Origin of the sequence: Pseudoduganella namucuonensis (assembly GCF_900116645.1) — a bacterium.
GTDB classification, from domain to species: Bacteria; Pseudomonadota; Gammaproteobacteria; order Burkholderiales; family Burkholderiaceae_D; genus Rugamonas; species Rugamonas namucuonensis.
In genome coordinates this window covers 1-208803 of the sequence record NZ_FPBO01000012.1, presented here as the reverse complement: position 1 = coordinate 208803, position 208803 = coordinate 1, and the positions used below count along the sequence as shown (strand labels likewise).

At 67.1% G+C, this 208803-nt stretch carries 193 protein-coding genes, 1 tRNA gene, 1 pseudogene and 1 riboswitch; of the genes and pseudogenes, 119 read left to right on the top strand and 76 right to left on the bottom strand.

Annotated features, from left to right (window positions below):
• Positions 1-369: integrase core domain-containing protein (locus BM436_RS15225; protein WP_143133150.1), on the top strand; the 369-nt coding region annotated here is incomplete at its 5' end.
• A 107-nt stretch (positions 370-476) separates the two neighbouring features.
• Positions 477-1211 (top strand): hypothetical protein, encoded by a 735-nt coding sequence (locus BM436_RS15220; protein WP_143133148.1) that lies wholly within the window; start codon positions 477-479, stop codon positions 1209-1211.
• Between the two features lie 12 nt (positions 1212-1223).
• On the opposite strand, the gene BM436_RS15215 is transcribed toward BM436_RS15220, so the two are convergent.
• On the bottom strand, positions 1224-3236 hold the full coding sequence (locus tag BM436_RS15215) for a DUF4214 domain-containing protein (RefSeq protein WP_093556370.1): 2013 nt from the start codon (positions 3234-3236) through the stop codon (positions 1224-1226).
• 161 nt (positions 3237-3397) lie between these two features.
• Here BM436_RS15215 and BM436_RS15210 point away from each other — a divergent pair, with 161 nt between their 5' ends.
• Complete coding sequence (locus BM436_RS15210) at positions 3398-6613, top strand: DUF748 domain-containing protein (RefSeq protein WP_093556369.1); 3216 nt, start codon at positions 3398-3400, stop codon at positions 6611-6613.
• A gap of 16 nt (positions 6614-6629) precedes the next feature.
• Here the strand turns inward: BM436_RS15210 and BM436_RS15205 are convergent, their stop codons facing one another.
• The gene (locus BM436_RS15205) at positions 6630-8255 is read right to left on the bottom strand and encodes a cytochrome C (protein WP_093556368.1); all 1626 of its coding nucleotides are present in this window, start codon (positions 8253-8255) and stop codon (positions 6630-6632) included.
• 133 nt (positions 8256-8388) lie between these two features.
• On the opposite strand from BM436_RS15205, the gene BM436_RS15200 reads away from it, so the two are divergent.
• From BM436_RS15200 to BM436_RS15190, 3 genes are read left to right on the top strand one after another with little or no spacing between them, the layout of a single operon-like run.
• Positions 8389-9924, top strand: a complete 1536-nt coding sequence (locus BM436_RS15200; RefSeq protein WP_093556367.1) for an ATP-binding protein — start codon at positions 8389-8391, stop codon at positions 9922-9924.
• Positions 9900-10586 carry a response regulator gene (locus BM436_RS15195; RefSeq protein ID WP_093556366.1) on the top strand — a complete coding sequence of 229 codons (687 nt, stop codon included), beginning with the start codon at positions 9900-9902 and terminating at the stop codon, positions 10584-10586. Before BM436_RS15200 ends, BM436_RS15195 begins: the two co-directional genes overlap by 25 nt.
• 39 nt (positions 10587-10625) lie before the next feature.
• Positions 10626-11429, top strand: coding sequence for a ParA family protein (locus tag BM436_RS15190; protein ID WP_093556365.1), 804 nt, complete (start codon positions 10626-10628; stop codon positions 11427-11429).
• Here BM436_RS15190 and BM436_RS15185 read toward each other — a convergent pair whose 3' ends face one another.
• Complete coding sequence (locus BM436_RS15185; protein ID WP_093556364.1) at positions 11430-12617, bottom strand: citrate synthase family protein; 1188 nt, start codon at positions 12615-12617, stop codon at positions 11430-11432.
• Positions 12618-12763: 146 nt separating this feature from the next.
• Here BM436_RS15185 and BM436_RS15180 point away from each other — a divergent pair, with 146 nt between their 5' ends.
• Both BM436_RS15180 and BM436_RS15175 read left to right on the top strand, forming a co-directional pair.
• On the top strand, positions 12764-13942 hold the full coding sequence (locus BM436_RS15180; protein WP_229490326.1) for an MFS transporter: 1179 nt from the start codon (positions 12764-12766) through the stop codon (positions 13940-13942).
• Positions 13943-13955: 13 nt separating this feature from the next.
• The gene (locus BM436_RS15175) at positions 13956-14720 is read left to right on the top strand and encodes an alpha/beta fold hydrolase (protein ID WP_093556362.1); all 765 of its coding nucleotides are present in this window, start codon (positions 13956-13958) and stop codon (positions 14718-14720) included.
• Between the two features lie 7 nt (positions 14721-14727).
• On the opposite strand, the gene BM436_RS15170 is transcribed toward BM436_RS15175, so the two are convergent.
• Positions 14728-15465 carry a hypothetical protein gene (locus tag BM436_RS15170; RefSeq protein ID WP_093556361.1) on the bottom strand — a complete coding sequence of 246 codons (738 nt, stop codon included), beginning with the start codon at positions 15463-15465 and terminating at the stop codon, positions 14728-14730.
• A gap of 125 nt (positions 15466-15590) precedes the next feature.
• On the opposite strand from BM436_RS15170, the gene BM436_RS15165 reads away from it, so the two are divergent.
• The 4 genes from BM436_RS15165 (at position 15591) to BM436_RS15150 (ending at position 21329) form a co-directional block, all read left to right on the top strand.
• Positions 15591-16349 (top strand): M15 family metallopeptidase, encoded by a 759-nt coding sequence (locus tag BM436_RS15165; RefSeq protein WP_093556360.1) that lies wholly within the window; start codon positions 15591-15593, stop codon positions 16347-16349.
• Positions 16350-16464: 115 nt separating this feature from the next.
• A complete protein-coding gene (gene tssM / locus BM436_RS15160) occupies positions 16465-18903 on the top strand; it encodes a type VI secretion system membrane subunit TssM (RefSeq protein WP_093556359.1) in 2439 nt (812 codons plus the stop codon).
• Between the two features lie 79 nt (positions 18904-18982).
• The gene (locus BM436_RS15155; RefSeq protein ID WP_093556390.1) at positions 18983-20620 is read left to right on the top strand and encodes a methyl-accepting chemotaxis protein; all 1638 of its coding nucleotides are present in this window, start codon (positions 18983-18985) and stop codon (positions 20618-20620) included.
• 115 nt (positions 20621-20735) lie between these two features.
• Positions 20736-21329, top strand: coding sequence for a tRNA-uridine aminocarboxypropyltransferase (locus BM436_RS15150; RefSeq protein WP_229490324.1), 594 nt, complete (start codon positions 20736-20738; stop codon positions 21327-21329).
• A 48-nt stretch (positions 21330-21377) separates the two neighbouring features.
• Here the strand turns inward: BM436_RS15150 and BM436_RS15145 are convergent, their stop codons facing one another.
• The 3 genes from BM436_RS15145 to BM436_RS15135 are packed head-to-tail and all read right to left on the bottom strand — an operon-like array spanning position 21378 to position 26633.
• Entirely contained in the window at positions 21378-24257 is a 2880-nt protein-coding gene (locus BM436_RS15145) for an Hsp70 family protein (protein ID WP_093556358.1), read from the bottom strand.
• 13 nt (positions 24258-24270) lie between these two features.
• Complete coding sequence (locus tag BM436_RS15140; protein ID WP_093556388.1) at positions 24271-26145, bottom strand: Hsp70 family protein; 1875 nt, start codon at positions 26143-26145, stop codon at positions 24271-24273.
• Between the two features lie 8 nt (positions 26146-26153).
• Positions 26154-26633: a DUF2760 domain-containing protein gene (locus tag BM436_RS15135; RefSeq protein WP_503826274.1), complete on the bottom strand. Its 480-nt coding sequence runs from the start codon at positions 26631-26633 to the stop codon at positions 26154-26156.
• On the opposite strand from BM436_RS15135, the gene BM436_RS38820 reads away from it, so the two are divergent.
• Complete coding sequence (locus BM436_RS38820) at positions 26548-26829, top strand: hypothetical protein (RefSeq protein ID WP_503826273.1); 282 nt, start codon at positions 26548-26550, stop codon at positions 26827-26829. The two genes, BM436_RS15135 and BM436_RS38820, sit on opposite strands and share 86 nt — an antisense overlap.
• Positions 26830-27028: 199 nt before the next feature.
• Here the strand turns inward: BM436_RS38820 and BM436_RS15130 are convergent, their stop codons facing one another.
• Positions 27029-29212, bottom strand: a complete 2184-nt coding sequence (locus BM436_RS15130; RefSeq protein ID WP_177307209.1) for a methyl-accepting chemotaxis protein — start codon at positions 29210-29212, stop codon at positions 27029-27031.
• A 163-nt stretch (positions 29213-29375) separates the two neighbouring features.
• Between BM436_RS15130 and BM436_RS15125 the strand changes: the two genes are divergently transcribed.
• Positions 29376-30542 (top strand): PA0069 family radical SAM protein, encoded by a 1167-nt coding sequence (locus BM436_RS15125; protein ID WP_093556355.1) that lies wholly within the window; start codon positions 29376-29378, stop codon positions 30540-30542.
• 12 nt (positions 30543-30554) lie between these two features.
• Here BM436_RS15125 and BM436_RS15120 read toward each other — a convergent pair whose 3' ends face one another.
• Entirely contained in the window at positions 30555-31139 is a 585-nt protein-coding gene (locus tag BM436_RS15120; RefSeq protein ID WP_093556354.1) for a gamma-glutamylcyclotransferase, read from the bottom strand.
• Positions 31140-31164: 25 nt separating this feature from the next.
• On the bottom strand, positions 31165-32067 hold the full coding sequence (locus tag BM436_RS15115) for a LysR family transcriptional regulator (protein WP_093556353.1): 903 nt from the start codon (positions 32065-32067) through the stop codon (positions 31165-31167).
• A 93-nt stretch (positions 32068-32160) separates the two neighbouring features.
• Here BM436_RS15115 and BM436_RS15110 point away from each other — a divergent pair, with 93 nt between their 5' ends.
• Complete coding sequence (locus BM436_RS15110) at positions 32161-33183, top strand: fumarylacetoacetate hydrolase family protein (RefSeq protein WP_093556352.1); 1023 nt, start codon at positions 32161-32163, stop codon at positions 33181-33183.
• Positions 33183-33827, top strand: coding sequence for a maleylacetoacetate isomerase (gene maiA / locus BM436_RS15105; protein ID WP_093556351.1), 645 nt, complete (start codon positions 33183-33185; stop codon positions 33825-33827). Before BM436_RS15110 ends, maiA begins: the two co-directional genes overlap by 1 nt.
• A 93-nt stretch (positions 33828-33920) precedes the next feature.
• Here maiA and BM436_RS15100 read toward each other — a convergent pair whose 3' ends face one another.
• The 5 genes from BM436_RS15100 to BM436_RS15080 all read right to left on the bottom strand — a co-directional run bounded on the left by BM436_RS15100 (position 33921) and on the right by BM436_RS15080 (position 40074).
• Entirely contained in the window at positions 33921-35636 is a 1716-nt protein-coding gene (locus tag BM436_RS15100; RefSeq protein ID WP_229490323.1) for a diguanylate cyclase, read from the bottom strand.
• 152 nt (positions 35637-35788) lie between these two features.
• Positions 35789-36955, bottom strand: a complete 1167-nt coding sequence (locus BM436_RS15095) for an ABC transporter permease (protein ID WP_093556350.1) — start codon at positions 36953-36955, stop codon at positions 35789-35791.
• Positions 36955-38112, bottom strand: coding sequence for an ABC transporter permease (locus BM436_RS15090; RefSeq protein ID WP_093556349.1), 1158 nt, complete (start codon positions 38110-38112; stop codon positions 36955-36957). The genes BM436_RS15095 and BM436_RS15090 overlap by 1 nt, the downstream gene beginning before the upstream one ends.
• Position 38113: 1 nt before the next feature.
• Positions 38114-38854 (bottom strand): ABC transporter ATP-binding protein, encoded by a 741-nt coding sequence (locus tag BM436_RS15085; RefSeq protein WP_093556348.1) that lies wholly within the window; start codon positions 38852-38854, stop codon positions 38114-38116.
• A gap of 8 nt (positions 38855-38862) precedes the next feature.
• Positions 38863-40074: an efflux RND transporter periplasmic adaptor subunit gene (locus BM436_RS15080; protein WP_229490321.1), complete on the bottom strand. Its 1212-nt coding sequence runs from the start codon at positions 40072-40074 to the stop codon at positions 38863-38865.
• 299 nt (positions 40075-40373) lie between these two features.
• On the opposite strand from BM436_RS15080, the gene BM436_RS15075 reads away from it, so the two are divergent.
• The gene (locus BM436_RS15075) at positions 40374-40700 is read left to right on the top strand and encodes a hypothetical protein (protein WP_093556346.1); all 327 of its coding nucleotides are present in this window, start codon (positions 40374-40376) and stop codon (positions 40698-40700) included.
• Here BM436_RS15075 and BM436_RS15070 read toward each other — a convergent pair.
• Positions 40697-44620 (bottom strand): ATP-binding protein, encoded by a 3924-nt coding sequence (locus BM436_RS15070; RefSeq protein ID WP_218164861.1) that lies wholly within the window; start codon positions 44618-44620, stop codon positions 40697-40699. The two genes, BM436_RS15075 and BM436_RS15070, sit on opposite strands and share 4 nt — an antisense overlap.
• Before the next feature lie 89 nt (positions 44621-44709).
• Positions 44710-45612, bottom strand: coding sequence for a LysR family transcriptional regulator ArgP (locus tag BM436_RS15065; RefSeq protein ID WP_093556345.1), 903 nt, complete (start codon positions 45610-45612; stop codon positions 44710-44712).
• 107 nt (positions 45613-45719) lie between these two features.
• Between BM436_RS15065 and BM436_RS15060 the strand changes: the two genes are divergently transcribed.
• The 13 genes from BM436_RS15060 to BM436_RS15000 all read left to right on the top strand — a co-directional run bounded on the left by BM436_RS15060 (position 45720) and on the right by BM436_RS15000 (position 55743).
• A complete protein-coding gene (locus tag BM436_RS15060) occupies positions 45720-46334 on the top strand; it encodes a LysE/ArgO family amino acid transporter (RefSeq protein ID WP_093556344.1) in 615 nt (204 codons plus the stop codon).
• Positions 46335-46452: 118 nt separating this feature from the next.
• A complete protein-coding gene (locus BM436_RS15055; protein ID WP_093556343.1) occupies positions 46453-47217 on the top strand; it encodes a uracil-DNA glycosylase family protein in 765 nt (254 codons plus the stop codon).
• A gap of 155 nt (positions 47218-47372) precedes the next feature.
• Positions 47373-47846 (top strand): Fe-S cluster assembly transcriptional regulator IscR, encoded by a 474-nt coding sequence (iscR, locus tag BM436_RS15050; RefSeq protein WP_093556342.1) that lies wholly within the window; start codon positions 47373-47375, stop codon positions 47844-47846.
• A 39-nt stretch (positions 47847-47885) separates the two neighbouring features.
• Positions 47886-49148 (top strand): IscS subfamily cysteine desulfurase, encoded by a 1263-nt coding sequence (locus BM436_RS15045; protein WP_093556341.1) that lies wholly within the window; start codon positions 47886-47888, stop codon positions 49146-49148.
• Between the two features lie 57 nt (positions 49149-49205).
• Complete coding sequence (iscU, locus tag BM436_RS15040; RefSeq protein ID WP_093556340.1) at positions 49206-49589, top strand: Fe-S cluster assembly scaffold IscU; 384 nt, start codon at positions 49206-49208, stop codon at positions 49587-49589.
• Between the two features lie 14 nt (positions 49590-49603).
• Positions 49604-49927, top strand: coding sequence for an iron-sulfur cluster assembly protein IscA (gene iscA, locus BM436_RS15035; protein WP_093556339.1), 324 nt, complete (start codon positions 49604-49606; stop codon positions 49925-49927).
• A 38-nt stretch (positions 49928-49965) separates the two neighbouring features.
• The gene (gene hscB, locus BM436_RS15030; RefSeq protein WP_093556338.1) at positions 49966-50481 is read left to right on the top strand and encodes a Fe-S protein assembly co-chaperone HscB; all 516 of its coding nucleotides are present in this window, start codon (positions 49966-49968) and stop codon (positions 50479-50481) included.
• A 9-nt stretch (positions 50482-50490) separates the two neighbouring features.
• Positions 50491-52386 carry a Fe-S protein assembly chaperone HscA gene (hscA, locus tag BM436_RS15025; protein ID WP_093556337.1) on the top strand — a complete coding sequence of 632 codons (1896 nt, stop codon included), beginning with the start codon at positions 50491-50493 and terminating at the stop codon, positions 52384-52386.
• A gap of 116 nt (positions 52387-52502) precedes the next feature.
• Entirely contained in the window at positions 52503-52844 is a 342-nt protein-coding gene (gene fdx / locus BM436_RS15020) for an ISC system 2Fe-2S type ferredoxin (protein ID WP_093556336.1), read from the top strand.
• A 10-nt stretch (positions 52845-52854) separates the two neighbouring features.
• Positions 52855-53049 (top strand): Fe-S cluster assembly protein IscX, encoded by a 195-nt coding sequence (gene iscX, locus BM436_RS15015; RefSeq protein WP_093556335.1) that lies wholly within the window; start codon positions 52855-52857, stop codon positions 53047-53049.
• Positions 53036-53911 (top strand): class I SAM-dependent methyltransferase, encoded by an 876-nt coding sequence (locus BM436_RS15010; RefSeq protein ID WP_093556334.1) that lies wholly within the window; start codon positions 53036-53038, stop codon positions 53909-53911. Before iscX ends, BM436_RS15010 begins: the two co-directional genes overlap by 14 nt.
• Positions 53912-53998: 87 nt before the next feature.
• Entirely contained in the window at positions 53999-55018 is a 1020-nt protein-coding gene (gene ltaE / locus BM436_RS15005; RefSeq protein WP_093556333.1) for a low-specificity L-threonine aldolase, read from the top strand.
• The gene (locus tag BM436_RS15000; RefSeq protein ID WP_093556332.1) at positions 55015-55743 is read left to right on the top strand and encodes an RNA pseudouridine synthase; all 729 of its coding nucleotides are present in this window, start codon (positions 55015-55017) and stop codon (positions 55741-55743) included. The genes ltaE and BM436_RS15000 overlap by 4 nt, the downstream gene beginning before the upstream one ends.
• A gap of 50 nt (positions 55744-55793) precedes the next feature.
• Here BM436_RS15000 and BM436_RS36230 read toward each other — a convergent pair whose 3' ends face one another.
• From BM436_RS36230 to BM436_RS36225, 6 genes are all read right to left on the bottom strand, one after another.
• Positions 55794-56204 carry a hypothetical protein gene (locus BM436_RS36230; protein WP_143133147.1) on the bottom strand — a complete coding sequence of 137 codons (411 nt, stop codon included), beginning with the start codon at positions 56202-56204 and terminating at the stop codon, positions 55794-55796.
• Positions 56205-56522: 318 nt separating this feature from the next.
• Positions 56523-57152, bottom strand: a complete 630-nt coding sequence (locus tag BM436_RS14995) for an RDD family protein (protein ID WP_229490319.1) — start codon at positions 57150-57152, stop codon at positions 56523-56525.
• On the bottom strand, positions 57142-58056 hold the full coding sequence (locus BM436_RS14990) for a DUF3106 domain-containing protein (protein WP_093556330.1): 915 nt from the start codon (positions 58054-58056) through the stop codon (positions 57142-57144). Before BM436_RS14990 ends, BM436_RS14995 begins: the two co-directional genes overlap by 11 nt.
• Positions 58057-58058: 2 nt before the next feature.
• Entirely contained in the window at positions 58059-58460 is a 402-nt protein-coding gene (locus tag BM436_RS14985; RefSeq protein ID WP_093556329.1) for a DUF3619 family protein, read from the bottom strand.
• The gene (locus tag BM436_RS14980) at positions 58457-59026 is read right to left on the bottom strand and encodes an RNA polymerase sigma factor (RefSeq protein WP_093556328.1); all 570 of its coding nucleotides are present in this window, start codon (positions 59024-59026) and stop codon (positions 58457-58459) included. The genes BM436_RS14985 and BM436_RS14980 overlap by 4 nt, the downstream gene beginning before the upstream one ends.
• A complete protein-coding gene (locus tag BM436_RS36225) occupies positions 58968-59270 on the bottom strand; it encodes a hypothetical protein (RefSeq protein ID WP_143133145.1) in 303 nt (100 codons plus the stop codon). Before BM436_RS36225 ends, BM436_RS14980 begins: the two co-directional genes overlap by 59 nt.
• 233 nt (positions 59271-59503) lie before the next feature.
• On the opposite strand from BM436_RS36225, the gene BM436_RS14975 reads away from it, so the two are divergent.
• The 9 genes from BM436_RS14975 (at position 59504) to BM436_RS14935 (ending at position 71750) form a co-directional block, all read left to right on the top strand.
• Positions 59504-61231, top strand: a complete 1728-nt coding sequence (locus BM436_RS14975) for an acetolactate synthase 3 catalytic subunit (RefSeq protein ID WP_093556327.1) — start codon at positions 59504-59506, stop codon at positions 61229-61231.
• On the top strand, positions 61231-61722 hold the full coding sequence (ilvN, locus tag BM436_RS14970; RefSeq protein ID WP_093556326.1) for an acetolactate synthase small subunit: 492 nt from the start codon (positions 61231-61233) through the stop codon (positions 61720-61722). The genes BM436_RS14975 and ilvN overlap by 1 nt, the downstream gene beginning before the upstream one ends.
• Before the next feature lie 70 nt (positions 61723-61792).
• A complete protein-coding gene (gene ilvC / locus BM436_RS14965) occupies positions 61793-62809 on the top strand; it encodes a ketol-acid reductoisomerase (RefSeq protein ID WP_093556325.1) in 1017 nt (338 codons plus the stop codon).
• Between the two features lie 201 nt (positions 62810-63010).
• The gene (locus BM436_RS38485) at positions 63011-65041 is read left to right on the top strand and encodes a methyl-accepting chemotaxis protein (RefSeq protein WP_143133143.1); all 2031 of its coding nucleotides are present in this window, start codon (positions 63011-63013) and stop codon (positions 65039-65041) included.
• A 155-nt stretch (positions 65042-65196) separates the two neighbouring features.
• Positions 65197-66330 (top strand): acyl-CoA dehydrogenase family protein, encoded by a 1134-nt coding sequence (locus tag BM436_RS14955; protein WP_093556323.1) that lies wholly within the window; start codon positions 65197-65199, stop codon positions 66328-66330.
• A 198-nt stretch (positions 66331-66528) separates the two neighbouring features.
• A complete protein-coding gene (locus BM436_RS14950) occupies positions 66529-68358 on the top strand; it encodes a putative bifunctional diguanylate cyclase/phosphodiesterase (RefSeq protein WP_093556322.1) in 1830 nt (609 codons plus the stop codon).
• Between the two features lie 98 nt (positions 68359-68456).
• Entirely contained in the window at positions 68457-69215 is a 759-nt protein-coding gene (locus BM436_RS14945) for an SIMPL domain-containing protein (protein WP_093556321.1), read from the top strand.
• 99 nt (positions 69216-69314) lie between these two features.
• Positions 69315-70181 (top strand): CDP-diacylglycerol--serine O-phosphatidyltransferase, encoded by an 867-nt coding sequence (gene pssA / locus BM436_RS14940; protein WP_093556320.1) that lies wholly within the window; start codon positions 69315-69317, stop codon positions 70179-70181.
• Positions 70182-70205: 24 nt separating this feature from the next.
• Positions 70206-71750 carry a 2-isopropylmalate synthase gene (locus BM436_RS14935; protein WP_093556319.1) on the top strand — a complete coding sequence of 515 codons (1545 nt, stop codon included), beginning with the start codon at positions 70206-70208 and terminating at the stop codon, positions 71748-71750.
• 106 nt (positions 71751-71856) lie between these two features.
• Here BM436_RS14935 and BM436_RS14930 read toward each other — a convergent pair whose 3' ends face one another.
• A complete protein-coding gene (locus BM436_RS14930) occupies positions 71857-72351 on the bottom strand; it encodes a hypothetical protein (RefSeq protein WP_093556318.1) in 495 nt (164 codons plus the stop codon).
• A gap of 162 nt (positions 72352-72513) precedes the next feature.
• Between BM436_RS14930 and rpsO the strand changes: the two genes are divergently transcribed.
• Together rpsO and pnp are read left to right on the top strand one after the other, a co-directional pair.
• Positions 72514-72783 carry a 30S ribosomal protein S15 gene (gene rpsO / locus BM436_RS14925; protein WP_093556317.1) on the top strand — a complete coding sequence of 90 codons (270 nt, stop codon included), beginning with the start codon at positions 72514-72516 and terminating at the stop codon, positions 72781-72783.
• A 244-nt stretch (positions 72784-73027) separates the two neighbouring features.
• On the top strand, positions 73028-75145 hold the full coding sequence (gene pnp, locus BM436_RS14920) for a polyribonucleotide nucleotidyltransferase (protein WP_093556316.1): 2118 nt from the start codon (positions 73028-73030) through the stop codon (positions 75143-75145).
• A gap of 166 nt (positions 75146-75311) precedes the next feature.
• On the opposite strand, the gene BM436_RS14915 is transcribed toward pnp, so the two are convergent.
• From BM436_RS14915 to BM436_RS14905, 3 genes are read right to left on the bottom strand one after another with little or no spacing between them, the layout of a single operon-like run.
• Entirely contained in the window at positions 75312-76646 is a 1335-nt protein-coding gene (locus tag BM436_RS14915; protein WP_218164860.1) for a sigma-54-dependent transcriptional regulator, read from the bottom strand.
• Positions 76643-78508 carry a sensor histidine kinase gene (locus BM436_RS14910; RefSeq protein ID WP_093556314.1) on the bottom strand — a complete coding sequence of 622 codons (1866 nt, stop codon included), beginning with the start codon at positions 78506-78508 and terminating at the stop codon, positions 76643-76645. Before BM436_RS14910 ends, BM436_RS14915 begins: the two co-directional genes overlap by 4 nt.
• 57 nt (positions 78509-78565) lie before the next feature.
• Positions 78566-79855, bottom strand: a complete 1290-nt coding sequence (locus BM436_RS14905; protein ID WP_093556313.1) for a dicarboxylate/amino acid:cation symporter — start codon at positions 79853-79855, stop codon at positions 78566-78568.
• A 287-nt stretch (positions 79856-80142) separates the two neighbouring features.
• Here BM436_RS14905 and BM436_RS14900 point away from each other — a divergent pair, with 287 nt between their 5' ends.
• Genes BM436_RS14900 through BM436_RS14890 form a run of 3 tightly spaced genes read left to right on the top strand, consistent with a single transcriptional unit; the run spans position 80143 to position 81062 of the window.
• Complete coding sequence (locus tag BM436_RS14900; protein WP_093556385.1) at positions 80143-80421, top strand: type II toxin-antitoxin system RelE/ParE family toxin; 279 nt, start codon at positions 80143-80145, stop codon at positions 80419-80421.
• A 9-nt stretch (positions 80422-80430) separates the two neighbouring features.
• Entirely contained in the window at positions 80431-80694 is a 264-nt protein-coding gene (locus BM436_RS14895) for a HigA family addiction module antitoxin (protein WP_093556312.1), read from the top strand.
• Positions 80695-80699: 5 nt separating this feature from the next.
• Positions 80700-81062, top strand: coding sequence for a c-type cytochrome (locus tag BM436_RS14890; RefSeq protein WP_093556311.1), 363 nt, complete (start codon positions 80700-80702; stop codon positions 81060-81062).
• 16 nt (positions 81063-81078) lie between these two features.
• Here BM436_RS14890 and BM436_RS14885 read toward each other — a convergent pair whose 3' ends face one another.
• Positions 81079-82509, bottom strand: coding sequence for a c-type cytochrome (locus BM436_RS14885; protein ID WP_093556310.1), 1431 nt, complete (start codon positions 82507-82509; stop codon positions 81079-81081).
• Positions 82510-82709: 200 nt separating this feature from the next.
• On the opposite strand from BM436_RS14885, the gene BM436_RS14880 reads away from it, so the two are divergent.
• Positions 82710-83918 (top strand): DUF418 domain-containing protein, encoded by a 1209-nt coding sequence (locus BM436_RS14880; RefSeq protein ID WP_093556309.1) that lies wholly within the window; start codon positions 82710-82712, stop codon positions 83916-83918.
• A 26-nt stretch (positions 83919-83944) separates the two neighbouring features.
• On the opposite strand, the gene BM436_RS14875 is transcribed toward BM436_RS14880, so the two are convergent.
• On the bottom strand, positions 83945-87148 hold the full coding sequence (locus tag BM436_RS14875; protein ID WP_093556308.1) for an ATP-binding protein: 3204 nt from the start codon (positions 87146-87148) through the stop codon (positions 83945-83947).
• Positions 87149-87154: 6 nt separating this feature from the next.
• Positions 87155-88504 carry an extracellular solute-binding protein gene (locus tag BM436_RS14870; RefSeq protein WP_093556307.1) on the bottom strand — a complete coding sequence of 450 codons (1350 nt, stop codon included), beginning with the start codon at positions 88502-88504 and terminating at the stop codon, positions 87155-87157.
• A gap of 264 nt (positions 88505-88768) precedes the next feature.
• Between BM436_RS14870 and BM436_RS14865 the strand changes: the two genes are divergently transcribed.
• From BM436_RS14865 to ispF, 28 genes are all read left to right on the top strand, one after another.
• Positions 88769-91276, top strand: a complete 2508-nt coding sequence (locus BM436_RS14865) for a TonB-dependent receptor domain-containing protein (protein WP_177307207.1) — start codon at positions 88769-88771, stop codon at positions 91274-91276.
• Positions 91277-91406: 130 nt separating this feature from the next.
• Positions 91407-92456, top strand: a complete 1050-nt coding sequence (locus tag BM436_RS14860; protein ID WP_093556305.1) for a zinc ribbon domain-containing protein — start codon at positions 91407-91409, stop codon at positions 92454-92456.
• Between the two features lie 121 nt (positions 92457-92577).
• On the top strand, positions 92578-92775 hold the full coding sequence (locus BM436_RS14855) for a hypothetical protein (RefSeq protein WP_093556304.1): 198 nt from the start codon (positions 92578-92580) through the stop codon (positions 92773-92775).
• Between the two features lie 39 nt (positions 92776-92814).
• Positions 92815-93576: a GIN domain-containing protein gene (locus BM436_RS14850; protein ID WP_371859642.1), complete on the top strand. Its 762-nt coding sequence runs from the start codon at positions 92815-92817 to the stop codon at positions 93574-93576.
• 65 nt (positions 93577-93641) lie between these two features.
• The gene (locus tag BM436_RS14845) at positions 93642-94259 is read left to right on the top strand and encodes a tetratricopeptide repeat protein (RefSeq protein ID WP_093556302.1); all 618 of its coding nucleotides are present in this window, start codon (positions 93642-93644) and stop codon (positions 94257-94259) included.
• 135 nt (positions 94260-94394) lie between these two features.
• Positions 94395-95375, top strand: coding sequence for an NAD(P)H-quinone oxidoreductase (locus BM436_RS14840; protein WP_093556301.1), 981 nt, complete (start codon positions 94395-94397; stop codon positions 95373-95375).
• 90 nt (positions 95376-95465) lie between these two features.
• Positions 95466-96224 (top strand): triose-phosphate isomerase, encoded by a 759-nt coding sequence (gene tpiA / locus BM436_RS14835; protein WP_093556300.1) that lies wholly within the window; start codon positions 95466-95468, stop codon positions 96222-96224.
• 28 nt (positions 96225-96252) lie between these two features.
• Positions 96253-96714, top strand: coding sequence for a preprotein translocase subunit SecG (secG, locus tag BM436_RS14830; RefSeq protein ID WP_093556299.1), 462 nt, complete (start codon positions 96253-96255; stop codon positions 96712-96714).
• A gap of 106 nt (positions 96715-96820) precedes the next feature.
• Positions 96821-96905, top strand: a tRNA-Leu gene (locus BM436_RS14825).
• A 175-nt stretch (positions 96906-97080) separates the two neighbouring features.
• Complete coding sequence (locus BM436_RS14820; protein WP_093556298.1) at positions 97081-97440, top strand: NADH-quinone oxidoreductase subunit A; 360 nt, start codon at positions 97081-97083, stop codon at positions 97438-97440.
• Between the two features lie 3 nt (positions 97441-97443).
• Positions 97444-97920 carry a NuoB/complex I 20 kDa subunit family protein gene (locus BM436_RS14815; protein ID WP_093556297.1) on the top strand — a complete coding sequence of 159 codons (477 nt, stop codon included), beginning with the start codon at positions 97444-97446 and terminating at the stop codon, positions 97918-97920.
• A gap of 18 nt (positions 97921-97938) precedes the next feature.
• Positions 97939-98532: an NADH-quinone oxidoreductase subunit C gene (locus BM436_RS14810; protein ID WP_093556296.1), complete on the top strand. Its 594-nt coding sequence runs from the start codon at positions 97939-97941 to the stop codon at positions 98530-98532.
• Entirely contained in the window at positions 98532-99785 is a 1254-nt protein-coding gene (locus tag BM436_RS14805; protein ID WP_093556295.1) for an NADH-quinone oxidoreductase subunit D, read from the top strand. The genes BM436_RS14810 and BM436_RS14805 overlap by 1 nt, the downstream gene beginning before the upstream one ends.
• Before the next feature lie 10 nt (positions 99786-99795).
• Positions 99796-100275: an NADH-quinone oxidoreductase subunit NuoE gene (gene nuoE, locus BM436_RS14800; RefSeq protein ID WP_093556294.1), complete on the top strand. Its 480-nt coding sequence runs from the start codon at positions 99796-99798 to the stop codon at positions 100273-100275.
• Positions 100272-101567 carry an NADH-quinone oxidoreductase subunit NuoF gene (gene nuoF, locus BM436_RS14795; protein ID WP_093556293.1) on the top strand — a complete coding sequence of 432 codons (1296 nt, stop codon included), beginning with the start codon at positions 100272-100274 and terminating at the stop codon, positions 101565-101567. The genes nuoE and nuoF overlap by 4 nt, the downstream gene beginning before the upstream one ends.
• 17 nt (positions 101568-101584) lie before the next feature.
• Positions 101585-103927, top strand: coding sequence for an NADH-quinone oxidoreductase subunit NuoG (gene nuoG / locus BM436_RS14790; RefSeq protein ID WP_093556292.1), 2343 nt, complete (start codon positions 101585-101587; stop codon positions 103925-103927).
• Entirely contained in the window at positions 103927-105009 is a 1083-nt protein-coding gene (gene nuoH / locus BM436_RS14785; protein WP_093556291.1) for an NADH-quinone oxidoreductase subunit NuoH, read from the top strand. The genes nuoG and nuoH overlap by 1 nt, the downstream gene beginning before the upstream one ends.
• An 11-nt stretch (positions 105010-105020) precedes the next feature.
• On the top strand, positions 105021-105509 hold the full coding sequence (nuoI, locus tag BM436_RS14780) for an NADH-quinone oxidoreductase subunit NuoI (protein ID WP_093556290.1): 489 nt from the start codon (positions 105021-105023) through the stop codon (positions 105507-105509).
• A 20-nt stretch (positions 105510-105529) separates the two neighbouring features.
• Positions 105530-106165: an NADH-quinone oxidoreductase subunit J gene (locus tag BM436_RS14775; protein ID WP_093556289.1), complete on the top strand. Its 636-nt coding sequence runs from the start codon at positions 105530-105532 to the stop codon at positions 106163-106165.
• Entirely contained in the window at positions 106162-106470 is a 309-nt protein-coding gene (nuoK, locus tag BM436_RS14770) for an NADH-quinone oxidoreductase subunit NuoK (protein ID WP_093556288.1), read from the top strand. Before BM436_RS14775 ends, nuoK begins: the two co-directional genes overlap by 4 nt.
• A 36-nt stretch (positions 106471-106506) precedes the next feature.
• Complete coding sequence (gene nuoL, locus BM436_RS14765; protein ID WP_093556287.1) at positions 106507-108594, top strand: NADH-quinone oxidoreductase subunit L; 2088 nt, start codon at positions 106507-106509, stop codon at positions 108592-108594.
• 37 nt (positions 108595-108631) lie between these two features.
• Complete coding sequence (locus BM436_RS14760) at positions 108632-110116, top strand: NADH-quinone oxidoreductase subunit M (RefSeq protein ID WP_229490316.1); 1485 nt, start codon at positions 108632-108634, stop codon at positions 110114-110116.
• A gap of 20 nt (positions 110117-110136) precedes the next feature.
• Positions 110137-111633, top strand: coding sequence for an NADH-quinone oxidoreductase subunit NuoN (nuoN, locus tag BM436_RS14755; RefSeq protein ID WP_229490314.1), 1497 nt, complete (start codon positions 110137-110139; stop codon positions 111631-111633).
• Positions 111633-111965 carry a DUF2818 family protein gene (locus tag BM436_RS14750; RefSeq protein ID WP_093556284.1) on the top strand — a complete coding sequence of 111 codons (333 nt, stop codon included), beginning with the start codon at positions 111633-111635 and terminating at the stop codon, positions 111963-111965. Before nuoN ends, BM436_RS14750 begins: the two co-directional genes overlap by 1 nt.
• Positions 111966-111999: 34 nt before the next feature.
• A complete protein-coding gene (locus tag BM436_RS14745; protein WP_093556283.1) occupies positions 112000-112557 on the top strand; it encodes an NUDIX domain-containing protein in 558 nt (185 codons plus the stop codon).
• 4 nt (positions 112558-112561) lie between these two features.
• On the top strand, positions 112562-113272 hold the full coding sequence (locus BM436_RS14740; RefSeq protein WP_229490312.1) for a hypothetical protein: 711 nt from the start codon (positions 112562-112564) through the stop codon (positions 113270-113272).
• Between the two features lie 16 nt (positions 113273-113288).
• On the top strand, positions 113289-113987 hold the full coding sequence (gene ispD / locus BM436_RS14735) for a 2-C-methyl-D-erythritol 4-phosphate cytidylyltransferase (RefSeq protein ID WP_093556282.1): 699 nt from the start codon (positions 113289-113291) through the stop codon (positions 113985-113987).
• A 1-nt stretch (position 113988) separates the two neighbouring features.
• Positions 113989-114477 carry a 2-C-methyl-D-erythritol 2,4-cyclodiphosphate synthase gene (gene ispF / locus BM436_RS14730; protein WP_093556281.1) on the top strand — a complete coding sequence of 163 codons (489 nt, stop codon included), beginning with the start codon at positions 113989-113991 and terminating at the stop codon, positions 114475-114477.
• A gap of 252 nt (positions 114478-114729) precedes the next feature.
• Here ispF and BM436_RS14725 read toward each other — a convergent pair whose 3' ends face one another.
• Positions 114730-115254, bottom strand: a complete 525-nt coding sequence (locus tag BM436_RS14725; protein ID WP_093556280.1) for a PaaI family thioesterase — start codon at positions 115252-115254, stop codon at positions 114730-114732.
• A gap of 152 nt (positions 115255-115406) precedes the next feature.
• Between BM436_RS14725 and BM436_RS14720 the strand changes: the two genes are divergently transcribed.
• From BM436_RS14720 to BM436_RS14710, 3 genes are read left to right on the top strand one after another with little or no spacing between them, the layout of a single operon-like run.
• Positions 115407-115808 carry a MarR family winged helix-turn-helix transcriptional regulator gene (locus tag BM436_RS14720; protein ID WP_259741433.1) on the top strand — a complete coding sequence of 134 codons (402 nt, stop codon included), beginning with the start codon at positions 115407-115409 and terminating at the stop codon, positions 115806-115808.
• Positions 115798-116100 carry a hypothetical protein gene (locus BM436_RS14715; protein WP_093556279.1) on the top strand — a complete coding sequence of 101 codons (303 nt, stop codon included), beginning with the start codon at positions 115798-115800 and terminating at the stop codon, positions 116098-116100. The genes BM436_RS14720 and BM436_RS14715 overlap by 11 nt, the downstream gene beginning before the upstream one ends.
• 27 nt (positions 116101-116127) lie before the next feature.
• Positions 116128-116532 carry a VOC family protein gene (locus BM436_RS14710; protein ID WP_093556278.1) on the top strand — a complete coding sequence of 135 codons (405 nt, stop codon included), beginning with the start codon at positions 116128-116130 and terminating at the stop codon, positions 116530-116532.
• A 7-nt stretch (positions 116533-116539) separates the two neighbouring features.
• Here the strand turns inward: BM436_RS14710 and ribA are convergent, their stop codons facing one another.
• Entirely contained in the window at positions 116540-117190 is a 651-nt protein-coding gene (gene ribA, locus BM436_RS14705; protein ID WP_093556277.1) for a GTP cyclohydrolase II, read from the bottom strand.
• A 126-nt stretch (positions 117191-117316) separates the two neighbouring features.
• Positions 117317-118024, bottom strand: coding sequence for a pirin family protein (locus tag BM436_RS14700; protein ID WP_093556276.1), 708 nt, complete (start codon positions 118022-118024; stop codon positions 117317-117319).
• A 141-nt stretch (positions 118025-118165) separates the two neighbouring features.
• On the opposite strand from BM436_RS14700, the gene BM436_RS14695 reads away from it, so the two are divergent.
• From BM436_RS14695 to BM436_RS14685, 3 genes are all read left to right on the top strand, one after another.
• Entirely contained in the window at positions 118166-119092 is a 927-nt protein-coding gene (locus tag BM436_RS14695) for a LysR substrate-binding domain-containing protein (RefSeq protein WP_093556275.1), read from the top strand.
• Positions 119093-119189: 97 nt separating this feature from the next.
• Positions 119190-120152, top strand: a complete 963-nt coding sequence (locus BM436_RS14690) for an EAL and HDOD domain-containing protein (RefSeq protein ID WP_093556274.1) — start codon at positions 119190-119192, stop codon at positions 120150-120152.
• Positions 120145-122295: a putative bifunctional diguanylate cyclase/phosphodiesterase gene (locus tag BM436_RS14685; RefSeq protein WP_093556273.1), complete on the top strand. Its 2151-nt coding sequence runs from the start codon at positions 120145-120147 to the stop codon at positions 122293-122295. Before BM436_RS14690 ends, BM436_RS14685 begins: the two co-directional genes overlap by 8 nt.
• A 42-nt stretch (positions 122296-122337) precedes the next feature.
• On the opposite strand, the gene BM436_RS14680 is transcribed toward BM436_RS14685, so the two are convergent.
• From BM436_RS14680 to BM436_RS14675, 3 genes are all read right to left on the bottom strand, one after another.
• Entirely contained in the window at positions 122338-122613 is a 276-nt protein-coding gene (locus BM436_RS14680) for a hypothetical protein (RefSeq protein WP_093556272.1), read from the bottom strand.
• A gap of 50 nt (positions 122614-122663) precedes the next feature.
• Entirely contained in the window at positions 122664-122837 is a 174-nt protein-coding gene (locus BM436_RS37080; RefSeq protein WP_177307205.1) for a hypothetical protein, read from the bottom strand.
• A 469-nt stretch (positions 122838-123306) separates the two neighbouring features.
• Positions 123307-124353 carry an RNA-guided endonuclease InsQ/TnpB family protein gene (locus BM436_RS14675; protein WP_093556271.1) on the bottom strand — a complete coding sequence of 349 codons (1047 nt, stop codon included), beginning with the start codon at positions 124351-124353 and terminating at the stop codon, positions 123307-123309.
• Between the two features lie 137 nt (positions 124354-124490).
• Here BM436_RS14675 and BM436_RS14670 point away from each other — a divergent pair, with 137 nt between their 5' ends.
• The 10 genes from BM436_RS14670 to BM436_RS14640 all read left to right on the top strand — a co-directional run bounded on the left by BM436_RS14670 (position 124491) and on the right by BM436_RS14640 (position 130485).
• Complete coding sequence (locus BM436_RS14670) at positions 124491-124901, top strand: DUF1810 domain-containing protein (RefSeq protein WP_093556270.1); 411 nt, start codon at positions 124491-124493, stop codon at positions 124899-124901.
• 54 nt (positions 124902-124955) lie between these two features.
• Positions 124956-125336 (top strand): glutaredoxin, encoded by a 381-nt coding sequence (locus BM436_RS14665; RefSeq protein WP_093556269.1) that lies wholly within the window; start codon positions 124956-124958, stop codon positions 125334-125336.
• A gap of 2 nt (positions 125337-125338) precedes the next feature.
• The gene (locus BM436_RS14660; RefSeq protein ID WP_093556268.1) at positions 125339-125743 is read left to right on the top strand and encodes a PPC domain-containing DNA-binding protein; all 405 of its coding nucleotides are present in this window, start codon (positions 125339-125341) and stop codon (positions 125741-125743) included.
• Between the two features lie 248 nt (positions 125744-125991).
• On the top strand, positions 125992-126441 hold the full coding sequence (locus BM436_RS36220; RefSeq protein WP_143133141.1) for a hypothetical protein: 450 nt from the start codon (positions 125992-125994) through the stop codon (positions 126439-126441).
• 71 nt (positions 126442-126512) lie between these two features.
• The gene (locus BM436_RS36215; RefSeq protein WP_143133139.1) at positions 126513-127013 is read left to right on the top strand and encodes a hypothetical protein; all 501 of its coding nucleotides are present in this window, start codon (positions 126513-126515) and stop codon (positions 127011-127013) included.
• Positions 127014-127111: 98 nt separating this feature from the next.
• Positions 127112-127591 (top strand): septation protein IspZ, encoded by a 480-nt coding sequence (locus tag BM436_RS14655; protein WP_093556267.1) that lies wholly within the window; start codon positions 127112-127114, stop codon positions 127589-127591.
• Between the two features lie 77 nt (positions 127592-127668).
• Complete coding sequence (locus BM436_RS14650; protein WP_143133137.1) at positions 127669-128304, top strand: hypothetical protein; 636 nt, start codon at positions 127669-127671, stop codon at positions 128302-128304.
• Positions 128305-128388: 84 nt separating this feature from the next.
• Complete coding sequence (locus BM436_RS36210) at positions 128389-128814, top strand: hypothetical protein (protein WP_143133135.1); 426 nt, start codon at positions 128389-128391, stop codon at positions 128812-128814.
• Between the two features lie 83 nt (positions 128815-128897).
• Positions 128898-129404 (top strand): hypothetical protein, encoded by a 507-nt coding sequence (locus BM436_RS36205; protein WP_143133134.1) that lies wholly within the window; start codon positions 128898-128900, stop codon positions 129402-129404.
• A 502-nt stretch (positions 129405-129906) separates the two neighbouring features.
• On the top strand, positions 129907-130485 hold the full coding sequence (locus BM436_RS14640) for a hypothetical protein (RefSeq protein ID WP_093556264.1): 579 nt from the start codon (positions 129907-129909) through the stop codon (positions 130483-130485).
• Between the two features lie 130 nt (positions 130486-130615).
• On the opposite strand, the pseudogene BM436_RS14635 reads toward BM436_RS14640, so the two are convergent.
• From BM436_RS14635 to BM436_RS14625, 3 genes and pseudogenes are all read right to left on the bottom strand, one after another.
• A pseudogene (locus BM436_RS14635) lies at positions 130616-131095 on the bottom strand (3-methyl-2-oxobutanoate hydroxymethyltransferase); the annotation flags it as partial.
• A gap of 85 nt (positions 131096-131180) precedes the next feature.
• Entirely contained in the window at positions 131181-131354 is a 174-nt protein-coding gene (locus tag BM436_RS14630) for a hypothetical protein (RefSeq protein WP_229490308.1), read from the bottom strand.
• A gap of 17 nt (positions 131355-131371) precedes the next feature.
• Entirely contained in the window at positions 131372-132298 is a 927-nt protein-coding gene (locus BM436_RS14625; protein WP_093556263.1) for a DMT family transporter, read from the bottom strand.
• A gap of 118 nt (positions 132299-132416) precedes the next feature.
• Between BM436_RS14625 and BM436_RS14620 the strand changes: the two genes are divergently transcribed.
• Positions 132417-133217 (top strand): AraC family transcriptional regulator, encoded by an 801-nt coding sequence (locus BM436_RS14620; protein ID WP_229490306.1) that lies wholly within the window; start codon positions 132417-132419, stop codon positions 133215-133217.
• 2 nt (positions 133218-133219) lie between these two features.
• Here the strand turns inward: BM436_RS14620 and BM436_RS14615 are convergent, their stop codons facing one another.
• The 4 genes from BM436_RS14615 to BM436_RS14600 all read right to left on the bottom strand — a co-directional run bounded on the left by BM436_RS14615 (position 133220) and on the right by BM436_RS14600 (position 135660).
• The gene (locus BM436_RS14615; RefSeq protein ID WP_093556262.1) at positions 133220-133759 is read right to left on the bottom strand and encodes a DinB family protein; all 540 of its coding nucleotides are present in this window, start codon (positions 133757-133759) and stop codon (positions 133220-133222) included.
• A 96-nt stretch (positions 133760-133855) separates the two neighbouring features.
• A complete protein-coding gene (locus tag BM436_RS14610; protein ID WP_093556261.1) occupies positions 133856-134608 on the bottom strand; it encodes a hypothetical protein in 753 nt (250 codons plus the stop codon).
• Between the two features lie 8 nt (positions 134609-134616).
• Positions 134617-134838 (bottom strand): DUF3820 family protein, encoded by a 222-nt coding sequence (locus tag BM436_RS14605; RefSeq protein ID WP_093556260.1) that lies wholly within the window; start codon positions 134836-134838, stop codon positions 134617-134619.
• Positions 134839-134907: 69 nt separating this feature from the next.
• The gene (locus BM436_RS14600) at positions 134908-135660 is read right to left on the bottom strand and encodes a substrate-binding periplasmic protein (protein WP_093556259.1); all 753 of its coding nucleotides are present in this window, start codon (positions 135658-135660) and stop codon (positions 134908-134910) included.
• Between the two features lie 190 nt (positions 135661-135850).
• On the opposite strand from BM436_RS14600, the gene BM436_RS14595 reads away from it, so the two are divergent.
• Positions 135851-137059 (top strand): MFS transporter, encoded by a 1209-nt coding sequence (locus tag BM436_RS14595; RefSeq protein ID WP_093556258.1) that lies wholly within the window; start codon positions 135851-135853, stop codon positions 137057-137059.
• Positions 137060-137072: 13 nt separating this feature from the next.
• Here BM436_RS14595 and dgt read toward each other — a convergent pair whose 3' ends face one another.
• Positions 137073-138293 (bottom strand): dGTP triphosphohydrolase, encoded by a 1221-nt coding sequence (dgt, locus tag BM436_RS14590; protein ID WP_093556257.1) that lies wholly within the window; start codon positions 138291-138293, stop codon positions 137073-137075.
• 182 nt (positions 138294-138475) lie between these two features.
• Here dgt and sppA point away from each other — a divergent pair, with 182 nt between their 5' ends.
• On the top strand, positions 138476-140335 hold the full coding sequence (gene sppA, locus BM436_RS14585; RefSeq protein ID WP_093556256.1) for a signal peptide peptidase SppA: 1860 nt from the start codon (positions 138476-138478) through the stop codon (positions 140333-140335).
• Positions 140336-140429: 94 nt separating this feature from the next.
• Here the strand turns inward: sppA and BM436_RS14580 are convergent, their stop codons facing one another.
• The 3 genes from BM436_RS14580 to BM436_RS14570 form a co-directional block, all read right to left on the bottom strand.
• Positions 140430-141725, bottom strand: a complete 1296-nt coding sequence (locus BM436_RS14580) for a M20/M25/M40 family metallo-hydrolase (RefSeq protein ID WP_229490304.1) — start codon at positions 141723-141725, stop codon at positions 140430-140432.
• Between the two features lie 113 nt (positions 141726-141838).
• A complete protein-coding gene (locus tag BM436_RS14575; RefSeq protein WP_229490302.1) occupies positions 141839-143212 on the bottom strand; it encodes a sensor histidine kinase in 1374 nt (457 codons plus the stop codon).
• Complete coding sequence (locus BM436_RS14570) at positions 143212-143904, bottom strand: response regulator (RefSeq protein WP_093556254.1); 693 nt, start codon at positions 143902-143904, stop codon at positions 143212-143214. The genes BM436_RS14575 and BM436_RS14570 overlap by 1 nt, the downstream gene beginning before the upstream one ends.
• A gap of 295 nt (positions 143905-144199) precedes the next feature.
• On the opposite strand from BM436_RS14570, the gene BM436_RS14565 reads away from it, so the two are divergent.
• The 10 genes from BM436_RS14565 to BM436_RS14520 all read left to right on the top strand — a co-directional run bounded on the left by BM436_RS14565 (position 144200) and on the right by BM436_RS14520 (position 161671).
• Positions 144200-145690 carry an MdtA/MuxA family multidrug efflux RND transporter periplasmic adaptor subunit gene (locus tag BM436_RS14565; RefSeq protein WP_093556253.1) on the top strand — a complete coding sequence of 497 codons (1491 nt, stop codon included), beginning with the start codon at positions 144200-144202 and terminating at the stop codon, positions 145688-145690.
• A gap of 31 nt (positions 145691-145721) precedes the next feature.
• Positions 145722-148823 carry an efflux RND transporter permease subunit gene (locus tag BM436_RS14560; protein WP_093556252.1) on the top strand — a complete coding sequence of 1034 codons (3102 nt, stop codon included), beginning with the start codon at positions 145722-145724 and terminating at the stop codon, positions 148821-148823.
• A complete protein-coding gene (locus BM436_RS14555) occupies positions 148820-152023 on the top strand; it encodes an efflux RND transporter permease subunit (protein WP_093556251.1) in 3204 nt (1067 codons plus the stop codon). Before BM436_RS14560 ends, BM436_RS14555 begins: the two co-directional genes overlap by 4 nt.
• A complete protein-coding gene (locus tag BM436_RS14550; protein ID WP_093556250.1) occupies positions 152020-153528 on the top strand; it encodes an efflux transporter outer membrane subunit in 1509 nt (502 codons plus the stop codon). Before BM436_RS14555 ends, BM436_RS14550 begins: the two co-directional genes overlap by 4 nt.
• Before the next feature lie 82 nt (positions 153529-153610).
• Complete coding sequence (locus BM436_RS14545) at positions 153611-156232, top strand: chemotaxis protein CheB (protein WP_093556249.1); 2622 nt, start codon at positions 153611-153613, stop codon at positions 156230-156232.
• On the top strand, positions 156229-157530 hold the full coding sequence (locus BM436_RS14540; protein ID WP_143133132.1) for a sensor histidine kinase: 1302 nt from the start codon (positions 156229-156231) through the stop codon (positions 157528-157530). The genes BM436_RS14545 and BM436_RS14540 overlap by 4 nt, the downstream gene beginning before the upstream one ends.
• 81 nt (positions 157531-157611) lie before the next feature.
• The gene (locus tag BM436_RS14535) at positions 157612-159762 is read left to right on the top strand and encodes a S46 family peptidase (RefSeq protein ID WP_229490300.1); all 2151 of its coding nucleotides are present in this window, start codon (positions 157612-157614) and stop codon (positions 159760-159762) included.
• A 45-nt stretch (positions 159763-159807) separates the two neighbouring features.
• Complete coding sequence (gene pnuC, locus BM436_RS14530) at positions 159808-160431, top strand: nicotinamide riboside transporter PnuC (RefSeq protein ID WP_093556246.1); 624 nt, start codon at positions 159808-159810, stop codon at positions 160429-160431.
• Positions 160428-160961, top strand: coding sequence for an AAA family ATPase (locus tag BM436_RS14525; protein ID WP_093556245.1), 534 nt, complete (start codon positions 160428-160430; stop codon positions 160959-160961). Before pnuC ends, BM436_RS14525 begins: the two co-directional genes overlap by 4 nt.
• Entirely contained in the window at positions 160958-161671 is a 714-nt protein-coding gene (locus BM436_RS14520; protein WP_093556244.1) for a hypothetical protein, read from the top strand. Before BM436_RS14525 ends, BM436_RS14520 begins: the two co-directional genes overlap by 4 nt.
• On the opposite strand, the gene BM436_RS14515 is transcribed toward BM436_RS14520, so the two are convergent.
• A complete protein-coding gene (locus BM436_RS14515; RefSeq protein ID WP_093556243.1) occupies positions 161672-163783 on the bottom strand; it encodes a TonB-dependent siderophore receptor in 2112 nt (703 codons plus the stop codon). It abuts the gene before it with no gap.
• A 50-nt stretch (positions 163784-163833) separates the two neighbouring features.
• Positions 163834-163933: riboswitch (TPP riboswitch) on the bottom strand.
• 198 nt (positions 163934-164131) lie between these two features.
• The gene (locus BM436_RS14510; RefSeq protein ID WP_093556242.1) at positions 164132-165292 is read right to left on the bottom strand and encodes an iron-containing alcohol dehydrogenase; all 1161 of its coding nucleotides are present in this window, start codon (positions 165290-165292) and stop codon (positions 164132-164134) included.
• 115 nt (positions 165293-165407) lie between these two features.
• On the opposite strand from BM436_RS14510, the gene BM436_RS14505 reads away from it, so the two are divergent.
• Entirely contained in the window at positions 165408-165815 is a 408-nt protein-coding gene (locus BM436_RS14505; protein WP_093556379.1) for a GFA family protein, read from the top strand.
• A gap of 43 nt (positions 165816-165858) precedes the next feature.
• On the opposite strand, the gene BM436_RS14500 is transcribed toward BM436_RS14505, so the two are convergent.
• Genes BM436_RS14500 through BM436_RS14480 form a run of 5 tightly spaced genes read right to left on the bottom strand, consistent with a single transcriptional unit; the run spans position 165859 to position 169213 of the window.
• A complete protein-coding gene (locus BM436_RS14500) occupies positions 165859-166203 on the bottom strand; it encodes a hypothetical protein (protein WP_143133131.1) in 345 nt (114 codons plus the stop codon).
• 54 nt (positions 166204-166257) lie between these two features.
• Positions 166258-167547 carry an RNA polymerase sigma factor gene (locus BM436_RS14495; protein WP_093556240.1) on the bottom strand — a complete coding sequence of 430 codons (1290 nt, stop codon included), beginning with the start codon at positions 167545-167547 and terminating at the stop codon, positions 166258-166260.
• Between the two features lie 2 nt (positions 167548-167549).
• Positions 167550-168251 (bottom strand): YciI family protein, encoded by a 702-nt coding sequence (locus BM436_RS14490; RefSeq protein ID WP_093556239.1) that lies wholly within the window; start codon positions 168249-168251, stop codon positions 167550-167552.
• Positions 168252-168283: 32 nt separating this feature from the next.
• Positions 168284-168715 (bottom strand): YciI family protein, encoded by a 432-nt coding sequence (locus tag BM436_RS14485; RefSeq protein ID WP_093556238.1) that lies wholly within the window; start codon positions 168713-168715, stop codon positions 168284-168286.
• 15 nt (positions 168716-168730) lie between these two features.
• On the bottom strand, positions 168731-169213 hold the full coding sequence (locus tag BM436_RS14480) for a VOC family protein (protein WP_093556237.1): 483 nt from the start codon (positions 169211-169213) through the stop codon (positions 168731-168733).
• A gap of 224 nt (positions 169214-169437) precedes the next feature.
• Here BM436_RS14480 and BM436_RS14475 point away from each other — a divergent pair, with 224 nt between their 5' ends.
• Positions 169438-170826, top strand: coding sequence for an MFS transporter (locus BM436_RS14475; RefSeq protein ID WP_093556236.1), 1389 nt, complete (start codon positions 169438-169440; stop codon positions 170824-170826).
• Positions 170827-171067: 241 nt separating this feature from the next.
• Here BM436_RS14475 and BM436_RS14470 read toward each other — a convergent pair whose 3' ends face one another.
• Both BM436_RS14470 and ompR read right to left on the bottom strand, forming a co-directional pair.
• Positions 171068-172438, bottom strand: coding sequence for a sensor histidine kinase family protein (locus tag BM436_RS14470; RefSeq protein WP_093556235.1), 1371 nt, complete (start codon positions 172436-172438; stop codon positions 171068-171070).
• A 15-nt stretch (positions 172439-172453) separates the two neighbouring features.
• Entirely contained in the window at positions 172454-173221 is a 768-nt protein-coding gene (gene ompR / locus BM436_RS14465) for an osmolarity response regulator transcription factor OmpR (protein WP_093556234.1), read from the bottom strand.
• Between the two features lie 179 nt (positions 173222-173400).
• Here ompR and BM436_RS14460 point away from each other — a divergent pair, with 179 nt between their 5' ends.
• From BM436_RS14460 to BM436_RS14450, 3 genes are all read left to right on the top strand, one after another.
• Positions 173401-173766 carry a hypothetical protein gene (locus tag BM436_RS14460; RefSeq protein WP_229490296.1) on the top strand — a complete coding sequence of 122 codons (366 nt, stop codon included), beginning with the start codon at positions 173401-173403 and terminating at the stop codon, positions 173764-173766.
• 233 nt (positions 173767-173999) lie between these two features.
• On the top strand, positions 174000-175886 hold the full coding sequence (locus tag BM436_RS14455) for a flagellar assembly protein A (RefSeq protein ID WP_229490294.1): 1887 nt from the start codon (positions 174000-174002) through the stop codon (positions 175884-175886).
• An 11-nt stretch (positions 175887-175897) separates the two neighbouring features.
• The gene (locus tag BM436_RS14450; protein ID WP_371859641.1) at positions 175898-177763 is read left to right on the top strand and encodes a flagellar assembly protein A; all 1866 of its coding nucleotides are present in this window, start codon (positions 175898-175900) and stop codon (positions 177761-177763) included.
• On the opposite strand, the gene arfB is transcribed toward BM436_RS14450, so the two are convergent.
• Positions 177757-178155, bottom strand: a complete 399-nt coding sequence (gene arfB / locus BM436_RS14445) for an alternative ribosome rescue aminoacyl-tRNA hydrolase ArfB (RefSeq protein WP_229490293.1) — start codon at positions 178153-178155, stop codon at positions 177757-177759. The two genes, BM436_RS14450 and arfB, sit on opposite strands and share 7 nt — an antisense overlap.
• Positions 178145-179317, bottom strand: a complete 1173-nt coding sequence (locus tag BM436_RS14440) for an HDOD domain-containing protein (RefSeq protein WP_177307203.1) — start codon at positions 179315-179317, stop codon at positions 178145-178147. Before BM436_RS14440 ends, arfB begins: the two co-directional genes overlap by 11 nt.
• Positions 179318-179496: 179 nt before the next feature.
• Here BM436_RS14440 and BM436_RS14435 point away from each other — a divergent pair, with 179 nt between their 5' ends.
• Complete coding sequence (locus BM436_RS14435) at positions 179497-179982, top strand: chemotaxis protein CheW (RefSeq protein WP_093556231.1); 486 nt, start codon at positions 179497-179499, stop codon at positions 179980-179982.
• Between the two features lie 34 nt (positions 179983-180016).
• Here BM436_RS14435 and BM436_RS14430 read toward each other — a convergent pair whose 3' ends face one another.
• The 10 genes from BM436_RS14430 to dapC all read right to left on the bottom strand — a co-directional run bounded on the left by BM436_RS14430 (position 180017) and on the right by dapC (position 189838).
• Positions 180017-182014 carry an ATP-binding cassette domain-containing protein gene (locus tag BM436_RS14430; protein WP_093556230.1) on the bottom strand — a complete coding sequence of 666 codons (1998 nt, stop codon included), beginning with the start codon at positions 182012-182014 and terminating at the stop codon, positions 180017-180019.
• Between the two features lie 12 nt (positions 182015-182026).
• A complete protein-coding gene (prmB, locus tag BM436_RS14425; RefSeq protein WP_093556229.1) occupies positions 182027-182914 on the bottom strand; it encodes a 50S ribosomal protein L3 N(5)-glutamine methyltransferase in 888 nt (295 codons plus the stop codon).
• 32 nt (positions 182915-182946) lie between these two features.
• Positions 182947-184080 (bottom strand): succinyl-diaminopimelate desuccinylase, encoded by a 1134-nt coding sequence (gene dapE / locus BM436_RS14420; protein ID WP_093556228.1) that lies wholly within the window; start codon positions 184078-184080, stop codon positions 182947-182949.
• A 1-nt stretch (position 184081) separates the two neighbouring features.
• The gene (locus BM436_RS14415; protein ID WP_229490291.1) at positions 184082-184435 is read right to left on the bottom strand and encodes an ArsC family reductase; all 354 of its coding nucleotides are present in this window, start codon (positions 184433-184435) and stop codon (positions 184082-184084) included.
• A 96-nt stretch (positions 184436-184531) separates the two neighbouring features.
• On the bottom strand, positions 184532-185674 hold the full coding sequence (locus BM436_RS14410; protein WP_093556226.1) for an MFS transporter: 1143 nt from the start codon (positions 185672-185674) through the stop codon (positions 184532-184534).
• An 82-nt stretch (positions 185675-185756) separates the two neighbouring features.
• Positions 185757-186137 carry a hypothetical protein gene (locus BM436_RS36200; protein ID WP_143133129.1) on the bottom strand — a complete coding sequence of 127 codons (381 nt, stop codon included), beginning with the start codon at positions 186135-186137 and terminating at the stop codon, positions 185757-185759.
• A complete protein-coding gene (locus tag BM436_RS14400; protein WP_093556224.1) occupies positions 186134-186499 on the bottom strand; it encodes a hypothetical protein in 366 nt (121 codons plus the stop codon). The genes BM436_RS36200 and BM436_RS14400 overlap by 4 nt, the downstream gene beginning before the upstream one ends.
• A gap of 65 nt (positions 186500-186564) precedes the next feature.
• Positions 186565-187701 (bottom strand): PilT/PilU family type 4a pilus ATPase, encoded by a 1137-nt coding sequence (locus tag BM436_RS14395; RefSeq protein WP_093556223.1) that lies wholly within the window; start codon positions 187699-187701, stop codon positions 186565-186567.
• Positions 187702-187783: 82 nt separating this feature from the next.
• Positions 187784-188611: a 2,3,4,5-tetrahydropyridine-2,6-dicarboxylate N-succinyltransferase gene (dapD, locus tag BM436_RS14390; protein WP_093556222.1), complete on the bottom strand. Its 828-nt coding sequence runs from the start codon at positions 188609-188611 to the stop codon at positions 187784-187786.
• A gap of 12 nt (positions 188612-188623) precedes the next feature.
• The gene (gene dapC / locus BM436_RS14385; protein ID WP_093556221.1) at positions 188624-189838 is read right to left on the bottom strand and encodes a succinyldiaminopimelate transaminase; all 1215 of its coding nucleotides are present in this window, start codon (positions 189836-189838) and stop codon (positions 188624-188626) included.
• Positions 189839-190202: 364 nt separating this feature from the next.
• Between dapC and BM436_RS14380 the strand changes: the two genes are divergently transcribed.
• Positions 190203-190700, top strand: a complete 498-nt coding sequence (locus BM436_RS14380; RefSeq protein WP_093556220.1) for a VOC family protein — start codon at positions 190203-190205, stop codon at positions 190698-190700.
• A 23-nt stretch (positions 190701-190723) separates the two neighbouring features.
• Positions 190724-191113, top strand: coding sequence for a VOC family protein (locus BM436_RS14375; RefSeq protein ID WP_093556219.1), 390 nt, complete (start codon positions 190724-190726; stop codon positions 191111-191113).
• A 1-nt stretch (position 191114) separates the two neighbouring features.
• Here the strand turns inward: BM436_RS14375 and BM436_RS14370 are convergent, their stop codons facing one another.
• A complete protein-coding gene (locus BM436_RS14370; protein WP_093556218.1) occupies positions 191115-191825 on the bottom strand; it encodes a Mut7-C RNAse domain-containing protein in 711 nt (236 codons plus the stop codon).
• A gap of 50 nt (positions 191826-191875) precedes the next feature.
• Here BM436_RS14370 and BM436_RS14365 point away from each other — a divergent pair, with 50 nt between their 5' ends.
• Positions 191876-192193 (top strand): eCIS core domain-containing protein, encoded by a 318-nt coding sequence (locus BM436_RS14365; protein WP_093556217.1) that lies wholly within the window; start codon positions 191876-191878, stop codon positions 192191-192193.
• A gap of 11 nt (positions 192194-192204) precedes the next feature.
• Here BM436_RS14365 and BM436_RS14360 read toward each other — a convergent pair whose 3' ends face one another.
• Positions 192205-193173, bottom strand: a complete 969-nt coding sequence (locus tag BM436_RS14360; protein WP_093556216.1) for a dipeptidase — start codon at positions 193171-193173, stop codon at positions 192205-192207.
• 120 nt (positions 193174-193293) lie between these two features.
• Between BM436_RS14360 and BM436_RS14355 the strand changes: the two genes are divergently transcribed.
• Positions 193294-194538, top strand: coding sequence for a DEAD/DEAH box helicase (locus BM436_RS14355; RefSeq protein ID WP_093556215.1), 1245 nt, complete (start codon positions 193294-193296; stop codon positions 194536-194538).
• Between the two features lie 177 nt (positions 194539-194715).
• A complete protein-coding gene (locus tag BM436_RS14350) occupies positions 194716-196782 on the top strand; it encodes a response regulator (protein ID WP_093556214.1) in 2067 nt (688 codons plus the stop codon).
• A 9-nt stretch (positions 196783-196791) separates the two neighbouring features.
• On the opposite strand, the gene BM436_RS14345 is transcribed toward BM436_RS14350, so the two are convergent.
• From BM436_RS14345 to BM436_RS14330, 4 genes are read right to left on the bottom strand one after another with little or no spacing between them, the layout of a single operon-like run.
• The gene (locus tag BM436_RS14345; RefSeq protein WP_093556213.1) at positions 196792-197451 is read right to left on the bottom strand and encodes a hypothetical protein; all 660 of its coding nucleotides are present in this window, start codon (positions 197449-197451) and stop codon (positions 196792-196794) included.
• A complete protein-coding gene (locus BM436_RS14340; RefSeq protein ID WP_093556212.1) occupies positions 197448-198395 on the bottom strand; it encodes an MlaD family protein in 948 nt (315 codons plus the stop codon). Before BM436_RS14340 ends, BM436_RS14345 begins: the two co-directional genes overlap by 4 nt.
• Positions 198396-198404: 9 nt before the next feature.
• Positions 198405-199202 (bottom strand): MlaE family ABC transporter permease, encoded by a 798-nt coding sequence (locus BM436_RS14335; RefSeq protein WP_093556211.1) that lies wholly within the window; start codon positions 199200-199202, stop codon positions 198405-198407.
• 23 nt (positions 199203-199225) lie between these two features.
• Positions 199226-200092 carry a LysR family transcriptional regulator gene (locus BM436_RS14330; protein WP_093556375.1) on the bottom strand — a complete coding sequence of 289 codons (867 nt, stop codon included), beginning with the start codon at positions 200090-200092 and terminating at the stop codon, positions 199226-199228.
• 112 nt (positions 200093-200204) lie between these two features.
• On the opposite strand from BM436_RS14330, the gene BM436_RS14325 reads away from it, so the two are divergent.
• The 3 genes from BM436_RS14325 to BM436_RS14315 all read left to right on the top strand — a co-directional run bounded on the left by BM436_RS14325 (position 200205) and on the right by BM436_RS14315 (position 204918).
• Positions 200205-201608, top strand: coding sequence for an MFS transporter (locus BM436_RS14325; RefSeq protein ID WP_093556210.1), 1404 nt, complete (start codon positions 200205-200207; stop codon positions 201606-201608).
• 234 nt (positions 201609-201842) lie between these two features.
• Positions 201843-204662: a M16 family metallopeptidase gene (locus tag BM436_RS14320; RefSeq protein ID WP_093556209.1), complete on the top strand. Its 2820-nt coding sequence runs from the start codon at positions 201843-201845 to the stop codon at positions 204660-204662.
• Positions 204663-204717: 55 nt separating this feature from the next.
• Complete coding sequence (locus BM436_RS14315; protein ID WP_093556208.1) at positions 204718-204918, top strand: hypothetical protein; 201 nt, start codon at positions 204718-204720, stop codon at positions 204916-204918.
• Between the two features lie 13 nt (positions 204919-204931).
• Here the strand turns inward: BM436_RS14315 and BM436_RS14310 are convergent, their stop codons facing one another.
• Positions 204932-205321 carry a VOC family protein gene (locus BM436_RS14310; RefSeq protein ID WP_093556207.1) on the bottom strand — a complete coding sequence of 130 codons (390 nt, stop codon included), beginning with the start codon at positions 205319-205321 and terminating at the stop codon, positions 204932-204934.
• Positions 205322-205385: 64 nt separating this feature from the next.
• On the opposite strand from BM436_RS14310, the gene BM436_RS14305 reads away from it, so the two are divergent.
• From BM436_RS14305 to BM436_RS14295, 3 genes are all read left to right on the top strand, one after another.
• On the top strand, positions 205386-206834 hold the full coding sequence (locus BM436_RS14305) for a cytochrome P450 (RefSeq protein WP_229490289.1): 1449 nt from the start codon (positions 205386-205388) through the stop codon (positions 206832-206834).
• 55 nt (positions 206835-206889) lie between these two features.
• Positions 206890-207417 carry an SRPBCC family protein gene (locus tag BM436_RS14300; protein WP_093556206.1) on the top strand — a complete coding sequence of 176 codons (528 nt, stop codon included), beginning with the start codon at positions 206890-206892 and terminating at the stop codon, positions 207415-207417.
• A gap of 181 nt (positions 207418-207598) precedes the next feature.
• Positions 207599-208030 carry a hypothetical protein gene (locus BM436_RS14295; protein ID WP_229490287.1) on the top strand — a complete coding sequence of 144 codons (432 nt, stop codon included), beginning with the start codon at positions 207599-207601 and terminating at the stop codon, positions 208028-208030.
• Between the two features lie 278 nt (positions 208031-208308).
• On the opposite strand, the gene BM436_RS14290 is transcribed toward BM436_RS14295, so the two are convergent.
• On the bottom strand, positions 208309-208803 hold a 495-nt coding region (locus BM436_RS14290; RefSeq protein ID WP_143133127.1), incomplete at its 5' end, for an RNA-guided endonuclease InsQ/TnpB family protein.

Below are 208803 nucleotides of genomic sequence, written 5' to 3'. Positions count from 1 at the left end.
CGCTTCGCGGCCAAGGACAAGAAGCCCAGCGGCCAGCACGCCTTCGACAAGGCCTGCGCGGCCATCGCTGTCGAGCACCGCCTGGCGCCGCCGCGTCATCCACAAACCAATGGCATGGTGGAGCGGTTTAATGGCCGGATTAACGAACTGCTGCGGCAGACTCGTTTCGATAGCAGGGCCGATCTGGAGACGACTTTGCTGAACTACCTCAAGCTCTACAACCACCATATTCCACAACGCGCCATCGGCACCAGGACACCGATCCAAGCGCTCAAGGAATGGCAGCGGCAGAAGCCCGAATTATTCGTTAAACGTGTTTATGATCAAACGGGACTCGACAGCTACCGTCTGGTAACATCGCGTCCTTGAGCGATCACGGACTGTCCAGCGTGGCGGTCCTGGCCCACACATCCCATCCATTTCCCCGATCAGGTACCGCGATGCGCTTTCCCACAATGTTTTCCGCAGCCGTCTTCATGGTTGCATTGCTGGCCGGCGCCGGTGCGCAGGCGCAAACGGCGCCACGTGCTTACGCGGTGATGTCCCTGGCCGGCAATACGCTGGCCTTGCATGCCAAACGCGAGCAGGTAGGCACCCGCACCGAGAGCGCACCCATCCAGGTGCTCGCGTTGGAGGACCAGATATTGGACGAGGCCGCCATTTTGGCCGCCCGCGCCGTGCTCCTGAAAGCGCTGCCCGGTGCCCAGCCCGTGCTGATGATGACGCAGGATAAGGGCCTGTATGGCGCGCAGAACGCCATGTTCGACCAGCCCGATGCTCACCAGGCCGATCGCGACTATTTGAAAAGCATGCTCGCCGCGCAGGGCGTCAGCCATCTGGTCCTGGTGAGCAAGTTCCGCGGCAATGCCGAGCTCAAGCTGGTTAATTCAACCGAGGGCGGCGGCGTGCTGGAGGGCATGGGCTTCTTCGTCGATGACACCATCGCGACCATCAACCTCAACACCCAGGATGGCTCGCGCGGCATGGTGGTGCCGTTTGTGTATGTGCGGGTGCGGTTGCTCGATGCGCGGACGCTGCAGGTCGTGCGCGAAGCCACCGCCAAGCGTACGCGCATACTCGCGCGTCCTTCGGTCGAGCCTTCGGGGATGGAATCGTTTGCCGCGATGACGGCGGTGGAGAAGGTTAAGCAGCTGAGTGTCTTGCTGCAGGTTGCGATGGACGAGACCTTGCCGCGTGTGTTGGCGCAGTAATCGCTCGGTGGATCACAAGGGGAAGTAGTAGTGGTAAGTGATGCTGTCGCCGATGATCTTGGCGACCGCCTCCACGTTCTCCTTGCTCTCGCTGAAGATCTTCAGCACCTCGGCGGCGGTGGCGCGCTTGGTGTCCAGCGCCTCCAGCCAGAAGGCGTAGCCGCCCGGTTCCGGCTCGCGGTGCAGCACGTTGTTGTACAGGCGTGTGACGAATTCCGCGTTGGTGGGCGCCGTGCCATACAGCTTGCCGAATTCCGCCGATTTGGTGAACTGCAGCGCCATGTCGGCCAGGCTGTAGCCGTTGTCCGCCTGGCCCAGCCAATAGTCGTAGCCCCCGTCGTCCGGCTTGCGGTCGAACGCGGCCTGGTACAGACGGTACACCTGGCCGGCGTTGCCGTCCACATCGTAGGCCTTGACGGTGGCGTCGAACGCGCCGCCGAAGCGCAAGCGCTCCACGCCGGTCACGATGTCGACGCCTTCACCGCCGCCCAGGTCCTCCACGCGGAACACGCCGTTGTCGCGCGTGATGCGGACGTTGCCGTATTGCGCGTTGAACGAGGCCGTGTCGATGCCGAGGCCGCCGTCCAGCTTGTCGTTGCCCGCGCCGCCGCTCAGGAAGTCGTTGTCCAGGCCGCCGATCAGCGTGTCGTCGCCCTTGTAGCCCCACAACATGTCGCGGCCACCGCCGCCGTCCAGCAGGTCGTCCTGGAAGCCGCCGCCCAGCCGGTCCGCGTCGTCGCCGAGGACGATGGTCTCGCCCTGGCTGGTGCCGGAGGGGTGGATGCCCTGGGCGAAGTTGTCGTTGGCGAGCGCCGACATCAGCGTGTTTTGCAACACGGCCGCGGTGCGGAAGCCGCCCGCGCCGGCCGGGCCGTCGATGTCGGCCTGCAGGTGCGTGTCGGCGCCGCTTTGCAGCAGCCGGAGCTGGCCCGTCAGGAACAGGTTCACCTCCAGCGACGGCGCCTCCGGCGGCCGGGGGAACAGCGTGAACGGGTCCAGGACGTCGCCGCCGGCGCCGGCCGCGAAGTCGGTGACGACGACCACCTTGTCCAGTTGCGGGGAAAACTTGTAGCGCTCGCGTCCGGCGCCGCCGCTGACGGTGACGTCGCTGTCGGTGCGGTTGACCTCGATGATGTCGTCGCCCGCGCCGGCGTCGATGACGGCGCTGCCGCCGTAAATCATGACGATGTCGCCGCCGTCGCCGCCGGACACGCGGTTCTGGCCGCCGCGGATCTCGAAGCCGTCGTAGCCGGCGCCGCCGTCGAGCACGTTGTTGCCGCCAAGCTCGACCATGTGGTCGCCGTCGCCGCCGCCGTCGATGACATCGTCGCCGTCGCCGCCCCACAGCCAGTCCCGGCCTTCGCCACCGCTCAGCTTGTCGTCGCCGGCGCCGCCGTCGAGATGGTCGCCGCCTGCGCCTCCTGTGAGCGTGTCGTTGCCGCCGGTGCCACGCAGGCTGTCGTCGCCGTCGCCGCCGGACAGCGTGTCCGCGTCCGGCGTGCCTTCCAGGATGTCGCCGCCGCTGGTGCCGTCGAGTTGCACGCCGTGGTTCCTGCCGTCCGGCCACAGGTTGCCGACGAAGTCCGCGCCGGTCAGGCTGGCCAGCGCGGTGTTCTTCAGCGTGAGGTGGGGCTTCAGGGTGCTGGCGCCGCCGGCCGCGCCGTCCGCGTCGAGCAGGATCACGGTGTCGGCGCCTTGCTGCTCGGCGCGCAGGTAGCCGTTGGCGCCGAAGGGATTGCCGTTCGGGGCGAGCCAGTTGATGCTGGAGAAATCGATCTTGTCCTTGCCGGGCTCGAAATCGGTGATGGTGTGGGACGCCGCCGTGTTCCGGGTGTAGAGGACGTAGCGGTCTTCACCCGCGCCGCCGGTCAGCACGACATCCACGCGGCTAACGTCGCTCTGGTAAAGCAGGAAGGTGTCGTTCCCGTTTCCGCCGGACGCCGTGAAGGTGCCCGGTTCGTCGGGGAGCCCGCTGATCTCGATGCGGTCGTCGCCGTCGGTGTACTCGGAGTTGGGCATGGGCATGGCACGTTCGAAAAATTAATATAATTTTAATTATATCGGGATATGTCCATAAAATCCGCAGCCATGAGGAACACTGTACGAGTAGAGCCGTCCGTATTACCCGTCCGTTGGCGGCTTGGGCGATAATCCCGGCTTACGACAACAAGAGTACGAGCGGTGAAATGAAAAAAGTGCCATTGAAACTGGCGGTGCCGGGCGCGATCGCCGGCTTGGCGCTGGCCTATTCCGGCATCGGCTTCCTCGCGGTGCCGGCCATCGTGAAATCCCAGGCGCAGCGCATGGCGCAGGAAAAGCTGCACCGCCAGCTCACCATCGAGAAGGTCGCGTTCAATCCGTTCACGCTGGCCATGTCCGTGCACGGCTTGAAGATGATGGAGCCGCGGGGCGGCGCGGTGTTCGCCAGCTTCGACACGCTGTCGGCGGACCTGTCGTGGCAGTCGCTGCGCAGGCTGGCGCCGGTGGTGGAGGAGGTGCGCCTGCTTGGACCCCACGTGCGTCTGGCGCGGCTGGACGACAACCGCTACAGCATCGACGATATCCTGGCGCTGCTGGCCAGCGAGCCGCCGTCGCCCGAGCCGGCGCGCTTCTCGGTCAACAACATCCAGCTGGAAGGCGGACGCTTCGCGTTCGACGACAAGCCGGCCGGCGCCTTGCACGAGGTGGAGGGGCTGACGCTCGGACTGCCGTTCATCTCGTCCATGCCGGCGGATGTGCAGGTGTTCGTCGAACCGCTGCTGCGGGCGAAGGTGAACGGCGCGCCGCTGCTGGTGAAGGGCAGGGCGCTACCGTACGCCGAGAACCGGGAATACTCGGTCTCGCTCGACCTGGACGACTTGAACCTGCCGCGGCTGCTGGGCTATCTGCCCTTCAAGCCGGCCTTCAAACTGGCCGGTTCGCGCCTGGACGCGCGCCTGACCGCGCAGTTCCGCCAACCCAAGGCGGGGGCTTCCTCGCTGCTGCTGGGCGGGGAGGCGAGCGTGAGGGACCTGGACCTGCGCCAGGTGGACGGCAAGCCGGTGCTGAAGTTCGCCGAGTTGTCGGCGAAGCTGGGCAAGCTGGATGTCTTCGCGCAGCGCTATGAGCTTGAGCGCGTGGCGCTGGACGGGATGGTGGCGGACGTGAACCGCGATAGCCAGGGACGCTTGAACCTGGATACGTTGGCGCAGTCCACGCCATCGGCGCGACCCGCGGCCACAGCCGCGGCCTCTCCGCCCGCCGCGGCGCCAACCGCCTCCGCCGCGCCGTATGTGTCGCTCAAGGAGCTCGCCGTCAGCAATGCCGCGCTGCGCTACGCGGACGCCACGCCGCAACAGTCCCTGCGCGCGGGGCTGGAGAAGTTCAACCTGTCCGTGCGCGAGGTGGTGGCGGACATCGGCAAGCGTTCCATCACGGTGGGCGAGGTGGCGTCCGACAGCGCCAAACTGGCGTTTCGGCAGGGCCGGCGCGAGGCCGCCGCGCCGGAGGACACGGCGAGCGCGAACGCGCCTTATCGCGTCAGCGTCGCGCGCCTGGCGCTGAAGGGCTGGTCGCTGGACGTGGAGGACGCGGGCAAGGAGCTGGCGTTCGCGGTCTCGCCATTGCAGCTGTCGGTGGACGGCTGGAGCAACGCGCCCGCGTCGCGCAGCAAGGTGGACCTGAAGGCCACGCTGAACAAGACCGGCCAGTTGTCCGCCAATGGCACACTAGCCCTCGCGCCGTTCGGCACCGACCTGGCGCTGGAGCTGAAGAACCTGGACCTGCTGCCGCTGCAGCCCTATGTCACCGACTATGTGAACCTGCGCGTGACACAGGGAGCGGTGTCGGCCAAGGGCAAGCTGCTGCTCGACGGAGCGGGCGACGCCATCAAGGGCGGCTACCAGGGCGACTTCAGCGTGAACCGCCTGGCCACCGTGGACAAGAACGGCGCCAGCGACTTCCTGAGCTGGAAGGCGCTGAGCTTCGGTGGTGTGGACATGCGCTTGCAGCCGTTCGCGCTGGACGTGGACAAGGTGGCGCTGTCGGACTTCTTCGCGCGCGTCATCATCGATCCGTCCGGCCGCATCAACGCGCAGGACGTGATGCGCACCGCCGCCAACGAGGACAGCAGCCTGACCGACGCCGGCACCCGGGCGCAGGCGCCCGGCGGCAAGCGCGGAGCCGATGGGCGTGCGCGCCCGTCGCGGCCAGCTCCCAAGGCGGCGCCCGCGCAACAGGCCGCCGCGCCCATGCCTCCCATCCGCATCGGCCAACTGGCGCTGTCGGGCGGGCGCGTGCGCTTCACGGACAACTTCATCCGCCCGAACTACACGGCCAACCTGAAGGAACTGGGCGGCACGGTGTCCGGCCTGTCGTCCGACCCCGCGCACCACGCCACGGTCGACCTGCGCGGCGCGGTGAACAGCGCGCCGCTGGCGATCGGCGGCCGCATCCATCCGCTCAAGCGCGACCTGTCGCTCGACCTGAAGGCCGAGGTGCGCGGCATGGAGTTGGCCGCGTTGTCCGCCTACGCCGACAAGTACGTCGGCTACGGCATCGAGAAGGGCAAGCTGTCCTTCGAGGTGGCGTACCGGCTGGAGGACCGCAAGCTGACGGCGGACAACCGCCTTATCCTGGACCAGCTCACCTTCGGCGCCGCGAGCACCAACCCGGAGGCCTCCAGGCTGCCGGTGCAAATGGCGGTGGCGCTGCTGAGCGACCGCAATGGCGTCATCGACATCAACGTGCCGGTCGGCGGCTCGCTGGACGATCCGAAGTTCTCAGTCGGCGGCATCGTGCTCACCATCATCGGCAACGCCGTCGTCAAGACGGTCACCGCGCCGTTCACCTTCATCGCCTCGTTGTTCGGCGGCGAGGAGTTGTCCACGCTGGACTTCGAGCATGGCGCGGCGGCCATTTCACCCGAGGGCGAGGCGCGGCTGGCCAAGCTGGCAAAGGCGCTCACCGAGCGCCCGGGACTGAAGCTGGACGTCGCGGGCGGTTTCGATCCCGCCGCCGATCTCGCCGCCCTGAAGCGCAACGCCGTTGAACGCAAGCTGCGCACGCAAAAGACCAGGGAGCTGCAGGCGCGCGGCGCCGAGGCGCCGGAGGGCGGCGTCACGGTGACGAAAGAGGAGCGGGCCGCGCTGCTGGCGCGCGTTTACGCCGCCGAGACCTTCGACAAGCCGCGCAATGCGCTGGGCTTGCGGAAAGGCCTGCCGCCCGAGGAGATGGAGGCGCTGCTGCTGGCCCACACGTCGGTGGATGAGGACGACCTGATCGCGCTGGGCAATCGCCGCTCGCAGGCCGCGAAGGATTGGCTGGCGAAGCAGGGGCGGGTGCCGGTGGAGCGCATCTTCGTGGTGGCGTCGCGTGCCGGCGGCAAGGAGGCCGCCAGCCGCGTGGAGTTCGCGCTGCGTTGAAGCGCGGCGCTTCCACCTACAGCGCTTTCAGGAAGGCCGTCAGGTCCGCCACTTCCTGCTGGGTGAGCCCGATCTGGAAGCGGCGGTCGTAGAAGCGCACCACGCCGGCCAGGTCGGCCTGCGAACCGTTGTGGAAGTAGGGCGCCCGCGCGCTCAGGCCGCGCAGCACCGGCACCTTCATCTTGCCAATGTCGCGCCAGCGGCCGGTAAGCATGGCCTGTCCCGGATCGGTGGTGTCCAGCGTCTCGCCGGTGGCGTTGTTGCGCAGCGTGTAGAGCGGCATGTCCGGCGTGCGGAAGCGCGCATCGGCCACGCCGATGTCGACCAGCAGCGGCACCGAATGGCTGCCCGCGTTCGGCGCGCTGTGGCAGCTGGCGCAGCTCACGCGCGCCGGCGCGCGCAGCGTGTCGGTGAAGCCGGCCACGCGGGTGAGGTTGAATGGACGGTTGTTGAACAGCGCCTCGCCGCGCGCGATCGACGCCCTCGCCACGTTTTGCGCGCTGGCCTGTGTCGCGGGCTGCGGACGTTGGCCGGGCGCGGGACGGGCGGGCGCGTCGAGGTTGCGCCAGGCGCCGAACATCGTCATCACGTTGCGCGTGAACGGCGCATTGCTGCGGTAATCGCCTGCCTCCAGATCGTTGATGCCGAAGTAGAAGGCGTTGCCGGACAAGGCCAGCGGGCCGCCCGTGGCGCCTGCGTCGAAGAGGCTGCCGGCCACGCCGCTGGTTTGCTGCGCCGTGAACAGGCCGCTCTCGAAATCGACGATGGCGCGCTGCGCCGCCGGGCTCAGTTCCCGCGCCGCCTCGGCGTGGCCGCGCACGGCGTCGCTGGCCTGGGCCAGCAGGCTGCTGTCCACGCTGGCGTAGCACAGCGCCGGCGCGGCGTTCGCCACGCAGTTGGCGCCGGCCGTTCCGGCGGTTGCGGTGGTGGTCTCGCGGCCGTCCCACATGACGGAGCTGATGAACTTCAGATTGGTGGAGGGCATGGGGCGGCGGAACAGAGACAGCTCGTTCGCGCTGGCGTGGCCGTAGGGATCGTTGACGCGGGCCAGCGTGAATTCGGCGTTGGCGGGCATGGCCAGGCCGACCCGGATCAGGCCCTTGGTCAACAGCATGCTGTAGGCCAGGCGCTTCTGGTCCAGCGTGCCGGTCGCGGCGGCGGGGGAGTTCGCCCCGTCGACCAGGCGGAAGATGGGATCGGCGCCCGCGCTCTGGTTGAAGCGTTGCAGCAGCCCTTGCGGCGTCACGCTCCATCCGGCGCTTTCGGCGTGGCAGGTGGCGCAGCTGCGGCCATTGCCCATGGGAGTGAAGAAGGGATTGCCGGTGTCGATGAAGCCCGCCGTGCTGACCGTGAGGGCCGCGCCATCAGGGTTGGGCTGGGCCACGGGCGCCGGTGGGGGCGGCGCGCCCAGGATGGCGCGGGCCGCCGGGACACCCGCCGCCGCCGCGCCCGCGGCGCCGCCCGCGGCGTCGATGGCGGCGAGGTCGGTGGCCGCCGCGGCGGATTCGCCGGCGGCGGGCGGCACGGCGCCGCCGAGCATTGCGGGCGTGGCGTTGCCTGCCTGCCCGCTGTCGCCGCCGCCGCATGCCGCCAGCAGGGCGGCTGGCAAGACCAGCGCGGCGAGACGTAAGGTGGGTCGCATGTTGTGCCTCCATGGTGGGTTCCGATGCAATCCAGCTTGGGCCGGGAATGTGTAGCAAAAATGGAGCGCGCAATATGTTGCGGCGGCGCGCCATTTGCACAATTGCTGCACATTCGGCGGGTATCATGGCGGGATGAACCCTCTTCAAGCCGCCGGTGTGCGTCTCACCATCGCCCGCAAGATCGCGCTGGCGGTGGGCGCCATCGTCATCCTGTGCATCGGCACGATGGCCTGGCTCACCAACGCCAACCTGCAGCGGGGCTTTGTCGCCTACCTGAACGACATGCAGGCGCAGGACCTGGAGCAGCTGAGCGGCCTGCTGGCGGAGCGCTACCAGCGCGAGGGCGGTTTCGAATGGCTGCGCCACAATCCGCGCGCACTGAAGGATGTGCTGGACCGGATGGCGCCGCAACTGAAGATGGAGGCGGACGCGCCGGAGCGTCCGCGCCCGCCGCCGCGGCGCGCCTACGGCGGCGGGGACGACCAGGGCGGCCGTCCCCGTCCCCCGCCGCCGCGCGGCCTGCAGGACCCGATGGCCTTCGCCGCGCGGCTGACCGTGAAGGACGAATACGGCCTGTCGCTGGTGGGACCGGACAATCCGCCGGCCGGCATCTCCCGCCCCATCATGGCGAACGGGGTGCGGGTGGGGTCGGTGCAGCTGCTGCTGTTGCGCCAGACCAGCGGCCAGAGCGCCACGGCGGCCAGCTTCCTGCGCTCGCAGACGCGCGACATCCTGTGGCTGGCCGGCGCGCTGCTGCTGGCGGCGGTGGCGCTGGCGGCGGGACTGGCGCGGCACCTGCTGCGGCCCGTGGTGGCGGTGCATGGCGTGACGGCGCGGCTGGCGCGCGGCGAGTTGTCCGCCCGGGCGCCGGTGCTGAGCCACGACGAACTGGGCGAGCTGGCGCTGCACGTCAACGGCATGGCGCAGGAGCTCGAGCGCAACGAGCAGCAGCGGCGCCAGATGCTGGCCGACGTGTCGCACGAGCTGCGCACGCCGCTGACGGTGATCAGGGGCGAACTGGAGGCGCTGCTGGACGGCATACGCCAGGCCACGCCGGCCGCGCTGGAATCGCTGCACGCGGAAGTGCTACGGCTGACCAAGCTGGTGGACGACCTGCACCAACTGGCGCTGGCCGACACCGGCGACCTGCATTGCGACATGCGCGAGCTGGAGCTGCAGTCCTTGCTGCTGCCGCTGCTGGAGCGCTACCGGCCGCGCGCGGCGGGGGCCGGCCTGTCCTTGCGCTGGCAGTTGGCGGAGAAGCCGGTGGCGACGCTCGGCGACGCCGGGCGGCTGGGACAGGTGGTGGTGAACCTGCTGGAGAACAGCGTGCGCTACACCGATACGGGCGGGCAACTGGTGCTGCGGCTGGCCGAACGCGATGGCCACGCCGAGCTGACATTGGACGACAGCGCGCCGGGCGTGCCGCCCGCGAGCCACGCGCGCCTGTTCGCGCGCCTGTACCGGGTGGACAAGGCGCGCACGCGCGAACGGGGCGGCAGCGGGCTGGGACTGGCCATCTGCAAGGCCCTGGTGGAAGCGCACGGCGGCGAGATCGTCGCGCAGCCGTCGGAACTGGGCGGCGTGCGCATCCGCGTGCGCCTGCCGCTGGCGACGAGGAACGAAGGAGCAATCGAGGAACGATGGAAAACGCAGCACACATACTGATCGTCGAGGACGATCCCAAGATCGCGGCCGTATTGGCCGATTACATGGCCGCCGCGGGCTACCGCGTCACCCGCGTCGCCGACGGCGCGCACGCCGTGGAAACGCTGCGCGCCGAACCGGCGGACCTGATGCTGCTGGACTTGAACCTGCCCGGCCTGGACGGGCTGGAGGTGTGCAAGCGGGCGCGCGGGTTCTCGCAGCTGCCCATCATCATGCTGACGGCGCGGGTGGACGAGATCGACCGCCTGCTGGGACTGGACGCGGGCGCGGACGACTACGTGTGCAAGCCCTTCAGCCCGCGCGAGGTGGTGGCGCGGGTGCGCGCCCAGCTGCGGCGCGCCTCCGGCATGCTGGCGCCGGCCTCGGCGCCGCTGTTCCAGGTGGACCGCGAGCGCATGCGCATCCTGCTGGCGGGCGCCGTGCTGACGCTGACGCCGGTGGAGTTCCGCCTGCTGGCGGAGCTGATCGAGCATCCGGACCGCGTGTACTCGCGCCAGCAACTGCTGGACGTGGCGCACGAGGACCAGCGCGACATCAGCGACCGCACCGTGGACTCGCACATCAAGAACATCCGCCGCAAGCTGGCCGCCAGGCCGGCGGCGGCGGATTGTTTGCAGTCGGTGTATGGCGTAGGCTACAGATTCGAATTGGCGTTCTGCTAAAATCGGACGACACACCACCAGGAAGCAGGAGCAGGGCGCATGAAACGAGTGATCTTCAACCAGAAGGGCGGCGTAGGCAAGTCGACCATTGCAGTGAACCTGGCGGCGATCGCGGCGCACCAGGGCAAGAAGACGCTGCTGATCGACATCGATCCGCAGTGTAATTCCAGCCGCTACCTGCTGGGCGAGGCGGCCAAGGACATCAGCCCCACGGTCGCCGGCTACTTCGAGCAAACCCTCAATTTCATGGTGTTCTCGCTGTCCGCGCGCGGCTACGTGCATGAAACGGCGTTCGAGAACCTGTCGCTGATGCCATCGCATCCCGAGATCGGCGAGCTGCAGTCCAAGCTGGAGTCGCGCCACAAGATCTACAAGCTGCGCGACGCGCTGAACGAATTGGCCAAGGAATACGACGAGATCTTCATCGACACCCCGCCGGCCTACAACTTCTTCACCCAGTCCGCGCTGATCGCCGCCGACACTTGCTTGATCCCGTTCGACTGCGACGACTTCTCGCGCCAGGCGCTGTACACGCTGATGAACAACGTCGGCGAGATCAAGGCGGACCACAACCAGGCGCTGGAAATCGAGGGCATCATCGTCAACCAGTTCCAGCCGCGCGCCAACCTGCCGCAGCGCATGGTGGACGAACTGCTGGCCGAGGGCCTGCCGGTGCTGCAGAGCAAACTGTCGAGTTCCATCAAGGTGCGCGAGTCGCACGAGCGCCGTCTGCCGATGATCCACCTGGATGCCCGCCACAAGCTGACGCAGGAGTTCATCGCCTTGTACGAGGAGCTGGAGTTCGCGCAGCGGAACGCCGCCCAGGCGCGCAAGCGCGGCTGATCAGGCGCCGCTCCCGGCCGGCTTGCCGATGTAGCGTGCGCGGGGCCGTATCATGCGGCCGTCCCGGGCCTGCTCGGCCGCGTGCGCCAGCCATCCGGCGCAGCGCGACAAGGCGAACAGCGTCATGCCCGCTTGCGGCGGCAAGCCGAGCGCCAGTTCCAGCGCCGCCAGGGCGTAGTCGGAATTGACATGCGCGGAATCGACATGCGCGGAATTCTCCCACCCCGTTCCCACGCCTGCCGCCCTGTCGGCCAGCGCCAGTATGGGTTCGCTGCCCGGCACCGTCCGCAGCATGCCCAGTATGCGGACCGCGCGCGGGTCGCCGTCCGGATAGAGCGGGTGGCCGAAACCCGGCTCCATGGCCGGCGGCCGGACCGATCCCGGTGCGGCCAGTTCCGCTTCGATGGTCTTGCGGGCGATCAGGTAGTGGCCACCGTGTTCGCGGCCGGACAAGGCGGCCAGCCCCGCGCACAGCACGGCCGGCAGCGCCGCTCCCGTGGACGCCACGCAGCGCACGGTGAACGCGGAATTGTTCAGCTCATGGTCCGCCAGCACCACCATCGCGACCCGCAGCGCCTCCGTTCCCGCCTCTCCGGCTTGCCAGGCCCGCGCCAGCTGCGCGTGCAAGGGGGCTTCGTCGATGTCCGCATTGAGCAGGGCCGCGGCCAGCATCCGCAGCAAGCGCGCGGGGGAGTGGATGTCCCGCCGCGCGCCCGCCAACACAGGGAGCAGGGCCATCGCCCGTTCCACCGGCCGCAGGGCCGCCGTCGCCGCGCGCAACGCGGCGGGCAGCGTCGCCAGCTCCGTCCCGCACTCACCGCAACCCGCATGGGGAGAGCCCTGTCCGTCGTCCCACAGGATCGCGGCCGTTTGTTCGAGGGTGGCGGTGGCGGCCAGTTCGCAGGCGTCGCGGCCGCGGTAATACAGCTTGCCGTCCGCGATCAGCGAGATGCGCGACTCCAGCACCGGCACGCCCCAGCTCATCGCCGCCTGCACCGCGTGGCCCGCGCGCTTGCCGTCCGCCTTGCGCGCCGCCAGGCGCAGGACTTCCTCCCTCGCATAGGTCCTGGCGCGGTTGCCGCCGTCCGCGCTGGAGGCGAGCAGCCCCCGACTCACGTACGCGTACAGGGTCGGCAGGCTGACGCCCAGTATCGCCGCCGCCTCCTTTGCCGTGATGGTATCGCTCATGATTTTTATATTGATTGCCGGAGTCAAGATTGACGCTGTTTTAGCCCGCCGCATAGACTGGACGCACATTCACGGAGAGCCATTGTATGCACAAGCACAAGCCGGCGGCAACGCCATACGCGCCTGCACCCCACGGGAAAACCGGCATGCTGCAGCCTTTGCGCCACCGGCGATTCCGCCAGCTCTGGCTGGCCAACCTGGTCTCCAACCTCGGCACCTGGACCCAGACCTTCGCCTCGGCGTGGCTGGTCGCTTCCATCTCGGCGTCGCCCCGGGCCGCCACGCTGGTGCAGGCCGCGACCTACGCGCCCATGGTGATGTTCGGCCTGTTGGCCGGCGTGGTGGCGGACGCCGTGCCCAGGGCGCGGCTGCTGTTCGTCATCAACGCCTTCATGGCGCTGGCCGCGCTGTGCATGGCGGCGCTGGCGGCGCAAGGCGACGTGGCGCCCGGCGCCGTGCTGGCCCTGATCTTCATGACGGGCACCGGTTCCGCCTTCATGTGGCCGGCGTGGCAGGCCACCACGTCCGCGCTGGTGGCGCCCGAGGAGGTGGATGCGGCCGCGTCGCTGAACAACCTCAGTTACAACGCGGCCGCCATCGCCGGACCGGCGCTGGGCGGGGTGCTGTTCGTGTGGATCGGCCCGGCCCCGCTGTTCCTGTTCAACGCGCTGTCCTTCGGCGGCATGCTGCTGGTCTACAGCGCATGGATGTCCAGCGCGGAGGCGCCCGGGCGCGGCGCGCCCGTCGGCTGGAACAGTTTCATGGACGGCCTGCGCGCCGGGCTGGGAAGCGCCGCCTACCGCCGCCTGCTGCTCCACACGGCCGGCGCCCTGTTTGGCGCCATCGCGTTCGCCTCGCTGCTGCCGCTGTTCGTGCGCGACGTGCTGCGCGGCGAGGCGCGGGCCTTCGGGGGACTGATGGCCTGCCTGGGCGTGGGCGCGGTGCTGGCGGCCTTTCTGCTGCCCTCGTTGCGTGCGCGCCTGGGGCGGGGGCCGCTGCTCGGCGCGGCGCTGGGCGTGTTCGGCGCCATGCTGCTGGCGTTGCCGCTTTGCCCCCACTGGCTGCTCGCCCCCGTGGTGGCGGTTGGCGGCGTGGCGTGGGCGGCCATGGTCAGCACCTTGAATGGCGCGGCCCAATCGTCTTTTCCCGTCGAGTTGCGGGCGCGTACACTATCGATTTACCTGTTGGCGATGGCGCTCGGGCAGACGCTGGGCAGCGTGTTCTGGGGCCAGGCGGCGGAATGGCTGGGCGTTCCGGGCGCGTTGCTGTTGGCGGGCTGCGTGATGGGCGCGCACGGCGTATGGGCGTTCCGCGGCCGGATTTGAATAGGGAGAGGCCATGCTGGATCTGGGGGACGGTGTCCGACTGTCGTATCAAGCGATCGAGGGCGACGCGCGCAAGCCGGTGCTGGTATTCCTGCACGAGGGGCTGGGCTGCACCGCCATGTGGCGGGACTTTCCGGCGCGGCTGTGCGCCGCCACCGGATGTCCGGGGCTGGTGTACGACCGCGAGGGATACGGCCTGTCCTCGCCGCTGCGGCGCGGGCGCGACGTCCACTACCTGCACGAGTCGGCGCTGGTGGAGTTGCCGCGGGTGCTGGAGGCGCTGCTGGACGGCCGGGCATACATCGTCGTCGGCCATTCGGACGGCGGCAGCATCGCCCTGATCCACGCGGCGGCGCGTCCGGCGGGCCTGCTGGGCGTGCTGACCGAGGCCGCGCATGTGTTCGTGGAGGAGGTCACGCTGCGGGGCATACGCGCGGCGTTGAACGCCTATGGCGAAGGCAAGCTGCACGGCTTGGCGCGCTACCATGGCGCGAAGACGGAGGGGATTTTCCACGCCTGGGCCGATACCTGGCTGCAGCCGTATTTCAGTCACTGGAATATCGAGTACCTGCTGCCGGCGATCACCTGCCCCGTGCTGGCCTTGCAGGGCGCGGCGGACCAGTACGGCACCGCGGCGCAGTTGGAGTCCATCGCCACGCGCGCGCCGCACGGGAGGCAATGGATGGTGCCGGATTGCGGCCACACGCCGCACCAGGAACGACCGGAGGTGTTGCTGGATTTGATGAGCCGCTTCGTGCGCGGCCTGCTCAGCCTCTGATTCCGGCTTAATCGCTGTCCCGGGCGGCCGCCTGGCGGCAGCCCGCCTCGTGCTGCCACTGGCTGCCGCAGACGCGCATTCTGCACAGCGCTGCTTCCGAGGCGCGCAAGCGCTCGCACCCTTGCAGCGCGGTGGCGCCGTCGGCCGCCCCGGCCGGGACGCTCGCCGCGCCGCTGCCATGCGCCACCAGCGCCGCCAGCAGCGTGACGTCGCTGTCCTTGCCGGCCGGGCCCCGCGCGGCGCCGGCGCGTTCGGGCTGGAGGTCCGCCACGGTGGCGGCGTGTCGCGCGCCGGCTTTCACGCCGTTGCCATCCCTTTTCGCCTGGACGGATGCCTTGCCGCGCGCTTGCGGCGGACGGTCCGCGACTGTGGCCGCCGTTGCCGGCGCCGCGCGCGCCGGGCCGGGCATGCGCGCCGCGGCCGCCTGCAGCGGTTCGTTGATGATCGCCGCCGCCAGCTTCTCGACTTCCACGGGCGTGGCGGCGGCGGGCGCCTGGTAGGAGGTGATGGCGAATTCCGGGCTGTTCCTCGGCGTGATCGCGATGTGGCTGATCCAGGCCACGCCGCACGCCAGCACCAGCATGGCGCCCAGGGCCAGCGCCAGGTGGCGCGCGTGGGGCGGCAGGCGCCTGCCGGCATCGGCGTCCCCGTGATCCAGGGTGGCCAGGATGCGGCGCTCGCCGCCGGTGGCGGCCAGCGGCGGCGCGAACAGCTCCGGCCGCGCTGAATGTCTTCCAGGTTCCATTTTTTCCTCCGGCGGTTTGATCTGGCGCGAAACGTCCGATGGCGGGCGGCTTACGATGCAGCAACAAAAGACGCGTCCGGCCAGTGTGACTTCCGCCGCGCGTCGATGTCTTGACGGAGCTCACCATGCTGATGCTTTCCCTGCTGTTGTTGTTTTTTTCCAGTTGCGTGGCCGGCTGGCTGCTGTGTTTTCCCGAGGGCCGCGGCGCGGCGCTGCGGGCCGCCGCCGAGTGGGGGCGCCGGCTGCGCCCCCGCGGCTGGCGGCGCGCAGCGCTGCTGCTGGGCGGGGCCGCGCTGCTGGCCATCCCGCCGCTGCTGGCGTATGTGGCGAGCGGACGGCGCGCGCTGCCCGGTTTCGACGGCGCGCAGCGCGTGGCCAACGCGCAGGTCGAGCAGTTGCTGGCAGGGGAGCGCCTGGCGCCGCCGCAACCCTTGCCGCCACTGGTCTTCACCACGGCGGAGGCGACGCTGCAGCGCCCCATGCTGGCCAGCGCGAGCCGCAACTGGCGCTTGCTGGAACCGGGTTTCGAACAGCGCCTGCTACTGGTGTTCCGCGACATGAGGGAGCGGCACGGCTACGAGATGGTGCTGCTGGAAGGCTACCGCAGTCCCGAGCGGCAGGACATGCTGGCCGCCGCCGGCCCCGGCGTCACCGGCGCGAAGGCGTTCCAGAGCTACCACCAGTTCGGCCTGGCCGCGGACTGCGCCTTCCTGCGCGAGGGCCGCCTGGTGATCTCCGAAAAAGACCCCTGGGCCATGCGCGGCTACCAGCTGTACGGCGCGGCGGCCGAGGCGGCCGGCCTGCATTGGGGCGGGCGCTGGGCCATGCTGGACTTCGGCCACGTGGAACTGAGGGCGGGGGGCCGGCCGGGCGCCGGCCGCTGATTTTCGCGGCGCGTTGATTGTTCCCGGATCATTGCGCCCGCGCAAGAAAGCGGGCCTTGTGCGATGGCAACATTGGTCGGTCCGCCCCAGTGGCGCCACGACACGAGAGCCTTCCATGCTGCGACGCACCTGGCTGTTCCTGACCGATTCCCGCCACCTCACGCTCATCGTCCTGCTGGGCATGGCGGCGTTCTTCTATTTCGGCGCGGAGGCGCTGCAACTGGCACTGGTCTGGGCCGTCGCCGGCTTCGCGCTGGCGCTGCTGGCCGGCTGGTTGGCGTGGTGGCTGCGCCGCCGCCTGGCCGCGCGCGAGGGCAAGGCGCTGGAGGAGGCCATCGCGCCGGCGGTCCCCGAGGTCGACATGGCGGTGCGCGACAGCCTGCTGAAGGCCATCGCCACCATACGCGGCTCCAAGCTGGGCAGGCTGTCCGGCAAGGGCGCGCTGTACCAGCTGCCGTGGTACATGATCATCGGGAACCCCGCCGCCGGCAAGAGCAGCGCCATCGCCAACTCGGGCCTGCAGTTCCCCTTCGACGACGGGCGCGCGGTGCAGGGCGTGGGCGGCACGCGCAACTGCGATTGGTTCTTCAGCAAGGAGGGCATTGTGCTCGACACCGCCGGCCGCTACGCCGTGGAGGACGAGTGCCGCGCCGAATGGCTGGCCTTTCTCGGCCTGCTGAAACGGCACCGCAGGCGCGCGCCGGTGAACGGCATCATCGTCGCGGTCAGCGTCGCGGAACTGCGCAGCGAGCCCGAGGCGTCCCTGCAGCTGGCGCGCAGCCTGCGCCAGCGCATGCAGGACCTGATCGAGGGGCTGGAGGTGCACGCGCCGGTCTACGTGCTGTTCACCAAGGCGGACCTGATCGCGGGCTTCGGCGAGTTCTTCGCGCAGGCGGAGGCGGCGGAGCGCGAGCGGGTGTGGGGCGCGACCATGCCCTACAAGCGCAAGACCGGCACGCAGGAATTGCTGGCCTTCTTCGACCAGGCTTTCGACGAGCTGCACGACGGGCTGAAGGAGATGAGCGTGGCCTCCCTGGCGCAGCCGCGGCGCGCCGGCGTCTCGCCCGGCCTGTTCACCTTCCCGCTGGAATTCGCCGCCATGCGCGGGCCGGTGCGCGCCTTCCTGGCCACGCTGTTCGAGGAAAACCCCTTCCAGTTCAAGCCCGTGCTGCGCGGTTTCTATTTCACCAGCGCGCTGCAGGAGGGCACGCCGATCTGCGCGCAGTCGCGCCGCATCGCCGAGCGCTTCGAGCTGGCCTACCAGCCGCCCGCGCCGGCACCGTCCGGCTTCGGCGATGGCGCGCCGTCCGGCCACTTCCTGCTCAAGCTGTTCCGCGACGTGATCTTCGCGGACAAGGCGCTGGTGTCGCAATTCGCCAGCCGCACCAGCATGCGCCTGCGCTACGCGGCGTTCGCGGTGGCCGTGCTGGCGCTGGGCGCCGCGCTGGGCGGCTGGACCTGGTCCTACCTGGGCAACCGCCAACTGGTGGCCAACGTCGAGGCGGACCTGGCGCACGTCGTCAAGCTGCAGGAGGCGCGGCCGGATCTGCAATCGCGCCTGGAGGCGCTGGGCGTGCTGCAGGACCGCATCGAGCAGCTGGAGCGCTTCCGGCGCGACGTGCCCTGGTCCCTGGGCATGGGCCTGTACCAGGGCGGCCTGCTGGAGCGCAAGCTGCGCGCCGAGTTCTTCGCCGGCGTGCGGGAAGTGATGCTCAAGCCGGTCACCGCCAGCCTGGAGGCGCTGCTGTTCGAGATGAACGCCAACGCCGGCCAGCTCACGGCCGCGCCGGCCGGCCCGGCGCCGGAGCGGTCCCCGGCGCCGGCGGGCCAGTACGTGGACGCCAATCCCCTGCACGCGGGCGACGCCTACAACGCCCTGAAGACCTACCTGATGCTGGCCGATCCCGAGCGCGCCGAGGCCGGCCACCTGAACGACCAGCTCACGCGCCACTGGCGCGGCTGGCTGGAGGCCAACCGCGGCGCCATGCCGCGCGAGCAGATGATACGCGGCGCGGAGCGCCTCCTGGCCTTCCACCTGGCGCGGATGGGCGATCCGTTCTGGCCGCGCGTGGAGCAGAAGCTGACGCTGGTGGACCAGTCCCGCGAGAACCTGCGCCGCGTGGTGCGCGGCATGCCGGCGCGCGACCGCGTGTATGGCGAGATCCGCGCCCGCGCCGGCACGCGCTTCCCGGCCATGACCGTGGCGCGTGTGGTGGGGGAGCAGGACCAGGCGCTGCTGGCCGGCAGCCACGCCATCCCCGGGGCCTTCACGCGCGAGGCGTGGCGGCAGTACGTGGAGGGGGCGATCCGCGACGCCGCCAGCCGCGAACTGCAAAGCACGGACTGGGTGCTGAAAACGGCCAGCAAGGACGACCTGACGCTGGAGGGCAGCCCGGAGCAGATCCAGAAGACGCTGGTGGACATGTACCTGGCGGAGAAGGCCGCCGGCTGGGGCGACATGCCGCTGCATCTGTGGCTGCGTTCCGTGCTCAGGGAACCCGGCGCGGTGGCGCAGATGGATGAGTTGCTGGGCGTGGCGCCGCCCCGCGAGTAGGCCCGCGCACGGTTCAGTTGCACTGAAACCAGAATAGGCTCAGACTTGCATGACGCATCCATGCGAGTGGGAGACCGGCATGAAGAACCTCAGGATAGGCGTGCGGCTAGGCTTGGCCTTCGCGGTGGTGCTGCTGTTGCTGGCGGCGCTGTCCGTGGTGGGCATCCTGCGCATGCAATCGGCCAGCGCCAAGACGGGCATGCTGGTGAACGACAATGTCCGCGTCGAGCGGCTGGTTGCCGAGTGGCAAAAGATAGTCGAGGTGAACGCCTCGCGCACCACCGCCGCCTGGAAGGCGGCCGACGAGGCGGACCAGAAGGCCATCGAACAGCTGATGGCCGCCTCCTCCGGCCGCGCCACGGAAATCCAGGACCTGCTGGGCAAGACGCTGCAGGATCCTGAATCGAAGGCCGGCCACGCGCTGGTGCTCTCCACCCGCAAGGCCTATGTCGACGCGCGCAAGGCCGTGTTCAAGGCCAAGGCCGACGGCGACATGGAGCGGGCCGCCCGGCTGGTGCGCTCGGACATGGACGGCAAGCGCGAAGCCTACCTGGGCGCGCTGCAGCAACTGTCCGACATCCAGAAGCGGCAGCTGGACCGCACCGCCGCCGAGATCCAGGCCGGCTACGAGAGCGGCCGCAACATGCTCGTCATCCTCGGCGTCGCGGCGATCGCGCTGGGCGTGGGCTTCGCGTGCTACATCACGCGCACCATCACGCGCCCCATCAACGAGGCGGTCAAGGTGGCCGAAACCGTGTCCTCGGGCGACCTGACCAGCGAGATCGTGGTGCGCACCAGGGACGAGGCGGGCCAGCTGATGAACGCGCTGAGAAACATGAACGCCAACCTGGTCAACATCGTCGGCCAGGTGCGCAGCGGCACCGACACCATGGCCGACGCCTCGAGCGAGATCGCGGCCGGCAACCTGGACCTGTCCTCGCGCACCGAGCAGCAGGCCAGCTCGCTGGAGGAGACCGCGTCCTCGATGGAGCAGCTGACGTCCACCGTCAAGATCAACGCCGAGCACGCGCGCCAGGCCTGCCAGCTGGCCAGCACGGCGTCCGAGACCGCCGGCCGGGGCGGGCGGGTGGTGGCGGACGTGGTGGCCACCATGGGCGCCATCAACGCGTCCTCGCGCAGGATCGTCGACATCATCGGCGTCATCGACGGCATCGCCTTCCAGACCAACATCCTCGCCCTCAACGCGGCGGTGGAGGCGGCGCGCGCCGGCGAGCAGGGACGGGGCTTCGCGGTGGTGGCCTCCGAGGTGCGCGGGCTGGCGCAGCGCTCGGCGGCGGCGGCCAAGGAAATCAAGCAGCTGATCGACGAGTCGGTGCACCAGGTGGACACGGGTTCCGGCCTGGTGGGCAAGGCCGGGCAGACCATGGATGAAATCGTGGCCAGCATCGGCCGCGTGACCGGCATCATGGCCGAAATCGCCGACGCCAGCGAGGAGCAGCAGACCGGCATCGAACAGGTCAATTTCGCCATCACGCAGATGGACCAGGTGACGCAGCAGAACGCCGCGCTGGTGGAGCAGGCCGCGGCGGCGGCGGCGGCGATGCAGGAACAGTCGGCGCAGCTGGCCGAGTCGGTGGCGGTGTTCAAGCTGACGGAGACGCAGATGGCGGCCCAGCCGTCCAGCGCGCGGCTGGAGCGGCCCGGGCGCGCGCCGCGCTCCGAGCCCCGCCGCATCGCGTCGGCGAGCGAGGCGTAGGGTCGGCGGGCGCTCGATGGCGCCCGGTGGATGGTGTCCGGATAGTGCGCGGATGCTGGGCGCTGGCGGCGCGGCCCGCTACAATCGCGGCATGCCCAATTCTTTGAAACGCGCCATGTGCGCCGTGTGTCTGCGTCCCCGAACGACCTGCATCTGCCGCTGGACGGCGCCCGTCGCGAGCGCCGCCGGCGTGCTGATCCTGCAACACCCGATGGAGGTGGCGAACGCCAAGAACAGCGCGCGCCTGCTGCATCTGTGCCTGCCGGGCAGCCGCCTGGAAGTGGGGGAGGCGTTCGACGCGGAGCGGCTGGACGCGCTGCTGGCGGGGCCGCGCCGCGCGGTGCTGCTGTATCCCGAGACGCCGGGCGACGCCACGCCGGGCGCCGCGCCGCCGCCGTTCGATCCCGCCTGGACCGCGGACCCGGCCGGCCTGCTGCTGGTGGCGCTGGACGCGACCTGGCGCAAGAGCCGCAAGATGCTCCACCTGAACCCCGCGCTGCGGCGCCTGCCCCGCTTGCCGCTGCGCGACGTGCCGGCCTCCCACTACCTGATCCGCAAGGCGCACGCGCCGGACCAACTGTCGACGCTGGAGGCCACCGCGTACGCGCTGGCGCAGCTGGAGGGGGATGGCGACAAATACGGGCCGCTGATCGCGGCCTTCGATGGCTTCGTGGGGCAATTGATGCAGAGGTGTAAACCCGCGGCGTGACCCTGGGGACAGACCCCGCGGGTCTGTCCCCGGCCTTGGGGGCGGGTTTTAGCTGATCAGCTTCAAGCCCGGCGGCAGCGATTCGCCCAGCATGCGCTTCTCGACCGCCTGGTCCAGCTCCACCACCTCGGCCACCATCGCGCCCCACGCCGCCGGCGCGCGCGCGGCCTCCAGCCGCTGCAGCACCTGCGCGCGCAGTTCGGGATTGATGTCGCGCTGGCGGTCGCCCGTCATGCGCGCCAGGTGCGCGGCGGCGAATCCGGCCGGCTCCACCTTCTTCCAGTCCATGCCGAGGATGGCCGCCAGCCACGCCTCCACCGCCTCCACCGGCGCCACGTCGTGCGCGCTGCCATGGAAGGGTTGGCGCGCGCCCACGCGGCTCAGCGCCCACAGGTAGCGGCCCTGCGTCGCCTCCGCCTTGTCTCCGCCTGCCTTGTCTCCGCCCGCCTTGAGCAGCTGTTCCAGCAGCCAGGCGCCAATTTCGGCCTTGTACGCGGCGGGGATGCGCTCCAGCGAGGCGCCGATTCGCAGCATGTCCTCCTCGCTGCCGTTCACCAGCGTGACGGGACGGCGGCCCCGTTCCTGCTCGTCGGCCTGCAGGTTGAAGGCGAAATCGTCCAGCAGGCGCAGTTGCTCGTCCACGCCCAGACCACCGGCGACGCGGCGCCACAGGGTCCACCATTCCGAGCAGGCCTGGCTGTCCTTGTGGTGCTGCAGGCCGGCCGCGAACATGGCCCAGATCTGCTCGACGCGCCATTCGTCCAGCGGGTGGCCGAAGCCGGGGCGCAGACAGTAGCCCGCCAGGTTCAGCCAGGCCCGTTCATGCTCGGCCGAGCGGCGGCGGCCCTTGGCGCGCTGCAGCAGCGCGTCGAACAGGTGGCGCAGCAGCGGCGTCGGCCAGGTCTCGCGCGCGCCCAGCAGGTGTTCCAGCTGGCGCGCCAACTGGCGCACCTCCTTGGTTTCCACCTGCTGCGCGCGCGAGCCGAAGATGCGGTCCAGCTTTTCCAGCGCGTCCTTGTAGCGCGGCGGCAGGGCCAGCTCCTCGGCCGCGTCCCCCGCCTGGGCCGGGGCGCCGTCGCTGCGCAGCTGGAATTCGAGCCGCCAGCGTTGGGGCTTGCCGTTGCCCGTTTTGACGTCGGTGGCGATGCAGTGCATTTCCAGCGTGCCCACCTCGCTCAGCGAGGCCGCCAGCTCCACCGGGATCTCCTTGCGCGCGCCGGCGTCGCCGCTGTCCCGCAGCACGGTGGCGATGGGGGGCAGGCGCACGAAGCCGGACGGGTCGAGGTCCACCAGGTCGCCGGGACGCGGAACGGGGCCGGCGTCCGCGTTGGAGGACACCAGGTGGAAGCGCACGGGGCGTCCCAGGCGCAGCGCGAAGCTGCGGCCGGCCAGGCGGATCTCGGCGCCGGTCTCGACGCCGCGCGGCAGCACGCAGACGGCGCGGCGGGTGGCGTGGGGGGCGTGGTCGGCGTGGCCCGCCTCGGCGCGCTCGGAGTCCAGCAGCAGGAAGTAGGAGCGCGGAGAGCCGCCGCCGATCGACGGCGCCCGGCCCTGCTTGCCGAGCGCGTAGGCGACGCCGCCGCGCGCCACCGCCACGTCCGGATTCTCGTTGTGCAGCACGCGCAGCGGCGCGCCGCGCCACGCCGCCAGCGTGGCGGCCAGGCGTTTGGCCAGCGCGTCGGCGCGGAACACGCCGCCGTTGAGCAGCAAGGTGTCCGGCATGGGCAGGCCGGCGGCGCCGGCGTCCGGTTGGCCCAGCGCCTCGCGCGCGGCCGCCGCGTGCTGGTGCAGGAAGCTGGCCAGGTGGCGCGTGATGGCCGCGTCGCTGGCGTAGGGCAGGCCGAATTCGACGATGCCGCCGCGCGTCCTGGTGGCTTGCTGGTCGGCCGCGCCCATGGGGAAGAAGCCGTCCACCACCATGCATTCGACCTCGTCGCGCGCCAGCTCCACGGTGCGCGTGCCGCCGATCAGCTTCGAACCGCCGCCCAGCAGCGTCACCGGCACCTTGTCCGGCGCGTCCGCCGCCAGCAACTGCTCCTTGGCCGCGCGGCAGCGTTCGGTCAGCTGCGCCATGCGGGCCGCCGACAGCCTGGCCGCCAGCGGGTCGCCGCCGGCGAGGCGGGTCTCCACCAGGCGCGCCAGCGCCAGGTCCATATTGTCGCCGCCCAGTATCAGGTGGTTGCCCACGCCGATGCGCGTGAGCAGAGGCTCCCCGTCGCGCAACTCGACCTTGATCAGGCTGAAGTCCGTGGTGCCGCCGCCCACGTCGCACACCAGCACCAGGCGCGACCCGGCCAGCTCCGCGGCCAGCGTGGCGCGGTGGCGGTACAGCCAGTCGTAGAAGGCCGCCTGCGGCTCCTCCAGCAGCCGCAGCGCGGGCAGGCCCGCCATGCGCGCCGCCTCCAGCGTCAGCGCGCGCGCGCCCTCGTCGAAGGACGCGGGTATGGTCAGCACCAGTTGCTGCTTTTCCAGCGGATGCCCGGGGAAGCGCGCGTTCCACGCCGCCCGCACGTGCGCCAGGTAGGAGGCGCTGGCCGCCACCGGCGACACCTTGGCCACGTCGGCCTCGGCGCCCCACGGCAGGATGGCCGCCATCCGGTCCACGTTGGGGTGCGACAGCCAGCTCTTGGCGCTGGAGACCAGCCGCCCCGGCACCTGCGCGCCCAGTTTGCGCGCCAGGCGACCCACGGCCACCTGGGCCACGCCCGCCACGTCGTCCCGCCGCCAAGGCAGCTGCAGTTCGCCGGCCGCCAGCTCGCCGTCGGCGGGATGGTAGCGCAGCGACGGCAGCAGGGGAGCGGCGCCGATCTCGCCCGGCGCCACCAGTTGCTCGATGTCGAACAAGCGCACCTCTTCCGAACCGGGTTCGGACCAGGCCAGCACCGTGTTGGTGGTGCCCAGGTCGATGCTGACGAGATATGGCTTCATCGCGCCGGCTTCATCACGCGGCGGCGTCGGCGTTGGCCCCGGCGCGCACGTCGAACTCCACCTTCCAGCGCTGGCCGCTGTCCCTGGAGGCCGCGACCAGCTCCAGCGTGCCCGACTCGGTGGCCAGCGCGTGCAGCCTGACTTGCACCACGTCGCCCGGCTGGCGGCCCTCCGGCGACAGCGTCATCTCGATCTCGTTCAGCTCCGTCAGTTCCTCCGGACCCCAGAAGTCCAGCAGGTCGCCGATCTGGTCCTGGCGGCGGGTGGACGATTCGAAGAAGCGGAAGCGCACCGGCTCGCCGACCACCAGGCCGAACTCCTGGCCGGGCAGTTCCATGTCGTTGCCTTCCTCCATGCCGAACGGCGCCACGCACAGCGCCTGGATCGGCGGCTCCATGCCCGGGATGGCCGGCATCGAGGACTCCACGGCCACGTAGTAGGAGCGCGCCGTGCCGCCGCGGATGCGCACGCCGCTGCCGCGCCGCACGTAGCTGTAGTAGGCCGCGCCGCGCGCCACCGCCAGGTCCAGGTCCGCGCCGCCCAGCATGCGGGCCGGCTCCGACCCTTCCAGGTACAGCCACTCGTTGATGGTTTCCATCACGCGCGCCGCCAGCAGGTCGGACTTGAACACGCCGCCGTTGAACAGCACGGCGGTGGGATGCAGGAAGGTCGCGTCGGCGGCCTGCCGGCCCTCGTAGCCTTGCAGTTCGCTGGTGGCGCCCAGCTGGCGGGCCAGGAAGGAGGCCAGGTGGCGCGTCACGCCCGCGTCCTGCGCGTAGGGCAGGCCAAGCTGCGTCAGGCCCGCGCGGGTGCGCACGGCCGGACGGGCCGACGCCTCCACTTTCGGGAAGAAGCCGTCCAGGATGAAGGTCACCACCTCGGCGCGCGTCAGCTCCGTGCGGATCGAGCCGCCGATCAGTTTCGAGCCGCGGCTGGGCACCACCACGGGCCAACTCTCCACGCTGGCGTCGGCCAGCAGCGCCTCCTTGCCCGCGCGGCAGGCGTAGGTCAGCGCGCGCAGCTGCCACGCGTCCAGCTGGGTGCCGTTGGCGGCCAGCTTGCGCGCCAGCAGGTGGGCCAGCGCCAGGTCCATATTGTCGCCGCCCAGCAGGATGTGGTCGCCCACGGCCACGCGGTGCGGCTCCAGCACGCCGTCGCGTTCGAGCACGGCGATCAGCGAGAAGTCGCTGGTGCCGCCGCCCACGTCCACCACCAGGATGATGTCGCCCGGCTTGACCTCCTTGCGCCATTTGCCCTCGCTGCCCTGGATCCAGCTGTACAGCGCCGCCTGCGGCTCCTCCAGCAGGGTCAGGCCCTCGTAGCCGGCGGCGCGCGCCGCGTCGGCCGTCAGTTCGCGCGCGCCCGGATCGAAGGAGGCGGGAATGGTGACCGTCACGGCCTGCTCGGCGAAGGGCGCTTCCGGATGGGCCGCGTCCCAGGCCTGGCGCAGGTGCGACAGGTAGCGGGTGGACGCCTCCAGCGGCGAGACGCGCGCCACTTCCTCCGGCGCGTCGTTCGGCAGGATGGCGGCGCGGCGGTCCACGCCGGGGTGGCACAGCCAGCTCTTGGCGCTGGACACCAGGCGGATCGGCGTGGTGGCGCCGCGGCTGCGCGCCATCTCGCCGGCCACCGGGCCCTGGTCGTCGTCCTGCCACGGCAGGGCCAGCTGGCCCGGCGCCATCTCGTCCGGGTGCGGCAGGTACAGGAAGGAGGGCAGCAGCGCCAGCTCCTCCACCGTGCCCGGCGCCGTCAACTGCGGCACGTTCAGCACCGCTTGCGCGGTCTGCTCGCCGTCGCTGGCCTCCAGGTCCACATAGGACAGGGCGCTGTGGGTGGTGCCCAGGTCGATGCCGATGGCGTAGCGCGGGCCGCTCGTCGTGTTGGTCATGTTGTCGCTCACAGTTCCACCTCCGCCGGGGCCAGGACCTTGGCGTCGTGCGCCTCGGCCAGTTTCGGCAGGCGCACGCTGGTGGCGCGCCAGCCGCGATGGCTCAGGCTGCCCTTGAACGGGGCCTTGCCCACCACGTTGCCGGTCAGGCGCACGGCGGCGGCGTCGAAGCCCGCCTCCAGCGTCACGCGGCTGCCCTCGGCCTCGGCGCGCACCGGTTCGATGGTGAAGTGCTCGCGCAGCACCTTGGCGCAACCCTCGTGCACCACGCGCGCGGCGGCGCCGATGTCGGCGTCGGCGTAGGCGGTCAGGTTTTCCTGGGTGAAGTCGATCAGGCGCGCCTCGCGCTGCAGGAGGCTTAGCAATTGCAAGGCGGCGTCCGGCGTCGCCTCGCGCAGCACGATGGGCGCGGCGGTGGGGGCGGGCGTTGGCGCCGCGGTTGGGGCGGCGGTGGGGGCCGCGGTCGGCGCCGCCGTCGGCGCGGCCATGGGCTGGTCGATGCGCTGCAGGCGGGCGGCGAATTGCGGATCCGACAAGGTGCGGAAGAAGGTGCTGAACGCGAGCGCGATGCGGCTCCCGAGCGAAGGCAGGTTGGTCGTCGTGTTGGTCATGTCGTTGTCTATTCGGGTCGATAAACAGGCCGCCGCGGCAAGGAGCGCGGATGCGGTCTGGCGGTGTTGGTGAAATCGGCTAGGATGCGCGGCGGCGTGGCGCCGGGCGCACGGCACCTGGGACAGTGCGCATGATACCAGTTAGCTGGCTCACAACGAAACTCCGGCCCCGCGCGGGGCGCGCGGGGCCGGAGAACCAGGGGCTGGAAGGGACGGGGAGGGGCGGCGCGCGCGGGCCCGAAGCCGGCCCGGAAGCGGGCTTGGAAGCGTGTTTAGAAGCGGGCGAAGTCGGTCTCGTCCACGTCGTTCGGCATGACGGCGCGCATGGTGTACACCTCCTTGCCGCGGACGGACGCCCGGCCGGTGGCGGCCTGCTTGCGCACCGGCGCCGTCGGCGCGCCGTGGTGCGGCGCGGTGTGGACCTTGAAGAAGCCCATGGTCTGCTGCAGCTGCTCGGCCTGGCTGCTCATCTCCTCGGCGGTCGCGGCCAGCTGCTCCGAACTGCTGGCGTTCTGCTGGGTGGTCTGGCTGAGCTGGTTGACGGCCGAATTGATCTGCGCCACGCCGGCCGACTGCTCCTCCGAGGCGGCGGCGATCTCCTGCACCAGTCCCGAGGTTTTCTTGATGTTGGGCACCATCTGGTCCAGCAGCAGGCCGGCGCGCTCGGCCAGTTCCACGCTGCTGGTGGCCACCTCGCCGATCTCCTGGGCCGCCACCTGGCTGCGCTCGGCCAGCTTGCGCACCTCGGCCGCCACCACCGCGAAGCCCTTGCCGTGCTCGCCCGCGCGCGCCGCCTCGATGGCCGCGTTCAGCGCCAGCAGGTTGGTCTGGTAGGCGATGTCGTCGATGATGCCGATCTTGCGCGCGATCTGCTTCATCGCCGCCACGGTCGCGTCGACCGCCTCGCCGCCCTCGGTGGCCTCCTGCGAGGCCTTGGCCGCCATGCCGTCGGTGGCCCTGGCGTTCTCGGTGTTCTGCGCGATCGACGACGTCATCTGCTCGATCGAGGCGCTGGTCTCCTCGACGCCGGCGGCCTGCTCGCTGGCGGCCTGCGACAGCGCCTGCGCCGTGGCGCTAACCTCCTCGGACGCGCTGGACAGCGAATGGGCGCCGGCGTTCACCTCCGTCACCACCTGCAGCAGCTTGCCCACGGTGTTGTTGGCGTACTCTTTCAGTTCGCCGAAGCTGCCCTCGTACGGCTTGTCGATGGTCTTGGTGAGGTCGCCCTCGGCCAGCGCGCCCATCACCCGCACCACGTCGGAGATGCTGGCGCCGGTGGTGGTCATCAGGCGGTTCAGGCCCTCGCCCAGCTCCTTCTGGAAGCCCTGCAGCCCGCCCAGGTCCACGCGCGCCTCGAAGTTGCCGTGGTTGGCCGCCTCCACCACGCGCTTCTGGCCCTCGATCACCTGGCCCAGCTTGGCGACGGTGTTGTTGGCGTATTTCTTCAGATCGTCGAACGCGCCCTCGTACTGCTTGGTGATGGTCTTGTCCAGTTCGCCCTCGGACAGGGCGCCCATCACGCGCACCACGTCGTCGATGCTGGCGCCGGTGGTCACCATCAGCTGGTTCAGCCCCTCGCCCAGGTCCTTCTGGAAGCCCTGCAGGCCGCCCAGATCGATGCGCACGTCGAACTTGCCGCGGTTGGCCGCCTCCACCGCCTTTTGCTGGCCGGAGATCACCTGGTTGAGCTTGGCGACCAGCTTGCGCATGGCGCGCAGCAGCTGGCCGGTTTCATCCTTGGCGCTGTCGTCGATCGTCATCGACAGGTCGCCCCCCTCCACCCCCTCGGCCACCTGCACCGCCACCTTCAGCGGACCGGTGATGCTCAGCGTGATCCAGGCGGCGATGGCGATCGACAGGACGATCGCGGCGCCGGCCAGCGACATCACCAGCGTGCGGGTCGAGTCGTAGGTGGCGGACGCCTCGTCGGCCGCCTTGTCCATCAACTCGGCCTGCATTTTCGCCAGCGCCTCCAGCGATTGCCAGAACAGGTCGTTGGCCGGCGCGAAGTCGTTCTTCAGGTATTCGATCGCGGCCTTGCGGTCGCTCTTGACCAGCGCATAAAACCCGTCGTACCTGGTCGACACCACGGCGCGCCGGTCGGTGATCTCCTTGAACAACTGCTTGCCCTTGTCGGTGCTCAGCAGTTTTTCGACCTTGGCCAGGCCGGCGGCATTCTCGGTGCGGTTGGCCTCGACCAGCTGCTTATACCTGTCCGCCTCGGCGTCGGAGGTGGACAGCAGCATGTTGCGCATTTGCCGGGCGTTGTCCATGCTGTTCTTCAGCACCTCGTTCAGCAGCACGACCTTGGCGTAGTGCTCCTCATATATGACGCGCGTGCTCTCGTTGACCGTGCCCAGCCGCTGCACACTGACGACGGACAGGATCAACAACAGGAGGACGACGCAGCCAAAGCCCATTCCCAGGCGGCTGGCGATTTTCAGGTTTTTCAGCATAGCGACTTCCCAAGGTGGATGGAAAAAAAAAGTGACCTTTCGGGTGATTATGCGCTGCCTATACGGGGAAAATTCTTTCCGATAGCAATTGTTGTTGGCGGTGTTGCGAAGACGCCCCAAACGGCCTAAAATACTGGATATATATACAGTATGCGAGGTTGTCATGCAGGACGACGATATTGAAGGCCAGCCCATGCTCCCGCCGGCGCCGCTGCGCGCGCAAAAGGGCCGCGGCGCGGTGTCCAATCTGCAGGGGCGCTACGAGGTGCACGGCAGGGAGCAATTCGACGATGGCTGGGGCAGCGAGGACGGGGACGGCGATGGCGGGCCGCGCGTGTTCAAGACCCACATCACCGACGAGATCGCCAAAAGCATCCTGACGCGCAACAGCTCGCCGGACATCCCCTTCAACGTGTCGCTGAACCCGTATCGCGGCTGCGAGCACGGCTGCATTTACTGCTTCGCGCGGCCCACGCACAGCTACCTGGGGCTGTCGCCCGGCATGGATTTCGAAAGCCGCATCTTCGCCAAGGTGAACGCGCCGGAATTGCTGCGCCAGGAGCTGGCCCGGCCGTCCTATGTGCCCGAGTCGATCGCGCTGGGCGTCAACACCGACGCCTACCAGCCCTGCGAGCGGGGCCTGGGGCTGACGCGGCGGATACTGGAGGTGCTGCACGAGTGCGGGCATCCGGTGGGGCTGATCACCAAGTCCTCGCTGATCGAGCGCGACATCGACCTGCTGGCCGGGATGGCTGCCAGGCGGCAGGCCTCGGTGGCCATCACCATCACCACGCTGGACCCGGCCATCGCGCGCACGCTGGAGCCGCGCGCGGCCAGCCCGGCGCGGCGGCTGCGCACGATACGCACGCTGAGCGAGGCCGGCATCCCGGTCGGCGTCAGCGTCGCGCCCGTGATTCCCTTCATCACCGAGCCGGACCTGGAGCGGGTGATCGAGGCGGCCTTCGAGGCGGGGGCGCTGAACGCCAACTACATCATCCTCAGGCTGCCGTGGGAGGTGAGTCCGCTGTTCCAGCAGTGGCTGGAGGCGCATTTCCCGGAGCGCGCGCAGCGCGTGATGAACCGCGTGCGCGACATGCGGGGCGGCAAGGACTACGACAGCGACTTCGGCAAGCGCATGAGCGGCGAGGGCGTGTGGGCGGACCTGGTGCGCCAGCGCGCCGAGAAGGCCATCCGCCGCTTCGGCATGGAAAAGCGCGGCACCCGTTTCCGCCAGCTGGACGCCTCCGCCTTCAAGCGCCCGCTGGTGGTGCCCCCCATGGGCGCGAAGGCCAAGGCGGCCGCGTCGGCGGGGCAGATGGATTTGTTCTAGACCGGGGGCTACTCAGATTTCGCCGCTGTTGATGAGGTCCACGAGGAACTGCTCGATGGCGAACACGTGCGGATCGTGCTTGCCCATTTCGCGCAGGCTGATGGCGAGCTGCATCAGGTAGTCGCTGTTGGGGCCGCTGGGGCCGGCGGAGCGGGCGATGTGGTGGGCGATCTCCTCCTCGCTGGCCGCGCCCAGGTAGGCCGCGTTGTCCTCCCGCGCGATATAGACCACGCCCTCCGCCACGCCGCGGTCGCCATCCTCCATGCCGATGTCCACCACCACCCGCAGGTAGCCGTTCTTTTCCCGGTAGTCCAGGTGCTCGAACACCTCCGGGGCGATCAGGTAGGCCATGCCGTGGCAGACGGCGCCCGTCTGGGGAATGATGGTCACCACCCGGCCCGGCGCGTCGGGCGTGCCGCGGTGGTCGTGCGAGCCCTGCCAGAAGCGCCGCGCCCAGCCCTGGATATGGGCCGGGCGGCGTTCCAGGTAGGGGAAGTCCGCCTTGTAGATCAGTGAACCGTAACCGAACACCCACACCTGCTGGTGTCCATCGAACTTGTCCATCCGCCGGTTGATTTCGATGGTGTTGGCCGACATGCCGCGTCCCGAGCAAAAGGAGGAATTATAAGGCGAGTGAGGGCGGCGTCCGCCACTCGTGTTGCGAAACGAACTGGAACAGGAAGTCGGCGAAGCTCTGCGCGGCGGGGGAGAGCGAGCGGGCGCTCTTGGTGTAGAGGAAGAAGCGCCGCGTGAGCTCGGGCTCTTGCAGCGGCCGCATGCGCAGTCCGTAGAGCTTGACCATGGGCGCCGCGTACGGGATGCAGGCCGTCACGCCGAGGTTGGCATTGACCATGGCCAGCGCCGTCGTCATGAAGGTCACCTCGTTGTAGGGCTTGAGCGGCACGTCGCGCAGCAGCCGCTCGGTGAACTGGCCCTCCAGCGCGATCAGCGGGTAGCGCTCCACGTCGGCCCAGGTCACCCGTTCCTGCCGCTCCAGCGGATGCCCGCCGGGGAACACCAGCACGAAGGGCATCTCGAACAATAGTTGCGCGGCGATCTCGGCCGCAGGGTCCCGCTCGGGCCCGATGCCGAAGTCGACCTCGCCGCTGAACACGCGGCCGGACACGTTCTCCACCGGGCAGTCGACCAGCTTCACCTGCACCTCCGGGTGCGCCCCGCGGTAGGCGGCCATCACCTCCGGCAGCAGCGTGCACGCCATCATCTGCGGCGCGGCCACCCGCACCAGGCCTTTTTTCAGCGCCTTGCGGTTGGCGATGTCGGCCATGGCGCCGTCCAGGTCCTGGATCATCTTGTCGAACAGCGGATAGAGCTCGCGCCCGATCTCGGACAGCTGCGCGCGCCGCGTGTTGCGCTCCAGTACTTTCACGCCCAGCAATTGCTCCAGCTCCTTGATCTGGCCGCTGAGCGCCGATTGCGTCACGTGCAGGGTCTCGGCGGCCAGCGTGAAGCTGCCGCTCTTGGCGATGGCGACCAGGGCGCGCATCTGGCGCAGGGTTGGACTCATGAGGAAATCTGATAAATCGATTGGAAAATACCGTTTGTATGATATCTCATTCTGGATTCTAATATCGGCACACACTCCACCGAAGGATCCCGCATGAAACTCGCCACCTTGAAAAACGGCAGCCGCGACGGCGCCCTGATCGTCGTCAGCCGAGACCTGACCCGCTACCTGAGCGCCGCCATGGTCGCCCCCACCCTGCAGGCCGCGCTGGACAACTGGGACTTCGCCGCGCCGCAACTGGCCGCGCTGTACCAGGCGCTGAACGACGGCGGGGCGGCCGAGGCCAGGCCCTTCGACGAAAGCCAGTGCCACTCGCCGCTGCCGCGCGCCTACCAGTGGGCCGACGGCTCGGCCTACATCAACCACGTGGAGCTGGTGCGCAAGGCCCGCAACGCCGAGGTGCCGGCCTCCTTCTACACCGACCCGCTGATGTACCAGGGCGGTTCGGACAGCTTCGTCGGCCCGCGCGACCGCATCTACGCGCTCAGCGAGGAGTGGGGCATCGACCTGGAGGCGGAAGTGGCCGTGGTCACGGGCGACGTCAAGATGGGCGCCAGCGACGCCGACGCGGCCAAGGCGATCCGCCTGGTCATGCTGGTCAACGACGTCTCGCTGCGCAACCTGATTCCGAACGAGCTGGCCAAGGGTTTCGGCTTCTTCAACTCCAAGCCGGCCAGCGCCTTCTCGCCGGTGGCGGTGACGCCGGACGAACTGGGCGCGCACTGGACCGGCGGCAAGCTGCACTTGCCGCTCACCGTCACCCTGAACCACCAGCCCTTCGGCAAGCCGAACGCCGGCGAGGACATGACCTTCAGCTTCGCGCAACTGGTGGCGCACGCCGCCCGCACGCGCGAACTGTGCGCCGGCACCATCATCGGCTCGGGCACGGTGTCCAACAAGCAGGGCGGCCTGCACGGCTCCAGCATCGCCAACGGCGGCGTGGGCTACTGCTGCCTGGCCGAGGTGCGCATGTACGAGACCATCGAGGGCGGCCAGCCGGCGACCGGCTACCTGAAGTTCGGCGACAGCGTGCGCATCGAGATGCTGGACGAGCGCGGCGCCAGCATCTTCGGCGCCATCGACCAGACCGTGGCGCATTACCGGGAGAAGGGCTGATGAGGCTATACACCTATTTCCGCAGTTCGGCCGCCTACCGCGTCCGCATCGCGCTCAACCTGAAGGCGCTGCCGTACGAGGCGGTGCCGGTGCACCTGCTGCGCGACGGCGGCGAGCAGTTGGGCGCGGCCTTCCGGGCCGTGAATCCCGGCGCGCTGCTGCCGGCGCTGGAGGACGGCGACACCACGGTGACGCAGTCGCTGGCCATCATGGAATACCTGGAGGAGCGGCATCCGCTGGTGCCGCTGCTGCCGGCCGACGCGGCGGGCCGCGCCCGCGTGCGCGGCCTGGCCATGGACATCGCCTGCGACACCCACCCGCTGGGCAACCTGCGCGTGCTGAAGTACCTGGTGCACACGCTGAAGCTGGACGAGGAGGCCAAGCTGGAATGGCTGCGCCACTGGATGGGCCTGGGACTGGCGACGGTGGAGGAGCATCTGGCGCGCGACGTGGCCACCGGCCGCTTCTGCCACGGCGACACGCCGAGCATGGCCGACTGCTGCCTGGTGCCGCAGGTGTTCAACGCGCGGCGCTTCGGGCTGGACCTGGAATCCTATCCGAACATCGCGCGCGTGGACGCCAACTGCGCGGCGTTGCCGGCGTTCCAGGCCGCCCATCCGTCCGCGCAGCCGGACGCGGAATAATCGCCGGCCTGAAACCGGGGACAGACCGTCCGCGCCACAGGTCCCGGCAAAGGCATGGGACTTGGATCGCGGGTCTGTCCCCTATCGGACGCATCAGGCCGTGGCCAGCACCACCCGGTCGCGGCCCTCGTTCTTGGCGCGGTACAGCGCCTTGTCCGCCCGCATCAGCAGCGAGGACGGCGAATCCGGCGCCTCCTGCGGCCGCGTCGCGGCCACGCCGATGCTGATCGTCAGCGTGATTTTCAAGCCCCCGTCCACTTCGATCCGCAGGCGCGCCGCCGCGTCGCGCAGGCGCTCGGCGGCGTTGCCGGCCACGTCGATGTCGGTCTCCGGCATCAGCAGCACGAACTCCTCGCCGCCGAAGCGCGCCACCATGTCGATGCTGCGCATGGAGGAGGCCAGCATGCTGGCCACGGCCACGATGGCGCGGTCGCCGATGTCGTGGCCGTAGGTGTCGTTGATGCGCTTGAAGTGGTCGATGTCCACCATCAGCAGCGACAGCGGATGGCGGAAGCGGCGCGCCCGCTCCAGCTCCTTGGAAATCTGCTCCGTCATCTTGCGCCGGTTGGCGATGCCGGTCAGCGGGTCGGTGGTGGCCAGCTGCTCCAGCTTGTTGTTGGCCATCAGCAGCTCCAGCGTGCGCTGCAGCACGCGGTCCTCCAGGTTGTTGCGCTCGTCGTTCAGCGCGGTCATGGTGCGGCGGCGCGAGCGCAGCGCCATCACCAGCGCCGTGATCAGCACGCCCTCCATCACGATCAGGGTCAGGCCCAGGATGATCTGCCAGCGGTACAGCTCCCACACGCCCTGCGGCCGGTTCAGCAGCACCGCGCCGGGCGGTATGTGGCGCAACTGGTGGCGCTCGGCGGTGGGGAAGTCGAACACGTAGCGCTGCACGGCGCCCAAGTCGGGGCGCTGTCCCTGCAGCACGTTGGCGATCACGCGGCCGATGTTCTCGCCGCTGAGCACATAGCCGCCCGCGATCCCGGGCAGCACCAGCGATTCCACGTGGGTGAACACCGGCACCTGCGCCACCGCGGCCAGCTTGCGCGCCACCACGGCCGGCAAGCCCTTGGCGCCGGTGTTGTCGCCGTAGGTGGCGAACATCAGGATGGCGGTGTCGCCGCTGAGCAGGGCCGCGCGGCGGTACAACTCGTCGAAGCTCTGGTTGTCCCAGTAGTCCACGGTGAGGATCTTGCCGTAGGGGCGGGCCGCGTCGCGCGCGCCGGCGATCCACTCCTGCACCCGCGGCGAGCGGTCGCCCACCACCACCACGCGCCGCGTGTGCGGCGCCACGCGCGTGATCACGCCCAGCATGCGCACATAGTCGGGCACCACCTCCAGCGCCTCGCCGTCCTTCGGGCGCCAGTTCTTGCGGCCGTGGTTGACGTAATAGCGCGGCACGCCGGGGAACAGCTCGGGATGGCTGTGCAGGAAGGTGGCGGCCAGGTAGTTCTCGGTGACCACCGCGTCCAGCTTGACCTCGGCGTATTTGGTCTTCAGGTAGGGGCCCATGCTGTCCAGCGAGGGCTTGTCGCCCACCCGGATCGCGTCGAAGCGCTCCTCGAAGATGCTGGGCGGCTCGCCCCAGGTCTTCTTGCCCAGTTCATCGTACAGGCCCTTGTGCACCATGGCTTGCCACACGGAGGCCGAGTCCGAGCCGAGCGAATACAGCACCAGCACCTTGCGCTCCTCGGCCGCCATGGCCGGCGCGGCCAGCGTCACGGCCAGCAGCAGGCACGCCAGGCGGCACAACGCCTGCCGCAGGGCGTGCAGGACGGTACGACTGGCGGCGGCGGATCGCATGGGCATGGGGGACGCGGGTTTGCTGGAAAGAAAGTGTAGCACGAGTTTTTGCCGGTCGGTCAAACTTGCGCAGCCGTGCGTGCTCTAGACAACCGTGCGCACGAATGGTTCCGCGATGGAGGGAGAAATATAGCCCGGATCGATCGCTTGAGCGAGGATCACGCGGCCCGCAGCGCGTCCACGATCCGCATGCGGGCGGCGCGCAGGGCGGGCAGGAAGCCGCCGACGACGCCCATCAGCAGCGAGAATAGCAGCGTCTTGACGACGATGGCGCCATTGAGCTTGAAGCCGAACGCCAGTTCGGAGAAGGACTGGAAATTGGTGGTGGAGAAGGACAGGAACTGCATGAACGACGCGAACAGCAGCCCCGCCGCGCCGCCCGCCAGCGCCAGCAGCATGGACTCGGCCAGGAAGGCGGCCAGGATGTTGCGCCGCTGGTAGCCCAGCGCGCGCAGCGTGCCGATCTCGGCGGTGCGGTTGGCCACCGAGGCGTACATGGTGATGGCCGCCCCGATCGTCGCGCCGATCGAGAAGATGATGGACAGGGTCAGGCCGAGGATGCTGATGAAGGTCGACAACGCCTTCGACTGGTCCGAATAAAAGGTTTGCTCGCGCTTGGCTTCCAGCGTCAGCCGCGGGTCCGATTCGATGGCGCGCTTGAACGCGTCGAACCCGGCGGCGCCGCCCAGCCGCAGCACCATGGACGAGAAGCCGTTGCGCCGGAAGGCCTGCATCAGCTGGTCGGCGTCGCCCCAGATCTCGGAATCGAAGCCGCTGTTGCCGGCGTCGAACAGGCCGACCACGGTCCATTCGCGCTGGCCGAAGCGCAGCTTCTCGCCGATGCCGGCGCCCGAGAAGCGCCGCGCGATGCTGGCGCCGGCGATGATCTCGGACGCGCCGGGCCGGAACATGCGTCCGGCCACCAGCCGCACCTGCGGCCGCAGCGTCAGGCCGCGCTGGCTCACGCCGCGGATCACCACGTTGGACGGCTTGTCCGAGCCGCGCTTGTTCAGCGAGATCAGCACAACCGTCTCCTTCGACAGCATGGCCTGGCCGTCCGGGCCCGGCGCGATGGCGGGATGGCTGGCCACGATGGCGGCCTGCGCCCGGTCTATGCCGCTTTGCACCTCGCTCTCGGCCGAGCGGCGTATCACCATCACGTTGTCGTACTCGCCGGTGGTGACCAAGGTGGTGCGCAGGCCCTCGTCCAGCATCAGCACGGTGGCGAACACGAACACCACCAGCGCCAGGCCGGCGGCGGTCAAGGTGGTGGTCAGGCGCCGCGCCCACAGGTTGCGCGCGATGTAGGCCAGGGGGATGCGCATCAGCCTATGCTCCGCAGGCCGTCGACGATGTTCACGTTCACCGCGCGCAGCGTGGGCGCGATGCCGGCCACCACGCCGATCAGCAGCGCGGCCAGCACCTGCAGCGGCAGGGTGGCCGGCGCCACCTGGAACACGGGGAACATGGTGCCCATGGCCGCGCCGACGGCGGCCGTCAGCGGGAACAGCAGCGCGATGCCGAGCAGGCCGCCGGCCAGCGCCAGCAGCAGCGATTCGCCGAAGATCAGCGCGGCCAGGTAGCCGGGGCCGAAGCCCAGCGCCTTCAGCGTCGCGTACTCCGACAGCCGCTCGCGCGCGCTCATGGCCATGGTGTTGGCCATCACCGCCATGATGATCACGATGACGACGTAGGACACCGCCCGCACCGCCACCACGATGGCCTCGGACATGGACACGAAGCCGAGCTGGAAGGCCTTCTCGGTCTCGGTCAGCGTCTCGGCCAGCGAGTTGCGGAACTGCCGGTCGATGGCGCCGGAGACCGCGGCCGCGTCCTCCGCGCGCGCGATCCGCACCACGTACACGCCGACCTGGTTGGCGCGGCGCGGAGAGATCTTCCTCAATCCCTCGTTCACATAGTCCCAGTGGAAGAACATGGTGGCGGTGTTGGTGTCGGGCCGCCGTCCCTCGTAGATGCCGCGCACCACGAATTCCCATTGGCCGGGGTAGATGGTGCCGCGCAGCGGCAGCGCGTCGCCCACCTTGAGGCCGTACTGGTCGGCCAGCTTGCGGCCGACGATGGCGCCCTTGCGGTCGCGCAGGAAGGCGGCGCGCTCGGCCTCGCCCAGCAGGTAGTCGGGGTAGATGTCCAGGTAGCTGGCGCCGGAGATGGCGAATTGCGCGAAGAAGTTCTTCGGGTCCTTGTAGACGCCGCCGAACCAGTTGGCGTAGCCCACGCCGGACACGCCCTCCACGGCGCGGATGCGGGCCTGGTAGGCCAGCGGCAGCGGGAACACCAGCGAGGTGGCGTTGCGCGTGACCAAGGTGGTGGCGGACGCGCCCTCGGCGCCGGCGTACCACGCGTGGACCACTGTTTGCAGCAGGCCGAAGGAGAGCGTGGCCACCACCAGGCCGAGCACCGTCAGCGCCGTGCGCAGCTTGTGGCGCAGGGGGTTCCTGGCGATCAGCTTGAGCAGCTGCATGCTAGCCCCGCGGCTCGGCGATCAGCTCGCCTTTTTCCAGGTGGATCAGCGTGCGCGCCCGCGCCGCCGCGTGGGCGTCGTGCGTGACCATGATGATGGTCTTGCCCAGCTCCCGGTTCAACTGGTTCAGCAGCGCCAGCACGTCGGCGGCGGACTGGCGGTCCAGGTCCCCGGTCGGCTCGTCGGCCACGATCAGCGTGGGATCGGCGACGATGGCGCGCGCGATCGCCACGCGCTGCTGCTGGCCGCCGGACAGCTCGTTCGGCGTGTGGTCCATGCGGTCGGACAGGCCCACCATGGCCAGCGTCAGCTCGACGCGCTCCCTGCGCTCGCGCCGCGACAAGGACGTGAGCAGCAGCGGCAGCTCCACGTTCTCGTAGGCCGACAGCACCGGCATCAGGTTGTAGAACTGGAAGATGAAGCCCACGTTGGCGGCGCGCCAGTGCGCCAGGTCGGTCTCCGACATGGCCGCGATATCGAGGCCGTCCACGCGCAGCAGGCCGGCGTCCGGCTTGTCGATGCCGGCGATCAGGTTGAGCAGGGTGCTCTTGCCGGAGCCGGAGGGGCCCATCAGCGCGGTGAAGTCGCCGGCCCTTATCTCCAGCGAGATGTCGGTCAGCACCGGCACGATCTGGCCGCCGCGCCGGTAGGACTTGACCAGGTGCTCGATGCGCACCAGCGCGGGCGCGCCGGCGCCGTCGGCCGCGCTTTGGTCCGATTCTCCTCGCACTCCTTCTTTCATTTCGCCGTTCATTTCTTGGCGACCGTCACCGGCTGGCCGTCCCGCAGGTCGGGACCGGGATGGAGCACCACCTGGTCGCCCGGCCGCGCGCCCCGCACCTCCACCAACTCCCCCACCTTGCGTCCCGGCGTCACCGCCACCTGGCGCAGCTTGCCGCCATCGACCACCAGCAGCGCCGCCTTGCCGTCGCGCGTGGCGATGGCCGCCGGCTGCACGGCCGTCACCGGCGCCTTGTCCGCCGCCGGCACGGGCTTGGACAGGAAGGCCACCTTCGCGCTCATGTCCGGCAGCACGCGCGGGTCGCGCTCCAGGAAGCGCACCTTCACCAGCAGGGTGGCCTTGCCGCGGTCCACTGTCGGCACCATGCGCGAGACCACGCCGGCCAGGCGCAGTTCGGGGAAGGCGTCCAGCTGGATCTCGGCCGGCTGGTCGGCGCGGATCTTCGCCAGCGACGACTCCGACACGTCCGCCTCCACCTCCAGCGTGTCCATGTCCGCGATGGTCACCACCGCGCCCTTGCTGTCGGCGGCGGAGGAGAAGGGGGTGATGTTGTCGCCCACGTTGGCGTTCTTGGTGAGGATCACGCCGTCGAAGGGCGCGCGGATCGAGGTCTGGTCCAGCGCCACCTGGGCCGACTGCGCGCCGGCGCGGGCCGCGGCGATGGCCGCGCGCTGCGCCGCGATGGCGGCCCTGGCCTTGTTGTAGCGCGCCAGCGCCGCGTCGTGGCTGGCCGCCGCGATGAACTTCTGCGCCAACAGCTCGCTGGCGCGCTGGTAGGCCCGCTGCGCGTCCGCCAACTCGGCCTGGCCCTGTTCCAGGTTGGCCTGCGCCACCTTGACGTTGGCCTGGGCCTGGCCCAGCGCGGCCGCCACGTCGCGGCTTTCCAGGCGCGCCACCACCTCGTCCCGCTTCACGCGCGAGCCCTCCAGCACGCCCAGCCACTCCAGCCGCCCGGTGGCCTTGGACGCCAGCGCCGCCTTGCGCTGCGCCACCACGTAGCCGGTGGCGTTGAGCAGCGTGTAGTCCTGCGACGGGTAAGCCAGCGACACCGTCACCGTCTCCACGCTTGCGGCGCCGCCGAACTGCCTGGCGACGAGGACGCCGGCCAGGGCCAGCGCCAGCAGGGCCGCGCCGATCCTGATCCACTTGCGGCCCCGGGCCGGCGCCTGCGCGGGGCCGCGCTCTATCTTCAATCTGGACAGGTCGGGAGTGGTGGACACGCTTGCCTCGTCTGAAGGTTTTGTCAACGGATAGTGCGGCAAATCCCCACTGGCCGCAAGCGAACCCCGGCGTGGTATTTCCGCACAGTTTCCACAGCCGTATTGTGTTGTTTATTTTATATTCATACTACCCCGGCTTTGCGCCGAAAAGGGAGCCGGGATGAGAACGACATCAGGATGGAGCCGCCCTCGCGCGGCGCGGGCGCGCGGGCCGCTTCCTGGGTTCGCTGTGGCGCCGCATTCCGCGCCTGTGCGCCGACGCGCCGTCGCCGATCAGCGACGCCGATTTCGGCCGGGAAATGGCGATCGAGACGATCAAGGCCATCGGGCCGCGCAGCTGGCGCGACCTGATCTGCGTCTCGGGCAGCGCCACCAACGACGGCGGCCTGGTGTTCCGCAGCAATTGCGGCGCCGCGGTCATGGTGCACTGGTGCTTTTCCTCCGGCCCGGTGTGCCAGTTCGGCCAGGCCGCCGGGCTGGCGCCGGGCGCCAGCTACACCACCTATTTCGGCAACCAGAGCACGATCTGGTACGCGGCCTGCCCCAGTTTCTACGAGGGCCGCTCGGTGTACACCAACCAGGTCGACGGCCTGCGCAAATACACCTGTTCCTATTACTCGCGCTAGCCGGCGGCGGCGTCTTCCAGCAGCGCCCGCAACTGCGCGGGATCGACCGGCTTGACGAGGTGGCGGCTGAAGCCGGCCGCCGACGAGCGCTGGCGGTCGGCCTGCTGGCCGTAGCCGGACAGGGCCACCAGCCGGGTGCCGGCCAGCGCCGGCTGGCGCCGCAGTTCGGCCGCCAGTTCGTAGCCGTCCATGCCGGGCAGGCCGATGTCGAGGATGGCCAGGTCGGGACGGATGCTGCGGGCCAGCGACAGCGCGCTGGCGGGGTCGGCCAGCGCGTACACGTCGTGGCCTTGTAGTTCCAGCAGCTCGCGCAGGGACTCGAGCATGTCCACGTTGTCGTCCACCAGCATCACGCGGCGTCGCGGGACGCCGCCGGCGGACGGCGCGCCCACCGGCGCGGCCGCGCCGTTCGCTGGCGGGGCCGCGCGGGCCGCGCGCCCCGGCTGCGCCGCCGGCGCCGCGAGCGACGCCGCGCCGGAGGGCCCGCCAGCCAGCGGCAGCCGCAGCTCGAACACGCTGCCCTGGCCCAGCCCGGCGCTGCTGGCGCGCACCGTGCCGCCGTGCAACTCAACCAGGCTGCGCACGATGGCCAGGCCCAGTCCCAGCCCGCCCTGCGAGCGGTCCAGCGCCTGGCGCTCCTGCACGAACATGTCGAACAGGCGCGGCAGCATGTCGGGGGCGATGCCGATGCCGTTGTCTTGTATCCGCAGCGCCACCTCGCCGTCCTCGACCGCCGCGGCCACCCGTATGGTTCCGCCGCGATTGGTGTACTTGGCCGCGTTGGTCAACAGGTTGGACAGCACCTGCGTGAAGCGCACCGGGTCCGCGTCCACCGGCAGACCGGCCGCGGCCACGTCCAGCCGCAGACTGTGCTGGCGCGCCTCCATCAGCGGGCCGACCGTTTCCACCGCCTGCGCCAGCAGCGCGCCCAGTTCCACGCGCTCGGGCCGCAGCGCGATCTTGCCCTGCGCGATGCGGGCCACGTCGAGCAGGTCGTCCACCAGCCGCACCAGGTGCCGCGCCTGGCGCTCGATCACCGCGTGCTCGCGCTCCGCGTTGCCCAGGCCTTTGAGTTGCATCAGCTCCAGCGCGATCAGGATGGGCGACAGGGGATTGCGCAGTTCATGCCCCAGCATGGCCAGGAATTCGTCCTTGGCGCGGTTGGCCACCTCGGCCGCGCGGCGCGCGCGCACCAGTTCGCTCACCTCGAAGGCCACGATGGCCACGCGGTCGACCACGCCGGCGCCGTTGAGGATGGGCTGGTGCACATAATCGAAATAGCATTCCTGTTGGGCGCCATCCGGCCCGCGCGCCAGCAGGACGCGGCGCGCGCTGCCGGTGCGGGCCTGGCCGCTGGCGTACACCCGCTCCAGCTCCTCGATCATGCCCTGGCCGTCCAGGTCGGGGAAGGCTTGCCGGAACGGCAGGCCCATGGCCTCGCGCCCGCCCACCAGCTCCTCGAAGCGCTGGTTCAGCAACTCGAACACCAGCGCCGGGCCGCGCAGGATGGCGATGGCCATCGGCGCCTGCCGGAACACGGCCGCCATGCGGCTGGCGTGCGCGCTCTCGACCTGGCGCATGCGGTGGCGCATCAGCTGCGAGTCCACGCGGGTCAGCAGCTCCTTGGCCGAGAAGGGCTTGACCAGGTAGTCGTCCGCGCCCGCGGTCAGGCCCTCGATGCGCGCCTCCTCGCCGGCGCGGGCCGACAGCAGCAGCACCGGCGTGTCGCGCAGCGCGGGGTCGGCGCGCACCGCCGCCAGCAGGCCGAAGCCGTCCAGCTCCGGCATCATCACGTCGGAGATGATCAGGTCCGGCGGCTGCGCGCGCGCCGCCTCCAGCGCGGCCCGGCCGTTGGCCGCCACGCCCACGCTCCAGCGCTCGCGCAGCAGGCGGTGCAGATAGGCGCGCATGTCGGCGTTGTCGTCGGCCACCAGCACGTGCGCGGTCTGCGCCAGCGTGCTGGCGGTGGCCAGCGCGGCGGCCGTGACGGCGGTGGCGGCCGCCATGTCCGCGGCCTCCGGTCCGGCGCCGGCCCCCGGCGCCGGCGCGGCGTCCCGCTCCGGCAGCCAGCGCAGCGCCTCGGCGGTGTAGCTGCGCAGCGTGGCGCCGGCCGCCACGCCGCCGGCCGGCCGGTCCGCCTGGGTCAGTTGTTCATCGCGCAGATGGGCGCGTCCCAGCGGCACGGTCACGGTGAAGCGGCTGCCCTTGCCCAACTCGCTGTCGACGCGGATGCCGCCCTGGTGCAGCTCCACCAGGTCGCGCACCAGCGCCAGGCCGATGCCGGTGCCCTCGTGGGTGCGCGAGCGCGCGCCGTCCACGCGGCGGAAACGCTCGAAGACGTGTTCCAGGTGCTCGGCCGCGATGCCGCCGCCGGTGTCGGCCACCCGCAGCACGGCGTCGCCGCCCACCTGTTCCAGCGTGACGCGGATGCCGCCCTCGAAGGTGAACTTGAACGCGTTCGACAGCAGGTTGAGCACGATCTTTTCCCACAGCGCGGGGTCCACGTAGGCCGGCGTGGACAGCGGCGCGCAGCGCACCTCCAGCGCCAGGCCGGCGCCCTCGACGATGGAGCGGAAACCGCTGGCCAGGTCGCGCGTCAGCGCGCCCAGGTCCACCCGCGCGTAGGCGGCCTGCATGCGCCCGGCCTGCACGCGCGAGAAGTCGAGCAGCGTGTTGACCAGCCGCTGCAGCCGCAGCGCGTTGCGGTGCGCCAGTTCCAGCCGCTCGCGCTGGGCGTCCGGCAGCCAGCCCTCGTCGGACAGCACGTCCTCGATCGGCCCCAGCATCAGCGTCAGCGGCGTGCGGAACTCGTGGCTGACGTTGGAGAAGAAGGCGGTCTTGGCCCGGTCCAGTTCGGCCAGCATGTCGGCCCGCTGGCGCTGGGCCTCGGCGCCCATGGCGTTCTGCAAGGCGGCCGCCACCTGGCCGGCCACCAGTTCGAAGAAGGTGCGGTATTCGCCGTCCAGCCGGCAGGCCGGGCTCACGCCCAGCACCAGCACGCCCAGTGGCCGCTCCTGGCCCGGCATGGCCAGCGGCAGCGCCAGCGCCTGCGTGACGCGCTGGTGCGCCAGTCCCAGCGGCAGCGCGTCCAGGTCGCCCACCGCCAGCACGCGGCTGGCGCCGTCGGCGCACACCTGGCGCACCGGCCAGCGCGGGGGCGCCCCGTCGCCGGCCAGCGGCAGGCTGGCGGGCGCCACGTCGCCGCCGGCCGGCACGTGCGCGGCCTGCCGCAGCCGCGCGTGGCCGCCGTCGTCGTCGATCAGGTACAGCAGCGCGAACGGCATGTCCTGCGGGTTGCGGGCGATGGTCTGCATCGCCTTGTCGCAGGCGCCGGCCACGCTGTCCTCGCGCAGCGCGGACGCGGACAGCGCCGACAGCGTCGCCAGCCGGCGCGTGTTCAGGTTGCTGGAGGTGGCGTTGGTGGAGGGGCAGAACAGCCCGCCCACGCCGCCGGACTCGTCGACGATGGGGCTGTAGGAGAAGGAATACCAGGTCTCCTCCAGCCAGTTGCCGCGGTGCATGAACAGCTGCACGTCGTCGACGAAGGTGGCCTCGGCGTGGCGGAACACCTTGTCCGCCAGCGGGCCACAGAAGTCCCAGATCTCCGACCACACGTGGGCGGCCGGGCGGCCCAGCGCGTGCGGGTGCTTGGCCACGCTGAGCACGTCGATGTAGGCGTCGTTGTAGAGGAAGGTGGCCTCCGGGCCCCAGCCTATCCACATCGGATGGCTGGAGTTGAGCATCAGGCTGACCGCCGTGCGCAGGCTTTGCGGCCAGGCGCGCAGGTCGCCCAGCGGCGTGTCGGTCCAGTCGTACTCGGCGATGCGCCGCCCCATTTCGCCGGGCGAGGCGAGGAAGCTCAGGCCGCCGTGGCGGCCGTTCGGCGCGGCCGGCAGGCGCGCGTGTGTCAATTCGCTCAACTCTTCTCCAGACGCAGGTGTATGCCATGGACAATCTTTCCACTTAAGACACTTTACGTGAGCGCCCGCGGAGCGGCAAGCGCCGCGCGCTACGGTGTGGGGGCCTGCGTCAGGCGCCGCCGGGCCGCGGCGATCACCTCCGCGCTCAGGCGCTCCAGCTTGGGCGACTGCACGCGCCAGCTGTGCCAGTGCAGCGCGACGTCGATGTGCCGCCCCGGCGCCACGTCCAGCAGGGTGGCCTGTTCCAGCAGGCCGCCGTATTGCTGTTCCGGCGACATGCCGTAGCCCAGGCCCAGCAGGATCGCGTTCAGGAAGGCGTCGCTGGACGGGATGTAGTGGCAGGGATAGCTGCCGGGCGGCAGGCCGAGTTCGCGCTGCAGGAAGACGGCCTGCAGCATGTCCTTGCGGTCGAACACCAGCAGGGGCGCCTTGCGCGCCGCCTCGCGCGACAGGCCGCCGGGAAACCAGCGCGCGGCGAAGGCGGGCGAGGCCAGCATGCGGTAGCGCATCACCCCCAGCGGCTGGACGGTGCAGCCGCGCATGGGCTGCGCCTCCGTCGACACGGCGGCCAGCGCCACGCCGCGCTCGAGCAGGTTGTAGGTGTGGTCCTGGTCGTCCAGCGCGATGTCGAGCAGCAGGTTTTCGCGCGCCAGGAAGGGCGTCAGCTCCGGCAGCAGCCAGGTGGCCAGCGTGTCGTTGTTGACCGCCAGCGGCACGCTCAGCGGCCGCCCCTCCTGGTCGGCCAGGTCGGCCAGGTATTCCTCCTCCAGCAGCCTGCTTCGGCGCAGGTAGCTGACCAGGCGCTGGCCGGCGGCGGTCGGGCGGCAGGGGCGGCTGCGCACCAGCAGGGGCGCGCCGGCCGCCGCCTCGAGCGCCGCCACCCGCTGCGAGATGGCGGACGGCGAGATGTGCAGCAGCGCGGCGGCCTGCTCGAAACTGCCGGTGTCGACGATGGCGAGCAGCGCCTCGCCCTGGCGGGTGTCGGGCAGCATGGGGTCTCCAATTCAGTTTTACTTAACTATATTTAGAAATATGAATTCAGCTTCATATTGTACGGCCGCGACTGGACAATGCTTGCATCTAATTAAAGGAGAGCGGCATGTTCACCCCACAGGTATTCCTCAGCGGCCTGGGCCTCGGCGCCAGCCTCATCATGGCGATCGGCGCGCAGAACGCGCACGTGCTGCGGGTGGGCGTGCGGCGCCAGCACGTGGCGCTGACGGTGGCCACCTGCGTCGTCATCGACGTGCTGCTGATCGGCGCCGGCGTGGCGGGCATGGGCGTACTGATCCAGTCCTCGCCGCTGCTGATGGGGGCGGCGCGCTGGGGCGGCGCGGCCTTCCTGCTGTGGTACGGCCTGCGCAGCTGGGCCGCGTTGCTGCGGCCGGGCGCGCTGCCGGCGGGCGAGGGCGGCGCGCCGGTCAGCGCCCGCAACGCGCTGCTGAGCGTGCTTGCCATGTCGCTGCTCAATCCCCATGTCTACCTGGACGCGGTGGTGCTGCTGGGCGCGATCGGCGGCAACTACCCGGCCCACGAGCGGCCCAGCTTCGCCGTCGGCGCGATGACGGCCTCGCTGATCTGGTTCACCGCGCTGGGCTTCGGCGCCAGCCGGCTGTCGGACCTGCTGCGCCGGCCGCTGGCGTGGAAGTGCATCGAGGCGCTGACCGGCGCCATCATGCTGGCGCTGGCCGCCGCCCTGGCGTTCGGGGGCTGAAAAGGAAAAAGGGAAAAAGGGGTCAGGTTCGGTATTTTTTTATACCGAACCTGACCCCTTTTTCGGCCGAATGTTTGAAATGATAAAATCCGGCCTCTTTTTCCTACTCGTTGCCGTCATGTTCATTCCAGTATCTATCCTCCAGGCCCTAGGCCGCGCCGATTCTTCCTGGCACCCCATCCTTATTTCCGGCCTGGAAGCGATGATGGCGGCGAACCCCGCCTATCTGGCCGGGCTGGCCGCCGACACCTACCTGCCCACCGACCAGCGCCTGTTCAACGCCTTCGAATTGCCGCTGGACAAGGTGCGCTACGTGCTGGTGGGCGAGGGGCCCTATCCGCGCGAGGAGAGCGCCACCGGCGTGTGCTTCATGGACGGCGCCGTCAAGGGCCTGTGGTCGGACGAGAAGGGCGGCGGGCTGTCGAAGCCGGTCAACAAGGCCACCTCGCTGCGCAACTTCATGAAGATGCTGCTGGTGGCCGACGGCCGGCTGGCCGAGGACAACACCGGCAGCGCGGCGCTGGCCGCCATCGCCGCCGAGTTCCGCGCCGACCCGGCCGCCGTGCAGACGCTGGCGCAGATCCAGCAAAAGCTGACCGGCCATGGCTTCCTGCTGCTGAACGCGTCGCTGGTGTTCCGCGAGCACGTGGCGCCGGCCAAGGACGCCAAGGCGTGGCTGCCGTTCTTCGAGACGGTGATCGCGGCGCTGGAACAGCACCGGCCCAAGCTGGTTTTGTGGGGGAAGATCGCCGAACAGCTGAACAAGCTGCCGACGGTGCGGGCGTTGCCGCAGATCGTGGCCGAGCACCCGTACAACCTGACCTTCATCGCCAACCGCGACATGCACGCGCTGTTCAAGCCGATGGAATTGTTGCGCGCCTGAGTCACCCGCCAAAACGGCACACAGACGTCTCGCGGGCGGCGCCAAGGGCGTCGCCTGACAAAGTTGGTCAAGTTTGGTATACTTGACTAATTCATTCAACTAATCCGAGTTTGATTGGCTGAACGACACGATATTTTAACCCAACCGAGGTTGTGATGCGTCTGACCACCAAAGGCCGTTTTGCAGTGACCGCGATGATCGATCTGGCCTTGCGCCAGGGCAAAGGCCCGGTCACGCTGTCTGGCATTTCACAGCGCCAGGCGATTTCGCTGTCCTACCTGGAACAGTTGTTCGGCAAGCTGCGCCGCCACGAGATCGTCGAGTCGATCCGCGGCCCCGGCGGCGGCTACAGCCTGGCGCGCCGCGCCGACAAGGTGACGGTGGCCGACATCATCATCGCCGTCGACGAGCCGCTGGACGCGACCCAGTGCGGCGGCAAGGAAAACTGCCACGGCGCCGACGCCACCACCGGCGCGCGCTGCATGACGCACGAACTGTGGGCAACCCTGAACGAAAAAATGGTCGATTACCTGGACTCCGTGTCGCTGCAGGATCTGGTCGATCAACAGAAACAAAAGCACGCCGACCAGGCGGTGGTGGTCATGCACCGCAACGCCGCCGTCGGCTAAGACAGAGCCAAGACTAGACACGCTTATTGGAGTTAATAGATGAACGCCCCAGAAAAAAACGCCCAGGTCGCCCCGGTCGAGTTCCACACCGCGCCGCACTTCCCGATCTACATGGACTACTCGGCCACCACGCCCATCGATCCGCGCGTGGCCGACCAGATGATCCCCTACCTGCGCGAACAGTTCGGCAACCCGGCCTCCCGCAGCCACATGTACGGCTGGACCGCCGAGAAGGCGGTGGAGGAGGCGCGCGGCCACGTGGCGGCGCTGGTGAACGCCGATCCGCGCGAAATCATCTGGACCTCGGGCGCCACCGAGTCGAACAACCTGGCCCTGAAGGGCGCGGCGCAGTTCTACAAGACCAAGGGCAAGCACATCATCACCGTCAAGACCGAGCACAAATCGGTGCTGGACACGGTGCGTGAACTGGAGCGCGTCGGCTTCGAGGCGACCTATCTGGAACCGCAGGACAACGGCCTGATCACCATCGAGCAGCTGAGCGCCGCCATCCGCCCCGACACCATCCTGATCTCGGTCATGCTGGTCAACAACGAGATCGGCGTGATCCAGCCGATCGACGAGATCGGCGCGCTGTGCCGCTCGAAGGGCATCATCTTCCACTGCGACGCGGCCCAGGCCACCGGCAAGGTCGTGATCGACCTGCAGAAATCCAAGGTCGACCTGATGACCTTCACCGCGCACAAGACCTACGGTCCGAAGGGCGTGGGCGCGCTGTACGTGTGCCGCAAGCCGCGCGTGCGCGTCGAGGCGCAGATGCACGGCGGCGGCCACGAGCGCGGCCTGCGCTCGGGCACCCTGCCGACCCACCAGATCGTGGGCATGGGCGAGGCCTTCCGCCTCGCCAAGCTGGAGATGGAGGCCGAGACCGGCCGCATCAAGGCGCTGCGCGACCGCCTGGCCTCCGGCCTGCAGGAAATCGAAGAGGTCTACATCAACGGCGACATGGACCACCGCGTGCCGCACAACCTGAACGTGAGCTTCAACTACGTCGAGGGCGAGTCGCTGATCATGGCGGTCAAGGACCTGGCCGTGTCGTCCGGCTCGGCCTGCACCTCGGCCTCGCTGGAGCCGTCCTACGTGCTGCGCGCCCTGGGCCGCAGCGACGAGCTGGCGCACAGTTCGATCCGCTTCACCATCGGCCGCTTCACGACCGAGAAGGACATCGACTTCGCGGTGGAACTGATGAAGTCCAAGGTCGGCAAGCTGCGCGAACTGTCGCCGCTGTGGGACATGTTCAAAGAGGGCATCGACATCAACTCGATCCAGTGGGCCGCGCACTAAGCGCCGCTCGCGGTAATCGACTGCATAGAATTCAGACGGATTAACAGGAGCATCAAAATGGCTTACTCGGAAAAAGTGTTGGACCACTACGAAAATCCACGCAACGTCGGCGCCTTTGAAAAGGGCGACGAATCGGTCGGCACCGGCATGGTCGGCGCGCCGGCCTGCGGCGACGTGATGAAGCTGCAGATCAAGGTCGGCGCCGATGGCCTGATCGAGGACGCGAAATTCAAGACCTACGGCTGCGGTTCGGCGATCGCCTCGTCGTCGCTGGTGACCGAATGGGTCAAGGGCAAGACCCTGGACGAGGCGCTGGCCATCAAGAACACCGCCATCGCCGAGGAACTGGCGCTGCCGCCGGTGAAGATCCACTGCTCCATCCTGGCCGAGGACGCGATCAAGGCCGCCGTGCAGGACTACAAGGCAAAACACTCGGCATAAGCCGGAGGACCGCAATGGCAATCACACTGACCGAAAAGGCAGCGAAGCACATCAACCGCTACATCGAACGCCGCGGCAAGGGCCTGGGCCTGCGCTTCGGCGTGCGGACCACGGGCTGCTCCGGTCTGGCCTACAAGCTGGAGTACGTGGACGAGGTGGCGGACGAGGACGCGGTGTTCGAATCGCACGGCGTGAAGGTCTTCGTGGACCCGAAAAGCCTGCCCTACATCGACGGCACCGAGCTCGATTTCGCGCGCGAGGGCTTGAACGAGGGCTTCAAGTTCAACAACCCGAACGAGAAAGACGCCTGCGGCTGCGGCGAAAGCTTCCGCATTTAAACCCGCGGTTTCCACCGCAGTTCCACTTTTCGCGTGCCGTGCAAAACCACTTCGAACTCTTCAACCTGCCGCAGCGCTACGCCGTTGACGCGGAGGCGCTGAACGGCGCCTACCGCGACGTGCAGAACCGCGTCCATCCAGACAAATTCGTCAACGCGACCGACGCCGAGAAGCGCGTCGCGATGCAGTGGGCCACCCGCGCCAACGAGGCCTACCAGACCTTGAAGAATCCGCAGCTGCGCGCGCGCTACCTGTGCGAGTTGAACGGCGTGGACCTGCAGACCGAATCGAACACGTCGATGCCGGGCGCGTTCCTGATGCAGCAGATGGAGTGGCGCGAGGAGCTCGAGGACGCGCGCGCCGGCAAGGACCTGGAACTGCTGGAAACGCTGGACGGCCAGTTGCGCGCCGCCCGCAAGGACCTGCTCAAGGACATCGAGGCGCGCTGCGACGCCGGCGACTACCACGCCGCCGCGCAGGACGTGCGGGCGATGATGTTCCTCGAAAAATTCGGCGAAGAAGTCCGCTTCGCCTTTGATGCACTCGAAGCATAAAAAGAATCCATGGCACTACTGCAAATCTCCGAACCGGGCATGTCGACCGCGCCGCACCAGCACCGGCTGGCGGTGGGTATCGACCTGGGCACCACCAATTCGCTGGTCGCCACCGTGCGCAACAGCATTCCCGAGGTGTTGAACGACGAGGACGGCCACCCGCTGCTGCCGTCCGTGGTGCGCTACCTGCCGAACGGCCACGCCCACATCGGCTACAAGGCCCAGGCCGCGCAGACCACCGACCCGAAGAACACCATCGTCTCCGTCAAGCGCTTCATGGGCCGCGGCCTGAAGGACATCGCCTACGCCGAGAACCTGCCCTACGACTTCGTCGACGGCGACCGCGAGGGCGGCCACGGCATGGTGCAGCTGAAGACCGTGGCCGGCATCAAGTCGCCGGTCGAGACCTCGGCCCAGATCCTGGCCACCTTGCGCCAGCGCGCCGAGGACTCGCTGGGCGACGACCTGGTGGGCGCCGTCATCACCGTGCCCGCCTACTTCGACGAGGCGCAGCGCCAGGCCACCAAGGACGCGGCGCAGCTGGCCGGCATCAACGTGCTGCGCCTGCTGAGCGAGCCGACCGCCGCCGCCATCGCCTACGGCCTGGACAACGCCTCCGAGGGCCTGTTCGCCGTGTACGACCTGGGCGGCGGCACCTTCGACATCTCGATCCTGAAATTGTCCAAGGGCGTGTTCGAGGTGCTGTCCACCGGCGGCGATTCCGCGCTGGGCGGCGACGACTTCGACCACCGCCTGTTCTGCTGGATCCACGAGCAGGAAAAGCTGGCGCCGCTGTCCGACGAGGACACCGCCGTGCTGATGGTGAAGGCGCGCGAGGCCAAGGAACTGCTGTCGAGCAAATCGGAAGTGACGATCGACGCCTTCCTGGGGTCGGGCGAGGAGGTGCACCTGAAGGTGAGCGCCGCGACCTTCGCCGAGATCACCAAGCACCTGGTCAACAAGACCATGAACGCCATCAAGAAGGCCCTGCGCGACGCCAATATCGACGCGGACGACATCGACGGCGTGGTGATGGTGGGCGGCGCGACCCGCATGCCGCACGTGCAGCGCGCGGTCAGCGAATACTTCCACACCATCCCGCACGCCAACATCGATCCGGACAAGGTGGTCGCGCTGGGCGCCGCCATCCAGGCCAATCTGCTGGCCGGCAACCGCGCGCCGGGCGACGACTGGCTGCTGCTGGACGTGATCCCGCTGTCGCTGGGCATCGAAACCATGGGCGGCCTGGTGGAGAAGGTCATCCCGCGCAACTCGACCATACCGTGCGCCCGCGCGCAGGAGTTCACCACCTTCAAGGACGGCCAGACCGCGCTGGCGGTGCACGTGCTGCAGGGCGAGCGCGAACTGGTGAGCGACTGCCGCTCGCTGGCGCGCTTCGAACTGCGCGGCATCCCGCCGATGGCGGCCGGCGCGGCGCGCATCCGCATCACCTACCAGGTCGACGCCGACGGGCTGCTGTCGGTCTCGGCGCGAGAGCTGCGCTCGGGCGTGGAGGCGTCGATCTCGGTCAAGCCGTCCTACGGCCTGGGCGACGACGACGTGGCGCGCATGCTGCAGGACTCGTATAAATCCGCCGACGTCGACATGGCCGCCCGCGCGCTGCGCGAGGAACAGGTCGAGGCCGAGCGCATCCTGCTGGCCACGCAATCCGCGCTGAACGAGGACGCGGGCCTGTTGTCCGGCGAGGAGCGCGCCGAGGTCGAGGCGCTGATGGCGCGCACCCGCGCCGTTGTCGCGCAGTCCGTCGCCGGCGCGGTAGACCATGGCGCCGTCAAGGCCGCGGTCGAGGCGCTGGCGCGCGGCACCGAGGAATTCGCATCGCGCCGCATGGACCGCAGCGTCCGCAGCGCGCTGGCCGGCAAGTCGCTGGACCAGGTAGTGTAAGGACTGTCGTTCCGCATCGGCGGACCGCCGCGCAGGCGGGAACCAAAGTCATGTTGTTCCCTTGGGCCCCCGCTTGCGCGGGGGCGACCGGGGTTCTCAAAATGTAGAGGTATCAAGTGCCACAAATCGTATTCCTGCCCCACGCCAAGCTGTGCCCCGAGGGCGCCGTCGTCGAGGCCCCAGCCGGCAAGACCCTGTGCGACGTCATGCTCGACAACGACATCCACATCGAGCACGCCTGCGAGAAGTCCTGCGCCTGCACCACCTGCCACGTGCTGGTGCGCGAAGGCTTCAACTCGCTGAGCGAAGCCAGCGAAACCGAGGAAGACCTGCTGGACAAGGCCTGGGGCCTGGAGGCCGTATCGCGCCTGTCGTGCCAGGCGGTGGTGGCGGACGAGGACCTCGTGATCGAGATTCCGAAGTACACCATCAACCACGCCAGCGAAGGCGGGCACTGAGGAGCGCATCATGAAATGGAGTGACATCACGGCCATCGCCGAGGCGCTGTACGACAAGTATCCCGAGATCGACCCGATCACCATCCGCTTCACCGACCTGCACAACTGGATCGTGGACCTGGACGGTTTCGACGACGACCACACGCGCGGTGGCGAAAAGGTGTTGGAAGCCATCCAGCAGGCGTGGATCGATGAAGCAGCCTAAGACCGCCGCGCCCATCGCTCTGCCACCCGAAGTGAAGCCCGGCCAGTCGGTCGAGCTGCTGCAGGAATTGCACATCCTCACGCGCGACGGCAAGTTGAACCAGGACAGCCGCCGCAAGCTCAAGCAGGTCTACCACCTGTACCAGTTCATCGAACCGCTGCTGAAGGAAGTGCAAGCCGAGCATCCCGGCGTGTCGCTGGTGGACCACGGCGCCGGCAAGTCCTACCTCGGCTTCATCCTGTACGACCTGTTCTTCAAGGGACTGGACGACGGCTCCCACATCTACGGCATCGAAACCCGCGCCGAGCTGGTGGAGCGTTCGCAGGAACTGGCCAGGAAGTTCGACTTCCCCGGCATGTCCTTCCTGCCGCTGTCTGTGGCCGAGTCGACCGAGTCGAAGGAACTGCCGGACCGGATCGACATCGTCACCGCGCTCCACGCCTGCAACACCGCCACCGACGACGCCATCGCCTTCGCCCTGAAGAAGAAGGCCAAGTTCATGGTGCTGGTGCCGTGCTGCCAGGCGGAGGTGGCCTCCGTGCTGCGCAAGAACAAGGGCCAGTCGCTCGGCAAGAGCGCGCTCACCGAGATCTGGCGCCACCCGCTGCACACGCGCGAATTCGGCAGCCAGGTCACCAACGTGCTGCGCTGTTTGCAACTGGAGGCGCACGGCTACCAGGTCAACGTGACGGAACTGGTGGGCTGGGAGCATTCGATGAAGAATGAACTCATCATCGCCAGCTACAAGAACCTGCCGCGCCGCCGTCCGACCGAGCGCCTGCGGGAAGTGCTCGAAACGCTGGGCCTTGAAGAAATGGGCAACCGCTTCTTCGCCGAGCAGGTCGCCGCCAGCAACGCCTAACTGAAAACCAGAGGCAGAACCCGGGGTCGGACCCCGCGGGTCTGACCCCAGCCCTTGCACCTGGGTTGGCCAAGCAAAGGGGCAACCATGACTCAGCATTGGATCGATCTTCGCAGTGACACCGTGACCCGCCCCAGCCCCGCCATGCTGGACGCCATGCGCGCGGCCGACGTGGGCGACGACGTCTACGGCGACGACCCCACCGTCAACCTGCTGCAGGACACCGCGGCCGAGCTGTTCGGCTTCGAAGCCGCGCTGTTCGCCCCCTCCGGCACCCAGACCAACCTGATCGCGCTGCTGGCCCATTGCGGCCGCGGCGACGAGTACCTGGTTGGCCAGGAGGCCCACACCTACCGCTACGAGGGCGGCGGCGCCGCGGTGCTGGGCAGCATCCAGCCGCAAGCCATCGCCAACCAGGAAGACGGCAGCCTCGCCGTCGCCGACATCGCCGCGCAGATCAAGCCGGACGACTTCCACTTCGCGCGCACCAAACTGCTGGCGCTGGAGAACACCATAGGCGGCCGCGTGCTGCCCGCCAGCTACGTGGCCGAGGCCACCGCCTACGCCCGCCAGCGCGGCCTCGCCACCCACCTGGACGGGGCCCGCATCTGCAACGCGGCCGTCCGCCAGGGCGTCTCCCTGCGCGAGGCGGTGGCGGGATTCGACAGCGTCTCCGTCTGCCTGTCCAAGGGCCTGGGCGCGCCGGTCGGCTCGGTGCTGTGCGGCTCGCGCGCCCTGATCGAACAGGGCAAGCGCTGGCGCAAGATGCTGGGCGGCGGCATGCGCCAGGCCGGCGGCCTCGCGGCGGCGGGCCTGTACGCGCTGCGGCACAACGTCGCGCGCCTGGAGGAGGACCACGCCAACGCCGCCTTCCTCGCCGCCGAACTGGCGAAGATACCGGGCCTGCAAGTGAGCGTCCCGCAAACCAACATCCTCTACGTGGACGTGCCGCGGGCGGCGATGGCGGCGTTGTCCGCCGCGCTGCTGGCCGGGGGCGTCCGCGTGTCCATGGCGCCGCGCCTGCGCCTCGTCACCCACCTCGATGTGTCGCGCGCCGACCTCGAACGCACGGCCGCCGTTTTCGCGGCCACGATCAGCAAGTCATGACAGAACAAGACAACACCATCCGCCTCGCCAAGCGCGTCGCGGACATGCTCCCGTGCTCCCGCCGCGAAGCCGAAATCTATATCGAGGGCGCCTTCGTGCGCGTGGACGGCGTCGTCGTCGAGGAGCCGGGCGCGCGCGTCGCGCCGGAGCAGACGGTGGCGCTGGACAAGGACGCCACCCTGCTGGAGATCGCGCCCGCCACCATCCTGTTCAACAAGCCGGTGGGCGTGAGCGCCGGCATCGACAAGGACGGCCCGCCGGTGTTCGGCCTGCTGAGCGAGGCCACCCGGGCGGAGGCCGCGCGCAAGGAGCGCTTCCTCAAGCGCCACCTGGTCAACCTGACGCTGGAGTCGCCGCTGGAAACCAGCGCCAGCGGCCTGGTCGTGCTGACGCAGGACTTCCGCGTCGCGCGCAAACTGTCCGAGGGGCTGGAGCAGGAAATCATCGTGGAAGTGGAGGGCGCCATCGCCGACAACGGCCTGGCGCTGCTGAACCACGGCCTGCCCTACAACGGCAAGCCGCTGGCGCCGTGCAAGGTCAGCTGGCAAAACGAAAAGCGCCTGCGCTTCGCCATCAAGGCGCCCAAGCCGGGCCAGGTCGAGCACATGTGCCGCATGGTGAACCTGAAGGTGGTGACCATGAAGCGCATCCGCATCGGCCGCATCGCCATGTCCAGCCTGCCGGTGGGCGAGTGGCGCTACCTGCAGGGGTACGAGCGCTTCTGAGCGCGGATGAAAGCCGAGACGCCGGGCCCGCGTATCTGCTGAAACCGGCTTTATAGGGAGTAAATCGGGCCGAGTTTGGAGAAAACATACCTGCCTGCCTCGGCTGACCCGTCATACCCCTTGTCGAACGAGACGATAATTGCGCCGTCAATTTTGCTCGCCCAAGTCTTATAGGCGGTACAGCAATGGTGGCATGGCGCTGTCGATTGATGAACAACTAAATGCTTCCCCGTAAAGCTTCCCAGAACCGCGTTGAACGCCTGGTCTTCAAAACATACCGAGGATTTCTTTTTATCGAAATGAGCGTTGACCAGCGCCGCGCCGTCGAGCGTTGCTGTTGCGCCGCTGACCGTGCACTTGCTGGCGTGAAAAGACATGCCGTGACCAGACCTTGCTTCCGCCGCAAGCCGAAGCCGGTCAGCCTTCACTATCATCGCGGCCAAACTCTCAGCGGCGGGCAAGCCCGCTGCTTTGGCAAGCGCCGGATAGAGGTCCAGCAGCTTGGCCGCCTTGGTGGGCGAACTGGTCGATGTTCCCCGGTAAGAATCCCATGAATGGGTTGTGCTTCCTGTTGCGCTCGTTGGCGCGCTGGCACCCGCCGAGGTTCCCGGGGGCGCTATCGCAGGTTTCCGCCCCGTGGTGTGGTCAAAGCAGAAGCTCTCGCCTATCAGAGCCCTCAGGGTGCAATGCGATTTTCGACAAGTGGCCATAGAAGTAGGGAAAAATTAACAACAGATGAGCCTGGACCATATAGGCGCGAAGCATCTTACGGTAGGCACTTAGCCGGCCGGCTGCGCGGCGGCCTTCTTTTTCTCGGGCTTGGGCAACTGGACCAGGCGGGTGCCGGCCAGTTTGTCGTGCAGGAATTGGCGGTCCTTGTTGAGGAAGGCGGTCAGCGACCACAGGACGATGCCGGCGGCGATCGCGTACAGCGCCTGGCCGCGCGCGATGCCGAACGCGTAGTTGACCACCAGCGCGGGCAGCACCCACATCCAGCTCAGCAGGTAACGCAGCGCGGCGATCTTCGGCGGCACGAAGGCGTGGCCGGGCATCACCAGTTTGATGCGCCAGGTGCGCATGGCCAGCGTCTGGCCCTCGCGCGTCCATTGATGGATGAAGTAGGCGCCCAGCACCAGGAAGGCCAGCGCCTGCCGCATGTGCTCGACCAGCGGCGTGTGCGCGGCGCCCGACGCGACCTCGAAAACCAGGAAGGGCAGGAACAGCGCGGCGAACGCCAGCAGCATTTCATAGACCATGGAGATCAGGCGCCGCTTGACGGTGGGCGAGGGCGCCGCCGCCATGGTCGCGGCGGTGTCGGCCGCGTTCGCGGCGGCGGGGACCGCGTTCGCGGCGGCAGGGACCGCCGTGGAGCGGGCCGGTGCTGCTTTGTTCCTGGTGCTATTTGACATTGCTGGCCGGCGGCTGTGGGCTGTTGGCCGGCGCGGCCGGCGCGGCCGGCGAGCCGGTGGCCGGCACGGTGGCGGTTGGCGCGGCGCCGGCGCCGGGGACGCCGGCGGCTGGCGCACCCGCCGCCGGCAAGGTTGGGGCGGGGGCCGGCAGGCCGGGAACGGCGGCGCCGGGCTGGCCGGCGGCCGGCAATGGCGCCGCGCCGCCCGGAGCGAGCGCACCCGGCGCGGGCGCGCCGGCCGGCGTGGGCTGGCGCTTCACCGGCTGCACCGTCTGGATCTTGCTCTGCGTGGGCGTCGGCGGATTGACGACCTGCTTCTTGGGCGCCTTGTCGGCCAGTTGCTTCTTCTTGTCCTCCGGCAGCTGCTGGTACTGCTCCCACTGCGCCGTTTTCTGGCCCGGGGTGATCTTTTGCGAGCGGGCGTAGTTTTCGCGCACCATGCGGCGCTGGTCCGGGGTCAGCTTGATCCAGTCGCGCATGCGCTCGTGCACCCGCGCCTGCTCATCCGGCTTCATGGACGCGAAGCGGTTGGCGATCTCCATCCACTTCTGCTTGCGCATGCCTTCCAGCTTGTTCCACTCTTCCGCCAGCGGTTCCAGCGCGCGCTGCTGGGCGGGCGTCAGGTCTTTCCACAGGGGTTTTTCCATGGCGATGGGCGCCACGACGGGCTTGCCGGTCGCCGCCGCGGGCTTGGCCGGCGCCGGCATGATCGCCGCGGGGGCGGCGGGCTGCTGGGCGGGCGCGGCGGCCGGGGCGGGGAGGGCGGGAGGCTGGCTCGCGGAAGGCTGGGCGGCGGCGGCCGGCGCGGCGGTCTGCGCGCCAACGCCGCCGTTGGCGGTGACGATGGCGAGGAGCGCGACGCCGCGTATTGCCTGGGTGAGGGTTCGAACGCTGATCCGCGCCATCCTTATTGCTCGCTGCTTTCCAGATAGGCGTTGAAGCCGTTGTCCAGGTAGGCCGACAGCGGCAGTTCGTCCGACAGCACCGCCGCGTCCAGCTCGGCCAGTTCGGCGATGCGTTGCTGTTCCTCGTATTGGTACAGGCCGACCATGCCGACGCCCAGCACCAGCAGCGGCACGGCCACGCTCATGCGGCCCAGCCAGTTGAACGGGGACGAGAAGAAGCCGCCCGCGCCGGCCGTGGCCAGTTCGGACTGCGTGACGCGCACGGGCACGTGCGCCTTCTTGCGCGCCATGGCGGCCTGGCGCGCGGCGGCCAGACGGTCGGTGGTCGAGGCCGGCAACTCGTCCAGCTTTTCGTTGAGCGCGTGGCGCACCCGGTAAGCGAAATTGAGATCTTCGGTGTTCATAATTTAATTCCCTTGGCTTTCAGCGCCTCGGCCAGCGTGTGAGTCGCCCTCGAGCAATGCGTTTTCACGCTCCCTTCGGAGCATCCCATCGCTTCGGCGGTTTCAGCCACATCCAAATCATGTAAGTAACGCATAAGGAACGCTTCCCGTTGACGCGCCGGCAGTTTTTGTACTTCGGCATCGATCGCGTTGAGCACCTGCATCCGTTCCACCTTGTCCGCGCTCGATTCCGCCGCCTGGGAACCGTGCTCGGCCTCGTAGGATTCGAGTATATCAAAGTCCTCGTGCTCGTCCCCCGCCGGGGCCATGCCTGAGAACAAGCTGACCCAGGTGGTGCGGACCTTTTCGCGGCGGAAATAATCGAGGATGGTGGTTTGCAGGATGCGCTGGAACAGCATGGGCAGCTCGGCGGCCGGCTTGTCGCCGTATTTCTCGGCCAGTTTGATCATCGCGTCCTGCACGATGTCGAGCGCGCTTTCCTCCTTGCGCACCGCGTAGACGGCCTGTTTATAAGCCCGCCGCTCGACGTTTTCGAGGAAGTCCGATAATTCTTTGTCTGTTGCCATGCGTGGGGAGTGCTGCCGGGGGATAAACAGGCGGCATCCTAGCAAAAAATGCACCTTCTTGCATGTTTTTAACGGAATCGGGCAATGAAACGCGCCAGTTTGGCACGAAAAGCGCGCTTATTTCAACATTTTCCTTGATCAAAATCATCAGGCGTAGTACCGTATGGAACGCTTCGCACACCACGAAGTCTATGGTCTTACCCGGCAGGCACACAACGCCGCCAACGGTGAGTCCCGCTTTCATTTGTCAGCAGTTTGCTCTAACCCGTGCCACAAGCGCGAGAAGTATGCATATCCGCGACAGACACTCCGGCCGAACGAGTTGCGCTTAGCGACGTTTTGCACCTGATCTATGGCTCAGGGAACGAACGCCGTGCCCGCAGAAAGAAGGGACGCCAGGAGACCTGTCACGCAACGCACACTTCGCCAGGCAAGAGCATCCGATCAATCTCCTATGGACCTTGAAAGGAATGTTTCATGAACACCGAAGCCAATGCACCCATCACGGGCGCAGAAATCGTCGTGCGCTGTCTCGCTGAAGAAGGTGTCGAACACGTCTTTGGCTACCCAGGCGGCGCGGTGCTGTACATCTACGACGCCATCTTCAATCAGGACAAGTTCCAGCACATTCTGGTGCGCCACGAGCAGGCCGCGATCCACGCCGCCGACGCGTACTCGCGCAGCTCGAACAAAGTCGGCGTCGCCCTGGTGACCTCCGGACCTGGCGTGACGAACGCCGTGACCGGCCTGTCCACCGCCTACATGGATTCCATCCCCATGGTCGTGATCTCGGGCCAGGTGCCCAGCCACGCCATCGGCCAGGACGCCTTCCAGGAATGCGACACCGTGGGCATCACCCGCCCGGTGGTCAAGCACAACTTCCTGGTCAAGGACGTGAAGGACCTGGCGGACACCATGAAGAAGGCATTCTTCATCGCCCGCACCGGCCGTCCCGGCCCCGTGCTGGTCGATATCCCCAAAGACATCAGCATGCACAAGACCGTGTTCTCCTACCCGAAAGAGGTGGAGATGCGTTCCTATCGTCCGGTGGACAAGGGCCACTCGGGCCAGATCCGCAAGGCGGTGCAACTGCTGCTGCAAGCCGAACGCCCGATGATCTACACCGGCGGCGGCGTGATCCTGGCGAACGCCTCGCCGGAACTGAACAAGCTGGTGGACAAGCTGGGCTTCCCGGTCACCAACACGCTGATGGGCCTGGGCGCCTACCGCGCCTCCGACGAGAAGTTCGTCGGCATGCCCGGCATGCACGGCACCTACGAGGCGAACATGGCGATGCAGAACTGCGACGTCCTGATCGCCATCGGCGCCCGCTTCGACGACCGCGTGATCGGCAACCCGAAACACTTCGCCACCAATCCGCGCAAGATCATCCACGTGGACATCGACCCCTCGTCGATCTCCAAGCGCGTCAAGGTCGACATCCCTATCGTCGGCAACGTCAAGGACGTGCTGGTCGAGTTCCTGGCCCAGCTGGACGCGGCCGAGGCCAAGCCGAACGCCCCCGCGCTGAAGAACTGGTGGGCGCAGATCAACGAATGGCGCGGCCGCGACTGCCTGAAATACGCCAAGTCGGACCTGGTGATCAAGCCGCAGCAAGTGGTGCAGAGCCTGTGGGACGTGACCAAGGGCGACGCCTACGTCACCTCCGACGTCGGCCAGCACCAGATGTGGGCCGCCCAGTACTATCCGTTCGACAAGCCGCGCCGCTGGTGCAACTCCGGCGGCCTGGGCACCATGGGTGTCGGCCTGCCGTACGCCATGGGCGTGCAGATGGCCAATCCCGGCTCGACCGTCGCCTGCATCACCGGCGAGGGCTCGATCCAGATGAACATCCAGGAACTGGCGACCTGCAAACAGTACCACCTGACGCCGAAGATCATTCTGCTGAACAACCGTTTCCTGGGCATGGTGCGCCAGTGGCAGCAGATCGACTACGGTTCGCGCTACTCCGAGTCCTACATGGATTCGCTGCCGGACTTCGAGAAGCTGGCCGAGGCCTATGGCCACGTCGGCATGCGCATCGAGAAACCGGGCGACGTGGACGGCGCGATGCGCGACGCGTTCGCGATGAAGGACAGGCTGGTGTTCATGAATTTCATCACCGACCAGAGTGAGAACGTGTGGCCGATGGTGAAGGCGGGCAAGGGCCTCTCCGAAATGCTGCTGGGTTCGGAGGATCTGTAATGCGACATATTATTTCTGTATTGCTGGAAAACGAAGCCGGCGCGCTGTCGCGCGTGGTGGGCCTGTTCTCTGCCCGCGGCTACAACATCGAAACCCTGACCGTGGCGCCGACCGAGGACGCGACCCTGTCGCGGATGACCATCGTCACCACCGGCTCGGACGACATCATCGAGCAGATCACCAAGCACCTGAACCGCCTGATCGAGGTGGTCAAGGTGGTGGACCTGACCGAGGGCCAGCACATCGAGCGCGAGCTCATGCTGATCAAGGTGCGGGCGGTCGGCAAGGAGCGCGAGGAAATGAAGCGCACCGCCGACATCTTCCGCGGCCGCATCATCGATGTGACCGAGAAGACCTACACCATCGAGCTGACCGGCGCGAAGACCAAGCTGGACGCCTTCATCGACGCGATCGACCGCACCTCCATCCTGGAGACGGTCCGCACCGGCGGCTCCGGCATCGGACGCGGCGAGCGCATCCTCAAGGTTTAAGCAGGCCGCCCCGGCAGCCGACAAACATTATTCAAGCAGCACGCACCCCATTACCACGATAGGAATGACCATGAAAGTTTTCTACGATAAAGACGCCGACCTCTCCCTGATCAAGGGCAAAAACGTTGCCATCATCGGCTACGGTTCGCAAGGCCACGCGCACGCGCAAAACCTGAACGATTCGGGCGTCAACGTGACCGTTGGCCTGCGCAAGGGCGGCGCGTCGTGGCAGAAAGTCGAGAAAGCCGGCCTGAAAGTGGCGGAAGTGAACGACGCCATCAAGGCCGCCGACGTCATCATGATCCTGCTGCCGGACGAGAACATCGCCCAGGTCTACAACGAAAACGTCGCCCCGAACGCCAAGGAAGGCGCCGTGCTGGCCTTCGCCCACGGCTTCAACGTGCACTACGGTCAAGTCGTGCCGCGCGCCGACCTGGACGTGATCATGGTCGCGCCGAAGGCCCCAGGCCACACCGTGCGCGGCACCTACAGCCAGGGCGGCGGCGTGCCGCACCTGATCGCCGTGTACCAGGACAAGTCCGGCAACGCCCGTGACATCGCCCTGTCGTACGCCTCGGCCAACGGCGGCGGCAAGGCCGGCATCATCGAAACCAACTTCCGCGAAGAAACCGAGACCGACCTGTTCGGCGAACAGGCCGTCCTGTGCGGCGGCGCGGTCGAGCTGATCAAGGCCGGCTTCGAAACCCTGACCGAAGCGGGCTACGCTCCGGAAATGGCCTACTTCGAGTGCCTGCACGAGCTGAAACTGATCGTCGACCTGATCTACGAAGGCGGCATCGCCAACATGAACTACTCGATCTCGAACAACGCGGAATACGGCGAATACGTCACCGGCCCGCGCGTCGTGACCGAAGACACCAAGAACGCGATGCGCCAGTGCCTGAAGGACATCCAGACCGGCGAATACGCGAAGAGCTTCATCCTGGAAAACAAGGCCGGCGCCCCGACCCTGATTTCCCGCCGCCGCCTGACCGCCGAGCACCCGATCGAAGAAGTCGGCGCCAAACTGCGCGCGATGATGCCTTGGATCGCCAAGAACAAGCTGGTCGACCAGTCGAAGAACTAAGCAGTCGCTCCACGACGCGGGATGGCGCAAGCCATTCCGTCAAGAACGGCCCGTTCGCTTGCGCGTCCGGGCCGTTTTCTTTGATGAACGCCTAATCCGGGCCATGTTGCCGTTATTAAAGTATTGCCTGCATGCTACGCTTCGCGATGGTTCGTAAGCTTCCGATCCTGATTTCGATTAACCGCGAGCGAGGGGATGATCATGTGGCGAGACTGGAGTATAGGCAGCAAGGTGTCGGCGGCGGCGTTCGGCATTGTGAGCGCGGTGTTCCTGGCGTTTGTGGTGCTGGTCGAGGCGGGCGTGTCGCGCCTGGCCGAGGCGGAGGCCGCGCGCGAGGTCGGCGACAAGACCCGTATGCTGTCCGACACGGTGGGCATCGTGGACGCCGACCTGCGCAAGCAGGTGACGGTGTACGCCAAGTTGTTCAAGAGCAAATTCCCGGATGGCTTCACGATCGATGCCGGCAACATGGTCAAGGTCGGCGCCGAAAGCGCGCCGGCGCTCAGCAGCGGCAAGATGCTCAACCTCGATTTCAGCGTGCCGGACGACTTCACCCGGCTGACGGGCGTGTACGCGACCGTGTTCGTGCGGCGCGGCGACGATTTCGTGCGCGTCACCACCTCGCACAAGAAGGAAAACGGCGAGCGCGCCATCGGCACCAAGCTCGACCATGCGCACCCCGGCTACCGCAAGGTGCTGGAAGGGCAGACCTACGCCGGTCCCGCCAGCCTGTTCGGCGGCATGTACATGACCAATTACGAGCCGATCAGGAACGCCGCCGGGCAGGTGATCGGCATCCTGTATGTCGGCGTCGGCTTCGACGAGTCGCTGCTGTCGCTGAAGAACAAGATCAAGGGCCTCAAGCTGGGCGAGACCGGCCACTACTTCGCGCTGGAGGCGCGCGCCGGCAAGGACCTGGGCAAACTGCTGATCCACGCCCAGGCGGAGGGGCGGAACGCTCTGGCCGCCAAGGACGACGCGGGCGGCGAATACATCCGCGGCATGCTGGAGCGCAAGCAGGGCGTGGCGCGCTACACGCTGGACGGCCGGGAACGCATCGCCGCCTACGACCATATCAAGAGCTGGGACATGGTGGTGGTGGGCGAGGCCGTCGTGGACGAGGTGACGGCGCCGGCCGCCGCGCTGCGCAACCGCCTCGCGCTGGTCGGCCTGGCGCTGGTGGCGCTGGTGGCGGCGCTGCTGTACCCGCTGGTGCTGGTGCTGGTGAAGCGCCCGCTCGAGCAGGCGCTGCGGGTGGCGCGCACGGTGGCGGAGGGCGACCTGGGCAGCCGGATCGAGGTCCGCTCCAAGGACGAGTGCGGTAAACTGATGGCCGCGCTGAAGGACATGAACGACAGCCTGGCCGCCATCGTCGGCCAGGTGCGCAGCGGCACGCTGGCGATCGAATCGACCGCCGTGCAAATGGCCGAGGGCAACCGCGACCTGGCCAGCCGCACCGAGGAGCAGGCCAGTTCCATCGAGGAGACGGCCGCCTCGATGACGGAACTGACCCGCGCCATGGAGCGCAACAGCGCCAGCGCCCAGCAGGCCGACGCGCTGGCGCAGTCGGCCTCCGAAGTGGCGCGCAAGGGCGGCGCGGTGGTGTCGCAGGTGGTGGCCACCATGGCCTCGATCAAGGCCTCGGCGCAAAAGATCGCCGACATCACCGGCGTCATCGACGGGCTGGCGTTCCAGACCAACATCCTGGCGCTGAACGCGGCCGTGGAGGCGGCGCGCGCCGGCGAGCAGGGCAGGGGCTTCGCCGTGGTGGCGACCGAGGTGCGCACCCTGGCGCAGCGCTCGGCGGCGGCCGCCAAGGAGATCAAGGTGCTGATCGGCGCCTCGGTCGAACAGGTCGAGCTGGGCGACCGGCTGGTGGCGAACGCCGGCGCCACCATGGAGGACATTGTCGCCAGCGTCAGCCGCGTGACCGGCATCATGGACGAGATGCAGGGCGCGGGCCGCGAGCAGGAGGTCGGCATCAACGAGGTCAGCGCGGCGGTGGGGCAGATGGACCAGGCGGTGCAAAGCAACGCCTCGCTGGTCGAGCAGGCCGCCGCCGCCGCCGCCGCCGACGCGCTGGAGGGCGAGGCCGCCAGGCTGGCGCGGATGGTACAGTTCTTCCGGCTGGCCGACCAGCGCGAGCCGGCGGCGGCGGCGCCTGCCGCGCCACCGGCGCGCGCCGCGTCCGCGCGCAAACCGGGGCCGCCGCCCGAGCGCATCGCCGCGTAAGGGACCGGCCACATGCTGTGCGCTGGGCGCGGCCGCGGCGCGAAACCGGGGACGGACCGCCGCGCCCCGGGCCGCGGCAAGGGCATGGGCCTTCGGTCGCGGGTCTGTCCCCATGGCGGCGGCCCGTGCCGCCCTTTATTGATTGGAGTTTGTGCATGCCGCAGTCGAAGTCCCCGCAGTTGAGGTCCGACCCTTTGCCCGAGCTGTTGTTTGCGCGGGATATCCGGCGCCTGCGCCAATTCGCCCCCGCGGCGGACGGCGCGGGCTGGCTGCACCCGGTGCAGCGGGCCCTGATCCACCGCCGGGGCTGGCTGCGCATGCTGGCGCCCAGGGCGGCCGGCGGCGCCGAGCTGCCGCTGCCCTACGCGGTGCGGCTGGAGGAGGCCATCGCCCGCGCCGACGGCAGCATGGGCTGGGTGGTCACGCTGTGCGCCGGGGCCGGCTGGTTCGCCGGCTTCCTGCCGCCTGCGCTGGCGCGTGAACTGATCGGCACGCGCCGCGTGTGCTTCGCCGGCAGCGGCGCGCCCACCGGCCACGCCGACGTCGAGGGCGACGGCTTCCGCATCACCGGCCGCTGGGACTACGCCAGTGGCGCGCCCATGGGCACCCATTTCACGCTGAACGCCATCCTGCGCCAGGACGGCGAAGTGTTGAGGGACGCCGCCGGCAATCCGCGCATCCGCGCCTTCCTGGTGCCCGCCGCGCTGGTGGCGCCGGAGCCCACGTGGCGCAGCGTCGGCCTGCGCGCCACCGCCTCGCACAGCTACCGCATCGAGGGCGCGTGGGTGGCCGGGGAATACGGCTTCGAGATCGGCGCCGCCACGGCCACGGCGGCGGGGCCGCTGTACCGCTTCCCCTTCTACCCGCTGGCCTACTTCACGCTGTCCGCCAACCTGGCCGGCATGGCCGCGCATTTCATCGAACTGGCGCGGGACGCCGTGGCGCGCCGCCGCGATCCCGCCAGCGGCGCCATGCTGGCCGAACTGCCCGCCGTGCGGCGGCGTTTCGCGCGGGCGGAGCGGGACATCGCCGAGGCGCGCACACGCTTCTACCGCTTGCTGGACGAGGCCTGGGCGCTGGTGGCCGAAGGCGGCGCGCTGGACGAGGCGGCCACCGCCGGCGTCAAGTCCGCGTCGTTGGAACTGGTGCAAGCCTGCCGCGGCGCGGTGGACGAGCTCTATCCCTATTGCGGCCTGCACGCGGCGAGTGAACTGAGCGACATCAACCGCGTCTGGCGCGATTTCCACACCGCCACCCAGCACACCCTGCTGTTGCCGCTGGCCGACTAAAACCCGCTCCTGCCGGCGTGCGCGGCGGCAACGCCGCGCGCTTCGTGGTATTCTCTGTACTCCGGGCAAGTTCTTGCCCGACCGAGCCTTACTCCCGCCCGGTTTCATGCCGTTATCGCATGCCGCTCATCCGGCATGCACCAGTGCCCAATCCCGCATTGTCGCCGCCGTGTCCACGGATTCCCCTGGTATAGACCCATGAGCCGACCAATGACCCATTTCGACCATTCTTTTGAAGCGAAGCGCCTGGCCGCTTTGCACCGATTAAACCTGCTGGACACGCCGCCCAGCGAATCGTTCGACCGCATCACCCGCATGGCCGCGCGCGTGTTCAACCTGCCGATCGCGGCCGTGTCGCTCACCGACAGCGACCGCCAGTGGTTCAAATCGCGTGTCGGCGTCGAGCACAGCTCCATCCCGCGCTCGCTCGCGCCCTGCGCCGGCGTGGCGGAGAGTTCCGCCGCGCTGGTGATCGCCGACATGCTGGCGGACCCGCTGTACCGGGACAGCCACCTGGCCCGCGGCGGCGTGCGCTTCTACGCCGGCGCGCCGCTAGTCACGCTGGACGGCCACTGCCTGGGCGCCATGTGCGTGCTGGGCATGGAGCCGCGGCAGGCGACGCCGGAAGAGCTGGCCCACCTGGCGGACCTGGCGGCCATGGTGATGGCGCAGATCGAGCTGCAGCACGCGCTGGGCCGCATCGATCCGATCAGTGGCCTGCCCAACCGCAACCAGTTCATCGAGGATTTCCAGGACTTGCAGCGGGTCCTCCCGGCCGGTTCGGCGGGCATGGTGGTGCTGATCAACCTGGCCACCCCGGAACAGATCAGCAACGCCGCGCGCGTCATGAATTCCTCCTACCTGGACGACCTGGTGAGCGACGGCGCCAGGAAGGTCGGCGTCCACCTGCGTCCCGGCCGCAAGCTGTACCACGTGGCCGCCACCCAGTTCGCGCTGATCGCGCCGGCGCCGGCCTCGCTGGACGGGTACGCGGCGGTGCTGGCCGAACGCCTGAGCGCCGGCGCGGCCGAATCCAGCGCCCGCTTCGTGGCCACGCCCACGGTGGGCGTGGCGCCGTTCGTGGTGGGAGAGTCCGATTGCCTGGACGTGCTGCGCACCGCCCACAGCGCCGCGCTGGACGCCTGCGATTGCCCCAGCCGCGTGGCCGTCTACTCGCGCGACGGGGACGCGGCCTACCAGCGCCGCTTCGCGCTGCTGAACGAGTTCGGCGCCGCGCTGGAGCGCGACAGTGGCCAGCTGCGCCTGGTGTACCAGCCGCGCGTGGACCTGAAGTCCGGCGCCTGCGTGGGCGTCGAGGCGCTGCTGCGCTGGACCCATCCGACCCTGGGCGTGGTGTCGCCGGGGGAGTTCATGCCGGTGGTCGAGCAGTCGTCGATGGCGCGCGCCGCCACCTTCTGGGTGCTGTCGCAGGCCATCGCCCAGCAGGGCGTGTGGCGGCGCGCCGGGCTGGGGCTGAAGATGTCGGTCAACGTCTCCGCCACCAATCTGCTCGAGCCCGATTTCGTGCCGGTGATCGAGGCCATCCTTGCCCGGCACCGCCTGCCGGCCGCCTGCCTGGAACTGGAAATCACCGAGAGCGCCATCATGGCGCAGCCCAGGAAGGCCAACGCCACGCTGGAGGCCATCGCGGCGGCCGGCATCGGCCTGGCGATCGACGATTTCGGCACCGGCTACAGCAGCCTGGCCTATCTGCAAAGCATGCCGGCCGACGTGGTCAAGATCGACCAGTCCTTCATCCGCGAGCTGGACGGCGACGAGCGCCGGCAGGCGCTGGTGTCCACCATGGTCAAGCTGTCCCACGACCTGGGCCTGCGGGTGGTGGCCGAGGGTGTGGAGAGCGCCTCCGTGCTGACGCTGCTCGAGCGCTTCGGCTGCGACGAGGCGCAGGGCTATCTGTTCGCCCGGCCGCTGGAGGCGGACAGCCTGCCGGCCTGGCGCGGCGCGGCCCGCCAGGGCGCCGCGCCCGGGACGCCCGCCCGGCGCGGCTGGCTGGCCATGCTGAGCTGAGGCGGGCCGGCGCGTTACAAAGCGTCACCAAGTGCCGCGCGCCGGGCGGCCCGCTTCGGTTACAGTGGCATCGTCATTCACTCACGGAGAACCGCAACATGACGATCCATAAAACCCTGCTGGCCGCCGCCTTGCTGCTGGGCTCGCAGGCCCACGCGCAATCGATGCCGACCGCCGGCACGCTGGTGATCGTTCCCGCCCACGGCGAAGTGACCGCGCCCAACGACCAGGCCGTGGCCACGCTGGCCATCGAGGAGCAGGACAAGGACAAGGCCGCCGCCGCCTCGCGCGTGAACCTGAAGATGAAGCAGGGCGTGGATATCGTGAAGAAAGCCGATCCCCAGGCCAGCCTGAAGACGCAGGGCTATTACACCTACCCGATCTATCCCGAGGACCGGCCGCCGCCGCCCGGCACGGCGCCGAAGCCGCGCGTGCCCACCGCCTGGCGCGTGGGCCAGTACCTGCAGATCACCACCACCAACATCGAGCGGCTGCCGGCCACGGTGGCCGCCGCGCAAAAGATCCTGACCTTGAACGGCCTGCACTTCGGCCTGTCGCGCGCGGCGACCAGGAAGCTGGACGAGCAGCGCATCGCCGCCACCTACCAGAACCTGAACGAGCGCATCGCCGCCATCGCGGCCGCCATGGGCCGCAAGACCGGCGACGCGGTGCTGGAAACGGTGGACTTCGAGGGTTCCGGCAACTACGGCGGCAACCAGCAGCGCGAGGCCTACGCGCCGGCGCCGATGGCGATGCGGGCCGCCAAGGCGGCCGACATGCAGGTGGAGGAGCCCAGCTTCGAGCCCGGCGAAACCACGCTGGACATGCGCCTTGTTGGCAAAGTGAAATTCAAATAAGGCCATCCTGCCCGCCCGATACCATTTCTTTTGCCGCCCGCGCCTCTCTCTATATAATAGGGGCGCAAGTTTCAACCGCAGCATTAGAAATGGAATCCAATGGCAAATTTCCCCCGTCGCAGAAACAAAAATGGCGCAGTCCTGCCCAAGGCCAAGAACTCGCGCTTCGCGCGCTTCGCCCGCAAGGTCAAGGGCCAGGACGACCTGCCGCGCTCGCGCGGCATCTACCTGCTGCCGAACGCGTTTACGACGGGGGCGCTGTTCTGCGGCTTCTACGCCATTGTGATGGCCATGAACCAGCGTTTCGAATACGCGGCCTGGGCCATCTTCGTGGCCATGGTGCTGGACGGCCTGGACGGCCGCATCGCCCGCCTCACCAACACCCAGAGCGAATTCGGCGCCCAGTACGACAGCCTGGCCGACATGGTGTCCTTCGGCGCCGCGCCGGCGCTGGTGATCTATGAATGGTCGCTGCGCGGCATGGGCAAGCTGGGCTGGATCGCCGCCTTCGTCTATTGCGCCGGCGCCGCGCTGCGCCTGGCCCGCTTCAACACCAATATCGAAGTGGTCGACAAGCGCTTCTTCCAGGGCCTGCCCAGCCCGGCGGCGGCCGCCATCGTGGTCGGTTTCGTGCTGCTGATGGTGGACCTGGAGGTGCCCGGCCTGCAGCTGTCCTGGACCTCGTTCGCCATCGCGCTGTTCGCCGGCCTGACGATGGTGACCAACGTGCCCTATTACAGCTTCAAGGAGCTGAACTTCCGCAAGTCGGTGCCCTTCATCTTCGTGTTCGTGATCGCGCTGGTGTTCGCGCTGGTGTCCATCGACCCGCCGAAAGTGCTGTTCCCGATCTTCATCATCTATGGCCTGTCCGGCTACGCCGTGTTCTTCTGGCGCATGGCCAAGGGCAAGCCCGTCAGCATCATCCAGACCGAAGAAGAACCCGTGGACCAGAGCGAACGACGCTAGGACCCGCCAAGCCCAGGAGCCAACATGAGCAACGACCGCCTCATCATATTCGACACCACCCTGCGCGACGGCGAGCAATCGCCGGGCGCCTCGATGACGCGGGAGGAAAAGCTGCGCATCGCCAAGCAGCTCGAACGGTTGCGGGTGGACGTGATCGAGGCCGGCTTCGCGGCCGCCTCCCAGGGGGACTTCGAATCGATCAGGGCGATCGCCTCGCACGTGCGCGAATCGACCGTGTGCTCGCTGTCGCGCGCCAACGACCGCGACATCGCCCGCGCCGCCGAGGCGCTGGCCCCGGCCGAGCGCAAGCGCATCCACACCTTCATCGCCACCTCGCCGCTGCACATGCAAATGAAGCTGCGCATGGAGCCCGAGCAGGTGCTGGAGCAGGCCAGGCTGGCCGTGCGCTTCGCCCGCAACCACACCGACGACATCGAATTCAGCCCGGAGGACGGCAGCCGCTCCGACGAGGACTTCCTGTGCCGCGTGCTGGAGGGCGTGATCGCCGAGGGCGCCACCACCATCAACTTCCCGGACACCGTGGGCTACGCCGTGCCCGAGATCTTCGGCGCCACCATCAAGCGGCTGCGCGAGCGCATTCCCAATTCGGACAAGGCCATCTGGTCGGTGCACTGCCACAACGACCTGGGGCTGGCGGTGGCCAACTCGCTGGCCGGCGTGATGATAGGCGGCGCGCGCCAGATCGAATGCACCATCAACGGCCTGGGCGAACGGGCCGGCAACACCGCGCTGGAGGAGGTGGTGATGGCGCTGCGCACGCGCCAGGCCTATTACAACCTGACGGTCGGCATCGACACCACGCAGATCGTGGCGGCCTCGAAAATGGTGTCGCAGATCACCGGTTTCGCGGTGCAGCCGAACAAGGCGGTGGTGGGCGCCAACGCCTTCGCGCACGCCTCCGGCATCCACCAGGACGGCATCCTGAAGGCGCGCGAGACCTACGAGATCATGCGCGCCGAGGACGTGGGCTGGACCGCCAACAAGATCGTGCTGGGCAAGCTGTCCGGCCGCAACGCCTTCAAGCAGCGGCTGCAGGAGCTGGGCATCGAGATGGAATCGGAGGCCGAGGTCAACGCCGCCTTCGGCCGCTTCAAGGAGCTGGCCGACCGCAAGTCCGAGATCTTCGACGAGGACATCGTGGCGCTGGTGACCGACGAGGAGCAGGCGCACGACAACGAGCACTACCGGCTGGTGTCGCTGGCGCAGAGCTCCGAGACGGGCGAGACGCCGCGCGCCCGGATCGTGTTCTCGATCGGCGGCAAGGAGCAGGCCGCCGAGGGCACCGGCGACGGCCCGGTGGACGCCATGGTCAACGCCATCGAAAGCCAGGCGCGCAGCGGGGCCGAACTGGTGCTGTTCTCGATCAACGCCATCAGCACCGGCACCCAGTCGCAGGGCGAGGTGACGATGCGGCTGTCGCACGCGGGGCGCATCGTCAACGGCGTCGGCGCTGACCCGGACATCGTGGTCGCCTCGGCCAAGGCCTACTTGTCCGGCCTGAACAAGCTGCACTCGAAAACCGAGCGCCTCAACCCGCAGACCGAATAGGCTGAAACCAGAGGCAAATTCTGGGGTCAGACCCTTCGGGATCGGTAGGAGCCCCACCGGGGCTCCTACCCCCAACGGGTCTGACCCCGGCCTTCGGCTCTGGTTCTTAGCGGAAGAAGCTGCGCTTTTCCTCGCGGTCGGGGTCGGGCCCGGCCATCATGTCGCGCACGATGCCGTTCTTGTCGAAATGGACGTGCATCATCGCGTCCCACACGTCCGACTGCTTGTAGCGGTAGGACCACACGTGCAGCTCGCGCAGCGGCAGGTAGGACTTCTCGGTCGGGTGCCCGACCGTGCTCACCACCTTCTCGATCCGGTCCGCGCCCACCTTGATGGTGCCGAACTTGGCGTCCGTCAGCACCTGCTCGTAGGAGCGCAGCGCGCCGTCCGATCCGAACCTGGCCATGTAGGTGCGCTGGCCGAACGGCCCGGTCGCGTATTCGAGCAAGGTGTCGCCGCCGTCGGGGATGGTCGAGGTCGGCTGGCCGAGACGGGCGCGTACCGCGTCGATGCGCTCGCCGGCCACCGGTGGCGGGGCGCCGAAGCCGGCGCAGCCGCCCAGCAGCACGGGGATGAGTGACGATAGGATAAGTTTTTTCATGTGAAAGCTCCCTGGTTAGGCGTACATGGCTAATTCTATCCACATTCGGCGCCGAATCCGCTATACTTGCGGGTCTGGTCTTTCTGGACCAGGCTTTTTTATCAACGTTACTCACGGTGCGCAGGGTTCAGACTCCGTACACCGCATGTGAAAGGTATTACCATGACCGTAGAAAACATCAACAAAGCCGCGATCATCGCGGACAACGCACGTGGCCAGAACGACACCGGCTCCCCAGAAGTTCAAGTTGCGCTGCTGACCGCACGCATCAACGAACTGAACGGTCACTTCAAAGCCCACAGCAAGGATCACCACAGCCGCCGCGGCCTGATCATGATGGTTAACCGTCGTAAGAGCCTGCTGGCCTACCTGAAAAACAAAGATGCGACCCGTTACCGCGACCTGATCGCCAAACTGGGCCTGCGTAAGTAATCTTTGCACGTCCCGGCTTAACGCCACGATGCCTGCGTCAGTTCTCTGCCGCGGGCATTTTGTCATTCTGAGCCGGGAAAAAACTTGCCAATTGGCACGTTTGGTGGTCCGGCGGTACGCAGTACCCTAAGCAAAGTGGCAACAAGAACAGCAGTAAGGCAGCGGCCGGCGCTTATGGCCGCTGACTGTGGTGAGGTGAACGACAGCTCCTGAAAATCTGTCGGCAAATAGAAAGGGATTACCCATGTTTAACAAAGTTACGAAAACCTTCCAGTACGGCCAACACACCGTGACCCTGGAAACCGGCGAAATCGCCCGCCAGGCTTCCGGCGCGGTGCTGGTGTCGGTGGACGACACCGTTGTGCTGGCGACCGTGGTGGCGCGCAAGGACGCGAAACCGGGCCAGGACTTCTTCCCGTTGACCGTGGACTACCTGGAAAAGACCTACGCGGCCGGTAAAATCCCTGGCGGCTTCTTCAAGCGCGAAGGCCGTCCTTCCGAAAAAGAAACCCTGACGTCCCGCCTGATCGACCGTCCCATCCGTCCGCTGTTCCCTGAAGGCTACATGAACGAAGTGCAGGTGATCATTCACGTGCTGTCGGTCAACCCTGAAATCGATCCGGACATCGCCTCGATGATCGGCGCCTCGGCCGCCCTGTGCGTCTCCGGCGTGCCCTTCAACGGCCCGATCGGCGCTGCCCGCGTGGGTTACGCCAACGGCCAGTACATCCTGAACCCGACCACCACCCAGCTGAAAACCTCGCAGATGGACCTGGTTGTGGCCGGCACCGAGACCGCCGTGCTGATGGTGGAATCGGAAGCCAAGCAACTGTCCGAGGAAATCATGCTGGGCGCCGTCGTGTACGGCCACGAGCAGATGAAAGCGGTCATCGACGCGATCCACGAACTGGTGCGCGACGGCGGCAAGCCCGAGCAGGTATGGACCGCTCCGGCCAAGAACGAGGCGCTGATCGCCAAGGTGACGCAGTTCGCCGAGGCGAAAATCAACGCCGCCTACCAGACCAAGGACAAGCAGGCCCGCACCGACAAGCTGCGCGCGATGTCGGCCGAGGTGGTGGCCGACCTGGCCGCCGACGCGGCCGCCAACGGCGTCGACGCGCCGGACGGCGTGGAAGTGGGCAACATCCTGTTCGACATGGAAGCCAAGGTCGTGCGTTCGCAGATCCTGGAAGGCGAGCCGCGCATCGACGGCCGCGACACCCGCACCGTGCGCCCGATCTCGATCCGCACCTCCGTGCTGCCGCGCACCCACGGTTCCGCGCTGTTCACCCGCGGCGAAACCCAGGCGCTGGTCGTCGCCACGCTGGGCACCGCCCGCGACTCGCAGAAGATCGACGCCCTGATGGGCGAGTACACCGACGACTTCATGCTGCACTACAACATGCCTCCGTTCGCCACCGGCGAAACCGGCCGCGTCGGTACGCCGAAGCGCCGCGAAGTGGGCCACGGCCGCCTGGCCAAGCGCGCGCTGATCGCCGCGCTGCCGGCCGCCGACGAGTTCAGCTACTCGGTGCGCCTGGTGTCCGAGATCACCGAATCGAACGGTTCCTCGTCGATGGCCTCAGTCTGCGGCGGCTGCCTGGCGCTGATGGACGCCGGCGTGCCGATGAAGGCGCACGTGGCCGGCATCGCCATGGGCCTGATCAAGGAAGGCGGCCGTTTCGCCGTGCTGTCCGACATCCTGGGTGACGAAGACCACCTGGGCGACATGGACTTCAAGGTGGCCGGCACCGCCAACGGCATCACCGCGCTGCAGATGGACATCAAAATCCAGGGCATCACCAAGGAAATCATGCAAGTGGCGCTGGCGCAAGCCAAGGAAGGCCGCGAGCACATCCTGGGCGAAATGCAGAAGGCCATGCCGCACGTGAAGACCGAGCTGTCCGACTTCGCGCCGCGCCTGATCACCATCAAGATCAACCCCGAGAAGATCCGCGACGTGATCGGCAAGGGCGGCGCCGTGATCCGCGCGCTGACCGAGGAAACCGGCACCCAGATCGACATCAGCGACGAGGGCGTGGTCACCATCGCCTCCGTGGACGCCGCCGCCGGCCAGGAAGCCAAGCGCCGCATCGAAGAGCTGACCGCGTCGGTCGAAGTGGGCAAGACCTACGACGGCACCGTGCTGAAACTGCTGGACTTCGGCGCCATCGTGCAAGTGATGCCGGGCAAGGACGGCCTGCTGCACATCTCGCAGATCGCCAACGAGCGTGTGAACGCCGTCGCCGACTACCTGAAGGAAGGCCAGCAAGTGCGCGTCAAGGTTCTGGAAACCGACGACCGCGGCCGCCTGAAGCTGTCGATGAAAGCCGCCGAGGAAGCGCAAGCCGCGGCGCAGTAATCGCCAAGGCCCCATGAAAAAACCGCCAGCGCGCAAGCCTGGCGGTTTTTTTTATCGTCCCGCGCGGCGCCGGACGGCGTTAAAAAGGGGTCAGGTTCGGTATTTTTTTTAATACCGTAAAAAGGGGTCAGGTCGGTATTTTTTTAATACCGAACCTGACCCCTTTTTAATTTTGGGGGCGGTAGTCGTCGGCGCTGATGCCGTACTTTTGCATCTTGTGGTACATGGTCTGCTTGGGCAGGCCGAGCGCGGCGCAGGCCTCGGCGACGCTGCCGCCGGCGTTGCGCAGCTCGTTCTCGATCAGCATGCGCTCGAAGGCGCCGACCTGGTCGGCCAGCGGCAGCGGCGCGTTGGCCCCGGCGCCGGCGGTCAGCCCCAGCACGAAACGGTCGGCCGCGTTGCGCAGCTCGCGCACGTTGCCGGGCCAGTCGTGCGCCATCAGCGCCTGCATGTGCGCCGGCGGCACCACCGGGGCGGGGCGCTTGTAGCGCGCCGCCGCGTCCAGCATGAAGTGCTCGAACAGCATCGGAATGTCTTCCCGGCGCTCGCGCAGCGGCGGGATGCGCAGCACGATCAGGTTGAGGCGGTAGTACAGGTCGCTGCGGAACTTGCCCTGGTCCGAATACTCCTTCAAATCCACCTTGGCCGCGGCGATGACGCGCACGTCCAGCTGCACCGGCTGGTTGGAGCCCAGCCGCTCGATGTAGCGCTCCTGCAGCACCCGCAGCAGCTTGACCTGCATCGCCAGCGGCAGGCTTTCTATCTCGTCCAGGAACAGCGAGCCCTGCGACGCGTGCTCGATCTTGCCCACCTGGCGCTTGGCGGCGCCGGTGAAGGCGCCCGGCTCGTGGCCGAACAACTCGCTTTCGAAGATGGTCTCCGGGATCGCGCCGCAATTGATGGCCACGTAGTGGTGCCGGCTGCGCTCGCTGTACTGGTGCAGGCAGCGCGCCACCAGTTCCTTGCCGGTGCCGGTTTCGCCGTAGATCAGCACGTCGGCCGGCTGGTCGGCCACGTCCAGGATCAGCCGGCGCAGCGCCAGCATGGCGGGGGCGTTGCCCAGCAGGCAGGCGTCGATGCCGGCGTTGTGCTCCAGGCGCTGGCGCAGCGTGTGCACCTCCAGCTGCAGGCGGCGCTTGTCGGCCGCGCGCCGCGCCACGTCGGCCAGCTGCTCGGAGGAGTAGGGCTTCTCGATGAAGTCGTAGGCGCCGTCCTGGATCGCCTGCACCGCCATGGCGATGTCGCCGTGGCCCGTCACCAGGATCACCGGCAGCTCGGGATCGATGGCGCGCGCGGCCTCCAGCAGGTCCAGCCCGCTCATGCCGGGCAGGCGCACGTCGCTCACCAGCACCATCGGCATGTGCGGCCGCAGCAGCTTGCACACCGGCTCGGCGCTCTCGAAGCTGCGCACGGTGAAGCCGGCCAGGTCCAGCGCCTGCTCGCTGCCGGCGCGCACGGCGGGGTCGTCCTCGACCAGGATCACTTCTATGTCGTCCATCATGTCTCCTGCGCCGCTTTGAGTTCGATGACGAAGCAGGCGCCGGTCTCGCATTGCTCGGCGCGCAGCGTGCCGCCGAAGTCGCGCACGATCTGCTCCGAGATGGCCAGCCCCAGCCCCAGTCCCTCGCCTTGCGGCTTGGTGGTGTAGAAAGGTTCGAACAGCCGTGCGCGCGCCTCGTCCGTGAGGCCGGGGCCGCTGTCGGACACGCCGATGCGCACCTGCCCGTCCGCGCCCGTCACCTCCAGCCCCAGCCGCCGCACGGGGCAGCCGGCCATCGAGTCCAGCGCGTTGGTCATCAGGTTCAGCAGCACCTGCTCCAGCCGGTTGCTGTCGCACAGCGCGTAGATGTCGGCCTCGGCGATGCGCAGCTGGAAGGTCACCTTGTCCAGCTGCAGGCGGCGCTCGACCAGCACCAGCGCGTTCGAGATCGCGGTGTGCACGGACACCGCCTCCAGCTCGGCGTTGGACTTGCGCGCGAAGCTTTTCAGCTTGCCGGTGATGCTGCCCATGCGCGCCACGACCTGCGAGATGGTCTTCAGGTTGTGCTTCACGTCGTCCATGCGGCCGCGGTCGAACAGCAGCACGGCGTTGTCGGACATGGTCCGCAGCGCCGTCAGCGGCTGGTTCAGCTCGTGCGTGATGCTGGCCGACATCTGCCCCAGCACCGCCATCTTGCCGGCCTGGAACAGCTCGTTCTGGGTGATGTGCAGGCGCTGCTCGGCCTCGCGCCGCACGTCCACCTCCTTGCTCAGGTCCTGCGTCATGCGCGCCAGGCTGGCGGTGCGTTCGTCGACCATGCGCTCCAGGTCGTCGTAGGCGTGCTGCAGGTCCTCCTTGGCCCGCAGGCGCTGGCGCCACAGCAGGAACAGCAGCAGCAGGAAGCCGTAGGCCAGCAGCGCGAACAGGAAGGCGACGCGGGCGTTGCCGCGCGCCTGGCTCAGGTCGGACAGGTAGATGAAGGTCCAGTCGCGCGGCGCCAGCGAGCGGGTCTGCGCCAGCATGCGCGGCGGCGCGGCCGCCAGGCCGGCGCCGGTGTCGCGGATGGCCAACAGGCGGGTGCCGTTGGCCTGCGGCTGGTCCGACGCCAGCGTCAGCGCCGTCAGCGGCTGGCGGTGGTATTGCCGCGTGTGTTCCAGCTGGGCCCGCACGTCGGCCGCCAGCGGCCGCAGCGTCTTGTATTTCCAGGCCCGCGCCGAGGTGAGGAAGATGACGCCGTTGGCGTCCACCAGCATCACCTTGTCCGCGCCCTGGGCCCAGTTCTTTTCCAGTTCCTCGATGTTCACCTTCACCACCGCCACGCCCAGCATGCGGCCGTTCTTGTAGATGCCGTGCGCGTAGAAGTAGCCCGGCTCGCCGTTGGTGGTGCCGACGCCGTAGAAGCCGCCGGGCTGGCCGCGCAGCGCGTCCTTCAGGTAGGGGCGGAAGCCGACGTCGTCGCCGACGAAGCTGTCCTTCTGGCGCCAGTTGCTGGCCGCCTGCGTGCGGCCCAGCAGGTTGACCACGTAGATGGTGCTGGAGCCGGCCTGGCGGTTGATGCCCTCCAGGTATTCGTTGACGCCGTTGCGCAGGGCCTCGTCGCCGGGGCGTTCCAGCAGCGCGACCACGTCCTTGTCCAGTTCCAGCATGCGCGGCACGAAGTCGTATTTGTCGAGCAGGTTTTCCAGGCTGGTGGCGTACACCTCCAGCCGTTGCGCGCCCGCCGCCCGCAGGCGCTCGGTGGCCAGGGAATCGACCCACCAGTAGGCCAGGTAGGGCAGCGCCAGCCCGGCCAGCAGCACCAGGCCCCAGAAGGTGCGGGCGCGGTGCGGCCGGCGCGCGTGGGCCTGGGCGGGGGGGAGGGTGTCGGGCTGGGCTGGCATCATGGGCAACTATAGCAAACCGCGGGCGTCCCCGGTGGCGCGGGGACGCGGGATATGGCCTTAGGCGGCGTGCACGTAGGTGTGCTCGTCCTTTTGCGTGTCCTTCCGCGCTTCCTGCTCGCCCAGCGCGCCCTCCCACTTGGCGACGACGGCCGTGGCGATGGCGTTGCCCACCGCGTTGGTGGCCGAGCGGCCCATGTCCAGGAACTGGTCCACGCCCATCAACAGCAGCAGGCCGGCCTCGGGGATGTTGAACTGGGTCAGCGTGGCGGCGATCACCACCAGCGAGGCGCGCGGCACGCCGGCGATGCCCTTGGAGGTCAGCATCAGCACCAGCAGCATGGTGATCTGGGTGCCGACCGACAGGTCGATGCCGTAGGCCTGGGCGATGAACAGCACGGCGAAGGTGCAATACATCATCGAGCCGTCCAGGTTGAAGGAATAGCCCATCGGCAGCACGAAGCTGGAGATGCGGCGCGGCACGCCGAACTTGTCCAGCGCGATCAGCATCTTGGGATAGGCGGCTTCCGAGCTGGCGGTGGAGAAGGCCAGCAGGAAGGGTTCGCGGATCAGGGCCAGCAGCTTGAAGATGCGCGGACCGACCACCGCCAGGCCCGCCACGATCAGCAGCGCCCACAGGCAAACCAGGCCGAGGTAGAAGCCGCCCATGAATTTGGCGAAGGTGGCCAGGATGCCCAGGCCGTTGGTGGTGACCACCGAGGCCATCGCCGCGAACACCGCCAGCGGGGCCATTTTCATGATGGCGCCGGTGATGTTCAGCATCACCTGGGCCAGCTCATCGATCACGGCGGTCAGGCGCTTGCCCGATTCGCCCAGCGCGCCCAGCGCGCTGCCGAAGAACAGCGAGAACACCAGCACCTGCAGGATCTCGTTGTTGGCCATGGCCTCGATCGGCGACTTCGGCACCACGTGCGAGACGAAGTCCTTGAGCGTGAAGGCGGCGGTTTTCAGGCCGGTGGCGGCGTCGGACGGCGGCAGCGGCAGGCCGAGGTTGGTCCCCAGCTGCATGATGTTGGACAGCACCATGCCCAAGGTCAGCGACGTCAGCGAGGCCAGCATGAACCAGCCGAAGGCCTTGGCGCCGATGCGTCCGGCGGCCTTGCCGTCGGCCAGGTTGGCGATGCCGACCGTCAGCGTGGAGAACACCAGCAGCGCGATGATCATCTTGATCAGGCGCAGGAAGACGTCGCTCACCAGCGAGATGTGGGCCGAGATGTCGGCGGTCATTTTCTTGTCCGGGAACAGCGTGTGGCAGGCGTAGCCCACCGCGATGCCGGCCAGCATGGCCAGCATGATGTACAGCGTAAGAGGACGTTTTTTCTTGTGCATTGCGGTCTCCGTCGTGGTCAGGACCGCGGCGGGGCGCCGCGGGATTGCCATCTTTATTAGCAATCGGTGTGCCCGCTTGGGCTGTGCTGCAAGTTGTTGTTTCTAAAGGTATTTGTGGCGCGTTCGGCTGCGCGCCGTATGAGGTCTTGGACTGGCGGCGCGAGCGAGGTATGAATCCTTGGACGGTGGCGCCGTTTGGCCGCGATCAAACGCAGCCGAAGTTTTTGAGGTCATGCTCGTTCGGGGAAGCCGGGTTTGCGGGCGGCCACTCGACGGAGTACATTCACATGATCCGGTCATTTGCGACGAAGGAAACCGAGTTACTTTTCCGCAGCCAGCCTGTGGGCCGATTGCGGTACATAGAAAACGCGGCGAGGCGCAAGCTCTTGATGCTGCACGCCGCGACGCGGTTGGAAGAGCTGAAGTCACAGCCAGGCAACAGGCTCGAGCGCCTGGGCGGTGACCGGGCGGGGCAATGTAGTATCCGGATTAACGACCGCTGGCGGATCTGTTTTACGTGGCGCCCGGATGGCGCTTACGATGTCGAGATCGTTGACTATCACTAGGAGTTGTTTATGAGGACGCGTCTGGAGGAAATCCACCCTGGCGAGATTTTGCTCGCCGAGTTCCTGCAGCCTCTGGGCTTGACGATCTCACAGTTGGCGCAAGAGATCGAGGTCGGGCAGGAGGTCCTTGCCACCGTCGTTGATCGGCGTGAAGCGATTACGGCCGACCTGGCGCAAAGGCTGGGCAAGCGCTTCAAGGTTAGCGCCCAGTTCTGGCTGAACCTTCAGGCCGAGTACGACAAGCGGATGCTGCTCGGCCATCTGCTGCCATGATAAGGATGAATATTCCGTTCCTGGTGTTGGCGGCGTGGATGATGCCCGCGGCCTGGGCGGCGGGCGATGCGGAAGCGGGGAGGGCGGCGTTCGCGCGCTGCGCCGGCTGCCACCAGGTGGGGCCGTCGGCGCGCAGCGTGTTCGGGCCGCAGTTGAACGGCATCGTGGGCCGGTGCGCCGGATCGGACGCGGGCTACAAGTATTCGGAGGCGATGAGGAAGTCGGGCATCGTCTGGTCCGACCAGACCCTGGCGGCGTTCCTGCGCGCGCCGGGGGACGTGGTCCCCGGCACCAGGATGCGCTTCTGGGGCATCGGGGACGAGCGGCAGGTGGCCGACATCCTGGCCTACCTGCGCACTCACCGTTAGTGCCTGCCGGTGGCGCTTACTTCGCTTCCGGTTTGCCCTCGTAGGTGACGCGGTAGACGCGTCCGCCGAAGTCGTCCGAGACCAGCAGCGAGCCGTCGGCCAGCGTGGCGATGTCGACCGGACGGCCGGCCACGTCGTCGGCGCCGCGCAGGAAGCCGTCGATGAAGGTCGTCGTGCTGACCACCTTGCTGTCGTACAGCGTCACCAGGCTGACCTTGTAGCCGATCTTGTTCTCGCGGTTCCACGAGCCGTGCTCGGCGACGAACAGGTTGTTGCGGTACTGCTGCGGGAACCTGGTGCCGGTGTAGAAGGCCAGGCCCAGCGGGGCCACGTGCGGCCCCAGCTTCGCCACCGGCGCGACGTACTGCTCGCAAGCGCGGCCCTTGCCGAATTCGGGATCGGGCAGCACGCCGCCGTGGCAATAGGGGAAGCCGAAGTGCAGGCCGGCTTTGGGCGCCACGTTCAGTTCGCACGACGGCGAGTTGTCGCCCATCATGTCCGGGCCGTTATCGGTGAACCACATCTCCTTGGTCACCGGATGCCAGGCGAAGCCCACCGTGTTGCGGATGCCGCGCGCGTACTCTTCCCAGTTGCCGCCGTCCGCGTTCATGCGCCAGATCTTCGAGTAGGCCTCGTCCTCCTTGTTGCAGGTGTTGCAAGGCGCGCCGATCGGCACGTAGATCTTGCCGTCCGGGCCGGTCTTGATGTATTTCTCGCCATGCCAGGTCTCCTTGGGCAGGTCCGCCTTCACGACCTTGTAGGCGGGTTTGGCGGCGTAGCTGGCGTCGATATTGTCGAAGCGGATGATGCGCGAAATCTCGGCCACGTACAGCGCGCCGTTCAGCAGCGTCACGCCGATGGGGTTCTGCAGGCCCTCGGCGATGGTGACGACCTTGTCGGCCACGCCGTCCTTGTTCTGGTCGACCAGCGCGTAGACCTTGCCCGCCTTGCGCGAGCCGACGTAGACCACGCCGCTGTCGGACACCGCCATCGAGCGGGCGGTTTCGACGCCTTCGGCGAACACGGAAATGCGGAAGCCTTTCGGCAGCTTGAAGCCGTCCAGCGTGGCCTGCGGTTTGGCGGGCGCCGCTTCGGCGGCCTTGGCCGGCGCCGCCGCCGCCGCTGGCGCCGCCGCGCGGGCGCCCGGCGCGATGTAATCGGCCAGCGACGCGATCTGGCCGGCGCTCAAGGTTGGCGACCAGGCCGGCATGCCCTTGTCCACCACGCCCTTGCCGATGATCTTGATGAGGTTGGCCTTGGTGGGGGCGCCGTGTATCCAGGTCTGGTCCGCCAGGCTGGGGCCGGCGGCGCCCTCCAGTTTCGCGCCGTGGCAGGCGGCGCAGTGGGCCTGGTACAGCTTTTCGCCGGCGGTGACCACGGCGGCGTGCGAAATCAAGGGGGCTAGCGCTAACACGCCCAGCATGGCGTGGCGTACGGACTTGTTCATGGCAAGTTTCAAGTTGTTGTTGGGATGCCGGCATCTTACCGGCTTCCGGTCCCGACCGGGAACTTTTGCCATGTTCGCCCGTCCGGCGGACGGCGACCATGGAATTCTAAACAAACGCCATAGCCGCAACCATTATTTTTCTTTAAATTGAGAGCGCTAACAGCTAGGATGTCGCCTGACATTCATCTCAGGCGAGCGAAATGACCCCTACGACTTCCCGGCTGGACGTGATCGATGCCTTGCGCGGCTTCGCCATCGTGTCGATCATGCTGTTGCATAACATCGAGCACTTCGACCTGTACTTCACCCCGGCGGGCCTGCCGGCCTGGCTGCAGGCCGTCGACAAGGCGGTGTGGGACGGCGCCTTCTTCCTCTTCGGCGGCAAATCCTATGCGATTTTCGCCTTGCTGTTCGGCCTCACTTTCCTGATCCAGTACCAGGGCCGCGAGCAGCGGGGCGAGGACTTCCGGCCGCGCTTCGCCTGGCGCATGGTGCTGCTGTTCGGCTTCGGCATGGTCAATTCCCTGTTCTACCACGGCGACATCCTGACGATCTACGCCGCCATCGGCCTGGTGCTGATTCCCGTGGCCCGCCTGCGCGGCGGCGTCGTGCTGGCGATCGCCGCCTTCCTGCTGCTGCAGCCCGCCGCGTGGCTGGACCTGCTGCGCGCGCTGCCGGACCCGCAGGCCAGGCTGGGCGACCCCGCGTCCTGGGCCTACTTCGGCCGCGCCAACGCCTACATGACGGGCGACTCGCTGACCGCCGTCTGGCTGGGCAACCTCACCAACGGCAAGGAGGGGGTGGTGCTGTGGAGCTGGGAGGTGGGCCGGCTGTTCCAGATCCCCGCGCTGTTCATGCTGGGCATGCTGGCCGGACGCGCCGCGCTGTTCACGCGCACGCCTGACAGCCAGCGCTTCTGGCGCAGGACGCTGGGCGCGGCGGCGGCGCTGTTCGTGCCGCTGTATCTGGCCAAGTCCGGCCTGGGCGGCTGGATACCCGAGGTGGCGTTGCGGCGTCCGCTGGACACCATCGTCAGCTCCTGGTCCAACCTGGCGTTCATGCTGGTGCTGGTGTCGTCCTTCGTGCTGCTGTATTGGCACACACCGGTGGCCGGGCTGCAGCGCGCGCTGGCGCCGCTGGGGCGCATGAGTTTGACCAGTTACGTGACGCAATCCATCGTCGGCACGAGCATCTACTACGGCTTCGGCCTGGGCTTGTACAAGCACACGGGCGCGAGCGCCTGCCTGCTGATCGGCGTCGCGCTGGCGACCGTCCAGTGCGCGTTCAGCGCGTGGTGGCTGCGCGGCCATGCGCAGGGGCCGCTGGAGGCGCTTTGGCACCGCGCGACGTGGGCGCGGCGGCGCCAGCCCGCGGCCCCGCGGCCGGTGGCGGACGCGGAGTCGGCGTAGCGCGCCGCCGGGCGCGCGCCCGGCGCCTATGACTCCAGGTAGCGTTCGACCAGGGCGACGATCGCCTTCGACTGGTAGTTCGCCGCCAGGCTGTGCAACCTCCTGGCGAGCCAGGCATAGCGCGGGTCCAGCTGTTTCAGGTGGTCGGCGTGCTGGCGGATCTTGCGCATATTGCCCGTCAAGGCGAGCCGGTGCAGCACCGCCATTTCCTCCGGCGGCGGCAGCGGCGGCGGCTCCGGCTCCTCCCCGTCCTCCTCGTCCTCCGGCGCCGGCGCCGCCTCGTAGACCCAGCGCAGTCCCAACTGCGCCTCCAACGTCCTCAATAGGACTTCCTGTTCGATCGGTTTGGCGACGAAGGCGCTGGCGCCGGCGGCCAGGCTGTTCGCCTCGTCGCCCTGGGACGCGCTGGCGGTGACGATGACGATGGGCACCCGCGCCAGCGTCCCCGGCAGAAGCCGTATGCGGCGCGTCGTCTCCAGGCCGTCCATCACCGGCATCATCAGGTCCATCATGATCAGGTCGGGTTCGACGCGGGCCGCCACGCCGAGCGCGTCCAGGCCGTTGGCCGCCTCGGTGGTGTCGAAGCCCAGCATGGTCAGCAGATCGACCAGCATGGCGCGGTTTTGCCGCATGTCGTCGACCACCAGCACTTTCCTGCGCGCCCCCTCGTAGCCGGTCGCGTTGAGCCGCTCCCGCGACGGGCGGGCCCGGCCGGGGCCACACGGCAGCGTCAATTCGAACCAGAACAGGCTGCCCCTGCCGGGCTCGCTCTCGACCGTGATCTCGCCGCCCATCAGCCGCACCAGCTGGCGGCTGATGACCAGGCCCAGTCCCGCGCCGCCCTCGCGCCGCTCGGGGGCGGACACTTGTTCGAACGGCTGGAACAGGCGCGAGCGCTGCTCCGCGTCCATGCCGATGCCGCTGTCCCGCACCTCGAAGCGCAGGCGCGCGGTGGCGTCGTCACTGGTCGGGGCGCCGCGGCGCACCCGCAGGACGACCTCGCCGCGGTCGGTGAACTTGACGGCGTTGCCCAGCAAATTGAGCAGGATCTGGCGCAGGCGCTTGCTGTCCAGGCGCACGCTGGGCGGCAGCGCGGCGCCGTCGTAGGTGAACAGCAAGCCCTTCTCATCGGCCTTGACGCGGATGATGTCGGCCACCACCTGCAGGAAGCCCGGCAGGTTGACCTCCGCCAGGGACAGCTCGAGTTTTTCCGATTCGATGCGCGACAGGTCGAGGATGTCGTTGATCAGGGCCAGCAGGTGCTGGCCGCTCTCCTGGATGGTCGCCAGCCCGTTCGCCTGCTGTTCCGTCAGGCGCCGGTCGCGCCGCAGGATCTGGGCGTAGCCGAGGATGGCGTTGAGCGGCGTGCGCAACTCATGGCTCATCTGCGCGATGAACTCGCTGCGCAGCCGCGCCAGCCGCGTGGCCTGGTGCAGGGCGGCGTCGCGCGCCGCCTCGGCCGCCTTGCGCTCGCTGATGTCGCGCGCCGCGCCCACCGTGCCCAGCACCGTGCCATCCTCGTCCAGCACCGGTCCCTTGAAGGTTTCGATCCAGTAGGTCCCGTTGGGCGTGGACAGCGCCTCCTCCACCGTCTTCGGCCGGCCGCTGGCCATGACGTCGGCGTCGTCGGCGCGGTATTGCAGCGCCAGCGCGCGCGGCCAGAGGTCGAAGTCGGACAGGCCCACCATCTCGTCCGTGCCGCGCCCGCAGGCGTCGGCGGTGGCCTGGTTGGCCGCCAGGTAGTTGCCGTCGGCGTCCTTGATCCAGGCCACCAGCGGCAGCGTGTCGATCAGCGCGCGCAGGTAGCGCGTCTGCTGCCGCAGTTCGGCGGTGCGCGCCTGCACCCGCAGTTCCAGCGTTTCGAAGGCTTGCCGGTGCTCGGCGATCATCACGTTGAAGGCGGCCCCCAGGTCGCCGATCTCGTCCCCCGCCTCGATCGCCAGCGGCCGCAGGTAGTCGGCCGGGTTCTGTCCATCCATGGCCGCGGTGGCCTGGCGCCGGCGGCTGATGTCCTTGACGGCGGCGGTCAGGCGCAGGATGGGGTTGACGATGCGCCCCAGCCAGAAGACGCCGATGGCGATGCTCAGCGCCATGGTCAGGCCGGCGGCGGCCAGGATGCCGGTGACCGTCTGGCGCACGTTGTGCATGGTGTTCACGCGCGACGCGGCCATGCCCAGCAGCAGGGGCCGCTGTCCCTCGAATTGCCAGGGCAGCAGGGCGACGTAGTAGGGCCCCAGCGCGCTGTCGACGCTGCGCCGCCGGATGGCGGACGGGCCGGCGCCGCCCGCGCCGGCCGGCGAGTCGCCCAGCCCCCAGTCCCGCGGCGGCAAGGCGGCCCCGGGCAGCTGTTGCTGGTGGGCGCCGTCGGGCGAGAAGATGGCCGGCCAGTGGCCGGTCTTGCCGGCGATCGCGCGCAGATGGGCCTGGTCTATGCGCTTGCGGAACACCACCGTGGCGAAGGTGGCCGTGCCGGCGGCGGAGACGTTGTCGCGCCCGCCGTCCAGGCCGGCGATCGCCACCTGCGTGACCGCGCGTTCCGGCAGCGCCTCGAGCTCGGCCGGATAATCGATCACCTGGCCCTGCACCGGCACCGCCACCTCGATCGCGCTGCTGTCCGGGGTGGGAAAGCTGAACGACACCTGCGGCCCGGCGACCCGCGGCGCCTGGCGGGCGATGTCCGCCGGCGGCCGGTCCTCGCGCCAGGCGGGCCATTCGCGCGTGGGCAGGTTGCCGCCGGCGTCGGCCGGCGCCGACAGCCAGACGGCCCCGGCGCCGCCCCGGGGCAGCGCCATGCCCGCCTCGTGTTCGGACACGTAATGGCTCAACTCGCCGCGGCTGTACACCGCGATGCTGGAGTAGCCGCCGGTGCGCAACACCAGCGACAGGCGGTTCAGGGACACGGACTTGCCGTAGCCCAGGGTGCGCGCCTGCTCCCTGGCCGGCCCGTCCTTGGCGGCGACGGCGAACTGGAAGGCGAACACTTCCAGCTCGGCCAGTTGCCTGAGCACGATCAGGTCGCCGACGGCGGCCACGGCCACTTTGCGCATGTGCACGGTGGTCGCCCGCAGGTCGTTCTGCCAGGCGAGCAAATCGCGGCCCAGGCCGGCGAAGGCGGACTCCTGGTTCTGCTGCCGGGTGTAATACGACGCCAGCAGCGCGTCGAGCGCGCCGGAGAAGGCCAGCACGCCGGCCAACACCAGCAGCAGTTTGCGTTTGATTCCGAAATTCATGGGGCGTCAGCGCAGCGGATAATGGCGGTGGGCCGCGAGGTCGCGGTCGATGGCGGCGGCCGCCTTGCTCAGTTCGGCCTGGGCGTCGCCGCCGGCGGCGATCGCGCCGACGGCCTGCGAGAAGGCCCGCCCTATCGCCTCGTAGGCGGGCGTGACGGGCCGCGTGATGCCCCGTCCGGCGCTGATTTGCCGGGCGTACAGCCGCAGCGGGCCGCCGGCGCCGTACAGCGGCGAGCGGGCCAGGCTGGAGCGCCGGGCCGGAATCGCGCCGTTGGCATTGCTGATGCGTAACACCTCCGCGGTCGACATCAGATGCGCCAGGAAGGCGCCGGCGCCGGCCGGGAACGGGCAGGAGGCGGTGATGCCCCAGTTCCACGAGCCGGTGGCGGTCTTGCTGCCGCGCCCGAAGTCCGGCAGGGGCAGCAGCAGCAGGTCGTCGCCCAGCGCCTTGCGCAGGGCGGGATAGTGCCAGTGTCCGTTCCACAGCAGCGCCGCGCGCCGCCGCGCGAAGTCGTCGGCCCGGTCCTGCACGACGCGGGTCCAGCCGCGCGCCAGCCAGCGTTGCAAATGGCGCATCGCGGCCACCGACGCCGCGCCGTCGAGCACCCCCTTGGCCGAGCGGTAATGGCGGCGCTCGATCAGGTCGCCGCCGAATCCTTGCAGCAGGGGGGCGTAGGCATAGCTGTAGAACTCGCCCAGGCTGGCGTAGAAGCTCATGTCGAGCGGGTAGTCCACGCCCGCCACCGCGCCCAGCCGCTCCAGCGCCCGCTCGAACTCGGCCAGGGTCCACGGGCGGGCGAAGGTGGGGATGCGCACGCCGGCGGCGCGCAGGTGGGCGCGGTTGCCCCACAGGCCCAGGCCCGATTCGAACTGGCCCAGGCTGTACAGGCGGCCGTCGTACGTGCCTTGCGCGATCACCGACGGCAGCACGTCGTCCAGCAAGGTCCGCGGCATGTAGCGGTCTATCGGCTGCAAATAGCCCCGCCAGGCGAAGCCGTACAGGTAGGGGCCGTCGAATTCGAGCAGGCAGGGCAGCGTGCCGGTCGCGGCGGCGCCATGCACGCGCTCCGTGTAGTTGCCGGTGTAGGAGGCGGCGGCCAGGTCGACGCGGTAGGCGCGCTGGCCGCGGTTGAAGGCGTCCGCCGCACGCCGCACCGCCGAGAACTCGGCGCCGTCCCCGCCCTGGTGCATCCAGACCGAGATGTGCTGGACCGATTGGCCGCGCACGGCGCCGGCCGAGGGGCGCGGCTCCGGCGGCGCGGCGGCGCGGCCGAGGCCGCACAGCGCCAGCAGCGCGGCGCCCAGCGCGGCGGGCAGCGCGCCCCGCTCAGCGGCGCGGCGCGTCATGCGGCCCATGGCTGGCGCAGGCGGGCGTGTGGTCGACGATCAACATGGCCGGTGCTTGAGGAGGAGCTCATTCCTGGTGCCTTTTAATGGACTTGCACTGCGCTGCCTGGCGTAGTTTACGCCCAAGTGGCGCGCGCGGGCAACAGATTGCGGGGCGCCGCCGGCCGCGGCGCGGCGCCGGCGTAAATGGGGTCGTGGGCCGCCGCCGACGGGGGTAGAATCGGAGACCCCTCGCCAAATTTCCGGGGCGGGGCGATTGAATCGGGAGGCGAAATGAACCGATACCCGCGCGCGGCGCGGCCATGGGCGATGGCCGCCGCGACCGCGATCATAGCCATGCAGGCGCCGGCGGCGGCGCAGGTGGAGCAAGCACCCCAGGCCCACGAAGGCGCGCCGCCCCCGGCCGACGCCATCCCCGGGAAGGCGGACGACGTGCTGGGCTTGAATACCGTCGTCGTCACCGGCACCTCGTCGCGGCGCGCGACGATGCGCTCGAGCGTCTCGGTGAGCAAATTGTCGGAGACGCAAATCCAGGACGCCGGCGCGCGCTCGTCGGCCGAACTCCTGCACAGCATTCCTGGCATCCACGTCGAGAGCTCGGGCGGCGAGGGCAACGCCAACATCAGCGTGCGCGGCTTGCCGGTGGCGGGCGGCGGCGCCAAGTTCGTGCAGTTGTGGGAGGATGGCTTGCCGGTGCTCGAGTTCGGCGACATCGCCTTCGGCAACGCCGACATCTTCCTGCGGGCCGACAGCAACATCGAGCGCATGGAGGCGATCCGCGGCGGCTCGGCCTCCACGCTGGCCAGCAACTCGGCCGGCGGGGTGCTCAACTTCATCAGCAAGACCGGCCGGGAGAAGGGCGGTTCCCTGGGCGTCACGCGCGGCCTGAACTTCGGCCAGACGCGCTACGACTTCGAATTCGGCGGCCCGATCGGCGGCGACTGGAACGCGCATATCGGCGGCTTCTACCGCGGCGGCGAGGGCGTGCGCCATACCGGCCTGTCGGAACGGGGCGGCCAGATCAAAGGCAACCTCACCCGCAATTTCAGCCATGGCTACGCGCGCCTGTACGTCAAGCTGCTCGACGACCGCGCCGCGGCCTATATGCCGCAGCCGCTGCTGGCCGCCGGCGGCAACGCCGATCCCGCGCTGTCCGCCATCCCCGGCTTCGATCCCAAGCGCGACACGCCCTACACGCCGCACTGGACCTCGGCCTACAGCCTGGACGGGAACAACCGCGGCCGCCGGTACGCGCCGCGGGACGGCATGCACGCCCGGGTCAGGCAGCTCGGCTGGGAGCTGAACTTCGATCTGGACCGGAACTGGTCGATACTGGACAAGGGCAAGTTCGCGGCCAACAGCGGCCATTTCATCGCGCCCTTCGTGGCCGAATCGGCCAGCGCCGCCAGCATCGCGGCGGCGGTCGGCGGCGCCGGCGCGACGATGAGGTACGCCACCGGGCCGCTGGCCGGCCAGGCCGTCGACCCGGGCACGGTGGGCGGCAACGGCCTGCTCAACCGCACCCATTTGTTCAACACCGAGATCAACAACCTGGACAACTTCGCCAACGACCTGCAGCTGTCCAGGAAGCTCGCGCTGGGCGGCGCGCAGGGCCGGCTGCTGCTGGGCCTGTACACGGCCAGGCAGAACATCGAAACGTCGTGGGTGTGGAGCACGTGGCTGCAGACGGTGGGCCGCGACAGCGCGCTGGTCGACGTCTACAACGCCGCCGGCGCCAAGCTCGGCGAGGGCGGCCTGCTGGCCTACGGCGTGCCGTACTGGGGCAACTGCTGCACCCGCTATTACGATATGCGCGTCGACATCGGCGCGCCCTACCTGTCGCTGGGGATGGAGACCGGCCCCTGGAACTTCGACGCCAGCGCGCGCCGCGACAGCGGCAAGGCGCGCGGCCGCGTGGCCGGCAGCGTGCAGGCGCCGTTCGACGTGAACGGGGACGGCCTCATCTCCGCCCCGGAGCAAAGCGTCTCGCTGGTCGACAAGGCGCATCCCAGCCCGGTCAACTACGACTACGGCTACAATTCCTACTCGGCCGGCGTCAACTACAGCGTCGACAAGGACCTGGCGCTGTTCGCCCGCGTCAGCCGCGGCGGCCGCGCCAACGCGGATCGCCTGGCCTTTGGCAAGCTGGGGCCGGCCGGCCAGGCCAACCAGCGCGACTCGGTCAGCATGGTCGACCAATACGAAGCCGGCGTGAAGTTCCGCGGCCGCAATTACGGCGTGTTCGTGACCGCCTTCCTGGCCAAGACCAATGAAATCTACTCCGCCAGCTGGGAGGCGCTACAGCAGTACAACCGCACTTACCGCGCGCCGGGCATCGAAATCGAGGGCAGCTACCGGCGCGGCGGCTTCACGCTGGACGGCGGCGTGACCTATACCGCCGCCAAGATCGCTTCGGACGAACAGAATCCGGCCCTGGTCGGCCACCGGCCCAAGCGCAGCGCGAAACTGATCTACAACCTGGCGCCCGCCTACAGCGCGGGCAAACTGCGCCTGGGGGCCAGCATCGTCGGCACCTCGTCCTCCTACGCGCAGGACAGCAATGAACTGGTGATGCCGGGCTACGTGGTGGTCCATCCCTTCCTCCAATACACGATAGCCAAGGGCCTGGTCGCCACGCTGGGCGTCAACAACCTGTTCGACAAGATCGGCATCACCGAATCGGAGGACGGCGGCATCACGGAGGGCGTGAGCAACATCGTGCGCCAGCGCTCTATCCCCGGCCGCACGCTGACGGTGGGGCTGCGCTACGAGTTCCAGTGAGCGGCGCGCGGTATGACGCGGCATTTGCGAAGCGCTGGGCCACCGCGACATCGCCTATGATGGGAAGGGTGGCGTCCGGCAGCCGGACCAGGACCGCCGCGCCGGGCCTTCAATCCGACACAGGAACAACATGAGCAAAGCACTGCGGCTGTCCGAGAAATGGTTCCAGCGCGGCCTGTGGCTGGTGGCGCTGGCCTTCGCCGGCTTCCTGATCGGCCTGGGCGGCAAGGTGGTCGGCAACCTGGGCGGCGTCGAGCGGCAGCTCGCGCTGGAGCAGTTCATGGATGCGCAGCGCACGCCCCGGGTGCGCGAGGCGCTGGAGCGCGAGCGGAAGCACCAGGCCGAGGCCAGCGCCGCGCTGGAACAGGCGCGCCAGAAGCACAACGTGGCCGCCGCGAACACGCAGTCGGCGCGCGAGACATTCGACAACTGGCTGGCCACGCGCAACGCCACCGCCAGGCCCGAGCAGGACCCCGAACTGCTGCGCCGCACGCGCGACCTGGACGCGCTGAAGGCCGCCGAACGCGCGGCGCTGGCGGCGGTGGAGGCGCAGCAGCAAGCCTACCTGGACGCCAGCCAGTCGCGCGACAAGGCGCAGCTGCAATGGGACGAACTGTCGCGCGAGGCCCAGGCGCCGTACGAGGCGGCCGTGCGGGCGCGGGAGCTGCGCGTGTTCGGCTACCGCCTGCTGCTCACGCTGCCCCTGCTGGCGGCGGCGGGCTGGCTGTTCAAGCACAAGCGCAAGGGCACATACTGGCCGTTCGTGTGGGGCTTCATCATCTTCGCCGGCTTCGCCTTTTTCGTCGAGCTGGTGCCTTACCTGCCCAGCTACGGCGGCTACGTGCGCTACCTGGTCGGCATCGCCGTCACCGTGCTGGTGGGGCGGCAGGCCATCGTCTCGCTGCAGCGCTACCTGGAAAGGCAGAAGGCCGCCGAGGCCATGCCCGACACCAAGCGCCGCGAAACGCTGCGGTACGACGTCGCGCTGGCGCGGCTGGACAAGAGCGTCTGCCCGGGCTGCGAGCGCCCGGTCGACCTCAAGGACCCGGCCAGGGATTTCTGTCCCCACTGCGGCATCGGCCTGTTCGACCACTGCGGCCAATGCCAGGCCCGCAAGAGCGCCTTCAGCCGCTTCTGCTACGCCTGCGGCATCCCCGCCAAGGCCGCCCCGGCCGACTAGCCTGTCCGGCGATATTGTCGTCTGACACGCGTTTTTTGCAGTTCGTCGCAATCCCCGCAAGCGTTTCGAAGGTGTTGGATATAGTGCTTCCATACCGAAAACGCTTTATGGGGAGTACAAAATGAACATCGCGAAAAACATGGAAGTCATCTTCGTCGCCGCCGCCGTCCTGCTGGGCGGCACCAGCCTGGCCGTGGCCAAGACCGCGCCGCGCCCGCAACCGAAGCTGGAACAGCCGGCCTTCGCCGGCAAGATGCCGGTCGTCGTCGTCTCCGCCAAGCGCCCGGGCGCCGCGGAAAAGGCCGCCCTCGCTGGTTGATATAATTACAAGACCGCTCCGAGGATACCCGACATGACGATGATTTCCATCCGCTGTGGCCTGCTGCTGGCCGCGTTCAGCCTGTTCCTGGGCGGCGCCCGCGCCGCCGACGACATGGTCACTGAAAGCCGCCCCATCGACGCCCGCGTCGTGCGCGTCAAGCTCGACGGCGTGATCGACCTGAAGCTGCGGCGCGGCGACACGCCCGCGCTCAGCATCACCGCCGACAAGCGCTACATCTCGAAGATCACCAGCGTGCAGACGGGCGACTCGCTGCAGCTGGACATGGAGGCGCACGGCTTCAAGTTCAACCGCGGCATGGTGCGGGCCGAGCTGGTGCTGCCGGGCTTGCGCGAACTGGTGTCCGAGGGCGTGGGCGCGACCGAGGTGAGCGGCTTCAGCGGCGACGAGATCCAGCTCACGCTGGACGGCGCCGGCAGCATGAAGGTGTCGAGCGACTACCGCCACATCCGCGCCACGCTGGGCGGCGTGGGCAGCATGCACCTGTGGGCCAGCGAGAACGACAGCGTGGAGCTGGACCTGCAGGGCGCCGGCTACATCACGCTGGGCGGCCGCAGCAAGATGCTGAAGGCGACGCTGGGCGGACTGGGCGGCCTGAACGCGCAGCAGTTCCAGGCCGAGTCGGTGAACCTGGACTTGAGCGGCCTGGGCAACGCCACCGTGCACGCGCGGCAGAACGCGACGTTGAACTTGAGCGGCCTGGGCTCGGTCACAGTCTACGGCAAGCCGCAGAACCGCAACGTCAGCGTCGACGGCCTGGGCAAGGTCAGCTGGAAATGAGCCGGAATCGAGGGAGCCGCGCGACGGCGCGGCGATAAGAGAGACAACATCCCAATGCTAAGCAAATGAGAAAACTATTACACGTGATGGCCGCGCTGGGCCTGGCGCTGGGGGCGCACGGCGCCGCGCTGGCCGGCTTTCCGGAGGGCGCCACCGCCTACAACAACCGGAATTACGCGCTCGCCTACAAAGAGATCGAACCGCTGGCGCGCGCCGGCAACACGGACGCCGAGCATCTGCTCGGCTTGATGTATTACATGGGCCGCGGCGTGCAGCAGGACTACAAGAAGGCGCTGACCTGGCACCGCAAGGCGGCCGTGAAGGGCAAGGCGGACGCGCAGTACGTGGTGGGCGCCATGTACTACACCGGCAACGCGGTGATCCAGGACCACAAGCAGGCCGTGGTCTGGTTCCGCAAGGCGGCCGAGCAGGGGCACCCGGACGCGCAGCAGGTGCTGGGGCTGATGTACCGTTACCACATCGGTGGCATGCCGCAGGATAACGTGCTGGCCTATATGCTGTGGAACCTGGCGGCGGCCGGCGGCTCGTCCAACGCGGCCGAGCAGCGCGCCGCCATCGTCAAGAAGATGACGCAGGAGCAGATCGAGGAAGGGCAGGCCATGTCGGCCGCCTGGAAGGTCAACACCCCCTTGCCGCGCCAGTCCCGCACCGGCGGCGGCTAGGCAAAGCCGCAAAACCGGGGACAGACCACGTTTTACGAGCAATGTTCTCGTAAAACGCGGTCTGTCCCCGGTTTTTTTGGCCCATGCAGCGGCCGCCATCTCCGCGTACAATCGCCCTTTTCCGCGGAGGGCAGTATGCGAGCTATCGAAATCACCCAGCCGGGCGCGCCGGACGTGCTGCGCCTGTGCGAACGTCCGGTCCCCGAATTCAAGGCGGGCGAGGTGCTGATCAAGGTCCACGCCGCCGGCGTCAACCGGCCCGACGTCTTCCAGCGCCAGGGCAGCTACGCGCCGCCGCCCGGCGCGTCCGACCTGCCGGGCCTGGAGGTGGCTGGCGAGATCGTCGACGGCGACCTGGCCGGCAGCCGCTTCAGCAAGGGCGACATGGTGTGCGCGCTGGCCCAGGGCGGCGGCTACGCCGAGTACTGCGCGGCCCCCGTCGAGCAGTGCCTGCCGGTGCCGAAGGGCCTGTCCATGCTGGAGGCGGCCTCGCTGCCGGAGACCTATTTCACCGTCTGGAGCAATGTGTTCGACCGCGCCCACCTGATGCAGGGCGAGACGCTGCTGGTGCAGGGCGGCGCCTCCGGCATCGGCGTGACGGCCATCCAGCTGGCCGCCGCCATGGGCCACCGCGTGTTCGCCACCGCCGGCACCGACGACAAGGCGCGCGCCTGCGAACGGCTGGGCGCCGAGCGCGGCATCAACTACAAGACCGAGGACTTCGCCGCCGTCGCCAGGGAGCTGACGGGCGGCAAGGGCGTCGACGTCGTGCTCGACATGGTGGGCGGCGACTACCTGCCGCGCGAGATCAACTGCCTGGCCGACGACGGCCGCATCGCCGTGATCGCGCTGCTGGGCGGCGCCAAGGCCACGCTGGACCTGGGCCAGGTGCTGCGCCGCCGCCTCACCGTCACCGGCTCCACGCTGCGTCCCCGTACCGTCGCGTTCAAGGCCAAGATCGCGGCGCAACTGCGCGCGCGGGTGTGGCCGATGCTGGAGGCCGGCAGGATCAAGCCGGTGATCCACCAGGTGTTCCCGCTGGAGGAGGCGGCCGCCGCGCACGCGCTGATGGAGGCCGGCAGCCACATCGGCAAGATCATGCTGCGGGTGATTTGATCGTTTTTTGAACAACAACGCGAATGCGCTGGTTTGACCCCGCTTTGCGGCTCGCGTTAAAATAGCGGGTTATTGAAAAATTAGGCTACTATGCGACGCAAACTCGTTATCGGCAATTGGAAGATGAACGGCAGCCGCGACAGCATTTCGGTGCTGTTGTCCGGCGTCGCCGAAGGGCTGGCGGCCAAGGCGGCCCAGCGCGCCGACGCGGCCGTGTGCGCACCGGCGCCCTACCTGGCCCAGTGCCAGGCCGCGCTGGCCGGCACGCCGGTGGCGTGGGGCGCGCAGGATGTCTCGGCCTTCGCGGCGGGCGCCTACACCGGCGAGGTCGCCGCGTCCATGCTGGCGGACTTCGCTTGCCGCTACGTGATCGTCGGCCACTCCGAGCGCCGCGCCTACCATCAGGAGAGCAACGAGCTGGTGGCGCAGAAGGCGCTGGCGGCGCTGGCCGCCGGGCTGACCCCGGTGGTGTGCGTGGGCGAGACGCTGGCGGAACGCGAGGCCGGGCAGACCGGCGTGGTCGTGTGCGCCCAGCTGCAGGCGGTGCTCGACGTGCTGGAAACCCCGGCGCTGGGCAAGATCGTGCTGGCCTACGAGCCGGTGTGGGCGATCGGCACCGGCAAGACCGCGACCCCGGCCATGGCGCAGGAAGTGCACGCGCTGCTGCGCAAGCAGGTCGCCGCGCGCGACGCGGCCACCGCCGGCGGCATGCAAATCCTGTACGGCGGCAGCATGAAGCCGGACAACGCGAAAGAATTAATGGCCCAGCCGGACATCGACGGCGGCCTGATAGGCGGCGCGTCCCTCAAGGCGGCCGATTTCCTCGGCATTGTCCACGCCGCGGATTGAACCACTTGTTAACTGAGAATGGAATAGCATGAACACCTTGCATAATTTGATCATCGTCGTCCAGGTCGTCTCCGCCCTGGCCATCATCGGCCTGGTGCTGCTGCAGCACGGCAAAGGCGCCGACATGGGCGCGGCCTTCGGCTCCGGCGCCTCCGGCAGCCTGTTCGGCGCCAGCGGCTCCTCGAACTTCATGTCCAAGTCCACCGCCGTGGCGGCCGCGATCTTCTTCGCGTCCACGCTGGCGCTGGCCTCGATGGCGACGCAGCGCACCGGCAGCACCGGCGGCGGACTGCTCGACAAGGCCACCGTGCCGGTGCAGACCAAGGGCTCGGCGGCGATCCCGACCGCGCCCGCCGCGCCTGCGGCGGACGCGGGCGTCCCCGCTCCGGCCGCCCCGACCGGCGTGCCCGCCGCCGCCGTGCCGGCTCCGGCCGCGCCCGCGGCCCCCGCGACGCCCGCGACCGCTCCGGCGCCCGCGCAGCCGAAGTGATCCGTATTAGCCTAGAGTTTTAGTCAAGCTTTATCGTTTTTCTCCTTGTTTGAGCGCAATACACATTAACAAAGGCGTGAAAGCAGAGTAGAATAGCGGCCTTAATGCCGACGTGGTGAAATTGGTAGACACGCTATCTTGAGGGGGTAGTGGCGCAAGCTGTACGAGTTCGAGTCTCGTCGTCGGCACCATAAATAAAAAGAAGCCAGCAAGGGCGCCGGGGTTCCTTACCCAGGCCTTAAGCTGGTTTTTTTACGAGGATGTGTCGTTTGATCCTGGTCTCAACGCTGATTGGGGTCGAGCGTTAAAAACGCCGCGGCATGCGGCGTCTTCCTAACCGATCGTTCAACATTAAGCTCATCAACCGTGAACCTCGAAAACTACTTCCCCGTTCTCTTATTCCTGCTCGTCGGCCTCGGTGTCGGCGTTGTTCCCCAGGTATTGGGCCGTCTGCTCGGACCGCACAAGCCTGACGCTGCAAAACTCTCTCCTTACGAGTGCGGCTTCGAAGCGTTCGAAGACGCGCGCATGAAGTTCGACGTGCGGTATTACCTCGTCGCGATTCTCTTTATTTTGTTCGATCTGGAAACGGCATTCTTCTTCCCGTGGGGCGTCTCCATGCGCGAACTGGGCTGGCAGGGTTTCATTACGATGATGGTGTTCATCGCCGAATTCGTGGTCGGTTTTTGGTATATCTGGAAGAAAGGTGCCCTTGATTGGGAATAAGCCATGTCTATTGAAGGCGTATTAAACGAAGGTTTCATCACCACCACAGCCGATAAGCTGATCAACTGGGCGCGTACCGGGTCGATGTTCCCGATGACGTTCGGCCTGGCCTGCTGCGCGGTTGAAATGATGCACGCGGGCGCCGCCCGTTACGACCTCGACCGCTTCGGCGTCGTGTTCCGTCCATCCCCGCGCCAGTCCGACGTGATGATCGTCGCCGGCACGCTGTGCAACAAGATGGCGCCCGCGCTGCGCAAGGTCTACGACCAGATGTCCGAGCCGCGCTGGGTGATCTCCATGGGTTCCTGCGCCAACGGCGGCGGCTACTACCACTATTCCTACTCCGTGGTGCGCGGCTGCGACCGCATCGTGCCGGTCGACGTGTACGTGCCGGGCTGCCCGCCGACCGCCGAGGCGCTGCTGTACGGCATTCTGCAACTGCAGAACAAGATCAAGCGCACCAACACGATCGCACGCTAAACGGGGCGCTTCAGAACTATGAGTACACAATTGGAAGTATTGCAAATCGCCCTGGCCGCCGCGCTGGGCGAACGTGTCGGCACCACGGTGGCGCTGGGTGAGATCACCCTCGTCGTCAAGGCCGGCGATTACTACGCCGTCATGCAGGCGCTGCGCGACGATCCCGCGCTGGGCTTCGACCAGCTGATCGACCTGTGCGGCGTCGACTACTCGACCTATGGCGAAGGCACCTGGGACGGACTGCGTTTCGCGGTCACGTCCCATCTGCTGTCGGTCAAGCACAACTGGCGCGTGCGCGTGCGCGTGTTCTGCCCGGACGACGAGATGCCGATCGTGCAGTCGGTGGTGCCGCTGTGGCGCACCGCCAACTGGTACGAGCGCGAGGCGTTCGACCTGCTGGGCATCCTGTTCGACGGCCACAACGACCTGCGCCGCATCCTCACCGATTACGGCTTCATGGGCCATCCGTTCCGTAAGGACTTCCCGGTTTCCGGCTACGTCGAAATGCGTTACGACCCCGAGCAGCTGCGCGTGGTCTACCAGCCGGTGACCATCGATCCGCGCGAGAACGTGCCGCGCGTGATCCGTGAAGAAAACTACGGGATTAAATAATGGCTGAGATTAAGAATTACACCCTGAACTTTGGTCCGCAGCACCCGGCCGCGCACGGCGTGCTGCGCCTGGTGCTGGAGCTGGACGGCGAGGTGATCCAGCGCGCCGACCCGCACATCGGCCTGCTGCACCGCGCCACCGAGAAGCTGGCCGAGCAGAAGACCTACCTGCAGTCCGTGCCCTATATGGACCGCCTCGACTACGTGTCGATGATGTGCAACGAGCACGCCTACGTGATGGCGATCGAGAAGCTGCTGGGCCTGGAAGTGCCGCTGCGCGCGCAATACATCCGCGTGATGTTCGACGAGATCACCCGCCTGCTGAACCACCTGCTGTGGCTGGGCGCGCACGCGTTGGACGTGGGCGCCATGGGGCCCTTCCTGTACGCCTTCCGCGACCGCGAAGACTTGATGGACTGCTACGAGGCGGTGTCCGGCGCGCGCATGCACGCGGCCTATTACCGCCCGGGCGGCGTGTACCGCGACCTGCCGGACGCGATGCCGCAGCACCGCGCCTCGCCGATCAAGTCGGCCAAGGCCATCAAGGAACTGAACGACAACCGCCAGGGCTCGCTGCTGGACTTCATCGAGGACTTCACGCGCCGCTTCCCGACCTATGTCGACGAGTACGAGACGCTGCTGACCGACAACCGCATCTGGAAACAGCGCACCGTCGGCATCGGCGTGGTCGCGCCCGAGGACGCGCTGGCGATGGGCTTCACCGGCGCCATGCTGCGCGGCTCGGGCATCGAGTGGGACCTGCGCAAGAAGCAGCCCTACGAGGTGTACGACCTGATGGACTTCGACATCCCGGTCGGCACCAACGGCGACTGCTACGACCGCTACCTGGTGCGCATCGAGGAGATGCGCCAGTCGAACCGCATCATCGTGCAGTGCGTCGAGTGGCTGCGCAACAACCCCGGTCCGGTCATGACCGACAACCGCAAGGTGGCGCCGCCGAACCGCGTGGACATGAAGACCAACATGGAGTCGCTGATCCACCACTTCAAGCTGTTCACCGAGGGCTTCCACGTGCCGGTCGGCGAAGCATACAGCGCGGTGGAGCATCCAAAGGGCGAATTCGGCATCTACCTGCTATCGGACGGCGCCAATAAGCCGTACCGCATGAAGATCCGCGCCCCGGGCTACGCCCACTTGGCGGCCCTGGATGAAATGGCGCGCGGCCACATGATCGCCGACGCCGTGACCATCATTGGTACCCAGGACATCGTTTTCGGCGAAATCGACCGATAAAGGTAAAAGTATGTTGTTATCCGAGCAGTGCTACAAGAAAATCGACCGCGAGCTGGCCAAGTACCCGGCCGACCAGCGCCAGTCGGCCGTGATGGCCTCGCTGGCCCACGCCCAGGTTGAACTGGGCTGGGTCTCGCCCGAAGTGATGAAGGAACTGGCCGACTACATCCGCATGCCGGCCATCGCCGTGCAGGAAGTGGCCACCTTCTACAATATGTACAACCTGAAGCCGGTCGGCAAGCACAAGATCACCGTGTGCACCAACCTGCCGTGCGCCCTGTCGGGCGGCGAGCGCGCCGCGCACCACTTGAAGCAGAAGCTGGGCATCGATTACCGCGACACCACCGCCGACGGCGAATTCACGCTGATGGAAGGCGAGTGCATGGGCGCCTGCGGCGACGCGCCGGTGCTGCTGGTGAACAACCACCGCATGTGTTCGTTCATGAGCAACGACAAGATCGACGCCCTGGTAGAGGAACTCAAGAAATGACCAGTCTGCACGACCGTCACATCAAGCCGTTGATCATGAAGGATCTGAACGGCGACAACTGGCACCTGGCCGACTACGTGAAGCGTGGCGGCTATTCGGCGCTGCGCCGCATCCTGGAAGAGAAGATCGCCCCCGAGGCCATCATCGCCGACCTGAAGACCTCCGGCCTGCGCGGCCGCGGCGGCGCCGGTTTCCCCACCGGCCTGAAGTGGAGCTTCATGCCGCGCCAGTTCCCGGGCCAGAAGTACCTGGTCTGCAACACCGACGAGGGCGAACCGGGCACGTTCAAGGACCGCGACATCATGCGCTACAACCCGCACGCGCTGATCGAGGGCATGGCCATCGGCGCGTACGCGATGGGCATCACGGTGGGCTACAACTACATCCACGGCGAGATCTTCGCCGAGTACTTGCGCTTCGAGGAAGCGCTGGAGGAGGCGCGCGCCGCCGGCTTCCTGGGCGACAAGATCATGGGCAGCGAGTTCAGCTTCCAGCTGCACGCGCACCACGGCTACGGCGCCTACATCTGCGGCGAGGAAACCGCGCTGCTGGAATCGCTGGAGGGCAAGAAAGGCCAGCCGCGCTTCAAGCCGCCGTTCCCGGCCTCGTTCGGCCTGTACGGCAAGCCGACCACCATCAACAACACGGAAACCTTCGCCGCCGTGCCGTTCATCCTGAACATCGGCGCGGAGAACTACCTGGCGCTGGGCAAGCCGAACAACGGCGGCACCAAGATCTTCTCGATCTCGGGCGACGTCGAGCGTCCCGGCAACTACGAGGTGCCGCTGGGCACGCCGTTCGCGACCTTCCTCGATCTGGCCGGCGGCATGCGCGGCGGCAAGAAGATCAAGGCCGTGATCCCCGGCGGCTCGTCGGCGCCGGTGGTGCGCGGCGAACTGATGATGAACACCGACCTGGACTATGATTCGATCGCCAAGTCCGGCTCCATGCTGGGTTCGGGCGCCATCATCGTCATGGACGAGACGCGCTGCATGGTCAAGGCGCTCGAGCGCCTGTCCTACTTCTACTTCGAAGAGTCGTGCGGCCAGTGCACCCCTTGCCGCGAAGGCACGGGCTGGATGTACCGCATGATCCACCGCATCGAGCACGGCCAGGGCCGCGCCACCGATCTGGACATGCTGAACTCGATCGCCGACAACATCCAGGGCCGCACCATTTGCGCCCTGGGCGACGCGGCGGCGATGCCGGTACGCGCCTTCGTCAAGCAGTTCCGCGAAGAATTTGAATATCACGTCGAGCACAAGCATTGCTTGGTGCCCGCTTACCTCTAAGCTGCGTAACGATCACCATGGTTGAAATCGAAATAGACGGCAAGAAAGTTGAAGTCCCTGCTGGTAGCATGGTGATGGACGCTGCCAATAAACTGGGTACCTACATCCCGCACTTCTGCTATCACAAGAAATTGTCGATCGCAGCGAACTGCCGCATGTGCCTGGTGGAAGTGGAGAAGGCTCCCAAGCCTTTGCCCGCTTGCGCCACGCCGGTGTCGGCGGGCATGATCGTGCGCTCGGCCAGCGACAAGGCCGTGCAGGCGCAACGGTCCGTGATGGAGTTCCTGCTGATTAACCACCCGCTGGACTGCCCGATCTGCGATCAGGGCGGCGAATGCCAGCTGCAGGATCTGGCCGTCGGTTACGGCAAGAGCGCCTCCCGCTACGAGGAAGAGAAGCGCGTGGTCGCGCCCAAGCAGGCCGGTCCGCTGGTGGCGATGGAAGAGATGTCGCGCTGTATCCAGTGCACCCGTTGCGTGCGTTTCGGCCAGGAAGTGGCCGGCGTGATGGAGCTGGGCATGCTGGGCCGCGGCGAGCACTCGGAGATCACCACCTTCGTCGGCGAGGCCGTCAGCTCCGAACTGTCGGGCAACATGATCGACCTGTGCCCGGTCGGCGCGCTGACCTCCAAGCCCTTCCGCTACAGCGCCCGCTCGTGGGAACTGTCGCGCCGCAAATCGGTGTCGCCGCACGACTCGCTGGGCGCCAACCTGATCGTGCAGGTCAAGAACGGCAAGGTGATGCGCGTGCTGCCGCTGGAAAACGACGCCGTCAACGAATGCTGGATCTCGGACAAGGACCGCTTCTCCTACGAGGCGCTGGATTCCGACGAGCGCCTGACGCAGCCGATGCTGAAGCAGGGCGGCGAATGGAAAGAGGTGGACTGGCAGACCGCGCTGGAATACGTGGCGCACGGCCTGAAGAACATCAAGCACGAACACGGCGCCGACGCCATCGCGTCCTACGCGACCGCGCACTCGACCGTGGAAGAGCTGCACCTGCTGCAAAAGCTGACCCGCGCCCTGGGCTCGGAAAACGTCGACTTCCGCCTGCGCCAGAGCGATTTCGCGCTGGACGGCGAAGTCAAGCCATGGCTGGGCATGCCGGTCGCCGACGTGACCGCGCTGCAGCGCGTGTTCGTCATCGGCTCCTTCCTGCGCAAGGACCATCCGCTGCTGGCCACGCGCCTGCGCGCCGCCGTCAAGTCGGGCGCCAAGCTGTCCATCCTGCACGGTTCCGATGAAGACAACCTGATCACCGTCGCCAACAAGATCACCGCCGCGCCGTCCGACTGGCTGGCCGCGCTGTCGCAAGTGGTGAACGCCGTCGCCGCCGCCAAGGAAGTGGCCGCGCCCGCCGGTTTCGAGGGCTTCGCGCCTTCGGACGCCGCCAAGGGCATCGCCGCCAGCCTGCTGTCCGGCGACCAGAATGTGAAAAACAAGGCCGTGTTCCTGGGCAACGCCGCCGCGGCGCACCCGCAAGCGTCCGCGCTGCATGCCGCCGCGCAATGGATCGCCGAACAGACCGGCGCCAAGCTGGGCTACCTGGTGGAAGCGGCCAACACGGTCGGCGGCCACCTGGTGAACGCCGTCGCCAAGAACGCCGCGCCGGCGTTCAGCGCGCCGAAGAAGGCCTACATCCTGCTGAACGCGGAACCGGAACTGGACGCGGCCAACCCGCAAGCCGCCGCCGCCGCGCTGAAGCAGGCCGAGATGGTGGTGGCCCTGTCCGCCTTCAAGCACGGCTTCGAACACGCCGACGTGCTGCTGCCGATCGCGCCGTTCAGCGAAACCTCGGGCACCTTCGTCAACGCCGAGGGCCGCGCGCAAAGCTTCAACGGCACCGTCAAGCCGCTGGCCAACGCCCGTCCGGCGTGGAAAGTGCTGCGCGTGCTGGGCAACATCCTGGGCATCGCCGGTTTCGACTACGAGACCTCGGAAGCCATCCGCGACGAGCTGTTCGGCAAGGGCGTGAGCGACCTGTCGGCCAAGCTGAACAACACCAGCAAAAAGACGCTGGTGGGCGCCGCCTTCGGCGCCGGCGAATCGCTGGAACGCCTGGCCGATGTGCCCATCCACTTCGCCGACGCCGTGGCGCGCCGTTCCGGCCCGCTGCTGGCAACCATCGACGGCGCCGCGCCGTCGGTGCGCCTGTCCGCCGCGCTGGCCGACAAGCTGGGCGTGAAGGCCGGCGACAAGGTCGCCGTGTCGCAAGGCCCGGGCTCGGCCGTGCTGCCGGCCATCATCGAAGCCGGCCTGCCGGCCAACGTGGTCCGCGTGGCCGCCGCGCACGCGTCGACCGCCGCGCTGGGCGCCATGTTCGGTCCGATCGCGGTCGCCAAAGCAGGGGAGGGCAAATAATGGCGCTGGAATTCGTCAACACCATCACCACCAACGGCTCCGCACTGCTGGGCCCGACCGTGTGGTTCTTCGTCTGGAACATGGTCAAGCTGCTGTGCGTGCTGCTGCCGCTGATGGGCCTGGTCGCCTACGCCACCCTGTGGGAGCGCAAGCTGATCGGCTGGATCCAGATCCGTATCGGCCCCAACCGCGTCGGCCCGGCCGGCCTGCTGCAGCCGATCGCCGACGCGCTGAAGCTGCTGCTCAAGGAAATCGTGATCCCGACCAAGGCCGCCAAGGGCCTGTTCGTGATCGGTCCCGTGATGACCATCATGCCGGCGCTGGCCGCCTGGTCGGTCATCCCCTTCGGTCCCGAGGCGGTGCTGGCCAACATCAACGCCGGCCTGCTGCTGCTGATGGCGGTGACCTCGATGGAAGTGTACGGCGTGATCATCGCCGGCTGGGCCTCGAACTCGAAGTTCTCCTTCCTGGGCGCGATGCGCGCCTCGGCGCAGATGATCTCCTACGAGATCCCGATGGGCTTCGTGCTGGTCGTGATCCTGATGGTGTCCGGCTCGCTGAACTTCATCGACATCGTCAACAGCCAGCGCCAGGGCCAGATGGTCGGCATGGGCCTGAGCTTCCTGTCGTGGAACTGGCTGCCGCTGTTGCCGCTGTTCGTGATCTACTTGACCTCCGGCCTGGCCGAGACCAACCGCCACCCGTTCGACGTGGTCGAGGGCGAGTCGGAAATCGTGGCCGGCCACATGGTCGAGTACTCGGGCATGTCCTACGCCATGTTCATGCTGGCCGAGTACGCCAACATGATCCTGGTCGGCGTGCTGGCCTCCATCATGTTCCTGGGCGGCTGGGCCGCGCCGCTCGCGTTCCTGGAGTTCGGCGGCGGGTTCGGCGGCTTCTTCTGGCTGTTCGCCAAGACCTTCGCCATCGTTTCCATCTTCATCTGGGTGCGCGGTACCTTCCCACGCTACCGCTACGACCAGATCATGCGTCTGGGCTGGAAAGTGTTCATCCCCCTGACCCTGGTCTGGCTGGTGCTGGTCGCCGGTGTGATTAATTCGCCCTGGAATATTTGGAAGTAAGGAAGCGCAAAATGGAAAAAGTTAAAGACTTCTTCGGCAGCCTGATGCTGTCGGAACTGATCAAGGGCATGGCCCTGACGGGCAAGTACATGTTCGCGCGCAAGATCACCGTGCAGTACCCGGAAGAGAAGACGCCGATGTCGCCGCGCTTCCGCGGCCTGCACGCGCTGCGCCGCTACCCCAACGGGGAAGAGCGCTGCATCGCCTGCAAGCTGTGCGAGGCGGTGTGCCCGGCGATGGCGATCACCATCGAGTCCGAGCAGCGCGACGACGGTTCGCGCCGCACCACGCGCTACGACATCGACCTGACCAAGTGCATCTTCTGCGGCTTCTGCGAGGAATCCTGCCCGGTCGACTCCATCGTCGAAACGCACGTGCTGGAATACCACGGCGAGAAGCGTGGCGACCTGTACTACACCAAGGAAATGCTGCTGGCAGTGGGCGACCGCTACGAGGCGGAAATCGCCGCCAACCGCGAAGCGGACGCCGCTTACCGCTGACCTGGAGATCTGGACTATTTATGGACTTTACTAGCGTTTTATTCTACGTCTTCGCCACCATCCTGGTGCTGGCGTCGCTGCGTGTGATCACCGCGCCGAACCCGGTGCAGGCCGCGCTGTTCCTGGTGCTGGCCTTCTTCCAGGCGGCCGGCATCTGGATGCTGCTGAAAGCGGAATTCCTCTCCATCGTGCTGGTGCTGGTGTACGTCGGCGCCGTGATGGTGCTGTTCCTGTTCGTCGTGATGATGCTGGACATCAACATCGCCAAGATGCGCGAGGGCTTCTGGGGCTACCTGCCCATCGCCTCCGTGATCGGCGGCGTGATCGTGCTGGAGATGGCGTCCGTGCTGTGGCGCTCGTTCGGCAACAACGGCCAGGTGTCGCCGGAAGCGGCCGGCACCATCGGCAGCACCAAGGCCCTGGGCCTGCTGATCTACACCGAGTACATCTACGCCTTCGAGATCGCCGCGGCCGTGCTGCTGGTGGCCATCATCGCCGCCGTCGCGCTGACCCTGCGCAAGCGCAAGGACATCAAGTACTTCGACCCGGCCGACGCCGTGCGCGTGAAGCGCAACGACCGCCTGCGCATCGTCAAGATGGACGCAGTTTCCACCCGCGGCCAGACCGAGGCGGCAGCACCCAAGGAGGCACAATGACCTTATCCCTCGCACACTACCTGGTGCTGGGCGCGATCCTGTTCGCGATCTCCATTATCGGTATCTTCCTGAACCGCAAAAACATCATCGTCCTGCTGATGGCCATCGAGCTGATGCTGCTGGCCGTGAACATGAACTTCATCGCGTTCTCGCACTACCTGGGCGATGCGGCCGGGCAGATCTTCGTCTTCTTCATCCTGACCGTGGCGGCCGCCGAATCGGCGATCGGCCTGGCGATCCTGGTGGTCATGTTCCGTAATCTGGACACCATCAACGTGGAAGACCTGGACAGCCTCAAAGGCTGAGTTAACTACCTCGAATAATAAACATTAAGGTTCATCATGACGGGGCTTAACCCTAACCTCCTTTTGGCTGTACCGCTCGCCCCTTTGGCGGGCTCAGCGATCGCGGGCCTGCTCGGCACTAAATTCTTTGGCAACGTGGTTGGCCGCAAGGTCACCACCACCGCGACCATCCTGGGCGTGTTGATCGCCTTTATCATTTCCTTCCAGACGCTGCTGGCGTTGCTGGACGGCGCACCCGTGTACAACGCGGACGTGTACCGCTGGATGACCGTGGCCGGCGTGAAGCTGGCGGTCGGCTTCCAGATCGACACCCTGACGGCGATGATGATGAACGTGGTGACCTTCGTGTCGCTGATGGTTCACATCTACACCATCGGCTACATGAAGGACGACGAGGGCTACAACCGCTTCTTCTCCTACATCTCGCTGTTCACGTTCTCGATGCTGATGCTGGTCATGTCCAACAACTTCCTGCAGCTGTTCTTCGGCTGGGAAGCGGTGGGCCTGGTGTCGTATCTGCTGATCGGTTTCTGGTACACCCGTCCGACCGCGATCTTCGCCAACATGAAGGCTTTCCTGGTCAACCGCGTGGGCGACTTCGGCTTCATCCTGGGCATCGGCCTGCTGCTGGCCTATGGCGGCTCGATGGACTACCAGGAAGTGTTCGCCAAGAAGGACGCGCTGGCGCAGCTGCACCTGCCGGGCACCGACTGGATGCTGCTGACCGTGGCCTGCATCTGCCTGTTCATCGGCGCGATGGGTAAATCGGCCCAGTTCCCGCTGCACGTGTGGCTGCCCGACTCGATGGAAGGCCCGACCCCGATCTCCGCGCTGATCCACGCCGCGACCATGGTTACCGCCGGCATCTTCATGGTGACCCGCATGTCGCCGCTGTTCGAGCTGTCGGACACCGCGCTGTCCTTCGTGCTGGTGATCGGTTCGATCACGGCGCTGTTCATGGGCTTCCTGGGCATCATCCAGAACGACATCAAGCGCGTGGTCGCCTACTCGACCCTGTCGCAACTGGGCTACATGACCGTGGCGCTGGGCGCCTCGGCCTACTCGGTGGCCGTGTTCCACCTGATGACCCACGCCTTCTTCAAGGCGCTGCTGTTCCTGGGCGCGGGTTCGGTCATCATCGGCATGCACCACGACCAGGACATCCGCAACATGGGCGGCCTGCGCAAGTACATGCCGATCACCTGGATCACCTCGCTGCTGGGCTCGCTGGCCCTGATCGGCACGCCGCTGTTCTCGGGCTTCTACTCGAAGGACTCGATCATCGAAGCCGTGCACGAGACCCACATCTGGGGCGCCGGCTTCGCCAACTTCGCCGTGCTGGCGGGTGTGTTCGTGACCGCGTTCTACTCCTTCCGCATGTACTTCCTGGTGTTCCATGGCGAAGAGCGTTTCGGCAAGGCCCACGCGCACGACGACCACGCCCACGCGCACGACGACAAGCACGCCGCGCCGGCGCACGACTCCGACGCGCACCACGACGAAGAGGACGACCACGGCCACCACGGCCTGGAGCCCGGCCAGAAACCGCACGAATCGCCGTTCGTGGTCTGGTTCCCGCTGGTGATGCTGGCCATCCCGTCGGTGCTGATCGGCTACTTCACCATCGGCCCGATGCTGCATGGCGACTTCTTCAAGGGCGTCATCGCCATCGGTGAAAACCACGAGGCGATGAAGATCCTGGGCGAAGAGTTCCACGGCCCGATGGCCATGGCGATCCACTCGCTGACCTCGCTGCCGCTGTGGCTGGCGATCGCCGGCGTGGCGACCTCGTACTACTGCTACATGATCAATCCGCGCGTGCCGGCCTTCTTCTACGCCAAGCTCAAGGCCATCCACACGCTGCTGGACAACAAGTACTACATGGACAAGTTCAACGAAGCGGTCTTTGCCGGCGGCGCGCGCGTGCTGGGCAACGGCCTGTGGAATGTTGGCGACCGTACCCTGATCGATGGCCTGGTGGTCAACGGCAGCGCGAAAGTGGTGGCGTGGTTCTCCTCGCTGACCCGTCTGGCGCAGACCGGTTACATCTACCACTACGCGTTCGTCATGATCATCGGCATTCTGGGTTTCCTGGTCTACTTCCTGCCGTTTTGGCAAGCTTAACAGCTGACACGCAAAGAGAAAAAAGATGCAGTCAACAATGAATAGTCTCCCTCCCTACCTGAGCCTGTCGATCTGGCTACCGGTGCTGTTCGGCCTGATCGTGCTGGCGGTCGGCCGCGACTCGCGCGCCGGCATGGTGCGCGTGCTGGCCCTGATCGGTTCCATCGTCTCGCTGCTGCCGACGCTGCCGCTGGTCAGCCATTTCGACAATGCGGCCCACGGCATGCAGTTCGTCGAGAAGTCGGCGTGGATCGAACGCTTCAACATCTTCTACGCCCTGGGCGTGGACGGCCTGTCGCTGTGGTTCGTGCCGCTGACCGCCTTCATCACGATCATCGTCGTGATCTCGGCCTGGGAAGTGATCACCGAGCGCGTGGCGCAATACATGGGCGCCTTCCTGATCCTGTCCGGCCTGATGATCGGCGTGTTCTGCGCCACCGACGGCCTGCTGTTCTACTTCTTCTTCGAAGCCACGCTGATCCCGATGTACATCATCATCGGCGTGTGGGGCGGCGCCAACCGTATCTACGCGTCGTTCAAGTTCTTCCTGTACACCTTCTTCGGCTCGCTGCTGACGCTGGTCGCCATCATCTACCTGTACAACAAGTCCGGCTCCTTCGACGTGCTGGCCTGGCACCAGCTGCCGCTGTCGATGAAGGAACAGACCTTGATCTTCTTCGCCTTCTTCATGGCCTTCGCCGTGAAGGTGCCGATGTTCCCGGTCCACACCTGGCTGCCCGACGTCCACGTCGAAGCGCCGACCGGCGGCTCCGCCGTGCTGGCCGCCATCATGCTGAAACTGGGCGCCTACGGCTTCCTGCGCTTCTCGCTGCCCATCGTGCCGGACGCCTCGCGCGAACTGGCCTGGTTCGTGATCGGCCTGTCGCTGATCGCCGTGGTCTACATCGGCCTGGTGGCCCTGGTGCAGAAGGACATGAAAAAACTGGTGGCCTACTCGTCGATCGCCCACATGGGCTTCGTGACCCTGGGCTTCTTCATGTTCAACGACATGTCGGTGCAGGGCGGCATCGTGCAGATGATCTCGCACGGCTTCATCTCCGGCGCCATGTTCCTGTGCATCGGCGTGCTGTATGACCGCGCCCACTCGCGCAACATCGCCGACTACGGCGGCGTGGTGAACAAAATGCCGAAATTCGCCGCCTTCTTCATCCTGTTCTCGATGGCCAATTGCGGCCTGCCCGCGACCTCCGGTTTCGTCGGCGAGTTCATGGTGATCCTGGGCGCCGTCCAGTTCAACTTCGTGACCGGCATCGTGGCCGCTTCGGCGCTGATCTTCGGCGCGGCGTACTCGCTGTGGATGGCCAAGCGCGTGATCTTCGGCAAGGTGACCAATCACCACGTGGCCGAGCTGACCGACATCAACGGCCGCGAGTTCTTCATGCTGGGCGTGCTGGCGATCGCCGTGCTGGTGATGGGCCTGTATCCCGCGCCGTTCACCGACACGATGCAAACCTCCGTGGCCGACCTGCTCAAGCACGTCGCCCAGAGCAAGCTGCAATAAGAAATAAAACGGGAATCCCAATGCAAAACACTTCACAGATGGCGCTCCTGGCGCCGCTACACGCGGAAGTCTTTCTGCTGATCGCCGCCTCGGCGATCCTGCTGATCGACATGTTCCTGGACGAGGGCAAACGCTGGATCACCTACGCGCTGTCGCTGGCCACGCTGGTGGTCTGCGGCTTCCTCAGCCTGGCCGATTACAACACCGGCGCCACGGTCTACGCCTTCTCGAACATGTTCGTGTCCGATCCGATGTCCAACCTGCTGAAAGTGGCGTCCTACGTCGCCGTCGGCCTGACCCTGGTCTATTCGCGCCAGTACGCGCACCAGCGCGGCATGCTGGGCGGTGAACTGGGCGGCGAGTTCTACGTGCTCGCGCTGTTCGCGCTGCTGGGCCAGATGGTCATGATCTCGGGTAACAACTTCCTGTCCATCTACCTGGGCCTGGAACTGATGTCGCTGTCGCTGTACGCCCTGGTGGCGCTGCGCCGCGACCACGCGATGTCGACCGAAGCGGCGATGAAGTACTTCATCCTGGGCGCGCTGGCCTCCGGCTTCCTGCTGTATGGCATTTCCATGCTGTACGGCGCCACCGGTTCGCTGGAACTGGCCGAAGTGGCCCGCAAGGCCGCCGACGGCACCGTCAAGCCGACCATCCTGGTGTTCGGCACCGTGTTCGTGGTGGCCGGCCTGGCCTTCAAGCTGGGCGCCGTACCGTTCCACATGTGGGTGCCGGACGTCTATCAAGGCTCGCCGACCCCGGTGACCCTGCTGCTGGGCGCCGCGCCGAAACTGGCCACCTTCGCCATCTGCATCCGCCTGCTGGTGGAGGGCCTGCTGCCGCTGGCCAAGGACTGGCAGCAGATGCTGCTGATCCTGGCCGTCGCCTCGCTGGCCGTGGGCAACCTGACCGCCATCGCGCAGACCAACCTGAAGCGCATGCTGGCGTACTCGACCATCGCGCAAATGGGCTTCGTGCTGCTGGGCCTGGCCGCCGGCGTGGTCGGCGTGGACAAGGGCAATGCCGCCGCCGCCTACAGCTCGGCCATGTACTACTCCATCGTCTACGTGCTGACCACCTTGGGCACCTTCGGCCTGATCATGGTGCTGTCGCGTTCCGGCTTCGAAGCGGACGAGCTGTCCGATTTCAAGGGCCTGTCCAAGCGCAGCCCGGTGTTCGCGCTGATCATGTCGCTGCTGATGTTCTCGCTGGCCGGCGTGCCGCCGATGGTCGGCTTCGCCGCCAAGTTCTCGGTGCTGCAAGCGGTGCTGCAGACCGGCCAGGTATGGCTGACCGTGCTGGCCGTGATGTTCTCGCTGATCGGCGCGTTCTACTACCTGCGCGTCGTGAAAACCATGTGGTTCGACGAACCGGCCGACGCCTCGCCGCTGGTCGTGTTCGCCGACACCCGCGTGGTGCTGGGCCTGAACGCGGCGGCCGTGGTCGGCATGGGCCTGATCCCTGGCCCGCTGCTGAACGCCTGCATGTCCGCCATCACCAAGACGCTGGCCTCGTAATGGACGTTGGCGCCTCCAGCTGGCTGGTCATCCTGCTCGCGCTGGCGGGCGCCAACCTGCCGTTCTTCAACGACAAGCTGTTCGCCGTGGTCGCCCTGAAAGGGACGGACATGACGGACAAGCCGGCCAGGGCGCGCAAGCCCCTAGCCGTGCGGCTGGGTGAAATGGCCGTGCTGTACTTCCTGGTGGGTGGCGCCGCCATCCTCCTCGAAGGCCGCATCGGCGGCGTGTTCCCGCAAAAATGGGAGTTCTACGCCATCACCGCCTGCCTCTTCATCGTCCTCGCCTTCCCCGGCTTCGTCGCGCGCTACCTCTACAAGCCTCGTCGCTGATACACTGCGGGTTTCCGTCTTACAAGGAGAGCGCATGGATGCGCACCTGAAAGAAACCCGTGTCGATGGCGGCCTGGCCTATGACGGCCACTTCCTGCAAGTCCACCGCGACAGCGTCACCCTCCCGAACGGCAACGTCACCGGCCGCGAATACATCAAGCATCCCGGCGCCGTGGTCATCCTGCCGGTGCTGGACGACGGCTCCATCCTGCTGGAACGCCAGTTCCGCTACCCGCTGGACCGCGTCTTCATCGAACTGCCGGCGGGCAAGATCGACCCGGGCGAAGATCCGCTGGCCTGCGCCAAGCGCGAACTGCTGGAGGAAACCGGCTACAGCGCCAGCGACTGGCGGTTCGTCTGCACCATCCACAACGCCATCGCCTATTCGGACGAGCACCTGGACATCTACCTCGCGCGCGGCCTGACCGCCGGCGAGGCGCAGCTGGACGACGGCGAGTTCATCGAGACCATCACCGCGCCCCTGGCCGAGATGCTGGACTGGGTACGCACCGGCAAGATCACCGATGTGAAAACCATCATCGGCGCCTTCTGGATGGAAAAGATCGCCTCCGGGACGTGGCAGCCGGGCTGATCCAATGAAATTCCTGGCGCCGCTGCTGGCCGCGTGGCCGCTCCTGCTCCTGTTCTTGCTTGGCGATGCCGCGGCCGCGCCGCGCACGCCGTTCCAGATCCGTTGCGAAGACACCATCGGCAAGACCGTCTCCGTGTTGACTTCGCAGCAAAATGGCTACAGCATCAACACCCAGCTGTCGTACAAGACGTTGACAACGATGAAGGGCCCGGCGGCCCCGAACAACTATGTGCTGGGCCTGACCAAGACCGAATCGCGGGTGGCCATCCGCTCGGACGGGCCGATGCTGATCGACCCGGTGACGGGTTACGAATGCATCACGCCGCAAGTGACGGTCAGCCTCAGTTACGCGCCCGTCATCATCTACATCGGCAACGAATTCCCGCCCGGCAGCTGTGGATACCAGGAAATCCTGACCCATGAATTCCGCCACATGCGGGCCTATATGGACCATTTGCCCGGGGTGGAAATGACGGTGCGGGCGGCGCTCGCCAAGCGCTATTCCGGCAAGCCGTTCTACGCGCCGGGCGGCACGGCGCGCTCCGCGCTGCTGCACGAGATCGACAGCGGCTGGCTGCCCTACATCAAGAACGAGATGGCCAAGGTGGAAAGCAAGCAGGCCGACATCGACGCGCCCGCCGAATACGCGCGGCTGAGCAAGGCCTGCAATGGCGAAATCCAGGCCGTATTGAACAAAGGACGCGGCAAGCGTTGATCGAGGTGTTAATAAAATGAGCACAAACAGCAAGCCCCCGCGCCACTTCGCGCTGATCCCGGCGGCCGGCGTCGGCGCCCGGATGGCCGCCGGCACCCCCAAACAATACCTTCCGCTGCTCGGAAAACCCATGCTCCGGCACACCCTGGAAGCCTTTCTCGGCAGCGAATTGATAGCCCACACCTACGTGGTGGTGAGTCCGGACGATGGTTACATCGACAATGTTGCGGGCGTCGCGGGCGTCACCGTATTGCGCTGCGGCGGCCCCACGCGCATGGATTCCATCCTCAACGGCCTGCGCGAAATGCGCGCCGACATCGCCGACGAGGACCTGGTACTGGTGCATGACGCGGCCCGGCCCGGCCTCACGCCGCGGCTAATCCGCGCATTGATAGAAGGCGTCGGCGATCATCCGGCGGGTGGTTTGCTGGCATTGCCGGTGGTCGACACGGTGAAAAAAATCGGCAATGGCGTGGTGAATACCGTTCCGCGCGACGGATTATGGCTGGCGCAGACGCCGCAAATGTTCTCGTATTCCTTGTTGCTGCGCGCATTATCCAGCGCGCCGGACGCCAACGCCATCACCGACGACGCCAGCGCCATCGAGGCATTGGGCATGTCGCCGAAGTTAATCGAAGGCCACCCCCGAAACATGAAAGTCACGCTGCCATCCGACATAAGGATCGCCGAAATGTATCTCGCAGATAAGGAATAAGATGAATCTTCCATTTAGAATTGGACAGGGCTACGATTGCCATCAACTGGTTGAAGGCCGCAAATTGATATTGGGCGGCGTCGAGATACCCCATCACTTGGGATTGCTGGGCCATTCCGACGCCGACGCATTACTTCACGCCATTACCGACGCCATATTGGGTGCCGCCGCGCTGGGCGACATCGGCAAGCATTTTCCCGATACCGATCCCAATTTCAAAGGTGCCGATTCACGAGTGCTGCTGCGCGAAGCCGCGAAACGCGTAAAAGCCACCGGCTACGACATCGGCAATATCGACTGCACGATCATCGCGCAGAAGCCAAAGATGGCGCCGCATATCCCATCGATGGCCGCCAATATCGCCGAGGATCTTGGCATTACGGTCGGCCAAGTGAATGTCAAAGCCAAGACCAATGAAAAGATGGGTTATCTCGGCCGAGAAGAAGGCATCAACGCCGACGCCGTCGCCCTGCTGATACTCCGCGTTTAATTCCTGGGCGCGGAAAGCCGAAGCCTCCGCGCCTTCTCCATTTCCCCCTACAATCCCCACCACACCGCGCACGTGCGGCCATATCATGCCAAAAATTGGCGTAATCAAGCTCAAAACAAGCACGAAAGGCGCGTGCGGCCGCAAAAATTGCACCCGAACATCGGTGTCAGGCGCGACATTCGGACATTTCGACTCGGCAATGTCCGAATGTCGCGCCTGACACCGATGTGCCTGGGCAATTAATTCCGATGGTTAAATGTCGAAGATAAGGCAGGTGGTGGTGGCGTGCGCGTAGAGTTTGCCGTTGGCGTCGACGATGCGGCCCTCGGCCACGGCGACCTGTTTTCCGGCGGTAATCACTTTGCCCTCCGCGCGCACAGGGCCGGTTTTATCCTTCATGCCGCGTATATAGTTGATCTTTAATTCCAATGTGGTGAAACCTTTGCCGGCCGCTAGCGTTGAATGAATCGCGCAGCCGACCGCCGTGTCTAATAATGTGGCGGCATAGCCGCCATGCACCGCGCCGCTGGGATTGTAGTGTTGGCGTCCGGGCGTACCCTGGAAAATGGCCAGGCCGTTATCGGCGCTGATCATCATGAAACCCATTAACTCGGCGATGGGCGGCGGCGGGGTTTTGCCGGAATTAATTCCATTCAGGAAATCCTGGCCGGTGTGCTCGCGCAGATGTTCGCGGCTGGCCACGCCGGTCGCGGCGAGATTGGCGCGGATCGCGGCTTCTTCTTCCAGCCACGATTGCAAGGTGCTGTTATTTTCCATGACGGCGCTTTCTTCAAAATGAGGTCCATACACTATAATGGATTTCCAACATGTATGTGTAGCTACACCTATTTTCCATGACTTCCGATACGGCCCTGCAGGCGATTTCCCAGGCCTGCACATTTTTTCAATTGCGCAAGCTGACGCGTACCGTGTCGCGCTTGTATGATCGCCATCTGGCTGCGGCGGGTTTGAAAACCACGCAGTTTTCGGTGCTGGCGCATGTAAGCGTCCAGGCGCTGCCGATGGCACAATTGGCGGCGCTGCTGGGCGCCGAGCGCACGACGCTGACGCGCAACTTGAAGCCGTTGGCCGATGCCGGCTGGCTGACGCTGCAACCGGGGAGCGATCCGCGCCAGCGCATCGTGACCATCACCGAACAGGGACGCGCCAAGGTGCGCTCCGCGCGCTCGGCCTGGCAGGCGGCGCAGGACGAGATGCGGCGCGTGCTGGGCCCGGAGGCGCTGCGAGTCTTGCACGCGGACTTGGCACACGCGCAACAATTACTGCGCGCATTGGAGAATGGCACGGAGGAGGGCGGCGATGGCGCGTGACATTTATGCGTACCGGGACGTGGCGGTGGAGTCCGTGCGGCGCGGCGGCGAGGTGAGGGTTTGCCCGGTTCCGGGCCAGGCATATTCGCCCTCGCTGTATGTCCACTGCTCGAAGGCGATGAGCGATGTGAACCTGTATCCGCTGGGAACGCGCTTCCTGGTGTCGGCCAAGCTCACGGACCGGCTGGGCGGTACGCCCTTCCTGTACGTTTATCATGGCGACCCGGTCAAGGTGATGACCATGGCGCAATCAAGGGCTTTCCTTGCGGAATTCAGGCGCGGCCGCATCTAGCTACTCCAACAACATCGGAGGAGCGGCATGATCAAATTGCGTGAAATAGACCATATCGTGCTGCGGGTGGTCGATCTGGACAGGATGACCGATTTCTATACCGGCGTGCTGGGTTGCACGATCGAGCGCCGACAGGACGAGATCGGCCTGGTGCAGCTGCGCGCCGGCAGTTCGCTGGTGGACCTGGTGCCGGTGACCGGCAAGCTGGGACTGCCGGGCGGCGCCGCGCCGGGCAAGGAGGGGCGCAATGTCGACCATTTCTGCTTCAGGGTGGTGGACTGGGACGAGGCGGCGATCCGCGCCGCGCTGGCCGGAGCCGGCGTGCAAACCGAGCCCGCGGCGGCGCGCTTCGGCGCGGAAGGCGAGGGGCCGTCGATTTACCTGAACGACCCCGAGGGCAACACCATCGAACTGAAAGGCCCGGCCTGGTGAGTCCCGCTTAGAGCTCGCCGTCCTCGGCGGCCGGCGGCGGCGGGGTCATCATGTGGCCCAGCTTGGCGGCCTTGGTGTTCAGGTAATGCTGGTTGAACTTGTTGCGGTTGACCAGCAGCGGCACGCGCTCGGCCACCTTCACGCCCAGCGCCTCCATGGCGGCGATCTTGCGCGGGTTGTTGGTCATCAGGCGCAGGCTGGTGACGTTGAACTGCTTGAGCATGGGTTCGACCAGCGCGTAGTCGCGCTGGTCGGCCTTGAAGCCGAGCTGCTCGTTGGCCTGCACGGTGTCGTAACCGGCCTCTTGCAGGCGGTAGGCGCGCATCTTGTTGATCAGGCCGATGCCGCGGCCCTCCTGGCGCAGGTACAGCACCACGCCGCGGCCCTCGGCGGCCACCTTCCTCAGCGCGCCCTCGAGCTGAGCGCCGCAGTCGCAGCGCTGGGAGTAGAGCACGTCGCCGGTCAGGCACTCGGAGTGCACGCGCGCCAGCACCGGCTGGCCGTCGCCGATGTCGCCCAGCACCATGGCCAGGTGTTCCTTGCCCGTGGCGTGCTCGACGAAGGCGTGCAGCGTGAACTGCGCCCACGGCGTCGGCAGCGCGCAGGAGGTGACGTAGTCGAGTTCTTCTTTCACGGGTGTTTCGGCGACGGGCTGCATGGCGGTAATCTTATTGGATGCTGAAGTAAAAAAGACACGCCGGCTCGTCTTGCGAACCCGGCGTGTCCCGCGATCATAGCAAAAAACACGTGCGTGCTATGTCGGCCGGCCAATATTCACCATGTATCAGCTTGCAGAGGGCAGGTCGAAGAGCAACACTTCGGCCGCTTCCGCCCGCGCCAGGGTGACCGCCGCTTCCTCGCTCACTTTCAGCGCGTCGCCGCCTTTGAGCTCGACGCCGTTCACCGACACATGGCCGCGGATCACGTGCACATAGGCGCTGCGGCCGGCCGCCAGCCTGTGTTCCAGCGCGTCGGCACCGTTCAGGATGCTGGCGTAGATCGCCGCGTCCTGGTGGATCAGCACCGAACCTTCGCGGCCGTCGCTGGAGGCGATCAGGCGCAGCTGGCCCTGTTTGCTGTCCGGCGTGAAGTGCTTTTCCTCGTAGCTGGGCGCGATCCCGGTGACGCTGGGCTGTATCCAGATCTGCAGGAAGTGCACGCCCTCGCTTGGCGAATGGTTGAACTCGCTATGCCGCACGCCGGTGCCCGCACTCATGCGCTGCACGTCGCCGTAGTGCAGCACCGAGCCGTTGCCCATGCTGTCCTTGTGCTCCAGCGCGCCTTCCAGCACGTAGGAAATGATTTCCATGTCGCGGTGGCCGTGGGTGCCGAAGCCTTGGGCGGGCGCCACTTTGTCCTCGTTGATCACCAGCAGCGGGCCGAAACCGGTGTGTTTCGGATCGTAGTAGTGGCCGAAGGAGAAGGTGTGGCGGGAGTTCAGCCAGCCATGGTTGGCCAGACCGCGTTCTTCGTTTTTACGTACTTGCAACATGGTGTGCTCCTTTGTGTGGGGTTTAGTACGAGAATTTCGAAGGCTTCTTCTTGAAATTCCCGTCTCGATGGATCAAAGTATAGGCCGGTCCCGTGAATTAAAAAAACGGAAAAATTACCGTTCTATGATCGAAAAAATCGAATGCTCAGATTAAGCCTGGAAGCCCTGCAAATCGTCGATGCCATCGACCGCCGCGGTTCCTTCTCCGCCGCCGGCAAGGAACTGCACCGCGTGCCGTCCACCATTTCCTACACCGTCGCCAAGCTGGAGGACGACCTGGGCGTGCAGGTCTTCGAGCGCAACGGCCCGCGCGTGGAGCTGACCCGGGCGGGGCAGGAGTTGCTGAAGGAGGGCCGCTACCTGCTGAAAGCGGCGCTGGACCTGGAGCACCGCGTGCGGCGCGTGGCCTCGGGCTGGGAAACGGAGCTGGCGGTGGGCATTGATTCCATGTTCCCGGCGCTGTCCTTCTCCTGCGACGTGAGCGCCTTTTACGAGGTGGCGCAGCAGACCCGGCTGCGCATCGTTCAGGAGGCGCTGTCCGGCACATGGGAGGCGCTGCTGGACCGGCGGGTGGACTTGCTGGTGGGCGCGCCCGGCGACGGTCCGGCGGGCGGCGGCTACGTGTCCGAGCCCATGGGCACGATGCGCTTCGTGTTCGCGGTGGCGCCCGGCCACCCACTGGCGTCCGCCGAGGGCACGCTGGGCCGCAACGAGCTGCAACACCACCGCGCCGTGGTGATGGCCGACTCGGCGCGCCGGATGGCGCCGCGCACCGTGGGCCTGCTGCTGGGGCAGGATTCGCTGACCGTGCCCACCATGCAGAGCAAGTACGAGTTCCAGCTGGCCGGCCTGGGCTTCGGCTTCCTGCCCGAGCATTGCGCGCGCGCCGCCATCGCCGCCGGGCTGCTGGTGGAAAAAGCGGTGGAGGAACCCAAGCCGGACGAGACCTTCTACCTGGCCTGGCGCACCGGCGAGCAGGGCGCCGCGCTCAGCTGGTGGCTGGAGCGCATGCGCCGGCCCGGCGTGTTCGAGCGACTGTGCCGTTATTTGCCTGGCAATACGTTGTAGCGCGGACCGGATAGTGCGCCGCACCATGCAGGTTTGTTGACCGAGGCCAATAGTTTCGGAGTACCATATTGAAACTATAACCGTTCCGCATTGCACCATGACAGTAACAAGCATCACCCCGCCATTTTTCCTGCAACAGCTGGCCGACCGCAACGGCAGCCCGGCTGGCGTGCTGCTTGCCGGCTCCGCCGCCGCGCAGCCGGACGAGCAGTCGCAGGCGCTGGCGGCGCAATTTCCCTGCTTTATCCGCGATGGCATGGATGAGCAGCAAGCATGGCTGGACGCGGGCTGGCAAGTCTTGCCGGCCGACCAGACCCTGCGCGCCGACGGCGCCTTCGACAAGGCCGCGCTGGCCGCCAACGTCAACTGGATAGAGGGCGACTGGCCGCTGGCCCCGCCCGTGAAGGCCGTTGGCGCGCAGGCCGCGTCGCGCGCGCTGGCGCTGCAGCTGGTGCAACTGGTGACCAACGACGCCGACACCCACGAGATCGAGGCGCTGCTGCGGCGCGATCCCACGCTGTCCTACCACCTGCTCAAGCTGGTCAATTCTCTGGGCATGGGCACCGGCCGCCGCGTCGGCAGCTTCGCCCAGGCCATATTGATTCTGGGCCGCCAGCAACTGCGCCGGTGGCTGAACCTGATGCTGTTCTCGGCCCGCGAAGGCGACGTGCGTTCCGCCATGCTGCTGGCGCGGGTCGCGGTGCGGGCCCACGGGCTGGAACTGCTGGCGCGCGAGACCGGGCTGGGCAAGCCGCAGCAGGAGCAGGCCTTCATGGTCGGCATGTTCTCGCTGCTGGGCGTGCTGTTCGGCATGCCGCTGCCCGAGGTGCTGGCGCCGCTGACCGTGAGCGACGCGGTGCAGCAGGCGCTGCTGACCAAGGAGGGCGAACTGGGCGCCCTGCTGGCGCTGCTGGAAGCGGCCGAGCAGGGCCGCTTCGACGAGGTGGACGCGCAACTGCAAGCCCTGCAAATGGATGCCGCCGATTTCAACCGCGTGGTCGTCGAGGCCAACGTGTGGATGCTGGGGGTGGCGACCGAACGGGGATCTCCCCATGGTTGACAAGGCGATCGAGCGCTGCCTGGCCCTCAGCCAGGCAGCCCGAACGCAACAGGGCGAAGCCCTGGCGAGCACGCTCGCCGAACTGGATAAAGCGCTGGCCGAGGTGCGCAGCAGCGCGGCCTCGGCGGCGCCGGCCGAACCCGCCGAGGCCACGCTGGCGCTGGACCTGACCGGCTATCTGACTTCCTGGAACCGCAGCGCCGAGGCGCTGTTCGGCTACGCCGCCGAGGAGGTGCTGGGCCAGCACATCCTGTTCCTGTACGCCGAGGACGACGACGACGGCAACATCGCCGAGCTGTTCTTCCAGCAGGACGACACCGTCACCGAGGTGCGGCGCCGCCGCAAGAGCGGCGAAGTGATCTGGGTGAAACTGGCGATGTCGCTGCTGAAGGACGAGGGCGGCGAGGCCAGCGGCATCCAGGTGCGCCTGGCGCCCGTCAGCGAGCCGCTGTCGGACCAGGACAAGATCAACCTGCATGCCCGCATCATCGAGGACAGCGACCAGGGCGTACTGATCACCGATTCCACCGAGCGCATCGTCTCCATCAACAGCGCCTTCACGCGCATCACCGGCTACACGCCGGGCGAATCGCTGGGCCAGACCCCGGACCTGCTGCGCTCCGGCGTGCACGACGCCGACTTCCGCGCCAAGGTGCGCTCGGCCATGAAGGGCGACGGCCCGTGGCGCGGCGAGATCATCGGCCGCCGCAAGAACGGCGAGCTGTTCCCGCAGTCGGTGACCATCAGCGCGGTGCGCGACGACGAGGGCAGGATCAGCCACACCTTCTCGCTGTTCTCCGACATCAGCGTGCACAAGGACGCCGAGGCGCGCATGCAGCGCATGGCCAACTACGACACGCTGACCGGCCTGCCCAACCAGTGCCTGCTGTCCCAGCTGATGACGCAGGCGCTGACCGAGGCGCGCCGCAGCCACGAGCACGGCGCGCTGCTGGTGCTGGAGATCGGCCGCCTGGGCGCCATCAGCGACACGCTGGGGCACGACGTGGGCAACGAGCTGCTGACGGCGGTGGGCAGGCAACTGCGCCACGTGCTGCGCGACGCGGACGTGCTGGCGCGGCTGGACGGCAACCGCTTCGCGGTGGCGCTGCTGCACATCGAAAAGCGCGAACACGCCGCCATCGTCGCGCAAAAGCTGGCCGCCGCGCTGGAGGCGCCGGTGCAGCTGGCGGCGCACACGCTGCAGGTGCGGGTGCACATCGGCATCGCGGTCTATCCGGAGGATGGCTTCGCGACGGCGGAACTGATCGCCCACGCCGACGTCGCCACCTCCAAGGCGGTGCAGGCCGAGGCGGCGTTCCTGTTCTACAGCGAGGAAATGAACCAGCGCGCCAAGGAGCATTTGCGCATCGAGAGCGAGCTGCGGCTGGCACTGCAGCGCAACGAGCTGCAGCTGTACTACCAGCCCAAGGTGAGCCTGCGCAGCGGCCGCATCGTCGGCGCCGAGGCGCTGCTACGCTGGCGCCATCCCGTGCGCGGCATGGTGTCGCCCGGCGTGTTCATCCCCGTGGCCGAGGAAACCGGCCTGATACTGGAACTGGGCAACTGGGTGCTGGAGGAGGCCTGCCGCCAGGTGCGCGCCTGGAAGGACGCCAACCTGATCATGCCGCCGGTGGCCGTCAACCTGTCGGCGCGCCAGTTCGACCGCCGCCTGCCCGAGCGCATGGCGGACGTGCTGCAACGGCACCAGGTGCAGCCCGAGCAGATCATGCTGGAGATCACCGAGAGCCTGCTGGTGGGCGGCGCGGAAAACGTGGTGTCCATCATGAACGAACTAGTCGCCATGGGCCTGGCGCTGGCGCTGGACGATTTCGGCACCGGCTATTCCAGCCTGGCCTACCTGAAGAAGTTCCCCATCAGCACGCTGAAGATCGACCGCTCCTTCGTGATCGGCCTGCCGTACGAGGAAAACGACTGCGCCATCGCGCGCGCCATCGTCACCATGGCGCAGCAATTGCGCCAGGAAATCGTGGCCGAAGGGGTGGAGACCGCCGAGCAGATGAGTTTCCTGCGCGACCTGGGCTGCGACCAGCTGCAAGGCTATCTGTTCAGCCAGCCGGTGCCGGCCGAAGACTTCGAGCGCATGCTCAGGGAAGGCAAGCGGCTGGCGTTCACGGTGCGCTGAGGTTGACGGCGCGCCATCGCGGCGCGCCGCCCCGGGGAAGACTTACTGCCCTCGGCCGTTCAGGATGTTGCCGGCGGATTGGACCTGGTTGGCTTCGCGGAACTCCTGATTGCCGATGGTTTTCACCAGCCGTTCATGGGTTTTCTTTGGAGGCAGGCGGCTGCCAGTGACCGGCTCGTAATCGAACTTCCTGTCAGCGCGTCCGCCCTCGGACTTCGCCTGTTCCGCCTGCGGCGCCTGGTCGGCGGCCGGTTCGGTGACGGCGCAGCCGGTCAGGCTCAGCGTTGCCATGGCGACGGGAATCCACATCTTGCGCATAGTTCCTCTCCTCGTTTGTGTGAAAGAAAGCGGCCGGGCGGCCGCTGGGTTTACTGCTGGGAAGTCTTCTTGCGTGGCAGGCGGCTGCCGGTGACCACCTCGTCCGCATCTGTGTCCGCTTTCTGGGCGCTTTGTTGCGGAGCGTTGTCGGGCGTGGTGTTGCCGACCGCGCATCCGGCCATGAAAAAGCCGGCGACGGCCAGTGCGGCGAATAATCGCTTCATGATTTGCCTTGATAATGACTACGATAGGTGAAGTTACTCTTGGTTACAATGCATCAAAACGATCGTAACACGGTTTTATCGTATCGTATAGACAACTGGAAATTGTCTAAAAAATGTAGAAAAGCGCGGCGCGAGCCGCCTGTCTAATCCGGCGTACACTGGCCGCATCGCCAACTGCGGGACAGACCTCCGCGCCACCGGCCTGAGCAAGGCATGCGAGCCTGAACGCGAGTCTGTCCCTAATGCCGTTAAGTTAAGCGGCCGAAGTCGTTATCTCGTCGTCCCCGCGTAGGCGGGGACCCAAGTTCCAGCGCCGCCAGCACCCAAACTTGGATTCCCCCGTCCCGGTCGTTTCGCAGGCGCAGAGCTGTGCTCTGCGAATTCCCTGCTACACCCTACGCGGGAATGACGCTAACTTAACGGCATTAGGGTCTGTCCCGGATGTCCGCGCCTTGACGTCCTCTCCGCCCTAAAGGACGGAGATTCCTACAGCTAGCGTCGCACGTCCGCGACGGAGAATGTTTAACGCAGCATTGAGATCACGATCATGTTCAGCACCGCAATCGCCGCATCTCCATTCCCTTATTCCAAGGTCTGCGATACCTTTCGGCCTCGTATCGGGCATGGTGCCGCAATTCGAGCAGACCTGGGTGGTGAAACGTTCGTCCACTTCCTCGAACCAGGCGCCATGCTTAACAGCCTTGTACGCCAGTTGATTGCGGAAGCACGACCAGCCCGCATCCAGCACCGACTTCGCCATGCGGGTTTTGGTCAGCGCGGCGGCTTGGACATTGCCGACCACGATGTAGTCGAAGTCGCGCACCATGCGGGTGGAACACTTGTGAAGAAAATCGTGCCGGCGATTCGCGATCTTCGCGTGGATGGCCGTTACCCGCCGCCTCTTGCGGGCGCGCTGCGCCACCGCCAGCGCCGCCTCGGCTTCGCGGTATATCTGCGGCGCTTCGATCTTTTCGCCTGTGGACAGCGTAGCCAAATCCTTCAGGCCCAGATCGATGCCAACCCCACGCACCGGCGTCCTTGCGGGCGGCTCCGCGACTTCCAGCACGATGTTCAGGAACCAGTTTCCACGGCGGTCGCGGGAAAAGTTGGTGCCGTCCAGGATTTTCCCTGCAGGCAGCGGCCGCGAGTAAAACACGCGGAAGGTATCGCCGGCGAAGCGGAAGGCATTGCCTTCCCGCTTCAACTCGCGGCCCTTGAGCGGCACCCAACCCAGCGATTTCCGGCCCCGGAAACGCAGATAGGGACGGCGCGACTGGCTGCGCGATTTGGCGTACTGCTGGCACACGTCGTTGACCGTGCCGGAATGCAGACCCAGTTCCTTGCTGCAGCCGGTGGTCAGCTTGATCAGGTCGAAGCCGGAGTGCCAGCGGCGGTTGAAGCGCAGCGCGTCCTTCTGCCTGTCATTGCAGTAGTTCCACACGAAGTTGACCGCCCGTGCTTTCTTGTTCAGCAAGCCGGTCAGCGATTTCACACGATACCGATAGACCTGTTTCATGCTTGTTTGACCAGCAGAGCCGGAACTGGTTCCCATTTTAATCGACCCGAGTTCGACTGCTTTGCAGTCGGCTCCTTTCACTCCCCGTCCTGAAGGACGAGGTTTCTCGGAGCAAAATCAGATGAAAGGAGCACGCCATGTTTGAACTTGAACGATTCCTCGAAGCGCAAGCGCCCGTGTACAGCGCCGTGCTGCGCGAACTGAGCACCGGCCGCAAGCGCAGCCACTGGATGTGGTTCATCTTCCCCCAGCTCGCCGGCCTGGGGCACAGCGCCATGGCGCAGCGCTACGCGATATCCGGCCTGGCCGAGGCGCGGGCCTACCTGGCGCATCCGGTGCTGGGCCCGCGCCTGCGCGAATGCAGCGAGCTGGTGGCCGCCGTGCCGGACGCGTCCGCGCACGACATCTTCGGCTCGCCGGACGACCTGAAATTCCGCTCCTGCATGACCCTGTTCGCGCGCGCCGCGCCCGGGGACGCCATCTTCCAGCGCTGCCTGGACAGCTTTTTCAGCGGCCATCCCGACCCGGCCACCCTGGCGATGTTGTAATTGCCCGCGCGGCGGGATACATTGCGTCATCGATAACCCGAACCAGGAAACGCCATGAGCCGTCCCGTCCTTGAAGAAACCCGCATCCACCCGTCCATACGCGGCCGGATCGCCGACAATCACGCCGACACCGTGAAGGCGGTGCAGGCGGCGGTGGCCTCGAACAAGGTGGTGGTCGTGGGCATGGCGATGAACCCGTTTCCGCGCAAGGCGCGCAAATTGCTGGACGGCCTGGGCACGCCGTATCTGTACCTCGAATACGGCAGCTACCTGAGCCAATGGCGGCGCCGGCTGGCGCTGAAGATGTGGAGCGGCTGGTCCACGCTGCCGATGGTCTTCGTCAACGGCACGCTGATCGGCGGCGCGCAGGACTTGCAGCGCCTGGTCGACAGCGGCGAATTCACCGCGCTGGTCGCGCCCAAGATCGCGGGTTGAGCATGCAGGCGCATCCGCTTCGGCTCGCTCCGGGCCAGGACCTGCGCGCCGCCATCGAAGCCGCGGTGGCGGAGGCGGGGCAGGGCGGCGCGGCCTTCGTGCTGCAAGGCATAGGCAGCTTGGGCGTGGCGTGGCTGCGCTACGCGGGCCAGCCGCAACCGACCGAGCTGCGCGGGGACCTTGAAATCCTCACGCTGGCCGGATCGGTCGCGCCTGACGGAGCGCATTTGCACATGTCGGTCTCCGACGCGGCGGGCCGGGTTTTCGGCGGCCACGTCGCGCCAGGTTGCATCGTCCGCACCACGGCCGAACTGCTGCTGGCGCTGCTCCCCGCGCACGAGTTCAGCCGCGAGCCGGATCCAAACTCGGGGTATAAGGAATTGGTTGTACGCACCCGACTATCCTGATTTCTTGGGCAGTGCAGTTGGGTTCGATTGCTGCCACCGTACGGCACAGCGATCATCCGACTTAGACCAGCAGTTTCGGATTAGCTTCGACTACGTCGTTTCCAAGGTGGGGTTGGTTCTTAGGATTCGGGTGTGCTAAAGTGGGGTAACTCTTTGATAATAAAATAAAGGCGCGGCCTTCCACGCGGAATCTCACGACTTGGTCGGGAGAGACGGCGACGGTTGGGGCGTCTACTTCACGTTAGCCTATGAACCGACCGACCTTTGCTCAGATTCCGATGCTGTGGGAGCCTGATGGCTCACTTCGCGACGTTTACCTGGCCGATATTAGTGCGGAAGGTTGGTCGAAGTTTATACAGTATGCTTCGGCGCATCCATTTACTTATAAAGCCGATGGTGAAGACGCGGATTTCCCTGGGGTCGCAGAAGTCTTTCGGCTCCGCGATAGAAGCCATTGCCTGTCGATCTGGGTTGGCGATGCTACCGCGAATTGCCATTTCGTTCTCGATGACGAAATTGAACTCGATTTAGACCCTCGCGAAGTCCTAGGCCCCAATGAGCACAACTCCTTGCTAGACTTCATCGAGGGGGCTGCCCTTGCTGTAGGTGTAAATGCATCCGTTACACCAGAAGGGTCTCAGAATTCTCCTTTCATGGCTTTTGACGTACAAGAGCGCGGCTGGAGGATCTTTGGCTAACCCATCATTCCACCGGACCTGCGCAAAAAGCCGCGCAGTCCGGTGAATTCTCACGTTAAGCCCAAAACACCATGACACCTACAGCCTTTCATCAGCTCGGCCAGTTCATTGTTAATTTCCAGCATTTGGAAGATGGCGTTAATACGCTACTCGTTTACATGGCCGATGCAAACGATGAGATTGTTCGAATTCTGATAAATGAACTCGAATTCGGCAAACGCTTAACGACAGCAGATGTCGCTTTCGCTTGTTTTGTGGATCACCGAGGCAGCGTGGATAGCGACATGAAAAAGCAATTCCATGACCTGATGGTTAAACTCCGTGATCTTGGCGAGCGTCGGAACGAGCTTGTCCATTCGCGCTACAACCGTTGGATAAATATCCATGGCAAGGAAGGCTTACTTCGCACAAACTCAAGACTTCGAGGAAGCAAGGGCGAACGCGAAGAAAAGGAGGAGGAACTTCAACCTGCTGCATTTGATGGTGACCTCGCGCGCCTAGCGGTCGCGGCCCAGGAGTTAGAGCGCTTCAGGCTACAATTTATCGATTGGAAGTTTCCGGATGTGGCCTAACAATTAGGTCGAGGCGGACTGGCCGGATGTAACGCAGTTCAATGTTCCGTTTCCGGGCGGCCAGCCGCTCACCATCACGTTAGATCCCTACAAAAGATATGCCACGTCCTAATCCATATGCGCCGCCAGCGGCACCACAGCAAGATACACTGACTCCGGATTCGCGGAGCGAATTCGGAGTTGGCCTTGCCGCATCGCTATTTTGGCGAGTGTTTTTTCTGCAATTGTTGGCTGCGCTTCCTGTCGCGCTCTCGATGCCCACGTCGGACGAATTTATTCGTTTGAAACCAACTGTGATTTACCTTTGTTTGGCGCTGATTCTTGTACTGTCCATGATTAAACGCAGGCCCGGAATTTTGTCCCTTATTTGGGGGCGACGTCTTGGTCTAGCTGTTGCGGCATGGCGCAAGTTCCACTGGTTGCTCTTTGCGTTCTATTTGGCTCTGGCAGCAGGGAACCTTGTTCTCGTCACGACGGTCTCGGCGTCGGCGTGGGTGCAGATCAAGCTGTTTGTTCCACTTATCGCACTCATTGCTTTCTGCGTCATCACGCCGCGTCAACTGCGAAATGTGGTCTAACATGCCATTCGACCGGACCGCCTACGGCTGCCGGTCAACTTCACGTTAGCCCCAATTCCTGCTAGAGGTAATATCAAATGGAAACGTCAAACCGGAAAAAATATTGGGTCAGTGTAAGCGCCACAATTGTCTTGGGTGCATTGGGCAGTGGCCTCTGGAATCTAGTTGAGCCATCTATTGAAAGGATCGGGAACTGGATACTGAGTGTAGCCACGCTCGGAATTAAGTCCATTCAAGATGACGAATATGCCAACGCTGCTCTTGGCCTGCATGAACTAGCTAGCCTTTACATTCTTCTAATGGCGAGCGCTTTCATATTCACAATGCCTGGTATTATAGCGGCCACTCCGCTTATTCTGTCAGCCTTCAAGAAAGTGATGACCGGGAACGAGCAGCTAAACGAAAAAGTGCTTTCCGGTAATCAGCGAAAACGGGCTTTCAAGTTATTGCTAACCGTCACGCTTTTTGGAACCCTAACGGGGTCGTATTTCATTGTTAAGTTCTTGATAGTTAACCAAGAGAACCTCATTGCTAGCTATTTTCGACAGCGCGTTACGGTTATTCGCCCCTACATCTCTGACGCTGACTTCAATTCCTACAACAGCGCATTCGCTAGGCTGAAATCCAAGGAAGATTATTTGGCGCTGATGGAAAGAATGAAGGGGGTTGGCAAAGCGAATGGCATTGAGGTTCCGAAGGCGGAAACGTGGTAATTCGGGCTAACCCACCCATCAACACGGACGCTGCGCGATGAGGCCGCGCAGCGCCGGTTATGTCAAACGGTGGGCCTCTTTGTAATGGAAACTCCGATCTTTGTGGCCGTTATTACCGCAGCAGCAAGTCTTGCCGTTGCGGCCATTACGTTCTTCCTCACCAAGGGAAAGGAGCGTGAGGCGGAATGGCGGAAGCAAAAACTCGAGCACTATCGTGAATTTCTTGATGCCTTGAGTGGAATCGTTGGCACTGACTCGACCCCAGAAGCCCAGCGCCGTTGGGCAAGAGCCACGAACACCATCGGCCTTGTGGCGTCACAGAGCGTCCTCGTGGCGCTCTGGCGATTTCAAGATACCATTGCGAGGAGTAACCCAAATCGGTCGGCTGAAGATCACGATCAGAAGCTAAATGAACTTATGCTTGCAATTCGCGCCGACCTCGGAGTTACGCCCGCCGATGTACCGGAGAACCTCTCTTTCCGACTTTGGTGTTCGGACGCAAATGGCTAGGCCCAGCAGTTAACTGAACTGCCTCCACGCTACGCGTTCCGGCAGCTAGTTACTTTTTTACGTTAGAATACGAGGAACTTCCGATGCAGAATCAAGCAACGAAATATACAAGCTATTCCATCCGTGGCTTACCCGCTGGCGTTTGGGGAGAGAGCTATGCGATCGTTACGGCGGTAGAGTTATCGTCAAGTGAGCTAATGGCTGAGTGCTTCGTACTCACGAAACGACCCAAGGAGGCGTTACATCAATCGGTATTGAAAATAATGGTGACAACCCTACCGCCGGAACTAGGCACCATCGATCTGGACTTTGCGTTGGCGGAGGGTAAAACTCAAGCCGAACTCCTCCTTATGGATGGGCTTGAAACGAGGGCTACTGAACTATCGCGCCCCGATGTCGCATATCTGCAATTTGAACTCAAAGAATTGCCCGGTCTCTCCCTGATGAGCCCATGGTGCCGAGGGCTATTTAATAGCCAAATCGTGGAGATTGGACGCACGACCCAATGCGCTGCGTTGTCGAGATACATCAGCCTCTTGTCCCAGACGAGTATCATAACTCTCCCGGGCCAAATCACGTTAGTAAATTAACTTTCTAGGAGCGAGCCTATGGATTCGGTAACTGTTGTTTAAGTTCTGCAAGGTGCAGCGGCCCGTACGGGGGCGGCAGTTGCTATTCGCAATTGATTTCTCTCAGTTGCATCTAATCCAGATCCAAATGTCGCAGCCGCACTTAACCACCTACCGATGAATGCCGGGGGTGAAATTATCAACGTATTACAGCCTTTCTACGCTGCATGAGGCGGTGATGCGATTGCGACCGCAGGTCATGATGGCGGTGGAAGTATGCACCTTGATAATGTCATCGTTGAAGGAGGCGTTGGTGCTGGCGGTGGGGGAGCGTAGTTTCTGGAGGCGACGGAGGTCTACATGGGGATGGTGGCAGTGTAAGCGTAGTCGGCGGAACCATTAAGGGTGGGGATGCTAATTAATCTTATCTCAGCCACTAAAGCTAGGGCTAACCAAACATTGCAGCCGACGCCTTACGGCGCGGCTGAATTAACTCGTTATGTCAGAAAGGAGTGCATCCGATATGGCAACAGATGGAACCGCTAACCCGACGTGGCTGCAGGGGATCGCCATATCACTCAAGACGCAGACAGCAACCTGGCTCGTCGCGTTCATGATCGGCATTCTTAGTCTTTTTTCTGGGCATATGACCGAATCGGTGAAGTTCGCCTTGAACCGCGCGGATCTTCGCACACAGCAGTACGAAGAACTCGCGATAGAAATCAGTCAGCATATTTTCTCCGCAGAATTGACCACCGAGTTTATTGAAAGCAATTGGACTACAAAGAAAACGCTGACAGACTTGGTCGCCGAATACAATACATCAATCACTACACTTCGAAAGAAGGAGTTTGTTTATGCGACTTGGATTCAGAAATATTGGGGCAAAGAACAATCTGCAAAGTTTGACGCATTCCTAGAATCCATCCGCGAATTCGACAAGGTCATACACTCACTCAATGATGAATTTGAAAAGGTTAACATTACAGGAGAGCAACAAAAGGTTGACCCCAAACGTGCTAAAGAAGCCTTGAAGCTGTTGCAACCCGCGGCAACGAAACTCCGAGAGCGCGCTCGTAGCTTGTTGGTGTCCCTATCGTAGTTGCAAGGCATGACATTGGCGTGCAGGCGACAGAGCCCGCTTCCCGCCGCGCCTGACGCCTGGCGTTGGGCAGAGAGGCGATGACGCGGACAGTGCGTGATCCGAAGGAATTAAAAGCTGCGGCCTATCACATAATGTATGCGCCCGTATCCTGCCGCGTCAGGGCATCGGCTTTCAGGCGCTCCGCGCTTTCGGTCGTTTTCCCCTGCACCTTGAATCCCGGGACACCCCGCTCGGTGAGAAAGGCCACTGTGTCGGCCAGCCAATCGCAGCCCTCCAACTTGACAACGTGCGCGCCGGCGTGAATCAGCCAGACCGCGTTGTCGAACGCGGCCTGGGGCGTGGCGTAGGTCCCAAACGGCATATCCGCAGCAAGCACTGCGGCCTTGTTGCCACGCGCGACGGCGGCCGTGTGGTAAGCGATGTCGGCCAGCGTGACGGGCAGGGTGTTGCCCTGTCCCTGGCACACATTGCCCAGCGAATCGCCCACCAGCAGCAAGTCCACGCCGCAGCGGTCCATCAGGGAGGCGAAGCTGGCGTCATAGCAGGTCAAGGTCGCGATCTTTTCGCCGGCGTCGCGCATCTTCAGCAGGGAGGGGATGGTGGCCACTCACTTCTCCGCCTTGTCGTGCATCACCATGATGGTTTGCTGCGTCAGCGCGCGCAGCTTTTCCTGGCCGTCCTTGAATCGGCGATCATGCCGACCACGCCGCCGTGCACCAACCGTGCTGCTGCTCGACGCCGCTCCAATGCGGCAGGTGGATTTCGGTGCGGCCCTGTTCAATGACGGCCATGCTGGCCTTGATCAGCGACATTGCGTTCTGGTGGAGGAAGCTGGCGTGCATGCGTTCGGCGAAACCTGGAACCACGGGACGACCTTTCGGGCTTACGCGGCCTTGGCGGGACGCAGGGCTGGTTTGATCCGGCTGTATCCGCTGACCAGCAGGATGCCGGCCAGCACGAATCCCGCCCCCAGCAGGAAGCCCGGCTTGATCTGTTCGTCGAGCAGCCACGCGCCCAGCAGCACGCCGAACATCGGCGTCATGAACGAGAAGATGCCAAGGCTGGACGCCACGTAATGGCGCAGCAGGTGGAACCACGCCAGGAAGCTCGCGAAGGACACGATCACCGCTTGGAACACGAGGTTGCCCACGGCCAGCCTGGTGGGATGGAAGGTCAACTGCCCCAGCACGGCGGCGGCGACCAGCAACAGCGCGAAGGCGCAGACCAGCTGGTACAGCAGCGTTTGCGTGGCGGAGGCGCGCGACAGGGTGGAGCACCGGATCACCACCGTGGTGGCGCCCCATGCCGCGCCCGCCGCCAGGCACAGGAAGTCGCCGAACAGGGCGTTGGCGTTGGCCGTCCCGTTCGATGGCTGCGCGCCGACGATGAAGGCGGTGGCGATGCCGGCGAAGGCGAGCGCCACGCCCAGCCATTGCAGCGGCGCCAGCCGTTCGGACGGCAGCTTCAGGTGCAGGCCGAGCGCCGCGAACAAGGGCCCCGTGTAGAGGAAGACCACGGCGTGCGCCGCGCTGGTGTGGCGCAGTCCCGCGCCGAGCAGCAGGTATTCGAACGCGAACAGGCTGCCGACCACCAGTCCCGGCCGCCAGGTGTTCGGCGTGAGGCGCTCCCTGCGGGCGAGCATGAGGGCGCCGACCAGCGCGGCGGCGATGCCCGACCGCAGCGCGATCAGCAGGATGGGCGAAATGTCCTGCGCGGTCGCCTTGAAGCCCACTTGCTGCAGGCTCCATACCAGGCACAGCAGCACCATTGTGCCCACCGCCCGCCCATCCATTGCTTTGCGCGTATCCACCGCCGTTCCTTCATTCCGTTATCCGTCATGGGATTATGCGTGCGGCAGCTTCTCTTGATATAGTGAGAAACCGACAGCCTATTGCGCGATTCGGACTATCGCAGACCCAGGAGCCGCCGTGTTAACCAAAGCAAAACACTTCCTCACCGCGCCGTTCACCGGGGCGCTTCCGGCGAAGATCTGTTTCCGCAGCGCCGAGATGCCGGCGGAGGCGACCTATCCCTGGCACAGCCATTCCTGGGGCGAGTTCGTGTATTCCTTCAGCGGCGTGATCGAGGTGAAGCTGGCGGACTGCCATTACCTCGCGCCGCCCCAGTACGGCATCTGGCTGCCGCCGAATGTGGAACACGTGGGGCAGAACCGGTACGAGGCGCATCACAGCTCGCTCTACGTCAGCGGCGAGTTGTGCGGCAGCCTGCCCGCGCAGGCCTGCGCGCTGGCCGTCACGCCCCTGGTGCGGGCGATGCTGGAGCATCTGCGGCGGCATCCGCCGGCGCTGCCGCAGGCGGAGAGCGACGAGCGGCTGCTGCGGGTGCTGGTCGATCAACTGGTCGGCGCGCGGCGCGTCGGCAGCTATCTGCCGGCGTCCGACGATCCCGTGCTGGGCAAGGTGCTGGAGATGCTGGAGGCGGATCCGGGCGACGGCCGCGCGCTGTCCGAACTGGCGCACGCGGCGAACACCACCGAGCGGACTTTGATGCGCCGTTGCCAGCGCGACCTGGGCATGACGCTGGCCGAGTGGCGCCAACGGCTGCGCGTCGTCACCGCCATGTCGCTGCTCGAACAGGGACGGACGGTGGAGGGCATCGCGCTGGACCTGGGCTACGCCAGTTCGTCCGCCTTCATCACCATGTTCCGCCGGCTGACGGGCGAGACGCCAGACGAGTACCGCAAGCGCGGCGGGCAGGCCACCGCGTAGCGCTAGATGGTGACGTTCGGTATCAGGGCCAGCAGGTCGGTCACGCCGATGTCCACGCCGGCCTGCGTCAGCAGTGTCGAGGCCTGGCCGCGGTGGTGGGTCTGGTGGTTGAAGAAGTGCACCAGCAGGGCGAACAGCGGCTTGTCGAATTCGGCGCCGCGCATGTTGACGTAGTGGATGACAAGGTTCAGGTCCGCCTCGGTCAGCATGCTGGTCCAGTTGGTGATCACCACGTCCAGCCACTCGCGGTAGACGATCAGCTCGGCCAGATTGTCGAACATGGGCAGGTCCAGCCTCTCCGGCAGCGTGGTGTCGCGGATCGGGTCCAGCGCGGCGAAGCGGCCCGGCTCGGCGGCGAAGCGCTTGAGCCAGATCGTGTCCGCCACCACCAAGTGGTTCAGCGTGCCCAGGATGGAACCGAAGAAGGCCTTGCGGTCCTCCGTCAGCGCCTCGGCCGGCAGCAGCGCGGCCGCCTCGTACAGCTTGGTGTTCATCCACGCGTTGTAGTCGGCCAGCAGGCAAATATGGGCGGTGCGGCTCATGGGCGTCCTTTCAGCGAAAAGTTGATTGTATGCGCTTTCCGCTCGTGCGTTCACGGAGTCTCGTCACCGCAACTTGCCATCGATCAACTGGCGCGGTCAGTTCGGCGGGAGCAGATGCCGGAATGTCGGCTCGATATTTTTCGAATGCAGGAATGTCACGATGTCTTCCAGCGTCGCGTCCTTCAGCAGCAAGCCGTCCGGCGTTGTCGCCGCGCGCTGGGGGACAGGCGCATCGGCCATGGACGGCGAACCGTGCGCTTGCTGGAGCAGGTTCAAGGCGCGCTGGAACTCCGCCTCGCTGATGCTCTGCAGGCCTTCCAGGAATGCCACCTGTCCCGCCACCGGCGGGGGCATTTCCAGTCCCGGCTCGTCGGCGAAGGACGCGCCCATGCCCGGATGGATGAAGGCGGCCCACTTGCCGGTGGCCTGGTGCAGGCAGGGCGGCAGTTCGACCGGGGCGCCGGCGGCGTCGGGCGGGAGCGGCATGTCCGGGAAGTAGGCTTTGTGGAGCAGCGCCAGGAATTGCCGTACCCGGGCGACCGGGGTGGGGGCGGCGAGCGACAGCCAAAGGCCATAGGCGTCGCCACCCGAGATGCTCACCGCCGGCGCCGGGAGGCCGAGCTCGGACTGCAGGGCGTTCGCCACGGCGCATAAACGGGTCCAGTGCTGGGCTTCTTCGCGGTCGTTGGTCTTCGCGAAGGGAATGAGCAGGGCGCGCGTCTGGCCCTCGTCCGTCGCCAGGTTGACGGCCACGGTGGCTAGACCGAGCAGGTGCTGCGTCAGCGTTTCCGGCGCCATGGCGCCCGGTGGGAGGTAGAGCCTGGTCAATTCGGAGATGAGTTTATGCATTGCTTCGTTCACGGTTGGCGCCGGCCCCGGAGCGGGTCCAGCAGGCTGCGCAGGTTGTTGTGGTCCAGCTCGTACATCAGCGCGAGCAGGCTGCCCAGCTGGCCGCTGGGGAAGCCTTCGCGCGCGAACCAGCCGAGGTAGTGGCCGGGCAGGTCGGCCAGCACGCGGCCCTTGTATTTACCGTAGGGCATTTGGTAGGTCAGCAACTGGGCCAAGGCTTCTGAATTCATGGCGACTTTTCATATAGGCGGACCGGCATTGTGTGGAAATCGCGCGGGATGCGCAAGCACCGCGCCCGCCTAGTCGGTCAACGGGAGGCCGTGGGTGGCGGCTATCCTCTTGAATGCGCCGTTCTTCTTGACGTTGTGCAGGGCTTTGTTGAATTGCCGTAGCAATTGCTCCGTGTTGCGATAGCGCCGCGACACCATCAGATAGGTGGCGTTGATGTCGAACGCCTTCTCCACGCTGAGGAAACGTCCACCGCCTTCCGATGTGAAACGCTTGTTGATCAAATGCTGCCCGACGTTTTCATCGGCGATGGCGAGGTCGAATCGTCTCGCTTGCAACTTCTCGAAATTGCGCTCCAGGTTGATGCCAAGATCCAATGTGATGCCCGCGTCGCTGAACAATTTGATGTACCAGAATCCATCCACGCCGCCGATGCGGTATTTGCGGAGATCCCGCAGGTCGTTGAAATCGACGTCGAGCTTTTTCCCGTCCCGGCTGTAGTAGAAGAATTTCATTTTTCTTGAGTACACGCTGTCCGAGAAGAGATATTGCTGTTCCCGTTCGGGTGTGCGGATGTAGGGCACCGCTCCCCAGGCTTCCGCCGTGTCGAGCGCCGTGGTGCAGCGTTTCCAGGGCATGAACTTGAACACGAAAGTGACACCCATTTCCTTGCCGATTTCCTGGAAGAGCTCGGTCAGGAAACTGTCCTCCGGTTTGCTGCTGACGTAAGGAGGAGCTTCGTTCGAAGCGATGACGAGCTCCTCCGCCTGTGCCATCCCCGCACACGCCAGACACAGGGATATCGCCGCGATCAGGTTTCTCATCTGGGCTCCGGATTTATGCTCGTTTGAGAGAAAGGCCTATTGTAGTCCTCCGCATTCCGTGAATGTGTCGCGGGCACAGCCGCTTGTCCATATTTGATTTCACAGCAAGTATCTTCTGCTCTGGCACGTATTTTTTGAAACAAAGAATCCCGCGATACTGCATGACATTAACTTTCACCGGAGTGTCGTCATGCCTATTGCCTTGCTGGCGCTGACTATCAGCGCGTTCGCCATCGGGACCACGGAATTCGTCATCGTCGGGCTGCTGCCCACCATCGCCGCCGATCTTGGCGTCAATCTGCCGTCGGCGGGACTGCTGGTCAGCCTGTACGCGCTGGGCGTGGCCATCGGCGCGCCGGTGCTGACCGCGCTCACCGGCAAACTGCCGCGCAAGACCCTGCTGCTGGGACTGATGGTCCTGTTCACCGCCGGCAACCTGCTGGCCTGGATGTCGCCCGGCTATGAGTCGCTGGTCATGGCCCGCGTCCTCACCGGCCTCGCGCACGGCGTGTTCTTCTCCATCGGCTCGACCATCGCCACCTCGCTGGTGCCGAAAGAGAAGGCCGCCAGCGCGATCGCCATCATGTTCACAGGCCTGACCGTGGCGCTGGTGACCGGTGTGCCGCTGGGCACCTTCATCGGCCAGCACCTCGGCTGGCGCGCGACCTTCCTGGCCGTCTCGGCGCTGGGCGTGGTCGCCTTCATCGGCAGCCTGCTGTTCGTGCCGTCCAACATCGCGCACAGCAAGCCCGCCTCGCTGACGCGGCAGGTGAAAGTGCTGGGCCAGCCGCGCCTGCTGCTGGTGTACGCGATGACGGCGGTGGGTTACGGCGGCTCCTTCATCGCCTTCACCTATCTGGCGCCCATCCTGCAGCGCATCGCGGGCTTCAGCGAGAACGCGGTCGGCCTGGTGATGCTGGTGTACGGCGTGTCCGTGGCGGTGGGCAATATCTGGGGCGGCAAGCTGGCCGACAGGCATGGCCCGATCAAGGCGTTGAAGATCATCTTCGCCGGCCTGGCCGCCGTGCTGATGGTGCTGAGTTTCACCGCGCCGCATCCATGGCTGGTGGTGGCCACCGTGCTGCTGTGGGGCGCCGTGGCCTTCGGCAATGTGGCGGGCTTGCAGGTGTACGTGGTGCGACAGGCCGAGCACTACACGCCGCGCGCCGTCGACGTGGCCTCGGGCCTGAACATCGCTGCCTTCAATCTCGGCATCGCGGGCGGCGCCTGGGGCGGTGGCGTCATCGTCGAGCGGCTGGGCCTGGTGCACACGGGCTGGATAGGGGCGATCGTGGTGCTGGGCGCCTACGCGCTGACCGCGCTGAGCGGCCGCCTGGACCAGGCCAACCCCGCCGTCCGCGACGCCGCGCCCGCGCGCCGCGTGGTGGGCGGCCATTGAGAGCCGGCGCGGGTTAACGGTCCCGCGGCGGGAAGTAGATCGCGTCCAGGCTGCCCTGGCCGAAATACTTCTCGTACTCCTGGGCCGCGAAGGAGTCCATCATGCCGGCGATGTAGTCGATCACCAGCCGTTCGCGGCTGTCCTTCAGGCAGCGCAGCTCGGGCGGCAGCAGGATGTTGTCGCGGTTGTATTGCCGGTCCGTCAGCACCTCGAACAAGCCGCGGATGATCTTCTCCCCGCGCTTCTCGTACAGCTGCACATCCTTCTTGCGCAGGATGGCCCTCCACAGCAAGCTCTTCAGCCCTTTGGCCAGCAACTGCTTCGATTGATAGCCCAACTGGCCGTCCACCACCGCGATGTCGCGGCACAGCTCGTACACGATCTGCGACGTCAATTCCTTGCGCAGCACGATGGAGTACTCCTCCGATGACGCGTGTTGCTCGCATTTGAGCGCCTCTTCGTGCGCGAAGTCGGCGATGGCCGAAAACAGCGGGTAGGCGCCGCCGAATTCCTGGCTGATGCGGAACTCGTGCGCGATCTCGCCCACGGTGATGATGCCGAAACTCAGCGCGTCCTCCACGTCGTGCGCGGCGTAGGCGATTTCATCCGACAAATCCATGATCTGCGCGTCGATGCTCTTGCGCGTGGCGACGCCGTGCCGCTCCAGCTCGGCGGTGAGGAAGGCGTGGTCGTCGTCGTACAGGAACTTCCTCGGATTCTCGGCGCGGGTGTGGAAGTACTTGGTGATGCCGAACAGGGTGCGCACCGTGAGGTTCAGGCCGGCGTAGCCGTAGTGCCGCTTCTCCAGCGTGCGCAGGATGCGGAAGGCTTGCGCGTTGCCCTCGAAGCCGCCGCAATCGTGGCACAGGGAATCGAGGATCTTTTCGCCGTAGTGGCCGAAGGGCGGATTGCCGATGTCGTGCGCCAGCGAACAGGTTTCGGACACCACGCTGCGCTCCAGCCCCAGTTCGGCCGCGATGGAGCGGGCGATCTGCGCCACTTCCAGGCTGTGCGTGAGGCGATTGCGGTTGAAGCGGTTGGCGTCCACGCCCAGCAACTGCATCTTGCCCTGCAGGCGGCGGAAGGAGGCCGCGTACAGCACGCGCGCGTAGTCGCGCATGCCGTCCTCGCGGCCGTCGCTGCGGCCGTCGTGCTGCGCGTGCACGCGGTATTCCAGCGGGCGGATCAGGGCTTCCTGTTGCCGGGCGTAGGCGATCGTTTCTGCTGAGTACATTCTTCGTTCCTGTCGTCGTGCGGGTGGGGCGATTCTAGACCAGCGGGGCGGGGATGGGTGTATATTGCTGGCGAAATGTTTCCCTATTGAAATTCACGAGGTCCACGCCGCAGTGCTTAGTGGGCAGAACGGGTGGTTTTGGCTTAAAGTGTTATCAGGATTTAATCTCACTAGGAGTATCGATGTCACGATCCATTTTTTCCCATGTGCGCAGCGGTTTGGGCTTTGCCTGGCGCGCGCTGGATTTCAGCCGCAGGGCGCTGCTGAACCTGCTGTTCCTGATACTGCTGATCGCGCTGGCCTGGGCCATCTTCGGCGGCGGCGTCAAGCCGCTGGGGCCGAAAACCATGCTGGTGCTGGACCTGAAAGGCGAGCTTGTCGAGCAGGCCAAGGGCGGCGTGCGCGACGCCGTCATGACCAACCTGCGTGGCGGCGAGGTGCGCCACATGGTGCAGCTGCGCGACGTGGTGAGCGTGCTGGACGCGGCCGCCAAGGATAGCCAGATCGCCGGCGCGGTGATCCTGCTGGACGAGATGGACGGCGGCGGCCAGGCCACCCTGCGCGAGGTGGCGCGCGCGGTGGAGCGCTTCAAGGCCAGCGGCAAGAAGGTCGTGGCCTGGGGCGCCGGCTACAACCAGCGCCAGTACCTGGTGGCGTCGCACGCCAGCGAGGTCTACATCCACCCCATGGGCGCGGTGCTGATCGAGGGCTTCGGCCGCTACCGCAATTACTATCGCGACGCGCTGGACAAGGTCGGCGTGACCGTGAACCTGATGAAGGTGGGCACCTACAAGAGTTTCGCCGAGCCCTTCATCGCCAACGGCCCGTCGCAGGCGGCCACCGAGGCCGAGGCCTTCCTGAACAACGCCCTGTGGGCCAGCTACACGGACGAGGTCGAGAAGGCGCGCAAGCTGCCCGAGGGCCAGATCATGAAGACCATCAACAACCTGCCGGCGCTGATGGAATCGGCCGGCGGCGACCTGGCCAAGCTGACCCTGGAGGCCAAGTTCGTCGACGGCCTGAAAACCCGCGACGAGATCCGCCAGTTGCTGATGCAGCGCGGCGAGAAGGACGCGCAGGGCAAGTCGTTCCGCCAGGTCGGCTTCGAGGAGTACCTGGCGCGCGTGCGTCCCAAGATCATGGGCGACGCGGTCGGCGTGGTGATGGCGGTGGGCGAGATCAGCGACGGCATCGCGCCGCCGGGCTCGATCGGCGGCCAGTCCACCTCCAACATGATACGCGCGGCGCGCGAGGACAACAGCATCAAGGCCATCGTGCTGCGCGTCGATTCGCCCGGCGGCAGCGCCTTCGGCTCCGAGCTGATCCGGCGTGAACTGGAACTGACGCGCGCGGCCGGCAAGCCGGTGATCGTGTCGATGGGCAACGTCGCCGCGTCCGGCGGCTACTGGATCTCGATGGCGGCCGACGAGGTGATCGCCGAGCCGAACACCATCACCGGCTCGATCGGCGTGTTCGCCATCCTGCCGACGGCCGACAAGGTCATCGACAAGCTGGGCATCCACACGGCAGGCGTGACGACCACCTGGCTGGCGGACGCGGGCAATCCGCTGCGCCCCCTGGACCCGCGCTTCGGCCAGGTGATCCAGAGCAGCATCAACCACATCTACGCCGACTTCACCGCCAAGGCCGCCGCCGCGCGCAAGACCACGCCGGAGAAGATCGACGCGGTGGCGCAGGGCCGGGTGTGGACCGGCACCCAGGCCAAGGAGCGCGGCCTGGTGGACCGCCTGGGCACCTACCAGGACGCCATCAAGACCGCCGCCGAGCGCGCCAAGCTGGGCGGCGACTACCGGGTCGCCTACATCGAGCGCGAGACGTCCAAGTTCGACCGCGTGCTGGAATTCTTCGGCGCCTCGGCGGCGCAGGCGATCGCGCCCTACGTCAAGGCCAGCCTGGCCCCGACCGGCATGCCGATGGGCGCGGCCGCCAACGTGGCCAGGGAGATGAGCTGGCTGAACGAGATGGCCGAGCAGCGCAAGCCGTTCGCGGCGTTCACGCACTGCCTGTGCGTTTCGCCGTAGACGTGTGGTTAAAACCCGAGGCGAAACCCGGGGTCGGACCCAATGGGTCCGACCCCGGCATCCGCCGCTGGTTTTCAGCGGCGCCCCGGCGGCGCTAGCGTGTCAATCGGTATAAAAGTATCGCCGTGCGTATCGTCGCGCGCTCGATGGAGCTGATGTCCAGGTCCTCGTCGGGCGAGTGGGCGCCGTTGCCGGTGGCGCCCAGGCCGTCCAGGCTGTCCACGTAGGGGGCGACGAACTGCACGTCGCCGGCGCCGCGCAGGCCAGGCGGCAGCGGCGCGATCGGGCCGTAGCCGGCGTCCTCGCTGGCCTTCGAATACACCTCCAGCACCTTCAGGTTGCCCGCCGTGGGCGACATCGGCGGATACGAGTCGTGGAAGCTGATGCTGGCGCTGGTGCCCGGCAGGCTTTGCGCGACGATGGCCCGCATCTTCGCCCGCGCGCGGTCGCGCTGCTCGTAGCTCAGGTAGCGCATGTCGCCCTTCACCATGGCCGTGTTCGGGATCACGTTGGTCTTGCCGTGCGCCGTGCCGCGCGCGCCGGCGTCGTCATGGGTCACGCCGGTGCCGCCCAGGATCAGGCCCGGGCTGAAGGTGAGGTCGGGTTCCACCACCTGCTGGCGGAAGCCGTCCAGGATGCGCGCGGCCTCGTAGATGGCGCCGTAGCCGGCCTGCTCGCGGAAGATGGCCGACGAGTGGCCCTGCTTGCCCTTCACGTCCAGCTCCCACGACGACGACGCGCGGCGGCCGATGGTGCCGGTGGCCTGGCCCTTGGCGTCCAGCGCCGTGGCCTCGAAGGCGAGGGCGATGTCGCTGCGCTTGGCCGCCGCCACCATGTCGCCGCGCGAGATGTCCTTCGGCTCGCCGGCGTTTTCCTCGTCGCCCGTGAACATCACCGTGATGGTGGTGTTGTCCAGCGCGCCCACCGAGTGCAGCGCGCGCAGCGCCTCGATGATGATGACGTCGCCGCCCTTCATGTCGTTCACGCCCTGGCCGCGCACCGTGTTGCCGTTGCGGTTCCACAGCCGCACCGGGCTGTCCTTCTCGAACACGGTGTCGAGGTGGCCGATCAGCAGCAGGCGCTTTCCCTGCTTGCCGCCGCGTTCCGCCACCAGGTGGCCGGCGCGCTGCACGGCGGGCGGCATGTCGATCCAGCGGGTCTGGAAGCCCAGCGCGTCGAACTCGGCGCGGAACAGTTTGCCCACGGCGCGCACGCCCTCGTGGTTCATGGTGCCGCTGTTGATGTTCACGGAGCGCTCCAGCAGGGCCAGGCCCTTGTCGGCGTTGGCCTTCACCGCCGCGACGATGGATTGCTCGGTGGCGGTGAGGCCGGCGGCCGACGCGGCCTGCATGGCGCAGGCCGCGAGGGCGCCAAGTAACTGTCGTTTCATTTCAACCTTCCGATTTGGCATGCGGAGGCATATCGTACCTGTTTTCAGGCCAAGCCAAGTGCAACCGCCGGGGGCAGACCCGCCGGGTCTGACCCCTGGTTCCGCATCTGGTTTTAGCCGGCCAGCGGCAGCGTGACGATGAAGGCGCTGCGGCCGCCATGCTCGGCCACGCAGCGCGCCTCGCCGCCGTGGCGGCGCGCGATCTGCCGCACCAGCGCCAGGCCCAGGCCGGAGCCGGTGCTGTCGCGGGCCGCGCTGCTGCGGTAGAACGGCTCGAACACCTTGTCCTGCTCGGCCTTGGGCACGCCCGGCCCCGCGTCCTGCACGCGGATCTCGGCCCGCCCGCCGTCGACACGGATGTACATGCTGGTGGGCGCCGCGCCGTGGCGTCGGGCGTTTTCCAGCAGGTTGCGCAGCAGGCGGCGCAGCAGGCGCGGATCGCCGCGCACCACGGCCGATTCGCCTTCCAGCTCGCTCTCCTCGTAGCGCGCGCATTCCTCCGCCGCCAGCGCGAGCAGGTCGAGCTGTTCCTCGGACGTCTCGGTGTGGGCCGAATCCAGGCGGCTGGCCAGCAGGATCTCGTCGATCAACTGGTCCAGCTCCGCGATGTCCTGCTCCAGCCCCTTGCGGCGCTTGGGATCGACGTCGTCCATGCTCAGCTCCATGGCGAGGCGGATGCGGGCCAGCGGCGTGCGCAGCTCGTGCGAGGCGTTGGCCAGCATCGATTTATGGGCGCCCACCAGCGCCTCGATCTGGTCCGCCGAGCGGTTGAAGGCCGCCGCCAGCCGCGCGACCTCGTCGCCGCCTTTCACTTCGACGCGCGCCCCCAGGTTGCCCGCGCCCAGCGATTCCACGCCCTGCTGCAGGTGTTCCAGCCGGCGCGTGAGGCGGCGCACGACGGGGTAGGCGCCGAGGGCGATGATGATGGCGAGCGCGATCAGCATCGTGTGCAGCCGCACCCGCGAGGGCAGTTGCCGCAGCGGCGTGCTGGAAACGATGTGGCGGCCGTCCTCCAGCCGCATGTGGAAGCGGCGCCCGCCCGGGGACGGTGCGCCGGCGCCGGCCGCCGCCGGCCGCTCGTCGAGGTCCGCGTGTTCGGCGTGGCGGCGCATGCGCTCCATCCGCTCGCGGCGTTCGGCGCGTTCGGCCGGGTCGTCCATGCCCTCCATGCGCTCGATCCGCTCCATGCGCCGTTCCATCCGCTCGGGACGCGGCAGCGGCTCGCCGACAAAGGCCAGCCGCTCCCATTCGCGGCTGTACAGCGTGATGTCCGCGCGCAGCCCCTTGGTCAGGTGCTCCAGCGCGGCCTGCTGCTCCGCCGGCGAGGCTTCCGCGGCGGGCAGGGCGTTCCGCAGCAGGGTGCCCAGCGTCTGGTCGGAACGTTCGAACGGGGCGCCGGCGTAGTGCCAGAGCAGGGCCACCGCGATGGTGAGCGTGGCCAGGCTGGCCAGCAGCGCGGCGTAGAACCTGAAATACAGGCGCGGCATCAGTCCTGGTCCTTGGCGAACACGTAGCCGGCGCCGCGCACGGTGATGATGCGGCGCGGATGCTTGGGATCGTCCTCCACGGCCGCGCGCAGGCGGGACATGTGCACGTCGATGGAGCGGTCGAAGGTGTCGCCCTGGCTGCCGGAGGTGGCGTCCAGCAGCGCCTCGCGCGACATCACACGGCCGGCGTTGCGCGCCAACAGGACCAGCAGGTCGAACTGGCAGGTGGTGAGATCGCAGGCCTTGCCGTCCAGCCGCGCCGCGTAGGACACGGGTTCGATCTCCAGCCGGCCGAAGCGCAGCACCTCCTGGGTGGCGCGCTGCTTTTCGCCGCCCCGGCGCAGCACGGCGCGCAGGCGGGCCAGCAGTTCGCGCGGCTCGAAGGGCTTGGGCAGGTAGTCGTCCGCGCCCAGTTCCAGGCCGATGATGCGGTCGATGGCGTCGCCGCGCGCGGTCAGCATCAGCACCGGGATGTCGGACGAGGCGCGCAACTGGCGGCACACCTCCAGGCCGTCCATGTCCGGCAGCATCAGGTCGAGGATGATGGCGCCGACCGGGTTTTCGGCCAGCCAGGCCAGGGCGGGCTTGGCCCGCATGTGGGCCGTGACGGCGTAGCCGGCCTTGGCCAGGTACTCGGACAGCATCTCGCACAGGCGCGGATCGTCTTCGATAATCAGGATATGTTCGCTCATGGGCTTATTTTACGGACCGCGGGAGCCTCGTCCCGGACGAATTTGTAGCAGCTTTGTATCTGACCGTGAAGCCATGTAACTGGGGTGTCCAACAGGCAAGAGACGCCCGTGGTTGCTGGGGAAGCGGTCCGTCATAAGGGAACCCACCCGCCGCGCGGGGCCGCGCGCGACGCCGCGCAAGGGGATTTCGCGTGTCCGATTGTTTCTGGTTGACGCATTGCGGCACGGCGCCTGTGCTAGAGTCAAATCAACAATTTTGCAACTGGTTTGAACAACAAATAGAAGGAAAAGCGCGATGAAATCGCCCGCACCCGACACCGTTACCCCCAAACGCAGCCGCCGGGCCAAGATCATAGGCGCCGTGATCGCCATCGCTGCCATGGCGGGCCTGGGCTGGCTGGCCTGGGACCTGACCCATCCCGCCGCGGGGCAGGGCGCCGCGGGAGCACAGGGGGGGGCCGGTGGTCCGGGTGGTCCCGGCGGCGGGGGCGGACGGCGGGGCGGCGCGCCCACCACGGTGGGCGTGGCGACGGCCGAACTGGCCGACATCCCGGTGGTGCTGGACGCCCTGGGCACCGTCACCGCCGCCGCGACCACCACCGTGCGGCCGCAGGTCACCGGCATCCTGCAGAAGGTGCTGTTCAAGGAAGGCCAGATGGTGAAGGCGGGACAGGTGCTGGCGCAGATCGATCCGCGCCAGTTCGAGATGTCGCTGATGCAGGCCAGCGGCCAGCGCCAGCGCGACGAGGCGCAGCTGGAAAACGCGAAGCTGACCCTGGAGCGCTACCGCACCCTGTTGTCGCAGGATTCGATCGCGCGGCAGGATGTGGACACGCAGGCGGCGCTGGTGAAGCAGCTCGAGGGCACCGTGATGACGGACCGCGCCTCCGAGGGCACGGCGCGGCTGAACCTGGGCTACACCAAGGTGATCGCGCCGATCAGCGGCCGGGTGGGCCTGCGGGTGGTGGACGTGGGGAACCTGGTCAGCTCGGGCGACACGGCGGGCATCGCGGTGATCACGCAGTTGTCGCCCATCGACGTGGAGTTCTCGGTGCCGCAGGACCGGGCGCCGGATGTGATGGCGGGCGTGCAGGCGGGCGAGCCCTTGAACGCCGTGGCGCTGGATCGCACGCGCGCCAACGCGCTCGACACCGGGCGCTTCTCGGCGCTGGACAACCAGGTCGACACGCAGACCGGCACCATCAAGGCCAAGGCGAGGTTCGCCAACACCAAAAACACGCTGTTCCCCAGCCAGTTCGTCAACGTGCGGCTTGAGCTGCGCACCATCAAGGACGCGGTGATGGTGCCGGTGACGGCGCTGCGGCACGGCACCAAGGGCGATTACGTCTACGTGCTGAAGGAGGACCGCACGGTGTCGGTCCGTCCGGTGACGCGCGGGCAGTCCACGGTGGACAGGACGGAGATCCGCACCGGCCTGAAGGCGGGCGAGAAAGTGATCACCGAGGGGGCGGACCGCCTGAAGGACGGCGCCAAGGTCACGCTGCCGGGCGACAAGCCGGCGGCGGGCGGCGGCGGCCGGCGGGGCAATCGCGGCGGCCAAGGTGGCGGGCAGGCGGGAGCGGATGGCGCGTCCCCGCCCGCCGGCGCAGCGGCCGGTGCCGCCGCCCCGGGGGCGTCCGAGCCGGCCGGAGAACGCCGCCACCGCCGCGACGGCGCGCAGCCTGGCGCGGACGGGCAGGGCGGAGGAGAGCGCCGCCACCGCCGCGAGGGCGGGACCGAGCGCGGACAATCGGGCGCGCCGGCCACGCCGGGCACGGCGCAATGATGGCCGCCGACACCGAGCGGGGTTGCGCGCCATGAGCCCGTCCCGTCCCTTCATCCAGCGCCCGGTGGCGACTTCGCTGCTGATGCTGGCCATCGTGCTCGCCGGCCTGGTGGGCTTCAAGTTCCTGCCGCTGTCCGCGCTGCCGCAGGTCGACTTCCCCACCATCCAGGTACAGACCCTGTACCCCGGCGCCAGCCCCGAGGTGATGGGCCAGACCGTCACCGCGCCGCTGGAGCGCCAGTTCGGCCAGATGTCCGGCCTGCAGCGCATGAGCTCCACCAGCGCGGCCGGGGTCTCCATCATCACGCTGCAATTCGGCCTGGGCCAGACGCTGGACGTGGCCGAGCAGGAGGTGCAGGCCGCCATCAACGCCGGCGGCTCGCTGCTGCCGACGGACCTGCCGGCGCCCCCGGTCTACGCCAAGGTGAACCCGGCCGACGCGCCCGTGCTGACGCTGGCCATCACCTCGGACACGATGCCGCTGACCGAGGTGCAGAACATCGTCAACACACGCCTGGCGCTGAAGATCAGCCAGGTCAACGGCGTGGGCCTGGTGTCGCTGAGCGGCGGCCAGCGCCCCGCCGTGCGCATCCAGGCCGACACGCAGGCGCTGTCGTCCTACGGCCTGGGCCTGGACACGCTGCGCACCGCCATCACCGCGGCCAACGCCAACAGCGCCAAGGGCAGCTTCGACGGCCCCACGCGCTCCTTCACCATCAACGCCAACGACCAGTTGGTGACGGCCGACGATTACAAGAACCTGATCGTCACCTACAAGAACGAGGCGCCGGTGCGCCTGTCCGACGTCGCCCGCGTGGTCGACAGCGCGGAGAACGTGCGCCTGGGCGCCTGGTCCGGCCTCAAGCCCGCCATCATCCTCAACGTGCAGCGCCAGCCCGGCGCCAACGTGATCGCCACCGTGGACGCCATCAAGGAACGCCTGCCCGAGCTGCAGGCGGGCCTGCCCGGCGCGATGCGGGTGGACGTGCTGAGCGACCGCACCACCGGCATCCGCGCCTCCGTCAAGCACGTGGAGATCGAACTGGTGCTGGCGGTGGTGCTGGTGGTGCTGGTCATCTTCGGCTTCCTGCACAGCATACGCGCCACCGTGATCGCCAGCCTGGCCGTGCCGATCTCGCTGATCGGCACCTGCGGCGTGATGTATTTGCTGGGCTACAGCCTGAACAACCTGAGCCTGATGGCGCTCACCATCGCCACCGGCTTCGTGGTGGACGACGCCATCGTCATGATCGAGAACATCGCCCGCTACATCGAGGAGGGCGAAACGCCGATGGCCGCCTCCATCAAGGGCGCTGCGCAGATCGGCTTCACCATCATCTCGCTGACGGTGTCGCTGATCGCCGTGCTGATCCCGCTGCTGTTCATGGGCGACGTGGTGGGGCGGCTGTTCCGCGAGTTCGCCATCACGCTGTCCATCACCATCCTGATCTCCGCCGTGGTGTCGCTGACGCTGGTGCCGATGATGTCGGCGCGCTGGCTGAAGAGCCACAAGGACGACGCCCCCGGCTCCATGGGCTCGCGCATCCAGCGGTTCTTCGACAAGGTGATCGTGCGGTACGACCATTCGCTGCAATGGGTGATGGCGCGCCAGGGCCTGACCCTGCTGGTGGCGCTGGCCACCCTGGTGCTGACGGTGGTGCTGTACATCTTCATCCCGAAAGGCCTGTTCCCCACGCAGGACACCGGCCAGCTGCAGGCCCGCATCGAGACCGCGCAAGCCGTGTCCTACACCCGCATGGCGCAGCTGCAGCAGGCCGCCGCGAAGGCCATCCTGGAAGACCCGGACGTGGAAAACCTCAGCTCCGTGGTCGGCGTGGACGCGGCCAACAACACCATGCTGCACACCGGCCGCATGCTGATCAACCTGAAGCGCGACCGCGGCGAACAGGCCGAGATCATGGAGCGGCTGCGCTCGCGCGTCGGCGCCGTGGCGGGCGTGACGGTCTACCTGCAGCCCACGCAGGACCTCACCATCGACGCCGAATCCGGCCCCACGCAGTACCGCGTGTCGCTGGAGGGGGCGGACAACGCCACCGTGACGGAATGGGCCGGCAAGCTGGCGGCGCAAATGCAGAAGAAGGAACAACTGCGCAACGTGGTGTCCGACGCCGGCGCCACCGGCGTGGCCGCGCACGTGAGCATAGACCGCGACACGGCGTCGCGCCTGTCCATCACCGCCGCCGCCATCGACGACGCGCTGTACAACGCCTTCGGCCAGCGCATCGTCTCCACCATCTTCACCGAGACCAACCAGTACCGCGTGATCCTGGAGGCGCAGCCGGGCATCCTCACCACGCCCGAGACGCTGGGCAACCTGCACCTGCGCACCGGTTCCGGCAAGCCCACGCCGCTGTCGGCCGTGGCCACAGTCACCGAGAGGCCGGCGCCGCTGCAGATCACCCACGTCGCGCAATACCCGGCCACCACGCTGGGCTTCGACACGGCGCCCGGTGTGTCGCTGGGGCGTTCGGTCGAGGCCATCCGCCAGGCGGCCGAGGAGATCAAGCTGCCGCCGTCGGTGTCGATGACCTTCCTGGGCGCGGCGGGCGCCTACCAGGCCTCGCTGTCCAACCAGCTGTGGCTGATCCTGGCGGCGGTGATCTGCGTGTACATCGTGCTGGGCGTGCTGTACGAGAGCTACATCCACCCGCTGACCATCCTGTCCACGCTGCCGTCGGCGGGCGTGGGCGCCTTGCTGGCGCTGATGATCAGCGGGCAGGACCTGGGGGTGATCGGCATCATCGGCATCATCCTGCTGATCGGCATCGTGAAGAAGAACGCCATCATGATGATCGACTTCGCCATCGAGGCTGAAAGGGACGAGGGCAAACCGCCGCGCGAGGCCATCCACCAGGCCGCGCTGCTGCGCTTCCGCCCCATCCTCATGACGACGCTGGCCGCGCTGTTCGCCGCAGTGCCGCTGATGCTGGGCTGGGGCGAGGGCGCGGAACTGCGCCGTCCGCTGGGCCTGGCCATCTTCGGCGGCCTGATCGTCAGCCAGATGCTCACGCTGTACACCACGCCGGTGATCTACCTCGGCTTCGACAGCCTGGCGCGGCGCTGGGGGCGGAAGGACGCGCAAGCCGCGCCGGCGCCCGGAGCGCTGAAATGAACCTGTCCGAACCCTTCGTCCGGCGCCCCATCGCCACCGTGCTGCTGACCATCGGCATCGCGCTGGCGGGCATAGGGGCGTTCTTCGTGCTACCGGTGTCGCCGTTGCCGCAGGTGGACTATCCGTCCATCTCGGTGAGCGCCAACCTGCCAGGCGCCAGTCCGGACACGATGGCCTCCAGCGTCGCCACGCCGCTCGAGCGCAGGCTGGGCGTGATCGCCGGCGTCAACGAGATGACCTCCTCGTCCAGCAACGGCTCCACGCGCGTCAGCCTGCAGTTCGACCTGAACCGCAAGATCGATTCCGCCGCGCGCGAGGTGCAGGCCGCCATCAACGCCTCGCGCGCCGACCTGCCGGCCACCTTGCGCAGCAACCCCACCTACCGCAAGGCCAACCCGTCGGACGCGCCGGTCATCATCCTGGCGCTGACGTCGCCCAGCCGCACGCCGGGCCAGATCTACGAGGCCGTGTCCAATATCGTGCAGCAGAAGCTGGCGCAGGTGAAGGGCGTGGGCGACGTGGAGATCGGCGGCGGTTCGCTGCCCGCCGTGCGCGTGGAGTTGCTGCCCTACGCCCTGAACCGCTATGGCGTGTCGACCGAGGACGTGCGCGCGGCCATCCAGGCCGCCAACGCCAACCGCCCCAAGGGCGCGCTGGAAAGCGAGGACCGGCGCATGCAGATCTATTCGCAGGCCTCGACCGCCACCGGCGGGCGCAGCGCGGCGGACTACCGCGACCTGGTGGTGGCCTGGCGCGACGGCGCCGGCATCCGCCTGAGCGACGTGGCGCGGGTGGTGGACGGCTCCGAGAACAAGAACACGCTCGGCCTGTTCAACGGCGACCCCGCCGTGATCGTGCTGATCACCCGCCAGCCCGGCGCCAACGTCATCGAAACGGTGGACAGCGTGCGCGCGCTGCTGCCGCAACTGCAGGCGCAGCTGCCGCCGGACGTGAAGCTGCAGGTGGCGTCCGACAGCACCAACTCCATCCGCTCGTCCTTGCACGAGATCGAGTTCACGCTGCTGATCTCCATCGTGCTGGTGGTGCTGGTGGTGAGCGCCTTCCTGCGCAGCGTGCGCGCCACCATCATCCCGGCCGTGGCCACCATCGTGTCGCTGCTGGGCACCTTCGGCGTGATGTACCTGCTGGGCTTCAGCCTGAACAACCTGAGCCTGATGGCGCTCACCGTGGCCACCGGCTTCGTGGTGGACGACGCCATCGTGGTGCTGGAGAACACCGCGCGCCACATCGAGGACGGCATGGACCGCTTCAAGGCCGCGCTGCTGGGCGCGCGCGAGGTGGGCTTCACGGTGCTGTCCATCAGCCTGTCGCTGGTGGCGGTGTTCATTCCGCTGCTGTTCATGGGCGGGCAGGTGGGGCGGCTGTTCCGCGAGTTCGCCGTCACGCTGTCGGTGGCGGTCATGATCTCGCTGCTGATCTCCCTGACCACCACGCCCATGATGTGCGCCTGGCTGCTCAAGCCCGGCCAGGACGCGAAGCCGCGGGGCAGGGTGGCGCGCGCCTTCGAGCGCGGCTTCGGCTGGGTGCTGCGCACCTACGAGCATTCGCTGGACTGGGCGCTGTCCAGCGTCTGGCTGGTGATGGCCATCCTGGTGTTCGTGGTGGGCCTGAACGTCTACCTGTTCTCGGCCGCGCCCAAGGGCTTCTTCCCGCAGCAGGACACGGGCCAGATCAACGGCGGCCTGCGCGCGGACCAGAGCATCTCCTTCCAGGCCATGCAGCAGAAGCTGCGGCAGCTGGTGAACATCATCAAGCGCGATCCCGCCGTGGCGACGGTGGTGGGCTTCACCGGCGGCTCGCGGGCGGGCGGCGGCTTCATGTTCATCAACCTCAAGCCGGCGTCCGAGCGCAGCGATTCCGGCCAGGCCGTGATCGCGCGGCTGCGGCCGCAGCTGGCCAAGGTGACGGGCGTGTCGCTGTTCCTCAATCCGGTGCAGGACTTGCGCATGGGCGGGCGCTCCAGCAACTCCACCTACCAGTACACGCTCAAGAGCGACAACCGCGACGACCTGAAGGCCTGGGCGACCAAGCTGGCGGACTCGATGCGGCAGCAGCCGGAATTGACCGACGTGGACACCGACCAGGCGGAGAACGGCGTGGAAACCTTCGTCACCATCGACAAGGACACCATCACCCGCATGGGCATCGGCGTGCGCGACGTGGACAACGCGCTGTACAACGCCTTCGGCCAGCGCCAGGTCGCCACCATCTACGATGAGCTGAACCAGTACAAGGTGGTGATGGAGGTGGCGCCCGAGTTCGCGCGCAGCCCGGAGGCGCTGAAGGACGTGCACGTGTCGGCGCGCGGCACCGGTTCCACCTCGTCCAACAACGTGCAGGCCGCGCGCGACGCCTCCACCGGCACGGCGCTGAGCACCGCGGCGGAGGCCATGGTGCCGCTGCCCGCCATCGCCACGTTCGCGGAGAGCTCCACGCCCACTTCCGTGAACCACCAGGACGGCGAGCTGGCCACCACGGTCTCCTTCAACCTGGCGGACGGCGCCAAACTGAGCGACGGCCAAGCCGCCGTCAAGCAGGCCGAGGCCGACATCGGCATGCCGAACAATGTGCGCGGCAGCTTCCAGGGCACGGCGCGCGCGGCGGACGAGTCGAACAAGCAGCAGCCCTTGCTGATCCTGGCCGCCATCGTGGTGATCTACATCGTGCTGGGCATCCTGTACGAGAGCCTGGTGCATCCGGTCACCGTGCTGTCCACCCTGCCGTCGGCGGGCGTGGGCGCGGTGCTGGCGCTGCTGCTGTTCAAGATGGAGTTCTCCATCATCGCGCTGATCGGGGTGTTCCTGCTGATCGGCATCGTCAAGAAGAACGCCATCCTGATCATCGATTTCGCGCTGGAGGCCGAGCGCGCGCGCGGGCTGTCGTCGGTGGCGGCGGTGCGCGAGGCCTGCCTGCTGCGCTTCCGGCCCATCCTGATGACCACCCTGGCCGCGGCGCTGGGCGCCTTGCCGCTGGCGATAGGCTTCGGCGAGGGCTCCGAGCTGCGCCGGCCGCTGGGCATCGCCATCATCGGCGGCCTGATCGCCAGCCAGATGCTGACCCTGTTGACCACGCCCGTCGTCTACATCCTGATGGACAAGCTGCGCCGGCCCGGCGAATCCGAATCCCAATTGAGCCGTAGCCACGGCGAGCAGGCAACTGCGTCGCCGGCAAAATCATGAACCAGATCCCGCATCGCGGCAGCGCCGCACCATTCCCTTCCGCCACCGCCCCGGCCTCGCGGTCCGCCGCGACGGCGCCCGCGCCGCGCCCTGCGCCGTCGATTCCCGCGCGCGCCGGCCTGCTGGCGCTGGCGGCCGCGCTGGCCGGCTGCGCGGTCGGCCCGAAATACGAGTTGCCCGCCACGCCGCACATCGCCGCCTTCAAGGAGGCCGAGGGCTGGGTGCCCGCCGCGCCGGCGGACGCGTTGGAGCGCGGTCCGTGGTGGACGCTGTTCGGCGACCCGGTGCTGAACGAGCTGGCGGCCTCGGTGGAGGTCTCGAACCAGAACATCGCCGCCGCCGCCGCGGCCTACGCGCAGGCGCGCGCGCTGGTGGCCGAGCAGCGCGCGCAGCTGTTCCCGTCCGTGGACCTGGGCGGCAGCGGCACGCGCGGCGGGGGCGGGGGCGACACGCGCACCTCCAGCCAATACCGCGTGAACATCGGCGGCAGCTGGGAGCCCGATATCTGGGGCCGGCTGGCGGCCGCCAACACGGCGGCCGGCGCCAGCGCGCAGGCCAGCGCCGCCGACCTCGCGGCCGCGCGGCTGTCGGCGCAGGGCGAACTGGCCGCCAACTACTTCTCGCTGCGCCAGCAGGACGCGCAAAAAGCGCTGCTGGACGCCACGGTGGCCGGCTACGAGCGCGTGCTGCGGATCGCGCAGAACCGCTTCAAGGCCGGCATCGCCGCGCACTCGGACGTGCTGCAGGCCCAGACACAGCTCGACAACGTGCGCATCGACCTGCTGACCGCCGCCCGCCAGCGCGCCCAGCTCGAGCACGCGATCGCCGTCCTGCTGGGGAAGGCGCCGGCCGAGTTCACGCTCGCGCCGCTGCCGCCGTCCGGGCCGGCGGCGCAGCCGTCGTTCCCGGCGGTGCCCGCGATCCCCGTGGGCGTGCCATCGACGCTGCTGCAGCGCCGTCCCGACATCGCCGCCGCCGAGCGCCGCGTGGCGGCCGCCAACGAGCAGATCGGCATCGCCCGCGCCGCCTATTTCCCCAGCCTGAACCTGAGCGCGTCCTACGGCTTCGGCGCCAGCCAGGTGGCGGGCCTGTTCAGCGCCTCGAACGGCCTGTGGTCGCTGGGCCTGTCCGCCGCGCAGACGCTGTTCGACGCCGGCGCCACCCGCGCCCGCGTGGCCGGCGCCGAGGCCGGGCGCGACGCCGCCATCGCCCGCTACCGCCAGACCGTGCTGGCCGCCTTCGCCGAGGTGGAGGACCAACTGGCCGCCAGCCGCGCGCTGGAACAGCAGCAGGAACTGCGCCTCAGCGCGGCGTCGGCGGCGGACCAGGTGGAGCAGCAGATGCTCAACCGCTACCGCGCCGGGCAGGTCGGCTACACGGACGTGGTGAACGCCCAGGTCACCGCGCTCAACGCGCGCCGCGCGCTGCTGCAGGCGCAGGCCGACCGCCAGGCCACGGCGGTGGCGCTGATCCAGTCGCTGGGCGGAGGCTGGCGCGCGCCCTAGACTGCGGAGGGGGATACGCGCTGGCCTTCGCGCGGGGCGCTTTGTATAATCGGTGAACTTATCGACAACAAAGCGGCCACTGATGAGCAAGCGCGACAACGTCCCAACCCCGCCCCCCGACGCGTCCGCGACCGGCCCCCTGATCCCGGAATACCTCGAGCCGCCCGTTCCCGCCGTGCCCGTGGTGGGCATCGGCGCCTCGGCCGGGGGCCTGGAGCCCATCTGCGGCCTGCTGGCCGCGATCCCGGCCGGCAGCGGCATGGCCTATGTGGTGGTCCAGCACCTGGACCCGCGGCACCCGGGCATGCTGCCCCCGCTGCTGCAGCGCGTGACGGCCATGCCGGTGCGCGAAGCCATGCACGGCATGCGGGTGGAGGCCGATTGCGTGTACGTGATCCCGGCCGGAGGCGAACTCGGTTTCGAGCGCGGCGCGCTGACCGTGTGCGCGCCGGCGCCGCGCCCGCCGGGCGCGCCGCACCTGGCCATCGACGCGTTCTTCGCCGCGCTGGCGCTGGAGCGGGGCGAACTGGCCGCCGGGGTGCTGTTGTCCGGCGCCGGCATGGACGGCACCTGCGGCATGCGCGCGATCCAGGACGCCGGCGGCCTGACCCTGGTGCAGCGGCCATCGACGGCGCAGTTCGAACCCATGCCGCAGAACGCGATCGACGCCGGCGTGGCCGACATCGTCGAGCTGCCGGCGCGCATGGCGCAGCGCATCGTCGACTGGCACCGGGGGCGGCGGCCCCTGCGCCTGCTGCGCGGCACCGGCATGGCGCGCCACAGCGCGCTGGGCGAGCTGCTGATGCTGCTGCAGGACCACACCGGCAACGACTTCTCCGACTACAAGCTCAACACGGTGATGCGGCGCATCGAGCGGCGCATGAACCTGCACCAGTTCCGCACCTTGGTCGAGTACGTGGCGCTGCTGCGCGACAATCCGGGCGAGGTCGACCTGCTGTTCAAGGAGATGCTGATCGGCGTGACCAGCTTTTTCCGCGACGAGGCGGTGTGGGACGAGCTGCGCACGCTGGTGCTGCCACGCCTGCTGGCGGCGCATCCGGACGGCGCCGACTTCAAGGCCTGGGTGCCGGCCTGCTCGACCGGCGAGGAGGCGTACACGCTGGCCATCGTGTTCAACGAGGCGCTGGCCGAGCTGCGCCCGGCCGCCCGCTACACGCTGCAGATCTTCGCCACCGACCTCGATCCGGACGCGATCGACCGCGCGCGCCACGGCTGCTTCCCCCTCGGCCTGGCGCAGGCGCTGCCGGAGGCGCGGCTGCAGCGCAGCTTCACCGTGGAGGACCAGGGCTACCGCATCCGCAAGGAACTGCGCAACATGATTATTTTCGCGGAGCAGAACGTCATCTCCGACCCGCCGTTCACCAAGCTGGACCTGCTATGCTGTCGCAACCTGCTGATCTATTTCAGCGCCCGCCTGCAGCAGCAACTGATCCCGCTGTTCCACTACGCGCTCAAGCCGGACGGCTGCCTGGTGCTGGGCAACGCGGACACGCCGGGCCAGTGCTCCGACCTGTTCGCGCCCGTGGCCGGCGGCAGCCGCATCTTCCGGCGCCTGGAGGGCGGCCAGCGGCTTCCCCTGAAACACTTTTCCAACCGGGTGGCGCTGAGCGCCACCCCCCAACCGTACGAGGCGAGAGCGGCATCCATGAGCGGCAATTTGCAATCCCAGGTCGAGCAGCAGCTACTCAAGACCCACACGCCCGCGGCGGTCCTGCTGAACCGCGACGGCGACATCCTGTACATCCACGGCCGCACCGGCGCGTACCTGGAGCCGGCGGCGGGCAAGGCCAACTGGAACATCCACGCCATGGTGCGCGAGCCGCTGCGCTACGCGCTGGAGGACCTGCTGCGCCGGGCCGGCGAGGGCGAGGGCGCGGTGGGGCAGGGCGGCATCGCGCTGCAGGACGGCCACGGCGCGGCGCGGCTGGTGAACCTGGTGGTGGAGCCGCTGGGCGGCGAGCAGGGGCAGGAGATGCTGCTGGTGACCTTCGCCAGCGCGCCCGCGCCGGCGCGGCGGCGGCGCGAGCCGGTCACGCCGCGGGTGGCCGAACTGGAGCGCCAGTTGGAGCAGGCCAGGCTGGAGGTGCGCACCGTGCGCGACGAGATGCAGACCTCGCGCGAGGAGCTGCGTTCGGCCAACGAGGAGCTGCAATCGACCAACGAGGAACTGCAGTCGGCCAACGCCGAGCTGACCATGTCCAAGGAGGAGATGCAGTCGCTCAACGAGGAGCTATACACCGTCAACGCGGAGCTGCAATCGAAGGTCGACGACCTGTCGCTGGTCAACAGCGACATGAGGAACCTGCTCAACAGCACCGACATCGCCACCATCTTCCTCGACAGCGCGCTGCACATCCGCCGCTTCACCACGCCGGCCACGCAGATCTACAAACTGATCGCCAGCGACGTGCAACGCCCGCTGAGCGACATCGCCAACGACCTCGATTATCCGGAGCTCGAGCGCGACGCGCAGGAGGTGCTGCGCACGCTGGTCTTCAGCGAGAAGCAGGTGGCCGCGCGCGACGGGCGCTGGTTCACGGCGCGCATCATGCCCTACCGCACGGCCGACAACGTGATCGAGGGCGTGGTGCTGACCTTCCTCAACATCACCGAGGCCAAGCGCCTGGAGACGCAACTGCGGCTGCTCAGCGGCCGGGTGCGCGACGCCGGGGGCGGGCAGTGAGCCCGCGGCAGGACGAGATGGCCCGCCTGCGCGAGCGCGCCGAGCGGGTGGCGGGGCCGGCGCCGGCCAGCGCCGCGCTGCGCCAGCGGCACGAGCTGCAGGTCACCCAGATCGAACTGGATATGCAGAGCGCCGCGCTGGCCGAGCAGCAGCACCGCCACGACGAGGCGCGGCGGGAACTGGCGGGCTACGAGACGCTGTACCGCCAGGCGCCGGCCAGCTATCTGACGCTGGACCTGCGCGGGCGCATCGCGCGCGCCAACCTGGCCGCCGGCGCGCTGCTGGGCACCACGCCGGAGGCGCTGCAAGGCAAGGGCTTCGAGCGCTACCTGGCGCCCGAGCGGCAGGCGGCCTGGCGCCGCTTCCTGACCGCGCTGACGCGCGAGGGCGGCGCCGCCTCCCTGGACACCGCGCTGTTCGACGGCATTCCCGGCGCGGGCGCGGTGCGCATCGACGCCAACCTGGACGCCGGCAACGGCGCCTGCCGCATGCTGGTCACGACCACCGGCGCGGCGGCGGCCCGGCCCGGGGCCGGCGCGCTGGCGGTGCTGGGCGGCGCGTTGCACGTGGCCGGCATGGCGCTGGCCGGCGGCGAGGGCACCGAGGCCGAGGCGGCCCACGCCCTGCGGGACGCGCAGGACCGGCTGCAACGGCTGGCGGCGCACCTGGCCGGCAGCCACGAGCAGGAGCGGCAGCGGGTGGCGCAGCAGATCCACGACGACGTGGCGCAGAACCTGCTGGCGCTGCGCCTCGACGTGGTCATGCTGCGGGCGCGCACCTCGGGGCGCCACGCGCAGCTGCACCGGCGCGCCGGCGAGGTGCTGGCGGTGGTCGACAGCACCATGCGCAGCGCGCGCGCCATCATCAACAGCCTGCGCCCGCCGGTGCTGGAACTGGGGCTGGACGCGGCGTTCGAGTGGCTGCTCGGCCAGTTCTCCACCCAGGCCGGGGTGCGCAGCCGGCTGGCGGTGCCCGACGAGAGCCTGTTCGCCGAGATCGGCCAGGAACCCGGCCTGGCGCTGTTCCGCATGCTGCAGGAGGCGCTGACCAATGTGCGGCGCCACGCCGGCGCCAGCGTGGTGGTGGTGGGCTTGTACCGGGACGCGGACGGCCTGGCGATGTCGGTCGAGGACGACGGCGTCGGCATCGCGCCCGGGCGGCGCCTGGTCGGCGGCGGCGGCCTGTCGCTGATCGCCGAGCGCCTGCGCATGATGAACGGCGAGCTGCGGCTGGCAGAGCACGCGCCCGGCCGCGGCTGCGCGCTGACGATACGTCTGCCGGCGAGCGTTCTTGCCTGAATGGCATGGTTGCCTGGAAGGGCACGACACCCGGCGGCGCAGGCACTATACTGCCGGTGCTTTTATCATCAGGGGATCATCTTGCACAAATCACTCGTTCTTCCGGCCGCCTTGCTGGCCGTGTGCGGCGCCACCAGCGCCGACGAAGGCCAGTGGCAGCCACACCAGCTGCCTCAGCTCAAAGCCGAACTGAAACGCGTCGGCATCGCCATACCGGCCGAACAACTGGCCGACCTGGCCAAGCATCCTATGAGCGCCATCGTCGCCACGCCCGGCTGCTCGGCGTCCTTCGTGTCGCCGCACGGCCTGGTGGTCACCAACCACCACTGCGCCTACGGCGCCATCCAGCGCAACGCCACGCCCGAGCGCAACTACATCGCCGACGGCTTCCTGGCGAAGACGCGCGAACAGGAACTGCCGGCCGGCCCGAACATGCTGGTCTACGTGACCGACAAGGTGGAAAACGTCAGCGCCCGCGTGCTGGAGGGCATGGGCGGGGCGGATGGCAAGGCGATGAGCGGGAAGGCCCGCCACGAACTGGCCCAGAAGCGCATCAAGGCGCTGATCGCCGAGTGCGAGACCGACAAGATGTACCGCTGCTCCGTGCCCAGCTTCCATCGCGGCGCCGAGTACTACCGCATCCGCCAGATGATGATACGGGATGTGCGCCTGGTGTACGCGCCGTCCGACAAGATCGGCAACTACGGCGGCGACATCGACAACTACGAGTGGCCGCGCCACACCGGCGACTATTCCTTCCTGCGCGCCTACGTGGGCAAGGACGGCCGCCCGGCCGACCCGTCGCCGGACAACGTGCCCTACCACTCCAGGGACTACCTGGCGGTGTCGGCCGAGGGCCTGAAGAACGGCGATCCCATCCTGCTGGCCGGCTACCCCGGCAAGACCAGCCGCTACAAGCTGCCGGTTGAGATCCGCCACGCGCGCGACCGCGCCTACCCGCTGCTGGCGGCCGAATACCAGGCCGACCTGGACACCATCGCCGCCGCCACCAGGGGCGACGCGGCGGGCGAGGTGCGCTACGCCAGCGAGGTCAAGACCATCAACAACCGCATGAAGAAGACGCTGGGCCTGCTGGACGGCTTCGCGCGCAAGGACCTGGCCGCCGTGAAGGACGCGCAGGACGCCGAATTCCGCGCCTGGTACGGCAGGCAGGCCAACGTCTCGCCCACCATGCTGGCCGAACTGGACGCCGCCATCGCCGCCGACATGGCGCTGGCCGACGAGGAATTCGCCTGGAGCGTGGCCACCAACAGCGACCTGCTGAAGAGCGCCATGAAGCTGCACCGCCTGGCGCTGGAGCGCGCCAAGCCGAACGCGGAGCGCAAGGCCGGCTTCCAGGAACGCGACGTGAGCTTCATCAAGGCCGCGCAGACGCGCATGGAGCAATCCTTCGCCGCCGGCGTGGACGAGGCGCGCTACGCCGCCGGCCTGCGCCGCTACGCCGCGCTGGCCGCCGCCTCGCACCCGCAGGGCCTGGACGCGCTGCTGCCCGCGGCGGCCGGCGTGCCGGCGCTGTACGCGAAGACGCGGCTGGGGCAGACCGCCGAGCGCCTGGCGCTGATGGACAGGGACGCCGCCGCTTTCGCCGCCTCGGACGACGCCTTCGTCAAGCTGGCCGTCGGCCTGCATGGCGTGGCCATGTCGCTGGAGGAGCGGCGCATGGAGGTGGACGGCAACCTGGAACGCGTGATCCCGCAATACATGGGCGCCGTGATCGCGTGGAAGAAGTCGCAGGGCAAGCCGGTCTACCCGGACGCCAACTACACGCTGCGCGTCACCTACGGCACCGTGGCGCCGTACTCGCCGAGGGACGGCCTCACCAAGGGCCCGTTCACGACGGCCGAGGGCATCGTCGAGAAACACACCGGCAAGGAGCCGTTCATCGCGCCGCAAAAGCTGGTGGACGCGGTCAAGGCCAGGCGCTACGGCCAGTTCAAGGACCCGGTGCTGGGCACCGTGCCGGTGAACTTCCTGACCACGGCCGACACCACCGGCGGCAACTCCGGTTCCGCGGTGATGAACAAGCGCGGCGAACTGGTGGGCCTGAACTTCGATTCCACGTATGAATCGATCACCAAGGACTGGTATTTCGACACCGCCATCACCCGCGCCATCCACCTGGATATCCGCTATATGCTGTGGGTGATGAAGGAAGTGGACGGCGCCGATAACCTGCTGAGGGAAATGACCATCAAGTATCCGAAGCGTTAGGCGTTTTTGCCTCATAATCCCGGGTCACGTCTGAAACGCCTTGCCATGAACGAAACCCTGAACCTTTTCGGCCTCGCCACCACGCCGCTGGAACTGCTGTCCTTCCTGCTGTCGGTGGCCACCGTGCTGCTCAACATCCGCCAGAACCACTGGGCCTGGCTGTTCGCCATCCTGTCGTCCGCCACCTACGGGGTGGTGTTCTACGGCGCGCGCCTGTACGGCGACATGGCGCTGCAACTGGTGTTCATCAGCGTGTCGTTCTGGGGCTGGTACCAGTGGCTGCATGGCAGCGCCGCGCACGACAAGCTGGCCGTCACGGAGCTGGACAGGCGCGGCGTCGCCATCGCCGCCGTCGCCTGGCTGGCCGGTTTCGTGCTGCTGGCCTGGTTCCTGCGCGCGTTCACCGACACCGACGTGCCGAGGATGGACGGCTTCCTCACCGCCGGCAGCCTGGTGGGCCAGGTGCTGCTGTCGCGTAAAAAGGTCGAGAACTGGCACGTCTGGATCATCGTGGACGTGGTCTACGTCGCGCTCTACATCCACAAGAACCTGATGCTCACGGCCGTCCTGTACGGCATGTTCGTGCTGATGGCGATCGCCGGCCTGTTCGCGTGGCGCAAATCCATGGACGGCGAGGGCGACGGCGCCGAGGCCGTGGTCTTGAAATGACGCGCGCGCTGCGCGTCGCCATCCTGGGCTCCGCGTCGGCCGGCAAGACCACGCTGGCGGCGCGCCTGGCGCGCCACTACGGCACCATCTGGGTGCCCGAATACCTGCGCGAATTCGTCGACACGGCGGGCCGCCTGCCGGTGGCGGCGGACCAGATCCACATCGCCCGCACCCAGGTGGCGCGGGAGGCGGCGGCGCTGCCGGCGGCGCGCGGCTATCTGTTCTGCGACACCACGCCCCTGATGACGGCGGTGTACAGCCGCCAGTACTTCGGCGGCATCGACCCGGAGCTGGAACGGCTGGCGCGCGGCCACGGCTACGACCACACGCTGGTGTGCGCGCCGGAGCTGCCCTGGGTGCCGGACGGCCTGCACCGCGAGGAGACGGACGTCAGCGGCGCCGTCACCGGCCTGCTGCTCGAGGAGCTGGCGGCGCGCGGCATCGCCTACACGGTGGTCAGCGGTCCGGCCGCCGAGCGTTTGCTGAAAGTCGAGCAATTGCTGGGAAGGCCTGCTACATTGGGAGGATGAAAAAGCTCATCGTCCTGGCCGCCCTGTCGCCGCAGTTCGCCTGCGCGGCCACCGGCTACTACCTGGTCAGCACTTACGACGTCGAGGGCCAGCGCTCCATCGACTACAAATACTGGAACGCGGACTACAAGCATTCCTCCAGCACCTCCTCGCCCGAAATCGGCTATGGCTACGGTGTCACGTCGCGCTGGTACACGGAGCTGTACGCCGTGTGGAGGCGACCGCATGGCCGCGACAGCAAGCTCGCGGGCGTGGCGTGGCAGAACGACTACCTGCTCACGCAAGGCCAATACCCCTTCGATCTGGCGCTGCACACGGACATCCAGCGTAGCCCCGGCAATGGCTACGGCGCCGAGATCGGCCCCGTGCTGCAGACCGAGTACCACCGCACCCAATTCAACTTCAATCTGTTCCTCCAGCGCGATTTCCGCAACGGCAGGAGCAACGACACGGAGATGGTGTACCAGTGGCAGGTCAAGCAGCGCTGGAAAAGCTGGCTGGAACCGGGACTGCAGGGCTTCGGGGAGCTGGGGAAGTGGAACGACTGGCTGCCGCGCAGCCGGCAGTCGCATCGCGCCGGGCCGGCCTTGTTCGGCGCGCGCGACCTGGGGCGGGGCCAGGCCGTCAAATACGAGGCGGCCTGGCTGATCGGGAAAAACTCGGCCCGCGCGGCGAAGAGTTTCACCATGCGGGTCCAGTACCTGTTCTGATCAGAAGTCCAGCTGGGCGGACAGCTTGACGGTGCGCTCGGCGCCGGGGAACAGGTAGCCGCCCAGGTCAGGCGTCACGTCGCGCCAGTAGAACTTGTTGGTGACGTTGTACACCTGCGCGCGGAACACGGCGGCCGTGGCGCCGAACTTCGCCGAGTACGACGCCCCCATGTTCACCACGCTGTAGCCAGGCACGAAGGTGGTGTTCTCGGGATCGAAGGCCTTGCGGCTGGCGTACTGCACGTTCGCGTTCACCTTCAGGCCCGCCACTTGCGGCAGCGCGTACTCGGCGTACACGGACGATTTGAACTTCGGCACGTTGGTCACGCGCTTGCCGTCCATGGCGGCCTGGCCGGTGCCGCTTTGCTCGGTGTCCAGCGCCATCGCGGTGAAGGCGATGTTCAGGTCGCGCGCCACCTTGCCCTGGGCCGTCATCTCCAGGCCGCGGTGCTGGCGCTGGCCGTTGCGCACGAAGGTGTTGGCGGCGTCGGTGTATTCCAAGCCCTGGCGGATCTGGAACACGGCCATGGCCAGGCTCAGGTCCTTGTGCACGTCGGCCTTCACGCCCAGCTCGATCTGCTTGGACACGGAGGCCGACAGGGCGCGGTTCTCGTTGGTGGTCTGCATGGGCGCGATGCCGCCGTGCTCCAGGCCCTTGGCCCAGCTGGCGTAGGCCGACACGTTGGCTTTCGGCGAGAACACCAGCGACACGTTGGGCAGCAGGAAGCCCTGGTCGGAGGGTTCGACACCCGCCTCGTTGCGCTCGACCTGCGCGTGGCGCACGCCGGCGTGCAGCTTCAGCTGGTCGGTCAGGCCCACCACGTCCTGCACGAAGACGGCGCGTTCATGGTCGTTGCGGCGCTCGGACGCGGCGCCGGTGACGCCGGTGGACGGCGCCACCGCCACAGGGCGGTAGATGTTGCTCACGCCGGCCCAGTCATACACGTAGTCGCCCCAGCGCTCGCTGTTCTTGAAGTAGGAATAGCCGAAGGTGGCCGCGTGCTGGAAGGCGCCGGTGGCGAATTTGCCCTGCACCATGGCCTGCAGCGCCTGCGGCCTCTTGGCCTCGCCCAGGCTGCGGTAATCGTAGACGTCGTAGTCGCCGTTGGCGCAGAAGCCGGGATACAGGTCCTGCGCGCCGCAGCCGTAGGGGAAGGCGGTGTAATCGTCGCGCTTGAAGGAATGGCGGTTGGCCGACACGGTGGCGTTCCAGTCGCTGTTGAACTGGTACAGGAAGCGCGCGCCCAGGTTGCTGCTTTCGGTCTCGACCGGCTTGGCCCATGGCTGGTCGTTCAGCATGGTGTCCGCCGCCACGTTGGGCAGGGTGACGTTGTTAATCAGCTGGAAGCCGGGCGCCGACAGCTGCGATTTCTTCTGGTAGTCGCCGTCGATCTGCAGCAGCGCCTGGGGCGAGATCTGCCAGTCGAAGGCGGCCGAGACGAAGTTGCGGTGGCCGTCCGCGCCCTTGATGTAGGAGCGCAGGCGTTCGCCGGCCGCGTTGATGCGGTAGCCGAAGCGGGAATCGCCGAAGCGGCCGCCCAGGTCCACGTGGCCCAGCAGCGTGCCGCGCTCGGAGGCCTCCACGGTCACGCTGCGCAGCGCGGTGTCGGTGGGGCGCTTGGTGATGTAGTTGACGATGCCGCCCGGCGCCGCCAGGCCCGATTGCAGGCCGGCCAGGCCCTTGAGCACCTCGATGGCCTCCTTGTTCTCCAGCGGGATCTGGGTGTCGCCCGAGATGGCCAGGCCGTCCTTGCGGTAGCTGCTGGCGTTGTTCAGTTTGAAGCCGCGGATGGAGAACTGCTCGGCGTAGCCGACCGCGTTGTAGGCGTCGCTGATGCTGGCGTCGAACTTGGCGGCGTCGGTGGTCGAGCGGATGTTCAGCTCCTGCATGCGTTCGCGCGACAGCACGGTGACGGAGGCGGGGGTCAGCAGCAGCGGCATGTCCGTGAAACCGGCGACGGACGAGCGGTTCGCGTTGGCGCTGCGGGCGCCGGTGATGACCACCTCGGTCATGGTGGTGTCGGCGGGCGCGTCGTCGGCGCAAGCGGCCGGCGCGAACGCCTGTGAGATCGCCAGGGCGATCGCGGAAACTGCGAAATTACGAATGGACATAACGGGCTCTTTAAGAAAAACGGGAGCCAACGGGAAGGGAACAAAGGAGGGGAAACAACTTTGCGCTTTCCTTCGCTGGCATTATCCAGATCAGGTACGAAGGGTATCTCTCACCCGGACAACGCATGTCCAGGACCCCTAGCGAAGCGGCAAGTGTATCACAACCACAAAAAGCGCCCAGGGCCATTATTCACCATAGGGAATATTGGCCCTGGGCGCTTTTCACGCGTTATGCGGGCGTTTCGGGGCGACGTCGGAGCGAAGCGCTTGCCGCGCGGGAAAAATGGCCCTGGGCGTATATTGCGGAGGGGGAAAAACCGCCCTGGGCTATTTTTGGTGGCGGGAAAGTTACAGGCTGAGTTGGAGGGCGGCGCGGCTGGCGGCGGCGTCGACGTCGCGGTGCTCGCCGAGCTTGACCAGCTTGTGCGCCTCCAGCCGGTTCACCACGGCGTCGATCGCGCCGGCGTCCAGGCCGTAGCCGGACAGGCGGGTCTTCACGCCCATCTGTTCGAAGAAGGCGCGGGTGCGCTCGATCGCGGCGTCGATGCGGCCGTCCTCGTCGCCTTCAACCAGGCCCCACACGCGCGCGGCGTATTGCAGCAGCTTGGCGCGCTTGGCCTCCCTGCGCACCGTGAGCATGCCCGGCAAGACCACCGCCAGCGTCTGCGCGTGGTCCAGGTGGTAGAGCGCGGTCAGTTCGTGGCCGATCATGTGCGTGGACCAGTCCTGCGGCACGCCCACGCCGATCACGCCGTTCAGCGCCATCGTCGCGGTCCACATGATGTTGGCGCGCACGTCCAGGTTGTCCGGCTCGCTCAGCGTTTTCGGGCCCTCTTCGATCAGCGTCAGCAGCAGGCCCTCGGCCCAGCGGTCCTGCACCGGCGCGTTGACGGGGTGGGTCATGTACTGTTCCATCACGTGCACGAAGGCGTCGACCACGCCGTTGCCGACCTGGCGCAGCGGCAGCGTGAAGGTGGTGGAGGGGTCGAGCACCGAGAATTTGGGGAACACCAGGCGGTTGGCGAACGGGCGCTTTTCCTGCGTGGCGGCGCGCGTGATGACGCTGGCGCTGTTCATCTCGGAGCCGGTGGCGGGCAGGGTCAGCACGCTGCCGAAGGGCAGGGCGGCGGCGATGTTGCGGCCGCCCTTTTCCAGGATCAGCCACGGGTCGGCGTCGCCGAACAGCGCCGCCGCCGCGATGAACTTGGTGCCGTCGATGACCGAGCCGCCGCCCACCGCCAGCAGGAAGTCGATCCGCTCGGCCTTCACGATCTCGACCGCCTTCATCAGCGTCTCGTATTGCGGATTCGGCTCGATGCCTGGGAATTCGACCACCGCGTGGCCGCCCAGCGCCGCCTTCACCTCGTCGTAGACGCCGTTGCGCTTGATGCTGCCGCCGCCGTACAGCATCATGACGCGCGCGCCGGCCGGGATCAGCGGCGTGATGGCGGCGATCTGGCCCTTGCCGAACAGGATCTGGGTGGGGTTGTAGAAGTCGAAATTAAGCAAGGCGGGCTCCCGGTTGAATGGAGCGGCCATTATCGCTCAGCCCGGGTTTTCGCGTGTGCCGCCGCCCGCCGCGCGGCGCTACAATGGACGGCCCAGGACCGGCAAGGAGGCCGTCATGCACACCGGAGGCTGTTTCTGCGGCGACCTGCGCTACGAGGCGGACGGCGCCGTCTCCCATCGGACCAACTGCCATTGCACCATGTGCCGCCGCGTCGCCGGCGCGCCCTGCGTGGCGTGGTTCACCGTGGCGCGCGCGGGCTTCCGCTACACGCGGGGCGCGCCCACGCGTTTCCATTCCAGTCCCGGCGTCACGCGCTGCTTCTGTCCGCGCTGCGGCACCCACCTGAGCTTCGAGGACCACCGCGCCCAGGGGGAAATCGACGTCACCACCGCCAGCCTGGACGACCCGGAGGCGCTGCCGCCGCTCGACCACACCCACGCGGAAAACCAGCTGTCCTGGCTCAAGCTGGCGGACGGCCTGCCGCGCTTCGCGCGCAGCCGCGCCGAAGGCGCGCTTATTTAGAGGCGGCGGCGCGCGCGGCGTGTGGTTCGCATGGGATTCCTTCTCAAAGCACAAGCACGTCGTCGACATAGTTGAGCAGGTTAACCTTCTGCATGACGCAGGCGTCCAGTTCGAAGGCGATGCCCTGGACGAAAAAGACGGTCTCGGCGTCGCCGCTGGTGAAGTGGATGCCGTCCTCGGCGAAGAAGACGGGGAAGTGCTGGGCCGAGCTGTGGCCGGTCCACATATATAGCCCGGACGCGTCCAGCTCCACGTCGCGCAGGAAGACCCGGCTGCCGCTGAACCGGTCCGGCATTTCGAAATCCGGCCGCTGCGCGACAAACGCCGCCCACTGCGCGTGCGAAATGCGCGGCTCGCGCACGATGTAAAGATCGTCAAGGTGTTGCATGGTCATCGTTGATAGTGCTTGCAACGCCGAGTATGACGCCTATGCGCCGGCATTTCAATACCGCGGCAAGCCGGGCGCGCAGGCGGCGGCGCGCGACAGCAGCAGTTCCCGCTCGCGCGCGTTCTGCGTCAGCGACGCGGCCCGCTCGAATTCGAGGCGCGCCTCGTCCCTGCGTCCCAGCTTGAACAGGAAGTCGCCGCGCACGCTGGGCAGCAGGTGGTAGTTCTTCAGCGCCGGTTCCTCCAGCAGCCCATCCACGACCTCCAGCCCGGTCTCCGGACCGAAGGCCATGGACAGCGCCACCGCGCGGTTCAGTTCCACCACGGGGGAGGGGGCCAGTTGCGCCAGCGCGTCGTACAGCGCGGCGATGCGGCCCCAGTCGGTGTCGGCGGCGGCGCGCGCGCGGGCGTGGCAGGCGGCGATGGCGGCCTGCAGCGCGTACGGCCCCAGGCCCCGGCCCACGCGCTCGGCGCGCGCCAGCGCGGCCAGGCCGCGCCGTATCAGCAGCTGGTCCCAGCGCGCGCGGTCCTGCTCCAGCAGCAGCACCGGCGCGCCCTGCGCGTCGGTGCGCGCCCGTGCGCGCGAGGACTGGATCTCCATCAGCGCGACCAGGCCGTGCACCTCGGGCTCGCCCGGCGCCAGTTCGGCCAGCACGCGGCCCAGCCGCAGCGCCTCTTCGCACAGCGCGGGCCGCATCCAGTCCGACCCGGCGCTGGCGGAATAGCCTTCGTTGTAGACCAGGTAAATCACTTGCAGCACCGACGACAGGCGCTCCACCAGCTCGGCCCCGCGCGGCACGTCGAAGGGCACGCGCGCCTCGGACAGCGTGCGCTTGGCGCGCACGATGCGCTGCGCCACCGTCGCCTCGGGCACGAAGAAGGCGCGCGCGATCTCCTCGGTGGTCAGCCCGCCCAGCAGGCGCAAGGTCAGCGCGACGCGGCCCTCGGTGGACAGCACCGGGTGGCAGGAGATGAAGACCAGGCGCAGCAGGTCGTCGCCGATGTTGTCGTCCAGCGCGCGTTCGAGGTCCGGCGCGGCGTCTTGCAGCAGGCCCTCGATCTCGTAGGTGAGTTCGGCCTCGCGCTCCTGTTCCAGCTTGCGGTGCCGGAGATGGTCCAGTGCGCGGTTCTTCGCCACCGTCATCAGCCAGGCGGCGGGGTTGTCGGGCGTGCCTGTTTCAGGCCAGCGCTCCAGCGCGGCCAGCAGCGCGTCCTGCGCCACTTCCTCGGCGGTGCCGACGTCGCGCAGCATGCGCGCGGCCACGGCGATGATCTTGGCCGATTCCATGCGCCATACGGCTTCGATGGCGCGGTGGATGTGCTGCGCGCCGGGGCTCGCGGGCATGGTCACCGATGTACCGTGCGCAGTTCGATCTCCAGCTCGTCCGGATGCGGGTAGGGATAGTTGCGCACCCAGTCCATGGCCTGCTCCAGGGTGTCCGCCCGGATCAGCCAGTAGCCGGCGATCAGTTCCTTCACCTCGGTGAAGGGACCGTCGATGATGGACGGCCTGCCGCCGCTGAACTTCACGCGGCCGCCCCTGGCGGTCGACTTCAGGCCCTCGCCCGCCAGCGCCAGGCCGGCGCGCACGCCGGCCTGGTTGGCGCGGTTCATGGTGTCGATGACGGCGGGCGGCGGCTCCAGGTCCGCCTCGCTGCCCTGGTCCGATCGCAGCAGGACCGCCCAGGCCGGGCCTTGCGGCGCCTCGCCCGTGTCGAAACCCACGCAGCCGCCGGGACAGCCGGCCTCGCGCACTTCGATCAGCGCCTCGCCCTCGGCGTCCGCGGTGGGCCACGCCTTGGCGGCCCACGCCAGGGCCGCGTCGCGGTCGGCGGCCTCGATGAAGGTGTAGCCGGCCACCAGCTCGCCGGCGTCGGCGAACGGGGCGGCCCGCACGGTCCACTCGCCAGCGGGGGCGCGCCGCATGCGCACGCCGCTGGCGCTGGGATGCAACCACTTCGCCGACGGCATGGCGGCGGCCAGTTCGGGCGGCGGAAAGTCCGCCGCCTCCGTGGTCCGGTCCGACCTGCGCAAGATCATGAATTGCATCGCATTCCTCCAGGAGTGGTGTTGTTTTCCGCTTAGTGCTGTTGCTGGGCCTTGGCCTTTTCCATGACGCGTTTTTCCTGCTCGCGCAGTTCCGGCGTGAACTCGGCGCCGAAATCGTCCATTTCAAAGACCTGGCGGATCTCGATGTCCGAGTCGCTTTCCATTGGATTGGGGCAGCGCTTGACCCATTCGATCGCCTCCTCCAGCGACTTTACCTGAACCAGCCAGAAGCCGGCAATCAGCTCCTTGGTTTCGGAGAACGGCCCGTCGACGACGGTGCGCTTGTTGCCCGAGAAGTGCACGCGCACGCCCTTGCTGCTGGGGTGCAGGCCCTCGCCGGCCAGCAGCACGCCGGCGTTGACCAGCTCCTCGTTGAACTTGCCCATCGCGGTCAGCAGTTCCTCGCTGGGCATCTTGCCGGCCTCCGACTCGGGGCTGGCCTTGACTATGATCATGAAACGCATGGCGGCTCCTCGCTGTTATTGTTTCGGGGCGTCGGTGCAGCCGCCTTGTTTTTCCATCTCGGCCTGCATTTCTTCCGGCGTCATGTCGCGCTTGTGGGTGGCGATGGACCAGATGTGGCCGTAGGGATCGGTCAACTGGCCGTAGCGGTCGCCCCAGAACATGTCGGCCGGCGGCATCTTGGCGGTGCCGCCCGCGTCCACCGCCTGCTTGTAGGCGGCGTCCACGTCCTTCACGTACAGGTGCAGGTAGACCGGGCTGCCGTTCAGCTGCTTGGGCCCCACGCAGCCCCAGTCGGGGAAGGCGTCGGCCATCATGATGAAGGAGTCGCCGATTTGTATCATCGCGTGCATCAGCTTGCCGTCCGGGCCGGGCATGCGGTGGATTTCCACGGCGTTGAAGGCCTTTTTGTAATAGTCGATCGCCTCGGCGGCGCCTTCGCAGACGATGTGCGGGGTGATGGTGGCGAAGCCTTCCGGGATGGGTGCAACATTGCTCATGATGATCTCCTTGACGGTGGTTGGGAATCTGAACGCAAAACTGCGCGCTCATACTCCCACGACGCGCGGGCGAACGCCAGATCGACACGGTACAAATATTTTTTCCGGTTTTTTTGAACCATTTTCGCTTGCTTGCGCCTGCTTTAGGTTGTACGATGACATACAACTTGGATGCTCTCGTCGGTGACCGAGAGAGATCGAACAACAACCATTAAAGTGATCCCATGAACCTGAGTGAGCCCGTCAGCCAGCAATCCGTTGGCAAATACCGGTGGACCATCTGCGCGCTGCTGTTTTTCGCCACCACCGTCAATTACCTCGACCGCCAGGTCCTGAGCCTGCTGGCGCCGGACTTGTCCAAGGAGTTCGGCTGGAGCAACTCCGACTACGCCAACATCACCGCCGTGTTCCAGTTCGTGTACGCGATCTCGATGCTGTTCGCCGGCCGCGTGGTCGACAAGATCGGCACCAAGCAAGCCTACATCCTGGCCATCGTCATCTGGTCGATCGGCGCCATCATGCACGCCTACTCGGTGCCGATGGGCGCCGGCATCGCCTCTGTGCTGGGCGCCTTCGGCTTCGCCGCGATCCCGGTCTCGATCGCCGGCTTCATGCTGTCGCGCGCGGTGCTGGCGGTGGGCGAGGCGGGCAACTTCCCGGCCGCCATCAAGGCCACCGCCGAGTACTTCCCGAAGAAGGAGCGCTCGTTCGCGACCGGCATCTTCAACTCCGGCGCCAACGTGGGCGCCATCCTGGCGCCGCTGACGGTGCCCTGGATCGCCATCAACTGGGGCTGGCAGATGGCCTTCATCGCCATCGGCGCCGTCGGCTTCATCTGGATGGCCGCCTGGCAGATGATGTACGAGGCGCCCGAGAAGCAGAGCCGCCTGTCGAAGGAGGAACTGGCCTACATCCGCGCCGACGAGCAGGGCCGCGCGCCCGCCCCGGCGCCGGTGGCCGGCGGCGCCAAGGTGTCCTGGTTCAAGCTGCTGACCTACCGCCAGACCTGGGCCTTCACCTTCGGCAAATTCATGACCGACGGCGTGTGGTGGTTCTTCCTGTTCTGGCTGCCGAAATACCTGTCGGCGCAGTACGGCATGGGCAAGGAGGCGATCGTCGTGCCGCTGGCCGTGTTGTACAGCATGACCATGGTGGGCAGCATCGGCGGCGGCTGGTTCCCGGCCTACTTCATGAACAAGGGCATGCAGGCCTACGACGGCCGCATGAAGGCCATGCTGGTGATCGCGCTGTTCCCGCTGGTGGTGTTGCTGGCGCAGCCGCTGGGCTACATCAGCTTCTGGGTGCCGGTGCTGCTGATCGGTATCGGCGCCTCGGCGCACCAGGCCTGGTCGGCCAACATCTTCACCACCGTGTCGGACATGTTCCCGCAGAAGTCGGTGGCGTCGGTGGTGGGCATCGGCGGCATGGCCGGCGGCCTGGGCGGCGTGGCCGTCTCCAAGATCGGCGGCTGGCTGTTCGACTACTACGGCGCGCTGGGCCAAATCCAGACCGGCTACATGATCATGTTCAGCTTCTGCGCCGTGGCCTACCTGCTGGCGTGGGGCGTGATGAAAACGCTGGTGCCGCGCCACAAGGAAATCACGGACCTGTGATGGACTGACGATGGGCAGCGAGGCGGCCGCACCGGGATTCCGGCGCGGCCGTTTTTTCATGGGGCGGCGAGGCCGGGCGTCAGAGGCTGAGAGTTTTTCGGGCGTGCCAGAGCAGCGCGCCAGAAGGTGGCCGATCGAGGCGCAAAGCACAGCCATAGCTCGGGCTATGGCGAGCATTTGCAACGACGAGCGGGCACCTTCTGGCGTGATGAGCGGGCATGATCGAAAGACTCTCAGCCTCTCAGCCCAGCGCCTTCATCGTGATCTGGAACAGCAGGCCGCCGCCGTCGCGGTTGCGGACCTGCAGCTCGGCGCCGTGGCGCTGCAGCACGCGGTCGACGATGGCCAGGCCCAGGCCGGCGCCGTTGGCCTGGCCGCGCGCCGCGTCGAGGCGGGTGAAGGGCTTCAGCAGTTGCGCGATCTCCCCCTCCGGCACCCCCGGGCCGTGGTCCTGCACCTCGACCACCACGCGCTTGAAGCTGTGCATGCCCTTGACGGTGCACTTGATGTCGATCTCGGTGTAGTCCGTCTCGGCGGTCCGGCCGTAGCGGCGCGCGTTCTCGATCAGGTTGTTGAGCACCCGTTTCAGGTCGGTGGCGTTGCCCAGCACCTGCGCGTGTTCGGCGATGTCGGTGGTGATGCGCACGTCGTGCAGGCGCGACACCTCGTGCGCGGTCTCGCTCAGCAGCGCGCCCAGGTCCACGTTGATGAAGCTGGAGGCCTCGGTGGGCTTGGCGTAGTCGAGGAACTGGCCGATGATGGCGTCCATCTGGCCGATGTCGGACTGGATGCCCTCGCGCGCCTCGTTCGACAGGTTGGCCATCTCCACCTCCAGCCCCATGCGCGCCAGCGGCGTGCGCAGGTCGTGCGAGATGCCGGCCAGGATCACGGCGCGGTCCGATTCCACCTGCGCCAGGTCGCGCACCATCTGGTTGAAGCTGCGGTTGGCCTGGGCGATTTCGGCCGGCCCCTTCTCGGGCAGCGGCTCGGGGCGGCGGCCCTCGGCCAGTTGGCGCGTGGCGGCCGTCAGGCGCGCCAGCGGGCGGTTGATCAGGCTGGAGATCAGCGCCGCGCCCAGCAGCGACAGCAGCGACACCACGCCGGCCCAGCCCAGCCACTGGATGCCGGTCAGGCCGCGGATGCGTTCACGCTCCAGCATCAGCCAGTAGCCGTCCTCGCCGATCTTGAAGCTGACCCAGAAGCCCGGCATGCCGTTCACGCTGGAGGAGAAGCGCGTGTCCTTGCCCAGCTTGGCCTTGACCAGCGCCTCGATGTCGGGCATCAGCGCGTTGTCCGGCGGCGGCTCGACCTCGTCGTCGTCCTCCAGCGTGAAGATGCGGATGCCCTCGTTCGACACCAGCTCGAACAGCAGTTCGCGCCGCAGTTCGGGCGCGGAGTGGGTGAGGGCGGCGTGGGTGATGGTGACCACCGAGATCACCTGCGAGGAGATCTGCTGCACCTGCGGCTCGCGCTGCACCACGCTGATCATGCCGACCCAGGCCGACATGCTCAGCGTCGTCAGCACGCCCAGCAGCAGGAAAGTGCGCCAGAACAGGCCGCTCTTGAGCGCGGCCAGCGAGAACAAACGGGGGACCAGGCGGGGAAACTTCATGCGGCTGCCGCCGGATCAGCGCGGCTGGCCCTCCGGAATGAAGACATAGCCCAGGCCCCACACGGTCTGGATGTACAGCGGGCTCGATGGGTCGGGCTCGATCAGCTTGCGCAGGCGCGAGATCTGCACGTCCAGGCTGCGGTCGAACACCTCGTATTCGCGGCCGCGGGCCAGTTCCATCAGCTTTTCGCGCGACAGCGGCTGGCGCGCGTGGCGGGCGAACACCTTCAGCACCGAGAACTCGCCGGTGGTCAGCGGCACCGTCTCGCCGCTCTTCTTCAGCGTGCGCGTGCCCAGGTCCAGCACGAACTGGCCGAACTCGAAGGTCTGCGGGGTTTCGGACGGCGCGCCCGGGATCTCGTCGGGCTGCTTGCGGCGCAGCACGGCGCCGATGCGGGCCACCAGCTCGCGCGGGTTGAAGGGCTTGGGCAGGTAGTCGTCGGCGCCCATCTCCAGGCCGACGATGCGGTCCACGTCCTCGCCCTTGGCGGTCAGCATGATGATGGGGGTCTGGTCGCCGGCGCCGCGCAGGCGGCGGCAGATCGACAGGCCGTCCTCGCCCGGCAGCATCAGGTCCAGCACCAGCAGGTCGTAGCGCTCGCGCAGCCACAGCTTGTTCATGGCGGTGGCGTTTTCCGCGGTGAACACGTTGAAGCCCTGCTCGGTGAGGTAGCGGCGCAGCAGGTCGCGCAGCCGGACGTCGTCGTCCACCACCATGATCTTGGCCTGGTGGCCGTGCTGGCCGTTGTTGTGGTTGCCGTTGTCGCTCGTAGTCGTTGTCATGATGCAGCCCGATGGGTCTAGGAATTGTCTTAAGTATGTCGCTATGGTAACGTCATATTCGCCGCTGGCAAACGCTTGCACAAACGCATTACAAACTGTTACAAACTTTACGCTAACAGCCTTACCCTGGCGGGGAATAGGCCATACACTTGGGGCTAGGTAGTACGAAGAGGAAGACCATGAGCAAGCAACTCCACAATTCGAACGCGTCGCCCCGTGCGCATGAGCTGGTCCGCGTTTGCGTGGGGACGCTGGCCGTGTGCTTTTCCCTGTTGGGCGTGTCCGCCCACGCCAACGGCCCAGGCGACCGCGACGCCCCGCCGCGCAAGGAAGAGCGCGGCGACAACCGCCCGCAGCGCCCGGAGCGCGATTCGCGTTCCTTCGAGGCGCGCGCCGAGGAGCACCGCCGGGTGCTGCAGGAATCCACCAGCAACGCCGAGACGGCCCGCCGCGCCGGCCGCATGACGCCCGACGAGCGCCGCGACCTGCGCCGCCAGATCAACGAGGCCGGCCAGGAAGTCTACGCCATCCCGCCACGCCGTTAAGCCTTCATCTCCAAACCCTCCGCCACCCGGCCTTCGCCGGGCGCCTTTGCTCATCAGTGTACCGCCGCCGGCCAAGCGCTGGCGCGGGCTTGCGCTTGGGCGTAGCATTGCTGCAGCGCGCCAACGAAAATTCCATGTTGTACTTGGCTTACGTGTAACATTATTTCCTTGCAGGAATCACGTTTCCCATGGATGATGTTGTCGCTGGCATTTTCCATGCTCGGAGGATATTTGTGGTAGACAAAGTCGCAGCGGCCAACGCACCAGTTCTGCCCAATGGCGTGATCCAGCGCCAGGACGGCGTGTTCCTGGACGCCGCGCAGCCTCCCGCCACCTTCATCGCCGCCATCGGCCAGCTGTTCCTGTCCGGCCTGTTCCTGGCAGGCCTGGACTACCCGGTGTTCATCAAGGCCCTGTTCAACGTCGGGCCGCCGCTGCCGCCGGGACCGCCCGGCGAGGCGCTGATACGCATCGCCGACGCCGCGCTGCGCTTCGAGCCGCAGCGCCGCGCGCTGTACCGCGGCTTCAAGATGGGCCAGGGCTTGGCCGAATACGTGTTCGAGCCGCTGTTCTACGAGGAGGAGGTGCTGCCCGACGGCACCGTGATCCCGGAACGCCCGGTCAAGCTCGACGCGGACGAGTTCGTGGCCGAGCTGTGGAACAAGGGCGTGCGCTACGGGATCGACCTGGACGCGGTGCGCGCCGCCATCGCCGCCAGCCGCGGCGACCGCACCACGGTGGCGCGGCGGCTGGAGCCCGAGCCCAGCATCGACGCCCACGTGGTGGAGGTGTCGCAGGAGCTGCACCGCAGCGACGCGCCGCGCGAGAAAAAGGACGGCAGGGTGGACCTGCACAGCTTCCAGAACCGCTTCCCGCAGATCCGCAAGGGCATGCGCCTGCTGCGCAAGATGCCGGGCGTGAGCGGCGCGCGCGGCCTGGAGGTGAGCGGCGTGGTGCTGCTGCCGCAGCCGCCCGCCGACCTCGATTTCCGCCGCTGGATAGGCGAGGGCACGGTGATCGAGCGCGCCGCCGAGGGCGAGTTCCTGGTGGCCGACAAGGATGGCTTCCTGGACGTCGACGCCAAGGCCGGCACGATCTCGGTGCGCGACAAGATCATCAGCCGCGACGGCGTGAGCGGGCGCACCACGGGCAACCTGGAGCTGGCCGGCGCCTTCGAGGAGTTGGGCGACGTGCAGGAGCTGCGCGAGGTGATGGGCAGCGACATCACCATCCACGGCAATGTGTTCGGCAACATCACTTCCAGCGGCGGCACCATCGCGCTGGGCGCCAACCTGGTGGGCGGCAGCGCCGTCAACGCCAAGGGCGACATCCGCATCAAGGGCGTGGCGTCCGGCGCCATCGTGCACGCGCGCGACGGCGACGTCACGCTCAAGGGCCGGGCCGAGAACTGCGTCATCATCGGCACCAGGGTGGTGATCGAGGAGGCCTCCAACTGCGAGATCATGGCCGACGAGCTGCGCATCGGCCTGGCCGAGGGCTGCGCCGTGGCCGCGCGCGTGGTGGAGATCGAAAGCGCCGGCCCGCGCCGGCAGACCGAGATGCGGGTGCTGATGCAGGTGCCGGACCTGGCCCCGCTCGACGCCCAGCTCGCGGAGCTGCGCGACAAGTGCGCCGCGCTGGAGGCGCTGCGCGCGCAGTTCCAGGACGAGGCCAACCAGATCACCTCGATACCGCAGGTGCGCGGCTACATGACGCTGACGGCGCAAATGCGCAAGGGCGAGCTGACGCTGACGGCGGAACAGGCGCCGCAGCTGAAGAAAATGGCGGCGGCGGTGGAGCCGCAACTGAAGACGGTGGGGCACCTGCTGCAGAAAATGAAGGCCGCCGAGTCGCAGCTGGGCGTGCGGCGCGCGCAGATGGACGAGCTGCTGTGGCAGAAAATGGCGGCCTCCGGCCAGGCGCGCTGTAAAATCCAGATGGTGTCCGGCGAGACCACGGTGTGCACCCTGCCGCTGAAGGCCGACGCCAGGACCGCCGCCAATGTCGCGCCCAAGGACTGCAAGGCCTTCCTGCGCGGCGCCCAGCCGGGCAGCGAGGTGGTGTTCTCCGAAACGATGGGCGCGCTGGACTGGGTCTATAGTGTCGAAGAGCGGGATTGAGGGGAATGCGGGTGTCCAACGACGTACAGGCCGCTGAAGCGCCGGCGGGGGGCGAATTGCCATCCTCGCTGGTCCAGCGCGCGGACGGGGTCTACTTCCGCGGCGACGCCACGGCGGCGGCCAGCCAGGCCGCGGTGAACCACGTCTTCCTGGGGAACGGTTATTTCACGGGGCTGGACTACGCGGTCTTCATCCGCGCGCTCTACAACGCGGGCGCGGAGCTGCCGGACAATGTGAAGGGCAAGCCGCTGATCCGTTTCGCGGACGGCATCGCGCCGTTTCCGCCCGAGCGCCGAGAGCTGTACAAGTCCGTCAAGATCATCAACGGCGAGGCCGAGTACTATTTCGAGCCCGTGTTCTTCTTCGCCCCGGACATGCCGCCGCAGCCGGCCAGGCTGATTTTCGAGGAATTCGTTGCCGACATGTGGGTCAAGGGCATCCGCTTCGGCATCGACGCGCCGGCGGTGCGGGCCACCATCGCCGCCGGCCGCGTCACGCGGCTGATCGCGGCGCGCCGGCTGGCCGCCACCCCGGGGCGCGACGCCGCCATCGTCGAGGTGTCGCAGAGCCTGCACCGCAGCAACGCGCCGCGCGAGATGGCCAATGGCCGCTTCGACCTGAACACCTTCCAGAACCGCTTCCCGCAGGTGCCGCCGCACGTCAAGCTGCTGCGCAAGGTGCCGATGGTGGCGGGCATCCGCGGCTACGAGCTGTCCGGCATTCCGCTGGAGGCGCCACAGCCCCGGGACATCGACCTGGCCAGCGTGGCCGGCCCAGGCACCCTGGTGGAAACCGTGAACGGCGTGGAGTTCCTGGTCTCCGCCGTCGAGGGCTTCATCAGCGTGGACGGCAGCAAGAAGATCTCCATCGGCCCCAAGATCATCAGCCGCGAGGGCGTCAGCGTGCGCACCACGGGCAACCTGCAGCTGACGGGCGAATACGAGGAGTTCGGCGAGGTGCAGGAGCAGCGCAGCGTCGACGGCGGCAGCATCACCATCCACGGCGACGTGTACGGCAACATCAATTCGCGCGGCGGCGTCATCAACCTGCAGCGCAACCTGATGGGCGGCGCCGCCACCAACGTGGACGGCCACATCAACGTCAAGGGCGTGGCCTCGAACGCGGTGCTGCAGACCAAACAGGGCGACGTGGTGCTGGGCCGCGCCGAGAGCTGCATCATTTCCGGCACCCGCGTGGTGATAGGCGAGGCGTCCAACTGCGAGATCATGGCCGACGAGGTGGTGATCAAGAACGCGTCCGGTTGCGCCATCGCCGCCCGCCGCATCGAGATCGGCAGCGCCGGCCCGCGCAAGCAGATCGAAATGCTACTGTTCCCCATGGTGCCGGACACCGCCAAGTACGACAAGGCCATCGCCGAGTACGAGGAAAAGGCCGCGCGCCACGGCGCCGTCGCGGCCCGCCACAAGGCCGACATCGACGCCATCACCAACGAGCCGGACGTGCGCAACTACCTGACCCTGGCGACCCGCGTGCGCAAGCAGGAGGTGGTGCTCACGCCCGAGCAACTGGCGCTGTTCCAGAAGATGGCGGTGCAGGTGGGACCGGCGTTGCGCTCCGTGGGCAAGCTGTCGCTGAGCGCCAAGGAGGCGCAGGGCCTGCAGGCGCAGACGCGCGAACAGGCCGCCGCCGTGCTGCGCCAGAAGGAAGCGCTGCTGGGCGAGGGCCGCTGCGTGGTGAAGCTGGTGGAGGGCGAAACCGTGGTGCGCACCATGCTCTACAACCCGGACCACGGCGCCGCGTACGACCTGGCCCCGAGGGAAATCAAATCCCGCCTGCGCGCCACGGCGTCGCGCGTGGCGGCCATCTTCAGCGGCAGCAGCGGCTCGGTGGACTGGCGGGCCGTCCCGGCTCAGTAACGCACTTTGCCGCGCAGCTGCTTGCGCTCCGCGTCCTTGGTCTTGCCGTCCAGCCGCTTGCGCTGGGAACTGCGGGTGGGGCGCGTGGGCCGGCGCGGCGTGGGCAACACGGCCACGCCGTCCACCAGTTCCCGCAAGCGCCGCAACGCCTCCTCCTTGTTCGCCTCCAGGCTGCGCGACTGCTGCGCCTTCAGCACCACCACGCCATCCTTGGTGATGCGCTGGTCGCGCAGCGCCAGCAGGCGTTCCTTGATGGCGTCCGGCAGCGTGGAGGCGGCGATGTTGAAGCGCAGGTGCACCGCGTTCGACACCTTGTTGACGTTTTGCCCGCCCGGCCCCTGCGCGCGGATGGCGGAGAACTCCACCTCGTCCGGATTGATGTCAATGTTCACGTTGTTCCAGGTCGGCGTGGCAGGCCAGCGCCTCGGGTGGCAGGGCGTCGAACATGGCGTCGTCCACGTCCTCCGGCTTGCCATGCATGGACAGCACCTTGAGCTTGGCCAGGTAGTCGGCCAGCGCCAGCACGCGGCCCATGGGTGATTGCGCGGCGCCGCGCCGCAGCGTGTTCTGTTCGCGCACGGCCTGGATCACGGCGGGCGGGAAGCGCCATTCCTGCGCGATGCCGGCGGCGACCAGGTTGGCGCTGTTTTGCAGGCGCTCGCAGTATTGTTTGCCACCCATGCCACCCATGCCACCCATGCCGTGCGCCGGCCCCGTAGCCTGGTCCATCATGCGCAGCGACACCAGCAGGCCGGCGTTCTGCACCAGGCCGGCGAGGAAGACGTCCAGCGGCTCCACCGCCTGCGACGGCGCCAGCATGCGGCAGGCGATGGCGCAGTATTCGGCCTGTTCCCAGATGCGCGGCGCCAGCTGGCGCGTGTACGGGCCGGAGTTGAGGTCGACGATGGGCTTGAAGGCGACGGCGGTGACCAGCTGGCGCAAGCCCTCCTGGCCGATCACCATGACCGCGTGCTCGATGCTGGAGACGGGCTTGCCGGAGCCGAGCGCGGTGCTGTTGGCCAGGCGCAGCACGGCCGCCACCAGGACCAGGTCGCTGGAGATCTTGCGCGCCACGTCGGCCGCGTGGAAGTTCTCGCTGCGCAGGCTCTGCAGCAGTTGCGGCAACAGGCCGGGCATGCGCCGCATCAGGTCCGCGCCCGTTTGCGGCGCGCGCACGATGTCGGCCAGCGCGGCCAGCACGCTGGCCTCGGCGGGGCTGATGTCTTCACGGTCCGGCTGGACGGGGCCGAACAGCCAGGCGAAATAGCGGTCGTTGGCGTGGTCGGCCTGGCCGTAGGCGGGAACGGGGGCGACGCGCGTGGACGGCTTGGCGGCCGTCGCGTTGCCCGCCGGGCCGGTGGCTGCGTGGGCCGGCGCCACAGCGGCTGCGGACGTGCGGGGCGCGGCTGGGCCAGTGGGCGCGCGAGCGGGCGCCACGGCGGCGGGCGGCGCGCCGGGCTCGCTGGCCGCGTCAGGCGCGCGGGGCGGGCTGGGCGTGGCGGGGCCGCGCGGCTCGTCGGCGCCGTTGATCAAACGCTTGAGCCACTGGTACATGGGCAGGCCTTCTTGTGAGACATCGGGTGGGTGTGGGCGCGGGCGTCCATCCATTGTAGCGTTTTCCGCGGCGCCGATGATCGACTGTGTTGCGCGGGAAACATTGACTGCCATCAACTCTTGCCGGGACGACGACGGTTAGGATAGGTGTACGCGTGACTCACAGCGAAAGGAACACCATGCAATCCGCGACCCCTATCGGCGCCCAGGAAACCGCGCCCCGTCAGTATCTGAGTTTCCGTCTTGGCGGGCTGGAGTACGCACTCGACTATCGAAAGGTGCGGGAATTGCGGCCGCTGAACGCGCTCGAGCGCATTTCGGAGGATGGCGAGATCATCGGCGGCGTGGCGGTGTCGCGCGGCTTGATCATGCCGATCGTGGACATGCGCATCGCCTTCGGACCCCGCCCGCCGCAGCACGACCCGCGCACGGACGTGATCATCCTGCAGCTGTCGACCTGCGTGATGGGCATGGTGACCGACGGCGTGACCGACGTCGTCACGCTGGCCGAGGAGAAGATACAGCCGATGCCCGGGCTGGCCAAGGAGGTGGACTATCTGCTGGGGATAGGGGAAACGCCGGCCGGGAGGCGGTTGATCGTGGTCGACATCGACAAGCTGATGGCGATACGGCGCGCGGGCCGGGGGGCGCTGCACGCCGCGTAGGCGGCGCGCGGCACTGGCGCGGCGTTGGCTTGGATTACGCCGCCAGGCCTTCCAACTGCTCCTGCAGCTCCAGCCACTCGCCCTCCAGCTGTTCCAGGTCCTTGGTGTAGAAGGCCTGGTCGGCCAGCAAGGCCTTGAGCTTGACCTTGTTGGCCGCCTCGTAGATGGCGCTGTCGCCCATCTTCGTGTCGATCTCGGCCTTCTGCGCCTGGCGCTTGGCGATGCTCTCCTCCAGGCGCTTGATCTTGTTCTCGATCGGCTTGCGCAGCGCGGACAGCTTCTGGCGCTGCTCGGCGTCCAACCGCTTCTGGTCCTTGCTGTTGGCCACAGGCGCGGCCGGCGGCGCCACGGGCGAGGCCACCGGGAAGTCGGCCTTGTTGGCCTTGCCGGCCGCCGGCAGCACGTCGGTGCCCTTGCCCAGCTTGGTCTGGAACAGCCAGTCCTTGTAGTCGTCCAGGTCGCCGTCGAACGGTTGCAGCTTGCCGTCGGCGACGATGATGAACTGGTCGGTGGTCGCGCGCAGCAGGTGGCGATCGTGCGACACCACCACCAGCGTGCCCTCGAACTGCGCCAGCGCCTCGGTCAGCGCCTCGCGCGTTTCCAGATCCAGGTGGTTGGTCGGTTCATCGAGCAGCAGCAGGTTGGGGCGCTGCCACACGATCAGCGCCAGCGCCAGGCGCGCCTTCTCGCCGCCGGAGAACGGCGCGATCGAGCTGGTGACCATGGTGCCGGGGAAGTTGAAGCCGCCCAGGAAGTTGCGCAGTTCCTGCTCGCGCACGGTGGGCGCGATCTTGGCCAGGTGCCACAGCGGCGATTCGTCGTGGCGCAGCATCTCCACCTGGTGCTGGGCGAAGTAGCCGATGTTCAGGCCCTTGCCCATGGTGGCGTCGCCCGTCAGCGGCGACAGCTCGCCGGCGATGGTCTTGATCAGTGTGGATTTACCCGCGCCGTTCACGCCCAGCAGGCCGATGCGCTGGCCGATCTGCAGCGAGAAATTGATGCCGTGGACGATGCTCTTGGTGGTGACGTCGCCGGTGTCCTGGTTCTCGATCCGGTAGCCGGCGTCCACGTCCTCCATCACCAGCAGCGGATTCGGGGCGCTCAGCGGCTCGCGGAACTCGAAGGAGAACTCGGCTGCCGCGCGCAGCGGCGCCAGTTCCTCCATCTTGGCCAGCGCCTTCATGCGGCTCTGCGCCTGGCGGGCCTTGGAGGCCTGCGCCTTGAAGCGGTTGACGAACGATTCCAGGTGGGCGCGCTTGCGCTGCTGCTTTTCCAGCGCGCCGGCGGCCAGGATCATCTGCGCCGCGCGCTGGCGCTCGAACGACGAGTAGTTGCCCGAGTAGCGCTTCAATTTGCGCTCGTCGATGTGCACCACCACGTTCACCACCTCGTCCAGGAAGTCGCGATCGTGGGAGATGATGATCAGGGTGCCGGCATAGCGTTTCAGCCAGTCCTCCAGCCAGATGATGGCGTCCAGGTCCAAGTGGTTGGTCGGTTCATCGAGCAGCAGCAGGTCGGAAGGGCACATCAGCGCCTGCGCCAGGTTCAGGCGCATGCGCCAGCCGCCGGAGAAGCTGGCCACCGGCAGTTGCATCTGGTCCAGCGTGAAGCCCAGGCCCAGCAACAGCTGTTCGCCGCGCGACTGCACGGTGTAGGCGTCGGCGTCGGCCAGCGCGCTGTAGATCTCGCCGATGGCGATGCCGTTCTCGCTGGTGGCCGGTTCCGATTCCAGGCGCGCCAGTTCCGCCTCCAGCTTGCGCAGGTTGACGTCGCCGTCGATGGCGTAGTCCAGGGCGCAGCGTTCCAGCGGCGGGGTTTCCTGCGCCACGTAGGCGACGCGCCATTTGGCGGGGAAATCGATCTCGCCCTGGTCCGGATGCAGCTCGCCGCGCATCATCGCGAACAGGCTGGATTTGCCGGCGCCGTTCGCGCCGATCAGGCCGATCTTGTCGCCGGGGTTGAGGGTGACATCGACCTGCTCCAGCAGCGGCTTCACGCCGCGCATCAGGCTTACTTGAATAAAACGTATCATTTGTTGTTCTTCTTAGATTTTCAGTTGGTCCGCCGTCAGCAGGAACACCATGTCGTCGCCGGCGCTGGTGGTGAGCCAGGTCAGGCCCAGGTCGCCGAAGGCTTTTTCCGCGAATTCGCGCTCGTTGCCGATTTCAACGATCAGCAGGCCCTCGTCGCTCAGGCGTTCGGCGGCGCCGGCCACGATCCTGCGCACCAGGTCCATGCCGTCCGCGCCGCCCGCCAGGGCGATTTGCGGCTCGGCCAGGTACTCGGGCGGCAGCTTGGCCATGGAACCCGAGTTCACGTACGGCGGGTTGGTGACGATCAGGTCGTACTTCTTGTCCGGCACGTTGGCGTACAGGTCGGACTCGATCAGGTTCACGCGGCCTTGCAGCTTGTAGGTGTCCACGTTGATGCGGGCCACGTCCAGCGCGTCCTTCGAGATGTCCACCGCGTCCACTTGCGCGTTCGGGAAGGCCTCGGCCAGCATGATGGCCAGGCAACCGGAGCCGGTGCACAGTTCCAGCACGTTGGTGGTCGCCTCGGGGTCCACCATCCACGGCGCGAAGTAGTCCGGGATCAGTTCCGCGATGAAGGAGCGCGGCACCAGCGCGCGCTCGTCCACGTAGAAGCTGTAAGGGCCCAGCCACGCTTCCCGGGTGATGTAGGCGGCCGGCACGCGGTCGGTGGCGCGGCGCTCGATCACGGCCAGGATGGAATCCACTTCCTGCGGCAGCAGGCGCGCGTCCAGGAACGGGTCCAGCTTGTCCAGCGGCAGCTTGAGCGTGTGCAGGATCAGGTAGGCCGCCTCGTCCAGCGCTTCCACGCTGCCATGGCCGAAGAACAGCTTGGCGGTGTTGAAACGGGTGACGGCGTAGCGCAGCAGGTCGCGCGGCGTGGTGAATAGGGAAGTGGTCATGATTGTTCTCGGATAGGTGGCCGTCGCCGACCTTAGGTCAGCAGGTTTTCCAGGGTACGGCGATAGATGTTCTTCAGCGGATCGATGAAACGCAGCTCGATGTGCTCGTCGATCTTGTGGATGCTGGCGTTCGGAGGGCCGAATTCTATCACCTGGGGGCAGATCTGCGCGATAAAGCGCCCGTCCGAGGTGCCGCCGGTGGTGGACAGTTCCGCCTCCACGTCCGTCTCCGCCTTGATCGCCTTGCAGATCGCATCGCTCAGCGTGCCGCGCGGGGTCAGGAAGGGCAGGCCGCTCAGCGCCCATTTCAGTTCGTATTCCAGGCCGTGCTTGTCCAGGATGGCGTGCACGCGCGCCTTCAGGCCCTCGTGCGTGCTGGCGGTGGAGAAGCGGAAGTTGAAGTCGACCACCACGTCGCCCGGGATCACGTTGTTCGCGCCGGTGCCGCCCTTGATGTTGGACATCTGCCAGGAGGTCGGCAGGTAGTACTCGTTGCCGTGGTCCCAGACTTCGGCCACCAGCTCCGCCAGCGCCGGCGCCGCCTGGTGGATGGGGTTGCGCGCCAGCTGCGGATAGGCGATGTGGCCCTGCACGCCCTTGATCGTCAGCTTGCCCGACAGCGAGCCGCGGCGGCCGTTCTTGATCACGTCGCCCAGCGTCTTGTCGGAGGTCGGTTCGCCGACGATGCAGTAGTCCAGCGTCTCGCCGCGCGCCTTCAGCATATTGCAGACCACCACGGTGCCGTCGGTGGCCGGGCCCTCCTCGTCGCTGGTGATCAGGAAGGCGATCGAACCCTTGTGGTCCGCGTGGGCGGCCACGAACTCCTCGCACGCCACCACGAAGGCGGCGATGGAGGTCTTCATGTCGGCGGCGCCGCGGCCATACAGCTTGCCGTCGCGGTGGGTGGGGTAGAAGGGCTCGGACGACCATTGCTCGACCGGGCCGGTCGGCACCACGTCGGTGTGGCCGGCGAACACCAGCACCGGGCTGGCCGTGCCGCGGCGCGCCCACAGATTGGTCACGTCGCCGGAGACGATGGTCTCGCACTGGAAGCCGAGCGGCTCGAGCAGGGAGATCAACTGGTCCTGGCAGCCCTTGTCTTCAGGGGTGACGGAGGCGCGGCCGAGCAGTTTCTCGGTCAGGGCGAGGGTGCGGGAAGTGGTCATGTTATTTGGCGAAGATCTGGCGGTAGGCGTCGGGCGAGAAGCCGACGTGGCAGGACGCGCCGGCGCCTTGCAGCACCGGGCGCTTGATCACGGACGGGAACTCCAGCATCAGCGCGGTGGCGCTGGCGGCGTCGTTGACGGCGGCCTTGCGCTCGTCCGGCAGGCCGCGCCAGGTGGTGCCCTTCTTGTTGACCAGGACTTCCCAGTCCAGGGTCCGCAGCCAGCCTTGGACGGTGCCGGCCGTCAGGCCCTGCTTCTTGAAGTCGTGGAAGGTGAAATCCTGTTGCTGGTCGGCCAGCCAGACGCGGGCTTTCTTCACCGTGTCGCAGTTGGGGATGCCGTAGAGAGTAATCATGAGTGTTCGGGGATGCGGGGCCGCGCCGGGGTGGCGGCCGAAGTGCAGCATTATAGCTTGAGTGACACCGCCCGCCCACGCCGCGCGGGGCCGGTGTCAGGCCCCGGCGGCGATGCGCGAGCGCGAACTGGCCGCCACCAGCAGCATGGCGCAGCCCAGGCCCGCGAAGGCCGCCTGCAGGCTGGAGGCGTGCGCCACGAAGCCGATCAGCGCCGGGCCGGCCAGGATGCCGGTGTAGCCGATGGTGGAGATGGCGCCCACGGCCAGGCCGGCCGGCATGTCCTTCTGGCTGCCCGCCGCCGTGAACAGGATGGGCACGATGTTGGACGCGCCCAGGCCGATCAGCACGAAGCCCAGCAGCGCGACCAGCGGCGTCGGCGCCAGCACGGCGGTGAAAAAGCCCGCCGCCGCGCACAGCCCGCCGGCCAGCAGCACGCGCCTGCCGCCGAAGCGGGAGACGATCTTGTCGCCGGTGAAGCGGCCGGCCGTCATGGCGATGGCGAAGGCCGCGTAACCGAGGCCGCCCTGGTCCGCGCTCAGGCCCGCGCCGCTGGTCAACAGCAGGGCGCTCCAGTCCAGCACCGCGCCCTCGGCCATGAAGCAGGCGAAGCACAGCGCGCCGATGATGGCGACCGCGCCGCGCGGCACGGCGAACATGCGGCTGTCGCCCTCCGAGGGCGGCGGCTCGCGCAGCAGGTGGGGCGCGGCGGCGACCAGCGCGGCGGCCGTCACGCCGGTGGCCACCAGCGCCGCCGCCAGGGTGCCCACGCCGGCCCACAGCATCAGCGCCATGCCGCCCGCGCCGGCGAAGCCGCCCACGCTGAACAGGCCATGGAAGCCGGACATCATGGCACCGCCGTGGTTCTTCTCGACGATCACCGCCTGCACGTTCATGGCCACGTCCAGGGTGCCGATGGCGGCGCCGAACAGGAACAGTGTGAGCGCCAGCATCAATGGCGTGGGGGCGATGGCGAGGAAGGGCAGCACGGCGCAGGTGATGGCGCCGGACACCAGGATCACCGGCCGGCAGCCGAAGCGCGACGTCAGCGCGCCGGTGGCCGGCATGGCCAGCAGCGAACCTATGCCCAGGCAGAGCAGCAGCATGCCCAGTTCGGCGGGATCGAGACGCAGGCGTTCCTTCGCGTAGGGCACCAGCGGCGCCCAGGCGGACATGGCGATGCCGGCGGCGAGGAAGGACAGGCGGGTGGAAAAGCGGTGGCTGGTGTTGGTATTACTCATGGACATCCTGCTGGACGAAGTCTGCTCAACAAAGTCCAACATGATACGCGTTAGCGCTACATCACGCTTCGAGTGATGCTTGTCAGCCTCTCGATGACGCGAAGTCCGGCAGGTGCTCACCGAAATAGGCGATGGTCTTGGTCAGCCAAGTCAACTCGGCCCAGTTTAGTTCCACCGGGCTAAGGATTTCCACCAATTGCTCATCTTCGAAAATCATCAGTCTGGAAGAGTGGTCCTCATGCACTGGAAATAAATGATGTTCATTGCGCCAGTCCGCGCGGTCGGCCAGGACATATTGCATGTTCTTGCCATCTTCGAGCGCTGATGCCGCGAAACGCCATTTCGCTGGGCACAGGCCGCGGAGAATTCGCGGGGGCGCATTTCGGTCCACCTCTTTCCACTTGAGCTCGCCGCTTTCAGTCCGCCGGACGATGTCCTTGTAGAGACTTTTTGCGGGAGTCATAAGTCCTCCGTGTCGTACGATGCCAAGTCGGCAAGCGCTTCCATCAGCTCAGATGCCACGCGGTGTTCCAGTGCGCGGTGAACGGCCAGGATGGCGCGGCCCTTCGGCGTGAATTTGTTCCACGGTCGAACCGGCAGGTTGCGCAATAAGCTGGCTATCTTGGCGCGGTTCTGGGGATGGCGCAGTTGGCCGCGGCGGCAGATGTCCATCAAGTCCGCCACGAGTCCGTGCAGACGCTGCCGCCTTCTCAATCTGATTATAGTCGCCTTGACGTTGCGAACAAGCGCGGCTGTGACGAGCGAGACGGCATGGCCGGCGATCGACGCCCAGCCTGAGTAAAAAGCGAGCTGATCCGGTGACATGGCGCCTCCAGCCGCGAGCAAATCCCATGTTTACTACGGCTGGGGCGGAGCGGCGTTGCGCGGGCTCAGGTGTTGAGGGTGAATTCCGTGAACGACGTCTCGGACGACGGGGCCTTCTGCTCGGCCTCGTCGTTCTTGCTGTCGGGCCCATTGTTGAGCAGCCACAGCAGGTTGGTGGCCGAGTCGGCGTTGGCGAGGGCCTCTTCCTGGCTGATCTGGCCGTCCTGCACCAGCTTGAACAGCGCCATCTCGAAAGACTGCGAGCCGGCCGACAGGCTCTTCTCCATCGCTTCCTTGATCTGGTTGATCTCGCCCTTCTCGATCAGTTCGGAGATGTGGCGCGTGTTGAGCAGCACCTCTACCGCGGCCGTGCGCGTGCCGCCGTTCAGCGAGCGGATCAGCCGCTGCGAGACGATGGCCTTCACCGTCGACGACAAGTCCTGGAGCAGCGCCGCGCGGTTCTCGATCGGATAGAAGCTGATGATGCGGTTCAGCGCGTTGTAGCTGTTGTTCGCGTGCAGCGTGGCCAGCACCAGGTGGCCCGATTGCGCGTAGGCCAGCGCCGCCGCCATGGTTTCCTTGTCGCGGATCTCGCCGATCAGGATGCAGTCCGGCGCCTGGCGCATGGAGTTGCGCAGCGCCGTGTAAAAGTCCTTGGCGTCGCTGCCGATCTCGCGCTGGTTGACGATGGATTTCTTGTTCTTGAACAGATACTCGATCGGATCCTCGAGCGTGAGGATGTGGCCCGAGCGCAGCTCGTTGCGGTGGTCCAGCATCGAGGCGATGGTGGTGGACTTGCCGGAACCGGTGGAGCCCACCAGCAGCAGCAGGCCGCGCTTTTCCATGATCAGGTCCGCCAGCACCGTCGGCAGGCCCAATTCCCCGAGCACCGGGATGTTGGCGGGCACGAAGCGGAACACCGCCGAGATGCTGCCGCGCTGGCGGAAGGCCGACAGGCGGAAGCGCCCCAGGTTGGGCACGGACACGCCCATGTTCAGCTCATTGGACTGCTCCAGCTCCGCCAGCTGCTCGGGCGAGCAGATCTCGGACAGCAGCGCGTGGATGTTTTCCGGCTCCAGCTTTTGCTGGTTGATCGGAATGAGGTTGCCGTTGATCTTGATATGGACGGGGGAATTGACCGCGAAGAACATGTCCGACGCGTTCTTTTCCTTCATCAGCTGGAACAGGCGATCCATGGCCATGGTGGCTCTCCTCAAAGGCAAAACCAGATGCGGAAGCCGGGGTCAGACCCATTGGGACTGACCCCGGATGTTGCGGTTGGGTTTAAACGCCGCGCAGCAGTTCGTTGATGCTGGTTTTGGAGCGGGTCTGCGCGTCCACGCGCTTGACGATCACCGCGCAGTACAGGCTGTACTTGCCGTCGGCCGAGGGCAGGTTGCCCGACACGACGACGGAACCGGCCGGCACGCGGCCGTAGGTGACTTCGCCGGTGGCGCGGTCGTAGATCTTGGTCGACTGGCCGATGTACACGCCCATCGAGATCACCGAGTTCTCTTCCACGATCACGCCTTCGACGATCTCCGAACGCGCGCCGATGAAGCAGTTGTCCTCGATGATGGTCGGGTTGGCCTGCATCGGCTCCAGCACGCCGCCGATGCCGACGCCGCCGGACAGGTGGACGTTCTTGCCGATCTGCGCGCAGGAACCCACGGTGGCCCAGGTGTCGACCATCGCGCCCTCATCGACGTAGGCGCCGATGTTGACGTAGGAAGGCATCAGCACCACGTTCTTGGCGATGAAGGAACCGCGGCGGGCGACGGCCGGCGGCACCACGCGGAAACCGCCGGCCTGGAAATCGGCCTCGGTGTAGTTGGCGAACTTGGTCGGCACCTTGTCGTAGAACTGCATGGTGCCGTCGGACGGCAGCACCACGTTGTTCTCCAGGCGGAACGACAGCAGCACGGCCTTCTTGATCCACTGGTTCACAACCCAGGTGCCGGTGTCCTTCTGCGCCACGCGCAGCGAGCCGTTGTCCAGGCCGGCCAGCACGTGCGAGACGGCGTCGCGCAGTTCGGCGGTGCCGTTGCCAGGATTGATCTCGGCGCGGTTATCCCAGGCTTGTTCGATGATGTTTTGCAGTTGTTGGGTCATGATGGATCTTCTTTATTTGGACAGGGTTTTGCAGAATTGGACAATGCGGCGCGCCGCCTCCAGGCCTTCCTCGGTCTCGGCGACCAGCGCCATGCGGATGCGGTTGCGGCCCGGGTTGATGCCGTGCGCCTCGCGCGCCAGGTAGCTGCCGGGCAGTACGGTGACATTATATTCGGCGTACAGGCGCTGCGCGAACTCCGCGTCCGACAGGCCGGTGCGGCTGACGTCGGCCCACAGGTAGAAGCCGGCGTCCGGCAGCGCCACGTCCATCACCTCCTGCAGCAGCGGGGTGATGGCGGCGAACTTGGCGCGGTACTGGGCCCGGTTGGCTTCGACGTGGGTCTCGTCGTTCCAGGCCGCGACCGACGCAGCCTGCACGGAAGGGCTCATGGCCCCGCCGTGATAGGTGCGGTACAACAGGAATTTTTTCAGCACCTCGGCGTCGCCGGCCACGAAACCGGAACGCATGCCAGGCACGTTGGAGCGCTTGGACAGGCTGGAGAACACCACCAGGCGCGCGTAGGGGCGCTCCACGGTGGACAAGCCCAGCATGTGGGCCGCCTGCAGCGCGCCCAGCGGCTTCTCCTCGCCGTGATAGATCTCCGAATAGCACTCGTCGGAGGCGATCACGAAGTCATAGCGCTCGGACAGGGCGAACAAGTGTTCCCAATCCGTCAGCGACAGCACCGCGCCGGTCGGATTGCCCGGCGAGCAGACGAACAGCAGCTGCACGCGCTCCCACACGGAGGAGGGCACGCTGTCGTAATCGCAGCCGAAATTGCGGGCCGGGTCCGAATTGACGAAATAAGGCTCGGCGCCGGCCAGGTAGGCCGCGCCTTCATAGATCTGGTAGAACGGATTCGGCGACACCACGACCGCCTTGGCGGCCGGATCGATGACGGTCTGCGCCAGCGCGAACAGCGCCTCGCGCGAACCGTTCACGGGCAGCACCTGGGTGGCCGGATTCAGCGCCGGGATATCGTAGCGGCGCTCCAGCCAGCCGCAGATGGCGGCGCGCAGCGCCTCCGAGCCGATGGTGGTCGGATAGGTCGCCAGGCCGGCGATGTTATCGACCAGCGCCTGCTGGATGAACGGCGGCGTCGGATGCTTGGGTTCGCCCATGCCGAGGCTGATGGCGGAAAACGCCGAGTTCGGCGTCACCTTGGCGAAAAGTTGGCGCAGTTTTTCGAACGGATACGATTGCAGCTTATCGAGATGTGGATTCACGGGCGGACCAGGAAGCGGAAAAGTTAAGCAGGGAGCCGGTCATTATAGCGCCAGCCGGCCCCGCCGGTACGCCCCCGCCCAGATGACAACTATTTCATTGCCACTTTAATATCGGTGTCAGGCGTGACATTCGGACACGAGCCCGGCGGTGGACGGCGCCGCCGGCCGGTCTTCGGAGGCCGCGTGATCCCTAATCCAGTTGGCGCCGGTGCGCGCAGGCGCCCAGGGAAGTAGTAAGATGGACAACCTTGCCGCGTGCTGAAATAAATTCGCGCCGTGTGTCGATATTCCCCAGTCCCGTCCGTCGTGTCGTTACATGGTCAAACATGGAAACACCCTTATCCATTCATCAAGGAGGCGTAACATGGCTAGCATCAATCAAATCGTTCCCTGCCTGTGGTTCGACGGGCAGGCGGAAGACGCGGCGAACTACTACGTCGGCATCTTCGACAACTCCAAGATCACCCAGGTGTCGCACTACAGCGAGGCCGGCAAGGAATACCACGGCCACGAGCCGGGTACCGTGCTCATGGTCTCGTTCGAGCTGAACGGCCAGCCCTTCACCGCGATGAACGGCGGCCCGCAGTTCAGAATCAACGAGGCCATCTCCTTCCAGGTGATGTGCGAAAGCCAGCAGGAAGTCGACCGTTTCTGGTCTAAACTGACCGAGGGCGGCCCCGTCGAGGCGCAGCAGTGCGGCTGGCTCAAGGACAAGTTCGGCGTCTCCTGGCAAATCGTGCCCAGCGTGATGATCGAGATGCTCAAGGACGCCGCGTCCCCCAAGGCCCAGCGCGCGATGAGCGCCATGATGCAGATGAAGAAACTGGACATCGCCGAACTTCAGCGGGCCTACGCCGGCTGACGACAGAACGAGGAGAGCAAAGCATGCAAGCGCAGCCACTTATCGCAGTGCGTGACGTAGAGGCCAGCAGCCGCTGGTACCAGACCCTGCTCGGCGCCCGCAGCGGCCATGGCGGCAAGGACTACGAGCAACTGATGTTCGACGGCCGCATGATCCTGCAGCTGCACCGCTGGGAAGCGCACGGCCACCTGCACATGGGCGATCCCGAGGTGCGCCCCTACGGCAACGGGGTGATGCTGTGGTTCCTGACCGAGGACTTCGACGACGCCGTCGACCGCGCCACGGCCATGAGGGCCGACGTGCTGGACGGACCGCGCGAAAACCGCAACGCCTCCCACCGCGAAATCTGGCTGCGCGACCCGGACGGCTACGTGGTCGTCATCGCCGGGCCGTACGGGGACGTGGGCATGTAGGCTACAGCGCGCCCACGCTTTCAAGCAGCGCCTGCATGCGGCGCCAGTGCGAGCCGCGCCAGAACACGCCGCGGCAGACATCGCAGGTGAGGAAGTGCTCGTGCGCGGCGCGCACGGCGGGCGGCAGGGCGTCCTCCACCTGCGCCTTGGCCACGGGCCGCAGAGGCGCGTTGCAGGCCAGGCACAGCGAGAACGGGCGGGCGCGGTCCGACAGGTCCAGCCGCCGCATCATCTCCCGCAGTTGCTGCTCCGGTTTCAGCGCGCGCACGTAGCAGCCGCGTTCTACTTCCCTGCGCATCAGCAGGTCGCGGTCGCGCGTCAGCACGATGCGATCTTCGGCCGCCGCCGAGGCCGCGAGCTCGCCGTCCTCGTAGTTGTTGTCGTAGAGGGTGTCGAATCCCGCCATGCGCAGCAGGCGCGCCAGGCCGCCGAGATGCGCGTCGGCGACGAAGCGCGGTTCGCCCTGCACGCCGGCCGGCCACGCCGGCGGATGCACCTCCACGCTGTCGCCGTCGCACAGCAGACGTCCCAGCGGCGATGGCTCGCCGTTCACCAGCACCCGCCCCACCTCCGTATGCGGCACGCCCAGCGCCTCGATCATGTGCTTGGCCGTGGCCGCCCGCGCGCATGGCGCCGTGAACGGATGGCCGCGCCGCGCGTGGGCAAGAAAATCGTTCAGCTCGGCGAAAAAATGAAATGTTGCCGTCACCATGATGTGGCTATCATAATGGACCGTCCACAGCGTCCTTAAGGAGAAAGTTCATGGCCATCGAAACCCCTGGTTTGCCCGACAAGCTGAAAAGCGGCATCGAGTCGCTGTCCGGCTTCAGCATGGATCACGTGCGGGTGCACTACAACTCGCCCCAGCCGGCGCGGCTCAACGCCCATGCCTACACGCAGGGCAGCGTGATCCACCTGGCGCCGGGATGCGAACACCATCTGGCGCACGAGGCGTGGCACGTGGTGCAGCAGGCGCAAGGCCGCGTGGGCGCGATGGCCCACAGCCATATCGGCCTGGCCACCGACGAGGAAGCGCTGCGCGTGGAGCGCGACCTGCTGGCCAGGCGCACGCCGCTCTAAGCCCGTCCGCTCTAAGCGTGCCGCCAGGTCTGCTGCGCCACGCGCATCATATTGCGGCCCAGGACCATCTCCACCTCGCCGACCGACATGCCGACCTTGCGCAACTCGGCGCCCAGCGTGCGCCAGACGTCCGGCGGCGTGAAGGTGGGCGGCGAGTCCGCGCTGTAGCCGGCGGAGGCCGGCCACCAGTAGGACGGATCGAACCCGCCCGGGGGCGTGTCGTCCAGCTCCTTCTGCTGGAAGCAGATGTCCAGGCCGATGCCCACGTGCTCCACGCCCGCCAGCTCCGCGATGTAGGCGGCGTGGCGCGCCACGTCGGCCGCGCAGGGCTTGTCGCTGCCCAGGAACCACGACAGGCCGGACACGCACACCACGCCGCCCGTCGCCGCGCAGGCCAGGATCTGCTCGTCCGTCACGTTGCGGCCGTGCGGCGTGAGCGCGTAGGCGTTTGCGTGGCTGAAGATCACCGGCTTGCTGGACGCGGCCATCACGTCGAGCGAACAAAGGCGCCCGCTGTGCGCGCAATCCATCAGGATGCCCGCGTCGTTGATCGCCTCCACCATGCGGTAGCCCAGCGGCGTCAAGCCGCGCGCCTCGTCGTGGCAGCCGTCGGCCGCGTCGTTGTTGCGGTTGTAGGCCAGCAGGATCTGGCGCACGCCCAGCTCGCGGTACAGCGCCGCCATGTCCGGCTGCTCCAGCAGCGGCAGCGAGCCTTCCAGATCGAAACCGATGGCCAGCTTGCCGTCCGCCGCCGCCTGGATGATGTCGTCCACGGTGGAGGCCAGCACGTAGCGCTCCGGATTGGCCGCGATGGTGGCGCGGTAGCCGGCGATCACCGACATCACCTGCGACAGCGGATTCATGTCCGCGCCCACGTTCAGGGACAGGTAATTGACCCCGGCGGCGCGCAGTTGGTCCACGGGCGAAAAGTCCGCGAGCGGATGCTGCGGCAGGCAGATATGGGCGTCCCAATTGATCATTTTAATTATTATTCGGCGTGTAAAAGTTGGCAATAATCCCACGAAAGCCGGGATAGGGCAACCTGCGTGGCAACTCGCGTATACTAGCGGGTTCTCCAGAATACACACTACAAGGCCGCCATGTCATTTTCCACACTGGGCCTCGCACCCTCGCTGATCAACGCCGTCGCCGAAATCGGCTACACCGAACCGACCGCCATCCAGACCGCCGCCATCCCCGCCGCCCTGCGCGGCGAGGACGTGCTGGGCGCCGCGCAGACCGGCTCCGGCAAGACCGCCGCCTTCGCGCTGCCGATGCTGCACGCGCTGCTGGCGCGCAAGGGCGGCCCGCGCGCGCTGCACGGCCTGGTGCTGGTGCCCACGCGCGAACTGGCCGCGCAGGTGGGGGAGGCGATCCGCAAGCTGGTGCAGCACCTGCCGGAGCCTGTGAAAGTGTCCATCCTGTTCGGCGGCGTATCCATCAACCCGCAGATGATGGCGCTGCGCGGCGGCGCGGACATCGTGGTGGCCACCCCGGGCCGGCTGCTGGACCTGATCGACCACAACGCGCTGAGCATCTCGTCGGCCTCCATGCTGGTGCTGGACGAGGCGGACCGCCTGCTGGACCTGGGCTTCAGCGAAGAGATCAACCGCGTCCTCGCGCTGCTGCCCGCCAAGCGCCAGAACCTGTTCTTCTCCGCCACGTTCCCGCCGGCCGTGCAGGCGCTGGCCGGCAAGATGCTGGACAAGCCGGCGCGCATCGAAGTGGCGTCCGCGCCCGAGCACGAGCCGGACATCCAGCAGCGCGCCATCCTGGTGGACGAGTCGCGCCGCCTGCAGTTGCTGAAGCATCTGATCAAGGAGAACAAGTGGAGCAGGGTGCTGGTGTTCGTGGCGACCAAGTACGCGTCCGAGCACGTGGCGGACAAGCTGCGCCGCAACGGCGTGCGGGCCGAGGCTTTCCACGGCGATTTCAGCCAGGGCGCGCGGACCGAGGTGCTGGCCGACTTCAAGGCTTCGCGCATGCATGTGCTGGTGGCGACCGACATCGCCGCGCGCGGCATCGATATCGTGGAGCTGCCGGTGGTGGTGAACTTTGATTTGCCAAGGTCGCCGGCGGAGTACACGCACCGGATCGGCCGGACGGGACGCGCGGGGGCCAGCGGCATCGCGGTCAGCTTCGTCACCGCCGCGACGGAGCCGCATTTCAGGTTGATCGAGAACCGGCAGAAGGTGCGGGTGCCGCGCGAGCGGATTATGGGGTTTGAGCCGGCCGAGCAGGCGCCGGTGGCGGGTTCCGTGACCGATACCGTGAACGGCGGCATCAAGGGGAAGCGGAAGAGCAAGAAGGATAAGTTGCGGGAGGCGACGGCTGTGGCCGAATAATGCCGTGTTGGCTCGGATCGTGATCTTTGCTGTCCGCAGTGGCCGGTAGCGGACGTTGTGATGATTTATCTGTCAAGATGTATCGAAGCGAGATATCGGGCCTGAAGGTTTGGCCCGGATACATGGCCCTGAAATTTAGGGAAGCTAACTTGTTTGGCGTTGCTGGATGATCGACTTATGGAATCGACAGTTCAAAGTGAAGAATTCATCAGGTTGAATTTCCCCAGGCTGGCGGCTGCACTGGAATACATGCCGGTTGGGGTTACCATTGTTGATTGCGACTTGACCATCAGGTTTTGGAATCCGGCCTTTTCGCAATTGCAGGGGTTTCCGGCCGAGGTGATGCATCCTGGCGTCACCATGGCCGAAGTGTTCCGTTTCATCGCGTTGCGCGGGGACTATGGGCCGGGCGACGTCGACGACCTGGTGGCCACCCGGGTGGCACTGTGCTTGAAGTTCCAGCCCCACAATTTCACTCGAGTCAGGGTGAACGGTGTAGTGCTGAATATTATTGGCCGCCCAATCTATGGCATAGACGGTACGGTAAGTGGTTTCGTCACCATTTATCACGATGTGACCTCCGAGAGGCGCTACGAGGAACAGCTCGAGGCCAAGAATAAAGAACTGCAGCAGGCCAAGCAACTGGCCGAGGCGGCGAGCATGGCCAAGGGGCAGTTCCTGTCCAATATGAGTCACGAAATCCGCACTCCGCTGAACTGCGTCATCGGCATGGCCTATTTGGCTTTGAAGACAGACCTTGACCCGCGCCAGCGCGACTATCTGGAAAAAATCCGCTTCGCAGGCGAGCACGTGCTGGGCATCATCGACGACATTCTCGACATTTCCAAGATCGAGGCCGGCAAGATGGAACTCCAGCACATCGATTTCTCACTCGACCAAGTGGTGCAAACGCTGACAACGGTGATGGCGCCGAAGGCCGCCACCCGCAACCTGGAATTGGTGTTCGACCTCGATCCCACCTTGCCGCCGGTGCTGGTGGGCGATCCGCTGCGGCTGGGACAGGTGCTCATTAACTACGCCAACAACGCCATCAAGTTCAGCGAGCAGGGGAGGATAGAGATCCGCGCGCGCAAGATGGTCGGCGACGCCAACGATTGTCTGGTGCGTTTCGAAGTGAGCGACCAAGGCATCGGCCTGTCCAAAGCGGAGATGGCCAAATTATTTGTCTCGTTCCAGCAAGCCGACACGTCGACCACGCGGGAATACGGTGGCACCGGCCTCGGCCTGGCAATCTGCAAGGAGCTGGCCCAGCTGATGGGCGGCGGTGTTGGCGTCCACAGTCAGCCCGGGGTCGGCAGCACGTTCTGGTTCACGGCCCAACTCGGCGTATCGTACAAGACCATCCCCACGCTCATCAACCAGATCGGCGACGCGGCCGGCGAGCTGCTGGCCAGCGCCCACACGTCGGCCATGATGGCGGCGCTGAAGGCGGCCCGCATTCTGCTGGTCGAGGACAATATCTTCAACCAACAAATCGCGCAAGAAATGCTGGAGGAAGTGGGCGCCGTCGTTTGCCTCGCCAACAACGGCGCCGACGCGCTCGAGCTGCTGCGCAGGGCCGATTTCGACTGCGTTTTGATGGACTTGCAAATGCCGATCATGGATGGGCTGGAAGCGACCCGCCGCATCCGCGCCGACCCGCAACTGACCCATATGCCGGTGTTGGCGATGACGGCCACCGCCACCACCGAAGCGCGGATGCGCTGCGTCGATGCAGGCATGAACGATTTCATTTCGAAGCCTGTCCAGCCAGCCGTGATGTACCAGACCGTCGCCAATTGGCTGCCTCGGTCCGTGCCGGAGGGAGAGCCGCTGCCGCCGCACCCGCCGGCGCCAGCCTTCAATTCCACATTCGGCGGCGACTCCGCCGTGATCGACTTGTCGGTGCTGGCTGCGCTGCTAGGTTACGACCCGCGGAAGGTGCGCAAATTCGCCTTTAAATTCCTGCTCAGCTCGCAGGAAGGCGTCCGTGACATGGAGGCCGCGCTGGCGCGTGGCGAGGTGCAGACGGTGCGGGAACTGGGCCACCGCATCAAATCGGCGGCGCGCAGCGTCGGTGCTTTCGGCATGGCCGATTTGTGCCAGGACTTGGAGCAACTCGCGCAGGGGGATGCGGCCAGCGAGGTGGCGGGCGCCCTCTCCATAGTGGCGCAACTGAAAGACATGTTGCAACAAGTGACGAAGCAAGTCATGCTGAACACCGCTGGTTCCGCTGATGGTTGAGCTGCTTTCCTATTCCGACGCCAACGCAATGCGCCGCCGCAGGCGCGCCGCGGATTCGGCATCGCCAGCCTTCTCGGCCCGCATCGCCTGCGCGTTCAGCCACGCCAGCAATGGCCTGCGCCAACCCTGTTCGGACGCGGTATCGACCGCCGCCGTCAGCACCTCCGGCGATGCCCGGTTCGCACGCAGCACAGCCCCCGCCGCCACCAGCCGCGATAAGGGATCCTTGACCGCCGCGACCGCCGCCCCGGCCGCAACCTCGCTGGCGGCACCGGCCGCCGCCCGGTGCTGCTCGGGCAGCAGCGCCGCATCCGCCGCAGGCAACCGCCCGGCCAGATAAGCCGCGTATGCCACATCAGCGGCGGTGGCATCCTGCCGCAACACCTCAAACCCCGGACACTCCTCAAACACCAGCGCCGCCACTCGGCTCGCGCAGCGCGCCAGTTCCGCGCGTATCGCCAGCTCGATCTTGCCGGTGCTGGCGATCTCCCTGCGCGCCCTGGTGAATTCGTTCTGCTCCACATTGTCCTTGCCGCCCATGTAGGCGGCCGTGGCGCGCTCCAGCGAGCTGTGCGCGTTCATCTGCCAGTCCGGCACCGGTGGATTGTTGCCGCATGCGCTGAGCGCCGCCACCGCGGCAGCGGTGGAAAAGAGGGTACGCATGGTCATGGGACTTTGATCTCCGTATCGCGCTTGAACGGCCATTTGCGGTTGATCTCATTGATCAACTGCTCGATCTTGCGCAGGTTGGTGTCCACGTCCGCGCGCAGGGCGCCCAGGTCCTGCGTGGCGATGCGGGCGTTGGCGCCGACGGCTTGCGCCTCGGCCAGCACCGCGTCCATCTTCTTCAGGCTCACGCGCGCGTCGGCCAGCAGGCCGTTCAACTGCACCACGGCGGCCTGCGTGTCCGTCATCACGCCTTTTTTGCCGAACACCTGCTTGTCCGCGTTGGCGATCAGGCTATCGGCTTTGACGATCAGCGAATTGGCGTTCTGCAGCAGCTGCTGCGCCTTCTTCTCGTCCCCGGCCAGGAAGCCCATCGCGCCGCCCGGGCCGTTGAGGCGCTCGGTCATGCCCTGCACGTTCTTCAAGCTGGCTTGCAGCGCGGATTCGGCGGCGGTGAGGTCGTTCAGGTTTTGCAGCAGGTCCCGCGCGGCGGACAGCAGGCGCGGGATTTCGGCGCCCACGTCGCCCACCAGCAGCTCGCGCGTCGCGCCATCGGGCAGCGGCGGATCTGCCGGCAGGCCGCTGAACGCGCGCAGCTTGGCGCCGCCCACGATGCCGCGCTCCAGCGTGAACACGCTGCTGGTGCGCAGCCAGTGCGCGTCCTTCTTGGTCACGTCCACCAGCACGCGGGCCTTGCCGTCCGGTCCCAGTTCGATGCGCTGCACGCGGCCGACGGGGAAGCCGGCGAAGGTCACGTCCATGCCCACGCCCACGCCGTCCGAGTCGTCGGCCGTGAGCACCAGGCGCTGCGTGGCTTCGAAGGCGCCGCGCGCGTACAGCAGGTAGATGGCGGTGCCGGCGATGAGCACCACCATCAGCACCAGCAGCAGCGCCGCCTTGAGTTCTGCGTTGCGAACCGGAGGGGCTTCGGTTTGCGGTTCTGCCATCGGTATTCCTTAGTAGTAGTTGCCCATCAGGGACGCGGCTTCGATCAGCAGCAGCACGGAGAACATGCGCACCATGTCGGACAGGCCGTACACGTGGCGCAGCCGTTCGCTGGAGCCGTGGTAGGCGGAGGCCAGCGGGATCAGGCCGACCGCAAAGCTGAAGAAGACGATTTTGAGCACCAGGATCAGCGTCACCGCCGGGTTGAAGATCTGTCCCACCACGCGCGTGTAGCCTTGCAGCGCGTAGGGGTTGATGCCGTAGATGGAGAGATAGGCCAGCACCAGCGTGAGCACGCAGCTGATGGCGCCCAGCAGCCACACGGCGAAGATGCCGGACACCGCGCGCGGGAAGAATTCGCGCCGCAGTCCCGTCACGCCGTGGTAGCGCGCGTCGCGTTCGCCGGCGGCGCTTAGCCGCGCGAATTCCACGCCGGCGGGCAGGGTGCTGCGCAGGGCGACGAAGAGCGCGGCGATCAGCGGGATCAGTTCCAGCACCAGCACGCGCACCACCATTTCCAGCGCGTAGCGCGACAGGCCGTAGCTGGCCGAGGTGACCACCACCACGCGGATGATGACAAGGCTGATCAAGGTGGCCAGCAGCGAGAACCACAGCAGGTGGGGCGCGCTGCCCAGCACCAGGTGGCGGGCGAGGGCGGTGCGTTGCGCGGCGCGGTAGCTGGACGGCATCAGCGCCAGCGAGGCCACCAGCACGGCGAAGTGCACCAGCTGCCACCAGCTGGTCAGCCAATCCAGCGCCCAGCGCTGCATCTCCTTCAGCGGGGCGAAAAACGATGCCTGTGTGTTCATCCTTGCAATCTTAGCATTCCGGTTTATTTGCCGGGGAACGATTCGATGATGGCGTCCGCCGCCGCGCGCACGCGGGCGCTGCGATTGAGGTCGGAGTGCATCACCAGGTAGACCTCGTAGTGGTGTTCGCGTTCCGGCAGGATGCGCACGATTTCCGGCATCAGCTCCGCCATGTGGATGGCCAGTTCTCCCACGCCCAGGCCGGCCCGCACGGCTTCGTGCAGCATCAGGCCCGTGTTCACCTCCATCGCCACGCGGGCGTTGGCCACCGGCTCGCCGCAGATCTTTTCGCCGTGGCGCGGGGCCACGCTGGCCTGGTAGATCACGATGTCGTGCCCCGCCAGCGCGTTGCCGCCGGCGGGCACGCCGCGCTTTTCCAGGTAGGCGCGCGACGCGTACAGGCCCAGCGTGCGGCGGGTGAGGTGGCGCGAGATCAGTTCCGGGCTGGTGGGGCGCACGGTGCGGATGGCGATGTCGGCTTCGCGCCGAGTCAGGCTGGAGAGCTGGGTGGAGGCGCTGAGCACGATGCGGATGTCCGGGTGGCGCTCGTGCAGCCGGCGCATGGCGTCGATGACGAAGTGGGCGGCCATGGTGTCGGAGGTGGCCACGCGGATGGCGCCGGACAGGCGGTTGTCGATGCCCTGCATTTCGCGCTGCAGGCGGTCGGCGGCGGCCTCCATCTGTTCGGCGGCGCTGGCGGCCAGGTCGCCGGCGGGCGTGGCGACGTAGCCGCTGGGCGTGCGCAGGAACAGTTTGGCGTTCAGCGCCTTCTCCATCGCGGCCAGGCGGCGGCCGACGGTGGCCTGGTCGATGTCCAGCTGCGCGGCGGCCCCGCGCAGGGTGCCGGCGCGGTGGATGGCGAGGAAGATGCGGGCGTTGTCCCAGTCCATGGTCTTGCTGCTCCTGCTGATGCATTTTTGCATCGGAGTGCTGATGGTATGCGTGTTTACTGCATCATGCAAGCGGACTAGCATGCCAGTTAATGCATGTTGGGAGTGAAAAATGAACGGAAGCACCTGTACCGCCCCGCCCGGGGCCGCGCTGCCCGGCGCCGTCCCCCGGTCCGGCACGCTGACGCTGGCCACGCTGGCGGTCGGCTTCATCATGGCGATGATCGATCTCACCGCCGTCAACACCGCGCTGGCGGACATCGCGCGCGACCTGTCGGTGCCGCTGTCCGGCCTGGTGTGGGTGGTGGACGGCTACACGCTGACCTTCGCCGCGCTGCTGCTGGCCGGCGGCGCGCTGGGGGACCGCATCGGCGCGCGCAAGGCGTATATCCACGGCCTGGGCGCCTTCCTGTTCGCGTCCGTGCTGTGCGCGGTCGCGCCGGGCGGCGCCACGTTGACGGCGGCGCGCCTGCTGCAGGGCGCGGGCGCGGCGCTGTTCCTGCCCAGCTCCTTGAGCCTGCTCACGCACACCTTCGAGGACGACCGCGTGCGCGCCCGCATGGTGGGCACCTGGTCCGCCATGGTGGGCGCGTCGTCGGCGGTGGGGCCGCTGGTGGGCGGCATCCTCGTGCATGAATTCGGCTGGCGCAGTGTGTTCTGGGTCAATGTGCCACTGGGCTTGCTGGGCATGGCGCTGGCGTGGAAGGTGATCGTCGACGCGCCGCCGCAGCCGCGTCCCTTGTCGCTGGCCAGCCATGGGCTGGGCGTGCTGGCGCTGGCGGGACTCAGTTTCGTGCTGATCGAGGGGCCCGTGCTGGGCTGGGGTTCGGCGGCCGTGCTGGGCGCGGCGGCGGCCACCGCCGTGGTCGCGGCCACGCTGATCGCGCGCGAACGGCGGGCGGCCCATCCCATGCTGCCGCGCGCGCTGTTCGCCACCGGCAGTTTCGCCGCCGCCAACGGCACCGGATTCCTGATCAACCTGGCCGTGTTCGGTCAGCTTTTCCTGCTGAGCCTGTACCTGCAGGCGCGCGGCGCCGACGCGCGGCGCACGGGGCTGGCCTTGATGCCGATGATGATGGCGTTCACGGCGGGTAACTTCTCTTCGGGCCGCATTTCGGGCAGGTTCGGGCTGCGCCTGCCGCTGTTGGCCGGCTTGTCCGTGGGCGCGGCGATGGCGCTGGTGCTGGTCGCGCTGTCGTGGACCATGCCGCGGGCGCCGTTCGGCGTGCTGCTGGGGGTGATCGTGCTGATGAACATCGCCATCGGCGTCGCCATTCCGGCCATGACGGCCACGGTGATGCAGGTGGCGGGCAAGGCTTATGCGAACAGCGGCGCGGCCGCGCTGAACGCCAACCGGCAGATCGGCGCGCTGGTCGGCGTGGCGCTGATGGGGTCCATCATGCACGCGCTGCCGGCGTGGGAGGCGCGGCTGCCGCTGGCCTTCGGCGTGGCAGCCGTGTGTTTCGCCGGCGCGTGGCTGCTGGTGCATCGCCACGTGAAATTCGAGCTAACGTAATTCGGGGACAGACCCTCGCGCCACTCGCCGTCGCAAGGGCATGGGACGCGGAACGCGGGTCTGTCCCCGGTTTGCGCCGCGGCTGGGCGATCACACCGCTGATCGTCCCACCGGAACCCGCCCACGGCCGCGCCAAACACGTATGATGGGTTAGCCTGCCGCGCCCGCCGCTGGAATTGCTCCGGCGATGGTGATCGTGTAATGTAGGAAACTTTCATACTTGGCAACGAATACATGACCATAGCGAAATTGCGCATCATTTCGGCAGCTGTCCTGCTGAGCTGCTCCCTGATGGCCCAAGCCGCCATCAACCTGGCCGACCAGATCCCGGTGGCGCCGGACGTCAAGGTGGGCAAGCTGCCCAACGGCCTCACCTACTACATCAAGAAGAACGGCCGCCCGGAAAAGAAGCTGGAACTGCGCCTGGTGGTGAAGGCCGGCTCCATCCTGGAGGACGAGGACCAGCGCGGCCTGGCGCACTTCACCGAGCACATGGCCTTCAACGGCTCCACCAATTTCAAGCGCCACGAACTGATCTCCTACCTGCAGTCCATCGGCGTGAAGTTCGGCGCGGACCTGAACGCCTACACGAGCTTCGACGAAACCGTCTACATGCTCCCGATCCCCACCGACAAGAAGGAAAGCGTGGAGAAGGGCTTCCTGGTGCTGGAGGACTGGGCGCACGGCCTGACCCTGAACGACGCGGACATCGACAGTGAACGCGGCATCGTGCTCGAGGAACTGCGCGCCGGCAAGGGCGCCAGCGACCGCATGAACAAGCAGCTGTGGCCCAAGCTGTTCAACGGCTCGCGCTACGCGGACCGCCTGCCGATCGGCAAGGAGGAAACGCTGAAGTCCTTCAAGCCGGAGGCCATCAAGCGCTTCTACAAGGACTGGTACCGGCCGGACCTGATGGCGGTGATCGTGGTGGGCGATATCGAGCCGGCCGAGGCGGAGCGCCTGGTGCGCCAGCATTTCGGCAAACTGAAACAACCGGACAATCCGCGCCCGCGCGTCTACGCGCAGATCCCGTCGCGCACCGCCTCGGAGTCGCTGGTGGTGACGGACAAGGAGGCCGCCGGCAACATGGTGTTCATCCGCTATCCGATCGAGCGCGACATCGACCGCGGCGACTTCGCCGACTACCGCGAGCAGACCGTCGAGCGCCTGTACAGCGCCATGCTGGGCCAGCGCATGGCGGAGCTGACGCAGCGCGCGGACCCGCCCTTCATCCAGGGCGGCAGCAGCCGCGGCAAGGTGGCGCTGGGCTACCGTTCGTTCCAGGCCGGCGCGGTGCTGGGCAAGGGCGGCGCGTTGCCGGCCATCCAGGCGCTGGTGCAGGAGGACGAGCGCGCGCGCCAGTTCGGCTTCACCGCGTCCGAGCTGGAACGCACCAAGAAGAACATGCTGCGCGGCGTGGAGCGCAGCTACGCCGAGCGTGACAAGTCCGATTCGGTCAGCCATGTCGGTGAATTGATACGCAACTTCCTGGAGAACGAGCCCATCCCCGGCATCGCCAACGAGTACCAGTACCTGAACGAGCTGATACCCGGCATCACGCTGGACGAAGTGAACGCCGCGATGCGCAAGGCGGTGCCGTCCGGCCAGCCCAAGCTGGTGGTGTACATGGGCAGCGACAAGGCGGAGACGCCGGTGCCCAAGGGCGAGGAGCTGCTGGCCGCCGTCAACGCGGCCGAGGCGGCGCCCGTCAAGGCGCAGGAGGAAAAGGTCTACGCCACGCAGTTGATGGACACGCCGCCCAAGGCGGGCACCATCGTCAAGGAGACGGTGGACAAGGCGCTGGGCACCACGGAGCTCGTGTTGAGCAATGGCGTGAGGGTGGTGCTGAAGCCCACGGACTTCAAGAACGACCAGGTGCTGATGGGCGCGCACCGCCCCGGCGGGCAGTCGCTGTACGAGCAGAAGGACTTCTTCAACGCGCGCTACGCCAGCACCATCGTCAGCCAGATGGGCCTGATGAACTACTCGCCGCTGGAGCTGGGCAAGGTGCTGGCCGGCCGCACGGTGAACTCGGGCGCCTCCATCGTCGAACTGTCCGAGGGCCTGCGCGGCAACGCCTCCAGCGCGGACCTGGAGACCATGCTGCAGCTGGTGCACCTGCAATTCACGCAGCCGCGCAAGGACGCCGGCCTGTACGCGTCCTTCATCGGCAAGCAGCGCGAGATGGCGCGCACCACCTTGTCCAACCCGGACGCGCTGTTCGCGGACACGCTCATCGCCGCCATGTACAACAACAATCCGCTGGTGCCGCGGGTGCCGCGCGTGGAGGACTTCGACCGCATCCAGCTGGACCGCGTGCTGGAGATCTACAAGGAGCGCTTCGCCAGCGCCAGGGACTTCAGCTTCTTCCTGGTCGGCAGTTTCGACGTGGCCAAGGTCAAGCCGCTGCTGGCCACCTACCTGGCCAGCCTGCCGGCGCCGGCCATCCCGGCGGCCTACCGCGACCAGGGCGTGCGGCCCGTGAAGGGCGTGGTCAAGACGGCCGTGTACAAGGGCACGGAGCCGAAGAGCAAGGTGACGCTGGTGTTCAGCGGCGACGCGGCCTATTCGGAGGAGGAGCAGATGCGCTTCCAGGCGCTGCTGGAGGTGGCCAACATCAAGCTGATCGAGGTGCTGCGCGAGAAGATGGGCCTGATCTACAGCGGCCAGATGGGCGGCGGCATGGCCAAGCATCCCTACGGCAGCTACAACATCACGGCCTCGCTGCCCTGCGCGCCGGACAATGTGGACATGGTGGTGACCGCCGCCATGCGCCTGATCCGCACGCTGCAGGAGGAGGGGCCGGACCCGGCCGACCTGGCCAAGGTGAAGGAGAACTGGACCACCAACCACCGCAAGTCGCTGCGCGAGAACGGCTACTGGCTGGGCCGGTTGCAGTCGGCGCACATGAACGGCACGGACCCCGCGTCCATCCTGCACTACGCCGAGCGGGTGGCGGAAATCAAGCCGGCCGACGTGCAGGCCGCGGCCAAGCGCTACTTCAATCTGGAGAACTACGTGCAGGCCGTGCTGTACCCGGAAGCCAAGCAGTGAAAGGCGATGCTGCTACACTACGGGGTGCGGCATCGACTTTATAAAGGTAGCAAGCATGGCTAAGAAGAAAGAAGAACTGGATCCGGAAACCCTGGAGCTGATCCACTGGTGCATCGAGGTGGAAGGCTGGCTGGTGAAGGGCGGCGCCACGGTGGAACAGGCGCAGGATCACATCGAGGAACAGATCGAATGGTTCACCGATCAGTTCTACGACGGCTTGACGCCGGAAGAGGCCGCGAAGGAAGCGCTGGCCTGACGGCTCCGCCCGGCTACTCTTCCCGGTGGCAGCAGACGCACAGTTTGTTGCCGTCCGGGTCGCGGAAATAGGCGCCGTAGTAGTGGGGGTGGTATTCTGGCCGCAAGCCCGGTTCCCCCTCGCTCACGCCGCCATGCGCCAGCGCGCTGGCGTGGACGCGGTCCACGGCCGCGCGCGAATCCGCCAGCAGCGCCACCATCTGGCCATTGCCCGGCCTGGCCTCCCCCTCGTAAGGCGCCCCGACCAGGAACAACGGACGGGGCGCGTCCACCGGCATCCAGCCCGCCCACGGGCGGCTGTCATCCCTGAACTTCAGCGGCAAACCCAGCTCGGCCATCAATGGCTGGTAGAACGCGTACGCGCGTTCGAAGTCGGCCACGCCGATAAAAACGTGGGAAAACATCGTGCATCCTTTTTAAAAGTAGTGGCGTAATATACAACATCACGCACCTTGAAAGGGAAGCACCATGGCCGAGAAGAGCATGGCGGCGTCCGCCGCCGCCGGAACGGACGGCCCGCCGCGCGGCATCGCGGACCTGCCCGGACCGAGGGGCGTGCCCCTGCTGGGCAGCGCGCGCCAGATCGACTCCAAGCGCTTCCACCAGACGCTGGAGAACTGGGCGCGCGAGTACGGCCCCGTCTACAAGTTCAGGGTGCCGGGACGGCTGTTCATGGTGGTGTCCGACCGCGACGTCATCGCCTCCATCCTGCGCGACCGGCCGGACATGTTCCGCCGCTCGTCGCGCACCGCCAGCATGCTGGAGGAGGCCGGCACGCGCGGCCTGTTCACGGCCGAGGGCGAGGAGTGGCGCCGCCAGCGCAAGCTGGCCATGCGGGCGCTCACGCCGGAGGTGGTGCACCGCTTCTTTCCCACCTTGGTGATGATGACCGAGCGCCTGCTGGCGCGCTGGCGGGCGATCCTGGCCGACGGGCGCCAGGTCGACGTGCTGCGCGATCTGAAAGCCTACACGCTGGACGTGACCATCGGCCTGGCCATGGGGCAGGACATCAATACGCTGGAGCACGAGGACAATCCGCTGCAGCGCGACATCGAATTCCTGTTCGGCATGGTGGCGCGCAGGCTGACCGCGCCGTTCGCCTACTGGCGCCTGTTCAAGCTGGGCGTGGACCGCGAGGCCCAGGCCGCGCATGGGCGCATCCAGCGCGCCGTCACCGGCTTCATCGCCGAGGCGCGCGCCCGCCTGCAGGCCGATCCGGCGCTGCGCGGCAAGCCGTCGAACATGCTGGAGGCGCTGGTGGCCGCGCGCGACGAGCCCGATTCCGGCTTCACCGACGCCGAGGTGATCGGCAACGCCATCACCATGGTGTTCGCCGGCGAGGACACCACGTCCAACTCCATCGCCTGGCTGCTGCACCTGCTGTCGCGGCATCCCGATGCGGCGCGGGCGGCGGCGGACGAGGCCTGCGCGGTGCTGGGCGCGGACACGGTGCCGCGCGACCACCATCTGCTCGACAGCCTGCCCTACATCGACGCTGCCAACCGCGAAGCCATGCGCTTGAAACCGGTGGCGCCCTTCATGGCGGCCGAGCCCAACGTGGACACGGTGGTGGACGGCGTGCGCACGCCGGCCGGCACCATCATCTTCCTGCTGCTGCGCCACGCGGCCGAACGGGGCGGCGACTTCGCGCACCCGGAGCGCTTCGACCCAACGCGCTGGCTGCACGCGGCCGAAGCCGCCATGGACCCCGGCCGCAAGCTGTTCCCCTTTGGCGGCGGGCCGCGCTTCTGTCCGGGCCGCTACCTGGCGATCGCCGAGATCAAGATGGTGATGGCGATGATGATGCGTAATTTCACGCTGGCCCTGCAGCCGGGCGCGGCGCCGGTGGAGGAGCGCTTCACCTTCACCATGACGCCCAGCGCCTTGCCGGTATTGCTGAGCGCAAAACAACCGTGATAATCTTGCGTTTTCGGCAAGCGCCGAACCACGACAAAGACAAGCAGGGGGACACATGCTCAAGAAAATAGCCATCGGTATCATCGCGGTCGTCGTCATCATCCTGGGCCTGGCGCTGACCCAGCCCAATTCCTACACCGTCACGCGCAGCGCCACCATCAAGGCGCCGCCGGAGAAGATCTATGGCCTGATCAGCGACTTCCACAACTGGACCCTGTGGTCGCCCTGGGAGCACCTGGACCCGAACATGAAGCGCACCCACAGCGGCGCGCCGGCCGGCGTGGGCGCCGTGTACGGCTGGGAAGGCAACGACCAGGTCGGCGCGGGGCGCATGGAGATCACCGGCGCGGCGGCGCCAAGCAAGGTCGACATCAAGCTGGACTTCCTCAAGCCCTTCGAGTCGCACAACACCACTGTGTTCGCGCTGGCGCCGGAGGGCGATGGCACCAGGGTCACGTGGACCATGTCCGGCCCCAGCGCCTTCATGACCAAGTTGATGGGCGTGTTCATGAGCATGGATTCCATGATCGGACCGGATTTCGAGAAGGGCCTGGCCAGCATGAAGGCGGTCGCCGAGAAGTAAGCGGCCCCCAAACCGGGGACAGACCCTCCGCGCCACAAGCCGCGGCAAGGGTAGGGGGCTCGGATCGCGGGTCTGTCCCCAGCGGTGCGGGGATTGTCCATTTGCGTGCGCGAGCGGACAGTGGGAAACGGCCGGCCGGGATATACTGGACGCATCCAACGCCGTTTTGCGGAGGTTCGCCATGAGAATTCTGACCAGCATCGCGCTGGCCTGCACGATTGTGGGTGCGGTCGCCAGCGTGTCCGCCGCACCGGTGAGGGAGGATCATCCCATCGTGGGAACCTGGCGCTTCGTGCTGCCGGACGGTTCCTGCCACGAGGTCTACCGCATGCGGGCCGACGGCACCGCGCTGATCACCAGCGCCGCCGAGATCGCCGAGACCGAATTCGTCATCGACGACCAGCCCGACGCCGAAGGCTTCTACAAGACCTCCGACAAGATCATCAAGGACAACGGCAAGCAGGACTGCAGCGGCCAGGTGACCGAGGTGGGCCACGCGGTCGCCAGCTTCATCCTGTTCCACCCCTCCGGCAATATGTTCCTGATGTGCCTGGAGCGCAGCATGGACGCCTGCCTCGGCCCCTTCGTGCGCGTGCGCGGCAGCGAGATCTGAACGCTATCGGTTGTTCCGCGTCTGTTCGCGCCACGCGCCCGGATTGACGCCGGCCCAGTCGCGGTTCTAATGGCCTGCGAGACCGGCATCATCGCCAACACCCAATACATTGAACTCACGTCATTCATTCCGTTCTATCCCGCCCTATCCCTCGGCGGTGCCTAGTGGCTGCAGCACGGAGGTGCAGATATTCCGCGGCTACTGGATGTTGACTTCCTCTCCCCCTCAACCTTCTGTTGCCGCCGACGCGGAAAAGGGGAAGGATTCCTACGGCGCTGTCACCGATCGAGCCGGTTCGAGCCGCTTCGGCGGGTTCCTACTGCTGGCGACCTTGCAGCATCGCTCACTTCATAGGCGCATCGGGCGTGTCCCGCCCTGAGGATGTTGATCGCGCCGACCAGGTCGGCATGTTTTGAATATCCGCACGCCACGCACGCGAACACCGCTTGCGTGCGCCGGTTGTCGGCCGATACATGGCCGCAGCCCGGACAGGTCCGGCTTGTGTCGCGCGGCGACACCGCCACCAATATGCCGCCGCGCCACGCCAGCTTGTAAGCGAGCTGGCGGCGGAACTCGTACCAGCCCTGATCGAGGATGGCCTTGTTCAGGCCCGATTTGGCGCGCACATTGCGCCCCGGTTCGACGCGATCGCCCGCCGCCGATGCCGACATGTTTTTGACCTTCAAGTCCTCGACGCTCACCATCGCGTGGTTGTTGCAAATAGTGGTCGTGGCCTTGTGCAGGTAGTCGCGGCGGGCATTGCCGATGCGGGC

Bases quoted from the DNA above. Each gene is read 5' to 3' on its own strand.
- BM436_RS14690 (WP_093556274.1), top strand. From the start codon at position 119,190: ATGACAGTAACAAGCATCACCCCGCCATTTTTCCTGCAACAGCTGGCC.
- BM436_RS14305 (WP_229490289.1), top strand. From the start codon at position 205,386: ATGGCCGAGAAGAGCATGGCGGCGTCCGCCGCCGCCGGAACGGACGGC.
- BM436_RS14300 (WP_093556206.1), top strand. From the start codon at position 206,890: ATGCTCAAGAAAATAGCCATCGGTATCATCGCGGTCGTCGTCATCATC.
- BM436_RS36215 (WP_143133139.1), top strand. From the start codon at position 126,513: ATGACACCTACAGCCTTTCATCAGCTCGGCCAGTTCATTGTTAATTTC.
- BM436_RS14370 (WP_093556218.1), bottom strand. From the start codon at position 191,825: ATGGTGACGGCAACATTTCATTTTTTCGCCGAGCTGAACGATTTTCTT.
- BM436_RS14860 (WP_093556305.1), top strand. From the start codon at position 91,407: ATGAGCAAAGCACTGCGGCTGTCCGAGAAATGGTTCCAGCGCGGCCTG.
- BM436_RS14710 (WP_093556278.1), top strand. From the start codon at position 116,128: ATGATCAAATTGCGTGAAATAGACCATATCGTGCTGCGGGTGGTCGAT.
- BM436_RS14900 (WP_093556385.1), top strand. From the start codon at position 80,143: ATGATCCGGTCATTTGCGACGAAGGAAACCGAGTTACTTTTCCGCAGC.
- iscU (WP_093556340.1), top strand. From the start codon at position 49,206: ATGGCTTACTCGGAAAAAGTGTTGGACCACTACGAAAATCCACGCAAC.
- BM436_RS14725 (WP_093556280.1), bottom strand. From the start codon at position 115,254: ATGGAAAATAACAGCACCTTGCAATCGTGGCTGGAAGAAGAAGCCGCG.
- BM436_RS15145 (WP_093556358.1), bottom strand. From the start codon at position 24,257: ATGAAGCCATATCTCGTCAGCATCGACCTGGGCACCACCAACACGGTG.
- BM436_RS14345 (WP_093556213.1), bottom strand. From the start codon at position 197,451: ATGACCATGCGTACCCTCTTTTCCACCGCTGCCGCGGTGGCGGCGCTC.
- tpiA (WP_093556300.1), top strand. From the start codon at position 95,466: ATGCGACGCAAACTCGTTATCGGCAATTGGAAGATGAACGGCAGCCGC.
- BM436_RS14430 (WP_093556230.1), bottom strand. From the start codon at position 182,014: ATGATACGTTTTATTCAAGTAAGCCTGATGCGCGGCGTGAAGCCGCTG.
- BM436_RS15010 (WP_093556334.1), top strand. From the start codon at position 53,036: ATGAAGCAGCCTAAGACCGCCGCGCCCATCGCTCTGCCACCCGAAGTG.
- BM436_RS14400 (WP_093556224.1), bottom strand. From the start codon at position 186,499: ATGTCACCGGATCAGCTCGCTTTTTACTCAGGCTGGGCGTCGATCGCC.
- BM436_RS36205 (WP_143133134.1), top strand. From the start codon at position 128,898: ATGCAGAATCAAGCAACGAAATATACAAGCTATTCCATCCGTGGCTTA.
- BM436_RS14930 (WP_093556318.1), bottom strand. From the start codon at position 72,351: ATGAAAAAACTTATCCTATCGTCACTCATCCCCGTGCTGCTGGGCGGC.
- BM436_RS14655 (WP_093556267.1), top strand. From the start codon at position 127,112: ATGCCACGTCCTAATCCATATGCGCCGCCAGCGGCACCACAGCAAGAT.
- BM436_RS14775 (WP_093556289.1), top strand. From the start codon at position 105,530: ATGGACTTTACTAGCGTTTTATTCTACGTCTTCGCCACCATCCTGGTG.
- BM436_RS15095 (WP_093556350.1), bottom strand. From the start codon at position 36,955: ATGCGCATCCCCCTGGCCTACATCGCGCGCAACCTGTGGGCGCGGCGC.
- BM436_RS14950 (WP_093556322.1), top strand. From the start codon at position 66,529: ATGAGCCGACCAATGACCCATTTCGACCATTCTTTTGAAGCGAAGCGC.
- iscA (WP_093556339.1), top strand. From the start codon at position 49,604: ATGGCAATCACACTGACCGAAAAGGCAGCGAAGCACATCAACCGCTAC.
- BM436_RS15185 (WP_093556364.1), bottom strand. From the start codon at position 12,617: ATGAGCGATACCATCACGGCAAAGGAGGCGGCGGCGATACTGGGCGTC.
- BM436_RS14810 (WP_093556296.1), top strand. From the start codon at position 97,939: ATGAGTACACAATTGGAAGTATTGCAAATCGCCCTGGCCGCCGCGCTG.
- BM436_RS14715 (WP_093556279.1), top strand. From the start codon at position 115,798: ATGGCGCGTGACATTTATGCGTACCGGGACGTGGCGGTGGAGTCCGTG.
- BM436_RS14840 (WP_093556301.1), top strand. From the start codon at position 94,395: ATGCGAGCTATCGAAATCACCCAGCCGGGCGCGCCGGACGTGCTGCGC.
- BM436_RS14915 (WP_218164860.1), bottom strand. From the start codon at position 76,646: ATGATGGACGACATAGAAGTGATCCTGGTCGAGGACGACCCCGCCGTG.
- BM436_RS15110 (WP_093556352.1), top strand. From the start codon at position 32,161: ATGAAACTCGCCACCTTGAAAAACGGCAGCCGCGACGGCGCCCTGATC.
- BM436_RS14935 (WP_093556319.1), top strand. From the start codon at position 70,206: ATGAGCAACGACCGCCTCATCATATTCGACACCACCCTGCGCGACGGC.
- nuoN (WP_229490314.1), top strand. From the start codon at position 110,137: ATGCAAAACACTTCACAGATGGCGCTCCTGGCGCCGCTACACGCGGAA.
- BM436_RS14760 (WP_229490316.1), top strand. From the start codon at position 108,632: ATGAATAGTCTCCCTCCCTACCTGAGCCTGTCGATCTGGCTACCGGTG.
- secG (WP_093556299.1), top strand. From the start codon at position 96,253: ATGAACACCTTGCATAATTTGATCATCGTCGTCCAGGTCGTCTCCGCC.
- BM436_RS14695 (WP_093556275.1), top strand. From the start codon at position 118,166: ATGCTCAGATTAAGCCTGGAAGCCCTGCAAATCGTCGATGCCATCGAC.
- tssM (WP_093556359.1), top strand. From the start codon at position 16,465: ATGCTGCGACGCACCTGGCTGTTCCTGACCGATTCCCGCCACCTCACG.
- BM436_RS15130 (WP_177307209.1), bottom strand. From the start codon at position 29,212: ATGCTGAAAAACCTGAAAATCGCCAGCCGCCTGGGAATGGGCTTTGGC.
- BM436_RS14870 (WP_093556307.1), bottom strand. From the start codon at position 88,504: ATGGGCCGCATGACGCGCCGCGCCGCTGAGCGGGGCGCGCTGCCCGCC.
- BM436_RS14650 (WP_143133137.1), top strand. From the start codon at position 127,669: ATGGAAACGTCAAACCGGAAAAAATATTGGGTCAGTGTAAGCGCCACA.
- BM436_RS14475 (WP_093556236.1), top strand. From the start codon at position 169,438: ATGAACCTGAGTGAGCCCGTCAGCCAGCAATCCGTTGGCAAATACCGG.
- BM436_RS14890 (WP_093556311.1), top strand. From the start codon at position 80,700: ATGAATATTCCGTTCCTGGTGTTGGCGGCGTGGATGATGCCCGCGGCC.
- BM436_RS14520 (WP_093556244.1), top strand. From the start codon at position 160,958: ATGAAAAAGCTCATCGTCCTGGCCGCCCTGTCGCCGCAGTTCGCCTGC.
- BM436_RS15195 (WP_093556366.1), top strand. From the start codon at position 9,900: ATGGAAAACGCAGCACACATACTGATCGTCGAGGACGATCCCAAGATC.
- BM436_RS14410 (WP_093556226.1), bottom strand. From the start codon at position 185,674: ATGAGTAATACCAACACCAGCCACCGCTTTTCCACCCGCCTGTCCTTC.
- BM436_RS15170 (WP_093556361.1), bottom strand. From the start codon at position 15,465: ATGGAACCTGGAAGACATTCAGCGCGGCCGGAGCTGTTCGCGCCGCCG.
- BM436_RS14495 (WP_093556240.1), bottom strand. From the start codon at position 167,547: ATGCCCGCGAGCCCCGGCGCGCAGCACATCCACCGCGCCATCGAAGCC.
- BM436_RS14680 (WP_093556272.1), bottom strand. From the start codon at position 122,613: ATGCGCAAGATGTGGATTCCCGTCGCCATGGCAACGCTGAGCCTGACC.
- BM436_RS15125 (WP_093556355.1), top strand. From the start codon at position 29,376: ATGCAGGACGACGATATTGAAGGCCAGCCCATGCTCCCGCCGGCGCCG.
- BM436_RS14490 (WP_093556239.1), bottom strand. From the start codon at position 168,251: ATGCAATTCATGATCTTGCGCAGGTCGGACCGGACCACGGAGGCGGCG.
- BM436_RS14845 (WP_093556302.1), top strand. From the start codon at position 93,642: ATGAGAAAACTATTACACGTGATGGCCGCGCTGGGCCTGGCGCTGGGG.
- BM436_RS14805 (WP_093556295.1), top strand. From the start codon at position 98,532: ATGGCTGAGATTAAGAATTACACCCTGAACTTTGGTCCGCAGCACCCG.
- ompR (WP_093556234.1), bottom strand. From the start codon at position 173,221: ATGACAACGACTACGAGCGACAACGGCAACCACAACAACGGCCAGCAC.
- ispF (WP_093556281.1), top strand. From the start codon at position 113,989: ATGAATCTTCCATTTAGAATTGGACAGGGCTACGATTGCCATCAACTG.
- hscA (WP_093556337.1), top strand. From the start codon at position 50,491: ATGGCACTACTGCAAATCTCCGAACCGGGCATGTCGACCGCGCCGCAC.
- BM436_RS14560 (WP_093556252.1), top strand. From the start codon at position 145,722: ATGAGCCCGTCCCGTCCCTTCATCCAGCGCCCGGTGGCGACTTCGCTG.
- BM436_RS14295 (WP_229490287.1), top strand. From the start codon at position 207,599: ATGAGAATTCTGACCAGCATCGCGCTGGCCTGCACGATTGTGGGTGCG.
- BM436_RS14415 (WP_229490291.1), bottom strand. From the start codon at position 184,435: ATGATTACTCTCTACGGCATCCCCAACTGCGACACGGTGAAGAAAGCC.
- BM436_RS14975 (WP_093556327.1), top strand. From the start codon at position 59,504: ATGAACACCGAAGCCAATGCACCCATCACGGGCGCAGAAATCGTCGTG.
- BM436_RS14685 (WP_093556273.1), top strand. From the start codon at position 120,145: ATGGTTGACAAGGCGATCGAGCGCTGCCTGGCCCTCAGCCAGGCAGCC.
- BM436_RS15215 (WP_093556370.1), bottom strand. From the start codon at position 3,236: ATGCCCATGCCCAACTCCGAGTACACCGACGGCGACGACCGCATCGAG.
- BM436_RS14460 (WP_229490296.1), top strand. From the start codon at position 173,401: ATGAGCAAGCAACTCCACAATTCGAACGCGTCGCCCCGTGCGCATGAG.
- BM436_RS38820 (WP_503826273.1), top strand. From the start codon at position 26,548: ATGGGCGCGGCGGTGGGGGCGGGCGTTGGCGCCGCGGTTGGGGCGGCG.
- maiA (WP_093556351.1), top strand. From the start codon at position 33,183: ATGAGGCTATACACCTATTTCCGCAGTTCGGCCGCCTACCGCGTCCGC.
- BM436_RS14470 (WP_093556235.1), bottom strand. From the start codon at position 172,438: ATGAAGTTTCCCCGCCTGGTCCCCCGTTTGTTCTCGCTGGCCGCGCTC.
- iscX (WP_093556335.1), top strand. From the start codon at position 52,855: ATGAAATGGAGTGACATCACGGCCATCGCCGAGGCGCTGTACGACAAG.
- BM436_RS14315 (WP_093556208.1), top strand. From the start codon at position 204,718: ATGGCTAAGAAGAAAGAAGAACTGGATCCGGAAACCCTGGAGCTGATC.
- dapD (WP_093556222.1), bottom strand. From the start codon at position 188,611: ATGACCCAACAACTGCAAAACATCATCGAACAAGCCTGGGATAACCGC.
- BM436_RS14330 (WP_093556375.1), bottom strand. From the start codon at position 200,092: ATGGACTGGGACAACGCCCGCATCTTCCTCGCCATCCACCGCGCCGGC.
- ilvN (WP_093556326.1), top strand. From the start codon at position 61,231: ATGCGACATATTATTTCTGTATTGCTGGAAAACGAAGCCGGCGCGCTG.
- dapE (WP_093556228.1), bottom strand. From the start codon at position 184,080: ATGACCACTTCCCGCACCCTCGCCCTGACCGAGAAACTGCTCGGCCGC.
- nuoI (WP_093556290.1), top strand. From the start codon at position 105,021: ATGGAAAAAGTTAAAGACTTCTTCGGCAGCCTGATGCTGTCGGAACTG.
- nuoH (WP_093556291.1), top strand. From the start codon at position 103,927: ATGGCGCTGGAATTCGTCAACACCATCACCACCAACGGCTCCGCACTG.
- BM436_RS15200 (WP_093556367.1), top strand. From the start codon at position 8,389: ATGAACCCTCTTCAAGCCGCCGGTGTGCGTCTCACCATCGCCCGCAAG.
- BM436_RS14570 (WP_093556254.1), bottom strand. From the start codon at position 143,904: ATGAGCGAACATATCCTGATTATCGAAGACGATCCGCGCCTGTGCGAG.
- BM436_RS14675 (WP_093556271.1), bottom strand. From the start codon at position 124,353: ATGAAACAGGTCTATCGGTATCGTGTGAAATCGCTGACCGGCTTGCTG.
- BM436_RS14550 (WP_093556250.1), top strand. From the start codon at position 152,020: ATGAACCAGATCCCGCATCGCGGCAGCGCCGCACCATTCCCTTCCGCC.
- ribA (WP_093556277.1), bottom strand. From the start codon at position 117,190: ATGCAGCCCGTCGCCGAAACACCCGTGAAAGAAGAACTCGACTACGTC.
- pnp (WP_093556316.1), top strand. From the start codon at position 73,028: ATGTTTAACAAAGTTACGAAAACCTTCCAGTACGGCCAACACACCGTG.
- BM436_RS14350 (WP_093556214.1), top strand. From the start codon at position 194,716: ATGGAATCGACAGTTCAAAGTGAAGAATTCATCAGGTTGAATTTCCCC.
- nuoL (WP_093556287.1), top strand. From the start codon at position 106,507: ATGACGGGGCTTAACCCTAACCTCCTTTTGGCTGTACCGCTCGCCCCT.
- BM436_RS14855 (WP_093556304.1), top strand. From the start codon at position 92,578: ATGAACATCGCGAAAAACATGGAAGTCATCTTCGTCGCCGCCGCCGTC.
- BM436_RS36220 (WP_143133141.1), top strand. From the start codon at position 125,992: ATGAACCGACCGACCTTTGCTCAGATTCCGATGCTGTGGGAGCCTGAT.
- BM436_RS14605 (WP_093556260.1), bottom strand. From the start codon at position 134,838: ATGAATTCAGAAGCCTTGGCCCAGTTGCTGACCTACCAAATGCCCTAC.
- BM436_RS14990 (WP_093556330.1), bottom strand. From the start codon at position 58,056: ATGGCGCGGATCAGCGTTCGAACCCTCACCCAGGCAATACGCGGCGTC.
- BM436_RS14355 (WP_093556215.1), top strand. From the start codon at position 193,294: ATGTCATTTTCCACACTGGGCCTCGCACCCTCGCTGATCAACGCCGTC.
- BM436_RS14665 (WP_093556269.1), top strand. From the start codon at position 124,956: ATGAGCCGTCCCGTCCTTGAAGAAACCCGCATCCACCCGTCCATACGC.
- BM436_RS14375 (WP_093556219.1), top strand. From the start codon at position 190,724: ATGCAAGCGCAGCCACTTATCGCAGTGCGTGACGTAGAGGCCAGCAGC.
- BM436_RS15115 (WP_093556353.1), bottom strand. From the start codon at position 32,067: ATGAGTCCAACCCTGCGCCAGATGCGCGCCCTGGTCGCCATCGCCAAG.
- BM436_RS38485 (WP_143133143.1), top strand. From the start codon at position 63,011: ATGTGGCGAGACTGGAGTATAGGCAGCAAGGTGTCGGCGGCGGCGTTC.
- BM436_RS14365 (WP_093556217.1), top strand. From the start codon at position 191,876: ATGGCCATCGAAACCCCTGGTTTGCCCGACAAGCTGAAAAGCGGCATC.
- BM436_RS14440 (WP_177307203.1), bottom strand. From the start codon at position 179,317: ATGTACCAGTGGCTCAAGCGTTTGATCAACGGCGCCGACGAGCCGCGC.
- BM436_RS14580 (WP_229490304.1), bottom strand. From the start codon at position 141,725: ATGAAACGACAGTTACTTGGCGCCCTCGCGGCCTGCGCCATGCAGGCC.
- BM436_RS14955 (WP_093556323.1), top strand. From the start codon at position 65,197: ATGCCGCAGTCGAAGTCCCCGCAGTTGAGGTCCGACCCTTTGCCCGAG.
- BM436_RS15190 (WP_093556365.1), top strand. From the start codon at position 10,626: ATGAAACGAGTGATCTTCAACCAGAAGGGCGGCGTAGGCAAGTCGACC.
- BM436_RS14740 (WP_229490312.1), top strand. From the start codon at position 112,562: ATGAAATTCCTGGCGCCGCTGCTGGCCGCGTGGCCGCTCCTGCTCCTG.
- BM436_RS14555 (WP_093556251.1), top strand. From the start codon at position 148,820: ATGAACCTGTCCGAACCCTTCGTCCGGCGCCCCATCGCCACCGTGCTG.
- BM436_RS15210 (WP_093556369.1), top strand. From the start codon at position 3,398: ATGAAAAAAGTGCCATTGAAACTGGCGGTGCCGGGCGCGATCGCCGGC.
- BM436_RS14500 (WP_143133131.1), bottom strand. From the start codon at position 166,203: ATGCAACACCTTGACGATCTTTACATCGTGCGCGAGCCGCGCATTTCG.
- nuoF (WP_093556293.1), top strand. From the start codon at position 100,272: ATGACCAGTCTGCACGACCGTCACATCAAGCCGTTGATCATGAAGGAT.
- BM436_RS14670 (WP_093556270.1), top strand. From the start codon at position 124,491: ATGTTTGAACTTGAACGATTCCTCGAAGCGCAAGCGCCCGTGTACAGC.
- BM436_RS15000 (WP_093556332.1), top strand. From the start codon at position 55,015: ATGACAGAACAAGACAACACCATCCGCCTCGCCAAGCGCGTCGCGGAC.
- pnuC (WP_093556246.1), top strand. From the start codon at position 159,808: ATGAACGAAACCCTGAACCTTTTCGGCCTCGCCACCACGCCGCTGGAA.
- BM436_RS15205 (WP_093556368.1), bottom strand. From the start codon at position 8,255: ATGCGACCCACCTTACGTCTCGCCGCGCTGGTCTTGCCAGCCGCCCTG.
- rpsO (WP_093556317.1), top strand. From the start codon at position 72,514: ATGACCGTAGAAAACATCAACAAAGCCGCGATCATCGCGGACAACGCA.
- BM436_RS15055 (WP_093556343.1), top strand. From the start codon at position 46,453: ATGTTCATTCCAGTATCTATCCTCCAGGCCCTAGGCCGCGCCGATTCT.
- BM436_RS14545 (WP_093556249.1), top strand. From the start codon at position 153,611: ATGAGCAAGCGCGACAACGTCCCAACCCCGCCCCCCGACGCGTCCGCG.
- pssA (WP_093556320.1), top strand. From the start codon at position 69,315: ATGGCAAATTTCCCCCGTCGCAGAAACAAAAATGGCGCAGTCCTGCCC.
- nuoE (WP_093556294.1), top strand. From the start codon at position 99,796: ATGTTGTTATCCGAGCAGTGCTACAAGAAAATCGACCGCGAGCTGGCC.
- BM436_RS14340 (WP_093556212.1), bottom strand. From the start codon at position 198,395: ATGGCAGAACCGCAAACCGAAGCCCCTCCGGTTCGCAACGCAGAACTC.
- BM436_RS37080 (WP_177307205.1), bottom strand. From the start codon at position 122,837: ATGAAGCGATTATTCGCCGCACTGGCCGTCGCCGGCTTTTTCATGGCC.
- BM436_RS14485 (WP_093556238.1), bottom strand. From the start codon at position 168,715: ATGCGTTTCATGATCATAGTCAAGGCCAGCCCCGAGTCGGAGGCCGGC.
- dgt (WP_093556257.1), bottom strand. From the start codon at position 138,293: ATGTACTCAGCAGAAACGATCGCCTACGCCCGGCAACAGGAAGCCCTG.
- BM436_RS14880 (WP_093556309.1), top strand. From the start codon at position 82,710: ATGACCCCTACGACTTCCCGGCTGGACGTGATCGATGCCTTGCGCGGC.
- nuoG (WP_093556292.1), top strand. From the start codon at position 101,585: ATGGTTGAAATCGAAATAGACGGCAAGAAAGTTGAAGTCCCTGCTGGT.
- BM436_RS36225 (WP_143133145.1), bottom strand. From the start codon at position 59,270: ATGAAAGCGGGACTCACCGTTGGCGGCGTTGTGTGCCTGCCGGGTAAG.
- BM436_RS14325 (WP_093556210.1), top strand. From the start codon at position 200,205: ATGAACGGAAGCACCTGTACCGCCCCGCCCGGGGCCGCGCTGCCCGGC.
- BM436_RS14380 (WP_093556220.1), top strand. From the start codon at position 190,203: ATGGCTAGCATCAATCAAATCGTTCCCTGCCTGTGGTTCGACGGGCAG.
- BM436_RS14985 (WP_093556329.1), bottom strand. From the start codon at position 58,460: ATGAACACCGAAGATCTCAATTTCGCTTACCGGGTGCGCCACGCGCTC.
- BM436_RS15065 (WP_093556345.1), bottom strand. From the start codon at position 45,612: ATGCTGCCCGACACCCGCCAGGGCGAGGCGCTGCTCGCCATCGTCGAC.
- BM436_RS14515 (WP_093556243.1), bottom strand. From the start codon at position 163,783: ATGTCCATTCGTAATTTCGCAGTTTCCGCGATCGCCCTGGCGATCTCA.
- BM436_RS36200 (WP_143133129.1), bottom strand. From the start codon at position 186,137: ATGACTCCCGCAAAAAGTCTCTACAAGGACATCGTCCGGCGGACTGAA.
- BM436_RS15220 (WP_143133148.1), top strand. From the start codon at position 477: ATGGTTGCATTGCTGGCCGGCGCCGGTGCGCAGGCGCAAACGGCGCCA.
- ilvC (WP_093556325.1), top strand. From the start codon at position 61,793: ATGAAAGTTTTCTACGATAAAGACGCCGACCTCTCCCTGATCAAGGGC.
- BM436_RS14700 (WP_093556276.1), bottom strand. From the start codon at position 118,024: ATGTTGCAAGTACGTAAAAACGAAGAACGCGGTCTGGCCAACCATGGC.
- BM436_RS14750 (WP_093556284.1), top strand. From the start codon at position 111,633: ATGGACGTTGGCGCCTCCAGCTGGCTGGTCATCCTGCTCGCGCTGGCG.
- BM436_RS14885 (WP_093556310.1), bottom strand. From the start codon at position 82,509: ATGAACAAGTCCGTACGCCACGCCATGCTGGGCGTGTTAGCGCTAGCC.
- BM436_RS14435 (WP_093556231.1), top strand. From the start codon at position 179,497: ATGCAATCCGCGACCCCTATCGGCGCCCAGGAAACCGCGCCCCGTCAG.
- BM436_RS14980 (WP_093556328.1), bottom strand. From the start codon at position 59,026: ATGGCAACAGACAAAGAATTATCGGACTTCCTCGAAAACGTCGAGCGG.
- BM436_RS14525 (WP_093556245.1), top strand. From the start codon at position 160,428: ATGACGCGCGCGCTGCGCGTCGCCATCCTGGGCTCCGCGTCGGCCGGC.
- iscR (WP_093556342.1), top strand. From the start codon at position 47,373: ATGCGTCTGACCACCAAAGGCCGTTTTGCAGTGACCGCGATGATCGAT.
- ltaE (WP_093556333.1), top strand. From the start codon at position 53,999: ATGACTCAGCATTGGATCGATCTTCGCAGTGACACCGTGACCCGCCCC.
- BM436_RS15140 (WP_093556388.1), bottom strand. From the start codon at position 26,145: ATGACCAACACGACGAGCGGCCCGCGCTACGCCATCGGCATCGACCTG.
- BM436_RS14905 (WP_093556313.1), bottom strand. From the start codon at position 79,855: ATGCACAAGAAAAAACGTCCTCTTACGCTGTACATCATGCTGGCCATG.
- BM436_RS15045 (WP_093556341.1), top strand. From the start codon at position 47,886: ATGAACGCCCCAGAAAAAAACGCCCAGGTCGCCCCGGTCGAGTTCCAC.
- BM436_RS15060 (WP_093556344.1), top strand. From the start codon at position 45,720: ATGTTCACCCCACAGGTATTCCTCAGCGGCCTGGGCCTCGGCGCCAGC.
- BM436_RS14610 (WP_093556261.1), bottom strand. From the start codon at position 134,608: ATGCATAAACTCATCTCCGAATTGACCAGGCTCTACCTCCCACCGGGC.
- BM436_RS36210 (WP_143133135.1), top strand. From the start codon at position 128,389: ATGGAAACTCCGATCTTTGTGGCCGTTATTACCGCAGCAGCAAGTCTT.
- BM436_RS14895 (WP_093556312.1), top strand. From the start codon at position 80,431: ATGAGGACGCGTCTGGAGGAAATCCACCCTGGCGAGATTTTGCTCGCC.
- BM436_RS14615 (WP_093556262.1), bottom strand. From the start codon at position 133,759: ATGAGCCGCACCGCCCATATTTGCCTGCTGGCCGACTACAACGCGTGG.
- BM436_RS15090 (WP_093556349.1), bottom strand. From the start codon at position 38,112: ATGCAGCTGCTCAAGCTGATCGCCAGGAACCCCCTGCGCCACAAGCTG.
- BM436_RS15135 (WP_503826274.1), bottom strand. From the start codon at position 26,633: ATGGCCGCGCCGACGGCGGCGCCGACCGCGGCCCCCACCGCCGCCCCA.
- BM436_RS14335 (WP_093556211.1), bottom strand. From the start codon at position 199,202: ATGAACACACAGGCATCGTTTTTCGCCCCGCTGAAGGAGATGCAGCGC.
- BM436_RS15155 (WP_093556390.1), top strand. From the start codon at position 18,983: ATGAAGAACCTCAGGATAGGCGTGCGGCTAGGCTTGGCCTTCGCGGTG.
- BM436_RS15150 (WP_229490324.1), top strand. From the start codon at position 20,736: ATGTGCGCCGTGTGTCTGCGTCCCCGAACGACCTGCATCTGCCGCTGG.
- BM436_RS15180 (WP_229490326.1), top strand. From the start codon at position 12,764: ATGCTGCAGCCTTTGCGCCACCGGCGATTCCGCCAGCTCTGGCTGGCC.
- BM436_RS14995 (WP_229490319.1), bottom strand. From the start codon at position 57,152: ATGTCAAATAGCACCAGGAACAAAGCAGCACCGGCCCGCTCCACGGCG.
- BM436_RS14850 (WP_371859642.1), top strand. From the start codon at position 92,815: ATGATTTCCATCCGCTGTGGCCTGCTGCTGGCCGCGTTCAGCCTGTTC.
- BM436_RS14910 (WP_093556314.1), bottom strand. From the start codon at position 78,508: ATGATGCCAGCCCAGCCCGACACCCTCCCCCCCGCCCAGGCCCACGCG.
- ispD (WP_093556282.1), top strand. From the start codon at position 113,289: ATGAGCACAAACAGCAAGCCCCCGCGCCACTTCGCGCTGATCCCGGCG.
- BM436_RS15175 (WP_093556362.1), top strand. From the start codon at position 13,956: ATGCTGGATCTGGGGGACGGTGTCCGACTGTCGTATCAAGCGATCGAG.
- BM436_RS14575 (WP_229490302.1), bottom strand. From the start codon at position 143,212: ATGCCGCGCCTGTATTTCAGGTTCTACGCCGCGCTGCTGGCCAGCCTG.
- BM436_RS14600 (WP_093556259.1), bottom strand. From the start codon at position 135,660: ATGAGAAACCTGATCGCGGCGATATCCCTGTGTCTGGCGTGTGCGGGG.
- BM436_RS14945 (WP_093556321.1), top strand. From the start codon at position 68,457: ATGACGATCCATAAAACCCTGCTGGCCGCCGCCTTGCTGCTGGGCTCG.
- BM436_RS14745 (WP_093556283.1), top strand. From the start codon at position 112,000: ATGGATGCGCACCTGAAAGAAACCCGTGTCGATGGCGGCCTGGCCTAT.
- BM436_RS14865 (WP_177307207.1), top strand. From the start codon at position 88,769: ATGAACCGATACCCGCGCGCGGCGCGGCCATGGGCGATGGCCGCCGCG.
- BM436_RS14310 (WP_093556207.1), bottom strand. From the start codon at position 205,321: ATGTTTTCCCACGTTTTTATCGGCGTGGCCGACTTCGAACGCGCGTAC.
- BM436_RS14505 (WP_093556379.1), top strand. From the start codon at position 165,408: ATGCACACCGGAGGCTGTTTCTGCGGCGACCTGCGCTACGAGGCGGAC.
- prmB (WP_093556229.1), bottom strand. From the start codon at position 182,914: ATGACCACTTCCCTATTCACCACGCCGCGCGACCTGCTGCGCTACGCC.
- BM436_RS15120 (WP_093556354.1), bottom strand. From the start codon at position 31,139: ATGTCGGCCAACACCATCGAAATCAACCGGCGGATGGACAAGTTCGAT.
- BM436_RS15100 (WP_229490323.1), bottom strand. From the start codon at position 35,636: ATGCCCATGCGATCCGCCGCCGCCAGTCGTACCGTCCTGCACGCCCTG.
- BM436_RS14320 (WP_093556209.1), top strand. From the start codon at position 201,843: ATGACCATAGCGAAATTGCGCATCATTTCGGCAGCTGTCCTGCTGAGC.
- BM436_RS14360 (WP_093556216.1), bottom strand. From the start codon at position 193,173: ATGATCAATTGGGACGCCCATATCTGCCTGCCGCAGCATCCGCTCGCG.
- BM436_RS14595 (WP_093556258.1), top strand. From the start codon at position 135,851: ATGCCTATTGCCTTGCTGGCGCTGACTATCAGCGCGTTCGCCATCGGG.
- BM436_RS14480 (WP_093556237.1), bottom strand. From the start codon at position 169,213: ATGAGCAATGTTGCACCCATCCCGGAAGGCTTCGCCACCATCACCCCG.
- BM436_RS15075 (WP_093556346.1), top strand. From the start codon at position 40,374: ATGGCGATCGAGACGATCAAGGCCATCGGGCCGCGCAGCTGGCGCGAC.
- BM436_RS14395 (WP_093556223.1), bottom strand. From the start codon at position 187,701: ATGGCCATGGATCGCCTGTTCCAGCTGATGAAGGAAAAGAACGCGTCG.
- nuoK (WP_093556288.1), top strand. From the start codon at position 106,162: ATGACCTTATCCCTCGCACACTACCTGGTGCTGGGCGCGATCCTGTTC.
- BM436_RS15085 (WP_093556348.1), bottom strand. From the start codon at position 38,854: ATGAAAGAAGGAGTGCGAGGAGAATCGGACCAAAGCGCGGCCGACGGC.
- BM436_RS15165 (WP_093556360.1), top strand. From the start codon at position 15,591: ATGCTGATGCTTTCCCTGCTGTTGTTGTTTTTTTCCAGTTGCGTGGCC.
- BM436_RS14815 (WP_093556297.1), top strand. From the start codon at position 97,444: ATGTCTATTGAAGGCGTATTAAACGAAGGTTTCATCACCACCACAGCC.
- BM436_RS14875 (WP_093556308.1), bottom strand. From the start codon at position 87,148: ATGAATTTCGGAATCAAACGCAAACTGCTGCTGGTGTTGGCCGGCGTG.
- BM436_RS14565 (WP_093556253.1), top strand. From the start codon at position 144,200: ATGAAATCGCCCGCACCCGACACCGTTACCCCCAAACGCAGCCGCCGG.
- sppA (WP_093556256.1), top strand. From the start codon at position 138,476: ATGTCACGATCCATTTTTTCCCATGTGCGCAGCGGTTTGGGCTTTGCC.
- BM436_RS14640 (WP_093556264.1), top strand. From the start codon at position 129,907: ATGGCAACAGATGGAACCGCTAACCCGACGTGGCTGCAGGGGATCGCC.
- BM436_RS14660 (WP_093556268.1), top strand. From the start codon at position 125,339: ATGCAGGCGCATCCGCTTCGGCTCGCTCCGGGCCAGGACCTGCGCGCC.